Consider the following 230,686-nt stretch of genomic DNA (forward strand, 5'->3'; position numbering starts at 1 on the left):
GCTCTCCGGCCGGACCGTCTGCCGCAGCTCCGGGGTGATCTCGTAGAGCTTGTCCGACGAGCCGTTCGGAAGATGCGGTCCGTAGGTGATGACCCACAACCGGTCGGCCCAGGGGACCACGGCGCCGGTCCCGCATTCCCCCTCGTTGTTGAACATCGCCAGGTGCGGATAGATCCCGCTCACCTGCGGCCGGGGTGGATTCGCAGGGGGATCGGCGGCACGGAGCGGGCGGCCCCCGGCGAACAGGGCGAGAGCGAGGAGGAGAGCGCGAGCACGCATGGAACAGGACTCGTCGGAGAACACGACACCGCCGCCCGAATCGCTCCGACGCGTGGGCCGTCGCAGGGGGGCGGCGGGGCAGGGTAACCGGTTCGGCCCGTCACTGGTTAGTCGGAGGGGTGGGCCCGGTGCCTGGCGCCGCTGTCTGGAGGCGGCTGAGCGCCTCCTGGACTTCGGCCGCCGCCTCGGTGTCGGGGTACTGTTCCAGGAACTTTTCCATCTGCCCCTGGACCGACTTCGGCGAGAATTTGCTGCCGGAGACCTTTTGTTTCAGAGCGTGGAGGGCCTTGTCCGCGTTGAGTTCCTTCTTGACCCCCTCTGATCCCTTGAGCTCCTTGAGGTCGATCCCGACGGTCGCGGGAAGCGTGTACCCCTTGAAGCGGGTCGGGAGCTCCATGAGCGTCTTGTAGGCCTTCCAGGTGTCTCCTGAACTCTTGGCTTCGCTCGCCTGTGTCATGGCGGCCTGCAGCTCGGCGTCGACCGCCCCCTGGAGCTTCTCGGCGCCCGCCTTGATGTCCTCTTTCGGCGAGGCCAGGTTCCGCTTCAGAACGGCCGCGGCCGGCGCGAAGTTCCCGAATTCGATCTGTTGCCACGTCGGACGCAGGGCGACCGGGATCTCCTTGGGATCGATCTTCCACTTCCCGGTCGGAGCGACCTTGTCCGCCGCTTCGCCGATTTCAAAGTTTCCGTGCTCCGCGAATGTCCCGTCCCCGCTGAGCACCTTGATCTGGTGGATGTTCTGCAGGCTGATCTCCCTGACGTCGCTCGCCTTCTCGAACGACCGGTCGGTGTCGACCAGGACCGGCCAGTCGATCTTGTTCCGCCGCAGGTACTGCTCGACGGTCGGGCGGCTGGTGCCGGAGCAGACCGCCACGAACAGGACCGGCTCCCCTTCGTGCTTCTTCGCCGTCTCCAGCAGCTCGGGCCACTTCGCCTCGCACGTGGGGCAGGTCTCCTCGAAGTACCAGAAGACGACCGCCTTGTCCTTGAGGATCTCCGTCGTCAGCGGGGGCGAGTTGAGCCACTGCTGCGGCGCGGCGGGGAGGGACGGGAGAGTTTTCGCCGGCTCCTGGCCGAACGCGGCCTGAGTCGACACAGTCAGAAACAGCACCAGCGAACGCGAGAATGCCATGAGCGACCCCGAGCGGAGTGAAGGCGAAGATGGACCGGAATGGCGCAGAAAGGTCTCTGGAGGATACCGTCCGGATCGCCCCGAAAACATCGGGCGCTCGTTCGTCCTTTTCATAGTGCACGAAGAAGTTCGACCGATCACCGTCGTGTCCGGACGCCATGCTGGACACGAATTCCATTATATTGCACAATTCGTCCATTCCCGTGAAACACCGAGGACGCAGCATGTACGGCCGCTTTCAGGACCACCTTCAGAACGAACTCTCCGGGATCCGGACCGCGGGGCTGTACAAGCCCGAACGGGTGATCACGACGCCGCAGTCGGCCCACATCTCCGTGGCCGGCGGCGAGGGGAAGCGGGTCGTCAACCTGTGCGCGAACAACTACCTCGGGCTGTCGGACGACCCGCGGATCGTCGAGGCGGCCGCGCGGGGGCTGAAGGAGTGGGGCTTCGGGCTCTCCTCCGTCCGGTTCATCTGCGGGACGCAGCAGATTCACAAGGAACTGGAGCGGAAGCTGAGCGAGTTCCTGGGGACCGAGGACACGATCCTCTATTCGTCGTGCTTCGACGCCAACGGCGGACTGTTCGAGACCCTGCTGACGGCGGAAGACGCGATCATCTCGGACGAGTTAAACCACGCCAGCATCATCGACGGTGTCCGGCTCTGTAAGGCGCAGCGGTTCCGCTACCGGAACAACGACATGGCGGACCTCGAGGAAAAACTCCGGGCGGCTCAGTCGGCCCGATTCCGGATGATCGCCACCGACGGCGTCTTCTCGATGGACGGCTACCTGGCGAACCTGCCGGCGATCTGCGACCTCGCGGACAAGTACAACGCCCTCGTGATGGTCGACGACTCGCATGCCGTCGGGTTCACCGGCCCGAAGGGGCGGGGAACGCCTGAGCGGTTCGGCGTCATGGACCGGATCGACATCCTGACCGGGACGCTCGGCAAGGCACTCGGCGGGGCGAGCGGGGGGTACACGAGCGGACGCAGGGAGATCATCGAACTGCTGCGGCAGCGGTCCCGGCCGTACCTGTTCTCGAACTCCCTGGCGCCGGTCATCGTGGCGGCCAGCATCGCGACGCTCGACCTGTTGACCGCCTCGACGGAGCTGCGGGACACGCTCGAAGCGAACACACGATTCTTCCGGGAAGAAATCCAGCGGGTCGGCCTGACCGTCCTGCCGGGCGAGCATCCGATTGCGCCGGTCATGCTCGGGGATGCCCGCCTGGCCGCCCAGATGGCCGAGAAGCTGCTGGAACGGGGAGTCTATGTGATCGGTTTCTCGTACCCGGTGGTGCCGCAGGGGAAGGCCCGGATCCGGACGCAGGTTTCCGCCGCCCACAGCCGCGACGACCTGAAATTTGCCGTCGAACAGTTCGCCGCGGTGAAGCGCGAGCTCGGGATTTAGCCGGCTGAGGTGGCCTTCGGAACTCGTGTCGTTGACGGACTTACCGCGTTTGGGAATGGGTTTCCCGGTCTCTTGAAAGGGCCTGGGGGTTCTGTCATAACCATCGCGTCGGTCATGGGGAATGCAGCGGGTCGCAAGCATTTTCCATGGTGTTTCAGCGATCGAAACTCCTTTCGGACTGCCGTTGCATGACGCCGATCCTGGCCGCCCGGACCATTTCCGAAGCGCTTCAGGGCTTTCTGTCGCCCGGCGTGGCGACATTCCTGGCCGCCCTGATCCACATCACGCTTCTCGGCCTGTTCTTCGGCCTCCCCGCGTTCTTCTTCATCTGGGCTGAGCGAAAGGTCGCCGGCCGGATTCAGGACCGCCTCGGTCCCACCCGCGTCGGGGGCCGCTTCGGCTGGCTCCAGTCGCTGGCCGACGGCGTCAAGCTGATCCAGAAGGAAGACCTCGCTCCCGAGACCGCCGACAAGATGCTGTTTCGGTTGGCCCCCTACCTGACGGTCGTGGCGGCCTTCGCCGCCTTCCTGTTTGTTCCGTTCAGCGCCGGCTGGGTGGCGATGTCGCTCGACGTCGGCCTGTTCCTGGCTCTCGCGGTCCTGTCGGTCGAAGTCCTGGGGATCGTGCTGGCGGGATACTCCAGCGGGTCCAAGTGGTCCCTCTTCGGCGGGATGCGGGAAACGGCCCAGATGGTGAGCTACGAAGTTCCCCTCGGGCTGACCGCGGTCATTCCCGTGGCGATCGCCGGCTCGATGAATCTGAACGAGATCGGCCAGATGCAGTCCGGCTGGTTCACGAACTGGTTCATTTTCTACAACCCGTTCACGTTCATCGCCTTCTTCGTCTTCTTTACGGTGACCCTCGCCAGCAACAAGCGGGCGCCGTTCGACCTGGCTGAGGCCGAGAGCGAGCTGGTCGGTGGTTTTCACACCGAATACAGCGGGATGCGGTGGTCGTTCTTCTTCCTGGCCGAATACGCCGCCATGTTCCTCGTGAGCATGCTCGGGTCGCTGCTGTTCCTCGGCGGCTGGTGGACCGGGATCGCCCCGATCGACCAGTTCTTCATCAATCTGCCGTTCCCGTACCTCGATCGTGTTCTCGGGTTCTTTGTCCTGATGACCAAGACCGGGATGCTGGTCTTCGTCCAGATCTGGATCCGCTGGACGCTGCCGCGGCTTCGGATTGACCAGGTCATGACGACCTGCCTCAAGTACCTTGTTCCAATCAGCTGCTTCCTGTTCCTGGGGTCGACCGTCTGGTCGCTCATGCTTCCCGGCCGGCCGATCTTCGGTCAGCCGCTCGGCCTCCGCGTTCCCGTTCCCGCTCGCGTGACCACCACTTCGGCGGACCCGTCCGCTCCGAAGTCGACCACTCCGCCACCCGCTCCCGCCCATCACTCCGGCCTCGAATCCGACGCCGCGAAGTCTCTGGCGGCGCGTGACGGCGAGGCCCACGCGGGGAGCGGACGCTGATTATGGAAACACTTCTGTTTGCGATCTTCGCGGCCGGCGTGTGCGGCGGGGCTCTGGCGGTGGTCTTCAGCCAGAACGTCGTCCGCATGGCGTTCTGGCTCATCATCTCGCTGAGTTCGACGGCCGGCCTGTTCTTCATGCTCGGGGCCGACTTCATCGGCGCGACGCAGATCCTGATCTACGTCGGCGGGACGGTCGTGCTCCTGATCTTCGGGGTCATGCTCACGGCGACCGGGCCGTACCTCAATCTCAAGTCGAGTCCGGGGGACATCGTCACGGCCCTGGCGGTCGGCGGGCTGTTCCTGGCGATGGTCGCCTTCAGCGTCAGCCGGGTCGACTGGGACGGCAACAACGCCAAGCTCGTGGCCAAGTACGGCGGGCTCCCCGCTGAGAAGGCCGGTTACAACCAACTCGGGGAAGGGAAGACCGCCCGCGACCTGGGGGCGGCCCTGACCGGGCTGCGGTTCGACGAAGACCTCGGTGCTCCGCAGCGGACGATCAGCACCGGTTACCTGCTCCCGTTCGAAATCGTCTCGATCCATCTCCTGGTGGTGCTGATCGGGGCCTCCTATCTGGCCCGGGCCAAGCGGCGGGTTCTCCCTCCGCAGGCGTAGTCGTTCGAGTTTCGGCGTCATCCTCCTCGAGGTCACCCCCATGCAAAGCGTCGGACTTCAGGCGTACCTGCTCGTCTCGGCCGTCCTCTTCGTGTCGGGCGTGCTGTGCATGGCCACCAAGCGGAACGGGATCGCCGTCCTGATGGGGGTCGAACTCGTTCTCAACGGGGCGAACCTGAACCTCGTCGCCTTTTCGCGGTTCGGCCGGCTGGGGCTCGACGCCCAGGTGATGGCGATGTTCGTGATCGTTCTCGCCGCGGCGGAAGCGGCCGTGGCCCTCGCGATCGCCCTCAACTTTTACAACAACCACATGACGATCGACGTCGACCGGGCCAGCGAGCTCCGCGGATAGCCGCTCCCTCGCGTTTCGCACACCCCGCGCGGCCGCCACAGCCGCGCGACACTCGATAGAACCGAAACTCATGTTGCTCGCCGAAACGACATCCACCGTGAGTGCCGCGATCGAGCAGTACCACGCGACCGCCGGCACGCTGAAGACGCTGCTCGGGATCGCCTGGCTGTTGCCGCTGGCGGGGTTCGCCATCGAGATCTTCGCCGGATACTGGGGCGAGCGGAAATCGAAGGTCGCCGCCTACATGGCGATCGGCTGCATCGCCACCGGCTTCCTCTGCAGCGCGGCGGCCCTGACGACTTGGCTCAAGGCGACGGCGGACGTCCGCCATCCCGCCGCGGCGGAGCACCACGACGAACACGGCGCGGGCGGGGGAGCTCACGCGAAGGACGAGCACGCCAAGGCGGACCACGCCCACGCGACCGCCACGGCGGCGGACGCGGCACACGGGACGGATGCCGGGCACGCGGCCGATCATCACGACGAACACCACGCGAACAACCCGTTCGCCACCGGCTTTTCCGGCACCTTCTACGAACTGGCGGTCTACGGCACTCAGAAGTTCGCCATCGACTACTACATCGACGGCCTGACGGTCACGATGTTCACGATGGTCACGCTGATCGCGACCTGCATCCATATCTTCGCGTCGGGGTACATGAGCGATGAGCTGACCGAGCGCTACGAGGACCATCAGGTCCATCTGTCGGGCGGCCGGCACTTCCATCGGCCGGGCCGGTTCTACCGGTTCTTCGCCTTCCTCTCGCTGTTCTGCTTCTCGATGCTCGGCCTCGTGATCGCCGGGAACATCTTCCAGGTCTTCGTCTTCTGGGAGCTGGTGGGGGTCTGCAGTTACTTCCTGATCGGCTTCTACGTCGAACGGAAGTCCGCCAGCACGGCCGCCAACAAGGCGTTCATCATGAACCGCGTCGGGGACTTCGGGTTCCTGATCGGCCTGATGGTCCTCTGGACCTATTTCGGCACGTTCCAGTTCGCCAACACCGACAAGTCGACCGCAGGGCAGCCCGGCCTGTTCCAGATGGTCCGCAACGCGGAGGGGCAGATCGACGTCGAAGGGGAAGGGCGGCAGGCGGTGGTTCACCTCCAGTCCGGCCACGGAACGCGATGGACCGACCCGGTCTCGAACGAGCCGCGGACGATTCCCTACTGGCTGCTCGTCGTCGCGGGGCTCGGCGTGTTCGGCGGGTGCATCGGCAAGAGCGCCCAGTTCCCGCTCCAGACGTGGCTTCCGGACGCGATGGAAGGGCCGACGCCGGTCTCCGCCCTCGTCCACTCCGCCACGATGGTCGCCGCCGGCGTTTACCTCGCCGGCCGGTTCTATCCGATGTTCACCCCCGAGGTGCTGCTGACGATCGCCTATGTCGGCTGCATCACGCTCTTCGTCGGAGCGACGATCGCGATCGTCGCCACCGACATCAAGAAGGTCCTCGCCTACTCCACGATCAGCCAGCTCGGCTACATGATGCTGGCCCTGGGGGTCGGCGGCTGGCTGGCGGGCCTGTTCCACCTGATTACGCATGCCTTCTTCAAGTCCCTCATGTTCCTCTGCTCCGGCAGCGTGATCCACGGCTGCCACCACGAGCAGGAGATGCCCAAGATGGGGGGGCTGCTGAAGAAGATGCCGATCACCGCGATCACGATGCTGATCGGGGTCATCGCCATCGCCGGTCTGGCGATTCCAGGAACCGCGATCGCCTTCTCCGGTTATCACTCCAAGGATGCCATCCTGGCCTCCTCGCTCGGGTTCTTCTCGCTGAATCCGAAGCATTCGCTGCTGTTCATGATGCCGCTCATCACGGCGGGCATCACGTCGTTCTACATGTTCCGCCTGTGGTTCATGACCTTCCTGGGGAAGCCCCGGGACCAGCACGTCTATGACCATGCCCACGAATCGCCGTGGGTCATGACCGCTCCGCTGATCGTCCTGTCGTTCTTCGCGATCTTTTGTGCCGTCGGCGGCGAGGCGGGTCCGCTCGCGTCGCTCGTCAGCACCGCGGAGCCGGTCCATGTCGGCGGCGGGCTCACGAACGCCGGAATGCTGGGGCACAGCTTCCCCAGCCATCACCAGATCCACGAGTACCACGCCACCGCCGGAACGCTGGCTCTGCTGGCCGCGACTCTCGGGATGCTGCTGAGCTACGTCTTCTACGGGATGGGGGCGATCGACCCGGCCTCGATCCGCAGCGCCTTCCCGGCGGTGTACCGGTTCCTGCAGAACAAGTGGGAATTCGACGACCTGTACGACGCCATGTTCACGAAGCCCGTCCACATCGTCTCCCGCTGGGCGACGGCGTTCGACAAGCACGTCCTCGACGCCCTCATCCACGCTGCCGCCAAGACCGTCGTCGCCGTGGCGACCGTCGACCGGCAGTTCGACGAGAAGGTCGTGGACCGGATCGTCAACGTCTTCGGAGAAACGACCCAGTCGGTTGGCCACGCCCTGAAGAACGTCCAGACCGGACGGCTCCGTCAGTACGTGACCTTCATCGCCCTGGGTGTCGTCTCCCTGTTCCTCCTCATGTTCGCGTTCCTCCCCCGGTCCTGACCGGGTGAGGCCCGGTTTCCGCGTGCCGGCCGCCGTTCCCCGTCTCTGTCCTGCACGCTGAAGCCGATTCCGTCCGTTCCGAAGCCAAACTGAAGCGACCGCCGACCGTGCGAAGGCGGAGCTTCGACAGCCCTACAGACCCGATAGCGCCATGTCTGACACGATTCTGCTGTCGCTGACGATCTTCCTGCCGGTCGCGGCGATCCCGTTCCTGTTGATGTTCGACAAGAAGGCGGATGACGCGGCCCGCGGGTTCGTCTTCGCCGTCACGGTGATCGACTTCCTGCTGGCCCTCGGGATCTGGCAGCGGTTCGACTACTCGAACCCCGGGATGCAGATGCAGGTGAGCTATCCCTGGATCTCGAGCTGGAACATCAACTACCAGCTCGGGGTGGACGGGATCAGCCTGCCGCTGATCGTCCTGACCGGTCTCATCTTCTGCGTCTCGATGGCCGCCTCCTGGAGCATCACCAAGGCGGTCCGGGGTTACCTCGTCCTCTTCCTGCTGCTGCAGACGGGGGTCATGGGGGTCTTCATGTCCCTCGACTTCTTCCTGTTCTACGTCTTCTGGGAAGTGATGCTCCTGCCGATGTACTTCCTCATCGGGATCTGGGGTGGGCCGCGGCGGGAATACGCCGCCGTCAAGTTCTTCCTGTATACGCTCGCCGGCGGCGTGCTGATGCTCATCGCCATGCTGATGTTCTACGTCAACAGCGCTCCGGCCGGTCAGCCGGGGATCTTCGACCTGATGAAGCTCGCCGAGATCGCCCAGGCCGGGGGCTTCGACCGGACGATGCAGATCGCGGCTTTCGTGATGCTGTTCATCGGCTTCGCCATCAAGCTGCCGTCGTTCCCGTTCCACACCTGGCTCCCTGATGCCCACGTCGAGGCTCCCACGCCGATCTCGATGATCCTGGCCGGGATCCTGCTGAAGCTCGGCGGCTACGGGATCCTCCGCGTCGCCATGCCGCTGTGCCCCTACGGCACGCAGTACGCCGCCTACTTCCTCGTGGCCCTGGGCGTCTTCAGCATCATCTACGGGGCCTTCGCGGCGATGGCGCAGACCGACTTCAAGCGGCTCGTCGCCTACAGCTCGGTCAGCCACATGGGCTACGTCCTCGTCGGGATGGCGGTCTGGAAGATCAACGAATCGACCGGCGACACGATCCGCAACAACTCCTGGCACCTCGGCCTCGACGGCGCGATGTTCCAGATGATCGCCCACGGGATCTCCTCGGCTGGGATGTTCTTTATGGTCGGGGTGATTTACGACCGCGTTCACCACCGCGACCTGAACCAGTTCGGCGGCCTGATGCAGAAGATGCCCCTCTACAGCGGGGTCGCCTTCGGGATCTTCTTTGCCGGCCTCGGTCTCCCCGGCCTGTGCGGGTTCATCGGCGAAGTCTTCGTCGTCCTCAGCAGCTGGAACTTCAGCCCGCTCCTGGCGGTGATCGCCGCCTCGGGAGTGATCCTGACTGCCGGCTACATCCTGTGGACGATCCAGCGGGTCTACATGGGACCGGAATACAAGGGACCGCATCCCGAGGAACTGCGGGACATGGACGGCCGCGAGTCCTCCATCGCCTTCGTGATCCTCTCGCTCGCGATCCTGCTGGGAGTCGCTCCCGGCATCATGCTGAACGTCATGAGCCCCGCCTCCGAGCAGCTCACGAAGTCGCTCTCGACGGGGTACAAAGTGCTCCACGAGGCCCCGGCCGCCCAGGGGCCGCAGGTCACGTCGGTCGCACAGTAGCCGAGCCGGATTTCCGCTCTCCGTCCGACCAGATCCGCACTCCGCCGCCGTTCCGGAAACGCCATGTCGGTCTCAACGATCCTTCAGCAGTTCGCCAGCCAGGACCTTCCGCGGTCGCTGGAGATCTTCGCGCCGGAGCTCCTCCTGTGCGCCACGATCCTCCTGCTGCTTCTGGGCCGGCTCATCGGGTTCGACCGCAAGATCCCAGCGAGCTGGATTGCGCTCCTGGGGGGAATGGTCGCCTTCACGGCCGCCTTCACTCAGTTCATGTATCTCAAGTCGGGCGGCGAGCCGACCGGCGTCATCTCGGACCTCGCCTACGTCCTGCGGATCACCGAGGCCGGCGTCGGGACCCCCGGGCCCTACTTCACGGGGCTCCTGATGCACGACCACTTCGGGATGTTCTTCCGGCTGGGGCTCCTGCTGTTTCTCGTTCTCGTGATCGCCCTCACGGCCCTGACGGGGATTCCCGATAACGAAGACGCCCCGGACTTCTACACGCTCCTGTGCGGCTCGATGGTCGGAATGCTGGTGGCGGTCAGCGCCAACCATCTCCTGATGGCGTTCCTCGCCGTCGAAATGATGAGCGTTCCGAGCTACGCGATGGTCGGCTTCCTCAAGGGACGCCGGGCCTCGAGCGAAGCCTCGTTCAAGTACGTCGTCTACGGGGCCGGAGCGGCCGGCGTGATGCTGTACGGGATTTCGCTCCTCTCGGGACTCCTCGGGACGGCCGCCTTCCCGCAGTTCGCCGAGCGGTTCGATCTCCTTGTCGGAAACCAGTTCAGCTTCACGAACGCGAACGCCACGCTGATCGCCCTGGCGATGCTGATGATCCTCGTCGGCTTCGCCTTCAAGCTCTCGGTCTTCCCGTTCCACTTCTGGTGTCCGGACGCCTTCGAAGGAGCCGCGGCGGAAGTCGGCGGGTATCTGTCGGTCGCCTCCAAGGCGGCCAGCTTTGGCCTGCTGATTCGCTTCGCCCTGGCGTTCCAGGGGACGAGCCCAGCCCTCAAGGAATTCCTGACATTCTTCGGGATCGCCCTGGGGGTCCTGGCGTGCCTCAGCATGACCTTCGGGAACCTAGCGGCCTACACGCAGACGAACGTCAAGCGGCTCCTCGCCTACTCGACGATCGCCCACGCCGGCTACATGCTGCTGGGGGTTTCGGCCCTCCTCGTGATCCAGGGGAGCAGCGTTCCGGTCGGTGTCGATATCCCCGAGCAGTCCGCCCGGGCGGTCGAGGGGCTGACCTACTACATCGTCGTCTACCTGTTCATGAACCTCGTCGCTTTCGCGACGGTGGCCCTCCTGCGGAACGAAATCTTCAGTGAGAAGATCGAGGACTACCGCGGCCTGATCTCGGAGAACGGGGCGACGAAGGTCCTGTGCATCTGTTTGCTCGTCAGCTTCTTCAGCCTCGTCGGCCTGCCGCCGTTCGGGGGCTTCTTCGGCAAGTTCCTGATCTTCGCGTCCGCCTTCAAGGCGGGCTGGATCCACTGGGCGATGTGGGTGTTCGTCGTCATCGCCGGCCTCAACACCGTCTTCAGCCTGTTCTACTACCTGGGGGTCCTCAAGGCGATGTTTATTCGCCCGGCCCCCGAGCATCGCCGGCCCCTCAAGACTCCGGGGATCGTGGGGGCGTATGTCGCCCTGATCACGATTCCGATCCTCGTCCTCGGCGCCTCGCCGCTGCAGGATGACCTGTCGAAGACGGCTCACTACGTCGCCGCGAAGCTGTTTGAGTAAATCGTCTCCCCCTGTCGACCGTCGTTCACGCCAGCCCCCGTTGCCATGCTCCAGACCGGACTCCTGATCGACGACCTCAACGCCGTCCTCGTGCCGGTCGGCCGGAGCCTCCTGCAGTACACGGCGGAGGCCTTTCCCTGGACCTCAGCCGGCTCGGAACACGTCCGTCGCGACGTTATCCGGCTCGCCCAGCGGCAGCAGCAGACGGTCCAGCGGCTGACGGACGAGATCATCGCTCTCGGCGGCACCCCGGAGTTCGGGACGTTCCCGACCGACTACACGAGCCTGCACTTTGTGGCGGTCTCGTTCCTGATGGCGCAGATCGTCGCCAACCAGGAAGCGGTGCTGAAAACGATCTGCGCCCTTGGCGATGCGACCCGTGACGACCGCGAGCTCAACCAGATGCTCTGGGAAGCGGCGGCCGTCGAGGGGGGGATTCTTGAAGAGCTGAAGCGGATCAAGGGGAAGTAGCGGCCACGGCGTCGGCGACGGTGAGCGTCCCTTCGTAGAGCGCCCGGCCGACGATCGCGCCGACGAGGTTCGGCTGCCGCCGGTGGATCTCGGCCAGGTTCCTGATGTCCTGGGCGGTCGTGACGCCGCCTGAGGCGATGACCGGCAGCCCCATTTCGGCGAGCCGCTCCATGTCGGCGAGGGTCCCTGGGTCGACCCCCTTCATCATGCCGTCGTTAGCGATGTTCGTGTAGATGACCGCGGCCAGCGGCAGGCCGGCGAAGCGGCGGGCGAGGTCGATCGCGGGGGTCTGGGAGACGTCGAGCCAGCCGGCGGTCGCGACCATGGAGTCGCGGGCGTCGAGGCCGAGGGCGACGCGGCCGGGGAACTGGCGGACCATCGCTTCGAACCAGTCGGGCTGCTTGAGGGCCGCGGTCCCGACGATGACGCGGTTGATTCCGACCTCTTCGAGCATCATGCGGATGGTCGCTTCGTCGCGGATTCCGCCGCCGAGCTGGCAGGGGATCTTCATCCGGCCGAGGACGGAGCGGATGGCGTCGAGGTTGACCGGGCGTCCGGCTTTGGCGCCGTCGAGGTCGACGAGGTGCAGCCGCGTCGCTCCTCCGGCTTCCCATTTGGCTCCCATGGCGGCGGGGTCGTCGCCGAAGACGGTTTCCTGGTTGTAGTCTCCCTGGCGGAGGCGGACGCACTTTCCTCCGCGGAGGTCGATGGCGGGCAGGATTTCGAGCACGATGGGGCGGGGATATGAGGGAGGGGAGGGGGCCAAGCTGGAGAAGGTACGGCGTCGGGTGCCGCGTTGCCAGCCTTGGGACATCGTCCTTGCCGGCACGACTCTGCTCGCTCAAACCCAACGTGCTACGGCAGCCGGGGTCAAGGGGGGCTCACCCCCTTGCCGCCGGAGACGCTTCCGTGAGGAACCGTGGTCAGCAACGGGCGGCCGCTTTGTGGAGCCGGCGTCGAGGATTCGCTGCTCGTTTTGCAATCCCCGCGGGTTGGTGAGGGGGCATCCGGTACGTTGTCCGCGCTTGGACACGCGCTCCTTCAGAAAGAGCGAGACGAGACGGGCCTCCGGCGGGCAAGGGGGATTCTCCCCCTTGCATCCCCTGACCAGGGTGCCCCTGGACCCGGTTGGCTGGTGCGATGGCTACCGAAAACTTGCGCCTGCCGCGAGAGCGTCGGCCAACCGGCCATAGACCGCTCGCGGCGATTCGCCCGCCTCGAGATGACGGAGGATCCGCCGCGACAGCGAGCCCTCGCCCAGATTCACCTCCAGCGGACCGCGCGACTCCCCGCCCGTTTTCAAAGCCGGATCGCGGGCTCCCTCCGCCAGCCGCCGCCAGAGCTCCGCGGCGGTGATCGACCGGACGTCCCGGACGCCAAACTGCGCCAGGTACTCAGAATCGTCGACCTCGGCCACCTCCGCCTCGCGGATCGTCCGCAACAGGATCCGCTCAAGCGGATCAACGCCGATCGCCTGCTGCCGTGCGAGGGGAGTCCACTCCTCAGAGACGAGCCGCTTCAGAACATCGATGACAATTCGCGCCACCGCCAGGTCGACCGCCGGCGACTCCTGCAGATCGAGGACGCGAATCTCGATCGCCCCCCGGCTGAAACGGGCAATCGCGCCGCGGGCGTTCAGGAACTCTTGCTGAAGAACCCCGTCGGCATCGTACGGCGCAATGTCCCGGAACATCGGTTCGAAAATCAGCCGGCGATACTCCGCCTCGCTGTAGACAGGCTCGGGGATAACGCGGCCGGTCACGGACGCGATCCGGCGGGAGTTTGTCCGGTAGACCTCAAGTCGGTTGTCGAGGATTCCCGTGACGCGGCCGTCCACCATCGGCGAACTGGCGGCGAGGGCCGGGAGGATCGGAAGGATGAGCCGGATCGCCGCGTGGAGCCGGCCGAACTCCGCGTCGTCCGCGAAGGGAAGGTTGATGTGCATGCTCTGCAGGTTGGCCCACCCGTGCCCCCGGCAGTCGAAAATCCGGTTGAACGTCTCATAGATGACGTGGTTGTCGTGCGGCCAGAGCTCCATTTCCTTCCCGGGATTCATCCACGGGTGCATGGCCGTCGGCAGCAACCGTGCTCCCAGCGGCTTCGCCAGGGCCTCGATCCGGTCGACGTGGGACTGCATCGCCCCCGCCAGCCCGTCGAGATTCGCCCGCGGCTCGCTCGTCTTGAGCTCGATCACGTGGCGCACGAGTTCGTTCGACCACGTGATGTCCGGGAATTCGACGTCCGAGGTGATCTCTCCCCCCGCCTGGGCGGAGAGGACGGCGTCGGCGATCGGGCGGACGTCGAGCGTGTCCGCCGCCACCAGCATGTATTCGAGCTCGATCCCAAACGCTTCAAACAGTCGCAGCCGGGCCATGACACTTCCGTGCGCGGAACTCCTGAAAAACCAGTCCCGCACGATACCGCAAAGCCCCGAATTGACCAATCCGGCCTCGGCGGCGGGGCGGGGGAGGAGCAGAGGTACGGCCCGCAAAACGAAAATCCCGGCGGAACCGCGTTCTCAACGAAGAACGCGGTTCCGCCGGGACTGTGAAGTCGCCGTGGAGCGGGAAAAATGTCAGTTCATGCTTTCGGCGTCGGTCTGCTGGCTGCTCCAGACATTGAACGCTTCGTAAAGGTCTGAGGAGACATAGACACGCTCGTCGAAGCCGACCATCAGGTTGATCGCCAGTCCCGGGATCGCCGAACGGATCTCACGGATCACGCTCAGAGGGGCGGTCATGGTGTTCGACTGAAGTTCGGCGTCCTCGACGAACTCGACATTAAAGAAGTCGGGAACCAGCATCTCGGCCGCCTTTCCGTCACAACTGCCAATGGCTCAGGGGTGGTGTGCGGGGGCCATCTTCGGGGGGGCAGGCAGCGACTTCAATTCTTCTGCTCTCGCTGGAGAAGAATTCGAGAATCTCCGGCGCACGCACACCACTTGGCTGAAATGTGCCAGTCGCAACCTCTGGAAAGAGTGACAACGAGCTTGCCGGGAGGGGGCTTTGTAGCGATCGCGCAGGCCGGCGGAATGGCGGAAGGGATGCGCGGCCCAAGTGGAGGAGCCGACCCATTGAGCGCGGAGCAGCGGGAAGGAAAGCGGCCTCCCGAAGCCGGGGATTCGCGGAAGGGCCGTCTCAGGAGCGGATCAGCCGAGCGATGTAGTCGAGGACCGCCTCCGTCTCGACGGCGGTCGCATGGCTGATGTTCGCCTCGCGGGGTCCGGAGCGGCGGCGGTCGAAGACCGTCATCCCCCGCGTCAGTTCCCCATGCAGCTCGACATCGACGATCCCGTCTTCCTTTTCGAAGATCTCGGGATGCCGAACTGCCGCCAGGGCGACGACTTCCGGCAACAGAAGCCCTTCCAGTCCCAGGTGCTGGCGGCTGGCCCGCAGGCCGAAGGGAATGAGCTGCTCAAGCAGCCCGTTGAGGCGGTTTCCCCGCGACTTCAGGCGTTCGAACTGGTCGAACGAGAGGGTCATCTGCCGCGACACTTCGAGCGGAATCAGGAGCTTGCTGGAGAGAACCCCCAGCACCGATCGGGCCGCCTCGGGATCCGCGCCGACGTTGAACTCGACCGCCGCGTGCAGGTCGCCCAGGCCCACGGCCGAGCCCCCGAGGCAGACGAAGCCGCTGAGCTGCTGGAGGAATTCCGGGAAGAGCTCGACCGCCCGCTGGATGTTGGTGAGGGGCCCCAACGTCAGGAGAACGCACTCGCCGGGCGCCCCCTTGACGCAGTCGATGAGGACCTTGGCCGCCTCATGCTTCTGGTGGTGTTCCACATCGACCGTGGCACAATCCCCCAGGCCGTTGGCCCCATGCAGCAGCTGCGGATTGGGAAAATGCTGGTCGCCGCGGCCGATCTTGCGGGGGCCTTCGCCGTGGCCGAACCGGGGCCAGCGGGGGGGATCGAGATGCGAAATCACCGTCAGGATGTTCCGGCAGGCGATATCCCCGGCGACGCAGCCCGCCGTTCCGGTGATGGCCAGGACCTCCAGGTCCGGATCGACCACTGCCAGGGCAATGGCCAGCGCGTCCCCGATTCCCGGGTCGGCATCGATCAGCAATTTCTGAGGCAATGTTCACCTGCTGGGTCGGAAGGGAACGTCGGGCCTGCGATTTCATCCTAGGAGCCCGAGAGCGGCAGTTCAATTTGTTTGTTGCGACCCGTCGCGAAAAGGCCTTTGCAGGGAAGCGGTTAGGGCACAGTCCTTCGTGACCGCCGGGCCGCGTGCCGTCTTAGGGGGCGGGAAAAGGGCGCGGGAGGCTTCCGTCGGGCTCCGCTGAGGCCGCGGCCGCGGTTCAGACCATCGGCTCCGATCGCTTCACCAGCTGGAGGCAGACCCCCCAGGGATCCCGCAGCATCGCCAGGCGGTCGCCGTTGGAGGCGGACTCCGGTCCGCTGACGAGCGTGGCCCCGGCAGCGGTCAGGCGCTTCACGTCCCCCTCGACGTCCTTCGAGACGAAGGCGAAGTGCAGGGCCGGCGGAGCGATGCCCGGGAGGTCGAGGCTCGCCGCGTCGGTGTTCCCGTAGAGTTCGAGCATCACCTTGCCGCTGTCGTCCGCCAGGAAGTGACCCCAGGGACGCTCCATGAACCGCCGCTTGACCGTGAATCCCAGGTGATCGACATACCACCGCGCCATCGCCAGCGGATCGGGAACGTTCAGGGCGACGTGTTCGATTTTCACGGAAACCTCGATGTCGAAAAGGGACGGCGGCCGGCTCCGGCCGGGGCCGCGGCGCCGAAGTGTAGGCCAATCGGCCGGTTCGGGCAGCCGACCGCCGCCGCTTCCTGCCGCCCGGAACCGCTTTACACGCGGCGACGGATTGGCCACGATTCGCTGTTTCGCGTGTTTTCCAAGTTCCGGCAGCCGTTCATGTCCCTCCCCATTCCTCTCCCGTTCGAGCGTCCGATCTTCGATCTGGAGACGCAGCTCGAGCGACTGGAGTCCCAGGCGAATCCCTCCGAAACCACCCGCGACGCCATCCGGCAGATGCGGGTCGAGATCGCCCGCCTCAAGCGGGAGGTGTTCGACAACCTGAATCCGTGGGAAGTGGTCCAGCTCTCACGGCACGACATGCGGCCCAAGGCGTCGGACTACATCGAGCTTGTGTTCGACGAGTTCGTCGAGCTCCACGGCGACCGGGCCTTCAGCGACGACCGGGCCATCCTGACCGGCTTCGCCAAGCTCGACGACACACGGGTCATGCTCATCGCCCAGCAGAAGGGGCGGAACCTCAAGGAGCGGGTCGAACACAATTACGGGATGGCCCACCCCGAAGGCTACCGCAAGGCCCTCTCGAAAATGCAGATGGCGGCCAAGTACGGGCTGCCGATCATCTGCCTCATCGACACCGCCGGCGCCTATCCGGGGATCGGGGCCGAGGAACGGGGGCAGGCGTACCAGATCGCCTACAACCTGCGGGAAATGTCCCGCGTCGCGACGCCGATCGTCTGCGTCGTGATCGGGGAAGGGGGATCGGGCGGGGCGCTCGGGATCGGTATCGGCGATCACGTCGCGATGCTCCAGTTCTCGTACTACTCCGTCATCAGCCCCGAGGGCTGCGCAAGCATTCTCTGGAAGCATCAGCGGTTTGCGGACAAGGCGGCCCACGCCCTGCGGTTCACGGGCAAGGACCTGCTGTCGTTCGGCATCATTGACGAAGTGATTCCCGAGCCGCTCGGCGGCGCTCATCGCGACCATCGCCGGACCGCCGCGAACCTCAAGGCGTCGTTGAACGTCGCCCTCAAGTCCCTCTCGCAGATGGACAAGACCCAGCTCCTCGATCATCGCTACGGAAAGTTCCGCAAGATCGGGGCATTCGAAGAGAAGAGCGTGGAAGCGGTCGCCGAAGCGGCGGCGACATAGAGCCCGAGAGCGTTCGTGTCGGATCCCTTGACCCGGACGGGCGTCGATGCGAGGGATCCATCGCACCGACGCGCCCGACTACCGCAGCTTGATGTCGTCGAACCGGCTCTGCATCGCCGACGGCGCCGAAGACCAGAACCGCGGGCGGGCGGGAATCGTGCTCGGCGCGGAGGCGGCCGGCCGCGGCCGGGCCGACATCCAGGCGGACGCTTCTCCGCCCCCCTGGTAGCTCGCCAGGTTCGGGTCGATCAGCAGGGTGATCGGCCGTTCGCTCGCGTTCACGAACGAGTTCGAGGCGGAGCGGGTCGTCGAAACCGCCGCAGTCACGGCGACGCTGGACTCGGCGTTGTACGAGACCTGACGGTACCGGGCCGGCGCTTCGGCGGATGCGGCGTGCGCGACGCCGAGGGTCAGGATCAGGGTGGCGATCGTCTTGGGAAGGATGTTGGTCGACATGACACTGAGCTCCTCACATTCGGCCGCGTGATCAACTGAGCGTTGCGGCCGCCATCGATTACGGTCCCGCGTTCTTCGAGGATCACGGGACTGACTGACGTGGCGAAGGAAAAGCAGCCGGCGTGCCATGCGGGGGCGAAGGAATCGAGCGAAGGGGCGGGTGGCAATCTTTGCCGACTGTGACGGACGGCCCGCAACCGCCCCGGCCAACCGTGCCGAAGGGAGCGCCTCGGCGATCCGAATTCGATGTCGATTTGACGACGGCCTGTCGCGGCTGGATTGAAGGGATTTCCCAGGCCGTTTCAAGACGTCGACGGGGGCTGGGCGCCAGGGCAGGGGAGTGTGTGCGGCAGGCGGCGTTCACGCTCGAATCGAGGATGGCCGGCCTACTCAGTTCGTCGGCCCGCGCCGCCGCTCCAGCAGCACGTGCGACTCCGACTCCCAGACGGGGACGAGGTCGCCGCTCTGGATCGCAAGCTCGATGGCCGCCAGCAGCGGAGCCATCCGCTCGAACCACTCGGCATCGCGATCCGGGCCGATCGGGATCCGCGCCAGCAGAAGGTGCGTGACCGCCAGCGCGTCGAGTCGCTGCCTCAACTCCTCGGCGCTGCCGGAGTCCAGGCCGCTGAGTCCCCGCGGTTGAAAGAACGGTGTCCCGATCGTGCACCGCCTCGGGAGGTACAGGCTGCGGTGCTCCAGAAACAGGAGCAGGTGAGCATCCTGCGGCGTCCGGTCCCGCACTGCCTCGACCACCGGCACATACATCCCGTCCGTCCCGTCATCGACGTAGTCCCGCCAGGACCAGACACCGGCGATCGTCTCCCAGGAGCCCGCGTAGTAGCCCGCCGTCTTCCACGGGAGACTCCAGACCGCGAGTCCACAGAGCAGCATCGTCACGGCCCGACGCGCCGGAACGGAAAGCCCCGCCAGTCCCGCGGCCGCCGCCGGCAGAAGGGAGGCCATCGCGGGAATCGCGAACCGCGCCTGCTGCGCGGTGAGGTACCAGAACCCGTACAGGAGCCCCGCGATTGCGGCCCCGAGAAGCGGGAGGGGCGATCGTCCGGAGCGCAGGGACAAGCCCCATCCGGCGAGAGACAGCACGACGAGCCATTGCCATCCGAACGACCCGTCGTAGAGCCGCTCCTGGAAGGCGAGCAGGATCGGGGCTGCGAAGAACCCGGCCCCGCTCCGGAACCCGAAGTTCCCCCCGATGGCGTGGTGATACGCGCTCATGGCGATCCGGCCCGGATCGTCCGTGAACAGGCTTTCGAAGTAGGGGAAGAACGGATTGCCGGTGGCGAGCCACGGACGGACATAGAAGGGGATGCAGACAAGGAGGGCGGTCCCGAGACATCCGGCCCCCCGGGCCCACTTTGCCCGGACCGGACCCGGCCGCATCACGGAGACGATCAGCGGACCGATCAGGAGGAACGGGAGTCCCGTGAGCTTGACCGCCGCCGCCCCCCCCGACAGCAGTCCCGCCACCCAGGGGATCTGCCACCCTGTTTCCGCGTCGGAGTCCCGGCCTGCCGCGTCGGCCAGCCACAACAGGGCCGCCAGGTTCATGAACAGCAACGTCTCGGCGTAGCAGTTCGCGCCGATCATGAGGCTCCCCGGAGCCAGGGCCATGGAAAGGAACAGGACGTGTCCGCTCCAACCGGGCGCGCGACGCAAGACCACGCCCCGGAGCAGCCCGAGTCCGAGGATCCAGCATCCCCAGGAGGTCAGCTTCGGAGCGACCAGGCTCGCGATCGGCGCCACGACCCAGTGGAGGATCTCCTGCAGCGCCGGGAACGCGGAGTAGGGAAGGTCCCAGTCGACCTGGAACGCCCCCTCGTCCATCCAGCGCCGCGGGACAACGCACCGGTAGACCAGTTCGTCCCACCCCGTCGGGAGGGTCAGTGCCGGCCCGAGGGTCAACAACAACGGGCCGGCCCAGAGCCAGTCCCGGGGAAACGACGTCGCGTGAGGCGACTTGGAAGACCGCGTCGTCCCATCGCGTCGAGCGAGTCGCCAGCTCCTGACCCACGCACCGATCGCGACGACCGACACTGCCACGAGCGCCGCGATCCGTCCGCGGGGGGCGATGGGTGCTAACGACCCCATCAGAAGCGCGATCAGCCCCAGGCCGTTGAGTCCGAGGGCCACATCCAGGAGGGTTCGCCCCTTCCAGTCGGAGGGCGGAGACCAGCCGAACCGCAGGCCCCGCCCGATCGCCAGCGCGACGAACAGCAAGAGCCCGGCGGCCGCGATCGCCAGCGGCACCTGACCCGATGCCTCCAGCCCGACGATTTCCCTTCCGAGTGCCACCGCCTCTCTCCCGCGCGAGGGACGTCCGCTGACTCAGTCCCCCGGTTGTAATGCGCAATCACACCGTCAGCCACTTCGGACCGGCGGCGTTCGCGAAACACCGGTCCTTCCGGTCAGGCCTCTTGCTCCGGTTCGTCTGCTCCGACGGCGTTACGGGGATCGGATGTTGATCGCCGGCATCACCGGCATGCTGAAGTGAGGCGAGGGGAAGGGCGGTGAAGCGGGAGCAACGTCCCCGACCCGGCGGAGTCGAGCCGTCTGCGTTCGGGGAAGAATTTCCGGTTCTGCGTGGCAGTGTTGGGAGGCGAATTCCGGTTTCCAAATAGGGAGCTAATGAATCCGATCTGGTGCGAGGCGTGGAGAGCAATGTGTGAGGTTGGGCCGGGACTCGTCGCATTCACTCTGCCCGAGTTCCGGTTCCTTCAGCAATTGGCCTGGCTGGGCGATGCCAGTACGTCGGGGTTGGCCGACGACGAGTCGGGTTATGTCCGGGGGCTGATGGCCCAGGGGTTGGTGATCGATGACGGCCGAAGGGTTCGAATCATCGAGCGCGGCCTGCGGGCCGTGACCGCCCCGCCGGTCCATCAGACGGAAACGGAGGTCGTGCTCCTGAAACGGGACCTGGAGGAACAGTTTCGCCACTGGTCGTAGGACGCCCCTCGGGCCCCGGGACCAGTCGGTCCGTCGCCGAGGCGGACGGCCGGACCGAAGTCATCGGAAGGTGCGTCGGTTCGTCAGGACCAGCGAGGATGACGCTGTCGTCGGCTCGGACTTCATGGCGGCGGCACTTGTCCCTGGGGACCGTGCTCCCCGCGGTTCCGGCGCGATGAGCAGGCATGTGGTGACCGGGAAGGGGAATCGGAGGCTGCGGCTGCCGACCGACGTTTGAGCAACCTGCGCTGGCCCGCCTGGGTGTTCGCGTCCGATGCTCGTGATGGTCGGCAAAAGAAAACGCCCCCTGTGCATCGGGGGCGTTTTCGCCCAACTCGCCTGCGACGGAGAAGCGACCTTGAAAGAAGAGCGTCGCCGACACCCGAGCGCCGCCGCTTTCTGTTTCCCCGTCTCAGTCGGCATCTTGAGCGGACTCGGCGGTCCGGCGGGGCGTCGTCACAGGTTCTGTTCGTCGAGCGCCTTCTCTCGTTCATCCAGTTCTCTCGCCCGTGCGTTGAGATCGCGTTGCAGTTTTTCGAGCCGTCTGTGGTAGACCGCATATTTCGCCTCATAGCTCGCGCCGAGGTTTGTGATCTGCTGTTCGAGTCGGACGATCGCCTCCCGGTCCGCCGAGTGAAGGTGAAGCTGCCGGACCATGAGTCCATTCATCCCCAGCAGGAACACGACCAGGGCGAATGCCCGCCACTCACTCAGTGGCCTTGATCCGGGACGGTCGGCTGACATGGCGACTCTCCTGTGTGGCTGGCCAAAGCGGTACAGGGAGTTTCGACTCTCGCCCCAGCCGAATCAACGACTCCACAGGTTCGAGCGTCTTGGCCGCCTGCTCTGTCATGCACTGCCGGGGGATCGGCAGAGGGACGCTACTGGCGCGGAGAGGTCCTTCACTCCCCCGGGCGGACCGTTCTCCCTCTGGTCCTGGTCTCGGTGGATTTGCCATCGCTGCGGCAGAAAAGACGCCGGCCCGCCAGTGGTCCCTTCTCATCAGGCCTACCCAGATGGGGGCACAATCGACGACGGAGCTTGTCCTGGAGCCGACCGCCTTTCCCGTTTGCGGATCGATTTGAAAGAGGTCGTGAGCGGCTGACGACCGGAATGATCGACCAACGTTCGTAGGAATGTCTGAATGACGCCTGAAGGCGAAGGCGGAAGGAGGATCCTCCTGACCGGTCGCCCCTGAAGATCGCGCTCCTGGCTGGTCCTATGAACGATGCAATCGTCACAGGCGGATGGGGAGGATTCCGCATTACTACCGAGTGCCTGACTCACCTCGACTTCCCTCATTGCTCCGGCAAGCCGGATGCAGGTCCGCCTCTCGACTCCTTCGGCGCCAAAGGAGATCAATCGCTCTTCTTTCAGGGAGCTTCGGGCCATGTCGATCTATCGCGGTGATCCAAACAAGATTGGCCGTCCCAATTGGGAGGTCTTACCGGTTGATCCTCGTCGGACGACGATGGGAAATCCGCCGACGTATGGACGTGGCGTTGACGCCGGAGGGCTGCTGAGAAGCCTTCTGCAGGCGGCTGCCGACGTCGCTGGCAACTCCGCTGCCGCCGGAGCAGGGCAGGGGGCCGGTTTGCCTGTCAGGAGGGAACCATGAGAGGGCATCGGAGGTGCAATGTCTCCTGGGCAGCCCGCGCAGGCCTTTGCTTTGCGTCATCGCTGCTGATCGGGATCTCGGTGTCGTCGTCGTTCGTCGCCGGTCTGCACGGCGCGCTGCTATCGGGAGCCGCCGCGGCCGCCCTGGTCAGCGCCTGTCAGTGGCAACGCCGCGAAGTACGACGTCGACTGCTTCTGGAACGACTGAACCGTACCGTTCTCCGCAGCACGCAACGTGCGGCGGTCAGGCGACCGGCCTGGCGAGTCGTCACACCCGGGTACCGCCGGGACGTGACCGCCACGCTGGAACGATCGGCGTCGGTGCGTGCGCAGTACGCCGCGCTCGTCGCCTTCGGCCTGCAACACGTGGGGAAGGACCAATGAAAAAGAGACTCTGGACACTCGATGAGCTCGACCTGGCGGAGGAGCATTCGCCGCTGATCTCTCGCTTTACGATCGCCGTCCTGTCGGCCCTGCTGACCGGCATGACGCTGGGCTACGCGCTGCCGGGGCAAGTCCGTCTGTTGACCGGCGCGGCGGCCGCCCTCGGTCTCCTGTACTACGTGTACCGGTCCCTGATTGTGCGGGACCACCTCCGGGAACGAGCCGATCGAAGCCGGGCCGACGCGGAGAGACGGCTCCAGAAGCTGAGCGCGGAGTACTCGACCTTCGGCTAGGAAGCCCTCTGTCGTTAACCCGCCAGGCCCTTTCAATACTCCGAAGCCGATCCCTGGTATAGGGGTCGCGGAGGCAGGAGTTGGACGGCACCTCCAGCTCCTGCCTTTGTCTTGATGAGCCGCTGCCGAACGCTTGAGCGCTGGAGCAGGCCCGCCCGGCGCTCGCGTTCGGCATGCGTTCACTGCCGGAGCGGGCAGGGGAGTGATGGCGTCGGGGGCAGGGGGCAGGCGCCGCCTTTGACCATCTTCGACCTTGGGGGCAACTTCACATTCCAGAGTGCCCGTCTGTCGAACGCGGTGCTTGATCCACACATGGCAGCGGCCCAGCGTTCCCAGTAACGTGGCCTCACAATGAGTTCGAACCCGATCGCCGCGACCCCAAACCCGCTGAATGTTCTGGTCGTGGAAGACCATCTTGACGCAGCCAGAATCCTGGCACAGTTACTGGAGATGTTCGGCCACACGGTCCGGCTGGCGAGGACGGGTCCTGTTGCTCTGGAGATGTGTGCTTTGGATCGGCCAGACGTCGTGCTACTGGATCTGGCCCTTCCAGGCATCGACGGGTACGAAGTCGCGGCGCGTCTTCGTTCTCGGCCAGACTGCCGAAACATCACCATCTGCGCTGTCACAGGTTTCTCCCTCACGGAATCGGAAAAGCAGAAGCTCTCCCGATCGGGGTTCAACCACTACTTCACGAAACCGATGGACGTAACGAAAGTCGCCCACGTCTTCGATCACATTGTCCCGGCGGCCCGTTGAGGGACAGCATCTGTTCCGGCGAAGAACATCTCACACGCCACCAGGATGAGACATACAATCCGGAGGGGTTGGGGCCCGGCCAAAGCTGGGACGAGGGGCAGATGCCGTCACCCGCGGACTTGTCAGCAAGATGAAGCACGTCCTTGCATTCGCATACTTTTTCCTTGTCTCATTCGCTGCCGCCGCGTTGGGGGCGCTGGCCACGACCCCTGAAATCGATGGGTGGTATCGTTCCCTGGTTCGCCCCCAATGGACGCCGCCCGATGCCGTGTTCGGCCCCGTGTGGACCGCTCTGTATTTGCTGATGGCGATCTCGGCCTGGCTGGTCTGGCGTGCGGCGGGCTTCCAACGAGCGGTTCTGCCGCTGGTCTGGTTTCATGTTCAACTGACGTTGAACGTCCTGTGGTCATGGATCTTCTTCCACCTTCATCAGCCGGGGTGGGCATTCGCGGAGATCCTCTGCTTGTGGGGAGCGATCGCGGTCACGATTTTTCAGTTCTTCCGGATACGGCAGCTCGCAGGCATGTTGATGCTGCCCTACCTGGCCTGGGTCTCTTTTGCCGCGGGCCTGAACTTCACGATCTGGCAGCTCAACCGCGGAGGTCTCTAGCGCCTGATGTGCACGATCGGCCACCGTCTTTTTCCGGTTATGGCCCGTTGTCTGGCGGAAGAGGGCACGACACGACCACATGGCCGATTTGCCGGCGAGTCCGTCCGTCACCTTACAGCTTCGGCGTCAGGACGAGTGCCCCTCCCCCCTTCCCACCGAAGGGAGGCGTGCCGACGAACACCAGATTGACGGCGTTATTCGTGAGCTTCCCCCGCAACTTCCATTGCGAGACGCCCTGTTTCTCCGAGCGTCGTGTCCTGATCAACTCGCCAGCACAATTCCGAGCTCAGCCAGCCGAGAGTTTTGCAGGACCCAGTTCTGTCGGTCTTTCGAGTCACCATTGACCAGCGTGCATTCCCGAAACACCTTCGTGCCGAGCGGCGTCAAAGTCGCCAGCCCCCGTGAGACGGACACGAACCCTTTCTTCCGAAGTGCTGCCAACGGGACCGGGTCAAGCAGCCTGGACTTCACACCAGTGAACGTCAGCTCCAGACGACGCATCAGTAAGCCTTCGTGGCAGTGGAAGACGACGGCCGTCTCCGATTCAACAGAACTCAGCATTTCCATCCTGGGGGTGCAATTTTCGGGGGGCACATCCTGACCACAACCGCGGGAATAGAACAGACCGCGACCCGTGTTCGCTCGAAAGTTCGCGACATTGAGAAGAACAGCACCGATGGCCCTTCCGGGCCTGTTTTGATCCAGATTGTGGCGACGGCGAGCCTCCGGGACGCCGGACCTGCGGAGGCCGCCGCCGGGGCATGTTGCAAGAGAGAAAACCCAACGGAGGAGCGGCGGCGCTGCGTAAGCCGGGCTCCTCGCGTTGGGCGTCGATGCTTTACTGGGTCAGCAGGACCGGCATGGCGTAGGCGAGATCACGGAAGGCCGCTTCCAGCTCGGCTGCGTTCTGCGCGAAATAGTGCCGGCCGCCGGTGATCGTCGCGATCTCGACCATCTCGTTCTGCTGAGCTCCCGGCAGAAAGGTGATGGTGTGGATGACGATTCCCCTCCCTCTCGCCGTGCGAGCCACTTCGACCGGATCCGATCCCTGGTTCCAGAGTCCATCGGTCATGAGGACGATGGTCTTCTTTGCCAGCGGCTTTGACGTGTCCTGCTCCAGCATCCGGAGGGCTTCGGTCAACCCGGCGGACATGTTCGTGGCGCCGAGCATCACATTCGACGCCCGGGCCTCGATCTTCTTCTTGAGGCCCTTCTTCTTTCCGTTGCCGTTCAGCAGCCCGTTGATGACGGTGTCGGTCAGCTCCAGGTCTCGGGCAGTCACCGCCGAGGTCACTTTTGTCAGAAGGTATTCGACCGAGTTCCGCGTGATCTCGGAGGACCAGGTGACGATGCCGACGCGAGGCTGGAAGTTCGCCCGGCCGATGATCTCGTCGAAGGCGTCCACCGCCTTCATCAGCGCGGCCCAGCGGCTCAGCGTCGCGTGGGGTGGCAATGTGATTCCCACCGGATAGCCGGGGATACCGGGCGGATACTTCCAGTCGACGCCCGACAGGTCGAAGGCCATTGAGTGCGACCGGTCGAGGGCCAGGATGATGTCCTGATCAAACTGCCGATGGTTCGGACGCTTCTCTTTTCCAGATGCGTCCACCTCCGCAGGCTGTCCGAGGAGCAGCGAACGACCGTCGATCGTCTGGCGGGTTCTGGCCTGGTGAGCCTCGAGAACTCGCAAGGCCGCCTGACCGAGCGGGGCTATCGCCTGGCGTTCGCCGAGCCGTGGTACGCGGGGGGCGGTGTGGCGTTCTTCTGGTGCGAACAGATGGTCTTCGAGCCGAGGCCCGTTTAGCAGGGAAGGGGGCGGGGGGGGCCCGAGTTTCCAGACTCAAGTCCGTTTTCCATCGATGGTGCGCAGGCACGACGTGTGCGTAAGTGGCGGTCGTGCCGCAAACGCCCACGAGTGACAGCCATGTATCACGACGAAATGCTCAGTTGCCCGTCGACCGGACCCCGGGGCGGCCTGATCCTGCTCGGGATCGAACTGCGGACCCTCTCGGAGATTGCGGACGGTCGGTTCACGCCGGGCTCAATCTCTCTGCCGGTGCGTGACGCTGTTGAACTGTTGGAGCGGTTCGGCCTGGTTGCCGAGCGAGGCGAACGGTACAAGGTGACCGACCGGGGGCACCGCCTGCTGGTCGCCGAGCCGACATATCGCACCGGCGGCTTCTATCGCTATGACCTGGCGGACCTCCTCGGCTGAGAATCGGCCAAAGGGGCATCCTCGGTAGCCCGCAGCGCCTCAGCGCTTGCACACCGTGCCAGCTCGGGCAGCTGGACCGTTCAGTCCTCCGCCTCGGGTTCGATCACACAGATGGCGTAATGCCGGCCGCCGTCCTGGATGAGCTTCATTGTGCACATCAGCCGCCTCGTCGGCGGACGTTGTCGCGACCACACCACGCCGGCGGTGATGGCGACCAGGAGCAGGACAGTGATAGCGGCGTGGCTCTTCCGCATCGGTCGGCTACCGCCTTGAGAGAGGGCTTGACACGGTTACCGATACCCCGTTTCTCTTCTCGAGGCAATTCGGGCCTCGGGGGATTCCTCAGCAGCACCCCGTCTACTCAACAGGTTGTTGTTGAGACCGAGCGGCTTTGAGCCGGTCGATTTCCTGTCGCAACCCGGTCACCTCCGTCGTGAGCTCCTCGACACGCCGCTGGACGGCGACGAGCTGCTCGTGCTGCTGCCGGTCCCAGCCGTCCTCGTGGACGACCCGCCATCCCTGGAATGCGAAGTACGTCAGGACGATCCCGTAGAAGATCAGTTCGGGCAGTCGGCTGGCTGAAGCGGGGCGGTCTTGCGACATTCGGTCAATCTCCCTTGTGCTGGCCGGGGGGAGGAGAGTTTCGGCTGCCGAGCGGCGAGGATCAACTACTCAACAGGAATCGGCTGGTGTGGCTTTGGCGCTGCGTCGGCCAGCTTCCGGACGGCTTCGAGTTCCACCCGGAGCTGCTCGACCTGCTTTTGAAGCTGCAGCGTCGTTTCCCGATCGCGCTGGCGTTCGGACAGGGCTTTGAGTGAGAAGCCGTTCAGGATGATGAAAAAGAAGCATCCCGCGAGCGCGCAGGCCGTGCTGAGGGGCAGGGCGCGGGACCGGTCGGTCGACATGGGCGAGGGCTGTGGAAAGGGGGGCGGCGGTGCGTGAGATTCGAAGGCCGGCAACCCGAATCACCTGCTCCGCAGTCTCGGCGGACTGGCTGTGTCCCGAAACTGCAGAGCCACCCAAAATCATTGCGGGCACGGTGGCTGTATCAAGGGGCATTCCGAGGGTGATTGCTCGCACGTTTGCACGCGTTTCCCGCCCCGACGGCGGCCGCCAAGCCGGATCAGAAGGAGTTCGAGGAGGAAGCGGAACGCCGGGTCACCGTCAGCAGCTCGGAGACCCGGAGGGAACCGATCTTCGGGATCGAGAAGGGGGATCGCCAACCGTGGAGCGTCAGGGATCGCAGTCGAGATCCCGCAGGCTATGCGAGGAGTCGGAGTGGCGGGCCTGGCCCGTTGAGGGGACGCCATGGGCCCGGAGTTGCGCCGCTTGCAGCGGCTGGCGCGCGAAGAACTCGGGAACCGGCGTGTCGGTTAGCGAGCGAGTGAGTGAGCTCGACGAGTTCAGCGAATCGAAGCGGAGCATCAGGGTCCGGACCGTCAACAGGCCGGTTGCCGCTATCGGGCAAGGGGTGACTGTTTGGGAGCGTCAGCGGCCGGGTCGGCTCGTTCGATCAGGCGGGGTGGTGAGGGCGTCGTTGCGAACCGCGGGGTCAAGTTTCATTGCTTCTATCAGTGCTTCCTCGTCGTACATGAGCGGCTTGTAGAGCCAGAGCTCGTCCAAGGTCTTCTGGTAGTCGGCCTCCGTGTCCGCGGCCAAGCGCTTCAGCGAATCGTTGCTGGCTCTGGCTGCCGTCAGCTGATGCTCTGCGGCCCATCGCATGCTCGCCTCGTTCAGCCAGCCGAGGGCCAGGACAACAGTCGCCACCAGAAGCCCGATGGTACTGAGTCGAGATTCTGGGCATGATCAACCGCCTTCGCGAGGGGGACGGGGTGACGTCGCATGATGGACGACGAGGCCGACAGTCCATCCCCCGATTCCACCGACGAAAAGCCCGAGGAACAGCGCGCCGATAAATGGGTTACCGCAAATCGGAGCGTCGGGGTTTTCAGCACGCATTCGTGCGGCCCAGCGAGCGGCGGAGACGGAGCTGGCGGTGCAGCCGCAAAGTATCCCCAGCAGCGAGAAGAGGCAGCCGAACTGCTCATGTCTCGGAAACGTCAGTGGCATGGGCTACCTCTGAGGCTGCGGGATGGCTCTTTTCCCCATCGATCGTATCACGGTGGTTCTGGCTGGAGGGAGGGGCACTGGTGTCGCGCGTCAGCCCGGTTTCTTGCCTCAAGGCAATTCTGGCCGCCAAGGCGCATCTGAAACAGACCAGGTGACGAGCGTGGCCCCGTTGGGCACCACTTGGACCATCGTCTCTTGTTAGCGCGCTACATCCGAATGCAGGCGAACTCCTCGTCGGATTACCGAAAAGGTGGCGGAATTCTGGCTCGTTCGGTGTGAGGGCGGTGTTAAAACAGCCGAACCTCTTTGATGCACCGATGAGCGAGGCTGCCATGCTTTTTGAGCGTTGGTCTCACGTCTTGGTTCTCGAAGTTGACCGTCCGTTGCTTCGTACGCTTCTCTTTTCGAGGTTCGTGCACCTCGGCTGGCTGACGGACGCGGAGCGAGGGGCAGGGGCGGGGGCCCGCGAGCGACGTCCGATCTGAGAACCGTTCAGCGGGTGTGTCTGGTGCGGGCGAGATTCTTGGCGGGACCGATGGGCTCGGTTCTGCGATGCGCTGTCGAAACGGAGAACGATGATCATGTACAGGTTCATGTTGAGCGAGGCCGAATGGGATTGGCTTGTCCGACTGCAATTCACGCCTCGTCGACTTGCTGCCACCCTTGAAGAGGTGGGATCGCTGGTCGTAGCGAATCTCCTCCGCTTGAAACTGGTGGAAGAGGTCGAGGGCTACCACCACCTGACGGAGCGAGGCACGCGGCTGATCGAGACTCCGCCTCGCCCCCTCCCGGACGGCAGCCGGATCGTGAAGCTGCAGTGGGTCAAGCCTCCGGCCGACTCGGCGTGAGATCGCAGAGGCGACCAGCAGCTGCGGCATTGCGGTCCCGGCTCCGGCTCAGGGCAGGGACGGAGGCCCAGCGTGTTGCCACAAGGCAATTCCGGCCCCGCCTGGGCTTCGGGCCGGTTCGGGATCTCGATCGTGGCGGATCCGGCGCTGCTCGCCCAACCGGTGGAGCTGAAGCTCCAGAGCGCGACCGCTAAGGAGTTGCTCTCGGCGATCGCCCACCAGGTCGGGGCTCAGGTCACGAAGAGCGGGGGCGTCTACCTCCTCGGCACCCTCCGGCCGGAAGACCGAGGGGCATTCGTGAAGCGGGTCCGCCGGCTGAGTGAGGCGCAGCTCCGGGAGGTCTGTCAGCAGATGCTGTCGGACGTGGGGCGAGTCTCGGCCTTCAAAGACGGGCTTGTGGTCGTCACCGATACGGTGGAAGTCCTCAACCGGGTCGCGGACCTGCTGGAGAGCGTCGAAGCGGCCGAGGCGGTGACGTGGGTCGTGCAAATGCACGTCGTGCAGCTCACCGACCGGGACATCCGGGATCTCGGCCTGGACACCGTGCCGGCCCTCGAAGTGGCGGCCGTTCTGGGCGATGCCTCCTCCGGCAAGCTGCTCTCCGTCGAGACCGACCTGACGGCCAGCCTGAAAAGCGTCCTTCAGTTCGCCAACGAGAAGGGCAGGGCGGGCGTCCTGGCGGAACCGCTGTTCCTGCTAGTCGACGGGGAAGAAGGGATTCTCAACCGCACCAGGCGTGTGCCGGTCGAGAACTCGGTTATTGACCCGCGATCCGGGGCGATCTCGCGGAACTACTCGTTCACGGAGGTCGGCTTGCAGTTTCGGCTGACCCTGCGGGAGCTGAACTGGAAGACGGCACGAGCGAACATCTTCATCAGCCTGGGCGACGTAGAGGCCCAAGGGGAGGAAGGGCGTCCGCCGATCACCCGGCAACAGGAGATGACGCTCTCGGCCGACATGACGGCCGGCGGGGTCTACCTGGTCGGAGCGCTGCGAGACGGGAACTCCGAGAGCTCACAGAAAGGCGGGCTCAAGTTGGGCGGCGTGAATCGAGCCCAACAGACGGAAACACTGGTGTTCGCGCGCGTCGCACGCGTAGCCGCACCAGTCTTCAGCGGACCGGAATCGGAAAGAGACCAAACCAGTGCGAGACGGGGGCAAGCAACCGTGGCAGCACCGGTCATTCCGGGGGCCGAACCGGCGTACGCAATGCGGGGGGCAGGGACGGGGAAGAGGAGCGAGCTAAGGGCTCAACGGACCTTCTCGATCACCGGGGGCTTCCACGAGTCATCGAGGATCGCCTCTTTCCCCCAGTAGGCGCGGATGTAGAGCGAGAACGTTCCATCCGGGGCCGGCAGCCAGTTCGACTCCTTGTCGCCACCGGGAGACTGGCCGCCGGCGTAGAGCGTGAGCGAGCCGTCGGGATTCAGCTTAAGCGTCTTGTTCTTCGTTCCCAGCGAGTACCGCTTCAGCTCGTTCGGATGGAACAGTTGCTTGTCGTTGTAGAGCGTGAGTGACCAGAAGACTTCCACCGCCGGAGTCTGTCCCTTAGCGAACGTGACCGAATACAGACCGCGGCCGTGGAGCGGAGCGCCGCTCGAGTCGTAGTCGGTGTAGAAGTACTGCGCCTCGTTCGGCTTGTTATCGAACATGTTCGACCGCGCCGTGCCGGTGCGGTTGAAGTAGTCGTAGCCCCACTTCGCATTGTTGGGCGAGCGGTTCCAGCCGTTCCCCGCGGGGCGGCCGTTGTACTTCGACTGGAAGAACGGAGTAATGACTTCCTTCTCCGTCTCCACCGCAACTTCGGTCAGGAGGGTCTTGATCTCAGGGTCCTTCGCGGCCGCGGCGAGGAGCGCCCGGAATTGGGCGTACATCGCCTCTTCCCCCGGCAGCGGCGGAACGGTCTCGAGCACTTCTGGGAACTGATCGAAAAACTTTTCGGGAATCACCCACTTAGTTGCGCGGCCCCCTTCGGACTTCGGTCCGGCGATCACCGGCGCCGATTTCCAATCGATCGTCTTCATCGTCCCGTCGAAGTCCTTGAGGGGATAGAAGACGACCTGATTGATCGCAGGCTGGATCGCGGCCCGGTCCTCCGCGGTGTCGTCCATGAAGATCCGCGGGATCGCATTGGCGAGCTTGGAAGGGCTGCGGAGGACCGCCTCGATCCCCTTCGGCTTGTCCCCTTTCCACTCCGGCCCGACCAGGAGATAGAAGCCGGGCTTCGACCCGTAGGGCTTTCCAAGTTCGCCGAACTGGTCGGTCCGGACGTCATAGAGGGCGTAGACCCAGAACCGGTCGCCGAAGTCGGGGACTTGGGCCACGACCGGCTCCTCGTCCAGTGAGAAGAAGCCTAGGCCGTAAACGACATCCTGGTTGGGGCAGGTGACAAATGTCTCCGAGGGCTCAATGTAGTCATGCAGCATGCCAATCTGACCGCGGGGAGCGGCGGGGAGAACGCCGTTGAGCAGTCCCGGTTGCGGGGCCTGGGTGATCTTCGCTCGCAGGTTGATCATATTGATCATCGGCCAGCCCCAGACATACGCCTGCCGAGCCACGGTCCGGACATACCCGACGGGCATCCGCACCCCGGCGGCTGGAAGCGTCACATCGGCCGGCGTTGCCGGCGACTGAACCTGTTGCGGGAACGCTTTCGATGCCGGCAACACGAGAAGTGCGAGGACACACGCATGAGTAATGGCCCTCATTGCGAATGCCTTCTGGTGAGATTTCGCGTCCGAGCGAGCCTTTGAAGGCGCCCAGGAACTCGGAAGAAGGGTCGTTCCAAGCTTAACCCCATGTGATGTGAGAGGAAACGGCCGCGACCGGTGGCTTCATGGGGCGGTCCATCGTTGCCCGTGCGATAAGAGCCGTCGGTCCGCGGATATCCTTTGGAGCTGACGACATCTAAAGACGTGATTCGGAGTGCTTCTGGCTCCGGGGTAAGCGGCCGGGGTCCCCTCTGGGGTGGCCGCGCCCCCCGGACCCGGGCCGCAGGCCGATCAAGATACGAAAAAACCGGCTCGGGAACTCATGCAGGCGGGCCAGCACTGCTTTCGCTCAACCGAAGCCGGTCAAACAGGTATTCTACGAACGACGAGAACGGGAAAAGGTGAAAGCGTGGTGGACGGTGAAGAGATCATCGGTGTTGCTCGTCGTTGCAGTCCTTGCCTTCGTCCTTGCCGTGTACTTCGTCCTCCGGGTGCTCTCATCATGGTCCCAGATTGCCCGCGAGGCGTGAGTCAGGTGGGGGAGAACCCCAGTGCGGCAGGTTGAAGGCCGGGCGGGAAAACCCCCTTCTTGATCTTCGCCTCGATCTCGGGCCCGTAGACATCCTGCAGGTCGGCCAGCTCGGCCGGCGTCAGCGAGGCGAGGAACTCCTCGGCGTACTTGATCCCGATCGCCTTGAGGATGGCCCGGCCCTGTGAAAAGTCCTTGATGAACCACAGGCGGTCCCGGCTCGCGAGCATGGCCGCTTCTTTCAGGTACTCCGCCAGGTAGGTCATGACGCCGGAGGCTTTAATCTTCCCGGTCTGCCAGATGTGCGACAGGGGATTCATGGCGTCCGGACCGCCGCGACCGCCGCCGGCTGCCCAGTGGATCGAGTTCGACCGGATCGGAAACGACAGCTCCAGAAGCGGCAGCCACTTCACCGCCGCCGCCGGGTGCTTCATGCAATACGCCTGGAACCGGCGGTTGATCCAGGCCAGGACGATCCGCTGGCGGACGAGGATGTCCGGCGTCTTGGTCTTCGGTTCGTCCTCGGCCGCCTCCTTTTCCGCCTGGGCCTGGGCGTCGTCGGTGATCTTCTTCCAGGCGGCGACATTGAAGGCAACCGGCTTCCCGTTGAGGTTCCGGATGTCGAGCTCCGTCCGGTGGGCCTCGTAGAGGGGCAGGGGCCTCGTTTTCTCGGGAGCATGGCAGGGCCGGCTGATGTCGTTGACGTACTTGGCCGCTTCCTCTTCCCAATCCTTGACCGTGATCGACTTCGAGGTGGTGAGGCAGTTGTAGAGCTGGGCCAGCTCTTTCGGGAGCTTCTCATGCACCTGGCTCAAGGCGGGAATGATCCGGGCGTGGGTCGGGTCGGCCAGTCCCTTCCGGAGCAGGAGCTGCCACTCTTCCGGCAGCTCCAGGAGCGCCAGCGATCGCGAGAGGGCCGCCTCGCCATAACCGAGGGCCGCGGCGGCCGCCTTCTGCTTTCCCTTTCCGGTCTGCATGTCGACCAGGGCCCGGAGCTCCGTCGCTTTCTCGATGGGGTTGAGGTCTTTCCGCTCGAGGTTCTCGATGATCCGGAGGGTGTGCTCCTGCTGGACGGTCATTCCCTTCGGGTAGGTCCGGCAGACGACCTCCTTCAATCCGGCCAGGCCGGCGGCGATCACCCGGCGGGTGCCGTAGATGATCGTCCCGTCATCCCGCACGGCCGGCTCCTGCAGGATGCCGTTGACCTTGATCGAGGCGGCAAGGGCCTTCGTGTCGGGATCGTTCTCGATGTCGAGCCGGGCATTGAGCTCGGACCGTTTCAGGTCGGAGAGCTTCCAGGCCTTGAGCGTGTACGTACCGGTAGCGCGGACCATGAGCGGGGTCTCCTGAGAGAGATTGAAGAGAGAGGGCCAAAGAGGTCCCGGCCGAAAGCGATGGCCGGGACGGTTCAGGAAGCGGGTCGTTACTCGGCCGAAGCCGGCGTCAGGTAGGGGAGATACCGCTCAAGGTGGGCCACCCGGCGGGAGAGGGTTTGTACCTGGGCGTTGGTCAGCACGACGCCGGCGAAGGCAATGAGCATGCCGAGGGCGAGCCAGGTCCATTTCTCGCGAAACATGGGGAACACTCCGTTCAAAAGGGGATGTGATGCATCCCGAGGGAATAGCCTGTCAGGAAGTCAAACAGGCGTTGGTCGTGCGAGTCGGGGTCGTGGGCGATCGCGGACGGCACCTGGCGGTCCTTGATCCGGATCAGCCAGACCCAGAAGTTGCCGACGCGCTCGGGCCGGATCTCGAAGCCGCAGCGATACGCCAGGTCGTCGAGGGCCGGGGCCAGCTCCGGCGGTTCGTCCGGATCCGGATCGGGCAGGGGGCAGAGCAGGGGATCCCAGCGGGGACCGTGGATCAGCCGGACGTTGCCGCAGGTGGGGCAGGTCTCCGTTTCGAGGGTCATGGAGTTCCGTTTCTTGACTCAAGTCAATTTCGCGGACAGGTTCCGGCCAACGAGCCGGCCAGCCGGGGCAGCGATCCATTGGGGAACCGCGTCGCTCGGCAGCCTGGGTGAAGGGGTCTCACCCCTTCTCCGCCGGAAGGCCCAGCGGAGCGACCCCGCATTCAAAACCCCGTCCGTCCGAGGGGCCTGCGGTGGATTCGTCGTAGGGCTCACCCGGGGGTTCCCTGCGACGAATTCACCGCTGAGCCCCCTCGGACACAAAAGAGCCGGCTGCATAGCCGACCCTGAGCGTCAGGGATCGCAGTGGAGACCCCGCAGGCTTTGCGGGGAGTCGGAACGGAGAGCCCGGCCCGTTGAGGGGACGCCATAGGCCCGGAGTCACGCAGCTTGCAGCGGCTGGCGCGCGAAGAACTCAGGAACCTGCGTATCGGTTAGCACGCGAACAACCTTCGGCAGCGTCTCGGCGCGCCGGGGCGGATCAGTACAAACCCGGACCGTGGAAAGTCCGGTCGCCGGAGTCGCGCAAGGGTGGACCGGGCGTCAGCCCGGATTCTTCCCTCGGATCGGCGTGGGCTATCCCCACCGCTTTCAGATTGCGAGCGCGGCCCGGGGAGTGGACAGTGGGGGCCGATGCCCTTGGGGTTTTACCGGGGCGGCTCAAAGGGTGCGGCAATGACTCTCCTGGTTTCGATCTACTGGCGTGACCGCGAGACAGGGCGGATGGAATCGTTGACTGACTGGAACGATGGGCACCATATGGCCGGACCGGAGGCGGCGCGAGAGTCGGTGTGGGGATCCGAGATTGTCCGTCGACAGGGGGCAACGTTCTTGCCGCAGCTAGCGAGTTCAAACCTGTGGGTTGCGCCGGATGAGCTCGACGCGTTTGAAGAGGAGGTGCGACACCTGCTCGCGAACGTTGACGAGTTGAGGCGGGAGCTGGGGCGCGGGCCAGAGTGCTTGCTCCCTCACTACCTCGGCAATTTCATCCGTGCTGCCGACGCAGCGCGGGCTCGGGGTGGTGGCGTCAGCATCGACTGAATGCTGATCCGCCTGCGTGGCAGGACGGGGGGGGCGGGAAAAGTTGCCTCAAGGCAATTTTGGCCCCGGGGGGGGTTCCTCAGTATCACCCCCCCATCTACTCCACAGGTTGCTGCTGAGTCTCAGGGGGTTTGAGCCGGTTGATTTCCCGCCGCAGCTCTTTGACCTCGACACGGAGTTCGTGGAGCTGCTCCTGCACTCCCCTCACGGTTTCGAAATCGCGATGTTCGCGGCCGACCTGTCCGAACCATCGCCAGGCCAGGAATGCGAAGTACGCCAGGGCTAGCCCGACCATAACCTCAAAGGGCGTCACCGGGATCACGGCGAGCGTTCCCAGGGCGAAGCCGTCGTGGTGAATCAACATGTTGAGGCCTTCGGGCGACACTGGCAGACTCTCGTGTGGATGGCCAAGCGGTGCAGGGAGTTTCGACAGTCCCGCAGCCCCGATCAACTACTCAACAGGATCGGCGGTCTGCTCGGGGCCCGGCGCGGCTCGCCGGCCCGAGAGCATTGCGCGCACAGTGTCCGAATCGAGCGTCTTCCCGGGGTTGAATGCGCGCACTTCTGCGCGCGTCCGCTGCGCAACGGCGGTCTCCAGGGCCGGCCACAACGGGATCAGAACGCACATCGCTCCGAGGGTGAAGCAGGCTTCGTGTGACAGTGTGTTGAGGCGTTCTGGAGACATTGGCGAAGGCCCTGGAGGATGAAGCTGGCCGGAAACCGGTCGCGGACGCTCCTGGGATGTCCCTCAGAGGCCCGTTTCGGTATTTTCCCGGAAATCCCCAGGAATTCCAGGATCTGGACTTAACATAACGGACATTGGCAACCGTTGTGTATCTGTAATGAAGTTGCAGGCTTTTTCTTTGGGGTAAGAGACGGGGGCGGAGCGAGTTAGCACCTCGCTCAACGCCCCCTTGTCCATCGGTGTGACCTTGGGAGTCGCCGATGAACGGACCTACCCCTATCCGCTCTGCGGATCGGCGTCAATCGTCGTTGGTGGCTTTGGTGCGCACCGCCCATGCTGTGGGGCGGAGTAGCTCAACAGTAAACGCACGGGGCGGTTGCGCTTTCGAGCCAGTGCGTGAGCATGGCCTTTCGTCATGTGCGCCGTCGGTAAGGACCGGAGGGGCTGGCACCCCCTCCGGTTCGACCTGGCATGAAGCCAGGGAAATTGCAGGGACGCGACCGCAGGATGCGGTTTATAAGACGGCGTAAATAGGGCGGGGGCTGGAGTCGTTACCGACGGCGAAAGCATACGAGGTTAGGAAGCCCCGGACCCCGCTTCTTATTGGCTTCACGAGCTACTTATTAGATTAACAGACGGAGTTGACAGGGATGATCCAGAAGCGCATGGAGTTGATGTGCATCTCAAAGCAGGAGCGCCCGGGGAAGGGTGAGGGAGCCGATCAGCGGTTCTATTATAACGGCACGTTCACCGGGTTCGGTTTCACCTGGGAACAGATGAAGCTGACGCAGGATCAGTTCAACAAGTTCCAGGCCGGCGGCACTTACGAGGTCGACGTTTCGCTGATCCCCTCCGTCGCCAAGTTCGAGGGCCGTTTCCGCCCCGAGGCGGTCTACAAAATCCAGCTCGGCGCGATCCGCGAGAAGTCGCCGCCGCCGGGGCCTGATCCCCGCCAGGAGCGCTCCGCAGCTCCGCCGGCTGATCGTCGTCCAGTGCCGGCCTCTGCCGGCCAGTAGCAGGGATGGGGACGGGGCGGCGGGTGTCTTTGGCGAGCGCCCGCCGTCCCACCTTCTGAGGGGTTTGGGCCGTGGAAATGCTCGATGTTCTGCACGAGTGCCTCAATATCTTGATGGCGGTTGCCAACCTCATCGCGTCTGTGGCGCTCTGCTGGGCGGTCGGGCAAATCGGCGCGCGTCAAACTCCGGTCCCTCATCAAATCTGCTCGAAGTGCGGCTCCTTCGTCCTGGACGAAGACGGAAGCCGCAAGCGTTTTAGCTGCTCCTGCAGGGCTCTCCGGTTTGAGGTCAAGCCCTGAGCCGCTTTCTCTGGTGCCTGTCCCTCTCCCTCCTCAGTGGCTTGCCCCTTCCCATGCTCAACATCTCCGTCTTTCAAGCGTTTATCGGGCTGTGTGCAGCCTTTGTCGTTGGCATCCTCTCGACGTCCGCGATGGCGGGCGTAGTTCTGCACCTGGTGACCTATGGTCAGCAATTCGGCGGGTTTAATAACGGTCGACACCGGCCCCAAGCCGCTCCACCCCGTCCTGTGGCTCGTCCGTCTCGGACAGTTGGACGACCACTCTCGGGAGTCCTTGCAGAGTGCGGTAGCGACCTGGGACCAGGGGAACCGGGCGGCCACGGTCGAATGGCTCCGCGAGCTTATGAGCCATATCCGGAGTCAGGTAACAACCACTGACAACCGCGAAGCGGCGCTAACAGCGCTGGGTGACATGGTCGAGCGCCTCGAAGTTGAGGCGCTCAAGGTCGAGCTGTTCTGGATCTGCGGGGTTCCTGCCGATGCTCACGTTCGCGGTACAGCTGCGAAATCGTCGACGCGCATCCGAGACGGGCAATTGCCCTTCAATGCTCTCCGGGTACGCGGGGGTCGACACGATGGAGCTGGCCGTCTTTTCTGACTTCGCCGATGGGCCGAACGAGCCGCCCTCGGACGAGTGCGTAGCTCGTCTGAATGCGTTCGGCTGGCTTTCTGAAACCGCTCGCGGTCTTCGTGAGGGGGGTGTTCAACAGACGACCGCGTTCTACGGCGAGGACCCCGTGACGGTCTATCGGACCGGCGGGACAGTCGGCCGGGGCCGGCGAGGCGGCTTCTACCCGTATCGGTTCACCTGGCGGGGCTGCGACTTCATGGCGGCACCGTTCGACAGGGCAGGGCACCGGGCGAATTTCACGATCCGCGTGGCCGCCACGTTCATGTTGTCGTTCGGGGGCCATCCTGGCCGCGCCTGGGAGGATCTCGAAGCGTTCCTCCGGCGGTTCTTCGGGGCCGTGGTGAAGCGCTGCTCCGTCTCCCGCGTCGACATTTTCGGGGACATGCCGGGAATCCCGGTCTCCCGGTTCGTGAACCTCTTCGAGCGGGGAATGTTCGTCCGCCGCACCCGCCGCGTGCGGAAGCGTGGGATGGTGGGAGCGGTCGAGGTCAGCCAGGACGAAGCGGAAGAGGTCCAGCTCGACGGGAAGGGTGCGGAGTGGTCAACCCTGCATCTGGGGCTGGGCGGCGTCCTGTCCTGCCGGTTCTATGACAAGTTGCTGGAGCTGGCCCGTCCGGAGATGTCCGGGAAGCGGGACATGATGAAAATCCAGCTCTGGAACGGCGTCGAACCTGACGAATTGACGCGCGTCGAATTCCAGCTCCGGAACGCAGCTCTCAAGAAACACGGTTCGTCCACGATTCAAAGTCTGTCCGCCAAGCTCCGTGGCCTGGCGGAATACCTCGTCACCCGGTGGTTGGTCGTCTGCGACTCCCTCGATCGCTCGCACACGAACCGCAAGGAAGTCCACCCCCTGTGGGAGAAGCTCCGCTCCACCTTCTCCGATCGGTTCTGTGTCGAGCCGACCCAGGACATTGACGACCTACTGCCGGACGATGTTCTGGCCGTCGGTCGTCAGGGCCTTGGGTGCCTGATGTCGTTCCTCGCCAAGTCGGGGGAGCCGCCGGCGCAGCCGTCGGACGTCTTCCCGCAGATGGTCGAGGTCCTCCGCTTCCTGTTTGAGCTTTATGGACCAGAACGAGCCTGGGAAGAAATCACCGATCGGTATGCGGACCATGTTGTCCGGCACCATGAGGTTCGCGAGGCGCTGTATAGGCGTCTCGATTCTCGCGCTCATCCTGGGGGCGTTCTGGGCGGAGTGCCTGATCGTCCTGACTTACACGGTCTTGGCGTTGCTCCTTTACCGGCAAGTGAGGCGTAGATGGGTCCAGAACCGACAGACCCGACTCTCTGGTGCACACGGTGGATCCTTGCAGCCTTCGCGGTCGCCTGGGTCTTCCACTTCGTCCTCTGGTACGGCTACGCCTGGTGGCGTTCCTTCCGTTCCGATGGGCTCGACGGAAAGCCTTAGCGGCTGATGTCGGGTGGTTACTGACGGCGTCCTCAACAGTGTCTCGGCGATCGGCGTTCGGATTCGTGCGACCCTGGCCGCCGCCGCCATCGTTCCGGCGCTCCTGTTCGGCTCGGCCCCCGCCGTTCCGACGGTGACCGCCGTCACGTCGACCATTTCGGCCGGCGTCTCCTCGGTTGCGAGCTACGCGGCTCCGGTCGCGATCGCGGCGGTCGTGGCCCTGAGCGCCGATTCGGCGTTCGCTCAGACCGACCCGCCGGAGGACGCTCCGGAGTTCGAAGACTTTCCGGTCTTCTTCGACTTCAAGTCCCTCGTGACGAAGTCGGTCGGCTTCATCGGGACGGTCGGTGTGATCGCCATCGGTGCGGTCGTCGGCTGGTCCATGATGAAGGGGATGCTGAATTACTTTCTCCGTCGCATGCGTGCTTGATCGGACCACCGATCCGCACGAACGCGCACGGCTGATGGAAGTTCAGGTGAACCGCCTGGCGATCAATGTTTACCTCCGGCAGGGGATACTCCCCCCGTCCGATCTCATGGAGTCCGCCTCACTGTGGCAGGGCTTCCTAGCGGACCAGATCCGGCAGAAACACCAGTTCACGCCAGGCGGTCGCCGCCGCCGCAACATGACGGATGCTCGCATTCGTGCGATCACCGAAAAGGAGTGGCGGGAGCGGTCCGGCCTCGGAGAAGTCACCCGTGAGAACGGGCGGCGTTACCGGGCCGGTCGCGGCGATCGGAAGACGAACATTCAGCGTGAGCGGTTCTTCGCTGACATCGCCGAGCATCTGACGCCACAGCGTCGGCTGCCGTCGATTGCTCGGGTCCGCGACTCTGAACAGTTGGAGGAACGAGGCTGGCGGCGTGAGCAGGACGACCCTGACGCGCCGGGCCTCCACTTCGTCTCGGATCGCTGGTAACTCGTAACGTGCTACCGGGCACGCCAGGCCCTCGCCGTACCTCCTCACGGCGGGGGCCTCTTTTGTTTGGAAAGGATTCCAATGCAAGCCTTTGAGGCCCAAATGGGCCAGGTTCTTCACCAGCTCGATCGGCTGCGCGAGCTGATGGAACCGATCGCCGACGTCTGCAACGGCGTCCGCGTCTTCGTTTACGCGGTCTTGTGCTTTGCCGTCTTCTTCGCCGGCCTGCTGGCCGTCCTGTGGGCTTTCTTCCCGGAAAGGTTTCGCCATGTTTTCCCCGCGCCGCCGGTTCCGCGTCCCGCTAACGCTCCGGCTCCTCCTTCGCCTCCTGCGTCGGATTGCCCCCCGCTCTCGTAACTCGTTCGGCCTGGTCGTCGCCGTCCTCCTCGTCCTGGGGAGCTGTAAATCGGCGCGCGCCGAATATCCGACCGATGTGAAGGTCTTCGTCCGCCTGGACGAGCTGCCTTCCGGGCAGATCTTCGATCAGGTCTCCGGGCAGCAATGCACCTGGCACGGAACCGACGCGGTTCAGGACGTCGGGGGCCGCGTCTTCAAGTCCATCGCGACCAGCACGGGCGGGGTCACGGTGCCCGCCGCGATCCTCGATATCGTTCGACCAGGCGGGTTCTGGAAGGGGCCGCACACGGTTCTTTGGTGGCAGTACGGTCCGGAAACGAATGTGAGCGGGGTCCTTGGTGCCGCGGGCTCCCCCGTCCAGTGGTATCCGTTCATGGCGCCGACGGATGGCGAGTGGTGGGATGACTACACCTACGTGCGCGGTCTCATGCTCCGCACGATGCGCCCTGACAATCAAACGCAGTGGGGCTACATGGTCCCGGACCCGAACAGCGTAACCCTGGGGGCGAGCTGGTCCCTCGTTGTGGTCCGGTGGGATCCGATCACGGGCGCGCAGAGTCTCAACAAGAGTGCGGCCAAATGGTCGCGATCGCAGCCGGTGAACGCGAACCAGCACGCGGGCGGTGGAGGGGGAGGATTCACCCTCGGTACTGCCGGGAGCTGGGCCGGGCCGGGGACGCGGTTGATTGGCTCGCTCGGGATCTTCGATCGCGTCGTCACCGATGCCGAGGTGACCGAGATCATCAACCTTGGGCCGGGCTTCATCCCCGACTATTGGGACGACGAGGACCCGGGGGAGGAGGAACCTGGCGGCGGGGGGCCGGAGTGGTCGCAGCTCGTGGCGGTGATCCAGGGGCAAACCGCCAAGCTCTCCGCGATTCAGGAAGCGGCCGAGGCCACCGAGCATCGTTTGACGGGGGTCTATTTCTACTTGATCGCGGCCGTGGAATGCCTGGTCGTCCTGGCGGGGTTCTACCTCTTCCGCATCGCGAAATTCTCGATGAACTCGAAGACGCCTTTCGCGATCGCGGCGGTGTTCCTGAGCCTGGCGGGCAGCTCGTTCGCCCAGGCTCCGGATCCGTGCCTGCTGTGGGAAAAGTGCATCGGGGCGAAGCTCAACGGCAATCACGCGTTGCCGGTCGGTCCGTTCGAGGTGACGTGCCTTGGGGCCTCCAGCTTTGAGGTCACGGGCGACCATGTCGCCTGCAACCTCCCGAATGAGCTGCGCGTGGTCCGGATCATCCTCCGCTATCACCCGACCGCGCAGGGCGAAGACAGGTCGCTTGACTGGATCGTCAAGGCGGCGACCGCCACGACGCACGGAAGCGCCTTCGACAGCAACGACGCTTATGGGGACACGAGGTACTACGGCCGGCCGGCGACCTCCCCGGCCGGGACACCGTGGCGGCAGTTGGCTCCGTTTTCGGTCGCGCCCTGCAAGGACTGCGGGCAGTGCGATATGTGCATCTATGCGGAGCTGTTCGAGCTGTACTCCGACAACGTCGATAACCCAGCCTGGCCGAAAGGGCGGGGGAGTCGAACGCAATACGGTCTTCACGGCAGCGGCGACTGCGTCGTGCCGGCCGGAAATGGGAACGGGGCTGGCGGCGATCCCGGCAGCGGCACCGGCGGCAATGGCGGCGGTACGCCGTTCCCCGGAGGGCCTGGCCAGGACGATGACGACGACGGGGTACCGAATGGACAGGATCCCGACCGGGACGGGGACGGGATTCCGAACGGCGACGATCCTGACCGCGACGGGGACGGGATCCCGAATCCCCAGGATCCGGAGCCGGACGGTCCGCCTGATGATGGGCCTGGCACGAATCCCGGCGACCCGGGGAACGACAATGATGATGACGGGGTGGACGATCCGGAGGACCCGGACGACGACAATGACGGGATTCCCGACGAGAACGACCCCAGCCAGTACGGGGGCTGCGTGCTTCCCAGCGGGGGCCTGGACACGGATTGCGACGGGATCGTCGACTCCGAGGACCCCTGCATCGCAACCATCAAGGACGACAGCGACTGCGACGACGTCCGAGATGTGGACGATGTCTGCCCGGAACACGATGACCTGCAGGACGGGGACAATGACGGGGTGCCCGATGGTTGCGATAACTGCCCCGCGTCTCCCAACCCCCAGCAGAAGAACTCCGACAACGATGAATTCGGGGACGCCTGCGACGACGACGACGACAACGACGGGAAGGATGACTCCGAGGACGACGACGACGATGGCGACGGGATCCCGGATGTCGACGAGGACCAGTGCCAGGAAGCCGAGGGGGAGGAGCAGGCCGCGCAATGCGGCTGCGCGCGGATCCTCGATTCGTTCTATTACCGGCTGTACTCGTTCCTGACGGGCGACCGGGCCGACGTGGGGGCAGGGTACCGGACCGGGGACGGGGACCCGGGGAGCGCCAACTACGTTCCCGGCGGCGAAGGTGGGATCTTTACGTACCTCTTCGACTCTCGCCGGAAAATCTCCTCTTGGGGCCAGCCGGCCAGCGGTGGGAACGGTGAGGATCCCCCCGAGGAGGAGCCAGGGGAGGGGACTCCAACGACCGACAAGAACCGGCTGCCGATTCCGTTCCTCGACCTGGACCGGCTCGCGGAGTTCGATAGTACGAACATGCCAGCGTTTGAATATAAGCCGATTGAGCTGGATTGGGACGAGGGCGTTTTCTACGGCGAGGAGAACGTCTTGGAGTGGGACTTCCTTGAGTTCGCCCACTTGATAAAGAACTGCGCCGCTATAGCCCTCATCTGGGGTTATGGGACCGCAATCATCTTCGCCTTCTTTAAGTCCGCTACCTGAAGGGGTTCGCTATGCGATACGTGTTGCTTTTGCTGTTCGTCCTTGCGGCGGTCCCGGCGATCGCTCAAGAGACGGGGGATCAGATCTTCAGCGGCGGGATCCCTGGGGAACCGCTGCGGCCGGAGACGGTCCCTCAGAAGCCCGAGCAGCAGGTCGGGTGGATCGACTGGGTGCTGGATCTCACGGGGTTCATCTGGAGCACCTTCCTGGAGCTGGTCGAGTGGTGCGTCTACGTGCCGGCCGAGTGGCTTCGGGACCTCGCCTTTTCGTGGTTCTGCTGGATCATGACGGGCGTCGGGGGCTACATCGAGGAAATCGTGCCGTTCGTGAACTGGCAGTCCAAGGCCAGCTCGACGAGCTACATCCGCGTCGGCATTGAGTGGATTGAGAAATCGTCCGGCTTCTTCGCCGAAATCTTCCCGTTTGGGCTGTGGATCAGTCTCACGACGATCTGGCTCGGCGTGGAGTCGGGCCTGGCTGTGGTTCGCTGGATCATCGCCCTTATTCCGAGTCTGTGAGATGGGATCTTGTACGCGCGTCGTTTCCGTTGGTCGCGAATCGACGCGCGTCGATTCCTACCGCCTGGCGTTCCGTCGCCTCGCTCGGGCGATTGCCGCCCGGCCGGAGTGGGCGGAATACCGTTTCCTGCTGCTCGATCGGCCTTCGGAGCGGTGGGGAAGGGTGTTTTCGGTCTGTGTGGTGGCTCCGCAGCCGTTCGCCGAGCTGCTCTCTTGCTGGGTCGCGCGGGAGGTCCGCCGCGATGCCGTTCGCATCATGGAAGGAAGGGTTAGCTGATGGCGTGGCGTCCGATCATGACGACGACGATCGGGGTGGCGGGATCCGGGAAGACGTATTCCCGGGTGTGCTACCTCGTCGACAAGTTCCTGCCGCACGAGGCGGGGAAGCTCTATACGAATCTCCCGCTGAAGCCGGCGGCGATCGCCGAATACTGCCGCAAGACGTTCGGTTCCGATCCGGCCGAGATCCTCAATCGGATCTACCTCATTCCGCCGGAGGTCCTGAAGAAGTGGGAGCAGGAGCAGGAGGGGCCGTGGGACTACTTCCCGCACCCGATCGCCGGGCACATCATCATCGACGAGGCCCACCGCTTCGTCTCGTCGCAGCACGAGAAGGAATGGGCTCGCAAGTGGCAAGTCTGGATCGGGGAGCTGCGGCACCTTCACGGCTCGATTGAGTTCATGACTCAGGCCGAAAACAAGCTGCCTCGGGAGTTCAAAGAAGAGTGCGAACGAAAGATCGTCATTGAGACCGACGAGAGCCGGCGTGACTCGTGGTTCAACATCGAGTGGCACTACTGGTACCAGTTGTGGGCCAAGCTCCGGGGCCGGTACGTCCCGATGACGATCGCCACCGAGATGAAAAACGTGGGATCGAAGAAGTTCGAAACCACCCTCGAAACCGCCTACGTCCGCCGCCCCGAGATCTTCGCTCTCTATGACTCCTTCTCTAATCCCAACCTCGGCGGCGAGGCGCTCGGCCGGCCGAAGATGGAATACGAGCGGATGACCTGGCCGCGATTCCTGCTGTGGTTCTTCCTGCAGAACCCGAAACAGATCATGTGGCGGTTCGGAGTGGTGACGTTCACGGTCTGGATGATCTTCGGCGGCTGGCAATGGATCTTTACGAGCTTCATGGCGGCGCTGAGCCCGAGCGAGAAGAAGCCGGCAGCGGCCGTCGCAAAGGCTCCGCTGATGAAGCCGTTCGATCCATCGAGAGGGCAGGGGAAGCCGAAGGATCCGGAACCGACTCCCGCACCTGGCTATGAGGAGTTTCTGGACGCGCGCCGGGCGGCGACTGCCATGCAGCAGGCCAGGTCGGCGGTCAGGAATTCCAGGGCCGTTCCCGACCAGGCGAAGGGGCCGGTGATCGACGAGCTGGAAGCCGCTCTCCAGCAGTATGAAGAGGCTTACAAGCGATCATCCGAAGTGGTCGGAATGGTCGGCGAGGAAATCATTCTGCGGGATGGATCCCGCTTCAAGAAAGGGGAGACGATTCCCGATGGCTTGCTCAAAGGTCGGTCCGTCACGTCGTTCGATCGCAAGACTCAGCTTTTTGTGCTGGATAACGGTGAGCACCTTAAGCTCGGGGGGCTGCCTAAATCCGCTACGGAGAATCTCGCCACCGCAGCCAAACCCAAGCGGGTACCAGTCAAAACCCGCGTTGTTTCCGAAGCTCTATCAGGAGTTGCAGATACCGGCCCCCAGGTCGATCGCAACGGCCCAGCAGGAGCGGGAGGACCTGGAGTGCCGGGGCCTTCAGTTCCGGTTCCTCTTGGCGTGGATCGCCGACAGGTGGGAAATCAACCTGATCACGGAGCCGGAGCTGCTGGAGCGGGAAGTGGAGCTGCACCTGCGAAAAGCGACCCTCCCTCAAATCCTGGCAGCGGTCTGTCGCCAATTGGGAGTTGAGGTCACCCGGTCCGGCGAGCTGTACGTGATCGGCGCGCTGAAGCCCTCCGACCGGGCCGCGATCGTTCGGCGGGTTCGCCGGCTGAAAGCGGCCGATCTCTCCAGTGTCCTGCGCCAGGTCCTCTCCGGAATCGGGGCCGTCCAGGTGTTCCCGGACGGTCTGTGCATCATCTCGGATACCGTGGAGGTCCTCGACCGGGTCGCCGCGATCATCGACCAGCTCGAGGCGGCCGAGTCCGTCACCTGGTGCGTCCAGCTCCATATCCTGCGGCTGTCCGACCGGGATATCCGGAACCTCGGCTTGGATGTCGTCCCGGCCCTCGACCTGGCTGCCACGCTCGGAGCTGCGTCCCAGGGGATCCCGGCCGGGCTGAATGTGAACCTGGGCGCGACCTTGAAGGGGCTGCTCGACGTCGCGAATGAGAAGTCCCGGACGATGATCGTCGCGGAACCGCTGATGCTCATTGTCGACGGCGACACGGGCACCTGGCAGCGATCTCGGCAAGTGCCGATCGAAAGCTCCGTGATCGACCCTCGCACCGGGGCCATCTCTCGGAGCTACGATTACCGGTCGGCGGGCCTGAACGTGACGGTCGACCTGCGGGAGTCGTCCTGGCGATCGGCGCGCGTCAATTTCAACGTTCAGCTTGGGGACGTGATCTCCGGCGGCGACGGATCCGGACCGCCAGTCATCGCCGATCAGTCGCTCAAGGTCTCGGCCGACGTCTACACCGGCGGTGTCTACCTGGTCGGGGCGCTCCGGGAGGGTACCGGGAACAAAGGTGCGGCCGGCGCACTCAAGTTCGGCGATCGCCAGTCGTCCGATTCGACTGAGGTTGTTGTCTTCGCTCGTGTCGCCCGGATTGGTGGATCCCTTCTTCCGGATCCAGCGACGGAGGGGCCGGAGCTGGGGGGGCCCCCGGCGCAGGCTCCGGACACGAATGTTCCGCAAGGGGGGCAGAATCATGTGCCGAGCCCTGCTGTCATGCCACTTCCGTCCGGTCCTATTCTTCCACCTGCAGAATCGCCTCCGGCAGCGGTCGAGAAGAATGTGAGTACGCCGACCGCTGGGCGTTGACATTCAAACCGCCCCATGGGGATCATACTTGCACCTGCAGCCGTGTTTGAACGGCGCTCGGAGCGCAGGCGAGTGAACGCCGACCCAATTACCGTCGCGCATGGTTGCGACGAGCTTTTCGCTCTCCAGAGGCGACTTCGGCGTGGCTGATCTCAGCAAGATTCTTGTGACGCCTCAACTGCCGACTCGGTCGAATCGACCTCCGGATTATGCGGCCGAAGCTCGGGCGCTGAATCTGCTGGCCTCTCACATGGCGGAGCGGCCGAACAACGTTCTGCAGAACCTCGTAGAGATCGTGCTCGACTTAGTGAATGCTGGGTCTGCCGGCATCAGCATTCTGGAAGGCCCGTTATTCCGATGGTTGGCGACGGCGGGTAAATTCAAATCGTTGCTGAATGCCACTCTTCCTCGCACCTTCAGTCCATGCGGTGTCGTTCTCGATACATCAGCCGCGCAGGTGATGCTGCGGCCGGCTCGTTGTTTCCCGTACATCGATGACCTCCCCAGTGCCGTCGAAGAAGTAGCACTGATTCCATTCCGACAGGGTGGGGAGATCGTAGGCACGGTCTGGGCGGTACATCACGAGTCGGAACTCAGATTCGACGAGGAAGATCTCAGACTGCTGCAGAGCGTGTCGTTCTTTGCGAGCGCCGGCTATCAACTCGTATGCGAGCGCCGGCAGGCTGAGGGCGTCGCAGAGCGGCTGCGAAAGGCCGATCAGGAGCTTCGCGTCAGCGAAGAACGGCTCCGGCTGGCATTGGATTCTGCGGAAATGGGAAGTTGGAATGTGGATGCGTCCAGCTCCACTTTCCGCAGCGATGCTCGAGCCAGAGCGATTTTCGGGGGCGACGTTGAGGGAAAGACGCTTCGGGACATCCTGCCTCGGGTTCATGCGGACGACGTCACGGAAGTCCGGGCCGCCGCAGAGCGCTTCAAGACGGGGAACCACAACGACGGTGTATCAATTGACGTACGGATTCTGCAGGAGGGTGAGGCAGCGCGATGGGTGTCCGTCCGCGGTCGCGTCAATGTTGAGGCTGGAAGCGGAGCGATCAGCAGCATCGATGGCACGATTTCGGATATCTCGGAACGGAAGGCTGTTGAGGATCGCCTGAGAGAGATCGCGGCGGAGCTCTCCACGGCTGATCGCCAAAAGGACGAGTTCTTGGCGATGCTCTCGCATGAGCTACGAAATCCACTGGCTCCGATTCGAAGTGCAGCGAGTCTGATTCGACTGGGTCAGGATCAGCCGGAAGTTCAGCTTGAAGCTGTCGATGTCATGGATCGACAGATCGACCACATGGTCCGGTTGGTCGATGATCTTCTCGACGTGAGCCGGGTCAGGACTGGCAAGATCGAACTACGAAAGGCGCGAGTGCCGCTGACGGGCATCGTCAGTGAAGCAGTCGAAAGGGTTCGTCCGCTGTTTGATGAGCTGGGCCACTTCTTCGAGGCTGACCTTCCAGCCGAACCGATTTTCGTGATGGCGGACGCGCAGCGAATTTCCCAGGTGGTCAGCAACCTTCTGAGCAACGCGGCCAAATACAGCGAGCGGGGGGCAGAGATCCGGCTCCGCGTCGTTCCTGTGCCGAACGCTGTCCGGATTTCCGTGAGCGACACGGGAATCGGGATCGCCGAAGAGATGCTCGCGAAGGTGTTCGAGCTGTTTGCCCAAGTAGACCAGACTCTGGAGCGGACGGGCGGGGGGCTTGGAATCGGTCTTTCCCTGGTTCGCAGCCTGGTCGAGCTACACCACGGAACAGTTGAAGTTCGCAGCGATGGCATTGGCCACGGAAGCGAATTCACTGTCATCCTGCCTGCGGAGAGTGCGGGGGGATCCGCGGCCCTGCCGACCGCCGAAGTGCCCGGGAAGGGCCTGATCCCTCGCAAGATTCTGCTTGTTGACGACAACCGGGACAGCGCGATTTCGTTGGCAATGATTCTGAAGCTGCAGGGGCACAGTACGACGTTGGCGCACGATGGTCGGGCCGCAGTTGCCATGGCCGAGCAGGTTCGGCCAGAAGTGATGCTGGTTGACATCGGTCTGCCGGGCTTGAACGGCTACGAAGTCGCCCGTGCTGTCCGGGGCAAACCGTGGGGCCCCGGGGTGACCTTGATTGCACTTACCGGATGGGGCAGGGACGAGGATCGGGCCGAATCCGCGGCAGCCGGGTTCGATTCGCACCTTGTCAAACCGCTGTCGTATCCGCAGCTCAATCGCATCCTCTGCGGCATTGCATGAGAAACGTCCTTCTTTGGTGCGGAACGCTGATGAACGACGCGAGTCGCGAATGTTTCGCCGATACTGGCGATCGCAACAGAATGGGCTAGCCAGCGGCGCAACGTTTGCCATTCCCTGTTGTCATACATCATGTGTCGTTTCACGCGGGGAATCGCTTCATGCCAAAAACTACCACGACGGTCGGCACGGTTGTCGGCGCGTTCGAGACTGAGTTAGAGGCGCAAGCGGCCGTGAAAGCCCTTCAATGTGCCGGTTTTAGCGAAGAAGAGATTGTGTTCGTGGCGCCGAGTTCGGAATCCGGTTTTTTTGGTGTCAGGACCGGTACGAAGGTCGGGGATAATGTCGTTGTCGGCCTATTGGTGGGAGGAGCAATCGGTGGGCTTTGGGGAATGGGAATCTTAGCGAGAGTGGTTCCCGGAGTTGGGCCCGCAGTCGTTGGTGGCACACTGCCCGCGCTGCTGTCGAGTGTCGCCGCTGGAGCGGCTGTCATAAGCGTCGTCGGTGCCCTCATCGGCATGGGAATTCCGGTTAAGGACGCTGACCACGCTAACCCAGAATACGGTAAGGGCAGGTCCATCGTCTCGGTTCGAGGTAACCGAGCCAACGAAGGCCGAGCTATCCTGGACGCGAATGGAGCTGTGCGCCGTCTTTGAAACGAGGAAATTCTTTGCTGACGTTGGCATGCGGCGCACTGTTACCGATCGCTGGTCGCGCGACCGCAGCACCGTGGAAGTGTAGAGCGCGAGATGAGCAGTCACCGTTCAGAGATGTGTGGCTGACTCATTCTTGTTCGATCGAAACGAATCGCCGCCGGGAGGCGCCCCGCCCGACCCCAGGGAAGGCGGGGAGGGACCCGGCGGCGATTCCATCTTGGTCACTCGCCGGTCAGACTTTTTCCCGGTCTAGGGCGGTGTTCATTCCTGAAAGATCTGCCCGACGTCGCCAACGAAAAGAGCCGCACGATGATCGTGGCGGAAACGCTCATGCTCATCGTGGACGGTGACACCGGGACCTGGCAGCGATCGCGGCAAGTCCCTATCGAGAGCTCCGTCATTGATCCCCGGACCGGGGCCATTTCCCGCAGCTACGATTACCGCTCGGCTGGGTTCAACATCACTGTCGATCTGCGGGAGTCGTCCTGGCGATCGGCCCGGATGCAGTTCAGCGTGCAGCTTGGCGACGTGATCTCCGGCGGTGATGATCTGGACCGCCGGTCGTCGCCGATTAGTCCTTGAAGGTCTCGGCCGACGTCTACACCGGTGCTGTCTACCTGGTCGGGGCTCTCCGGGAGGGGACCGGGAACAAAGGTGCGGCCGGCGCACTCAAGTTCGGCGATCGCCAGTCGTCCGATTCCACCGAGGTCGTTGTCTTCGCTCGTGTCGCCCGGATTGGTGGATCCCTTCTTCCGGATCCGGCGACGGAGGGGCCGGAGCTGGGGGGGCCCCGACCGACCCCAGGGAGGGCGGGGGGGCACCGGCGCAGGCTCCGGAGTCGTCCGGGCCTGCGGTCTGTCCGGACCCCCCTCTGGTTCCTGTCGAGCCGCTTCCTACGCCCGCCGGCCCGGGGCTGCCGCGCCTCGAGCCGCTCGAGCCGGTCTCTCGAGGAATGAAAAGACCGCTGGTGGTTGTCGGGGATCTGGTCGAGTAACAGCCTCGAGGCTGCGCGATTTCTGGAGTCCCGCGCGATCGCGCGGCGTCGACCGAGCCGGCGGCCGACGATGCCGCTACGTTCAGAGTTGAAACCAGAGAAAACCTCGGACAAAGTTGGGGCAATGGAGTATTAGGAACGGTCGTTCACCCAGGTTATTTCCGCATCGTGAGTACGAGGTCCCCCATGCAGTCGTCAGATCCGGAGAACGAGCCTCGGTACCGAATCGTCGTCGTCGATGATCACGCGTTGACGCGGCTTGGCGTCGCTCATGTGGTTACGAGTCGACCGGACTGGGAGCTCTGCGGCGAAGCTGGCGAGTGCGTGCAGGCGATTCAGTTGGTTCGCGACGTTCGGCCGGATCTGGCGATCGTGGATCTGCGTCTTCCGGGGGGCGACAGTATGGAGCTCATCAGGCAGATCCGGCGCGATGTACCGTCTTGTCGCGTTCTGGTTCTCTCAGCGCAAGATGAGGATTTGTTTGCTCAACGCGTCCTGCGAGCCGGCGGACAGGGCTTCATCAGCAAGATGGAGCCGCTGCCAGCGCTTATCGAGACCATAGAGAAGGTCCTGGCAGGCCGGATCGCCTTGAGCCCGCGCATGACCGATCGTCTCCTGGCTGCCAGCAGCGGACACGACTTTGAAAACAGGTCGCCCCTTGAATCCCTCAGCAATCGGGAGATGGAGGTCTATGATCGCCTCGGACGGGGGATGGCACCGAAGGAGATTGCACGAGATCTCCACCTGAGCATCAAGACGGTGGAATATCATCGCCAGAACATCATTCAGAAGCTGCAGTTGTCAGGGAGTAAGGATCTGCTTCGTCACGCAACCTTGCATGTGTCAGGCCAGTTGAACGGTCAGCCTCCCGCGATGACTTCAAACGTAGCGCCCCGGCACTCTACCTGTAGGGACACAGGCATCGGAGGATGCCATGGCACGAAAAGCAGCTGCGAAACGCGAACTGATCGACACGGGGACTGACAAGCGGTACGTCCGCCGCGACGAGAATGGGCAGTTCAAGGAGAGCGACGATGTCGGGCGGTCACTCAGCCAGGATCGTCAGCGGCACGCCAAGACAGTTGCCAAGAAAGGGCAGGGCGACAAAGGGGATCACGGCTGATTGCATTCGAGAGTCTCGTATGCAGCGACCCGCACCCACGATGTACACCGCTCGTTCGAGCCGGCGACTCTCACTTCCCAAGCTTCCGCAAGATTACGGCGATGTCAGCCACGCGGTACAGAAGTGCTGACGTGTAGGTTTCGGACGGCTCCATTCCCGCGACAGTGTGTCCCAGTTCCGTGCAGGCGTAGCCGGCTGCCGTTGCTTCGACGAGCCGCTGCTGCACGAGGGCGTCAAGGTGAAGGAACTCAACGATCCCGGTTGGCGTGGTCATTGGTCTGTCGCGCCCGCAGATCTGTTGCAGCATATGGAGTTCGGACTTTGCGACAACGATGTCGTCGTCAGGCCGCGCCTTGACCATCTTGGCCCCTGTATTCCTGGGTCCCTCCGGCAGGAAATTACCTAGTCACCTAAGGCTTCTGCATCTGGCGCGCCCGCCGTAGCAAAACGGAACAGTCTCTGCGGGGTGGCATTGTCGAGGTGCCACCATCATCGACGACAAACGGGGCCGAAAGCCCGCAGCACAAAGTTGCAACTCGGTAGTTCAACGCAACATTCGAGACGTGATTCAAGCTCGGAAGAGAATTGAAAGGAGGGAGTCGGGTAGCGAACGGATCGCTCGGAAGATCACAGAGCTGGCCGGCAATCTGGGATTCGCCTATTTCCACTGTGCGTGGTTTGGGGTGTGGATCGCCTTCAATCTGTGGAAAGGGGGAGGGGGCGTTTGATCCATTCCCGTTCGTGCTGCTGACCACCGCGGTCTCTCTGGAGGCCATCTTTCTGACTTTGATGGTCTTGGTCAGTCAAAACCGCGAGGCGAAACTGGAAGAGCAGCGGGCCGATCTCGATCTGCAAATCGATCTTCTGGCGGAATACGAAGTGACACGGCTCCTCTGTCTCGTCTCCGCCATCGCCAAGAAGCTGGAAGTCGACGAGACCGAAGACGAGGACATGAAAGAACTGCTGAAGGCCGTCCGGCCGAGAGATCTCCTTAACGAGCTGGAGACTCTTGAGGCACGTAAGGCCGTTCCCTGATAGCGCAGGTGATTGGCTGGTCAAGCTCCAGGATGGTTCTCCTGCCGTCGTGAGTGATTGCCCGAACCTGCTGCCACACGCTTGGATCAGTGATAACGCTGTCCCACGGCGTCGGCCGCCGAGTTGCGCCGCCCTCGAAGACGGACGGCTCCGAATTTGCAGTGGGCAGAGGAGAATCGTTTGGTGTGGATTCGGGGGCGGGGTCAGTAAGTGCTGACCCCGCTTTTTTCTGATTGCTCTTGAGAGAACGCCATGATCGCGGGACGATGGATCCTTCATCCTCAGTCCTCGGGCGACCATGGCGTGTTCGTACTCTCCAGATCTTTGGGGCAAAGCGTCGTCGTCGATGAGACGTTCATTCTTGTTGTCGCGTCAATCGGCGAACGTGAAGCGACATTGATTCGAACCGACGAGTCAGGTCTGCACGGCGTCGAATTCACCATCCGACCTGGTTGTATGACTGATATCGCGCCGGGGGTCGGAGCAACGCTGATCCCGTTCGAGAAACGCAAAGTGCGGATCGGTTTCGTCACCTTCGACGGCCATGTTGTCCGCGCCATATCGTCGGCACTGCGTTCTTCATCGGACCTGAGAAGCCCGTAGGGCCCTTCGCGCAGTAATTGAGGATCGACGACGCAACCGCTGCCGGACGCTTGAGCGCGGGGACCACATTCTCTGCGTTCGCGTCCGGTCGCGTTGTTCTGCGAGCAGGGCAGGGAAGCGGTGGCAGAGTTGGGCGGTTAAAACAAACGTCCCGGCGACGTCGACCGGCAGGCTGCCGGACCTGCGGGATCATCGCCGGGACATTCTGTAGCTCAGAGCAAGAGACTCATAAGCGAGTATCTCCGTTTACTCTGCCCCAATCTAGGTACAACCGCAAAAGTTTGCGCCGTAGGAACGCGGCGAGGGGCCGGCGCAAGTTTGGTGTTGTCCAGCCAGAGCGGCTGTAGGTCGGGTTGGCCTGCGCCGATATCCAAAATGTCCCAGGGAGGGGACAGCGAAATCGCAAGCACGCCCCTCCAGGCCCCTTTTTCGGCGACGAGTCGTGCATCTGGTGGGGACTGAACGGACGTCATTTCAGCAGGGCAGGAAGGTCCTGGGGACGAAGTCCGGGCAGGTAGCGACCGCGGATCTTTCGGAGGTCTTCCGGCAGGAGGTCGTAGCACCGGGCCAGCTCGTCGATGCACGTCTCCCGGTCCCACTCGGTCGCGAAGTCGATTCCCAGGGTCGCCGCGACCCGGGCTGCCTCGTGAGCGTTCCAGGGCTCGGCGGACCGCAGGAACTCGATCAGCCAGGCTGCCAGCGCCGCCTCGTTCGCCCGGCTTTTGTGCTGCGTGTGTTCCAGGACCTTCGAGAAGGTCGGTTCTTCGCGGAGGTCCTGATCTTGGTAGTACCGGAACAGCGCGAAGGAGAGTCCGCCGAGGTCACCGACGCCGGATCCGGCCATCATCGCTGGGACCAGGGCGAACAGTTTGGGCCGCGATCGTGCGTTGTCGAGCTTCTTGATGATGGCTCGGGTGAACCAGGTGGCGAGGAAGGCGAGACGCTTCCATTCGTCCGGGATTTGCTCCGTCTTTCCCGGGGCCAAATCCGGCTGCGGCTCCTCGGCCGCCGCCTCCCGTTCCACTTGGCGGTTCTCCTGGTGTAGGCGGTCGAAAAGCTCGACGTTGAAGCACCGGTCGACGTCGCCGACCCGTTTCGTATCCAGCTCCTTCTCGTGCTTCTTCTGCCACTTGACCTTCGGGTCAAAAGCCCGGGAGTGCAGAGTCACCTGTTCGCTCACGATGAGCTGCCAATACTCGGCCGTCATATCGGCCCCATGCGAGCGTCCGCTGTCCCATTCCTTCCGGCAGCCGGTGACGATCGCCGGGTATCCGGCCCACCTGGTCAACGCGCGTGCATGGGTCGGCGTGAACGTCCCCTCGCGGATCTCCTTCTCCCAACCGGGGCACTTGAGCGGTGAGACCTGCACAGAGAACCAGTCTTCGGTTTTCGCCATCCTGGCGGCAGCGAGCCGCTGTGATCCCATCATCTCCGCCAGGTCGTGGAGTGTGAGGGCAAACTCCCACGGGTCCAGCTGCTCGCGGAGGAGGTTCTCGTCGATCCGCTGCATCGCGGCGGTCTTGTCGTCCAGGTCCTTGATCTTGGCCGGGACCGTTTTCCGGCCGGCGTGTTTGGAGGCCCAGAAGCGGCGCTCCCCGTAGATGATCTCGTACCGGCCGTCATTCTTCTGCCGGAGTCCGATATCTTCCAGCAGCCCGAAGGACTTGACCGAGGCGACCAGCTCTTTCATGCCGGTGGCGGTCCCTTTCTCCAGGGCAGGGCGGTCACGGTGGTTCAACGGGGAGGGGTCGATCAGGGAGATCTCGACGTCTTGGGATTCAACGTTCTTCGACTTGGTGACCATGAAAGCGGGTTCCTTAGAACGGAGGGTCTTCGGGTGGTTGCCGGAGCCATTGGGCGGCCTCGGCGACGAAAGCGGACAACTTGCGGAGCGTGATCTCGGCGAAAGCGGCCGTGGCCAGGACTCGCCGGCGTCGTTCGATGGATGTGTTCTCATCCATCCATTGGATTTCCTCGCGGAGCCTGCGGAGCTGGTCCTCCAGGTCCTTGAGCTGCAAATCGACGCGCGTCGATTCCGGTTTCATGGCGCTAGTTGTTCTGGGGGTCGGTGTAGCGGCGGAGGGTTTCGGCGGCGGTCGGGTAGCTGCGCTTCAGGAACTGGAGCGTGTGGCGGGCGAGGGATTCGGCCAGCTTCACGACGGCTTTCCCGTCCTGGGCGTTGAACGCCTTGCCTCTGACCGCGAACACTGCCGCGAATGCGGCCATCTGGAGCGTCAGCATCCAGACACGAGAGAGGTCCTTCTCTGAGACCTGGCGGTAGTTGTCCTCGTCGGGGAAGCGTTCCAGGAGGGTCGGGTTGACGAGGATCTGTGCCGCCAGGTTCTTCTGGCGTTCGGTAATCGGGTGGTCTTTCGCGGGGATCATCGGTCGTCCTTTCGTCCCGCCAGCGGGCGGGCAGGGTGGTTGAGCGGGAAATCGACGCGCGTCGATTCAGGTTTCGTCTGCGTCGGTCTCGGGCAGGGCGTTTCGCGGCTTCATGCCGACGAGTGGGCAGAGCCGGTTAGCCCGTTCGAAGTACCGGCGGGCCTCGGCCCGGTACTCGGTGGCGTCCCGGCCCCAGGCGTCTTCGCCCCAGGCCAGGTCGACGAAGTCCTGGGCGGCTCGCTCGTAGTGCCGGATCAGCATTTCGATCACGAAGAACCAGGCGAGTACTCCGAAGAGGAGCACGCAGGGCACGGTCGTGAGGAGGTAGAATGTCCATTCGTCGTTCGGCATTGCAGTTCCTTTCGTCCCGCCAACGAGCGGGCAGGGTGGTTGTTGCGGTCGAGTGTTCCCGGCCATCGAGCCGGCCCGCCGCCGCAGTGGTCCTTTGGTCGAGCAGCTCGGGTCGGCTGCTGGGTGAAGGGGTCTCACCCCTTCTCCGCCGGAAGGCCCAGCGGAGCGACCGCCGCATTCAAAACCCCGTCCGTCCGAGGGGCCTGCGGTGGATTCGTCGTAGGGCTCACCCGGGGGTTCCCTGCGACGAATTCACCGCTGAGCCCCCTCGGACACAAAAGAGCCGGCTGCCTAGCCGTCCCTGGAGCGTCAGGGATCGCAGTGGAGACCCCGCAGGCTTTGCGAGGAGTCGGAACGGAGAGCCCGGCCCGTTGAGGGGACGCCATCGTGAATCTGTCGGAGTTCCAGACTGCGATGGACGTTTCGGAAAGGATCCTGCTACAGTGAAACTCGGGTTAACGATGGCACTGCATGCGAGGCGCGGTGCTGTCAGCTGCTGACAAAGTGACTGGCCTGCCAAGGGGCGAAGGACCATGAAGGACCAGTTCCAAGAGGGAGTTCCGCCTCCGGGTGAGATCAAATCGAGTGGCCCGGGCGGGGGATTGGTGCCTCGTGGCCTTCTGCGGATGTTGGTTGGTGAGTTCGCACTCCTCCGCGACATCGCGACGGCGCCGATTGCATCCGGTCCACTGGCGCCAAGCGTGGCGGACGCGGTGGACTTCCTGCGGTCATATGAGCTGGTGCTGGTAGACGGACAACAGGTTTCGGCCACCGATCGAGGCCGACAGCTTCTCGAGGCGACTCCGATCAACAGCACGACGTATACGTTGGCATTCGACAGAACACGCTTGGGGTGGTAGGGACACGTGTCGGTTGCACGGTGTGAGGTCGGCGCCATGGACAATCCTCCGGATAGGCACGACATCGACAGGCGATGCAAGGTCGTGCTCAAAGGGGGGCTGCTCTCAATTCCGCTGGAGGCGTTTGCCACCTTGCGAACGGTTGCACGCGATTTGGAGCTGAACGCTGAAGAGTTGCCGCCATCTCTCCGTCACGGCGCTGACGAGCTTGTGGCCGTCGGCTTGCTGAGGGATGGGGACGGCTCGTTCCACATCACCGACTTGGGTCGTCGGGTGGCGGACGCGGAGCCGATGGGGCAGAGCGAAGACGTCGTGATGTTCGACGTCCGCGAGTTCGGCCTTTAGTCCAGAGAACCAGGCGCGGGCTGGTCCGAATCGACGCGCGTCGATTCCTTCACTTCCTTGCGAAGTCGGGTAGGTGAGCAAAGCGCCTCCGCTGGTCTCTCTGCGCGTCAGGGATCGGAGCGGAGACCCCGCAGGCCGTGCGAGAAGTCGGAGCGAAGATCTGGGCCCGTGGAGGGACCGCCCAAGACCGTCCAAGCATAGCGTGCTAGCAAAATACCTAGGAAATTCCTTGGCTGCGCGTTCAGAAATGTGGAGAGATTTCGACGCAATCTTCCTGAAGGCGGTGTTAAAACATCTGGCCTGTCGCCGATTTGTCAGCAAGCGAGGTACGTATGGCTTTCGAGCGCTGGTCCCATGTGATGGTGCTTGAGCGTGACGTTTCAACGCTTCGCGCGCCTCTATTTTCGGCCAGCGTGCATGTGCCGTGTTTGTCCGATGAGCAGCGGTCGACAGTTGAGCGTCTTGCCGGCTCGGGATTGGCGCAAATCGGGTATCCGCGAGCGCGTCTAACGGATATGGGGCGTCGCTTGGCCTTCTCCCATCCGTGGTATGTCGGAGGTGGCGTGGCGTACTTTCGGCACGACAGCTCTTTAGTGTCTCCCATCGCCTCGCATCAGTGAGGGAGTGCAACTTTGGTTGACTGGCGAAAACCCGGCTTGATTGCGGAAAGGTGAGATAATGTGGGAGCTGGTGGTCAACCGGACCACGTGGTACTGGCTCGCTCGATTGCGGGTCGTTCCCATGCGGGTTGCGAACAGCGCGGACGAGGTGGGTCCGGAGATGGTCGCCAAACTCATCCGGTTGAAGCTGGTGAAATGCGTCCAGGGAGAGCATCGCCTGACGGCGTTGGGAGCGCAATTGATCGACGCCGCGCATCCACCGATGCTGAACGGCGACCGCGTCTTGATCCCGTAGCTTTCGGCGACAAGAAGCCGGAAGCCCGGCCGCCTTTCCGAGGAGTCGGAGCGGAGAGCCCTGCCAATGGCGGACGTGCGGTCGCCTGGCCGATGCCGAATCGACGCGCGTCGATTCTCGGTGCCCGTCCCGGACTGTGTGTCGCCACCGGCACTGGCCGACCGGCTGACTTACTGCCGTCTCAGACCTTGATGTAGCCGGCCAATTGGTCAGGCAACTTGCCGTCGACGTTCCCTCGCAGGGACGGCTCGGTGGCGAATCTGGTCCCGCCGAACGTGATCCTGTGGCTTGCGGCACCCATCGATCAGGGCTCCAATCCCTGAAAGACAAGGAGCGGTAGATGGCGGACGGCAGCCCGCTCGGGCCCCATCGGCGTGTGTTGCGGCTTCTCCAGTCGGAGTACCAGCTCCTCTTGGAGCTTGCGGTTGCGCCGGTTCGGAGCGACGACTGTACTCCCAGCGTCCTTGAAGCGGCTGAGTTCCTCGTTTCCCTTGGACTCGCGATGCGCCGGGACCGACTTGTGCATATCTCTGAACGCGGGCAGACGCTGGTCGCCAATGGGCCTGTCAGCCAAACGGCGTACACGGTAGCGTTCGACGCCTGTTGGGATGGGTGGTGACCACGATTCGGAGTAAGGGGCGGCGTCATGTGGAACCTCAAAGGGCGGGGGGCTGAGGGGACCGATTCGGGGAAGCCAGTACTCGCAGGCGGGATCCTGTCTATGCCTCTGTGCACGTTCGTGATGCTTCGCGAGATCGTCGGCTCTGCCGAAATGTGGAATGCTTCGACGTCGAAACAGGATGAAGCTCGGGCTCTCGGGTTGGTTGAAGCTGGCTTGGTCGTGCGTGGCGACGATGGTTACCGCGCGACTTCCGCTGGAGAGCAGGTGGCGAGTGCAGTGGCCCGCACGTGCCGGGATGACCTGTGGCCGTCCACAGGCATCGTTCAAGTGGACGTGAACGCGCTGGGCTGGTGACTGAGCACGGCCGGTTTTGCCCCCGGCCTGACCCATCTAACAGGCCATGTTCTACGCGCCACTTCGGTCAGTTTGGCCCGGGTTTCGCGCGCTCCAGGACGTCGTTACGGAATCCGTTCGTGTCCACTTTCCACTGGTCTGCGCGCACCTTCCGTGCCACTTCCTCGTCCGCCTGTCTTCGCAGTTCTGCCGTTCCGACCACGATTCCGCAGACTGCCGTGGCTGCCAGAAGTCCCGCCGAAAAGCCGGTCGAGAAGCTGCGCGCCGAATGTCCGAAAGTGCCGTCAAAATCTGTTGACATGGTCAGGGGTGTTCTCGTAGGGGTACGTACATGGACATTTGCCTGATCCAAGCAATTCGCTCGTCGATGATGATTGCAAATTGAACATAACGGACATTAGCCGGCCGTTAGTTAGTGCTCTTAGCTTGCGGGTCTTATTAAGCGATAGTTAAAGTCGGGGGCGGAGCGAGTTAGCCGCTCGCTCAACGCCCCCCGTTCAACGGTGCCTTTGGTCGAGTACCACCGATGAACTTCAGTACCCCTATTCGCTCCGCGAAACGGTGTCAACCGTCATCGGTGATCTCATTGCGCACCGCCCATGCTGCTGGGCGGAGTAGTTCAACAGCAAACGCACGGGGCGGAGCGTTTTTCCAGTCAGTGCGAAAGCAAGTCGTTCGGACTTGTGCGCCGTCGCTGGGCGCGGGGGGATCGGCAGTTCCCCCGCGCCGCACGGGCACGATGCCTGTGTGAAGCAGGGATGCGGGTCTCATGAAGAGGCCGTAAAGGCGGCGAATTTAAGGCGGGGTCGTAGTCGTTTTAGCGACGGCGAAGGCATACCGGAGATGGATCTCTGGTACCCGCTTTTTCGTTCTCAAAATCCACATCAGCAGATGTGCAGGAGCAGCACGGATGATCCAGAAGCGGATGGAGCTTATCTGCGTTTCTAAGTCGGAGCGTCAAGGCAAGCAAGAGGGCAACGAGCCCGCCCGGTTCTACTACAATGCCACCCTCACGGGCATGGGTTTTACCTGGGTCGACTACGAGCTCACGCAGGCGCAATACAACCAGTTCCAGCCCGGCGGCGAGTTCCTCGTCGACGTGGCGTTGATCCCGGCAACGGCAAAGTTCGAGGGCCGCTTCCGCGCCGAGCCCGTCTACAAGATCCAGCTCGGCGCGATCCGCGAGAAGTCTCCGCCTCCGGGGCCGGATCCTCGCACGGAGCGCACGGCAGCTCCGACGTCTGATCGCCGTCCGGTCTCCGCTGGGGCCGGTGGCTGAGTAGGGATGGGGACGGGGCGGCGGGTGGTTTGTGCGAGCGCCCGCCGTCCCCCCTTCTAAGGGGCTTGGGCCGTGGAAATCCTCGACGTTCTGCAGAGCTGCGTAGAGATCTTGATGGGCGTGCTCAACCTCGCCGTCTCGGTCTCGCTGCTGTGGGCCATCGGGGAAATCGGCGCGCGTCAAGTTCCGATCCCTCGTCAGATCTGCAGCAAATGCGGCTCGTTCGTCCTGGACGATGACGGTCGCCGCAAGCGTTTTAGCTGCTCGTGCAAGGCGCTCTCGTTCGAGGTCGATCGATGAGCCGCTTTCTCTGGTGTGTGTCCCTCTCCCTCCTTAGCGGTCTGCCCCTTCCCATGCTCAACGTCTCCATCTTTCAAGCGTTTATCGGGCTGAGTGCAGCCTTTGTGGTCGGCATCCTCTCGACGTCGGCGGTGGCCGGCGTGGTACTGCATCTGGTGACCTATGGTCAGCAATTCGGCGGCAATCTCGGTCGACCAGGGGCTCAAGCCCCTGCATCCCGTCCTCTGGCTCGTCCGTCTGTGCCAGGTCGACGGGATCTCTCGGGAGTTCTTGCAGAGTGCGGTGGCGACCTGGGAAGCCGGGAACCGCGCGGCAACGGTCGAGTGGTTCCGCGAGCTGACGACGCATATCCGGAGTCAGGTAACACCTACCCCGAATAGGGACGGGGCGCTGAGCGCGCTCGAGCAGATGGTGGACCGCCTCGAACAAGAGGCGATCAAGACGGAGCTTTTCTGGGTCTGTGGGGTTCCTGCTGATGCTCACGTTCGCGGTACAGCTGCGAAATCGTCGACGCGCATCCGAGACGGGCAATTGCCCTTCAATGCTCTCGGGGTACGCGGGCGTTGACACGATGGAGCTGGCCGTTTTTTCTGACTTCGCCGATGGGCCGAACGAGCCGCCCTCGGACGAGTGCGTAGCTCGTCTGAATGCGTTCGGCTGGCTTTCTGAAACCGCTCGCGGTCTTCGTGAGGGGGGTGTTCAACAGACGACCGCGTTCTACGGCGAGGATCCCGTTACGGTGTATCGGACCGGCGGGACAGTGGGTCGGGGCCGGCGAGGCGGCTTCTACCCGTATCGGTTCACCTGGCGGGGCTGCGACTTCATGGCGGCACCGTTCGAGAGGGCAGGGCACCGGGCCAACTTCACGATCCGGGTGGCCGCGACGTTCATGCTCTCGTTCGGTGGTCATCCGGGCCGCGCCTGGGAGGATCTCGAAGCGTTCCTCCGGCGGTTCTTCGGCGCCGTGGTGAAGCGCTGCTCCGTCTCCCGCGTCGACATCTTCGGCGACATGCCGGGCACTCCGGTGTCCCGGTTCGTGAACCTGTTTGAGCGGGGAATGTTCGTCCGCCGTACCCGGCGCGTGCGGAAACGGGGCATGGTCGGGGCGGTCGAGGTCAGCCAGGACGAAGCGGAAGAGGTCCAGCTCGACGGGAAGGGGGCCGAGTGGTCGACCCTGCACCTGGGCCTCGGCGGCGTCTTGTCGTGCCGGTTCTACGACAAGCTCTTGGAGCTGGCCCGCCCGGAGATGTCCGGGAAGCGGGACATGATGAAAATCCAGCTCTGGAACGGGGCTGAGCCGGACGAATTGACGCGCGTCGAATTCCAGCTCCGCAACGCGGCGCTCAAGAAACACGGCTCGTCCACGATCCAGAGTCTGTCCGCCAAGCTCCGCGGCCTGGCGGAATACCTCGTCACCCGCTGGCTGGTCGTCTGCGACTCCCTCGATCGCTCGCACACGAACCGCAAAGAAGTCCATCCGCTGTGGGAGAAGCTGCGGGCGACCTTCTCCGATCGCTTCTGCGTCGAGCCCACCCAGGACATTGACGACCTACTGCCAGACGATGTCCTGGCCGTCGGTCGTCAGGGCCTTGGGTGTCTGATGTCCTTCCTCGCCAAGTCGGGCGAGCCGCCGGCGCAGCCGTCGGACGTCTTCCCGCAGATGGTCGAGGTCCTCCGATTCCTGTTTGAGCTTTATGGACCAGAACGAGCCTGGGAAGAGATCACCGATCGGTATGCGGACCATGTTGTCCGGCACCATGAGGTTCGCGAGGCGCTTTATAGGCGTCTTGATGCTCGGGCTCATCCTGGGGTTCTACTGGGCGGAGGTCCTGGTTGTCCTAACTTACACGGTCTTAGGTCTCCTCCTCTTCCGGCAAGTGAGGCGTAAATGGGTCCAGAACCGACAGACCCCACTCTCTGGTGCACACGGTGGATCCTCGCGGCCTTTGCCGTCGCCTGGGTCTTCCACTTCGTCCTCTGGTACGGCTACGCCTGGTGGCGTTCCTTCCGTACCGATGGGCTCGACGGAAAGCCTTAGCGGCTGATGTCGGGCGGTTACTGACGGCGTTTCCTTTGACTGCCAACCCTAGAAAGGGTGTTACCTTGAATCGATTCCTCAACAGTGTGTCCGCGATCGGCACCCGCATCCGTGCGGCTCTCCTGTCGGCTGCGGTCGTTCCGGCTCTCCTCCTCGGCGGGGCTCCGGCCGTTCCCACCGTTACCGCCGTCAGCTCGGCGGTTTCGGGCGTCGCTTCGACCGTGGCGACCTACGCCGCGCCTGCGGCGGTCGCGGTGGTAATCTTCACCGCCGACTCGGCGTTCGCTCAGACCGACCCGCCGGAGGACGCTCCGGAGTTCGAAGACTTCCCGGTCTTCTTCGACTTCAAGTCCCTCGTCACCAAGTCGGTCGGCTTCATCGGCACCGTGGGCGTCATCGCCATCGGGGCGGTCGTCGGCTGGTCCATGATGAAGGGGATGCTGAACTACTTTCTCCGTCGCATGCGTGCTTGATCGGACCACCGATCCGCACGAACGCGAACGGTTGATGGAAGTTCAGGTGAACCGCCTGGCGATTAACGTGTACCTCCGGCAGGGGATACTCCCCCCGTCCGACCTCATGGAGTCCGCCTCACTGTGGCAGGGCTTCCTAGCGGACCAGATCCGGCAGAAACACCAGTTCACGCCAGGCGGTCGCCGCCGCCGCAACATGTCGGACGTTCGCATTCGTTCGATCACCGAAAGGGAGTGGCGGGAGCGGTCGGGGCTCGGGGAAGTCACCCGTGAGAACGGTCGGCGGTACCGCGCCTCTCGGGGCAGGAGAACGAATCTCCAGCGCGAGCGGTTCTATGCCGATATCGGCGAATCGTTCGACGCTGGGGAGCGTCTCCCGTCCATCGTCCGCTGAACTTCTCTGCTGTCACGCTCTACCGGGCGTAGGCCCTCGCCGTCCTCCTCGCGGCGGGGGCCGTTTTTGTTTGGAAAGGATTCCAATGGAAGCGTTCGAGGCCCAGATGGGCCAGGTCCTCCACCAGCTCGATCGGCTGCGCGAGCTGATGGAACCGATCGCCGACGTCTGCAATGGCGTCCGCGTCTTCGTTTACGCGGTCTTGTGCTTTGCCGTCTTCTTCGCCGGCCTGCTGGCCGTCCTGTGGGCTTTCTTCCCGGAAAGGTTCCGCCATGTTTTCCCCGCGCCGCCGGTTCCGCGTCCCTCTAACGCTCCGGCTCCTCCTTCGCCTCCTGCGTCGGATTGCTCCCCGTCTTCGTAATTCGGTCGGCCTGGTCGTCGCGATCCTGCTCCTCCTGGGGGGCTGTAAATCGGCGCGCGCCGATTATCCCACCGATGTGAAGGTCTTCGTCCGCCTGGACGAGCTGCCTTCGGGACAGATCTTCGATCAGGTCTCCGGCCAGCAATGCACGTGGAACGGGACCGACACTGTTCAGATGGTCGGTTCGCGCAATTTCAAGTCGATCTCCACCAACTCCGGCGGGCTGACGGTTCCGGCAACCATCCTCGACGCGATCCGCGCCGGCGGCTTCTGGAAGGGGCCGCATTCCGTCTGCTGGTGGCAGTACGGCCCGGAAACGTCCGGAGTGACCGGCGTCCTGGCCGTCGCCGGCGTCCCGGGGCAGTGGTACCCGTTCATGGCTCCGACGGATGGCGACTACTGGTTTGATGATCGGTACGTCAAAGGCTTGCAGCTCGTGTGCATGCAGCCGCAGTACCAGGTTGTTCACGGCTACCTCGTGCCGGAGTGGAATAACACCACCCTCGGCGGAACGTGGTCCCTGATCGTGGTCCGCTGGGATCCGACGACCGGGGCCATGTCGCTCAACAAGAATGAAACGAAGTGGTCGCAGGCGCAACCGGTCCTCACTCAGCAGCACATCGGCGGCGGCGGCGGGGCGTTCACGCTTGGTACGAACGGGAATTGGGCCGGCCCGGGAACTCGCCTGGTCGGCTCCCTCGGGATCTTCGATCGCGTGATAACCGATGCCGAAGTGACGGAGCTGGTCAACCTGGGGCCGGGCTTCATCCCCGACTATTGGGACGAGGAGGATCCCGGGGAGGAGGAGGATCCCGGGGAGGAGGAACCGGGCGGGGGCGGTCCGGAGTGGTCGCAGCTCATAGCGGTGATCCAGGGGCAAACCGCCAAGCTCTCCGCGATTCAGGAAGCGGCCGAGGCCACCGAGCATCGTTTGACGGGCGTCTATTTCTACTTGATCGCGGCCGTGGAGTGCCTGGTCGTCCTGGCGGGGTTCTACCTCTTCCGGATCGCGAAATTCTCCATGAACTCCAAGACGCCATTCGCGATCGCGGCGGTCTTCCTCAGCCTGGCCGGCAGCGCGTTCGCCCAGGCTCCGGACCCGTGTCTTCTGTGGGAAAAGTGCATCGGGGCGAAGCTCAATGGCAATCACGCGTTGCCGGTCGGTCCGTTCGAGGTGACGTGCCTCGGGGCCTCCAGCTTTGAGGTCACCGGCGACCATGTCGCGTGCAACCTGCCGAATGAGCTGCGCGTTGTCCGGATCATCCTGCGGTATCACCCGACGGCGCAGGGCGAAGACAGGTCGCTTGACTGGATCGTCAAGGCAGCCACCGCCACGACGCACGGAAGCGCCTTCGACAGCAACGACGCATACGGGGACACGAGGTACTACGGCCGGCCGGCGACCTCCCCGGCCGGTACCCCGTGGCGGCAGTTGGCTCCGTTCTCGGTCGCACCCTGCAAGGACTGCGGGCAGTGCGATATGTGCATTTACGCGGAGCTGTTCGAGCTGTACTCCGACAACGTCGATAACCCAGCCTGGCCAAAAGGGCGGGGCAGCCGCACGCAGTACGGTCTTCACGGGAGCGGGGACTGTGTCGTGCCGGCGGGGAACGGGAACGGAGCGGGCGGCGATCCCGGTTCCGGGACTGGTGGCAATGGTGGCGGTACGCCGTTCCCTGGAGGCCCGGGCCAGGACGATGACGATGATGGCGTACCGAACGGGCAGGATCCCGACCGGGACGGGGACGGGATTCCGAACGGCGACGATCCGGATCGCGACGGGGACGGGATCCCGAATCCCCAGGATCCTGAGCCGGACGGCCCGCCTGACGATGGACCTGGCACGAACCCCGGCGACCCGGGGAATGACAACGACGATGACGGGGTCGACGATCCGGAGGACCCGGACGACGACAACGATGGGATTCCCGACGAGAACGATCCCAGCCAGTACGGCGGCTGCGTGCTTCCCAGCGGGGGCCTGGACACGGATTGCGACGGGATCGTGGACTCCGAGGATCCCTGCATCGCGACCATCAAGGACGACAGCGACTGTGACGACGTTCGGGACGTCGACGATGTGTGTCCGGAACACGATGACCTGGCCGATGGGGACAATGACGGGGTGCCCGATGGGTGTGACAACTGCCCCGCGTCTCCGAACCCCCAGCAGAAGAACTCCGACGATGACGAGTTCGGGGACGCCTGCGACGACGACGACGACAACGACGGGAAGGATGACTCCGAGGACGACGACGACGATGGGGACGGGATCCCCGATGTCGACGAGGACCAGTGCCAGGAAGCCGAGGGGGAAGAACAGGCCGCGCAATGCGGGTGCGCCCGGATCCTCGATTCCTTCTATTACCGGCTCTACTCGTTCCTGACGGGCGACCGGGCCGACGTCGGGGCCGGGTACCGGACCGGGGACGGGGATCCGGGGAGCGCCAATTACGTTCCCGGCGGCGAGGGCGGGATCTTTACGTACCTCTTCGACTCGCGCCGGAAGATCTCCTCTTGGGGCCAGCCGGCCAGCGGGGGGAACGGTGAGGATCCCCCCGAGGAGGAGCCAGGGGAGGGGACTCCAACGACCGACAAGAACCGGCTGCCGATTCCGTTCCTCGACCTGGACAGGCTCGCCGAATTCGACAGTACGAATATGCCAGCCTTTGAATATAAGCCCATCGAGCTGGATTGGGACGAGGGCGTTTTCTATGGCGAGGAAAACGTCTTGGAGTGGGACTTCCTGGAGTTCGCCCACTTGATAAAGAACTGTGCGGCTATTGCTCTGATTTGGGGCTATGGGACGGCAATTATCTTTGCCTTCTTTAAGTCCGCCACATGAAAGGGGCTGTTATGCGATACGTTTTGTTGTTGCTGTTCGTCCTGGCGGCGGTCCCCGCGATCGCCCAGGAGAACGGGGATCAAATCTTTAGCGGTGGTATTCCCGGGGAACCGCTGCGCCCGGAGACGGTCCCGCAGAAACCCGAACAGCAGGTCGGGTGGATCGATTGGGTGCTGGATCTCACCGGGTTCATCTGGAGCACCTTCCTGGAGCTCGTCGAGTGGTGCGTCTACGTGCCGGCCGAGTGGCTCCGGGACCTGGCCTTCTCGTGGTTCTGCTGGATCATGACAGGCGTCGGGGGCTACATCGAGGAAATCGTGCCGTTCGTGAACTGGCAGTCTAAGGCCAGCTCGACGAGCTACATCCGCGTCGGCATCGAGTGGATCGAGAAGTCTTCCGGCTTCTTTGCCGAAATCTTCCCGTTCGGGCTGTGGATCAGTCTCACGACGATCTGGCTCGGGGTCGAATCCGGCCTGGCTGTGGTGCGCTGGATCATCGCCCTCATTCCGAGTCTGTGAGATGGTTCCGGACTTCGTTCCGATGCGCGTCATTGCGATCGCTCGCGATTCGACGCGCGTCGATTCCTTCCGCCTGGCGATCCGTCGGATGTCGCGTCAAATCGCGAATGTCGCTGCCTGGCGGGAGCATTTCATCGTGTTCGTGGACCGGCGGACGGGCCGAGGTGAAACGGTGTTCGCCGTGTTCGTGGGTGCTCCTCCTCCGATGGGGGAGGAGATCGTTAACTGGATTGCGCAGGGCGTTCGCCTGGACGCGCAGCGTCTTAGGGAAAGGTGGGAAAGCTGATGGCATGGCGGCCGATCATGACGACGACGATCGGGGTAGCGGGATCCGGGAAGACATACTCCCGCGTCTGCTACCTGGTCGACAAGTACCTGCCTCACGAGGCGGGCAAGCTGTATACGAATCTCCCATTGAAGCCGGCGGCGATCGCCGAATACTGCCGCAAGGTGTACGGGTCAGATCCCAAGGAGATCCTGGACCGGATCTACCTCATTCCGCCGGAGGTCCTGGAGAAGTGGCAGGAGGAGAAGGAGGGGCCGTGGGAGTATTTCCCGCACCCGATCGCCGGGCACATCATCATCGACGAAGCCCACCGGTTCGTGTCGTCCCAACACGAAAAGGAATGGGCTCGGAAGTGGCAAGTCTGGATCGGGGAACTGCGGCACCTTCACGGCTCGATTGAGTTCATGACTCAGGCCGAAAACAAGCTCCCTCGGGAGTTCAAGGAAGAGTGCGAACGGAAGATCGTCATTGAGACCGACGAGAGCCGGCGGGACTCGTGGTTTAACATCGAGTGGCACTACTGGTACCAGCTCTGGGCGAAGCTCCGGGGCCGGTACGTCCCGATGACGATCGCCACCGAGATGAAGAACGTGGGATCGAAGAAGTTCGAAACCACGCTGGAAACCGCGTACGTCCGCCGGCCGGAGATCTTCGCTCTCTATGACTCCTTCTCGAATCCCAACTTGGGCGGGGAGGCGCTCGGCCGGCCGAAGATGGAATACGAGCGGATGACCTGGCCGCGATTCCTGCTCTGGTTCTTCCTGCAGAACCCGAAACAGATCATGTGGCGGTTCGGGGTCGTGACGTTCACGGTCTGGATGATCTTCGGGGGCTGGCAATGGATCTTCACCAGCTTCATGGCGGCGCTCAGTCCGGCCGAGAAGAAGCCGGCGGCGGCCGTCGCAAAGGCTCCGCTGATGAAGCCGTTCGATCCGTCGAGAGGGAAGGGGAAGCCGAAGGATCCGGAGCCCACTCCCGCACCTGGCTATGAGGAGTTTCTGGACGCGCGGCGGGCGGCCGCCGCGATGCAGCAGGCCAGGTCGGCCGTGAGGAACTCCAGGGCCGTTCCCGACCAGGCGAAGGGGCCGGTGATCGACGAGCTGGAAGCGGCTCTCCAGCAGTATGAAGAGGCTTACAAGCGATCATCCGAAGTGGTCGGAATGGTCGGCGAGGAAATCATTCTGCGGGATGGATCCCGCTTCAAGAAAGGGGAGACGATTCCCGATGGCTTGCTCAAAGGTCGGTCCGTCACGTCGTTCGATCGCAAGACTCAGCTTTTTGTGCTGGATAACGGTGAGCACCTTAAGCTCGGGGGGCTGCCTAAATCCGCTACGGAGAATCTCGCCACCGCAGCCAAACCCAAGCGGGTACCAGTCAAAACCCGCGTTGTTTCCGAAGCTCTATCAGGAGTTGCAGATACCGGCCCCCAGGTCGATCGCAACGGCCCAGCAGGAGCGGGAGGACCTGGAGTGCCGGGGCCTTCAATTCCGGTTCCTCTTGGCGTGGATCGCCGACAGATGGGAAATCAACCTGATAACGGAGCCGGAGCTGCTCGAAAGGGAAGTGGAGCTGCACCTCCGCAAAGCGACCCTCCCTCAAATCCTGGCGGCGGTCTGTCGCCAGTTGGGAGTTGAGGTCACCCGCTCGGGCGAGCTGTACGTGATCGGGGCGCTGAAGCCGTCCGACCGGGCCGCGATCGTCCGGCGGGTCCGCCGGCTGAAAGCGGCCGATCTGTCGAGCGTGCTGTGCCAGGTCCTCTCCGGGATCGGGGCCGTGCAGGTCTTCCCCGACGGTCTGTGCATCATCTCGGACACAGTCGAGGTCTTGGACCGGGTCGCCGCGATCATCGATCAGCTCGAAGCGGCCGAGTCGGTGACCTGGTGCGTCCAGCTCCATATCCTCCGGCTCTCGGACCGGGATATCCGGAATCTCGGCCTGGACGTGGTCCCGGCCCTCGACCTGGCTGCCACCCTCGGGGCCGCGTCGCAGGGGATCCCGGCCGGGCTCAATGTGAACCTCGGCGCGACCCTCAAGGGCCTCCTGGACTTCGCCAACGAAAAGAGCCGGACGATGATCGTCGCGGAACCGCTCATGCTCATTGTCGACGGCGACACCGGCACCTGGCAGCGATCGCGGCAAGTCCCGATCGAAAGCTCCGTGATCGACCCGCGCACCGGGGCCATCTCGCGGAGCTACGATTACCGATCGGCCGGGCTCAACGTGACGGTCGACCTACGGGAGTCGTCCTGGCGATCGGCGCGCGTCAATTTCAACGTTCAGCTTGGGGACGTGATCTCCGGCGGCGACGGATCCGGACCGCCAGTCATCGCCGATCAGTCGCTCAAGGTCTCGGCCGACGTCTACACCGGCGGTGTCTACCTGGTCGGGGCGCTCCGGGAGGGGACCGGGAACAAAGGTGCGGCCGGCGCACTCAAGTTCGGCGATCGCCAGTCGTCCGATTCGACAGAGGTTGTTGTCTTCGCTCGTGTCGCCCGGATTGCTGGATCCCTTCTTCCGCATCCAGCGACGGAGGGGCCGGAGCAGGGGGGGGCCCCGACCGACCCCAGGGAGGGCGGGGGGGCACCGGCGGAGGACCCGGAGGCGTCCGGGCCTGCGCTCTGTCCCGATCCTGTAGCGAATCCAGGGGAGCTGATCCCTACTCCGGCCGGTCCGGAGCTGCCGCGTCTCGAGCTGCTCGAGCCAGTCTCCCGAGTACCGAAAAAGCCCATGGCGTCTGTCACGGGCGCTCGAGACTGAATCTGGCAAAGGATCAGCCCGGCGACCCGGTAAGACTCGAATCGGCTGACGCGTTTTCGTGTGGAGTTAAGTTACCCCGGGAATTCCCTGATGCCGCGCCCCTACGATCCGCTTCAACCCGTTCAACCGAACCACCGGAACCGGCAATGTCAGAATGTGTCGCATCCTCTCGTTTTGAAGGGAATTCGGCCGCATTGCAGCAGATTGATGCAACAGTTCGGGCGTTCTTAACACTCCTTGTGAACAGGTCCACTGCCGGGTGGAGCTGGCTTGCTCGGGATGTCCCAGTCCAACTGCGGAGTCCTTTGGTGAGACGCTCTGTCCGAGTCCCCGCCGCTTCCCGTAAAGGGGCCATGCTGGTCCTGATCGGCATGCTGCTGGTGTTGTTCTTGGCGATGGTCGTATTCGCCGTCGACGTCTCCTACATGCAGCTGACCCGCACGGAGCTGCGTGCGGCCGCCGATGCCGCGGCCAAGGCCGGGGTCGAATGCCTTCGCCGGACGCAGTCAGCCGACAAGGCCGCGCTCGCGGCCATAGGTCTTGCCCAGTACAACAAGATCGGCGGCAAGCCGCTGGTTCTGACCCGCAACGATTTGGAATTCGGCCAGGTTGCGTTGTTGAATGGCGAGTGGAGCTTCACGCCGGGGGCGGAGCCATTCCGGGCGATGCGGGTCAACGCCTCATTATCGAAGGAGAGTTCCAGCGGCCCGGTACACCTGTTGTTTGGAGGGTTGCTTGGACGGAGCACATTCACTCCCCGAATGTCTGCCGTAGCCGCGCAATTCGACCAAGACATCATCTTGGCACTCGACCGGTCCCATTCAATGACCTTCGATCTCTCTGGGGTCGACTGGAAATATCCCCCAGGCATCCCCGCTTACCCTGTTGGCATGACTCTTCCACCCCACGCGACTCTAAGTCGCTGGGCTGCTTTGATGAAAGCAGTTGACGCCTTCGACGACATCATTGGGCAGGCAAATCTGCAGCCCCGCGTCGGAATTGTTACGTGGTCGTCCGAGGTTACGAAGAACTCGGTTGAGTATCTGTTAACGAAAGTGACTTCCCCGGTCATCGCCCGCGATTTGGAAGTGACCGATGCCATTGTCAACGGTGACAAGAAGGGAAAAGGGAAGAAGAAGAAGGGGCTGAAAAAGAAAATTGCCTCCCGGGCAACATCGCCAATGCTCGGCGCAACCAATATGTCCGCCGGCTTGAACGAAGCTTTGCGTATGTTGGAGCAGGACACTTCTAAGCCACTCGCAAAGAAGACGATCGTCCTTATGACCGATGGGCTATGGAATCAGGGGTCAGACCCGGTGGAAGTTGCCCGTGCCGCCAAGTCCCGCGGCGTCGTGGTTCACACCATTACGTTCCTGCCCGGGGCAGAGCAGGACGCCATGGAGCAGATCGCGACGATCACCGGAGGACGGCACTACTTTGCACAAAATGCAGCGGAGCTCGAAGCGGCCTTTCGAGAACTCGCGTTCGCAATGCCAGTTCTCCTTACGCAGTAGTCGTGGATGAGGTCCAACGCGGCGGCACCGATTCCATTTTTCAGGACGACGTGCCCTCCGTTGAGCTTCTTTACCAATGGCACGTTCGAAAAGCGCAATTCCGGTGGACCGAAGCGCCGCCCGTCATGGCAACCTGGTCTAAAGCCCGGCCGCACACCAAAGATGAGCGTTTCCCTGCTACTGGCGTCTTTAACAGTACTCGGGGGTGCATCTGAACCACTTCGGTCGCGGCGTCGATTGCGTATGCCGAGGAGGTTTCGCCAGTCCCCTGATGGCGATCCGATACACGCGGAATCCTTCTGCCACAGCCACGATGCCGAGTGCTGAGATGACCAGGATGGCGAATAGGCTAAAGCGACGCATGCGTGGAGGAGTAGCGAAGGAGTGGGCGTCCATGCTTTCGGTCCTGAAAGACTTCAGGCTGCGGCTCACTGGCGGTTTGATCCCATAGTGCGTCCATGGACACATCGCGACCGAAGTAGGCGAAAACCCAGTCATAGGTTCTCGATGGCGGCATGCACGATACGACTCGGCCGAGCTGGGTCACCGTGCAGAGCTCTGCAATCTGCTGCAACAGGCCATGGAGGACCAGATTCGTGACCTTCACACCGGGGAGAGGGCAGAACCAGTTTTCGTAATGGCAAAGACGTCGCAGAAGGGCGATGTCGTCCCAAGAAAGAAAGATGTCGTAAGCAAGGCGCCGGTCCGGCAGGGGAGGAACGTCGTTCACGTTCGCGTCGTGAGGGCAAACGTGATTGTTGACGGCTCGCCAGTCCACCGGCACGGCTCGGTCTCCACTCGTCGCGTTCGGTCCCGTTGAGGCGAGCGACGCCGTGAGGGCGCTCGCCATTCGGACAAGCCTAGGTCGAAAGACGGAACCTCGCGGCCAGAAAAAGCGAAAAACCGGCTCGGGAACTCGTGCAGGCGGGCCAGCACCGCTTTCGCTCAACCGAAGCCGGAAGGTCTGGAGTGTGCTGAGGCGGCACCCGCAAGCAAGCAGATTGTTGACAGATTCTTCGCCCTGTGGTCATGATTTGTTTGGCCATGCTGCGGCCGACTGCTGAGGGGAGCGCGAGCGGGATCCTTGACTGCCCTGTAGCGACAACCGTTCGGCATCTGGCTCGGGGAGCGGGAGCTATTTCGCCCAACCGGATTCGACGCGCGCCGATTTGCTCCTCTACTTCCAGGCAGAGGCTGCCAAGGACTCTTCTGCTCCCGTTCCTGGGTTTTGTCCGAAGTGGCAATTCGTTCACCGTCGGCTTTTCGGATCGGTCTCTGGTGAACGGATTGGAACCGTTCCGTCCAACGCTCCCGATCCGCAAGCGTGCTAATGGTTGCGAACGCGGAGCGACGGTGGCAGCTTGTGACGCGGATGGAGCATTCCCGTCCTTCACCTCGGTATCTCCCAATGCCATGAGTCAAGATACTGTTTCGTCGGACCAGGCTCGCCCGTCAGCCCGGATATTCCTTGTCGACGATTACCAAGCGATGCGAATCGGGGTCGCCTTCGTCATTGCTAGCCGCCCTGGCTGGACGGTCTGCGGCGAGGCCGGTGGTTGCCTCGATGCGCTTCAGATGGTTCGGGAGCTGCAACCCGACTTGGCCATCGTTGATCTGCGTCTCGCCCAAGGGGACGGGCTGGAGTTGATCAAGACAATCAGAGGGAGTGTGCCCACCTGTCGCATGCTCGTCTTCTCCATGCTCGACGAGGAACTCTTCGCGGAGCGTGTTCTCCGCGCCGGAGCACATGGGTTTGTGAACAAGCAGGAGTCGGTTCCGACCTTGCTGGAAGCAATCGAGAAGGTCCTGGACGGGCGAATCCATTTGAGCCCCCGCATGACGGACAGGATTCTTCAACGTCACTCGGCCAGCGTCGCAGAGGTCAGGTCACCGTTTGACATACTTTCAGACCGGGAGATCGAGGTCTTCGATCGTCTAGGGCGCGGTAAGTCGATCAAGGACATTGCGCACGATCTGCACATCAGCATCAAGACCGTTGAGTATCATCGGCAAAACATCAAGGAGAAACTGCACCTTCCAGACGGCTCAGCGGTGATCCGATTGGCTATCTCGTATGTGCTCGGCAAGGATGATCGCCACGCACCAAGCGAGTGACGATGTTGGCGTCCGGAACCGCACTTGTGTGCCTGATTCGCCCTGCCGCGTTGTGTTCCGACGTGCCGCGCAACGGTGGTGACGATGCTGGAGGCGGAGCTGTTCGCAGAACGGTCTTTCCGCGCCGGAGCTCGCGAGTTCATCAGTAAGTGTGCGGCTTTCGCCGAGATCTGCGCAGCAATTGAAGAGACCCCTTGAAAGGAGGATCTACCTGAGTGCCCGGAAGGCGAGCCGGATTCCAGCGAACCGCTCAGGATCGGCAGTCCCGGGGAGTCGTAACTGGAGTTGCTTTCCGATCGTGAGATTCACGTCTTCCGACGCGTGGTGCAAGGGAGCAGCGCCAGGCAGATTGCTGTGGAGATGCATGTCAGTGTGCACACGGTCGAATACACAGGCAGAACATCAAGGAGAAGGCGAAACTCTCCAGCGGTGCCGAAGTTCTGCCACGAGCTACATGCTACATTCTTCGGGCATCTGAGGGCCGAAAGCAGCCGGAGTGGCGCGGGGCGAGTCCTATGGCTCGTCGGTACGTGCCGTAGCCCGCATAATGTCAGCTGCTCGAAAAAGGCACCCATGCGGCATGAGCTCCGAGGGTGTCAACTGGGCGACCGTCAGCCCGAGATTGGTCGGGCGGAAGCCACCGTCCGTTGTTGCCACCAAGTGGTAGAGCACCAGTGAATCGAGATGCAGGAATTCGATGATGTCACTGGGAACGGGGAAAGGCTCGGCTTTAGAACAGATCTCGCGCAGTAGGAGCAACTCTGCCGTGGCCAGAATGATCTCGTCCCTGCCGGCCATGAGCCTGTTCCATGCTGAGAGCGGGAGTTGGTTTTGAACGGAGCATCAATTCATAGAGCCGGGCCCCGATCATCACGGTCAGGGCTCCGACCTGCATGGGGAAGGGAACGCAGTCTCTCAGAATGCAAGGACCATGCCCGGCTCTGTAAAAGGTGGTCTCCGTCCTTGGCGCAACCCTCTCGGAAGCGGACTGTCGCGACGTGCGGCCGACTGGTGGAATCCGCGGAATTTTGTTGATCGCGCAGGAGCACGTCTATAGGCTTGGGTTGGTGCCACACGCTTGAGCGGGACTCCTCCCCCTGTTCGCGTCAGTCGCCAAAGAAAACGCCCCCTTAGTGCAACAGGGGGCGTTTTCGTTCTCGTGCCCATTTTCCGGTCATGTCGTCTTCGGCTTTCGACCGTCCTCGATCAAGGTCGTTCCTCTCATTTCTGGGTTGCCCAGCAACCGAATGTTGACATGCGAGTCGCCCACGAATCCGATTCGAGCGCATTCTGCGGTAAAGGGCAGGTATGTCACCCGGAGGTCCGGCATCAGCTCCACAAATTCCCCGCGTGGGATCCGGATCTCGTCCCCGTTGTCTCTCATTGTGTTTGAACACGCCACGGTCAAGGTATCCGGACTGATTGCCAGCACGATCAGCTGTAGCTGCTCGTCAATCAGCAACGATTGCCCCGAGTGACGTGAGATCACGAACATTCGACGACCGGGCTCCGGCAGGAGAATGGCCTTATCCTCACGCCCTCATGCCGGCCGGTCAACTCCCGCTTCAGGGCGTTTTGTGGGCATCAGGTCAGGGGCGGCGAAGTATGCGGTGCAATCGACGCGCGTCGACTCGGATCCCATCTGGAGCGAGGACTCGCTCCTGTCATCGAATCAGCATGCGTCGGCACTTCGGTTGCAAAGGGCCCTGCTGGTCAGGAGGAGACGAAATGAAGCGCAAAAGTGCGGCGAAACGCGAGTTGATCGATACCGGGGTCGACAAGCGATATGTCCGACGCGACGAGGCCGGCCAGTTCAAAGAGAGTGACGATGTCGGTCGCTCGCTTCCCCAGGATCGTAAGCGGCCTGCGAAATCCGTCGCCAAGAAGGGGCAGGGAGACAAGGGGGATCGCGGCTGACACCGGCGGAGTTGTCGGGAGGGCAGGGTCAGGCTTGCTGCGATATCCCTCGCTCCGACATAGTCAGCGCTGTACCTCGTCCCTACACTGACGAGAGATACTCGATCCCGTCTCCCCCCTTTCGTGCAAAATGGGGAGAAGCCGCTGTCACAGAACCAGGTCTCTTTGAAGTCCGTACTCGTCACTGAGGAGCTAGATCGGCGCGCGTTCCGATCGCCAGACTTCGAAACGCAATGCAACGCACTCGACGAACTCGCCAGGGAACTTGCGACGTCACCCCCTACGGTGTTGCAGCGGGTGGCGGATGTCGCCCGGCGGGTGCTTCGAGCAGGCTCTGCTGGGCTGAGTCTGCTTTCTACTGACTCTCGGCATCACGCTTTTCATTGGCCGGCGATATCCGGCGCATGGGCATCGAAGGGCGGAGGCGGTTCTGTGTTCGATGCTAGCCCGTTCGGTGTCGTGATCGCTGAGGGCTCTGCTCAGTTGTTTCGTTATCCCGAGCGGTACTACCAGTATTCCGTGCCCGTGGATCCGCCGATTTGCGAAGCTCTTCTGCACCCCTTCTTTGTTGACGGAGCGCCTGTGGGCACGATCTGGGCCATCGCGCACGATGAGGGCAGGCAGTTTGATCGGGAGGATGCACGTCTCCTGGCGAGTCTGGCTGGGTTTGCCGGGGCGGCGTACCAATCGATGCGATCGATCGACTCGGTAGAGCCGACTAACTGGCGACTGGCGGCGATCGTGGAAGATTGCGAGGACGCAATCGTCAGCAAAGACCTGAACGGGACGATCGAAAGCTGGAATGGCGGTGCCGAGAGGCTATTTGGCTATCCGCCGTCGGAGGCCATCGGTAGGTCCATTACGATGCTGATTCCGGAGGAACGACTCAATGAGGAGACCGAAATCCTGTCCCGGATCCGATCGGGGCAGCGGATTCATCATTTCGAGACTGTCCGCCGGAGGAAGGATGGCTCATTTGTCGAAATCTCCTTGACAGTCTCCCCAATCAAAGACGCCCAGGGAGAGATCATTGGAGCGTCAAAGATTGCACGAGACATTTCTGAGCAAAAGCGGATCGAACGCGCGTTGCTGACTGCCGATCGCCAGAAGAACGAATTTTTGGCGACGCTGGCACACGAGCTTCGAAACCCGCTTGCGCCCATTCAGACGTCTCTCTATATCATGAGGCTTCGAGATCCGAGGGATGAAGCTTTGGCGGAGCTCCAGGAAGTTATGGAGCGGCAGCTCAATCATCTTGTGCGGCTGGTGGATGACCTTCTGGAGATATCTCGGATCACAACTGGCAAAATCGACTTGAGGCTTCAGCCTGTCGATGTGCGAACACTGGTTTCCACGGCCGTCGAAACCAGTCGGCCATTCATTGATGCGGCCGGGCATGAACTGCTGGTGTCGGTCCCTTCGACTCCGATCACCGTTCACGGTGACCCTGTCCGCTTGACACAGGTTATTTCGAATATCCTCAACAATGCGTGCAAATTCACTGACCCTGGTGGGCGAATTTGGCTGACGGTGAGGAGCGAAGCGGGGCAGGTCGCAATTGCGGTTCGTGACAATGGAATCGGGATCCCGGTGAGTGCCTTGTCGGATGTGTTGAAGATGTTTTCTCAGGTCAGCCGCGAGAGAGGCGTCTCCAAAGGCGGACTCGGCATTGGATTGGCACTGGTCGATCGATTAGTGAATTTGCATGGCGGTTCAATTGATGTTCACAGTGATGGCGAGGGGCAAGGGAGTGAGTTCGTCGTACGACTGCCGATCGCAAAGGCCGACATGGGCGCGCGCGGCGCGTCAGATCGCCTTGAAAAGGGGACTGAGACGCGTCGACATAAAGTTCTAATCGTTGACGACAACCGGGATGCAGCCTCCAGCCTCAGTACCCTCTTGCAGTTGCTGGGATGTGAGACTCAGATCGCCCTTAGCGGAGAGGATGCTCTGGCGCTGGTTCCAGTTTTCCAGCCGCGAGTCATCCTGCTCGATCTGGGAATGCCTGGGATGAGCGGGCTTGAGGTTGCGCAATGCGTACGGCGACTGCCATCCGGAGGCGACGTGCTTCTCATTGCGCTGACGGGCTGGGGGCAGGAGGAAGACCGTCGCAGGACCCGGGAGGCGGGGTTTGATCATCATCTCGTAAAGCCCGTCAGCATGGATCTCCTTCGGGTGATCCTTGAGTCAGCATCCGGCTGAGGGGCGCGAGTTGGGCCGCCTCGTCACACGGGTTCGAGGGTAGACGCCGGCCAGCGCAATGCAGCGCCTCCTGGCAGATTGCCCGGAGGCGTTGCGGGTTGCTCGAGCTGAGTCGGCGAGAACTCATTTCAGTAGGGCAGGAAGGTCTTGTGGCCGCAAGCCAGGCAGGTATCGGCCGCGGATCTTTCGGAGGTCCTCCGGCAGGAGGTCGTAGCACCGGGCCAGCTCGTCGATGCACGTCTCCCGGTCCCACTCGGTCGCGAAGTCGATTCCCAGTGTCGCCGCGACTCGGGCCGCCTCATGAGCGTTCCAGGGCTCGGCCGAGCGCAGGAACTCAATCAGCCAGGCCGCCAGGGCCGCCTCGTTCGCTCGGCTCTTGTGCTGTGTGTGTTCCAGGACCTTCGAGAAAGTGGGCTCCTCGCGGAGGTCCTGGTCTCCGTAGTAGCGGAACAGCGCGAAGGAGAGTCCCCCGAGATCTCCGACGCCCGATCCCGCCATCATCGCCGGGACCAGGGCGAACAGTTTCGGCCGCGATCGGGCGTTGTCGAGCTTCTTGATGATTTCTCGGGTGAACCAGGTGGCGAGGAAGGCGAGGCGTTTCCATTCGTCCGGGATCTGCTCCGACTTGCCCGGGGCGGGATCCGGCTCCGGCTCCTCGGCCGCCGCCTCCCGTTCCACCTGGCGGTTCTCCTGGTGCAGGCGGTCGAACATTTCGACGTTGAAGCACCGGTCGACGTCGCCGACCCGTTTCGTATCCAGCTCCTTCTCGTGCTTCTTCTGCCACTTGACCTTCGGGTCAAAAGCCCGGGAGTGCAGGGTGACCTGTTCGCTCACGATGAGCTGCCAATACTCGGCCGTCATATCGGCCCCGTGCGAGCGTCCGCTGTCCCATTCCTTGCGGCAGCCGGTGACGATCGCCGGGTATCCGGCCCACCTGGTCAAGGCGCGTGCATGGGTCGGGGTGAACGTCCCCTCGCGGATCTCCTTCTCCCAACCGGGGCACTTGAGCGGTGAGACCTGAACCGAGAACCAGTCTTCAGTTTTCGCCATCCTCGCAGCGGCGAGCCGCTGGGATCCCATCATCTCCGCCAGGTCGTGGAGTGTGAGGGCAAACTCCCAAGGGTCCAGCTGCTCGCGGAGGAGGTTCTCATCGATCCGCTGCATCGCGGCGGTCTTGTCGTCCAGGTCCTTAATCTTGGCTGGGACCGTTTTCCGGCCGGCGTGTTTGGAGGCCCAGAAGCGGCGCTCCCCGTAGATGATCTCGTACCGGCCGTCATCCTTCTGCCGGAGTCCGATATCTTCCAGCAGCCCGAAGGACTTGACCGACGCGACCAGCTCTTTCATGCCGGTGGCGGTCCCTTTCTCTAGGGCAGGGCGGTCACGGTGGTTCAACGGGGAGGGGTCGATCAGGGAGATCTCGACGTCTTGGGATTCAACGTTCTTCGACTTGGTAACCATGAGAGCGGGTTCCTTAGAACGGAGGGTCAACGGGTGGTTGCCGGAGCCATTGGGCGGCCTCGGCGACGAAAGCGGACAACTTGCGGAGCGTGATCTCGGCGAAAGCGGCCGTGGCCAGGACTCGCCGGCGTCGTTCGATGGATGTGTTCTCATCCATCCATTGGATTTCCTCGCGGAGCCGGCGGAGCTGGCCCTCCAGGTCCTTGAGCTGCAAATCGACGCGCGTCGATTCCGGTTTCATTTCCGGTCCCTCGGCAGGACGGCAAAGCCGATCAGCAGGAGGAGCAGGGAACTGAACAACTTGAGTAGGTCGGGCATCGGGGGCCTTTCGTCCCGCCAGCGGACGGGCAGGGTGGGTGAGCGGGAAATCGACGCGCGTCGATTCAGGTTTCGTCTGCGTCGGTCTCGGGCAGGGCGTTTCGCGGCTTCATGCCGACGAGCGGGCAGAGCCGGTTAGCGCGTTCGAAGTACCGGCGGGCCTCGGCCCGGTACTCGGTGGCGTCCCGGCTCCAGGCGTCCTCGCCCCAGGCCAGGTCGACGAAGTCCTGGGCGGCTCGCTCGTAGTGCCGGATCAGCATTTCGATCACGAAGAACCAGGCGAACACTCCGAAGAGGAGCACGCAGGGCACCGTCGTGAGGAGGTAGAATGTCCATTCGGCGTTCGGCATCGCAGTTCCTTTCGTCCCGCCAACGAGCGGGCAGGGTGGTTGTTGCGGTCGAGTGTTCCCGGCCATCGAGCCGGCCCGCCGCCGTAGTGGTCCTTTTGTTGAGCAGCTCCGGTCGGCTGCTGGGTGAAGGGGTCTCACCCCTTCTCCGCCGGAAGGCCCAGCGGAGCGACCCCGCCTTTCAAAACCCCGTCCGTCCGAGGGGCCTGCGGTGGATTCGTCGTAGGGCTCACCCGGGGGTTCCCTGCGACGAATTCACCGCTGAGCCCCCTCGGACACAAAAGAGCCGGCTGCCTAGCCGTCCCTGGAGCGTCAGGGATCGGAGAGGAGAGCCCGGACCGGAGGCTTTGCGAGGACCGGACTCGTAGCGGAGAGCCCGGCCCGTTGAGGGGACGCCCGAGTGCTCCCGTCTTAGCGCGCTAGCGAAATTCCCAGGTAATTCCCTGGGCGAGCGGCCCAAAATGTGGTGATATTTTGTTCCAACTTGCCTGAAGGTGGTGTTAAAACATCCAGCACCTATCTGCTGCATCAATGAGCGAGGCGCGCATGTCCGTCGAGTTCTGGTCGCATGTTCTGGTGCTGGAGAGCGACCTGCCGATGCTTCGCATGCTGTTGTGCTCGCCTCGCGTTCACATGCCGTGGTTGTCCGATGAGCAACGGTCGATGGTCTCGCGTCTCGCTGACGCAGGACTGGCGAAGATCGAGTACTCGCGAGCCAGCCTCTCGGAGCGGGGCTATCGTTTCTCGTTTGCCCACCCGTGGTATGTCGGCGGTGGAGTCGCGTTTTTCTGGCACGAGGACCTGGCGACCGCTTCCATTCCTGCTCGGCAGCTGCGCCGCGGCTTGTCAGGTGAAAGGTGATGGAATGCCGGAGCTGGTGGTTAACGAGGCCACATGGTACTGGCTCGCTCGATTGCGGATCGTTCCCATGCGAGTCGCTAGCGGCGTGGATGAGGTGGGAGCGGATGTGGTTGCCACGCTCGTACGATCGAAGCTCGTGAAAAGCGTCCAGGGACACCACGTATTGACCGAACTTGGAGTCCGCCTGGTCGATTCGCCGCCTCGACCGATGGCGAACGGCGACCGTGTTGTGATGCGTTAGCTTTGGCGCGTGGCCGCCGCCCGCCCTTTGGCGGCCTCGGAACGGAGTCCCCGCTGAATCGAGGCGACGCCTCAGACTGTCGTTGACGCATTTGTCACGACGTGACGGCGCGGCGGCTGCGTCGTTAGGCAATGCTCGAGTGCGCCTCGGCCCCTCTGCACTTGAGAACCTGCGTGCCTGAGACTTCAATTCGCGAATTGAAAGGAGGTCAGGGCCAATGGCGGACGAGAATCGGCGCCAGTCAGAAAAGCGAGTGTTCCGGTTGATGCTCTCGGAGTACCAGCTGTTGCAGGAACTGGCCCATGCTCCCGTTGACTTGGACAACGCTGCGCCGAGCGTGGAAGAGGCGTCAGAGTTCTTGGCGACATTGGGGTTGGTGGTCTTGCGTAATCGGACGGTGACGCTGACAGATGGAGGATGGAACGTGGTCCGAACGGAGCCGATCAGCCGGACAGCGTACACAGTGGCTTTTGACCGCTGCCGTCTCATCTGGTGATCAGTAGCGACGTGCAGCGCGGAACTCGGTAAGGCGGTGCGGGCAGATATCGCCCGGCGCAATCGGGGTGTGCCGATGCGACCGTCACGGACTTCTCTGGCCTCGGTTAGTGCCGGATGAGGAGTTGTCATGCGACGAATCACCCTATTTGAGCTGGAGTGGCTGTGGCTGAAGTGGCTCCTCGCGGAGCCGCTCCCATTGGTGGACTTCGTTGACCTGTTCCCAGAACACCGCGACGCCATTCACGGTCTGAGAGAGCAGGGGCTGATCTGTTTCGACAGCGATCACGTCGTGCTGACCGTCCGCGGCCATCGCGCGGTGCGAACGGCCCCTGTGCCGGGTCCGAATGGAGCGCGTGTTCTGTGGGATCTGGACCCCGAAGAATGGGTAGGCCGGGAAGGCCTGCTCCCCCGCAGTGAGCCCCCGGCCTGACTCATCTAACAGGCCATGTTCTACGCGCCACTTCGGTCAGTTTGGCCCGGGTTTCGCGCGCTCCAGGACGTCGTTACGGAATCCGTTCGTGTCCACTTTCCACTGATCTGCGCGCACCTTTCGTGCCACTTCCTCGTCCGCCTGTCTTCGCAGTTCTGCCGTCCCAACCACGATCCCGCAGACTGCCGTGGCTGCCAGAAGTCCCGCCGAAAAGCCCGCGCCGAAGCTGCGCGCCAGGTGTGGAAAACTTGTGTTCAATTCTGTTGACACGATCGGGGGTCCTCGCGTAGGGGTACGGTCATGAACGAAACCGACTTTGACGCTCGCTTGGAAAAACCCGACTGTCTCGCTCTGAGCAACTGAACATAACGGACATTATCGGACGTTCGTGGTAGAGGTTTTTGCGAGGGCTGGCGGCCAGTGGGATCTCTGGTTTCGCGCAGGACGGGCTTACGTGGGTTGCTGAGGATGATCTGTCGTCGCCTCTCGGCGGAGGGCTGCCGGGGCGAATTGCGGGGGTCGCTTTCCCGATGGGGCAAGATGCACTTTACAGATCAGGAATGGTGCGATACTCGTATTGCAACAAAACGGATCAGGAGAGTGTTGTTGTGGACGAGCCTTGGCATCTGACCCGGTCGAGCTTTCTGGACGATGTGGAAGTCGCCGAGCTTCTGCGTCGCCTTCGTTCCGAAGGGGGCTCGGAGGCGGAGCGGAGTCTTCGGCTGACGGACCGGCTGATCGTGGAGGGGCTTCTGTTTTCGGGGCTGCGGAATTCGGAGTTCTGCGCGCTCGCTTGTCAGGAGACGGTGCTCGGATGGCGGGAGTCGGTGTTTCGAGTTGTCGAGACCCGGAAGCAGGATCGGACGGTCCACGTGCCGCGATTCGTGAGCGATCTCGTCGAGGAATACGCGCGGGAGGTCCGGCCGCGGATGCTTCGCGAGGAGTTCGATCCGGACGACCTCTCGCTACCGCTTCTGGTGAACGAGCGCGGGCGGCCGTACGAGCGGACGTCGCTCTATCGGCGCGTGCTCCGAATCCTCTCGGACAGCGGTTTCGGAGCCCGGGCCAGCGTGCAGCTTCTGCGGCACACCTACGGATATCTCGCGTACAAGCAGACGGGCGGAAACCTGCTGTTCGTTCAGCGGCAGCTCGGCCACGCCCATCCCATGGTCACCTCGGTCTACGCCGAGTTCGTTTCGTTTCCGGAGCCCGAACTGACCGAGAAGACGGCGGCGCTGTTTCTTCCGGATCAGGACGGCCCGGCGCGTCCGCGGCGGAGACGCCGCGCGAAGGCGACATGAGTCGAGCGATCCGCGGGCAGCCGGCCGCCGCGAGGCGGCTTGGCGGAGCGTCTTCGCTTTCCGATGTCCTGTTCCCCGTCACGAGTTCCCGGAGGAGTATCCGATGCCGTTGACCAGCCATCAGCTTGAAATCGTCCGCCAGGAGATCGCCGAGTGTCTCGGCGTCGAACTGGACGAGTTGACCCCGGAGGCGAACTTCTTTGAAGACCTCGGCGGCGAATCGATCGATCTTCTGGACCTCTCGTTTCGAATCGAGAAGACGCTCGGAATCCGGCCCGACTTTTCCTCGGTCCGGGACCAGTTGAATCTGGCCGCCGACGAAAGCGGTTCGTTGACTCCGGAATCGGTGGAGCGGATCCGGTCGGCGTTTCCGGGGATCAGTCCCCTTCCCGCGGGCCCGATCACCGCGAAAGGGCTGTTCACGATCTCCGTCATCGAGGCCCTCATTGGGCGGGTGGTCGCCGACCAGACTGAGCCGCTGGTGTGAGAGGTTGCCGGCTCCCGCGAATGTGGCGACGGGTGGCGTTCGTCCCCGCTCAAATTTCCGAAGGTCCGCTTGCCTTCGCTGCAACAGGAGGCTGTCGATGATGGGGAGATTCGCGGTGGTGCCCGCGCCTCACCCCGGAAGGAGATGCGTAAGCTGGGAGGGTGGGGTCGTTGCGGATCCGGTCTCCCGGGCTGGCGCGGTTTCTCCTTATATTGAGCGGGCCCGTCTCCTCATTCCTGGGCAATCTGCACCGGGACGAACGACGTCGTTTGGCCGGCACGAGCCGGAGAAAACGGCGGGCGGCGGATCGCTCCTGCATTCAAAACACCACGGATGGTGATGGCCATGCCCTCGCGCCGGACTCTTTCCGCCTGTTCCCTGTTCGGCGCTTTGTGGTTCTTCGTCCTCGGTTTCTCGCCGGTGCCGCTTCTCGCGGTGGAACCGACGCCGGAGCAGGATGACGCGGCCATCAATGGTCTCTCGTTCCTCGGGCCGCGGACCGGTTGGGCGGTTGGGGATCGGGGAACGGTCTGGAAGACTTCGGATGGGGGGGGGAACTGGCTGCTGGTTCCCTGCCCGGTCACGACGCACTGGAAAAGTGTCTGCTTTCTGACGGATCGGATCGGGTGGCTGGCGGGAGGTCACACCGTTCCGTATTCCCAGCACAACGTCGGATTCCTGCTCTCGACGACCGACGGGGGGCAAACGTGGACTACATTGGTTCGTGAGACGTGGCCCCGCTTCCATGTTGTCCGCTTCTTCGATCTCGAGAACGGGGTCGCCGCCTGTGACAGTTCGACGCTCTGCCCTTCGGGGTTGCTGACGACTTCCGACGGTGGAAAGACGTGGACGCCGATCCCCGGCAGCAGCCGCGGCGGTTGGCGGGCGGCCTCGTTCACCTCCGCGACGTCCGGCGTGGTTTGCGGTCTGCGCGGAGAGCAGGGGTATGTCGGCGAGACCGGACTGCAGCAGTCCCCTCTCAGTCAGTATGGACTGCGGGGCCTGCTGGGATGCTCGGTCGATGCCGGAGGGCGCGGGTGGCTCGTCGGAGATGGAGCGACCGTGCAGCGGACGGACAACGGAGGTGTCAGCTGGACCTCTCCCGCGGCCACCCTTCCCCGCTCGCTGAAAGAGACTCTCGGTTTTCGCGCCGTGGCCCACCGTGGAGAGCGGGTCTGGATCGCCGGAACCCCCGGGAGCGTTGTCTATCACAGCGACGACGGCGGACAGAGCTGGCGGACGCAGGCGACGGGGAACTCGCTCCCCTTGCGGAGCCTCACGTTCGTCTCGGACCGCCACGGTTTTGCGGCCGGTGACCTGGGACGGATCCTCCGGACCGAGGACGGCGGAGAGACCTGGACGGCGTGCCGCGGGGGCGACAGGCGTGTCGCCCTGCTCTTCCTGAATGCGCGGCCGGACCACGTTCCCTACGGGCTCGCGACGAGGACGGCGGGCGAACAGGGATACCGCGTCGCCTCGTACGTGTTCAACCGGCAGGACATCGGGGCCGAGACCGGCGAAGACACCTTTTCCGATGAACGCGCCGCCGACGCCTTTCTCACGGCCGGAGGGGCGGGGACCAGCGTCGACTGGCGGCTTCCCGTGACACTGCCGGAGTTGAGCGAGCGGCGGGAGCGGCTCGTCGAAGAGTGGTCGCTCCTCACCGAGCAGAAGCTGGGTTCCGCGATCCTCAGCGGACTCGTGGCGACGATCCGCACCTGGCGGCCGGATGTCATCGTCCTCGACGAGTCGGCCCCGACCGACTATCCCGCGGCGCTCCTGTTCGAAGCAGCGCGGCGGGCGATCCCGATGGCGGCCGACGGGACGCGATACCCGGAGCATCTCGATGCCGCCGGACTCCAGCCGTGGAAGGCGACCCGCGTCCTCGCACGCGCGGCGGCCCCCTCGCTCGCGGCGGTTCAGGTCGACCCGCATGAAGTCCTCCCCCGCCTCGAGCGGACGGTTGGGGCGGCGGCAGCTTCGGCGCTCGCGATTCTTCATGGGCAGCCCCCTGCCCTCGCCCGTGAACAGTTCGTCCTTGTTCGCCTCGGCCCGTCGGGAGCCGGCGACGCTCCAGCGGAGCAGGGGCTCTTCACGGGGCTCGACCTGCGTCCTGGCGGTCCGGCGCGACGCGCGCTGCCCCCTTTGACGGGGAGCGGGGAGCGCTTCGAACAGCTCGCCAAGGTGGCCCAGAAGCAGCGACACCTCGACGGTTACTTCCGGCACCTCGCCGGCAATCCCCAGCAGGCCGATGCGCTGCTGGCCCAGTTGCCCGACGTTCTCGACAAGCTGCCGCCGGCCGAGGCCGCGCTGCAGCTGGCGAACCTCGCCCGGAGGGCCCGGACCGACCGCGACTGGCCGCTGGCGGAACGGACGTACCTGCTCCTGGTCGACCTCTTTCCCGATCAGCCGGTGACCCGCGAGGCGCTCGACTGGCTCCTGACCGCCTGGATCAGCGAAGAGTTCGCGTGGCAGCGAAGCCGGACGGCCAACGTCACGCGCCGCGGACAACTCACGGTCGATGCGGGGCAGCAGAATCAGAATCTCAAGGAGTCGACGGAGTTCCTGAAGACTCCCCGGACGCCGGAGGAGCTCGAGCTCTTCGTCCGCCGTCAGAAGTCGGCCGTGACGATCGAGCCGGCCGCCGCGGAGCTCCGCCAGGGGGACGGTCGGTCGGTGCTGAATGCCGCCGCGACCGCGGTCGACAGATCGCTTCAGGGGGGAGCCCAGGCGGCCCCGCGGGACCTGGAGCGGCTGCAATGGGAACAGCAGTCGACCCGGCTCCAGGGACTGCTCGAAAAGTTCTCGCCGGCGTATGCCAACGATCCCGGAATGCAGTTCGCGCTGGCGGCCCACTGGCGGCGCGTCCGGCAGCACGGGAAGGCGGACCACATCTACGACGGCTATCTCAAGCATTCGAGCCGCGATCCCTGGCACCGCGCGGCTCTCGGAGAAGTCTGGCTTGCCCATCCGACAACGCTGTCCCCCAAGCCGGTGGGCGCGTGCCGGAGACTACCGGCGCCCCCGGTCCTCGACGGGGATCTGGCGGACGAGTGCTGGAGCTTTGCCGCGAGGATTCCACTCGTTTCCGAAGCCGAAGCGGTTCGCGGAGAGACCTTTGTGGGGAGCCAGGCGGCCGCTTCCGACAAGCGCGGGATTGGAGGACCCGGATCGGTCCGCCCGCCCGAGACGGCGCCGGCCGCGATGATGCAGCTGGGCTACGATGACCGCTATCTCTATCTCGCCGGCCGGTTCCGCCGGGTCGCCGGTTTGCCGGAGGAGCTCCCCTCCCCTGCGGGCCGGACGCATGACGAGGACCTGGCGACGTTCGACCGGATCAGCGTTTCGATCGACACCGACCGCGACTACCGGACGAGCTATCGGTTCGACATCGACCAGCGGGGCCGGACCCGCGATGTCTGCTGGGAAGACTCCGGTTGGGACCCGCGATGGCACCTCGCGGTCGGCGGCGACGAGACCGAGTGGCGGTTCGAAGCGGCGGTTCCGATCGAGGAACTGGTCTCCGGCAAGCCGGGGCCGGGAACGACGTGGGCCGTGGGGCTGGTGCGGACGCTTCCCGCGGTCGGCTTCGAAGCGTGGACGCATCCCGCGGGGGACAACCCGATGCCGGCGGCGTTCGGTCTGCTGCGGTTCGAGTGAAGTTTCGGCAGCGAGGTCCGAACTCGACGCGACCTTGTCACGCCGGAGGATCGCCGGTGGTGCGGAAGACCGCTTCATCGAAGGTCTGGAGGCGGGCCTGCGCGGCCGCCTCGCGCAGCCGGCTGACGACATATTGCTTGTGGTTCGCCACCGCCTGTTCGGAGATGGAGAGCTGCCGGGCTACGTCCTTGTTGGCGATCCCCCGGACGAAGAGCAGCTCTGTGCATCGCAGCCGCTCCCATTCCCCCTTCGCGGTCCAGCCTTCGATCAGGCTCCGCATCGCGACGGCGAGAACCGCTTCCTGGGCGACGTGATGCTCGCGGCTGCGGGCCATGCTGGAGGCCCGGCGTCCAGGGCCGACCGGCTCATGAGGGCCGGCGTGGTCATCGGCCGGAGGAAGCAACGGAAGCCGCGGCCGCCGCCCCTGCCGCCGGAGCGAGTCGGTCAGCTTGTAGGCCGCTATCGAAAACAGAAAGTTTTCGACAGGCGTCCGGTCGTCGTAGTTCGGAAGCGCGGTCAGGAAGCCGAGGAATACCTCCTGCACGACGTCCTCGGCCTCGGCCCGGTGGCGGAGCCGGCGCTCCGCGTAGGCGAGCAGCCGTCCTTCGAACCGTCCGATGAAGTCCCGCCACGCGGCCTGATCGCCGGTGCGTATCCGCTTCACGAGATCCTGGGGGGAGAGCAGCACGGGAGCCACAAGAGAGGAGCGAAGGACGACAGTCCGATCATAGCGGAGCCGGTCTCCCTCCGCCCGTGGCCTCCGGAAACGGGAGGGGATTCGGTATCATCGAAGTCGAACCGGATCGCCTCGTCCCCGTTCCTGTGGAGCCCCCATGCTGCCCCGCGACCTGCTGCTCGACGCCACGCGGCGGACGTTTCTCAAACGGGGCGCGGTCGGGGCCGCGGCGCTCTCCGTCCTGGCGAACGGGCGGCCCGCTTCGGCCGCGAAGAAGACCTGGACCGGAACGATCGATCCCCTGCACCGCCCCGCCCGCGCGAAGCGGGTCATCTGGCTGACGATGGCCGGGGGGCCGTCGCACCTCGAGACGTTTGACCACAAGCCGGAACTGGCCAAACGCGACGGCGAGCCGATGCCGGAGTCGCTGACGAAGGGGCAGCAGCTCGCTCAGCTTCAGGGAGCCAAGCTCGTCTGCTACGGCCCGCAGACGAAGTTCAAGACGTTCGGCGACTCCGGGCAATCGCTCTGCGAGCTCTTTCCGGAGATCGGCGGCGTCACCGACGAGATCTGCTTCGTCCGTTCGATGACGACCGAAGCGATCAACCATGACCCGGCCCACATGTTCATGAACACCGGCTCGCAGATCGCGGGCCGGCCTTCGATGGGGGCCTGGTCGGTCTATGGCCTGGGGAGCGAGGCGGATGACCTGCCGGGGTTCGTCGTCCTGACGTCGCTCGGCCGCGGCGGACAGAACCAGCCGATCGCCGCCCGACAGTGGTCGGCCGGATTCCTCCCGAGTCGCTACCAGGGGGTGCATCTCCGCAGCCGGGGGGACGCGGTCCTCTATCTCGGCAACCCGCCGGGGGTGACGCGGGGCCAGCAGGAAGATGTCGTGGCGGCGGTGAACGCCCTGAACGGCTCCTTCAACGCGGGGGCGAACGATCCGGAAGTCGCGACGCGGATCGCGCAGTACGAGATGGCGTTCCGGATGCAGGCCAGCATCCCCGAACTGATGGAGACGGCGCAGGAGCCGAAGCACATCTTCGAGCTTTACGGGTGCCAGCCGGGCGACGGCTCGTTCGCGTCGAACTGCCTCGTCGCGCGGCGGCTGGCGGAACGCGGCGTCCGGTTCATTCAGCTCTATCACAAGGACTGGGACCATCACGGCGGGGTCAAGAACGGCGTGGAGCTCAAGGCGGAGGAGATCGACCGGGCGTGTGCGGCGCTGATCAAGGATCTCAAGCAGCGAGGGATGCTGCAGGACACGCTCATTGTCTGGGCGGGCGAGTTCGGTCGGACGCCGATGTCCCAGGGGGGGACCGGACGGGACCACCACAACAAGGGATTCACGGTCTGGCTCGCCGGCGGCGGGATCAAGGGGGGCCTCAACTACGGGGCGACCGACGAGCTCGGATACGCCGCCGTCGACAAGGTCACCAACGTTCACGAGCTGCACGCCACGATGCTCCATCTCCTGGGGATCGAGCACGAGCGGTTTTCGATCAAGTTCCAGGGGCTCGATGCCCGCCTGACCGGCGTCGAGCCGGCCCGGGTCCTGCATGACATCTTGGCTTAGTCCCACGGGTGATCGATCCCGCCCTCGGCCCTCCCCTCCCTCACGATCTTTACCACGGCACTCGCTGATGACTTCATTCGGTCTGTTGATCGCCTTCCTTCTCAACGCCGTGCCGGTCGACGTCAGTCTGCTCGACGGCTCTCGAATTCACGGCGATCTGGAGGCCCTGACCGCAGACGCCCTGACGATCTCGGTCGATGGCCAGGCGAAGACGGTTCCCCGCCCGGACGTCCTGCAGCTGGAGTTCGGGGCTCCCTCCCCTGCCCCGGCGGCGAACGTGACGGAGATCAGCCTGACGGACGGAACGCGGCTCCTGGCTACGAGCCTCACGGTGACCGGTCCTGATGCGGCGGTGGAGTCGCCGTCGCTGGGGACCGTCAAGACGCCGGCCACGGCGATCCGGAGCGTGCGGTTCGCCGATGCGGCGGACGTGGCGGCCGCCTGGGACGAGCTTCGCAACTCGGACAGTCAGAAGGACCGGGTCATCGTCCGCAAAGGGGACGCACTCGATTTCGTGGCCGGAGTGATCGGCGACATCCGTAAGGAGGAGGTCGTCGTGGTCCTGGGGGGCCAGGAGGCGAAGGTACCGATCGGCCGGGTCTTCGGGCTGGTCTACGGGGCCCGGAAGTCGGCCGCCGGAGGGAGTGCGGGGGACATCCAGCTGAAGAACGGCGAGCGGGTCGCGGCCCGGACGGTCGAGTTCTCCGATGGAAAGCTGTTGCTGACTTCCGTGGGCGGGGTAACGGCGAGCGTCCCTGCGGATCGGGTGGCGGTGGTGGACTACGGGCGCGGGAAGATTCGCGGTCTCGCCGAGCTTCCGCGGCAGGTCGACTACAAGAAGCTCAATCCGTTCTGGTCCGCTGAGGATCAGGCCCGGATCCAGTCGCTCCGCATCGATCAGGTTCCGTGGGGGCGGACCGGAAACTCGTCTCTCCGGACGGGGGGTAAGGCCTACTCGAAGGGGTTGTGGATGCACTCCGGGACGACGATCCGCATCCCGCTCGATCGCCAGTACCGCAAGCTCCAGGCCCTCGCCGGCCTCGATGAGAATCCCGCTGGTCGGCCGAAGGTTCAGCCGAAGGTACGGTTGTTGATCTCGCTCGACGGGAAGCCGGCGTTCGATCAGATGCTCGGCTGGGACCAGGCTCCGGTTTCGCTCGACATTGATACGACGGAGGCCCGGCTGCTGGAGATTGAAGTGCAGTCGGCGGGTGAGCCGGGATTCTTTGGTGCGTGCGAGCATCTTGATCTTGTCGAGGCGAAGCTCATCAAGTGAGAGTCCATTCGGCGCTCAGCGTTCCCGTGCGAACGTGTGTGAACCCCAGCCGGGTCCAGGGGCTACCCTGGTGGGGGATGCAAGGGGGCAAGGCCCCTTTGCCCGCCGGAGGCCGTCTCGTCGGGAGTTGTCTGAAGGAGTCCGTGTCCAAACGCGGACAGCGTGCCGGATGCCCCCTCACCCGACCCGCGGGGATTGCAAAGCGAGCGGTGAGGACTCAGCGCCGGTCCCACAGAGGGGACGCCCGTTGCTGACCACGGTTCCTCATCGAAGAGGCCTCCGGCGGCAAGGGGGCGTGGCCCCCTTGACCCCAGCGGCCGTCGCACGTTGGGTTTGAGCAAACAGAGTCGTGCCGGCAAGGACGTGCTTCGAGACACCGAAATCAGCCTCACTCCTCGACCGACTACCACTCGCCGTATGCCCGGAGCCTGCAAGATTTACAAAGGGCCGCCGACGCAGCACAAAAGCCGGGCAACGCTTATTGACCGATCTTGATGAATGGCGAAAATCCGCCCGCCGCGCCCCCCTCCCCTGCTCCGAGGAAGGATTCCTCGGACGGGAACCGGAGGTGAGCCGGTCTCCTTCGCCCGGTCCCCCCGGACGTGGGAAGCCAATGCGGCCCGTTTGCCTCGCGGCCCGTGAGGCGGACTCGAAACTCAGACCAGGGATGGTCACGAGCCGACATCATTGATGCGGCTTGCCGGGCATGGACGCCCTTCATCTCATGATGTACCGGTCCGCCTGCGTTCAGCCTTTGAGTCTGCGGAGGATCCTGTCCGCCGCCAGCTTCATCGGCTGTGCCGACATCGCCGTGACGGATGTCCAAGAACAGAGCTCCCGCTGTCGGGCGGGGTCACTGTTCGCCGCACTGCCGGGGACGAAATCTCATGGACGGGATTTCGTCGTCGACGCGGTGCGGCACGGAGCCGCGGCGATCCTGGCGGAACGCCCTCTTTGTTCCGCCGGACTGCCGCAGTGCGTTGTCCCGAGCGCCCGCCGCGCCTACGCGGAGATCTGCCAGGCCCTCGCCGGCTACCCCGCGCGAAAGCTCGGGACGATCGGCGTGACGGGAACGAACGGCAAGACGACGACCACCTGGATGATCCAGGCGATCCTGGAAGCGGCCGGCCGCCCCGCCGGCGTGCTCGGAACCATTCACTACTCGGACGGCATCCAGTCGATGCCGTCGGCGCTCACGACGCCGGATGCCCAGACCCTGGCCCACTGGCTCGGCCGGATGGTGGCCAACGGAACCCGGTATGCGGCGATGGAGCTCTCCAGCCACGCCCTCGATCAGTGCCGCGCCGGCGGCGTCGGTCTCGACATCGCGGTCGTGACCAACATCACCCAGGACCACTTCGACTATCACGGCACGTTCGACGCCTACCGCGCGGCGAAGGCCCGCATCATCGACCTGGTCAAGCGCGGGGGACTGGTGATCCTCAACAACGACGATCCCGGGAGTCGGTCCCTGTGGGAGCACGCGGCCGGCCAGCATCGGACGGTCACGATCGGCCTCGAGACCGAAGCGGACATCGAAGCCCGGATCGTCCGGGAACAGCCCTCGGGAACCGAGTTCTGCGTGCGACTGGCTGGCGGTGAGTCGGTCTTCCGGCTCGGCATGGCCGGGCGCCACAACGTGAGCAATGCCCTCGGGGCGATCGCCGCCTGCGATCACCTGGGACTTTCGGTGGATGAAATTCAGCAAGGACTGGACAGCATGAGTGGAGTTCCCGGCCGACTGGAGCGGGTCGATTGCGGGCAGGCGTTCAACGTCTTCGTCGACTATGCCCACACGGACGACGCGCTGCGGCATGTCATCGGCACCGTCCGCCAGGTGACGTCCGGACGGGTCATCGTCCTGTTCGGAGCCGGTGGCGACCGCGATCGGACCAAGCGGCCGCGGATGGCCCACGCCGCGGCGACCGCGGATTCGGTGATCGTTACCAGCGACAACCCGCGGCGGGAAGCTCCTGAGCAGATCCTCGGCGAGATCGTGGCGGGCTTCGGCGAGGCCGATCCGACGCCGCTCGTGATCGTCGATCGCGAAGAAGCGATCGAGCGGGCCCTCGAGATCGCCGAGCCGGGTGACTCCGTCATCCTGGCCGGCAAAGGTCACGAAAAGTTCCAGGTCGTCGGAGAGGAACGCCTTCCGTTCGACGACGTCGCCATCTGCCGGCAACGTCTCCGCCGGCTCGCTCAGCAGGATCGCATCCCGGCTTAGCGCCGCACCGGCGTCCCCTCCGATCTGTGTTGGTTGTGGCGAAGAGGTTTCGGCCACAGATGAACACAGATCAACACAGATCAACACAGATGAGGAGAGGGATAAGCGGACGAAGTGCGTCGTCCGCTCGCCGCTCCCCGGTCTCTCACGTCGCGCTCGTCCCCTCCCCTCCAGGCCTTCGACTCCCGTCGTTGTGGACGATGGTGAGTCTTTCGTTTCGTCATGACTCCCTTCACTCTTCAGCAACTGATCGACGCCGTCGATGGCCGGCCCCTCGGCCCGGTCGACGCCCGCAGTCCAGTCTCGCGGATCGAGACCGATTCGCGGCGCGTCCGCAGCGGCGACCTGTTCTGGTGCCTCAAGGGGGACCGCTTCGACGGCCATGACTTCCTGAACGATGTCGCCGACCGGGGGGCGATGGCGTGTGTCGTCGCCGAACAAGCGCCTGGCCTCCCCTCTCCCCTGCCCCTCCCCGCCGTGCAGGTGGCCGACACTCTGGCGGCCCTGTGGGATCTGGCCCGGTGGGACCGGGGCCGGTTCGATCCGCTCGTGATCGGCGTCACCGGCAGCGTCGGAAAGACCACGACGCGGCACCTGATCTTCACAGTCCTCTCCCGGCAGTTCGTCGGTCTTCAGAACCCGGGGAATCTCAACAATCACATCGGTCTGCCCCTCTCGGTCCTGGGGTTGGCGGAGGAACATGAGTTCGCGGTCTTCGAACTCGGGGCGTCGCGTGTCGGCGAGATCCGGGACCTGGCCGGGATTGCCCAGCCGGAAGTCGGCGTCGTCACGCGGGTCGCTGCAACTCACCTCGATCATTTCGGCTCGGTGGAGAACATCATCCTGGCCAAGGGGGAACTCCTGGAAAGCCTGCCTCCGTCAGGATTTGCGGTCATCAACGGCGATGACGCCGGCGTGGGCCGGCTGGCCCACCGCTTCGATGGACGGGTCATCCGCGTCGGCGAAGGGCCTCGGAACGACCTCGTCGCGACGGGCGTTCAGCTCGAGGATGGCGCGATCGCGTTTCGCGTCGATGGCTCGGAGTTCCGTCTTCCGGCGATCGGACGTCATCACCTCAACTCGGCTCTCCTGGCCCTGGGGGTCGCCCGGGAAGTCGGGATGTCCGACGCCGCGATCGCGGAGGGCTTCCTCCGGTTCGAAGCGGTGCCGGGACGCTGCCGGCTCGTGACCGTCGGGGAATGGCTCGTCATCGACGACACCTACAACGCCAGTCCCGCCTCGATGAAGGCGGCCTGCGACGCGCTGGCGAGCTGGAAGGGGGCGCGGAAGCGGATTCTCGTCCTCGGGGACATGCTCTGTCTCGGCGAGCAGTCCGACGCGTTCCATCGGGAACTCGGGGCCGTCGTCGCCGCGGCAGCGATCGATCAGCTCCTCGCGTTCGGCATCCAGGCGTCGACCCTGGCGGCGGCAGCCCGCTCGGCGGGAATGGATTCGGGACGGATTGCCGCCACCCAGGATCTGGCGACGCTCACGATGCTCCTCGACTGCTGGCTCGAACCGGGGGATGTCGTCCTGGTCAAAGGGTCGCGAGGGATGCAGATGGAGCGGGTGCTGGAGATTCTCTCCGCGCTTGCGACGCAGAAGGCCGGGGCCGGAGTGCGGCGGATCGCCGCCTGATCCAGCGGCCAGTCGGTTCGATGGCGGTCGGCGGCGATGGGGCTCCGCTTCAGGAAAGTCGCTCGGGGCGCAGGCTCATCTCGCGGAGCGAGATGGCTACAATGCTCCCGGAATCGACTTTCGTGTGACAAGGATGCCGGGCGCTGACGATGGATTCAGGAGGAATTGCGGGAGCTCTGTTTGCGGCGGCACTGGTTCCCGGATCGCTGACAACCCGCATCGCGCTCGCGACGCTGGGAGCCTTCCTGGCGGTCCTGATCGCCGGGCCCTTTGGCATCCGCTGGCTCCGCAGCCGTTTTGGGGAGCGGATCGACAGTGCCTCGGCGCGGCTCAATGAACTGCACGCCGCGAAGCAGAACACCCCTTCAATGGGGGGGCTGCTGCTGATCGGCGCCACGTGCCTCGTCACTCCCCTGCTCGCGGATCTCGCCAATCCCTTTGTGCCGCTGCTGCTCTTCGTCCTTCTGACTTTCGGAGCCCTGGGAGCGGCGGACGACTGGATCAAGATCCGGCGCCTCCGGCGGGGACTCACCCCCCGCCAGAAGTTCGTCGTTCAGGTCGTCCTGGGACTGATCGCGACGTGGTGGCTGCAATCCGCCGGCCAGTCGCGTTCCGACGCCGGAACTGTCGTTCTCCCATTGGGAAACGTCACCGTAGCGCTCGGAACCGGGTTCCTGATCTGGGGGGCGCTCGTCGTCGTCGGGAGCTCCAATGGAGTCAACCTGACCGATGGCCTGGATGGTCTCGCCGCCGGCACCTGGCTGATCTCCGGGACCTGTATCGCCGTGCTGACCTACCTGGCGGGGCACGCAGAGTTCGCCCGGCATCTCGGCATTCCGTCGGTTCCGGGAAGCGGCGAGATCACGGTCGTCCTGGGGGCGATGCTCGGCGCGGTCCTGGGCTTCCTGTGGTTCAACTGCCATCCCGCGCAGGTCTTCATGGGAGACACCGGAGCGCTCTCCCTGGGGGCCGTCCTGGGGCTCGCCGCGCTGGCGGTCAAACAGGAACTGCTGCTGATCTTCGTCGGCGGCGTGTTCGTGATCGAGACCCTGAGCGTCTTCTTCCAGATGGGGACGTATCGGCTCATCGGCCGCAAGCCGCTCCGGTGCAGCCCGCTCCACAACCACTTCGTCTTCCGCGGCGATCCCGAGACACGGATCGTGACCCGCTTCTGGATCGCCGCGATCCTCCTGGCGATCGCCGGACTGGCGACGCTCAAGCTCCGCACGCTCTAGATGGTAGTCCTCGCCCCCGGCTGGCTGAGAACTGAAAACTGACGACCGAAAACCCTCTCACGACTCAAACTGGTTCCAGTCCACGAGGGGCGGCTCCGGACGGATGATCCGCTTGATCGACGTCCGCTGGCTCGTCTTGATCCCCTTCCCTCCCCGGCCGGTGACGGCGTACTTCATCTGGCCGAAACTCAGTTCCTTGTCGTTCTCGTTGATCACGCGGAGGGCATCGGACGGCCGGGCCAGAATCTGAGCCCCCAGGACCTTATCCCCCTTCTCGCTCAATTTGAGGCCGCGGACTCCTCGTCCGGCGGATCCCAGGACCGGGACTTCCTGCACGGCGAAATGAATCAGCCGCGCGGCCTGCGAGATCAGGAAGATGGTCTCGGGGTCGTTCACGATCTGAACGTGCACCACCTTGTCCCCTTCGGCGAGCCGGCAATAGCGGCGGCCGTTCTTCGTGGAGGGGAGCCGGAACAGCGAGAGCGAGAGCCGCATCACCTGCCCGAGCGCCGTCGCGATGAACAGGTAAGGGGCCGGGCCGGGCTGGTCTTCAACTTCGCTGTCCGCCGGCGTGATCCTGGGATCCGTCCCCAGGGCGGCGACCAGGTCGACGCCGTCTGAGAGTTTGACGTGCTTGGCGAGCGGCTCCCCGTAGCCGGTCGACGCGGGGATCTGGTCGGCGGGCAGGGTGTAGGCCGTTCCGTCGTTGGCAAACACAATGAGATTGTCGAGTGTGCTGCAGGGAACGATCGACAGCACTTCATCGCCGTCCCGCATCCGGAGCTTGTCGATCGACGAGATCTTGCCGATCCGCCGAACCCATCCATCGGTCGAGATGACGACGTTCGTGTTCTCCCGGACGATGTAGGCCTGCGGGTCGAACTCGGCGATCTCCTCGGAGGATCCGATGGCGGTGCGGCGGCGCTCGGTGGCTGCCTCTTCGAGGGCCTGCAGCTCCTTCTGGACTTCGCCCCACAGCTTCTTGTCGGAGGCGAGGATCTTGCGGATGCGGTCCGCCTCCGCTTCCTTCTCCGCCAGCTCCTGCCGGATCCGCCCGATCTCGAGCTGGGAGATGCGGTAGAGCTGGAGCTCCAGGATGGCGTTCGTCTGCTCGGCATCGAGTGGGAAAGCCTTCATGAGCTTCTCGGCCGCGTCCGCCTTTCCGTCGCTGGAGCGGATGATCTTGATCGCCTTGTCGAGCCCGTCGAAGACGATCGCGAAGCCGCGGAGGATGTGGATCCGCCGCTCGAGCTGCCGGAGCTGGTACTCGAACCGCCGGCGGACCGTCGCGAACCGGAAGTCGAGGAAGTACCGGAGGATCTCGGTCAGCGAGCACCGCTTCGGGACGAGCGCCCCGTTCTCCTCCGGAACCAGGCAGGTCGCGTTGTAGGCGAAGTTGTCCTCGAGCTTCGTGTGCTTGTAGCAGTAGGCCATGACGGCCGCCGGATCGGAGCCCGGCTTGATCTCCAGAATGATCCGCATCCCAAGCTTGTCGTTCGACTCGTCCGCGACGTCGACGAGCTGCGGCAGCTTGCGGGAATCGCGGATCTCGCCGAGGGCGTTCATGAGCGGCCCGGTTTCGACTCCGTAGGGGATCGTGTGCACGACGATCCGGTTCTTCGACTCCTTCCCCCGCTCGGTGTCGAGCTTCCACTCCGCGCGGACCTTGATGCTCCCCCGCCCTTCCTCGTACGCCTGCCGCAATTCCGTCCGGTCGGTGACGATCCGTCCGCCGAGCGGGAAGTCGGGCCCCTTGAGCTTCCCCATCACCTGGGCGACGCTCGCCTCGGGGTTCTCGATCATGAAGATGCAGGCCCGCAGCACTTCCCCCAGGTTGTGCGGCGGCATGTTGGTCGCCATCCCGACGGCGATCCCCTGCGTCCCGTTGACGAGGAGGTTGGGGAACTGGGCCGGCATGACGACCGGCTCGTCGCGCGTGCCGTCGTAGTTCGTCCGCGTGTCGACGGTCTCGTACCGCAGCTCCTCCATGAGCTGCTCCGCCCGCCGGGTCAGCTTGGCTTCGGTGTATCGCTGGGCCGCCGGCGGGAGGCCGATGATCGAGCCGAAGTTCCCCTGGCCGTGGACGAGCGGCTCGCGGAGGGTGAAGTCCTGGGCCATGCGGACCAGGGCGTCGTAGGCCGCCACGTCGCCGTGCGGGTGAAACTTTCCGATGACGTCTCCGACGATACGGGCGCACTTCACGAACTTGGCGTCGGCGGTCAGCCCCAGCTCGTGATACATCACGTAGAGGATCCGACGATGGACCGGCTTGAGGCCGTCGCGGACGTCCGGGAGGGCCCGGGACATGATGACCGACATGGCGTAGTTGAGGTAACGCCGCCGGGTCTCATCGCTGATCGAAACGAACTGGATCTGGTCTTCGTCCCCATTCGCCGCGCTGCGAGAAACCACTGCAAGTCTCCGTCTTCCCGTGTTCCGTTCCGCGGCTCCCCTCCCTCGTGGAGGTGGAACCGGTCCAATCCCTGATCGGCGATGCCGGCGGGCGGCCTGTCGCTGCAACCTGCTGCCCGGCAGCCAGTTAAACCGACCGGCGACCGCGGTGTTCCGACGCCGAAGCGCGGAAGTCTAGCAAGCTGGGCAAACCCTGACGATCCTGCTGGTGGTGCGGATTGTAGTGCAAGTACGCACGGCGCAACCTTCGACAGGGGTATGCCTTGTGACGCAGTGCCGTTTCAACCGTTCCCATGGGAATCCAGTGAACCGCTTTTGGGCCAATGCCGAAATTCAACTACGACATCTTGTCCGGCAAGCGATACGGCCAGATGCAGGGGGGCCAGGTCATGACGGACCTGGCGGATTCATCGCGCCCACGACTCCAGCGAGCCGTGGAACCTCAGGGAGGGGGAACAGGACATGTCAGTACGAATCATGACGGGGGCGGCGGTTCTCTTTGCCGCGTCTTTGCTGAACTCGGCCCTGGCCCAGGTGCCGGCCATCGACGCGCCGTATCCGGCGGCTGGAGCTCCTCCGGCGCCGTATTGCCAGGGAGTCAACGTCGGGCAGTATCCGCAGCTCAACGCTCCGCTCTACCCCTCTCCGGTCCAGTACACGCCTCCGTGGAACGGCGGCGCGATTTACACGAACCAGGCCCTCGCTCCGCACGAGTACCTGTATCCGCATCAGTACAAGGCCATGTACCCGCCGTTCTACCACAAGGTGCACGGCGGTTGGATCGTGACGCCGTGGGGCGTCCGGCAGCATGAGAAGTGGAAGCTCGAAGGGACGATGGTCAAGGTGAACTACCTCTCCCACCGCGCCCCGTTCTCCTTCTTCATCCCGCCCCGCCACTGAGTTCCCGCCGCCACGTTGGACGATCCTCCCTCCCGTTTGTGCGAGCGGTCCCCCGCTCGCCCGGCAGGGTGGCGACACCAGCCTGGCCGATGGACTTGGACCGACGATCGGCGAGCTGAAGCACAACGAAGACAGATTCCGGGGATGCCGCGGCTGATCGGACCGTTCCGGTCGGCATGACATTTCCCGCCGAGGGAGCGCCGCGAGGCGGCTCCACGGACCGCCCGCTGGCCCCCGCCAGGTTGGCGATCCGGCACGTGCCGGATCGGGGACGGTCCGTAGACGAACGTGACATTCCGAGCTGGTCTGCCGGAATCCCGGACGGATCGGTCTTTACCCCCAGGATGGAAGCGATGTTGAGACTGCTCCTTTCCCCATGGATGGTCCGGTCCGTTGCGGGACTGGTCGTTTCCGCGACCGCCTGCGGCCTCTACGCGGACGACAGCGTGGGCGTCGTCCGGATCCGGGACCGCCAGGCTCCGGTGGTCCGGGCCCAGTCGCCCGAGGCTCCGGCGTCGGTCACGCCGGTCGCCGGCGAGCAGGTCGCCACCCCGGCGAACTGCGAACAGACGCAGCCCTGTGCTCCGGCCCAGTCCTGCGGTCCGGTTCCCTGCGGCGGAGCTCCCCAGCCTTACTGCCGGTCGAACGCGACCGAGCACTGTCCGGCTGAGCACTGCCCCAACAACGCGGTGGAGTGCCAGGAACCCGGTCTCTGCTGGCATATCAAGGCGCACGCCATCATGGCCGCCGAGAAGGCCCGCATCCGTCGGGAAGATGCCCGCCGCGGGATGGCCTATCGTCACGGCGCCCACGACGGCTCCTGCCCTCCCGGATGCCCGGAGTGCGAGCGGTGCCGCGCCGGCGGATGCCATGACGGCTGGCTGCGGAAGAAGCTCGGCTACTTCCACTGCACCGGCTCGTGCGGCCAGGGAACGCCGCTCCTCGGCAAGTACCACATGGTTTACCCGGTCAATCCCGGTTACTTCGATCCCCGCGACGGGATGGTCTACAGCTCCCAGGTGTTCAACACCCCGGTCGGAGTCCCCCTCGCGCCGGTCGTCCACCACCAGTACAACTACGGTTGGGGCGTCCCCTCGAGCCGTCTGACGCCGGTCTCGCATCCGGTCTCTCCTTACGGCGGAGCCCCGATCGGCCAGGGTCCTTACGGACTCGCCCCCTGATCGTCCGGCAGAAACCGAATCGATCCAGCCCGCAGCCTCCAGTCCTCCGCCGGGACGGCGACGTCCCGGCGGCTCTTCGAAACAGCCTCAGGTCAGAACGAACTCACACTTCTAGGAATGGAAACTCCCATGGTCAGCAAGACGCTTAAGGCGCTCGCTGTCGGAATGTCCGGAGGGCTTCTGGCTCTGAGCGGATCGATCGCGATGGCGGATGACTGCAACGAAGGGCTGGTCCGGATCACGGACTGCCAGGGTCGGGCCGACGCCATCCAGGCGGGGACGGCCGGAGCCCCCTGCCGGACCGACGGCAACTGCCGCGGCGGCCGCTGCGGAAACGGCACTGGCCACATTCGTGGAGTCGCCAGCATCTTCCTGTGCCCGCACGGTGCGGGGACCCACTCGCCGGATCACGGCTGGGCTCCTCCGGGACGCGTCCAGCTCCCCTATCCCCGTCCGGTTGCCTACCAGAAGTGGTTCCCGGATCAGTGGACCGGTCAGCCGAGCCCGTACGTCGCCGGTGGGCCGCGGCCTCCGGTGGTCTACATGCCGACGGACACGACCCAGCTCGGCTACTACTACCAGACCGTTCCCCGCTGGCACGCCTACACCGGCATGATCCCGGGACCGCCGAACCCGGCCGACTTCCATCATGACCTCTGCCAGCTGCGGGGGATGAACGGCGCCTACTGCCCGGAAGCGACCGGCTCGGCCGTCCAGCCGACTCCGGCCGGTACGACCCCGGCTCCGGTGCCGGCCGATGGGCCGACTCCGGCTCCGGCCCCGCAGGCGGGCGCTCTGGAGAAGTCGTCGCAGACGCCGGCCCTGGTGCCCGTCAACAAGTAAGCCGACGCGATCAGAATCATTCTGCGAGAGAGGGCGACTAGTCGCCCTCTCTTTTTTTGTTGGCGGTGGATGCGGGCGGGGTGTTGCCGGAGGCCGTCTCCTCAACGCGGTAGAGCGCCTGATCGGTGCGGAAGTAGAGCTCCTGTCCCGCGACCGCCGGCGAGGCCATCAGCCGGCCCGGAAACTCGTAGCTCTCGACGATCCGCGGTTTGGGCTCGGGGTTCACGACCCGCACCCGACCCTCCTCCGAGCAGAAGAGGAGGTGTTCCCCGACGTCGATCGGTGACGCTGCGAAGTTGCCATTGAGCCGGAAGGTCGCGCGGCGCTTCCCGGTCTTGGGATCGAGTACGGTTCCCAGCCCCTTGTCCGAGACCATCAGCAACTGGTCCTCCCGCAGGATCGGAGAGGGTGTGTCGGGGACCGCGGTGTCGTACTTCCAGAGGATGTGCGTCTCGGTCACGTCCCCCTTACCGTCCGGACGGACCGCCCACAGCTGAGGGTTGAAGTACCCCGTGCAGAAGTAGACGGCTTCTCCGTCGAACACGGGACAGGGGACGGTGGAGAAGCCGGTGTAGCGGACGTGCCACAGCTCCGCGCCGGTGGCCGGGTCATAGGCGTGAAGCTGATCCGCGCCGGGGGAGATGAGCTGGTGCTGCCCTTGGTATTCGATGAGGAGCGGAGTGGCGAACGCGCGGTGAGTGATCAGGTTGTCGCGGAGGGGGGCGGACCGCAGGCGCCGCCAGACTTCGCGCCCGCTGCGGATGTCGAGAGCCGCCACGTACTGCGCGTCCGCGCCGTCGCAGGTGACGATCAGGAGGCCCGCCGGGCGGAACAGGACCGGCGAGCTGCCGGGCCCCCCCTGGTGTTCGATGGCCAGGTTCTCGTTTCGCCAGAGGACCTCACCGGTCGCCGTATCGATCGCGGCGGCTCCGTAGGTCCCGAAGTGGGCGTAGAGCTTTCCGTCGTGGAGGACCGGGGTCGTCGAGGCGTAGGAGTTCTTGGCGTGGATCTCCTCGACGTGGGACGGCGTCAGCATTGTGACGGTGCGGAGGATCTTTCCCGTCTCGCGGTCGAGCCCGATGGCTCCCAGCGTCTTGCCGTCGGTGGACGCCGTTGTGAGCCAGATCTGGTTCCCTTCGATGACCGGTGAGGAGTGGCCGAGTCCTTCGATCTCCGTTTTCCAGCGAATGTGGAGATCCGGTTTCCACTTCAGCGGAACCGTGACGTCTCCCGCTTTTCCTTGTCCGGTCGGGCCCCGGAACTGCGGCCACTGGGCAGTGGCTGGAAGCCCGACGAGGCAGGCGGCCAGGGCGATGCCCGTGATGCGCCTGCCTCCTGTGTGTCGTGCTCCCGTCATCCGGAACTCCGATTCCGGGCCCGTCATGGGCCTTGGTCGGAACCCTAACGAGCCAGGGAGAGGAGGACCAGAGGACTTGTTGTTTGGTTGAATGCTCAAACCCAACGTCACTGGCCTCACCGGGTCCAGGGGCACCCCGGTGGGGAGTGCAGAGGGGCCTGTGTTGTTTTTCTGGCCCTTTGCCCGCCGGAGGCCTGGCCGTCGAGAGATGTCTGAAGGAACGCGCGTCCAAACGCGGACAACGTGCCGGATGCCCCATCACCTCACCCGCCGGGATTCCAGAGCGAGCCGTGAATCCTCAACGCTGGTCCCACAAAGGGGACGTCCGTTGTGTCCCACGGTTCCTCACAGGAGTGCCTCCGGCGGCAAGGGGGCGTGGCCCCCTTGACCCCAGCTGCCGTCGCACGTTGGGTTTGAGCTATGGGAGCCGTGCCGGCGAGAACTGCGTTCGAGACGTCTCAGGCCCGAATCAGCGACGGACTCGTGAGCGGAAGACGCACGGTGAACCGGCTGCCGCGACCCAGCTCACTCTCCACCGAGACCTCGCCGTGAAACACTTCGGTCAGGTGCTTCACAATCGCGAGCCCCAACCCGGTCCCCCCCGCCCCGCGCGTCCGCGCCTTGTCGACCCGGTAGAACCGCTCGAAAATCCGGGCCAGATGCTCGCGGGAAATCCCGACCCCCGTGTCCTGAACGAAGATCTCCGCCACGTCCCCCGTCGGCCGCGCCACAATCTCGACGCTCCCCCCACGATGCGTGCTGTGGATCGCATTACGGACGAGATTGTTGAGGATCGTGCGAAGGCCATCGGCGTCCGCCAGCACCTGCAGGTCCCCCTCGACTTCCCGGGCCGAGAGCGTCACCCCGGCCTGGTCCGCGATCGGCCCATGAACCGTCAGGCACTCGCGGACAAGCCCCGCCACGGCGACCGGGACGATCTCGAACGCCTCAGGCTCGGACTCGATCCTGGCCAGCCGCAGCATGTCGAGGATGAGGGTCTGGAGGCGTTCGGTCTGCTGGAGAATCTGCTGGAGGAAGGTGCGGTTGTTGGCCGCGTCCTCTATCGCTCCGTCGAGCAATGTCTCGGTGTAGGCCTGGATCGAGGTGAGCGGCGTCTTGAGCTCGTGGGAGACGTTGGAGACGAACTCGCGGCGCATCGTCTCGAGCCTCCTCAGCTCCGTGACGTCGTGCGCAACCGCCAGGACTCCTTCGCCCAGCTCGTCCGGAAGCGGCACGGCGGAAATGGCGACGATCCGGCGGCGGCGCGGGATCTCGATCTCGCGGCGGATCGGGATCTTCTGCTGCCGGACAGTGTCGACGATCTCCTGCAGCGCGGAGTTGCGGATCGACTCCCAGGCGTAACGGCCCACTGCCTCGCGGCTGGCGACGTCGAACGCCACGCGCCCGGCGACGTTCACGTACCGCAGAAGCTCGCGGGAGTCGACCACGACGACTCCTTCCTGCATTGTCCCCAGGATCCCCTCGAGGAGCGTGAAGTCCTGCTCGAGCTCCTTCTGGCGGCGCTCCAGATCGTCGACCCGTTCGCAGGCCGCCAGCCCAAGCGACTCTACCGCCCGCACCGCCCGGTGGAGCTCGTCGTCCCCCGTCGGGCGCGTGAGTCGGGCCAGCGGGCGGCTGATCCCCTGGGCACGGGTCTTGGTGTCCGCCTCCGCCGCGAACTCCCGGAATTCATCGACCAGCAGAGAGATCGGTCGGACCCAGAGGGCTGTGGCGGCAAGGGCGGCGGCGGCGGCGATCGAAGCCAGCGCGATCACGGTCCACAAGCCGGCGTCCGTCAACAGGAAGGCCGCGACGAGCGTCAGCCCAGCCGGAATCGAAGTCGCGACGAACGCGGTGCGGAAGAGTCGACTTCGAAAGAGAGGAGCGGCCATTTATGAGACGGGCGTCATGCGGCGTTTGTTGGCAGTATTGTCAGGGCGTGTTGGCTTTCGATGAAGACGCGTCGACGCGAGCGGGAAGCGGGGCGCCAGGGACATCGGAAGCGGAGCGCCAAAGAAAAAGGGGTTGGCAGAGCCAACCCCATCCTGCAACCGATGTGAGAGGACGATCGTTAGAAATCGTCTTCTTCCGGAGCCTCTTCACCGAGGCCGGCGAGAACCGACGAATCGACGGGACCGTGGTCATAACAGTCTTCGTCATGCCACAGCGGCAGACCGGCGGCGTAGCGGGCGGCGAGCATGCGGACCTTGTCTTCCGAACCCGGCTTGGCCGGCGTCGGAATGAGCGGGTCGACTCCCATCGAGGAGAAGTCCTCGATTTCGTACTCCCCTTCCGCTTCATCCATGCTCAATTCGGTTCCGATGGCCAGATCGAGTTCCGGATCGACCTCGAAATCAAACTCCATAAAGCACTCCTTATCAATGAAAGACAGCAAACGAAGGTGTTAGCACCCAGGATGGAGCCACGTCTTCGAAACAGCGTGCTGTCCTTGCAGAATTGCCCCACGAACCGACAGCGAGGTCGGCGCGAATCTTTCGCTGAAACGTGGGCAACTGAAGTCGAAAACAGGGAGGGTCTGGCTCAGGCAGGTCGTCAACCGGGCGAGGCCGATTTTTCGTCGATTCTGCGGAATTGTCAACAAAATTCTTACCAGTTTATGAGGGACCGGAGAGTTCCGCTTCTCCCTCGCCACGACAGATTTCCGCTCTTTCGCGAACCGCATCAACGACACAGCCCGGCATCTCTGGGAGTGCCGGGCTGAATCGGTCAGTTGGTCGCGGAGCGTGAGCGAAAGTGGGGGGCTTTTTCAGGCCTCCAGGTCCGCCGCGGTCTCGCGGTCCTTGTCCTTCGGCTTCTTCTTCCGGGGGGCTTCCTTCTTCGGGTCGGCCTTCTTGGGCTCCGCCTTCATCTCCTCGGTCTTCTTCTCCTGGAGAGCGCGCTTTTCGGCTTCCTTCTTCTGCGCGGCCGCGGCCTTGTCGGCCCGCTCCTCCGCGTCGACCGTCATCCGCTCGATGTCGGCGTCGAGCCTCTTGAGCGAGACCTCAACCGGCTCCTGCTGAAACGACGAGCCCGCCGTCCAGGCCTTGCCGACGCGAACCCCCTCGACATGGAAGCTCTGATCGAGGCTGCGGAACGACCGCGCGAGATCGGTCATCTCGTCACCGACGGACTGGGCGATGGCGGAGAGCCCGACAGTGGCTCCCACGACTCCCAGGGTGCCGATCAGCACCATTTCCGCAGAGAGAATGACCCCGTGTTCATCCTGCCAGAGGGCACGAAGCAGACGCATGACACTTTCCCTTCGAACTCTGCCAGCGGCTGCGAAACGCCGGCGGACCAGTGCGTGTGTGGCGGTCGAGTTCGATCAGTTCCGATTATGCGGATTGGGAGGGTTGTGTCAACAGGGTTGTACAGGTTGTTTACGGGGATTGGCGCGCGGCGCGCAAAAAAAGCCGCAGGGCGAAACCTGCGGCTTTTTTTCAGGTGGAGGCGAAGGGAGTCGAACCCTCGACCTCAGCATTGCGAACGCTGCGCTCTCCCAACTGAGCTACGCCCCCCTGCGGTCTGACGAAATGATTTCGGTCAGCCCGTGAAGTGTGCGAGAGTCTATCGCTCTCGAAGAGGATGGAAAAGTGACCGAGTCGAATTCGTCGATTCGACGGGCGGCTCGCAACAGGACACCCGCCGCGGCGTCGAGTTCACCCACCGGACTGGCGGCGACGGGCCTGGAGCGAATCGGCGGCCACTCAGGGGCCGACCATGCCGCCCGCCCCGGCATTCCCCATCGGGCTCACCGCGGGCGCGGCGTCCGCGGGAGCGATGACCGCTTCTCCGGCGAACTTGATCGGCACCTGCCGTCCCTCGATCGTGGCGAGGAACGTCTCCTTGACCGGCCCCGGCTCATTGGGCGGATCGACCGTGATCTCGACGCGGTGGATCGTCCGGGCCTCAGGAGCCCGGCCGGCCTGGAACCAGCGGCGGTTCGATTCGCACTCGAACTGCTCGATCTTGAAGGGAGTCTTCCCCTTCACGATGACGGAGACGGTCTTCTTCACTCCTGGCTTGAGAGTACCGAACTTGACCACCGGCGGGATCACCTGGAACTCGGGGGTGATGTTGGCGCGGACCAGATACGGGACGTTGGGGCTGTTGAGGTCGTTGGTGACGAGCTGCAGCTGTTCCCGCAGCGCGCCTTCCGGCGTGTTCGGAGCGACGCGGATCGTGAGCATGTAGTCGACGCGACCGGCGCCGCGATTGAGCTGGACGAGGGTCGGCTGCACGTTCGGGTTGCCCGACTTCACGTCCAGGATTTTCCACGACTCCGCCCCGGCGTAGGCGATGTTGATCTGCCGCTCTCCCCCGGCCCCGATGTCCAGGTTCCCGAAGTCCGCCGCCCCCGGCGTCATGACGAGGTCCGGACGGATGTAAACCGTGATCGGGATGTCGACGACCTTTGAGTAGGCGCCCGTGTCGGCGTAGAACGTGATGTCGACGGAGATCGTTGGCGTCTTGGCGCGGTCATGGCCGATTGTGTCGATCTGGACGACGAGAGCCGCGCTCTCATTGGTCTCCAGCATCACCGCCGATGTCTGGACCGCCGGGTTCTTGGGATCCACGAGGGTCGGCTTGCCGCAACCGCAGCTGGAACGGGGGTTTCGGATCTCCACCCGTTCCTTGTAGATGTTGGTGATCGTGAACTGGCAGCGGACATCCGCCCCCTTGGCGACCGAGCCGAAGTCGTGCTTCAGTGCGGGGGAGAACATCTTCTGCGCCCAGTTCAGCTCGGGCTGCCCGACTAGCATTCCCTGGGGCGGAATTCCTTGAGGCGGAATTCCCTGGGGTGGGATCCCTTGGACCGGGATTCCCTGGGCGGGCATGCTCCGCGGCATCCCCGCCACGAAAACCGCGGCGGTCAGAACGGCGGTGCGGCCAAGGGAAAACGGCATCGATGCCTCGACACAACAGGATCCTGATCTCTGGCGCCACGTCGAGTTGACTGGCGACTGTGGTGGAATTGTAAGGCGTTCCTCGGGAATGCGTCCAGATTTGTGAGCGCCGGCCGCGCATCGACAGCCGGGATGGGAAGCCTTGGCGAACCGAAATCGTGTGCGCCGGCCCACCTACGAGTCGAATTCCTCGTCGTTCGTCCCAGGCTCGTCCGCGGCTGCGGCCAGACCCGCGCCGGCCTGCCGGAGCACGCCTTTCAGGTCGTCGACGCAGGTCCGGATCGAGAGGACGGCCTGAACGAAGTTCGTGTGCGTGGACGCTTCCGGGGCCTGTCGGGCGAACTCCTCCATGGCGATCTCCAGCTTCCGGATCTTCTTTCCCAGCATCTTGAAATAGGCCGCAGGATCGCCGACCCGGGTTTCCAGGGCCCGGGCGGTGTCAAAGACGGAGCGGACGATTCCCATCAGTTCGGGAAACTCCTCGACTTCGGTCGAGTGTTTGATGAAGGTCCGGACCATCCAGGCGTGGGCCATGATGGCCTGGGCCCGTTCGACAAGCCGGCCGGGATCGGAGAGAGAGGGAGAATCGGGTGTCATCGTTGACGGTGTCGCAGGAGCATGGCCCGTCCTGTCCAAACGAATCCTAAGGAGCCGACGGGCGAACCCGCAGGAGGCTCAATCGCGTTCTGAACGGGCGATCATCGTCATTCTAGCGGAAAGTCGCCGCAGCGGGGCACTACGGGCTGGAACGACCGTTCTCCAGACGCTATTGTCTGTCCCTTTCCGAATTTCCACGTTCAGGTGACTGTTCAGTTTCGGGCAGTCGACAACCTCGCAGAGCCATGCCGAATACCACCAGTGCCGAGAAAGCTCTCCGTCAGAATCTGAAGCGCCGGGCGCATAACCGCTCGATCCGCTCCGCTCTGAAGACCGCCGTCAAGAAGGTCCGGGTGGCTGTCGCCGAAGGCAAGGTGGAAGACGCTCAGGCCCTCTACAATCTGGCTGCCAAGAAGCTCGATCAGTCGGCCAGCAAGAATCTGATCCACAAGAACGCGGCCTCCCGCACGAAGTCGCGGCTGACCAAGCTCATCAAGTCGAAGCAGCCGAAGTAGTCTTCGCTCTCGACCGCTCATAGAGACGCAAACGGACTCGGTAACAACGAGTCCGTTTTTTGCTGCGCGGGCTGGAATGAAGGGGCTTCGCTCGCGGAGCGTGACGCCAGCTCTACTGAGTTATGACGCCGATCGGTTCACTCTGCGGGGCAACGCCGAGCCATAGCATCCTGTTCGCGATCAGGTCGTTCTCAGAACCGGTGGACCGTTCTGCCAGGCGGAAGTGTCCTTCGGTGCAGTCCTTCCAGGCGGCATGAAGCTCCGGCGGGACCGGCGACTGAGGCACAACCTCGTTGAGTGCCAGGAAGGCTAGGCCGCGGAGACTCAAGGCGCTCTCCGGCGGAAAAGATCGGTCCAGGCGGGCGGTCTTCAGCAAATACGGGATGGCGACTTCGCCGAATCGAGGGCAGCGCTGGAAGTATCTCGCAGACATCGCGGCGACATCCACGTTCGGACTGCAACAGTAAGGCCCGAGGTGGTTCGCGATCTCCTGGTAATGCCCCGCGTTGGCCAAGGAGGCGCGCTCCAGCATCCAAAGGATCGGGCTGAGCACATTGTTCAGACGCTGATCAATCCTGTCGCTTGGCTGAGAATGCGAATGGTCGATTCGCGCCAGAGCGAACGGGGCGATGGCCTCATAGAGGCCCGGCTCATGGGGCAACAGGAAGAGACTGAACCAGCTCTGCGCCAACTCATCCGCACGAGTCTCCTGCAGGTGCTCTAGAAAACGCTGGGCGCGCCGTGAGATCGGGTGATGCGACACCATCTGACCCCGCTGTCAAACAGGGCCGCACCCGAAGTGTTCGAGCACGGCGACGTTTGCCACTGACCGCCTTGATCATCGGCTGCGGGCACGAGTCGGTCTGGTGGCGCGAAATCCGACCTACAGCTCCCACCCGTTCCGGTACTGTCGCCGAATCAGCTCGGCCGCTTCCGGAGCGTTGGTGACGACCAGATTCGAGGCGTCCCACTCGATCTTCCGCCCGACGCGATAGGCCACCGTTCCGAGGAGGACGGTTTCGGTCAGCGCCCCCGAGTAATCGAAGTTGCAGGTCGTCGGCGTCCCCTCCTTGCAGGCCTTGATCCACTCCGCGTAGTGGCCGATCGAATCGGGAATCGTCTTCGGCGGCGGTGTGAAGTCCTTGAATTTGTCCTCGGGGAACAGCTTGTACGAGCCGTAGTCCGCGAACATCGAACCCTTCTCGCCGACGAAGTACACCCCTGCCCCGCCGAACTTGTGGCCGTCGTACTCCGTCTGGAGCATGTTGCCGTCGGTCCACTGGAGCGTGCAGGCGGGCTGGGTTCCGGCTGCCGGGAACTCCCAGGTGACTTTCATGCCGAGCGGCGCCGTCTCCGGGTGGACCGGCGGTCCTTCGGCGGCGATTGTCGTCGGATGCCGGAGGCCGAGGGCCCAGAAGACGAGGTCCATGTAGTGGCAGCCCATGTCCCCCAGGGTGCCGTTGCCGAAGTCCCACCATCGCCGCCAGTTGGCTGGCAGGTACATGGAGTGGTACTCCCGCCACGGGGCCGGACCGAGCCAGACGTCCCAGTCGAGTTCTTTGGGGATCGGCTCGCCAGCGGCCGGCCGCTCTCCCCCGCCCCATCCCTTGCCGACCCACACGTACGCCTTGGTCACACTGCCGATCGCCCCGGACTGGATGATCTCGACCACGCGGCGGTAGTTCGACTCGGCGTGGATCTGCGTCCCCATCTGTGTGGCGACGTGGTACTCCTTGGCGGTCCGGGCGGCGAGCCGGGCTTCCCAGACGGAGTGCGTAAGCGGCTTTTCGCAGTAGCAGTGCAGTCCTTGCCGCATCCCGGTGATGCTGGCGTGGGCGTGCGTATGGTCCGCCGTGCTGACGACGATGGCGTCGAGTTTTTCCTTCTCCAGCATCCGGCGGTAGTCGCGGTACTTGGTTGCCTTGGGGCAGAGTTCCCAGCCCTGTTTCGCCTGCCGGTCGTCGACGTCGCAGATCGCGACGACGTTCTGGCCGCTGACCCCCTGGAGGTTGCTGTATCCCCGGCCCCCGGGGCCGACGACTCCGATGTTGAGTTTCTCGTTCGGCGACTTCGCCGCCTGGTCCGCCCCGCGGCTGCCGGGGGCGACAAACAACCCTGCTCCGATGGCGGCCGAGGTTTGCAGGAAGTGGCGGCGGGAGTTGCGAACGGTCATGTGAAAAGCCTCTGCTGGAATGTGACGCGGCGCAGGGTGTCATTTAAGCGATCGCCGATCGGTCTGGCGAGGGAACCGACCGAGAGCGAGATGGCTCAAACCGCGTCCTTGCCGGCACGACTTCCATAGCTCAAACCCAACGTGCCACGGCAGCCTGGGGTCAAGGGGGCCACGCCCCCTTGCCGCCGGAGGCACTTCCACGAGGAACCGTGGTAAGTAACGGATGTCCCCTTTGTGGTACCAGCTATGAGGACTCCCTCAATCGACACCGCTCGCTTTGCAGTCCCCGCGGGCTGGTGAGGGGGCATACGACACGTTGTCCGCGCTTGGACACATGCTCCTTCAGACATCTCTCGACGAGACGGCCTCCGGCGGGCAAAGGAGCGTTGCCCCCTCTGCACTCCCCCACCAGGGTGCCCCTGGACCCGGTGAAAATGCAGCTCTCGTCCTCGTCTCTACCGGACCGTCGCAATGATGACCGTCCGGTCGTCCTCCGGAGGCGCATCCTCCGTAAACGTCTTGAGCCACTCCAGAAGACGCTCAAGAAGCGCATCCGCCGACTCCGCACCACACGTCTGAGCCACCATGTCGAGGCGTCTCGTCCCGAACAACTCCCCCTGCATGTTGGCCGCTTCGACGATCCCGTCGGTGTAGATCACGATCCGGTCTCCCGGAGTCAGCTTGATCTTGTGCGATTCGTATGTGATGTCTGGAGACAGCCCCAGCGGCAGATCCGCGGCCTCGCAGAGAACGGTGACGTGATCGGCGCACTGGCTCGTCAACCGCGGTGGATTGTGCCCCGCGCAGGAATAGGTCAGCGTCCGGTCCCGCTCGTCGTAAACGGCGTAGAACGCGGTGACGAACGACTCGAACGATGACGTGTACCTCTGTGTGAGGTGTCGGTTCACGAACGTCAGCAGCTTCGAGGGATCGACCTCTTTGGGGGACAGATGCGCGATGGCGTGCGTGATCGCCATCACCACGGCCGACGGCGTGCCGTGCCCACTGACATCGGCGATCAGGATCCCCCACCGCCCTTCCCCGAGATCGAAGAAGTCGTAGTAATCCCCGCCGGCATGCGTCGAGGTCCGGTAGTAGGCCGAGAGACCCAGCGTCGGAATCTCCGGCGTCGATCCCGGGAGCAGGCTCCGCTGGATCTCGGCGATCGTCTTCAGCTCGCGGTCGATCCGGCCGTACGCCTCTTTCAGCCGGGTATTCAGCAGCAGGTTCTGCGTCGCGCGGCCGAACAGGTTCGACATCCAGACCGTTTCGGGAAACTTCTCGCGGTCGAAGGCCGCCGGCCGCGAACTGGTGCTGATCACCATATTGAGGGCCTGCCCGCCGTCGAAGTGCGGGATCGCCATCAGCGACCGCTGCCCCTCCAGGTACGGCGCCGCGGGGTCGTCCGCGGCGAACCGCAGATCATCGATCACCTGCGGCTCTTCCCCGTAGAAGAGGTCGGCGAGAATCCCGCCGTGCAGGACCGGCAGCTTCTCCGGCGATTCCCACGGATTGATCTCGTCCTTCCAGCCGCTGTACCGGGTGATTCGATACCACGGTTCGTTGAGCCCCCGCCGACTGAGCGAGATCCGGCGGTCGGCCGGAAAGACGGTCGCCATCCGTCGCCCGAACGTGCGGACCAGTTCCTGCGGGTCCGTCTGAAGGCTCATCTCCTTCATCGTCTCGCAGACGATCGCCAGTCGCTCCTGCCAATCCGTGATCGGAATCGCGGGGCGACGGTCGGCAGTGGGGGCGGAATCAGAGACGGTGAAAGGGGGCATGGAGAGGCGCGGAGGAAGGGAAGCAGCGCGACCCCGATCATAGTGATTTCGAAGGACCGCCGCGCCGGACCGCTCGAGATTGTGCCCCTTTCCGCCGCCCCGGTTGCCAGCCAGGTGCCGTCAGTGGGCCACCATCAGATACGAACGCAGCCGCCAGAGAAGCCACCAGGCGGCCTGGTCTGTCAAAGAGGACTCGGCGGTGTCCGTTTCCAGTGCCACCGCGACGGCGAGCTGATTCTTCCGGTCGCTGAGTTCATCCGGCTCCGCGTCCTGAAACGTCAGCCGCATGCGGAATCGGGGAGCTTGCGTCAGGAGGCTCTGCCACCACCAGCGGGGGCCGAAGTCCATTGCCACATGGTTCTCGTCGACCGACGCCAGGCGGGCCTGCTGGTCGTCAATGAAGCCGCAGAGCTTCAGGATGAGTGTCGTCCCGGTGTGGTGAACGTGAAACTCTTCGCTGTGCAGGGTGACAGGCCGGGGCCGCAGGAGCATGGTGGGATCTTCGGGGGAAGGATGTTCCCGCAGTCAAGCACCTCGCACGCCGAATCGCGCGGGCTCGGGGACGACACGCCGGCCCCTGGGTTTTCCGCGGTCTCTCGTCGTTCCTGGCGGAGACGCGTTGTTTTTCGGCATCCCGGATGATGCCGAATGGCGACGACCGGAGCCAGTCGGTCCTAGGAGCCGGCGGGGCCGGATGGGGCTCCCGCGGTCGATCGAACGCGTTTGACAGAGACCCTCGAAGCGAAGTCGAATGCAGAACCGCCCCGAGTCCCGACCCGCAGTGATCCGTTTTCATGCCGAGGAACCGCGACCGATCCGAACGCCCCGCGGGACGCCTCGCGCTCGACTCCGCTGCGGGGCATTCCGAGGCCACCACCGGGGGGCTCGACAGGACCAGGAACCGTGTCCTGTGGCAGAATCTCGGACTGGGGGCTCTGCTCGTCGCGGTGGTCCTGGCGGTCTTCGGCCAGGCGGCGTGGTTCGGCTATGTGAACTTCGACGACCCCGAGTACATCCGGAACAGCAAACATGTCGAAGGGGGCCCGACCCTCGAGAATCTGAAGTGGGGGCTGACCACCCTGTACTTCGCGAACTGGCATCCTCTGACGTGGTGGTCCTGGCAGGCCGATGTCGCGCTGTGGGGAGACAATCCCGAAGGGCATCACGTCACGAATCTGCTGATCCATGCCGTCAATGCCCTGCTCGTGTGGCGGGTGATGTGGACGCTGACCGGCCTGCGATTCGGCAGCTTTCTGCTCGCGCTCGTGTTTGCGATCCACCCTCTGCGGTGGGAATCCGTCGCGTGGATCTCGGAGCGGAAAGGGCTGCTGAGTGCACTCTTCGCTCTATTGGCGGTCGACCGTTATGCGGCTTACGCCCGCTCACCGTCGCTGGTCAGGATGGGGATCGTTGCGGTCTGCCTGGCGCTGAGCCTGATGTCGAAGGCGATGGCCGTGACGCTTCCCGCCGTGCTCCTCGTTCTTGACTGGCGGCCTTTGGGGCGCTGGAAATCCTGGCGGGATGGCGTGTGGCTCGCGCTGGAAAAGTGGCCGCTGTGGCTGCTCGTCGCCGGGTCGGTGTTCGTTACGTTTATCGCCCAGCAGCGCGGCGGGGCGGTCCGAACGCTGCATGAGGTGAGCGGCGTTCAACGGGTGCTGGGGGCGGCCTGGGCGTACACCGTTTATGTCGGACAAACCCTCTGGCCGGCGAACCTCTGTGTCTTCTATCCCCTTCCCGATCACCGTCCCTGGTGGCAGGCTGTCGTGGCGATCGTCGTCCTGCTGGGCGGGACGATCGGCGCGATCCTGGCCGCGCGGCGCTGGCCGGCGGTCACGGTCGGCTGGCTCTGCTATCTCGGGATGCTGGTCCCGGTGATCGGCCTGGTCCAGCTGGGGGGGCAGGCCCACGCGGACCGCTACGTTTATCTCCCGAGCATTCCGCTGCTCGCGGCAATCGGGACTGTGGCCGTTGGCCTCCTCGGGCCTCGCGCGCGGAGTTTCGGCGTTGGGGTGGCGTTCGCCGTCCTTCTCATTCCACTGGCTCTCCAGAGCGTCGCTCAGGGCCGGGTCTGGCGAAACGGCCGGACCCTGTGGCTCCATGCGGCCCGCGTCGCTCCGTGCGCGGAGAGTTGGTGGAACGTCGGGATTCTCAATCTGGACGCCCGGCGCTACGACGACGCGGCCCGGGCGTTTCAGGAGGCTGTCCAGCTCGTTCCCGAAGTGCCGGAGTACCACGCGGGGCTCGCGGCGGCTCTTGATGGCCTGGAACGGTGGGACGAGGCCGAGGCGGCGGCCAGCTCCGCCCTGAAACTGGCGGGCGCTGATCTCCAGGAGACGCGCGCCCGCTGCCACCTCATCCTGGGGAAAGGGGCAGTCCGCCGTGGCGACCTGCCCGAAGCCCGCCGGTTGTTGGAAGAGGGACTCGGCACCGCCAGGAACGTCGAACTGCGGAGTGAGATCGCGGTGCGGCTGATGCGCGCCGGGGCTCCCCGCGAAGCCCTTCCGCACCTCACCAGGATCCGCGACGACGATCCGGACAGCTCCGCGGCCCAGGGGAATGTCGGGAACGCCTATCTGGAACTCGGCGACTGGCAGGCCGCGGCGGACTCGTTCGGCAAGGCGGTCGAACTGCTGCCGCGGGAACCCCGGCTGCGGAGTCGCTGGGTCACCATGCTCCTGGCCTCCGGTCAAGACGACGCGGCCCGCCGGGAAGTGCAAATCCTCGTGAAGATGGACTCGAACTGGCCGGTCGCCTCCTTGCGGGCGGCGGCCCGGATGACTTCGAGCGCGGACTCGACGCCTTCGCAGATTGCCGAAGGCTACTGGCTCGCTGCGGCCGTCCGGCTCCTGTTCGATCCTCCCCCGCCCGAGGCCCTCGACATCATGGGGATGGGAGCCGCCGGCCAGGGCCGCTTCGACGAGGCGGCTCGACTCGGGGAGGAGGCGGCGAAGCTCGCTCGCACGGCGGGACGGGAGGACCTGGCGAAGGCGATCGACACGCGGGTGGAGCATTACCGGGCCGGTCGGCGTCCTCCCACCCCGTGAAGAGCTTGTGGTCTTGGTCCGGAGCCCGGTCGTCGCTCTGCTTCCCCGGGCCGCGAGTCTCTCGGATGAGACCAAAGGGATTGACCAGCCACTGGTTCCGCCGATCACCCAAGACCCATTCCTTGAAGATTGGCGGCGCGATTGCTACCGTCCCGCCGAAGTCCCGACGGACGTGGTCCGCTGAGGCTCCGCGCAGCGGCTGCCGTGACCACGCGGCGGAGACGACATCGCGCCGCTTGCGGCGCGAACGATACGGCGCCGTAAGTTCTTTTTCGACAAATGTTTAGCCAGTAGGATCCGAAGATGGCGACGAAGTACGTGTACTCCTTTTCCGGTGGAAAGGGAGAAGGCAACGGCAAGATGAAGGCCGAGCTGGGTGGCAAGGGCGCGAACCTGGCGGAAATGTGCAACATCGGTCTGCCGGTCCCGGCCGGTTTCACGATCGGCACCGAGGTCTGCAACTACTACTACGCCAACGACCGCAAGTATCCCCCCGAGCTCAAGGCTCAGGTCGAAGCGGCCCTCAAGGAAGTCGAAAAGGTCATGGGGGGCGAGTTCGGCTCCAAGACCAACCCGCTCCTCTTCAGCTGCCGCTCGGGCGCCCGTGAGTCGATGCCCGGGATGATGGACACCGTCCTCAACATCGGGATGAACGACGAGACCGTCATCTCCCTCGCCAAGAAGTCGGGCGATGAACGGTTCGCCTGGGACAGCTACCGCCGCTTCATTCAGATGTACGGCGACGTCGTGATGGGCCTCAAGCCCCAGACCAAGACCGACCCGGACCACTTCGAAGAACTCCTCGAGCACAAGCGCGAGAAGGCGGGCGTGAAGTTCGACAACGAACTCACCGCCGAGCAGCTCAAGGAACTGGTCGCCGAGTACAAGGCGGTCATCAAGAAGCACACCGGCAGCGAGTTCCCGACCGATCCGATGGAACAGGTCTGGGGCTGCATCGGCGCCGTGTTCAGCAGCTGGATGAACGACCGGGCGATCGTCTATCGCCGCATGTACAACATCCCCCACGAGTGGGGGACGGCCGTCAACGTCCAGGCGATGGTCTTCGGCAACCTCGGCGACGGCTGTGCGACGGGCGTCGGCCTGACCCGCGACTGTGCCGTCGGAACGCCGGGCTTCTGCGGCGACTACCTGATCAACGCTCAGGGTGAAGACGTCGTCGCCGGGATCCGGACCCCGCTCCGGATCGAAGAGACCCTCGGCAAGGACATGCCGAAGGCCCACGCCGAGCTCGACGAGATCGGCAAGAAGCTCGAAAAGCACTTCAAGGAAGTCCAGGACGTCGAGTTCACGATCCAGGAAGGCCGCGTCTGGATGCTCCAGACCCGTAACGCCAAGCGGACCGGCTTCGCCGCCGTTCGCATCGCGGTCGACCTCGTCAACGAAGGGCTGATCACCGAGAAGGAAGCCCTCCAGAAGCGCCGCATCCCGGCAGACGACCTGAACCAGCTCCTCCAGCCGATCTTCGACACCGAAGCCAAGAAGAAGGCGACCAAGGAAAACCGCGCGATCGCCAAGGGGATCAACGCCGGTCCGGGGGCCGCCACCGGCCAGATCGTCTTCCACGCCTCGGATGCGGAAGCGCTCTACAACAAGGACAACAACGTCCAGCTGATCCTCGTCCGTAAGGAAACGAGCCCGGAAGACCTTCGCGGGATGAAGGTCGCGAAGGGAATTCTCACGGCGTTCGGCGGGGCCTCCTCGCACGCCGCGCTCGTTTCCCGCCAGATGGGTAAGGTCTGCATCGTCGGTTGCGGTTCGCTCGTCGTCGATTACGACAAGGGGACGATCTCGTCGGGCGGCACGACCCTCAAGGAAGGGGACTGGATCAGCATCGACGGATTCACCGGCGAAGTCTTCAGCGGCAAGGTCGAGACCAAGCCGAGCGAGATCGTCCAGGTTCTCGTCCAGAAGACGATGAAGCCGGAAGAGTCCGAGACCTACACCCGCTACGCCCAGCTGATGGGCTGGGTCGACAAGTACCGCAAGCTCAAGGTCCGGGCGAACGCCGAGCAGGACGAAGCCCACCTGGCCGACGCGTTCGGCTGCGAAGGTGTGGGCCTGTGCCGGACCGAGCACATGTTCTTCTCGAAGATCCAGGAATTCCGGGAAATGATCGTCTCGGAAACCAAGGAACAGCGGGAGAAGGCGCTCGCCAAGCTCCTGCCGTTCCAGCGGGCCGACTTCACGACGCTGTTCAAGGCCCTCGGCAGCCGGCCGGTGACGATCCGTCTGCTCGATCCGCCGCTGCACGAGTTCCTCTCGGAGCACCACCTGCACGACGACGACGGCCTCGCCGATCGTCTCTCGAAGGCGGTCGGGATCTCGAAGGAGACCGTCGAGCGCCGCGTGGAAGAGCTGAAGGAAACGAACCCGATGCTCGGCTTCCGCGGATGCCGGCTGGGCATCGTGTTCGCGGAAATCACCGCCATGCAGGCCCGGGCGATCTTCGAAGCGGCCGCCGACCTCAAGAAGCAGGGTGTCGACGTCCATCCGGAAGTCATGGTGCCGCTCGTCGGCTTCAAGACCGAGCTCGATCACCAGACGAAGATCATCCGCGACACCGCGGAGAAGGTCTTCGCCGAGAAGGGTGTGAAGGTCGACTACCAGGTCGGCACGATGATCGAAATCCCGCGTGCGGCGCTGACCGCCGGCGAGATCGCGAAGACCGCCGAGTTCTTCTCGTTCGGAACGAACGACCTGACGCAGACGACGCTCGGCATGAGCCGCGATGACTACGGCTCGTTCATTCCGCTGTACCGCGAGAACGACGTGATCGGTGACGACCCGTTCCAGAAGATCGACCAGACCGGTGTCGGCCGGCTGATGGAGATCGCCTGCAAGGACGGCCGCGCCACCCGCGAGAAGCTGAAGCTGGGGATTTGCGGCGAGCACGGGGGCGAACCGTCCTCGGTCATGTTCTGCCACAAGCTCGGCCTCGACTACGTGAGCTGTTCGCCGTTCCGGATTCCGATTGCGAAGCTGGCCGCGGCTCAGCAGGCGCTCGAGTCCTAAGCGGATCGATCTGATGTGAGTGACAGAGAGGGGCAGGCCGAGAGGTCTGCCCCTCTTTTTTTTGTGACTGAGTCGTGAGCGGTGGCAGGGCTCAACTCACGTGTCGTCTGGTTCGGGTCCAGGGGCCACCCTGGTGGGGGATGCAAGGGGGCGAAGCCCTCTTGCCCGCCGGAGGCCTGGCCGTCGAGAGATTTCTGAAGGAGCACTTATCCAACTTTGGCGAACGTGTCGGATGCCCCCTACTCAACCCGCGGGGGTTGCAAGGCCAGCGGTGTGGTGTGAAGGAGTCCTCAACGCTGACTCCGTAAGGCGGACGTCTGTTGCTTGCCACGGTTCCTCGACCCTGATCCGACGAAGTTCGAGACAAACGACCCGATTCGGAGGGTTTGAGATGCGAGTGGCAGGGCCATCGCAGCACTTCGAAGAAGAGCCCTTCCGCTCGGGGGCAAAAACGGACGGGCGAGTGATGGCGGGAGTCAAACGCTAGCAACGTTCGCCGGGGCTTCCCGTTGGTCCAGCCCCGGCCACCCTGCCGCGTCCGTCAGTTGTACCGCCCACTTCCCGATGCTCTTTCCCATGCCGTCCTCCTTGAACGTCAGTCCTTCCATGTCCGCAGAACAAACTCTCACAAAATGCGACATTTACTGCTAGGTCGACTAGTAGAGCACACTCGGCAATTCTCCGGGGGCGTCCCGTCAGTCCAGATCCAGCCAAACAGCTGTGGCAAATGGTTTTAGCTCATTTGTCGATGGCACTACGTAATACGCGGCATCTCATGCACGTTGTTCGTTGCCTTCGTCAATATCTGGAAAGTTTCGTTTCATGAAGACTTCCAACGCCTCCCAAGGGTTATATTTTCGCTCTTCGGTTGCCACGATCATGTAATGTGAAAGCTCGAAGTACCATCTTTTTAGTGTTTCAAACAGCGAGTTCTTTAGGATGTCTTGGTCACCGACATGCTTGTCGTAACAGACTACGATGTATTCACAGTAGTTTAACAATTCGACGATATGCCCGCGTAATGCCCAGTATTTGCCTGCTTTGTCGGATAGGTAAATCTCCTTGGCTAAGTCTCGGGTTATTCTTCTCTCTGGTGATTGCCCCGACGCATCAAGCAGGCCTGGAAGAGTCTCTTCAATTCCTCGGCGATAAGTGCCCGTTCGACTGTTCCATTCGGCAAGAACATTCATTGCAAACTGTTTGCGGCGCCATGCATACTCGATGTTGAGCTGCACTATGGCAAATGTAAAACCGCAAGTTGTGACGGCAATCTGGCATAATTGAAGGTTCTGCGATAGTTCCAAGGTGAGGTTGCCTTCGTTGAAATAGGTTTGCCGCTGAGAAAGTGCTGTCTTTGGTGGTTTTGCGGTGTCGATCGCTGACAGGCTGCCGCTTTTGTCTTTCTGGTTGCCGCGAGGCTCATTCTGGGCGCTCGGCTTTTGAGGGTTCTATTTTCGAGATATCAATCAGTTTTACGCGGCGAAGAATCGCATCAGCCGTGAGCCCCCCAATAAAAGCTACGATAAAACAAAATGGTATCAATACTTGCAGGCCAAATGGCACCGGTTCGCTTTGCTTCAGGTCTTGGAACTCTCTGCTTCCGATTAACTGCGGGAGGAAGAATAAGAAGGCGGATATGACGCCTGCAGCAACGCCGAATGCTTGTTTGACGATGGCGTTTTTTCTGTCGATTGCTCTAAATGGGTCGGCTTCCTCTTGGGTAATTAAGAGGTCTATCTGGCACCCCGAGAATCCTGATAGTACAGCGACCACGATCAGCAGAATTCCGAATGTGAAACGGGTGAGGCCGGGGCCGAAAAAGCCGTACACGACTGCCGTAACTGCCCCAAGCAGTGCGCCGATTGCAAGAACCGAGGTCCTGTCAGGTGATGGCCCTTTGTGAGGACCCTTGACTACCGGCGTAGCATGCTTTGAAGTCAGGACTGGTACCAGAAATCTTCTGGCGTCTTCTTTTGCTTCTTCGATGCTGAGTTTCCCTTGGGCCGAGAAGTGATGGCACATTGCAGCATACAGAGCGTCGCCAGCACCAAGTGGCGACACGACGTGTTCCACATTGACTTTTAAATTCTCGTGTCTCGCTGTGGGTTCGATAACGTCGAATCCAATTTGGCTTTTTGTTAGTATGATATATTCTGTTGAAAATGACTTGCATAGTTCCTCGGTGCTGATGGCTGTTTTGCCGGCTGTGGCTTTGGCGAGTTCATTTTGGTTCAGTATTACAAACTTGAACGCCGGGCCACTGTCGCTGAACTTGTTGTTGAATATTCTGGACACTTTGCTCTCGGATACGGCACAAATGCAAAGCGGCTTGCCAGACTTCTTTGCAAGTTTGTGCAGCTGGTGGATCTGCTCCGTTGCAAGGTTGCAGTCAATTGCGATCAGGGAGCTGTTGTTTATTGCTTTTGCGATGTCGTTGTAGTCTAGGTTGGCATCTTGAATGCCAATGCATGAGACGGCGCTTTGGACTTCTCCGTTTTCGGTGTGCGCAATAAACCCACTCTCCGCGGGCAGGCGTTGAAAACGAATATAAGCAGTAGATATGCCGCGTCGCCCCATCTCTGCTGTGATAGTCGTCGAGCTGTGGCTCCCCGCCTTGAGTACGGAGTAGAGAGCGACATTCTGGCCGCCGTGTCGCAAGTTGGCGGCGACATTAAATGCGGTGCCTCCCACGGTGTAAGTCAGAGATCCAATCTTGTCGACATTTTTTTTTGTGCTGCGATCAATGTTCGCAATAATGTCCATGTGGACAGAGCCCAGTGCTAGGATTCGTCCCACAAATGCCTCTTTCTTGGTTTTGCAGAGCCGACTTTTTCTGCGATTGTAGGTGAGGCCGCCCGCTTGTATGTGGAGTTGGCCCTCATGTTGCAGAAGTGTACCGACAGTGTGCACTGTCGTCATCTGATCTCATTGTTGTCGCAGTTGGCTAGCGCCGGGGGGCCAGCGGGCGTCGACAACTGTCTCGGATGGCTGACGATTGCACAGTCGGCAGGGTGGCCGGGGCTGGACCATGGGCCAGCCCCGACACCCTGCCGCGTTACACTCGTTCGGGCTCTTTCAACGCGGTTTTGGTTTCTCTACGGTAAGATTGCGGCGATAGATCTTCGCGCCGTGGGCGATGTAGAGCGTGCTGTGATCTGGGCCGGCGAGGATGCAGGTGGTGAGCGGCTGATCTTTGTCGACCTTCGGAAGCACTCCGCAGGGGCGTCCGGTCGGATCGAAGATCTGCACGCCGAGATCGCTCGTCACATAGAAGCGACCGACTTTGTCGACCGGCATGCCATCCCCTTTGGAGTTCTGGATGTACGGGGGTGGCTCGTTGAATTTGAACTCCCCCTTTGGATCGGTCGGGTGGCACGCCCTGAGTCCTCGAAGGGCGTGGCCGAGTCCACGCCGGGCGGGACATGGAATCGGAGCATTGGGCTCGACTCCACCACGCCCTTCCGCAGAGCCTTCAGGGCGTGCCACCCGACCACGTTGACTGGCACTGGCCAGTGGCACACAGTCACTCACTTTCCGTGAGTGCCACGCAGCCGCTTAACTCATTGGGCATCGTCGTGCAAAGGGCCGCACCTCGCCGAATGCAGCGGAGTGACCCTTCGACTATGCTCCCAATCGCGAAGTCTCACGGCCGTCTCTCCCTTCGTGATCCCGCGCAGCGAGCGTCGTCATGAATCGCTCCGACTTCCTCGACGAGCACTTCGAACTCACCCGCCGCCACTTTCTCAAAGCCGGTGTCGTCAGTCTCGCGGCAGCCGAGTTGACCAGCATCGGGCAAGCCGAAGAGAAACCGCCGGCCCCCGCCCCGTCCCCACTCAAACGAGCCAAACCGCCCAAAGCCGGGGTCCGTCCCGAGCCCTACTTCACCCCCACGCAGGATTTTCAAGACGTCTCGCGCGGCAGGCCGCTGCCACACTCCCTCCCCGAAGAGAAGAAGACCGAAGTCGGCCTCACGCGGGAGACCTGGCGTCTCGAAGTTCTCTCCGATCCCGACCACCCCGCCAAACTCGGACGCCAGTTCACCAAGGCCGATGGAACCGCCTTCGACTTCCCCGCACTGCTGAGGCTGGCCGAGAAGCACGCCGTCCGCTTCCCCAAGGTCATGACCTGCCTCAACCTCGGCTGCCCGCTCGGCATGGGGCTCTGGGAAGGGGTCCCGCTTCGCGAGCTGATCTGGCTCACCGCCCCGCGCGAAAACCTCCGCCGCGTCTTCTACTACGGCTACCACAACGACGACCCGGCCCAGATGTTCCGCAGCTCGCTCCCGGTCGGTCGCGTGCTCGAGGACCCACCCGGACTCCCGCCGGTCATCCTCTGCTACAAGCTCAACGGCGAATGGCTCGACGCGGAACGCGGCGGGCCGGTCCGGGTCGTCGTCCCCGAGCACTACGGCTTCAAATCGATCAAGTGGCTGACCCACCTCTACCTCACCAACCTTCCCGCCGCCAACGACACCTATGCCGAGCAGAACAACGACGTCGACAGCCCCCTGAAAACCTTTGCCGCAACGCTCTCCTTCCCGAGGGAGATCAAGACCGGCGACGAGATCCTGGCCTCCGGCTACGCCCAGGTCGGGGTCGCGGGCCTCTCTAAAGTCCAGGTCTGGATCGAGTCCGAAGCCCAGCCTCACGCGCAGGACGACCCGTACTTCACCACCGCCCCCTGGACCGACGCCCAGCTTCTGCCCGCCCCTGACAAATGGACCGGCCTCGAAGGCGGAAGAGTTCCCGCGGGCACCTATGGATTTGACGACCATGGCGTCCCCAAGGCTTGGCCGCTCAGACTCACCAACGCCCACTGGGCCGGCCGACTCCCCGCGCTTCCGCCCGGCGAGTACACCTTCCGTTGTCGCAGCGTCGACGAACGGGGGCACGGCCAACCGATGCCCCGCCCATTCCGAAAGTCCGGATACGCCGCGATCGAGGCGATTCGATTCAAAGTGACGGAGTGACTCCCGCCTGACATTCCCGGCAGGGTGGCATTGTCGAATGGTGAGTGATTGTGTGCCACTGGCTCCGCCAGTGCGGATCGACTCAGCAAGTCAGAAGGCGAGCATTGGGAGACGATAGGGCTCCCGCAGGTCGCTTCTCCTGCGTCGGCAAGTTCATCTGCTTCGAGTCCTCTCGTGGTCTCTGAGGTCGCTCCATCCCATCTGCTTGCACATCGGCACTGGAAGAACCAGTGGCACACTCCGGTACTTCCTCGACAGTACCGACCGTAGTGCCACCCCGTGCCGTCCGCTCTCTCTCAACGCGGTTTTGCTTTCTCCACGGTCAGATTGCGGCGATAGATCTTCGTGCCGTGGGCGATGTAGAGCGTGCTGTGATCCGGGCCGGCGAGGATGCAGGTGGTGAGCGGCTGATCCTTGTCGACCTTCGGAAGCACTCCGCAGGGGCGTCCGGTCGGATCGAAGATCTGCACGCCGAGATCGCTCGTCACATAGAAGCGACCGGCTTTGTCGACCGCCATGCCATCCCCTTTGGAGTTCTGGATGTACGGGGGAGGCTCGTTGAACTTGAAATCCCCCTTCGGATCGATGGGGAGCCGCATCGGCATCGTCGGCATCTTGGCGTCGAGCACTCCGCCGGCGTTCACGCGATACGTCCAGGTGTGAGTCCCGCCGTAGTCGGAGACGGCGAGCGTCCCCCCATCGGGCGAGACCGCGATGCCGTTGGGCTTGCTGACGCCTTTGTCGGCCGCGGCGACTTCGCCGGTCTGGGGATTGATCCGCGTCACCTGCTGGGTTCCGGTTTCCGTGATGAGGATGAAGCCGTCGCTCGTCACCGCGAGGTCGTTCGGTTTGACTCCTTCGGCGACGACCTTCACCTCGCCAGTCCCCGGATGGATCGAGATCACGCGGCTCTTCGTTCCCTGGCAGGCATACAGCAGCGAGCCATCGGGACTGAATTCGAGACCGCTGACGGACTCCTTGCAGATCTCCTTGCGGGTGCCGTCCGCCGCGCTGATGCGGAACACCGCAGGAGCCTTCATGTCGCAGAAGTACAGATTCCCCTCTTTGTCCGCGCAGAGGGCATCGGCGAAGCCGAGTCCGTCCGCAACAGATTCCCACGACTGACCGGGGATCAGCAGGTTGAGCAGCGTCAGGTCGCCGCCGAGATCGCCCCGCGTATCGAGCACCGGGGTGTGAGCTTCCTTGCGCCACAGCCACTTCATCGCTTCGGGAAACTTCGCACCGCCGAAGTCGGCGTTGTGGGCGTACCCTTCTGCCCAGTCGAAGCGGACGTCGTAGCCCGCATACTTCAGGGCCGACGCCATCTGCTGATTGGCCCACGGCCAGCTTCCGGCCACATTATCGACGTCGCCGCTGGTGTCGGCCATGTAGACCCGGATCGGCTTGGGCTCGGTCTTGCGAACGAGCGACGGATAGACGTTCCCCCCGCGCAGGTTCGTGAAGCTGCCGACGCTGGAATAGACCTTGCGGAAGGAGTCGGTTCGCTCCCAGGCGGCGGTGAAGGCACAGATCGCTCCGGAGCTGGACCCGCCGATGGCGTGCATCTCGGGGTCATCCGAGATCGCGTACTTCTTGCGGACCTCGGGAATGATCTCTTCGAGCAGGAAGCGGACGTACCGATCGCCGAGGCCGTCGTACTCCAGGCTCCGGTTCGAGTGCTTCCCTTTCTCCTGCGGCTTCGACTTCTCGTGGCCGGGGTTGATGAACACGGCGATCGTCGTCGGCATGTCTCCGCGGGCGATCAGGTTGTCGAACACCGTCGGCACCCGCCAGCGGCCGTTCGTGTTCTTCATCCCCTCGCCGTCCTGAAACACCATCAGCGCGGCCGGTTGGTCCGCCTTGTACTGAGCCGGCACATAGATCGACCACGCCCGCGTCGTGTCGGCGAAGATCTTCGACTCGAAGACCGGCATCTGCTCGAGCGTCCCCTTGGGAACCCCCTCTTTCGCGACCGCATCCGGATGCGGTTCCCACGCCGGCTTCGTCTCGACGATCGGAATGTTCGTGCTCTCGCTACTCTCGTCCCACAACCACTTGAGGGCCTCCGGCAGCCGCTCCCCGCCCCACTTGCCGCTGTGTCCGCCGTCCGTCATCTCGAGCTTGTACTTGTAGCCCGCGAACTGCAGAGCCGCCGCGAGATCCTGATTTCCCAGCGGCCAATTGCCGTGCAGGTTGTTGAGGTCGTCGCGCCCGTCCTGCAGATAGACCTTGATCGCCTTCGGCTTGGTCTTCGACTTGCGAACGAGCCCCGGATAGGCCCAGCCCCCGCGAATGTTGGTGAAGCTTCCGATGTGACTGAGCACCTTGCCGAACTGCTCCGGCTTCTCCCACGCCACGGTGAAGGCGCAAATGCCGCTGGACGAAATCCCACACACGGCGCGCTTCGCCGGGTCGCCGGAAACATTCAGCCCCTTCAGGGCGACGGGCAGAAACTCATCGATCAAGAAGTTCGGGTAACGATCGCCCATCGAGTCGTACTCGAACGACCGATTGCTGCGATCCTTCGCTCCCTTGGCGGTCGCCGCGATCGTGCCCGGATTGACGAACACCGCGATCGTGACCGGCATCTTCTTCTGGTGGATCAGGTTGTCAAACACCACGGGGACCCGGAAGTCCCCCTTGGGATTCGAATATCCGCCCCCATCCATGAACACCATCAGCGCGGCCGGCTCGTCCCCCTTGTACTGAGCCGGCACATAGACGCTGTAGTCGCGCTTCGTCCCGGGAAAGACCTGGCTGTCGCTGAACTGCCCCGCTGTGAGCTTCCCCTGCGGAACGCCGTCGTGAACGACCCGATCCGGCTGCTCTTGCGCCTCAGCTCGAACAGCGAGAGACGTCACCACGAAGCAGAGACAGATCAGTCCTTGCGTGAGTTGCTTCATCACCTGGTTCCGATTCGTTGACTGACTTTTGCGGCAGGGTGGCTGGGGCGCTGGCCGGCGATGCTCTCGGAGTACGCGTGATAGCCCCAGACGAGGAATTGGTGGCTACTATTGGATAGGACTGGGGCCATGAACGCCATTCCTGTGCTTCTCGCGTCTAAAGCGCCCCAGCTACCCTGCCGACTGATCTGTGACGCGGACTTGCATCGAAGTCACGCTGGAGGGGGGGCCGCCTGTTGAAGCTCCTTTTCGATTCGGTCAGCCGTCCACGCTCCTTCGTGAACGGAGAACAGCGTTCTTGTTTCGAAGACGGCGCCGTCCAGGGAGTCCGGCTGGTCCGGCCAGCGGCCGACGAATGTCCCCTTCTCTGCCCCGGTGCGGGCGCCGATCCAGGGGGGACGGGGGCCCTGATTGGAGAACCACTCGGAGACTCTCTCTGAGTCCTGTGAGGTTTCGAGTCGGCCGATGAGCTTGGTGCTGCAGTTTCCGAAGATGTTGTAGTCGACCGAACGCGGGCTTTGCGTGCAGACGAGGCAGCCGACGCCGTACTTCCGCCCCTGCGTGAAGAGCCGCGTCACCGGCCGCTTGGCGGGAGGCTGGGCGGTCCCCGCCGGGAGGAAGTCGCGGGCTTCGTCGAGATAGAAGAGGAGCTGCGGGTTCTCGGAGCTTCCGCCGCGGCAGGTCATCCAGCGGTAGACTTCGGTCGCGAGGGCCGCGACGAAGGCGGGTTTCTCCTGGTCGTTGAGCGTGTTGAGATAGATGACGTTCAGCGGGACCCGGCCCGGGGAACTTGGCGCGAGCAGGACGTCGAGGTCGAGCGGCTGTCCGCCGGTGAAGAGCCGCGACATCGGTCCGGAGGCGAGGGCGTAGAGTTGCCGGCCCAGGGTTTCCCGGTTGGCCTTCGTCATCAGGAGATCGGCGTCGTCGACTCCGATCGAGTCCGGGGAGTAGGCCGCCGCGGCGATGTCGGTCAGCTGGATCTCGGTTGCGTTACCTTTTGCCACGAGCCCCCGCAGGACCTTCGCAAGAAACGCCTGCTGCTGATCGAAGCCCCGCGGCGTCGAGCCGACGAGCGACACGAGGTCCATCGCGACGGCATGGATCATCCCGTCGTACTCTTCCTGGCGGCGGTCGGGACGCTCATGTTCGAGGTCCTGCAGGCTCGGCAGGCGGATCGGGCTGAGGCAGAGCCGCGTGGCATGCGACGTTCCGGGCGTGAAGATCCGTGGTTCGACGCGCCGGACGTACTCGCGGTATCGCTCCCGCTGCTCCGCCGGGACGGATTCGATCGGCCGCTGTTTTAGGAACTGAACGAGGTCCCCTTGGGGATCGATCGCCAGGACGGGGACACCGCTGAGAATCGCCTCTTCGGCGAGGATCTTGGCGAACCAGGTCTTTCCGCTTCCGGCCGCTCCGACGACCGCCGTGTGCGTCGAGAGATTGCGGACGGGGAGTTCGACCGCGCCGCCCGCCCCTTTGACTCTGCCGAGATGCAAGCTTCGCGAGGCGTCTGGTGGTCGTGATGAGGTTTTGTCTTTCCCTGGTCGGGACGTCCGCTGCGCCGCCTCCTCAAGTTCGGCTGCGACATCGACCTCATCCGGTTCCTCAAGCGAGGGGGGCTCCGGCTCATCGAGGCTGACAGACGGGCCCTTATCCACTGCGAGCTCATCGCTTTGAAGAGCCGTCTTGCTCCACGTGACGAAGCTTCCCTCCTCCTTCGGCCCGAGCGTCTTCTCACAGTAGCCGTGCCTGTTCCACTTGCAGCCCTGGCAGACGGACGGCTCGCCGCGAGGTTTGAGGCCGGTGTCCGGGTTCTCCCCGTACCGCCGCCACTCCGCCATCGAGGCGAGCAGGTCGTAGACCTTGTGCCGCTGTTCGTAAACCTGGTCCCAGGAGAGCTCGTGGAGGACCCGCTTGGGATGCAGATACAGCACTCCCGCGCCGCAGCGGGTGCTGTGCTGGTGGTGATGCATCAGCGAGTAGGTGACGACCTGAAACAGGTCGTGATTGGGATGCGTGTCCGGCATCAGTTTGTAGTCGAGGATCCGCAGCGCGTCGGACCGCCAGTCGAAGAAGATGTAGTCGAGGCGGCCGGTGACATGGACGGGGGACTGCCGAGGCCCCACATGGAACGTGACGTCGAGCCGCTTGGAGAGATCGGCGAACAGTTGCTGGACGGTCTCCTGCGGGGTGCGGCCGACGCTGCGGCCGTAATGCACGATGTCGACGAACTCCTGGAAGTAGAGCCGGACGCAGCGCGTGAAGTTCTGGATGACTTCGGCGGATTTGCTGTGAAGCTGTGTCCGGTTGAGCGCCTCGTGGTGGAAGAGCCGCATCACCTCCTGCAGCAGACCGTCCCTGCTGTCATAGCGCTCGATGAGCTCCAGCAGCTCCGGCTTCCGGCGGCCCAGCCAGTTGAAGCGTTCGATCGAGTTGTGGAACAGCCCCCCCGCCGCGGTCGACTCGTCCCCGCCGACGGTCCAGGTCCGGGTGACTCGCGGCGATTGCGGCCGGTGCAGCCGGTTGTACTCGGAGTCGAAATAAAAGATTCGCGGGCAGGTCGCCGCGCTGCGGATCTGCGAGACCGAGAAGTGAAACGGCGGAACGAACGGCACAACACGCCTCTGTCGGTGAGATCAGGACCGTCCCAGGCTCTGTTTGACAACGGATTTGCGAGTCGTTCAGTCCACACTAGCCCGAAGCGCCAGCGAGGGGATTTCCGCGTCGTCCCTCGCTCGCGCGTCGGGCTGGTGTGAGTTTCCAATCAGAGCCTAAGGCTGCAGGAGCAGCAGGCCGTTCTGATGGTCCTTCGTCGCGAGCAGGTTTTCTCCAACCATTTTTCTGGCGACCGTCACCACGAGCTCATGCACTGCCTCAAACGGGGCCCGGACCTCCTTCGTGTTCTGCAAGGCGGCCTGGGTCACCTCGTTCGTAGTGATCGAGATCATCCATCCCAGGTTTCCGAGGATGATCGTTCGGACCTCCTCTTCCGTCGGAGGGGGCGGGGTTTCGGGACCGATGGGGGTGGTCGGCTCCGTCAGCAGTTCCTGCAGAACCGGATGCTGAACCAGGCGGTTCTGGCGATGGAGCGATTCGGCGACTTCCTCTGGAGTCAGCGAGTTGAAGCTGCCGCGGGGATGTTCGATGAGGATATCCGCGGCCTGAACAATGACGGACCGAAGCGAATCGAGTTCGACGTACTGTTGAAAGGTCAGCTTGATGTGCAGGAACCGCGAGGACTTCAACCGGACAAGGTCGCTGTAGAGGTCTTTGGATGTCGGTGTTTGCGGAAGCGGAGCTCGCTCTTCATCGGTGATCAGAATGCGGTGGTCCAGCGCCTTCGGGCATTGCAGCAGCCTGCGGAGGGCCGGGACGGAAGAACGGCCGTCGTTCGTGGCGATAAACGCGACGCCGCTGGTCACTTTCCTTCCGGACTTCGACTCCTTTTCTTCGGCCTCGAGATGGTAGGGAGGAAGCCGGCCCTCGATCCGCACGATGGATTGAATCGTGTACGCCGGACGGCCGATGCAGTGGCGGGCGAGCTGTTGGACGACCGTCGCGAGGTTGTCGGCATCGGGAGGGAGCGCGCCCGGATGGTCGAGGCGTCCGGCGATCGCCTCGTTGAGCGCCTCGTTCACGGCCGCGTCGATGATCTCGTCCCGCGTTCGCTTGTCATCGACCGGCGGATCGGAAGTACCGAGATCCCACAGTTTGAGCCATTGGTCAGGGCCGAGACTTTGAAGTCGATCGCGTTCCGTTTCCCAGGCGTCACTGGCCCACTTGAGGACCTGCCGTGGGCGGACGTCCGGATAACTTCCGAACTGTTCCTCGTACTCCTTCTCCGAGAGGGGGAAGTAGGCGTGTGCGTCGAAGTGCAGCCGAAGTTCGGCAACCTGCTGAAACCGCTGTCGAACGCGGCGTAGTCTTGCCGCCAGCAGCTTACGAATCTGCTGTTGAGGAACGAGCGGCAACTCCAGGTGCTGCTCGGCGATGCGATCTCGTTGAGCCTCCGTGATCACGTTCTTGTCGAGGAACGAGATCAAGGTTTCTCTCACTCCCGACGTCACGACGATCAGATGCTTCGACGAGTCGAGGAGCGCATGCAGGAACCGCATCAGCGAGCGGATCTGCGCTTCGGTCAGGTTGTCCGCCTGATCCAGGCAGATCAGCAGGGCCCGGCCGGCGATGCCCGAGAGGGAGCCCAGAACCAGCAGCACCTGTTCGATGTGGTGCTCGTCCTTCAGGCGGATCAGTTTTTCTTCGTCGAGATCGTCGCTCTGCGGCTGGAGTCCGATCTCCTGGGCTGCCTCTTCGCTGATCGAATTGCCCGAGAGCCAGTCGACGACGTTGTTCACGAACGCTTTCGCCGGCCCTTTGACCTCCGGCGAGGCGTTGATCTTCTCAAAGAACGCGAACAGGACCGTGATGATCTGCGCGTTGATCCGGTCCGGACGCAGGCCGGCGTCCTGCATCGCGGTGACGAACGCCTTCCGGGCGACCTCGCGGTTCAAGGTTCGGGGGAGGTTCTGGCGGGCGATGATCGTCTTCAGGGCCTGATGGACGAGGTGGTAGAGCATGCAGTCGTCGAAGGAGTCGCGTCCTTCGACGAGGGCGCTCATCACCGACCGCAGAAGGTGCCGCGACATCCATTCCGGCGACGCCATGACGTTGTGCAGGTAGACGTAGAAGGCGGTCTTTTCCTTCTTCGCCCAGCGGCAGTAGCGGGCGAGAAGGTGGCTCTTCCCTGTTCCGGGATTGCCGGTGAGCAGGACGCCGAGGGACCGATCCGCCCCGCGGATATCATTCGTCCAACCCTTGAGCCGCTCCAGGTAGGTGGCGTGGATCTCCTCGACGTCGACAAAGTGACTGTCGTTCTCGTCGGGGAGCGACGTCACGCGCTTGGAATCGAAGGGGTTCGATCCGCGGATGACCTGGAAGAAGGTTTCCTTCGTCGCGTCCATCTCGTGCCCCTGAGACGTCTGGCCCGCTCGGCACACCGCATCGGTCGTGAGTTCCATCGGCCCGTTCCCGCAGTGTCAGTTCGTGATTTGACTCCGGTCCGCCCTGCCCAGGCCCGCTCCCACTTGTCTCTCGAATTCCTAACGAATCCGGCTGCAGTACAGATATCGCGATCCCGCTTCCACGATGGCCGCCTGCCGCTCTTCGTCTGACGCGGCCCCGTGCAGCCCTTCGGATGTCTCCAGCGTGAACTTGCGCTCGACCCGCAGCCGCCGGACCCCTTCATCGAATTCGGAACGACCATACTGCGACAAAGCGGTTCGCAGGTCCAGCAGCTTAACGAAATTCCGTCGTCCGGTTTCGTTGTCGATCTCGCCGAAAGCCCGTTCGAAGTCTCCGGCGAAGGAGCCGCCGGCGGACGAGGACGGCGAACTGCCGAGAGACTCGCGTGGCGTCGCCGATGCGGGCGGTGATGGCTCGGATGAGGCCGGTGTCTTCGAGTCGAGTACCGCCGGCGCCTCCTCGCGACGCACATCGGACAGCCGAAACAGCATCCATTTCTTCGCGATCTGGAGTGTTCCCAGTCCGGTGGGCAACGTCCCGGTTTCGACCGCCTTGTGGAGCGCGGCGACGAATGCCTCGCGGAGTGCGGAGGGGATAGCCTTGGCTCTCGACAGTTTGTCGAGCGGAATCGCTTGATCCTGCGCGGTGACGAGTCCAGCGAGAGTCGGTGCGATCAGCCGCGGAGCGACTTGCGCGGTGTCTTCGATCAGGAAGGCGGATCGGTCCGATCCTGCTCCGATTTCCTGGACAGCTTTCCGGTAGAGGTCGGACTCCGCGGCCTGTTTGCGAAGCGAAGCGGGGGCGTCCGGGAGAGCCTCATTGAGCAACTCGTCGATCGAGATCGGATATCCATTCTCCTGCTGTCGCCGGCGACGCAGGCCGTCCAGGAGCGCCTGAGCGGCCGTTTCCGAGGGAAGGGGGTAACGCGTGAAGTGGAGCTCCCGGAGCTCGGGCTTTGCCGCGATCTTTCCCGGTTTGAGGCGGAGAAACGGCGGAAGCTCGGCTTTCGCCAGCCGCTCGCCCCAGAGTTCGAGGAACAGCGTCTGGTCGTTCTTGGCCAGACGTCCGGAGAGCTTCTTGAGCGTGATGGTCGGCACGGCCGGAGATGTCGACTCCTGGAGCAACTGTTCGAACAGGAGGTCGCCTCCCAGCAGGCGAGCCCGGTCTTCGGTCAGGCACACGAGGTCATCCGGGCCGGCGCGAAGGACGGTCAACTGGCTGCGGCACGGCTCGGAGTCGCGGGCCTGCTTGACCAGATCGGCCGGGTTGTCGGGAGAGTTCGTCTGCTCCTGGACTTTGCTGAAGAGAACGGGATAGCTCCCCTGCTCTCGAAGGCGGCGGAGTGCCTGCACGAGATCGCGGGAGAGGGTCTCCCACGGAGCGTGGAAGCGAACGTCGAGGAGAGCGGCCGTCTTTTTCGGTCCCGTGCTGACCTTCCTCACGAAGCCCGGCAAGCGATCGGCCTTCATCCGTTCGGTCCAGGCCTTTCCGAAGGCTGTCTGGAGGGACTTCGGCAGCAGGGCCCGGCACTGTTCGATCGTGACGAGGGGAAAGTTTTGCGAGCAGAGGCGTTGAAGCAGCACTTGCAGCAGCCGGTCATCCCCGGCCAGTCGTGCGGCGTCCTCTTTCAACACTGCGAGGGAGTCGAGGTCCTGATCGAACGCCAGGATGAGCTGATTCTTGAGGGGCGCGAGTTGAATGGCTTCTCGCAGCTCCGACTCGCTGACTCCGGGCCGAGCGGCCTCGGCCATCTGCCGGAACGGTGCCGGATTGCTTCCGGACTCTTTGTTCTGCCGCAACGCCGCCAGGAGTTCCGTTGCCAGAATTTTCCCGGGACTCGCCGGCTGTTTCTTGCCCATGGTTTCCTCGACGTGGAGCCGCCCTGGCGGCGCGTGCCGCTTGACCCGAAAGACGCCCAAGCACGTTCCATCGCGATCCGGACGGCACGCCAACCTACCAGAATCGACGAGGACTTTCAGTCTGGCTCAACGGTCGGATCGCCATCGGACATGCGCGTCTGCCGACGCGGCATAACCCGGTCAGTTGCTGCTCCCACGAATCGACAAAGCTGTCTCGCGTCCAATGAATCGTTGATTGTTGATGTGTTTTCTTACGCGTCCGCTGTCGTGATGGTTCAGTAATGCATTTGATCGTAACAGGTTATGGATGTGCGTCGGCGGTGCCGGGCGAGACTGTTGAAAATAGTTCGCTCGCTACAAAAAAGTTCTGGATCAACTCACATATTATCGATAATATGTGATCGAGAGCTGTTCGTTCGAGGACGTTATGAGCAACACCCGCCACTGCATGAGTGATCGCATCCGCGACCAGCTTGCGCAGCGGATCTACGACGGGCGGCTCAAGGCGGGGGATCGGTTGCTGGAACTCGAGATCGCTCGCGAGTTCGATACGAGCCAGACGCCCGTCCGCGAGGCACTCCGGGAACTGGAGTCGCTGAAGCTCGTTGAGTCGATTCCGTATCGCGGGACCCGCGTTCGCGGGATCAGTGATCGGGAGATGACCGAGGCTTACACGGTTCGCGGTGTACTCGAACAGCTGGCTGGCGAACTCGCTGCCGTGCATCTCAAGAACAACGTCGCGGCGCTCGCGCCGATTCGGGTCTCGCTGGAAGGAATTCATGCTTCCGCGCGAACCGGAGACCTCGATGGATACTCTCGTCACAACGTCGACTTCCATCGTCAGATCGTTGTGGCGTCGGACAACCAGTTGCTGATTCAGGCGTGGGAAGCGCTCGGGTTTGAAGCCCGGGTCCGCGTCCACCTGAAGCAGCACGGGGAGCCCCGCATCGTCGAACGGGCGGCTGAGCACGACCCGATCGTCGATGCCCTGGAGGCGGGAGATGGACCGACTGCCGGCCGCCTCCTTCGAGATCATGCCGAGCTGTGCAAGCAGCGGTGGCTGGAACGGCCTCGAGTTCCGGACGGCGAGCCGGTCGAGGGGAACCAGGGAGTGGAGACGGCGCTCGCCAGTTATCTGTCCTGACAGGCTGTTCCTTCGCGCTGTCGGAACCAGCCCTCGTGTCCCACGGACGCCCGCCTTTATCGGCTGGGGCGTTCGGGTTCGGATGCTGCATCCATGTGGATTGTCCGCCTCGCACTCCGTCGTCCCTATACGTTCGTCGTCATGGCGATGCTGATCGCCATACTGGGGACGGTGACGATCCTCCGGATGCCGACCGACATCTTCCCGGAGATCGATATCCCGGTCGTGGCGGTCATCTGGACCTACACCGGGATCTCTCCGGACGAGATGGAGACCCGCGTCGTCGGGAACTACGAGCGCGTGCTGGTCTCGACCGTGAGCGGCATCGAGCACATCGAGAGCCAGTCGCTGACCGGCATCGCGGTGGTGAAAATCTTTCTCCAGGAGGGGGCCAATATCGACAGCGCGATCTCGCAGGTCGTCGCCACGTCGCAGCAGGTCCTCCGCTCCATGCCGCCGGGGATTTTTCCGCCCCTGGTCATGCGCTACAACGCGGCCAACGTGCCGATCGTGCAGGTCTCATTGGGGAGCGACACGCTCTCCGAGCAGCAGCTGTTCGACTACGCCACGACCGGTCTGCGGCCCGGGATGGCGACCGTTCCGGGGGCCCAGATCCCCTACCCTTATGGGGGCAAAGTCCGTCAGATCATGGTCGATATCGACCCGGAAAAACTCTTCGCCTGGAAGCTTTCCGCCGCGGATATCTCCAACGCCGTCAACGCCCAGAACCTGATCGCTCCCACCGGCTCCGCCAAGATCGGCCCGCAGGAATACAACGTCCGGCTCAACAGCAGTCCCGAGGTCGTGGCGGCCATCGCCGACCTGCCGATCAAGTCGGTCGGGACGCGGACGGTCTATATCCGCGACGTGGCGAACGTCCGCGACGGCTTCGCCCCGCAGACGAACATTGTCCGCGTTGACGGCAAGCGGGGAGTGCTACAGCCGATCCTGAAGTCGGGGGCCTCGACGCTCGACATCGTGAACGGGGTCAAGGCGCGGATGCCCGCCGTTATGGCGACCTTGCCCGACACGCTGCAGTCGACGCTCCTCTCCGACCAGTCGATCTTCGTCAAAGGCTCGATCCACGGGGTCGTCGTCGAGGCCGCGATCGCCGCCGGTTTGACGGGGCTCATGATCCTGCTGTTCCTGGGATCGTGGCGGAGCACGCTGATCGTCGTCATCTCGATCCCGCTGTCGATCCTGGTCTCGATCATCATCCTGAACTTCCTCGGCGAGACGCTGAACGTCATGACCCTGGGGGGGATGGCGCTGGCGGTCGGGATCCTGGTCGACGACGCGACCGTCGAGATCGAGAACATCCACCGCAACCTTCACATGGGGAAGCGTCTGGTTCCGGCGATTCTCGACGGCGCTCAGCAGATCGCGACCCCTGCCTTCGTGGCGACACTCTGTATCTGCATCGTGTTCGTCCCCGTTGTCTTCATCACCGGGGCGGCCCGCTCGCTGTTTACGCCGATGGCGATGGCGGTCGTGTTCGCGATGCTGACGAGTTACATGCTGAGCCGGACGCTCGTCCCGACGATGGTCCACTACCTGCTCGCCAGCGAAGTCGCGATGTACGGCGGCCATCCCGAGGAGGGGCAGTCCGCCACCCCGGTCAAGCGGGGCCTGATCTGGCGCGTCCACGACCGGTTCAATCACCACTTCGACAAGCTCAAGGACTTTTACGGGCATTGCCTCGCCTGGGCGCTCGGGAACCGGGCCCTGGTGGCGATGGCGTTTGCCGGGTTCGTCGTGATGTCGCTGGGGCTCGCTCCCCTGATCGGTCGGGACTTTTTCCCGAGCGTCGACTCGGGCCAGATCCGGCTGCACGTGCGGGCTCCGGCGGGGACCCGGATCGAGGAGACCGAGCGGTACTTCGCCCGGATCAGCGACGTCATCCACGAAGTCATCCCGGACGATGAGATCTCGAAGGTCATCGACAACATCGGGATCCCGAACAGCGGGATCAACCTGGCGTTGAGCGACGGCTCGCTCATGTCGTCGGCCGATGGAGAAGTCCTGGTGTCGCTGTCGGAGCATCACGCACCGACGGCCGACTACATCCGCGATCTGCGGGTCAAGCTGAACGATCGCTTCCCGGACCTGACGTTCTACTTCCAGCCGCCCGACATCGTGACGCAGGTCTTGAACTTCGGCCTGGCGGCCCCGATCGATGTGCAGCTCGTCGGCCCGCGGGGGAACTACGACAAGAACTTTGCCATCGCCCGGACGCTTCGCGACCGGATCGCCGAGATTCCCGGTGCGGTCGACGCGCACCTGCAGCAGGTCCCCCTCACCCCGGAGCTGTCGGTTGAGACGGACCGGACGCTCCTCAGCCAGCTCGGGATGTCGCAGCGCGATGTCTCCAGCGACCTCCTTGTCTCGCTCAGCTCGAGCGGACAGGCCGCGCCGAACTACTGGCTCGACCCGAAGTCGGGCGTGCAGTACCCGCTGGCGGTCCAGACGCCGCAGTACAAGGTCGACTCGGTGGCGGCGATCACGCAGACGCCGGTCATCCAGGAGAACGGTAAGAACGGGAACGCTCCGACCTCGATGGCCAACTCCCAGTTGATGGGGAACCTCGTCAAGGTGGGACACCGTTTCGGCCCCACGAACGTCACGCACTACAACATCGCCCAGAGCTTCGACATCCTGGCGAGCGTCCAGGGGACCGACCTGGGGCGGGTCTCGGCAGCGATCGACAAGCTGCTGGCGGAAGTCCGCCCCACCCTCCCCCGCGGGACGACGGTGGCGGTCCGCGGGCAGGTGCAGAGCATGAACACCTCGTTCCGGGGGCTCGGCTTCGGCCTCGTCTTCTCGGTCGTGCTCGTCTACCTGCTGATGGTGGTCAACTTCCAGTCGTGGCTCGACCCGCTGATCATCCTGATGGCCCTTCCCGGGGCGCTCTCGGGGATTCTGTGGATGCTCTTCCTGACGCAGACCACGATCAGCGTCCCGGCGCTGATGGGGGCGATCATGTGCATCGGGGTGGCGACCGCCAACTCGATCCTGCTGATCACCTTTGCGAACGATCAGCGCAAGGAAGGAAAGAACGCCCACGACGCGGCCTGGGCCGCGGGGGTGACGCGGCTCCGGCCGGTCATCATGACCGCCCTCGCCATGATCCTGGGGATGCTCCCGATGTCGCTGGGCCTGGGAGAAGGGGGCGAGCAGAACGCCCCGCTCGGCCGGGCGGTCATCGGCGGTCTGAGCTTTGCCACCTTCGCCACCCTGTTCTTTGTCCCGATCGTCTACAGCGCCCTCCGTCAGACGATGCCCGTCCGCATTCAGGAACCCGAACTTCTCGAAAGCGCGGTGACCGCATGACGCCCGACCAGACTCCGAATCTCGATTACAAGATGTCCTCCACGACGATGGCGATTCCTTCGACTGTTCCCGCAGACGCGGCCGACGTTCCAGCCGTGCATCACGATCCCGAAGCGGTCGGCGATCCGCCGCCGGTGCCGAATGTTCCCCGGTCCCGGGTGGCCCTGGCGGGGATTGTCGGAATGACCCTGGTGGCGGGGATGTTCTTTGCCGGCTGGACTCCGAAGACGCGGCAGGACAAGGTCCTCCACGCGGACGCGGAGAAGATCCGGACCGCTCTCCCGCGCGTCCAGACGACACTCCCGAAGCAGTCGCCGGCCGAAACGACCGCGCTGCTCCCGGGGGACGTCCAGGCGATCGAAGAGACGACGATCTATCCCCGGACGACCGGATACGTGAAGCGGTGGCTCGTCGACCTGGGTGATCGTGTCCAGGAAGGACAGCTGCTGGCCGAGATCAGCACGCCGGAGATCGACGCGCAGCTCCAGCAGGCGCGGGCGACGCTGACGGAGTCCGAGGCGATGCTCGAGCGGGCGATTGCTTCGGCCAAGCTGGCTGAGATCAACCTCCGCCGGATTCGTTCGTTGCGGGAGCAGAATGCGTCGCCGCAGCAGCAGCTCGACGAAGCGGAAGGGACGGCTGCCGTTGCGACGGCCAACGTCCGCGTGGCCGAGGCGACGATCAATGCCAACAAGGCGGACCTCCTGCGGATTGAGGAGCTACAGTCGTTCTCGAAGATCGTCGCCCCGTTCCGCGGCCGGATCACGGCCCGGCACATCGACGTCGGGCAGCTCGTGACTCCCGGCAATGCGGCGTCGCAGGCGCTGTTTCAGATTGCCCGGACGAACGTGGTTCGCGTGTTCCTGAACGTGCCGCAGATGTACGCGTTCAGCGTGAAGCAGGGGCTGCCCGCCGAGATCATCGTTCGAGAAAAGCCGGAGTCCGAGTTTGTCGGCAAGGTGGTCCACACCGCTTCGGCCATCGATCCGACGACCCGAACCTTGCTGACGGAGGTCCAGATCTCGAATGAGGACAACGCCCTGCTGATCGGGTCGTACGTCCAGGTGCAGCTCCATGTGCACCGGGACAATCCGCCGCTCCTGATTCCGGCGTCGGCTCTGATGTTCAATGCCGATGGGACGAAGGTGGCCGTTGTGGGGGCGAAGAACAAGGTGGCGATTCGGGACGTGACCGTTGAAGGGGACTTTGGCGCTCAGGTCGGGATCGCGAAGGGGATTGGGGCGGGAGATCAGGTCGTCGTCAATCCGGGGGACCGGATGGCGGATGGGCTGGCGGTGAGTGTGGATGTGCCGCAAGTGGCGATGTCCCAGATGGCAGCAGGCCGATAATCCAGCCTACTGGGTCCAGGGGCACCCTGGTCAGGGGGTGCAGGGGGGCGAAGCCCTCTTGCCCGCCGGAGGCCGTCTCGTCGAGAGATATCTGAAGGAGTGCGTGTCCAAGCGCGGACAACGCGCCGTATGTCCCCCTCACCAACCCGCGGGATCGCAAAGCCATCGCTGTGAGGTGAGGGAGTCCTCAACACCGGTCCCACAAAGGGGACGTCGGTTATTTACCACGGTTCCTCATGGAAGTGCCTCCGGCGGCAAGGGGGCGTGGCCCCCTTGACCCCAGCCTGCCGTCGCACGTTGGGATCGAGCTATGAGAGCTATCCCGGCAAGGACGGGGTTTGAGCGAACGATCAGTCGCTAGACGAGCTCGCGCATCGGTGCATTGCCCTGCTCCACGAGATACTGCGGCACTCCCGCCTGATCGAAGATCCGGATGTTCTCCACATCGATCCCCGCGTTGCGATACAGCGTCGCGAAGACTTCCTGAAACTTGACCGGACGGTCCTCCGGAAACTCCCCGTTCCGGTTCGTGCGGCCCACCACCTGCCCCGTCCGCATCCCGCCACCAAACATCAGGCACCCGTTCGCCTGCGGCCAATGATCGCGGCTGTTCTTGGAATTGATCTTCGGAGTCCGGCCGAACTCTCCCCAGACGACGACCGAAACATCCCGGTCGAGTCCCCGCTCGTGCAGGTCCGTGATCAGCGCGGCGAGCGCCTGGTCGAGCATCGGAAACTCTTCGCGGGACTTCGGGAAATTCATCCCATCGTTCCCATGCCAGTCCCAGCGGCTGTAGTTCATCGAGACGAACCTCGCCCCCGCCTCGACCAGTCGCCGGGCGATGCAGAAGTTCTCCACCATCTGCGGCGCGCCGTCCCGCTGGAACTGCGTATTGCTCTTGCCGTAACGGGCGACGATCTTCGGATCTTCCTTCGAGAGATCGAGAGCGTCCGCCAGCCGCGAGCTCGTCAGGATCCCCATCGCTTGCCCGACCGAGACGTCGAGGCTGTCCATGATCCCGCGGTTGTCGACCGCCTCCTTCATCGAGTCGATCGCGCGGCGGAGCTGAACCCGGTCCTGCAGACGCTCCAGCGTGACCCCCTGCAGCACCATGTTGTCCGAAGTGCTGCGAGCCTCACGCCCCAGGGTATTGAAAGGCGCATGAGCGACACCGAGGAAGCCGCCGGTCCCCGGTTCCCCCCACGGCCGGTTGCCGGTCTGGTACATCAGGGCGATGTTCGGCGGGACCGATTCCTGTGCGGGCCCTTGCATCTTGGAAACCCACGCTCCGCCGGACGGCCACCCGCCCGGCGGCGAGCGTTCCCCTTTCTTGCGTCCCGTCATGCACTGATAGCCGTCGTGCAAACCGGCGGAGTCCGAGAGAGACCGGACAACGACCACTTTGTCCATCACCGCTGCCAGCTGTGGGAACAGCTCGCAGATCTGGATGCCGGGGACGTTTGTCGAGATCGGATTGAACTCGCCGCGGACCTCCCGCGGGGCGTCCGGCTTCGGATCCCACATGTCGATGTGGGACGGGCCCCCGGGCAGATAGATGTTGATGATCGCCTTGTGCGAGCGGCTCCGCGGTTCCGCCGCCAGCACGTCCGACAGACCCAGTCCCCCCAGCGCCATCCCGCCGATGGTCAGGAACCCGCGGCGCGACAGCCGGTCGCAAAAGGACGACGTCTTCCCCGCCTGAGCGCTCAGGATGGTGATCATGGTGTGTGTCCCGCAGAAGATGGATCAACGGGAGTTTATCGGTCGTGGCGTCTCGTGAGAAGGAGGAATTCGTCGCGCCGCCGGCCCGGTTTCCTCCGCCGAGGAGGCTGGAACAGGCGAGCCGATGCCGACGGCAGGAGCCAGCGTCCGCCGGCCCCGCGACGGAGAGCGGTATTCTCCCCCTATTCTTCCCTGACTAAGATTGCAGGCGACTTCCTGGTAACGTCGGACGCAGTCCTCCCGGGAATCATCAGCATCCCTCGAGGATGGACTCACAGTCCTCCCGTTTCACAGGAGTCATCATGGTCAGGAGATCTTGGAAGCAGTGGCTGGCGGGCGGCGCCGTCTTTGCGGCGGTCGTCATTCCCGCGATGTTCGCGCCGGCCCAGGAAACCAAGGACGCTCCCCCGGCTGCTCCCGCCGACAAGAAGGCGGACCCGCTGACTCCGCCCGAGGGGAACGATCCCAAGGCTCTCTCGTTGTACCTGAAGACCGCCGTCCAGCGGCGTCCGCGTCAGCAGACCCAGGCCGCCCTCGCGCAGTACCTGGAGGGGATCCGCAAGGCGGGCGAAGAAGTTCTGAAGCGGGAGTTCGACGACGAGGAGCTTCAGTCGCAGGCGGCGTCGCTGCAGATTCAGGCGCTCACGCTGATGGGGCAGATCGGCCAGGACGATGCCGAAGTCCGCCTTGAGAAGCTCTTGGCGAGCCTCGAGAAAGACCCCCGTCCGGGCGTGGCGAAGGTCGTGACCGTCTCCCGCTTCCAGGCCCGCCTGGGAGAGTTCGAGGAGGCCGAGCCGGCCGAGCAGAAGAAGCTCGTGACGGAACTGGCGGACAAGCTCTCCGAGCCGGACCTGGTCGGAGACTACCTGGGCATGGCTCAGGAACTGACCCAGATGCTGGAGTACTCGGACAAGACCGATCAGGCCAAGGAGATCCTGACTCTCCTGGCGACCCGTCTCGAAGCCCGCAAGGACACCGATCCGCAGATTGCGGAGGGCTGCAAGCAGATGGCCAGTTCCTTCCGCGGAACGGCCCGCCGGCTGGACCTCGTCGGGCGTCCGATCGAGATCTCCGGGACGACGCTCGACGGTCATCCCTTCAACATCGCGGACTGGAAGGGGAAGGTCGTCCTCGTCGATTTCTGGGCGACGTGGTGCGGCCCCTGCATCCAGGAGATGCCGAACGTCATTGCCCACTACAAGGCGTACCACGAGAAGGGATTTGAAGTCATCGGCATCAGCCTCGACGAGTCGGCCGACGATCTGAAGGAGTTCATCAAGGAGCGCGAGCTTCCCTGGCCGAACCTGTTCGAGAAGAACGCCGACACCCAGGGCTTCAATCATCCCCTGGCCAAGAAGTACGGCATCTCGGGGATTCCGTCCTGCATCCTCGTGGACCAGGAAGGGAAGGTGGTCTCGCTCACCGCCCGCGGCCCCAAGCTCGGAGCGCTGCTGACGAAGCTGCTCGGCCCCGCGGAAGTGAAGGAAGCCGCCAGCGAGTAATTCGCCACGCGAACACGCGAACGACCAGGACGCCGGTGGGAATCACCGGCGTCCTTTTTTCGTGTTTGGATCGGTGGCGTTCAGCGACGGAGCGCGTGGTCAGCGCACGGAGAACTGCCAGACGATCACCCCGATGCCCACGATGAGGCAGTACCAGGCGAACCAGTGGAGCCGGCCGCGGGCGACGATCCGCAGGAGCCACTCCAGGGCGGCCAGACCGACGAGAAAGGAGACGACCACCCCCGTCGCCAGGACGGGGAGCGGCGTTCCCAGGTCCCCTTTGAGAATCGAGCGGAGGTGAAGCGTCACCGCTCCGCCGATCGCCGGGACCGCGATCAGGAACGAGAACCGGGCCGCGTCGACCCGTGTGTAGCCCCGGGTCATCGCGGCGAAGATCGTGCTTCCCGACCGGCTGACTCCGGGCAAGGGGGCGATGCACTGCAGAAGGCCGACGATCAGGGCGTCGATCCAGCCCCGGGGCCGGACGCCGAAGTCTTCAACCGTCTTCTGGCCGCCGTCGAAGTATCGCGAGAGAAACATCAGCAGGGCCGTGAAGCAGAGTCCCGCCCCGGCGAGCATCGGGAACCAGCTGGCGTGTTCGATCGATTCGAGAGCGTCGCTCAGAGGCTTGCCGATCACGACCAGCGGGAGAGTCGCGACGACGACCGGGGCCAGCAGCCGCGGCCGGCGGACGAGGTCGATCAGCTCCCGCCGGAAGACCACGACGATCGAAAGCAGCGTCCCGATGTGCAGGGCCACGATCACCGGGATCGAGGCGAGCTGTTCCTCGCTCAGTCCCCGCCAGCGGCGGAGGATTTCCGAGACGATCACGAGGTGACCGTCGGAGCTGATCGGCAGAAATTCCGTGATCCCCTGGACGATTCCAAGGATGATGATGCTCAGGTAGTCCATGGCGGTCGCACGGGCTGCGAGGGCGGCAAGACCGGCGTGGTGACGCGGCGCCCGGTCGCTGATCAGATCGGATGCTCAGGAGTGGGCCAGCAGTTCATCGCGCCAGCTCAGGGAAAGTTCGGGGAGATGAGCGAGTTCCGACCGCGCGGCCCGATCGAGCGGACGGTCGAAGTAGGTCCGGAACGCCCGCAGGACCGGCCAGTCGGGTTGCGGACGCTCAATGAGCCGCGGCGTCTCGCCCGCTTCGAGAGCGCCGTTCTCGACGACGCGAAAGTACCAGCCCCCCTGCCCGTTCCGGACAACCTCCTTCGGAAGCTGCGGCCGGGCCCATCGCCGGCCGAGCGTGGCGCACGGCTGCCGGGGCTGCGAGATCTGGAGCCGGGCGGTCCCGAACTGCCAGACGTCGCCGATGCAGACGTCCGCTTCCGTCTGGCCCGAGATCGTCAGGTTCTCACCGAACGCGCCGTAAGGAATTCCGTCCGGAGCGAGGAGCGGCGTCCAATCCGCGTAGTGGTCGAGCGAGTACGCCAGGACCGCCTTGTCGACGCCGCCGTGGTGCTTGCGGTTCGCCTGTCCGTCCCCCTCGAGGCCGAGCTGTCCGACTGCCACGGGGCCCGAGACGGGACGTTTGAAGATCGCCGTGCGGAACCGGGCCTCGGCGTCCTCTTCTTCGCCCGGAATCGGATGCCACTCGGGCTTTCCGACCTGCACGGAGACGATCTTGGCGGCGGCAGACTGCGACATCCGTTCTCTCCCTCTCCCCTTCACTCCGGATAGATCGCGACGTGGAAGCGGCCGTCGGCCGTGACATACCCGCGGAACATGCCGCGGGTGTTGAAGGGCATCGCGAACTGTCCTTCGCGGTCGATGGCGATCAGTCCCCCGACGCCATCCGTTTCCGTTGGGAGCGAGGCGAGCGTCGTCTCGGCCGCGTGCGCGAGCGGTTCCTTCGCATACTGGATGCGAGCCGCGATGTCGTGAGCCACGCAGTATCGCTGGAAGATCTCTCCCCGTCCGGTGCACGAGACCGCGCAGGTCGCGTTGTCCGCGTAGGTCCCCGCACCGATGATCGGGGTGTCGCCGACGCGGCCGGAGCGCTTGTACGTCAGTCCGCCGGTGGAGGTGGCGGCGGCGAGATGCTTCCGGCGGTCCACCGCCACGGCGCCGACGGTGCCGTGGGACATGTGAGGCGTCTTCCCCATGATCTGGTCGGCCTTGGCCTCGACCTGCCGATGCACCTCCTGCATCTCGTCCCAGGCGTCCTGCGTCCAGAAGTAAAGGGGGGCGACCTCCTCGCAACCGGCGTCGATGGCGAATCGTTCCGCACCGTCGCCGATCATCAGGACGTGGGGCGAGCGGTCGAGGATCGCCCGGGCGGCGCGGATCGGATTGCGAAGGCGGGTGACCCCGGCGACGGCCCCGGCCTTTCGCGTCGTTCCATCAGCGATCGCAGCGTCGAGCTCGTTCCGCCCTTCCCGCGTGAAGACCGATCCCCGGCCGGCGTTGAAGAGGGGAGAGTTTTCGAGCCACTCCACGGTCGCCTGCGTGGCGTCGAGCGCCGTGCCGTCGGGGCTCTGGAGGATCTCGTAGCCGACGCGGAGGGCGGCAATCAGGGTGTCGCGGTGTTCGCGTTCACTGGCGGGGGTGAGCTTGTCCCGTTTGGGAGCTCCGGCTCCGCCGTGAAGGACGAGAATAGCGTGCGTGTCGCGCGGCATGGGCTTGGAGGACATCCGGTGTCGTTCCTCAGTTCGCGGGAATCCGGAGCGGTGGCGAGATGGTAGCCGGAAGGCCGTGTCGAGGTGAATCCGGGCCGTGGCGAGGAGCTGTGTTTACCTTGACATCGGAGCTGTCGGCTGGCGAGCGGCGGACGTTACTGAGCCGCGCGCAATCGTTTGTGAACCATGGAGACGGGCGCATCTGTGTCCCCCAGCGAGACCAACCCAAGAATCGGGGTCCAGGGGGTACCCCTGGTGGGGGATGCAAGGGGGCGACGCCCTCTTGCCCGCCGGAGGCTGTCTCGCCGGAAACCGTCGGAAGGAGTACGTATCCAAGCGCGGACACCGTGTCGTATGCCCCCTCACCAACCCGCGGGAATCACGAAGCCAGTGGTGTGGTGTGAAGGAGTGCTCATAGCGGGTACCACAAAGGGGATGCCCGTTGTTTACCACAGTTCCGCGACGAAAATGCCTCCGGCGGCAAGGGGGCGTGGCCCCCTTGACCCCAGGCTGCCGGGGCACGTTGGGTTTGAGCTATGGACGCTGCGCCGGCAAGGACGCGATTTGAGTCAGTGGTACGAGCCCATCCGCCCCCTGAGCCACACCGCGCCTCCCGCGCAAAACTCACCCTCTGCCTCAGTAGCCCGCTGATGACAAGAAGTCCTTACGTCCGCATCACGCCGGAGAGCCAGGCGGAAAGCGAGCCGCCAAAAATCAGCGGGGACCAGGCGGCGAGCTCCGCGGGCATCACGGCGCTCTGCCCGAGGAACTGCCCACCCTGCCAGAGTCCGAAGACGCAGCCGAGGGTCGCCATCGTGACCGAAATGTTGCCGATCAGGCTGTCCCGCTCGCGGCGGATGATCAGCGGAAAGACGAGAAACAGCCCCAGGACCATCAGGACCGGACGGGTCAGGCGGGAATGAACCTGGACGATCTGCCCGCGGATCGAGGCGGTCTGTCCGGAGGGACGCTGGACGCGCCGCAGGAGGTCGATCGTTGAGAGGTATTTGAAGGCGGTGTTCTGCTTGTAGAGCTGTTCGACCGTCATGTCGCAGACGAGGAACAGGTCCGTTCCGTTCTTTCGCGGGATGACGATCTCCCGCCCTTCCTCGGTCAGGTCGATCTCGTTCGGTTTGGGGCTGACGTCCCGCAGCAGCCAGCAGGCGGGGCGGTCGCCTGACGCGGGAAGGTTGACCGCTTCTTTGGCGCGAAGCGGGCGCTGCATGGTCGTGAGCGTGCTCGGGAGCCGGAATTCCGCCTCCTTGATCGTCCGCTCGCCAAGAAAGAGCTGCCGTCCGGAGAAGAAGATCCAGGTCTGCGTGTCGTACTGCGGTTCCACCGCCCGCCCGGCGCTCTGGACTTCGCCGCGCGGCCCCTGGAGCCGGTCGGCGATCCGCGGAATGAGGTACTCCTGGTTCCCGATCAGGAGGAGGTTGACCAGCATGATCCCGACGAAGAAAGGCCACATCAGCCGGTAGGTCGGGACGCCGGCCGCCAGGACCGGGTGGACTTCACCCTGCCGGAGCATGAGGGCCAGAACGATCATGATCGACATGACGCCGATCGTGGGACCGACGAGGTCGAAGATCATCGTCGACTGGTAGAGGTAGTACATCCCGAGCTGGGTGAGCAGCCCGAGAGGCCCCGCGCGCTCGGAGGCGCCCCGCATGTCGATGTTGGTAAACCCGTCGACGATGACATACAGTCCCCATGCCGCAAGGAACATCCCCACAACGACATAGAGATACCGGAACAACAGGTAACGGTCGAACGTCGTCAGCACGGGTGATCGCGGGAAGGAACGGGATCGGTCGGCGGATTTGACGCCGTTTCGTCCGACCGGGTCAAGAGGGGTTCGCCGCCGCGGTCCGCTGCCCGGGGATCCGGGGCCGCTTGGGGATTCGAAGGCGAAATGGTTTACCTCAGCAGGATTTACACTAAATCAGGGGACCAGGGGGAAACCTCGCTGGGTGATGGGACGCGCGTTCCGAAGGGGCACGTCCGGATTGCGGCGTATGGCGGGGTCGACGAGCTGAATTCCGTGCTTGGCGTGGCTGTATCGCTTGGGAACCTTCCGGAGAAGGTGTCCGGGTGGATCCGGGTGATTCAGAACGACCTGTTCGATGTGGGGGCGGATCTTTGCATTCCAGAGTCGGCGCCGGCTCAGGGGTATACGCCGCTGCGGGTTCAGCAGCCGCAGGTGGATCGGCTGGAGCGGTGGATTGATGAGCTCAATCTGGATCTGGCTCCGCTGAACAGCTTTATTCTGCCTGGCGGGAGTCCGGCGGCGTCGCTGCTGCATCAGGCGCGGACGGTCTGTCGGCGGTGTGAGATTGGCGTGTCCCAGTTGATGCAGGCGGAGTCGTTGACGACGCCGGTGTTGCCGTATTTGAACCGGCTTTCGGATTTGCTGTTTGTGGCCGCGCGGTGGTGTAATGGAAAAGGGGCGGACGACATTCTTTGGAAGCCGGGTGCGGGAGCGCAGTGACGTTCCCGTTTGAACCGGGTCCAGGGGGACCCTGGTGGCGTGCAGGGGCCACCCCCTGCCCGCCGGAGGCTTGGCCGTCGAGAGATGTCTGAAGGAGAGCGTGTCCAAACGCGGACACCGTGTCGTATGCCCCCTCATCAATCCGCGGGGATTCCAAAGCCAGCGGTGTCGATTGAGGGAGTCCTCATAGCCGGTTCCACAAAGCGGACGTCCGTTGTGTCCCACGGTTCCGCGACGAAAATGCCTCCGGCGGCAAGGGGGCGTGGCCCCCTTGACCCCAGGCTGCCGTCGCACGTGGGGTTTGAGCTAACGAGCCGTGCCGGCAAGGACGTGGTCTACGCACTCGCGGAGAGCACGTCTGCCAGATTCACTGGCGTCATTGAACATCAGAGACGACTCATCAGAATGAAGGCTCCGATCCCCTGCCCCGACGAGTTGCGAATTTGCCGGAGATTCGACCTTTCCGCAACGGCGACGTCCCCGACCTCGTTCGGCTCTGGAACGAGTCGGACCTGGGACGCGGGGCGGCACACCTGAATTCCGTCGAAGTCCTCGAAAGCGCCACGTTCAACCGCTCCTACTTCGACCACCGCGGCTGCCTGATGGCTCTCGACGAGGGAAAACTCGTCGGGTTCGGCCTCGCCGGACCGGCCATCAGCCCCGACCGCTCCTCCCTCGACCTGCAGCGCGGAGTGATCTGCTTCGTCGTCGTCCACCCCTCCGCCCGGCGGCGGGGGATCGGACGGGCCCTCGTCCACCGCCTCGAGCAGTACCTGCGGACCCGAGGCGTCCAGACCATCTACGCCGGCCCGCATCGCGGCGCCGACCCGTTCGGCTTCGGACTCTACGGCGGCTGCCGTCCCTCCGGATTCCTCCGCTCCGACCCGGCCGCGGAACCGTTCTTCCTCTCGCTCGGCTACTGCCCGGACGCCCGGTACGAGATCAAGATCCGCGACCTGACAACCGCCCGCGATCCCACCTCGGCCCGCCTGATGACGATCCGCCGGCAGGTCATGCTGGCGATCGACGAGCGACCCGATCAGCCGACCTGGTGGTGGTACGAGCAGTACGGCCGGGCGGAGGCGTTCCGCTTCCACCTGCGGATGCGCCGCGGCGGGGAAATGATCGCCAGCATCAACGCCGTCCGCCTCGACCAGTACGCGGACAAGTGGCAGGCCAACGCCGTCGGCCTCGTCGATCTCGACGTCTCGCCCGACTACCGCGGCAAGGGCTTCGGCCAGACGCTGCTCGTCGAGGCGTGCCGGGAGCTGCGGCAGCAGAACGTCGGCCTGGTCGAACTCAGCCTGCCGATGGACAACCCGATCGGCCTGCGGGCGGCGACGAACGCGGGGTTCGTCTTCGCCGACTCCGGCATGGCCTATCGGCTCAACTCCTCGTCTCCCCACGATCCCGGTGCGGCGCTATGGGCCCCGGAGCGCTTCGGGCATCGCTGACGCCGCATGCGGCAACCGAAGGGGTCAGCCTGGGTCGTTCGACGGATTCTTGCGCCGCGGCGGGTCGAGATAGCGATAGCCCGTATTCGGGTTCTTCTCATCGAAGGCGTAGGCGTCGCGGTTCCGCAGGAAGTGCTTCACGTAGCTGATCGGGATCGCGAAACCGAGCCCCTCTCCGCCGATGAGCTTCATGTTCGTCACCCCGACCACTTCGCCGCGAGTGTTGAACAGCGGGCCGCCGCTGTTGCCGGGATTGATCTCGGTCGTCGTCTGGATGTAGAGAATCCCGTCGAAATTCCGGCTGCGGGTGCTGACGATCCCCTGCGAGACCGACCGCTCGAGGCCCAGCGGAGAGCCGATGGCGAACACGCTCTCCCCTTCTTTGGGAACGGCGTCCCCGGCGAGGTAGACGGTCCGGAACTTGTAGTCCTTGTCTTTGTTGGGGATCTGCAACAGGGCGAGGTCGAAGTATTGGTTCAGGGCCAGGATCTTGACGTCGTCAATCCGCTTGCGGACGAGGTCCCCGGTCTGCTGGCGATCGAAGATCGTGACGGAGATCCGGGTTTCCGCTTCGACGACGTGGTAGTTCGTGACGCAGTAGCCGCGGTCGTTGATGATGAACCCGCTGCCGAGGCCGCTGGGGGTCTCGATCAGGACCACCCCTTCGCCATATTCCTCGGCCAGATCCTTGACGGACTTGGGGGGCAGGCTCGCCATCAGGAAAACGCCGTCCTCGTCGCCGGAGACGTTCGAGATCTTGGCGGGGGTCTCGGAGTCCTTCTCGTCGATCGACTCGATCCGCTCGAGCGGAATCCGGACGACGTCGACGCCGATGTCGACATACAGCTCCCGGTCGGTCTTCTTCAGGACGCTCCCCTGCAGGCGGTGGCCGGACTTGAGCATCACGGTGTCGGCCGGGGCCGGCATCGCGAAAGCCACGAGCGCCGCGAGGGCGAGCAGGACTGTCCCGGAAAAACCGGCTCGGGAGAAGGATGCGGAATGCGACGCCGAAGGTGCGGATGAGATGCTCAACTCAAGCCTTTCGTCCATTGGGGTGACTTGGGAACCGGAACGGCTCGTGGCGCCGCGCTTCAGCCGCCGGTGCGGTACTTGGGGTGGCACTCCGCCATCGCCTGATCAATTCCGTTGAGCGACATGCGGAACTTCTGAAAATCGTCGGCCTTCACCGCCTCGACGCTCTGCATCGTGCCGTCGATGAGCCGCTTGTGGAAGGCCATGTACTCGTCGTCGTCGAGGTACTCGTATCCCTCGGAGGCCATGATCCCGGCCAAGAGGTTGAAGACCATCGCTTCCCGCTCGACCGAAGCCTTGTCTTCCTTGAACCGCTTTTCGTCGGTGATGTTGAGCTTCAGGTAGTCGAAGGTCTTCTGGAACTTCCACATGATGTCCGACAGCGTCGTGACGTCGCTGTAGGGGACGACGTCGGCCGCGTCCTTGGCGGGGGGCTTGCCGCCGTCCAGCATGTCGCAGATCTTGTCGAACGACTCCTTGGCGATCTTGAACCGCTCGCTCCCCTTGTCGCTCGCCTGGCTGCTGATCGTCTTGGCCTCGTCCCGGATGAACTTGGCCTTGGCCTTCCAGTTCGGCTGATCGGCCCCCGGGTAATCGCCGACCGCCTTCGCGATGCTCGCCAGGACCGCCGCCTCGGCGGAGACTTCCGCAAAGTTGCGATTGAAGTCGCCGAGCTTCTGCAGACCGGTCGTCAGCTTGGTGCGGCTCTGCTTCGACTCTTCGATGAGGGATTCGATCGACGCGAGCTTCGTCAGGTCGAAGGCTCCGGATCCACCGCCCGCGGCACCCGTGGCCGGCGCGGCAGGCATGGGCATCGGCGAGGCCGAAGGCGACATCGGCATCGGAGTCGTCGCCGCCATGGCGGGTGCGCCGGAGACCACCGTCTGGTCCGTGGCGACCGTCAACGGACGGTCGAAGAAGACGTCGTACGGAATCTTCCCCAGCCAGCGGGTTTCCTTCCGCTTGGGATCGACCGGCTCCGGTGGCGACTGCGGAAACGCCGTGGCGGCCGGACCGCCGGACGCGGGGGCCGCAGCCGGTGTTCCGGCGACCGGAGCGGCTGCGGGAGCACCGGGGGCCGGCGAACCGGCAGCCGGAGCGGCCTGCGGCGCGGGGGCCGGCGTTCCTCCGCCGCAGCCGGTCAACAGCAGAAGCCCGAATGATCCAGCCACGAGTGATCCGGCGGCCAGCGAGCCCGTCATCACTGTCCCGAAACTCCGGAGCGTGGGTCCGAACGAAAGCGGTCGCGGCATTCCCGTACCTGAACTGGCCAATCTGATGGGAGTTGCGATTATCCTGCCCGGAAACGCAACGTGCAATGCGCTATCTCCTCTGATAAACTCCCCCGCCCAAAATCGGGCGCCGGCCGCGCCGGGACATGGGGTTCCGTCGCGACCCCGGTCCATCGGAGCCTGCGCCCAATTACATCCGCCCGGAGTCGAGGCGGACGGGGTCAGGTCAGTCGTGCCACGGGAGTCGGTCCAGTCGTGTCGATCATCGTTCAGAAGTTCGGGGGAACCAGCGTCGCCACTGCCGAGAAGATCCTCTCGGCCGCCAAGCGGGCGATCGATCTGACGAAACGCGGGCACCAGGTCGTGATGGTCGTCAGCGCCCGGGGCAAGAAGACCGACGAGCTCATTACGCTGGCCGAAGAGATCACCAAGACGCCCGCTCCCCGCGAGATGGACATGCTCCTCTCGATCGGCGAGCAGGAGACGGTCGCCCTGATGGCGATGGCGATCCACACGCTCGGGGAGAAGGCGGTCAGCCTCACCGGCGGCCAGATCGGGATCGTGACGGACTCGACCCACACCAAGTCGCGGATCCGCAAGATCAGCACCGACCGCCTGCGAAAGCACCTCGACGAAGGGGCGATCGTCGTTGCCTGCGGGTTTCAGGGGGTCGACGAGGACGGAAACATCACGACCCTCGGCCGCGGCGGCAGCGACACGACCGCGTCCGCGCTTGCCGCCGTCCTCCAGGCCGAGGAATGCGAGATCTACACCGACGTCAACGGCGTCTATACGACTGATCCGCGGGTCGTCCCGGAAGCCCGCCGGATCGGGACGATTTCCTACGACGACATGCTGGAGATGGCGAGCCTGGGAGCGGGCGTCATGCACTCCCGGTCGATCGAGTTCGCCAAGAAGTTCAACGTGAAGCTCCGCGTGAAGCCGGCCTACTCGACGGAGGATGGGACGCTCATCGCTCCGGTCGGGGATGACATCGACCGGCCTGTCACAGGGCTGGCGATCGTCAAGAACGAGGCCCGCGTCACGCTCAAGGGAATTCCCGACCGCCCGGGGGTTATGGGGACGGTCTTTTCCAAGCTCGCCGCCCGGAAGATCCCGATCGACATGGTCGTGCAGAACGTCGTTTCCGACGGCAAGGCGGAGGTGACTTTCACGGTTCCCGAGGGAGACCTCGCCGGGACCCTGACCGCGGCCCAGGAGGCGGTGAACGAAGTCGGCTCCGGAACGGTCGTCAGCGGGACGAATGTCTCGAAGGTCTCCGCCGTCGGGACCGGGATGAGGACCAACACCGGCGTCGCGGCCCAGATGTTCCGCCGGCTGGCGGAAGCGGGGGTCAACATCCAGATGATCACGACCAGCGACATCAAGATTTCGGTCCTGGTCGACCGGAACCTGAGCCAGGCGGCCCTGCGGGCGGTCCATCAGGGCTTCGAACTCGACAAGGCGGCGGTGGCGGCGACGCAGCCCAAGGCTCCGAAGCTGGCGGCCCGCGACGAGAAGGCGCTGCAGACGGCGGTTGCGGACCGGCTATCGAATATGGAAGACATCGTCGTGAGCGACATCCTCCATGACGACAGCCAGTCGCGGGTGACGCTGCACAACGTTCCGGACCGGCCGGGGCTTTGCGCCGAGATCTTCGAGACGGTCGCCCGGGAGAACCTCCTGGTCGACATGATCGTCCAGAACATCGGCGAGAACGGGACGACCGAGGTGTCCTTCACCGTGCCCCGCGCGGATCTCGAGAAGTGCCTGACAACCGTGGGCAAGCTGCTGGAGCGGCTGCACGGTGCGTATGTCTCTCACGACAGGGACATTTCGACCCTGTCGGTGATGGGGATCGGCCTGCGGACCCACACCGGGGTGGGCGAGAAGATGTTCCGCTGCCTGGCGGAGGCGGGGATCAACATCAAGCTCATCAACACGAGCGAGATCCGGATCAGTGCCGTGATCGATCGGAAGCAGGGTGCATTGGGGCTGGAGCGGCTCGTTGCGGCGTTCGGCGTCGCCCCCTGAAGCCTTGGGGGCGGTCAACGAGGGACGGAGTGGATGTCCCCTTGGCTCGAACCGCGCCGTTGCCGGCGAAGCTCCCATAGCTCAAACCCAATGTGCGACGGCAGCCTGGGGTCAAGGGGGCCACGCCCCCTTGCCGCCGGAGGCATTTTCGTCGCGGAACCGTGGGACACAACGGATGACCCCTTTGTGGCACCAGCGGTGAGGACTCCTTCACATCACACCGCTGGCTTTGCAATCCCCGCGGGTTGGTGAGGGGGCATACGGCACGGCGTCCGCGTCTGGATACTCACTCCTTCAGACATCCCTCGACGGCCAGGCCTCCGGCGGGCAAAGGGGCGTTGCCCCTCTGCACTCCCCACCAGGGGTACCCCCTGGACCCCGGTTTTTGGCGGCAATGTTGGTGGCGCAGCAAAAAACGCCACACCCGATGGAGTCTCGCGAGCGCCGCTGAGCTTCCACCGGGTGGGCGTTGTTCTGTCTGCCGACTGGAGGCGGGGCAAACCTTCTGATCGAGAAGGAACGCTCCGCCCGGCCGCAGTTTACTTGGCTTCTTCGATCGTGAACGGCTCGCGAACGACCGGCTTCTGAATCAGGCCGCTGCGAAGCATCTTGACCGGAACCCGACGGCGGACCGTCTTGCCGTCTTCGACGACACGGACTTCCTGGAGGTTCTGCTTGAACTGGCGGCGGGCGATGCCAGTCGTCTTGCGACCGTTACCGCCGAGGTACTTGGCCTTACCGCGCTGGGTCAGCGAGTTTCCGAGCACCGGCTTGAGGTCGCCGTAAATCGCCGCCTTCTTGGCTCGCTTGATCCGTTTGTTCTTCTTGAGCGTGCTCATGACTCTCAAAACCGGCTGGGCCCCGCCGAGGTGGCGGAGCAAATCGCAAAGGGGAAAGCGAAGAAATTTAACGGGTCCCCCGGGGGAACGCAATCGGATTGACGGGGCAGTCCCCCTCCCGTCCCGAACCGGCTTCCGGGGAGTTCGGACGGTTCCGCCGGCTCCGGAAAACGGTGCTTGAAGTTCCGGACTTTCGACGGTAGTTCTCAGAATCGTAAGCCAAGACTCGGTTTACGCGCGTATCCACTCTGAGTGCTCATGAGGACGAATGATGCGCAGGATTTCGACGCTGGGCCTGGTGGTGCTTCTGGGGCTGTTCTCGATGGGGGTCTTCGGCATCTCACCCCCGCCCGTTTCCGCCACTCTGGCGGCCTCCCCCGGCGAGTTCCGCTACTTCTCCTTCCTCACCGATCCTTCATTTTCCTCCGTGGAGCGAGCCCTGCTGTTCGGTGTCCTCGGAATCGCCTTCGCCGGTCTCGCATATGCGTGGATGTTGATGGGTCAGGTCCGCTCGGCCGACCCCGGCACGCCGCGGATGCAGGAGATCGCAGCTGCGATTCGCGAGGGGGCCGACGCCTACCTCCGCCGGCAGCTCAGTACCGTCTCGATCCTGATCGTGGTCCTGGTCGTGGTCCTCTTTTTCACGAAGGCGATGACCTCCCCTCTCGGGATCCACGACCCCTTTGCCCTTGGGCGGGCGCTCGCGTTCCTGATGGGAGCGGTCTTCTCGGCCACAGTCGGATTCGTCGGGATGCGGCTGGCGACCACCGGCAACCTGCGGGTCGCGGCGGGGGCCCAGGTCGGTTTCGGCCGGGCGCTGATGCTCGGCTACCGCACTGGAACGATCACCGGGATGCTGACCGACGGCCTCGGGCTGCTCGGCGGGACTCTGATCTTCATGGCCTATGGGGAGCACGCCTATGAGGCGCTCCTGGGTTTCGGCTTCGGCGGGACGCTGCTGGCGCTCTTTATGCGGGTTGGCGGCGGGATCTACACGAAAGCGGCGGACGTCGGCGCGGACCTCGTCGGAAAGATTGAGAAGGACATCCCTGAGGACGATCCGCGGAACGCCGCCACGATCGCGGACAACGTGGGGGACAATGTCGGTGACTGTGCGGGGATGGCGGCTGACATCTTCGAGTCCTACGAGGTGACGATTGTTGCCGCCATGATCCTGGGGTGGGCCAGCTTCGGGCACCTGGGGGTCCTGTTCCCGGTTCTGGTCCGGGCGATCGGGGTCATCGCCTCGATCATCAGCACGTATCTCGTAAAGGCGGGGGACAAGGGGAACGTCGGCGAGGCGATGAAGTCGATCAACTTCGGGTTCCTCGTCGGTTCGGCCCTGTCGGTTCTCGGGTTCCTGGTTCTGGGCTTCTTCTTCCTGCGGTTCACCGAGCAGCACATTTCGCCCGAGAAACTGGCGGACATCCGGCAACTCCCGGCCTGGGCGAACTGGGGCGTCGTGGGCCTCGACATGCGCCCCGCCTACACCTGCCTGATCGGCGTGATTCTGTGCATCGGGCTCAACAAGGTGACGGAGTATTTCACCGGGACCGAGTACAAGCCGGTCCACGGCCTCGTCCGCAACTGCACCACCGGGCACGCGACCAACATTATCGAGGGCTTTGCGGTCGGCTACGAATCCGCGGTCTGGACGGCGGTGACGCTGTGTCTCGCCATCTTCGCCAGCGCCATGGTGTACTCGGGCGAGAACGCGATCTTCGTCGCGTACGGCGTGGCGATGTGCGGGATCGGGATGCTGACCCTGACGGGGAACACGATCTCGATGGACGTCTTCGGTCCCGTGGCGGACAACGCCAATGGGATCGGCGAGATGGGCTACGACCGGGCGGAGATGGGTGAGGAGAAGTACCGCGAGGCGCGGCAGATCCTGGCGGACCTCGACGCGGTCGGGAATACGACCAAGGCGGTGACAAAGGGGGTCGCGATCGGTTCGGCGGTCATTGCCGCCGTGTCGCTCTTTGCGAGCTACATCACCGTCATCGGGTCGGGGGGGGCGGGAGAGAGCGAGGCGATCCCGGCGGGGTTGTTCGACTACGTGGCCGGGCTGTTGACGGTGTCGAACCCGATCATGTTCATCGGGATGCTGCTGGGGGGATCGGTTCCCCTGCTCTTCTCCTCGATGACGATCCGGGCGGTGGGGCGGGCGGCGTTCTTGATCGTGAACGAGTGCCGCGAGCAGTTCCGCGACAAGGCGATCTGGGAGGGGACCAAGAAGCCGGATTACGGCCGGGTGGTCAACATCTGCACGACGTCGGCGCAGCAGGAACTGATCGGTCCTGCGTTTCTGGCGGTCTTCACGCCGGTGCTGGTTGGTTTCCTGCTGGGGCCGATTGCGCTGGCTGGGTTCCTGGCGGGGTCGATTGTGGTCGGGCAGCTCATGGCGTCGTTCATGTGCAACTCGGGTGGGGCGTGGGACAACGCGAAGAAGATGGTGGAGGATGAGCCGCGGGATGCGGAGGCGAATACCGGCAAGGGGAGTGAGAAGCACAAGGCGAGCGTCACCGGCGACACCGTGGGTGATCCGCTAAAGGACACGGCGGGGCCGGCGGTGAATCCGCTGCTGAAGGTGATGAACATGGTTGCGATTCTGGCGGTGCCGTTGGCGCTTCCGTACGACCGGCAGACGGTGGAGCGGGTGCGCGAAGGGGCGGAGCGGTTCCACTTCACGTTGCCGGCGGACTTTCAGGTGATTGGGGTCAATACGTTCTGGATGGTGGTGGTTGCGGTGTGTGTGGCGTTGTTGTTCTGGGCGATTCTGCAGTCGAAGAAAGAGGGAGTGCACCGGTAACCCTCGATTCCCGGCCAAGCCGAACCGGGGTCCAGGGGGTAACCCCTGGTGGGGGATGCAAGGGGGCCACGCCCCCTTGCCCGCCGGAGGCCTGGCCGTCGAGAGATGTCTGAAGGAGAGCGTCTCCAAGCGCGGACGACGTGCCGTATGCCCCCTCACCAACACGGGAGGATTGCAAAGCCAGCGGTGAGGTGTGAGGGAGTCCTCAACGCTGGTACCACACAGCGGTCATCCGTTGTGTCCCACGGTTCCGCGACGAAAATGCCTCCGGCGGCAAGGGGGTGAGACCCCCTTGACCCCAGCGGCCGTAACACGTTGGGTTTGAGCGATCACGTCGTGCCGGCAGGGACGTGGTCCAAAAACGAAAAAGCCCTCGGCAGTCAGGCGACCGACGAGGGCTTGAAGTCTTCGTATCCGTCGCAGCTTAGGCGGCGGCCGAATCCGGCGGCAGCAGGCGGGCTTCACCCCGGACAATCTCCGGAGTGATGATGTACCGCTGGCCCGGCTCGCGATCCGGCAGCTCGTACATCAGGTCGAACATCACCGACTCGACCACCGACCGCAGACCACGGGCACCCGTGTTCTTGGCCCGAGCCGTCCGGGCAATCTCCTTGAGAGCCGCGTCCGTGAACTCGATCGACGCGTTCTCCATCTCGAAGAGCCGCTGGTACTGCTTGACGATCGCGTTCTTCGGCTCCGTCAGGACCCGCACCAGATCGCTTTCGTTCAGCTTCGACAGCGTGCTCAGAACCGGGAGGCGTCCGAGCAGTTCGGGGATCATGCCGAACTCGAGGACGTCTTCCACGGTGACGTTCTCGAGAACGTCGTTGATCCGCTCGGATTCGCTGACCACGTCCTGCCCGAAGCCGATCATCTTGCGGCCCATCCGCTTGCCGATGATCTCTTCGAGGCCCACGAACGTCCCGCCGCAGATGAACAGGATGTTCGTCGTGTCGACCTGGATGTACTGCTGCTCGGGGTGCTTGCGGCCACCCTGCGGAGGAACGTTCGAAACCGTCCCTTCGAGCATCTTCAGCAGCGACTGCTGGACCCCTTCACCCGAGACGTCCCGGGTGATCGAGACGTTGTGGTTCGTCCGGCCGATCTTATCGATTTCGTCGATGAAGATGATCCCCCGCTGAGCGGAGTCGATGTCGAAGTCCGCGGCGTGGAGCAGCTTGAGAAGGAGGTTCTCGACGTCTTCCCCGACGTAGCCCGCTTCGGTCAGCGTCGTCGCGTCGCCGATGGCGAACGGGACCTGCAGCAGCCGGGCCAGCGTCTTGGCCATCAGGGTCTTGCCGGAGCCGGTCGGGCCGATGAGAAGGATGTTCGACTTCTCGATTTCGACTTCGCCGTCACGGTCTTCCGTGTGGACCAGCCGCTTGTAGTGGTTGTGGACGGCAACGGCGAGGGCCCGCTTCGTCCGCCCCTGGCCGATGACGTACTTGTCGAGATGCGCCACGATCTCGCGGGGCGACGGAATCTTGTTGAAGAGCTTCTTGGGCTCTCCACGGCGACGCCGCTCCTGGTCCAGGATCGACTGGCACAGGTCAATGCATTCACCGCAGATGTAAACGTCAGCCGGCCCTTCGACGAGCGGTCCGACGTCGCGATAGCTCTTCCCACAGAAAGAGCAGTTCGCATTCTTCTTCCCCGAGGGGGTTTTCTTTCCCGAGGTGAAGTCTTTACCGGAGGTCATGCCAGTTCCTTCAGAGGTGTCGATCGCCGAAATCGGCGATCTGCCCGGTCCGTGGCCGCCTCCCTGCTTCGGCCTGCGGAATCAACTGTTCTGAATCGTCCTCGATTCATGACGGATGTGCCTGTCGTATCGATCGCCGGGACGGGTCCCGGATTTCCAGACGGTCGGCACTCTTGGCAGGTCAGGAGTCGACTTGCGTCGACTTTCCCGGCTTCGTGGAATCTGCGGTCTCCTGCGGGTCCGGCAACTCCCTTGATGACGGACTCGCAATCAGTTTCCGCTTGATGGATCGGAATTCCTCGTCGGAGAGGTCACCCTCCGACTGCATTTCGCGGAACTGCGTCAACAACATTGTGGAGTCGACAGCACTACCGTCATCTTCGTTCAACCACTCACGGAGCTTGAGAATCAACCAGCCGAGCAGACAGAGAGCAACAACTACGCCAATGAGCCAGGGAACGCTCTTGAGCAGCAATTGCTGCGTGTTGATCCGCTTGGCGGCCGCCAATGCCCACATTCGCGCGACTCCAATGACCGGGGCACCCCGATCGTTTTGGGATTATCTGGTAGCAATTGCAGACTGACAAGCACCTGTTTTACATCTTGAGCCCCCGAAGGCCCGCCGGCGCTTGACATTCGCAATCCTCGACCGCACGGCCCGGCCTGGGTTTGGAGGACGTCGTTCCCGCTTCGACGTCCTCTGCGGTTCCCCGCGGTTGCTCCGCGAGGGAGTGGACCTGCCTTGCAGTGAACACCTGTGCGAATGGCGGGGGAGGAATGGACTTCGGAGCGGCGATCCTTACGCCGGCCCGGTTGCGGATGGGGGCGCGATTCCTCAACAATGTGGCTTGCGGGTTTGTGGAAACGTCCTGTGCAGCGGTCCCGGTCAGGGGCCGTCGAATCGAAATGGGTTTGCTCATGTTGCGTGTTGTTGCCGGTCTGGCGGTGTTGGCGATCTGGACGGGCGCGGCGGTCGCCGCCGATCGGCCGGGACTGGTGAAGGAGAAACCGGCGGCCCAGCCCTATGTGGAAACGCCCGAAGGCTTCATGGTCCCCTACGCCCAGAAGATTCCGGGGACCGACGCCACGTTTCAGATGATCCCCGTCCCCGGCGGAAAATTCCTGCTCGGGAGCCCGGCGAAGGAAACCGGGCACAAGCCGGACGAAGCTCCGCAGGTAGAAATCACCGTTCCGCCCTTCTGGATGGCGCGGAATGAGGCGACCTGGACGGAATACCGGCCGTTCATGGAAATGTTCATGGTCTTCAAGAGCTTTGAAGGCCGGGGCATCCGCAAGGTGACCGACGAGAACAAGGTCGACGCCATCACCGTGCCGACGGAGCTCTACGAGCCGACCTTCACGTTCGAGTTCGGCGACGATCCGCAGCTCCCCGCCGTCAGCATGACCCAGTACGCGGCCAAGCAGTACTCCAAGTGGATCAGCCTGACCTACGGCGTTCAGTACCGCCTGCCAACCGAGGCGGAGTGGGAATACGCCTGCCGCGCCGGCTCGGCCGCCGCCTACACCTACGGGAACGACCCCGCGCGGCTGGCGGAATTCGCCCATTTCGCCGGGACGTCAAAGGGGACCGGCCCCCGGAAGGTGGCCCTCGGCACACCCAACGCGTTCGGTCTTTACGACATGCACGGCAACGTCGCCGAGTGGACCCTCGATGAGTACTTTGACACCGGCTACGAGTTCCTGAAGGGGAAGGCCGACCTGACCCCCACCACCGCGTTCGTCCTCCCCAAGCAGGAATGGCCCCGCGTGGTCCGAGGGGGCTCCTGGGAGAACGAAGCGGTCGACTGCCGGAGCGCGTCACGGCTGGACTCCAATATGGAGAAGTGGAAGGAGACCGACCCGAACCTCCCCAAGAGCCCGTGGTGGATGACGAACGATCCGGTCCGCGGCGTCGGCTTCCGGCTCATTCGGCCGCTGAAGGAAGTCCCCCGGGAAGAGATCGAAAAGGTCTGGGGGATCGACCTGGAGACGCTGCAGTCCGATGTGGACTTCCGGATGATCCAGGGACGCGGCGTGTACGGGATCGTCGACCCCGGACTCCCGAAAGCGATCGACGAACTGAGAGCGGAGAAGTAGAACTCGCCCGAGGAGAACCCGGCGGGACGTCCGTTTGAGCGCCGCGCCGGATCCTGTTCCCCTCGCGGCGCCGCGGACTGTGCGCCTCTCTCTGCCGAAGGAGACTGAACATGGGCCGGTTTGTCTCGATTGCTGTGGTCGTCTGGATGCTGGCTCTCGGCGCGCACGGCAGCTTTGCCGACGCGCCCGAGGAAAAGTCTCCCAATGAAAAGGCGGTTGAGGAGCTTCAGGGACGCTGGGAACGCGACGTGAAGCTCCCCAACGGCGCCCCCCTTCATATCGAGAAGGAGATCGTCGGCCAGTCGGAGATCGTCCGGACGTTCGACGGCGAGCGGCGGCTGCTGGAAGCCCATCAGGTTGACTTCGAGGTCCAGGTCGTGGCGGGACACCGGATCTTCCTCTGGACGAACGCCACCATCATCGACGGCCCCAACAAGGGAAAGCCGCGGGAAGACGGCCGATACGTCTATACCGTGAAGGATGGAAAGTGGCTCTGCGTGCGGGGCCTGGAACAGGGGGACATGCGGCCTCTCTTCGTGGAGGTCTGGACCCGGATGGAGAAGCCGGTCCGGAAGGACAAGCCGGACGCCCCATGAAGAACTTTGTTGGATTTGCCCTGCAGTTCGCCGCCCTCGTGTTCCTGCCGCTTCTCATCATCTGGCAGCTCACGTTCGGCTTCGGGCTTCTGTGGATGCCTGCCCTGATGCTGGCCGCGATGGCGATTTTTTACGTGGGGCACTCGCTCCGCGATTTCCGCTGATCGAGCGCGACGCTACCCGGCGCTCTCGGATTGGCGTAGGCTGATGAGTGGTTTTGCATTCGCCGCGTGGAAGGTGGAGTGGACTGGGATGGCGATGTCCGGGGGCGGTCTGAACGAACAGTCACGGCGGTACTTCCTCAGCCAGTGCCGGATGGGCCTCGGAGCGCTGGCGCTGTCGCAACTGCTCGGCCGGGACGCCGTGGCGGGGACCAACCCCCTGGCGATGCGCGAGCCGCACGCCTCCGGGAAGATCAAACAGGTGATCTTCCTCTTCATGGCGGGGGGGCCGAGCCAGCTCGAGCTCTTCTCCGACAAGCCGGTCCTGCGGGAGATGCACGGCCAGGCTCCGCCGAAATCGCTCCTCGAAGGCAAGCGGTTCGCCTTCCTGAAAGGGAACGAAAAACTGCTGGGGAGCAAGCAGAAGTTCGCCCGCCACGGCGAATGCGGGATGGAGTTCAGCGACCTCGTGCCGTACCACGCCCAGATCGCCGACAAGGCGGTCTGGCTGCGGGCCATGTCGACCGACGTCTTCAACCACGGCCCGGCGAAGCTCTTCCTCAACACCGGCTTCCAGGTCCCCGGCCGGGCGAGTCTCGGTTCGTGGGTTACCTACGCGCTCGGGAGCCCGTCGGAAAACCTTCCCGGGTTCGTCGTCCTCCAGAGCGGCCCGCGCGGTCCCCGGGCCGGGAGTACCCTCTGGTCGAGCGGCTACCTCCCGACGAGCTACCAGGGGGTCCCGTTCCGCAATCAGGGGGACCCGATCCTCGCCCTCCGGAACCCTCCCGGCTACGACGCTCCCGCCCAGCGGGAATTCTTCGATGCCGTCCGGGCCCTCAACGAGCAGCACCTCGGCAAGATGGCCGACCCCGAGATCGAGACGCGGATCAACGCCTACGAGATGGCGTCGCGGATGCAGTTCAGCGCTCCGGAGCTGACCGATCTCCGCGAAGAGACCGCGGAGACGATGCGGCTCTACGGCGCCGAGCCGGGCAAGCCCTCGTTCGCGACGAACTGCCTGCTGGCCCGGCGGCTCGTCGAGCGCGGCGTCCGCTTCGTGCAGCTGTACCACACCGACTGGGACCACCACGGCGGCAAGGGGGCGGACCTGGAGGACTCGCTCGTGCAACTCTGCCGCGAGACCGACCAGGCGAGCGCCGGCCTGATCCTCGACCTCGAACGGCGAGGCCTCCTGGACGAAACGCTCGTCATCTGGGGAGGTGAGTTCGGTCGGACGCCACTCGGCGAAGAGCGGGCGACGATCGGCCGGGACCACCACGTCGACGGCTACACGATGTGGATGGCGGGGGGCGGCCTGAAGCGGGGCTACGTCCATGGCGAGACCGACGACATCGGCTTCGGCGCGACGGAAGGAAAGGTCCAGGTCCGCGACCTGCACGCCACGATCCTGCACCTGCTGGGGCTCGATCACGAGCGGCTGACCTACAAGTTCCAGGGGCTCGACGCCCGCCTGACGGGAGTGGAGCCGGCCCACGTCGTCGGCGAGATCCTGGCATGAAAGCCACAACAGCCCTCTCACGGGAGGGAGATGGCTACTGGGCGCGGTTCCGCTTCACGACCTGCGACACGATGCCGATCCCCTGCTCGATCTCTTCGAGCGTCTGATCCGGCCCGAAGCTGAACCGGACCGACGAGCGGAGAACCTCGGGCGGGCAGCCCATGGCGACGAGGATCGGCGCGGGTTCGGTCGCCCCGCTGGAGCAGGCGGTTCCCAGCGATGCGCAGATCCCCGCCAGGTCGAGCGAGACCAGCAGCGCCTCGCCATCGCATCCGGGGAATGCGATGTTCGACGTATTGGCGAGCCGCGTCGTCCGCTCGCCGTGGATCACGATCGGCGCGCAGGTCTCGCGAAGCCCCGCCTCGAACCGGTCGCGGAGCTGTCGCAGGTGCGCGGTTCGCGTCTCCCGTTCCGCCGTCCAGAGTTCGAGGGCCCGGACCATGCCGGCCGCCAGGACCACCGGTTCGGTTCCCGGCCGCCGCTCCCGTTCCTGCAGCCCGCCCCGCAGGAGCGGATCGAGGGGAAGTGTCTCCGAGACCACGAGCGCTCCCACCCCCCGCGGCCCACCAAACTTATGGGCTGCCAGCGACAGGCTCGTTGCGCCGAGGCGGTGGAAGTCGAGTGGCCGCTTCCCGGCGGCCTGGACCGTGTCGACGTGGAACGCAACGCCGTGGTGCCGGCATCGTTCCACCAGAGGGCCGATGTCGCGGATCACGCCCGTCTCGCTGTGGGCGAGGGCGACGGTGACGAGCCCCAGCCCTTCCCAGTCGATGCTCTCGGCGGCGTCGCTCCGGAACTGGCCATCGCTGTCGATCGGAAGATCCTGCCGCGTCCAGCCCCGGCGCGTCAGGAGTGCGACCGGATTCTCGAGCGAGGGGTGTTCCCCCGGCAGGATCGCCGCAACGCGGCGCTCGGACCGCGCCAGCCCCAGGATCGCGAGGTTGTTCGCCTCGGTCCCGCCGCTGGTCCAGACGACCTCCTGCGGCGATGCGCCGAGAAGCTTCGCCAGCCGCTCGCGGGCGTCTTCCAAGACTTGTCGGGCCCGCCGGCCTTCGCGGTGGCGACTGCCGGGATTGGCCCAGGCGACCGTCGAGACCCGCGCCATTTCCTCCGTCACCGCGGGGTGGATCGGCGTGGTCGCGTTGTGATCGAAGTAGAGGACGGAAGAGGCGGGCATGCCGTCAGGATAGCATCCGGACCGGAATCGAAGCCCCGGCGGTCTGGCGAGGCTGTGCGGCGGCCGGTTCGTCCGGGCTCTGGCGAGGAAGGCCGCTTTGGCAAAATCGTTCGCAATCGCGGGACCGGCCGGGATAAGATTGGGGTGTCGTCCCGCGGGGGCTTGCCGGCTCGATCGAGTCGTTCTCAGGTGACTGTGGGCTGTTTCGGACGCGCCGTCGATGCCGATCAAGTTTCGATGTCCTCACTGCCGGCAGTTCCTGGGGATCTCCCGGTCCAAGGCGGGGATGTTGAGCGACTGTCCGACCTGCGGCCGGTCGATCCGCGTTCCGGATCTCGACGGCCGGATGGATCCGGTTCCGGAGCCGCTGCTGAATCTCCGTGACGAACGGATCTCCAAGGCCCTCGATGTCCTGGCCACGCTGGACGATCCGGAGCCCCCGACCCCGCCACCCCCAGTGATGGACCTCGCGGCGCGGGGAGCCACGATGACCGCCAAGCCCGTTGCGGCGGCTGCGCCCGTCGTCAAAGCCGCCGCGCCTCCACAGGCCTCGCCTGCCCCATCTCCCTTTCTCGTGCGGGAAATCCCCCCCGCTCCGGTGCGGCCGCCGGCTCCTCCCGCCTCCTCGAAGGGGCTGGAAAATGCCCTGAAGGAATTGAGCGCCGCGGTGGAATCCGTTTCCACGGAAGTCCCGTCCGCCTCACGGCGACCGCGGCGGACGACCGGCTGGGGACTTGCGGCCGGAGGGACCGCCGCCGGTCTCGCGCTCGGCTTCCTGATCGGGCGACTGTCGGTTACACCGGCAGCGACAGCCGCTCCGGAGACGAGGCCTCATGCGGCTGCTGTGCCCGCTGCGGACGCCGGAACCGTGCCGGTCGCTCCCGGAGGGGGAGCCAAGCCGGTCGTCCCCCCTGCCCCCGCTGCTGTTGCGGGGCAGCTCGTCACCGCGCTCCAGGGGCAAGTGACCTACACCACAGAAAACGGGGAGAGTCGGCCCGACATCGGGGCGCGGGTCCTGGTCTTCCCGGACGTCCGGGAGGGGGCGGGCAAGCTCCCCGTCGTCGGCTTCCTGGCGGGCGCCGGGGATGCGGACGCCCGGCTTTCGAAGGCGTCCCTGCGGGCCCTGGGGGGCGACTATGCGGTCGCCGACGCGGAGGGGAAATACGAGATCTCGCTGCCGGCCGCCGGCGCCTACCGGGTGCTGATCGTCAGCCGCTACCAGGAGCAGGTCGAGTCGCCGGTCCTGGAAACGACGCTCCGCAAACTGCTCGACGAATATTTCGACCGTCCCAACCGGCTGGTCGGCCAGGGCAAGTACCACTTCGGCAGCGTCCGCTTCGACGGACAGTCCCCCACGAACCGGTCCCACGCGTTCACGCGGTGAGAGCCGCGGCGCACGCCGGCCGGCCGCCGTCTGTTATGACCCCGTGAAGGTCGAAGATTCTGCGTCGCGACGATTCGGCAGCGACGCGGAACTCGGCTACGATGGCCGCTTTCCGAAATCCCCCCTTTATTGCATCCCGGTTCCCGGTCCGGCCCCGGAACCGCCGTTTCCGCTCCTATGGTCATCACGCTGATTGGATACCGCGGGACCGGAAAGTCTTCGGTCGCTCCGGCCCTCGCCGGGCGGCTGGGCTGGACGTCGATCGACGCCGATGTCGAGATCGAAGCGCGGGCGGGATGCTCGATCGCGGAGATTTTTCGAACCGAAGGAGAGCCGGGTTTTCGGTCGCGTGAACGCGAGGTCCTCCGGGAACTCCTGGGGAGGCCGAAGCTGATCCTCGCGGCGGGCGGCGGTGCGATCCTGGCCCCGGAGACGCGGGCGGCGATGCGGGAGGCTGGACCAGTCGTCTGGCTGGAGGCGTCGGTTGAGACCATCCTGGATCGCATGAACCAGGATGCCACGACCGCCAGTCGCCGCCCTGCCCTGACGGCCGAGGCCGATCCGCGGGCGGAGATCCTGCGGCTGCTGGCGATCCGGACGCCGCTGTACCGAGAGACCGCGACCCTTTCGGTCCCGACCGATGGCCGACCGGTTCACGAGATCGTCGAGGCGATCCTGACGACCATCCCCGCGCAAGCGGCCGGGGGTGCCGCGTGATCGACGTGGCCCTGCCGCCGTGGCTGGTGAGCATTTTCGTGTTCGCCCTGGGGGCGGTCGTCGGCAGCTTCCTGAACGTCTGCATCTACCGGATCCCGCAGAAGGAGACCCTGTGGGAATCCCTCAAAGGACTGCAATCCCCCCCGTCGACGTGCCCCCGCTGCCGGACGCGGATCAAGTGGTATGACAACGTTCCGATCTTCGGCTGGCTCTGGCTGCGGGGGCGGTGCCGGGCGTGCCGGATGCGGATCTCCATCCGCTATCCGGCGATCGAACTGTTCAACGCCCTCCTGTGGGTGCTGATCTATCGCATGGAGATCCCGCTCGAGCCGTTCGGGACCGGGATGCTGGACGCCAGTTGCCTCTTCGTTCCGGAGGGCCCCCAGGCCATTCCGGGGCTCGGCTGGCTCTCCCCGACCGCCTTCGCCCATCTCCGGTTCCTGTTCCACATCGTGCTGGTCGAGGCGCTCCTGGTCGCGTCGTTCATCGACTTCGACTTGCGGATCATCCCCGACGGCGTGACGGTGCCGGGGATGATCGCCGCCTTCGCGGGAGCGGTGGCGATCGGACGACTCAACCTCGTGCCGTTCTTCACGCAGAACCCGCGGCTGATCGACGAGCTGGCTTTCCTCGCGCCGGCGGGGGTCAAACCGCTGTTCATCACGGGGCCGCCCGTTCCCGAATGGATCGTCCACTACCCCCACCTGCACGGACTGGCCGTCGCCGCGGCGGGTTTTGTCGTGGGCGGGGGGCTCGTCTGGGGGGTCCGGCTCCTGGGATTCCTGCTGCTGCGGCGGGAGGCGATGGGCTTCGGCGACGTGACGCTGATGGCGATGGCCGGCGCGTTCCTGGGCTGGCAGCCGATCGTGATCGCGTTCTTCGTCGCCCCGGCCTGTGCGCTCGTGTCCGTCATCCTCACGGCGCTCTTCCGGCGGGAGCAATATATCCCCTATGGACCGTATCTGAGCGTCGGGACGCTGCTCACGATCCTCGGCTGGAAGGTGCTGTGGCCCGCCTGCCGGAACGTGTTCGAGCTCGGCGTCGTCCTGATTCCGATCACGCTGTTCATGGTCCTCATGCTCTCCCTGTGCCTGCTGCTCGTGCAGGGGATCAAGTGGCTGCTCGGATTAGAGCTCTACCCCCGCGGCGAGATTCATCTGCTGGAGATCGAGAAGTTCCTGCTCATCCGCGTGCTCCGGCTCGATCTCCGGTCGACCCCGGAGGCGGGCGTCTGGACCGCCGCCGATCAGAATCTCTATCAGGCGGGGGAGAACGCGGACCCGCATCGCGGCCGCTGGCGGGGGGCCTCGGAGTGGCCCGGAGCGATGGCGGGCCGGGGACTGTCGCAGCTCGACCGGTGGCGCGGACGCTCGTAAAAGCGCGTTGCGGCGCCCCACGAACGAGCACAACCCTGGACCTCGGGCAAGAGACGACGCGTCGATTGTCGAAGGCGATTTTTCGGCAGAAGATTTGCGCGCTTTCGACCCTTTTCCGTCGTTCTTCGACACCCCTATAGTTTCTAAGGAGTGGGTTCTTCAGGGAGCGGAGTCGATGGCAGTTCAATCAATTCGTCCGGACGTCTCGGCGCTGTCGTTCATGCTGTACGACCGGGCGATGCACCCGGAATTGTTTGAAGGGGTCTGCCACAAGAACCTCTCCACGCCGACGTGGGCCGCGACGATCTCGATCTGCCACGGCGGCCATGTCGCCGCGTTCCGGACACTCCGCGGTCAGCTGACGGAAGTCGCCGGCCATCCGACCTCCGAGGAGCTTCCGACGCGGGGCCAGAAGGTCAACTTCCGGATCCAGGCGGGGCGGGAAGCGACGATCGAACTCCCCGGGCCGATCCGTGTCCATTTCAGCTCTCATGTCGACACGGTCGATCCGGCGGTGTTCACGGAGCTCAACGAAGAGCTCGAGGCGGACAGCCGCACGGCGTGGATGGCTTACTCCTTCCAGTCGGCCCAGCGCCTCCGCCCGCAGCCGCTCTCGATCATTCAGGTCGACGCCCAGCCGTCGAGCCTCCTCGTCAATGCTTTCCACACGTTCCCGGACAATTTTGCGGTCCTGCGGACACAGTCGCTGTACGAAATCGACGGTGAATAGAGCCCGCACCGGGCCGTATTTCAGGTTGGTCCCATTCGACCGGATCGACCGCGATTTCAGGTGTCCGTCATGTCCTTCGCCGAGGTGTGGGAGCAGTCGCGTTACAACACGTGGTACTGGCTCGCCTATGCTCCCCCGGTGCTGGGGGCGGTGGCCATTGTTGTCCTGAGCCTCACGGTGCGCTCGGCGGCGCTCCGGAGGACGGCCAAGATCCTGGTCACGCTGTTCGCGGCCGACATCACGGCCGAATTCGTTTTCCGTTCGACGCAGGAAAAGTGGGACGTCCGTGCGGCCGCGGCGAGGACGGACGAGGAGGAGCGGGCCGTAACGTATGGGGATGGAGCCAACCTTCTGATGGCTCCGACCTCGGCCGCTTTCAAGACGGTGTGTCTTCTGGTTGTGGTTCAGGCGGGCCTTACGGCCGCCCATTCGGGCTCCGGATCCAAGGTCCGCCGCAACGGCACACGCTGAGGCGTCGCCTGCCGCCGCCTTCTCGCGTCTAGCCGGGCATCAATCCTCGGCCTTGCTTCCGTCGCCGCACATCTTGACGACCTTCGGATCGAACCGGGCGATCGTCTCCACGAGGTCCTGCTGCTCCCGCATCACCGCGTCGATCTCCTTGTAGACGCCGGGGACTTCATCGGCGCCGGCAGAGAGGACCCGGATCCCCTTCTTCTCAAGGTCCTTCTGGACCGCGCGGAACGTGTACTTCTCCTTGGCCTTGGTCCGGGACATCACCCGCCCCGCCCCGTGCGCGGCGGAGGCGAACGACTCCGGGTTCCCCTTTCCGCGGACGACGTAGGCCGGGCTCGCCATCGAGCCGGGAATGACGCCCAGCACCCCTTTGCCCGCGGGAGTCGCCCCCTTGCGGTGGACGTAGAGGTCCCGCCCGCCGTGCGTTTCCTTCCAGGCAAAGTTGTGGTGGTTTTCGACGCCGGCGAGGACTTTCGCCCCGGCCAGCTTCACGACGTTGCGGTGAATCACGTCGTGGTTCGCGGCGGCGTAGTCCCCCATCAGGTTCATGGCGGCCCAGTATTCCTGCCCCGCTTCCGTATCCATGTCGAGCCACGCGAGGTAGCCGAACTCGCCGTACTTCTTTGGCAGCTTCGAGCGGGCGATCGCGCTGTAGGTCGAGCAGACCGACATCCCGGTCCCGCGGCTCCCGCTGTGGCTCAGGAGCGCGACGTACTCTCCCGCCTCCAGTCCGAGTTCCGGTCGATCGAGCGTCAGCAGGCCGAACTCGGCAAAGTGATTCCCCGAGCCTGACGTTCCGAGCTGCGACCACGCCTTATCTTTGTTCTCGCGGGTGACTCGCGCAACGGCCCAGTCCGCATCCATCACGGAATGCTCCTGACGCCGCTTCCAACGGCCTCCCGTCCCAAACAGGGTTCCCCGCTCGAGGGCGTCTTCGAGACCCGGACGGAGCTTTTCGTTCACAAGAGCTTCGGGAGGGAGGTCGACGATCGAGAGCTTCATCCGGCAGGCGATATCGACGCCGACCGCGTAGGGACAGACTGCTCCCTCAAGTGCCAGGACGCCGCCGATCGGCAGACCGTAGCCGACGTGCGCGTCGGGCATCAGGGCTCCTCCGACGGCATTCGGGAGGGAGCACGCCTGACGCATCTGGGCGTGAGATGCGGCCTCGATGTGGGCCTCCCCCCAGGTTCGATAGGCGATCGGCTCCCGCCGCGGGGCTTCCTCGTTCCCCTCTTGGATGGCTCGCGCCAGGTCGCCGAAGACGGGATCGTCGCGATACGCGGCGGGATCGGTGAGGATCCGGCGGACGTAGTCCGGGCCCTGCTTTCCCTTGCAGACTCCCGCGTCGACGGCGGCCTGGACCGCCTGGATGGCCGCCGGCACACAGTCGTCCGGAAGGCCCATCTTGAGGAGCTGGTGCTTGTTCATGGTCTCGTTCTCAAGTTCCGTTTCGGACCCGAGACACGGCCCGCGGCAAAGGGTTCAGCCGTCCCTCCGCCGCCGCCCCTTTCCGCCATCCCGATCGCGGTCTTTCCGCCTCGATCCCGGCGCCTACCGACCCCGCACGCGCTGCTGGCGGCGCTCGAGGATCTTGAACAGCAGGCCGGCGGCCGCCTTGACCCCCGCCCGCTTGCCGAACTCGGCCAGCGGTTTGTTGTCGACGTGCGGCTTGTCGAGCGTTCCGCCGATCTTGATCTGCAGCGGCTCTCCCTGGAGGGCGGCCAGGACCGGCCCCCGGCTCAGCCATTCGTCCGGCAGCCGGAACTCGACCAGCAGGTCGAGCGACCGGTCCTGCGTCCCGATCGACCCCTGGCTCGTGACGATCACCCCGCCGACGATGAAAACCGTCTGTCCGTGGGCGACCCGGCCGTTCTTGAGCTGAAACGGGATCTCCTGCTTGGGGACGTTCATCCAGGTCATCTCGTTCGGATCGAGCCGCTGACCGGCGACCTGGACGATCGTTCCGACGCTCTGGAGGATTTCGTCGGCAATGGGGCCCGGGCCGACCCGTCCCTCCTGCATCTGGAGTTTTCCGGTCGCCACCCCGGTTCCCGGCGCGTCGAGCGGCAGGATCGCCTGGTCCATCGTCAGCGAAAATCGTCCGTCGACCGCGGTCGCGTCCGCCATCAGGGGCGAGATGTACTTGAGCCACGTCCTGCACATTTCCTCGGTCGTCTCGACGTCTTCGAGGACCGGTCCCTGTCCGAGAAACGCGGTCAGGGGCTTCTTGTCGAGCGGGATCTGCGGCCGGGCCGAGAAGCGTCCGGTCCCGATCGGGACATTGGCCGGGTCGATGTGCAGCGTCCGGTCCGACGTGAAGACCCGCAGGAGGCCGTTCTCCGAGGAGACGCCGAAGAGGACCGCCGACTGCCAGGCGATGTCGGCCCCGATCTGAACGGAGGGGGAGATCGACGGAGGGAGCACGGGGGCCGCGGCGGGGGCATCGGCGGCCGGGGCCTCACCCGGTTTGGGAGCGGGCTCCAGGGGAACGTAGGTGCTGCTGAGGGACTTCAGCGGTCCCTTGAGCGTGATGTTCCGCACGGCGAGACCGTTGATCGTGATGTCGTCCTGCATCTCCACCGGCAGGCGGGCCAGCAGCAGCCGCAGGTCGTAATCGACATCGCCCGTCAGGTCGGAGACGAGGTCCCCGCTCCAGTCGGACACGGTCCCCTTCAGCTTCAGGTTTCCGAACTCGGACTGCAGCGTGACCCCCTCGAACGTCGCCTGCTCCTTCGGCAGGTCGACGAGCCCCGCCATCGCGAACTGGAGCGGGGCCTTGTTCTGGAACGCCGTCGGGACCGGATCGCCGATCCGCTGCGTCTCGAGGGCGATGCTGGGGACGTTGAGGCGGACGTCGGCTCCGAGCGCGCCCCCCTCCTGCGGAGTCAGCTTGGTCCGGAACTCGACGTCGACCAGCCCCCGCAGGGAGGTCAGCTGAAAGGGCTTCGCCAGCACCGGCTGGAGCATGTCGAGCGGGAGCCGCGTCAGCTTCGCGTCGATCGCGGCGCCGTGGCTCTGCCGGGTCTGCGGGTCGTAATGGACCGCGCCCGCCATCTGGACCGTCCCCTGGGTCTCGGGATGGCTCACGCGGCAGTCGAGCTTGAGGTCGTAGTTCGGATCCGCCTTGGGATTGTTCGCGTAGGCGGCATTCAGGTCCGCCAGCTCGGCCAGTTTCACGCCGGCTGGGTCCGAGAACCGGATGATCCCGTCTTTCAGCTTGAGGGCGACCGCCTTGGGGGCCTTCCCGCCGCCCGGGGGCCGCTTGGCGAGACGCTCCCTCAGGGTGTCGATGTTCGAGCCCTCGGGGCCGACGATGATCTGGACGACCGGCTTCTCGACGATGAACTCGCCGAACGTGTCGGGCTTCTGGATGAGATCGAGGAGCGAGCCGGACGACGTGATGCTCTCGGCCGAGAAGAGGGGACGGCCGTCGTCGTCCTTCACGATGACGCCGTTCATCAGGACCGGAGAGAGCCACCCGAACTGCGCCGCCGCGACCTGTGTCCCGGGAGCGAGTTCCGGAACGAGCCAGTTGAGCACGGAGTGCCGCAGCGGCGTCCGGGAGACGATCGCGGGAGCGAGAAAGGCCAGGAGAACCAAGCCGAGTCCGCCGACAAAGAGCGTCCCCAGCAGCCCCTTACGCCGTCCCGTCGTCGGAGGGGTCGCCCGGGTCACCTCCTTGGGTGAGGCAGGGGCCGCGGCTCCGCGGGAGGCAACGTTCGTAACCATGATTCCATCCACGGGGACACGATGAGGCCGCTGTTCCGGTCAGCGGCAGAGAAGCGTATCCCGTGCCCGCGCAACGGCCTAGTGGGGAATCGGCCCGGCGACCGTCTTCCTCCCCTTCCCGGTCCGTGGGCCGAGTCGCCGCGATCCTGCCTTTAGCGGAGGGGGCTTTGCCTCTAAACTCCGCGCCTTTCGGAATTTGCCACTCGAAGGACCGCCGCCGTGCGCTGGACCAAGACGTTCATCCCGACCCTCAAGGAAGATCCCGCGGACGCCGAGATTCCGAGCCACAAGCTCATGCTGCGGGCCGGTTTCATCCGCCAGCTCATGGCCGGCGCCTACACCTACCTGCCGCTCGGCTACCGCGCCCTGCGGAAGGCGGAAGCGATCGTCCGGGACGAGATGGACAAGGCGGGGGCGGTCGAGATCTTCATGCCGGCGCTCCAGCCGATTGATCTCTTCGAGCGGACCGGCCGGATCAACTCGTTCGGCAACGTCCTGATCCAGTTCAACCTCACCCGCGGCGACCGGAAGGCGCACCTGGCGCTCGGGCCGACGCACGAAGAGGTGGTGACCGACCTCGCCTCCAAGCATCTCAACAGCTACCGGCAGATGCCGATCACGCTGTACCAGATCCAGACGAAGTTCCGGAACGAAGAGCGTCCGCGGTTCGGGATCCTCCGGACGAGCGAGTTCCTGATGAAGGACGCTTACAGCTTCGGGGCGAACCTCGAGGACCTCAACACCGCCTATCAGGCGATGTACGACGCCTACTGCCGGATCTTCACCCGCTGCGGCGTGAAGTACCTGCCGGTCGAAGCGGAGAGCGGACCGATCGGCGGCGACGCTTCGCACGAGTTCATGGCTCCGGCCAACAACGGCGAAGACAAGATCGCCTATTGCGAAGCCTCGGGTTACGCGGCGAACCTCGAACGGGCCGAGACCGGCCGCAAGCCCCCCGAGATCAAGACGGCGGACGGCGCCGCGGCGCTCGCCAAGGTCTCGACGCCGAACGTCGGGAGCATCGAGCAGGTCTCGAAGCTGCTGAAGTGCTCGCCGACGCAGATGCTCAAGACGCTGATCTACGTGGCGGACGACAAGCCGGTCGCGGTGCTGCTCCGCGGCGACCACGAGGCCAACGACGGGAAGATCCGCCGCGCCCTCAAGGCGACGAAGGTCGAGCTGGCGAGCCCCGCCGTCATCCAGCAGGTCACCGGCGCGCCGGTCGGCTTTGCCGGGCCGGTCGGGATCAAGTGCCCGGTCATCGCCGACCACGACGTCCCGGTCATCAAGGATGCGATCACCGGCGCGAACGAGGCGGACGCGCACCTGACCGGGGTCAACGTCGGCCGGGACTACCAGCTCGAGACGACCTACGACCTCCGGAACGCCGTCGAAGGGGATCCCTGCCCGAAGAGCGGCCAGCCGATCAAGTTCGTCCACGGGATCGAGATCGGGCACGTCTTCAAGCTGGGGACGAAGTACAGCACCTCGCTCGGCGCGACCTTCCTCGACGAGAAGGAGCAGCGGCACCCGATCATCATGGGGTGCTACGGCATCGGCGTGAACCGGATCCTGGCGGCCCTGGCCGAGACGAAGCACGACGAGAACGGCCTGATCTGGCCGATCACGATCGCTCCGTACGAAGTGGTGCTCTGCCCGCTGAACGTCACCGAGCCGGCGACGATGGAGGCGGCGGAGAAGTACTACGCCGAGCTCAAGGCGGCCGGCGTCGACGTCCTGCTGGACGACCGCGACGTTCGCCCCGGTGTGAAGTTCAAGGACGCCGACCTGATCGGCTTCCCGCTCCGCGTCGTTATCGGCGGCAAGGGCCTGCAGGCGGGGGACGTCGAGCTCAAGTGGCGTGACCAGCCTGAGGCGGTGAAGGTGAAGGTCGACGCTGGCGTGGCGACGATTGCCGCGCAGGTCCAGGAGCGGAAGGCGGCGCTGGTCAAGTGACCCGTTGTCGGCGATGCCATCGCCCTGCGGTCTCACTGACAGTGGATTGTTCTGTGAACCGCAGGGAAATGGAGAGCACGGAGGCGGGTGCATCGACGCGCCCGACATGTTGCCCCACCGGGGCCAGGGGCACCCTGGTCAGGGGGGGCAGGGGGCTGTGAGGGAGGCGGAAGGGGTTCAGGCTGAAGGCTGAAGGCTGAAGGTAGAGCGGCGCAACTCAGGGTCATTTGGCCCTCATCGGGTCCAGGGTCACCCTGGTCGGGGAGTGCAGAGGGGAGAATCCCCTTTGCCCGCCGGAGGCCTGGCCGTCGAGAGATGTCTGAAGGAGGGCGTGTCCAAACGCGGACACCGTGCCGTATGCCTCCTCACCAACCCGCGGGGATTGCAAAGCGAGCGGTGTAGGTTGAAGGAGTCCTCAACACTGGCACCACAAAGGGGACATCCGTTGTGTCCCACGGTTCCTCATGGAAGTGCCTCCGGCGGCAAGGGGGCCTGTGTTGTTTTTTGGCCCCTTGACCCCAGGTTGCCGTGGCACGTTGGGTTTGAGCTATGGCGCGCTGCGCCGGCAAAGGCGCGGTTTGAGCCAGCGGGATGGAGGCCCCCTTCGTTGATCACTCACAGCTTCACAGCGAGTGCGTCCGCGTCGCCGTGATCTGCGACTCTTCGACAATCTGGATCGCGAAGGGGGACTGGATCTTGTAGATGATCCCCCGCCACTCCACGGTCCTGGAGAACTGCGCCCGCAGCAGGGCCCAGAAGTTCACCGCCTGGGCGATGACCACCCAGAACGGGATCGTCAGCCAGACGACGGCCGAGCCCCAGTTCGCCTCTTCGCCGCGGCGCCGCAGGACCTTGTTGACCCAGAACTGCAGCCAGACGAAGAGAGAGAGCAGCGCCGCCTGGAGGACGACGACCGCCAGGAGCGCCCGCCGCGCGGCTGTCGCATCGCCGAGGGCCGCCGCGACGCCGGCCAGCAGGGCCCCTCCGTACACGATCAGGAAGATCGTCGACCCGTGGGCGATGACGAACCACCAGAACGAGTGGTAGAGCCGCGTGTTGATGAGCTGCCGGGAGATCCAGTAGCAGACGCTGCGGAAACTGCTGTCCTCGCGGTTGATCATCAGGAGCGAGGGGACGAACTTCATCTTCAGGCCGTGCTCGCGGAGGACGTCCGCGGTCATGGTGTCCTCGCACAGGGCTCCCCCCCAGCGGTCGACGATCCGCAGGCGGTCGAACGTCTCGCGGCGGAAGGCGAGCGTCCCCCCCCAGGCGATGTTGACCAGGGCCATGATGACCTGGGCCGGCATGTTCCAGAGGAGCCGAACGATCGCTCCGGGCGAGGGGGACGATGGGAGGTACCATCGTCCTCCGGTTGCGGCTCCGACCTGCGGATCCTGCAGGGCCGCGGCCAGTTCCCGGATCCACGACGGATGCGGGACCGTGTCGGCGTCGAGGAATGCGATCAGCTCGTGCTGCGGCTGAAGGTTCTGCAGGGCCTGAAGCTGGCTGCTGCACTTGAGGCTGCAGTTCGGACGCCGGTCGGTCAGGGCCCGGACGGAGACGTGACTCACCCCCATCCGGCCGATCAGCTCGTGGACCATGCCCCATCCGGGATCGTCCGTCGAATCGACGACGATCCGGACTTCGTAGCGGGGGTAGTTCTGCCGGAACAGCGACTGGAGGCAGCGCTCGAGGAACGGGTCGGCGCCGCGGATACAGAGGACCACGAGCGCCGACGGGCATTCGTCATCGGACAGGCTTCGGCCGCGGTAATTCGAGACGCGCTGGACGAACCGGATTCCGAGGAGCAGATGAACCAGGGCAAACACGGTCGAAACCGCCAGGAGCAGTCCCGAGACCATGTTGAGAACAATGGGCATCTTGAATTCGCCGGGCCTGCCTCGAGAGCGTTCGCTGGGGACGCTCTTGCAAATCAGGCGCCTGAAAGGGTGATGAAGCGAAGTTCGTCAGGGACGAGATTCGCTCCGGGCCAGCGAGAGAGGAGTCCCGTTGGTTGCTAGCAGCATGAATGCAGGGGGCTACGGTCGTCCAGAACGCGATTCCATGGTGCCCAGAATTCGCGGCCGTTGCGATCCGTTTCCCGTGCCTGACGATCGGAATCGTTTCGGCCGGAACGAAGAGAGGCAGCCTTGCATTTTTTACGGCATTTCCGGGAGCCGCCCGGGACCGGTCGCGAGCCATCGGCGAAAGCTCCGGAAGGGGCCGCCCGATAGTCTTGTGGCCGCCGATGCAGAGCCGGTTAACTTGCCGAGAACGATTGTAAGATGTTTTCGGATAAAAAGTTGTGGTTTTGAATTTGCCGCGCGGGGGGCTGGGGCAGACTCGTCTTGTTGTTTACCAAAGAATACACTTCACAACGGTTGTGCCCCGATGCGATCCTTGCGGATGGCCCGTGGCACGATTCTCGCGAGGTCAGCGGGTCGCGGAAGTGCGTCTGTGCTTCGTCGCCATCGCGCAGGATCGCACAAGGGATTTTGAATGCCGTCACGACCCGAGATTGCTTCCCTGCTGGACCTTTCCCTGATGGCGGACTTTCCGCCTCAGTACGGCCCCGAAGAGATTCGAAGGACGAATCCGCAGCGGGATGCGATGGAACAGTTGTCCGGGGTCCTCGCGATGGACGTCCCGTCGGGTTGGGCCGTCGGCTACAAGGACCTGTCGTCGAACGACTTCTGGTGCCCCGACGAACCCCGTACGCTGTCGCCCGGGTGCGTCGAGACCGCAGCGCAGCTGGCCGTCTTTTTCCTGAAGCGGTCGGGCCTGTTCCCGAGCGTGGGCGTGTTCGGAATTGGGGGGCTGGGGAACCTGCGGTTCTTCAACAGCATTTCTGCTCCCTGCCGGCTGGTCGTTGCGGTCCGGACGATCGACATCGATCCCCCTGGCGCGGCGCGGATGGAGTTCTTTGCGGAAGTGAACGCTCAGCCTGTGTATTCGGGAGACCTGCTGTGCGTCCCGCTCGACTGCGCTGCGGCACAGCGAAAAGGCCTTCGCGCGGGAACGACTCGGCCGGAGTCGAAGGAACTCATCGGAAGCGGCCTCTAGGTCCGACCGCGGATGGCGGCGGCGGTGTATTCGAACGTCGAGGCTCGGGGTGTCTCTCGCCGGAACGGCGCAGGGGGGTGAGAGTCTCGCGGCGCGTGACGGCCGGTGTTCCGCGGACCGCGCCGCATGGGCCGGGCTCGCGACGTCGACTCGCCCGCCGGAGTGCGGTTCTGATCGGGGAAACGGGCTCGATCGACCGGGCGAAACGCGAGGCGTCGGCTCCTTGGGAACGACCGTCCGGGCGACGATTCTGATGCCGTCGGTCCCGATTGATTTCGCGTCATCGCCGGAGTAGCCTGCACGGGGTCTTCCCTGCAAATGGACAGGGCCGGAATTTCCCCCGTCTTCTCCCCATCTCCGACGGCGCGATCTTCTTCGGTTCCCATTGTTTTGAAAGTGGAAATGAGCACTCCGTCGAAGAAAGATCCCGATTCGCCCCTGAGTTCCCAGGCTGCGAATCACCTCGGCATTCACTTTGATCCCCAGGGGCCGATCGGGGATCCTTCGGACTTTGAAGGGCTCGACTTCGGCGACCTCGCTCCTCCTCCGGCTCCCGCCGCACCGGCCGCTTCGCGCGAGCCGGCGGTGACGTCCGCTGCCGCTCCAGCCTCCGCTTCGTCGCCTGCGGACGACGATCTGTTCTTCGACGACGACTTCGGCGGCGGCCTGCTGGAAGACCGGTCGACTGCCCCTGCGTCGCCCGCTGTTTCGGCACCGGCCGCGTCCTTGAGCGAAGTGGACGACGACTTCGAAGCCGAGGAACCGGAGCCCGAGGCGCCCGCGATGGCGACCAAGGATGCCGGCGAGAAGGACGAATTCTGGGACGCCCTCGAAGGATGGGACTGGAACGCCTCGTCCGGTTCGGGTCGGGAATCCGCTCCGGAGCGGAGCGGTGGACGCTCTTCGTCCCGCGACTCGGACTCCCGCTCCTCGCGCCGACGCGAGGGGGGAGAGGATCGCGGACGGTCGCGGGGACGCTCGGATTCGGCCGGGGGAGAAGACCGTCCGCGCGAGTCGTCGCGGGGAGGTCGGGGAGCCCGTCCGGAGCGTCCGGCCCGCGAGCCGGCGCAGGAGTTCGAATTCGAGGCGCCCGTCGCGGAAGAACGCCCGTCGCGGCGTCGGCCCGAGGGAGCCCGTGCGGCTGAGCCTGCTCCCGCCCCTGCCCCGCCTCCGCAGGAGGACCGTCCGTCGGAAGGCCGCGGTCGCGGTCGTTCGTCCGGCGGACGCCGTTCGGAACGGTCTGCGGATCGGGAGCCGTCGGCTCCGCCGCGAGCGGAGCGCGAGGCGGCCCCGTCCCGGGAAGCCCCTCCGCCGCGGAAGAAGCGGCCCGCCGAGCCCGCGTTTGAATCCAAGGATGCGTGGGATGACGAAGACCTGTTCGATCAGGATCTCGACTTCGCCGAAGAGGCCGAGCCGATCGCCGAAGCGGATGACGAAGAGTTCGGCCTGAGCGAATCGGAGCCTGAAGCTCCCGCTCCTGCCGCCGGCCGGCCGGAACGCGGCGGACGCCGTCCGTCGCGCGGTCGGGGTCGCGGCGAAGAGCGCGGCCGATCGGAAGACCGGGGCCGGTCCGAGGAACGTGGACGGAGCGGAGAAGAACGCGGTCGCTCGGAAGAACGCAGCCGAGGCGAGGATCGCGGACGGGGCGAAGAGCGCAGCCGCAGTGATGACCGCGGTCGTGGCGAAGTGCGTCCGCGGGCCGAAGAACGGTCACGCAGCGAAGAACGGCCCCGCAGTGAAGAGCGGCCCCGAGGCGAAGAGCGGCCTCGTGGAGAAGAACGCCCGCGCAGCGAGGACCGCGGCCGGGGTGAGGATCAGGAAGGGCGTCGGCCGCGTCGCGGGCGGCGCCGCCCGGACGAGGAGGCCTACGCTCCTCCCGCCGATGAAGCGGTTCCCGCTTCGGCCGAAGGGGCGGATGACTTTGGTGGTGGCCTGGACGAGGAAGAACGTCCCCGTTCCCGTCGTCCGGCACGCGGGGACGAATCGGGATCGCGATCCCGGGGTTCGGCCCCCTCCGGCGAGCGGGCTCCGCGGCCGGCCGCTGATAGCGAGCGCGGTACCGAAAGGGATGCGGACCGTCTTGAACCGGCTCCTCAGCTGACGAACCGCGACGTTCCGACGTGGGAGCAGGCGATCTCGCTGCTCGTGCGCCGGATTCGGGAACCTCGCGGCGGAGGCCGGTCGTCCGGTGGTCCGCGTCGGGAAGGTTCCCGCCCCGAAGGTTCGGGCTCGGGCTCGGGCTCGGGCTCGGGACGGCCGCGTGGCCGGCGGGACGACGGTGGCCGGCGGTCGGACGATCGCGGCCGGCGTTCGGGCTCCGAAGTGGAATAGTTGATGAGGCCGGAGCGTCTCCCTGGAAGCGGGGAGACGCTCTCGCGCCGCACCGACTGCTTGGTCGCGTTCGCGACGCGCTGATGGAAGCCGGTGACGCAGCCCGCGGGGCTGTGTTGGAATGGGCCGGCCGCTGCTGGGCCAAAGCGATTCGTCAGCCGTGCCTGTCATTCGAGCGGATCGAGAGCGACGAAGTGGGCGCGCAGCTGCGCCTCATGGCACTCTCGTATGAATCCTGCGCGTGAAGCCTGACTTTACGTGTCGCGAGCGGGCCGACCACTCTCAGCCGCAGGAGCCCTTGGTCCCTTCGGCGTTCTCTTCCACGTCGCACACCTGATTCTCGATCTCGGTGATCTTCTCAACGCGGCGCTGGTGGCGACCCCCTTCGAACTCGGTCTTGAGCCAAGTCTCGACGACGCGTCCCAGGAGGCGATCCCCCATCAGGTCGGCCGAGAGGCACATAACGTTGGCGTCGTTGTGCCGGCGGCAGATCTCCGCGGCGACGTCGTCGTGGCAGATGATGGCCCGCACGCCGCGAAACTTGTTCGCGGTGATGCACATCCCCATCCCGGTCCCGCAGATCAGGATCCCGCGGTCCGCGGTCCCGCCGCCGACCATCCGCGACACCTTGGCCGCGTAGTCAGGATAGTCGACGCTTGCGGTCTCCGAGGGCCCGCAATCGATCGCCTCATGACCGAGCTCCACGAGCTGAGCCAGGATCTGGCTCTTGACGCGAACACCCCGGTGGTCACTGGCAACGGCAACTTTCATTATCGCGAGGCCTCTTCTTCTCTCTCCTGGATCAAGTGGTCCAGGAAGGCTTCCAGGGCCTGACGGATCTCCGCTCCGCAGGCCTCGTACACCGACATCCCCTGTCCGATCGGATCGCCGATGTCGCGCTGCGGAGAGAGCAGGCGCATCTTCGGACGGTGCTCCGGAAATTCATTATACAGCGTGTCGAGATGGGCGGCAGTCATCGCCACCACATAGTCGGTCTGAGCCAGAAGATCTTCCGTCACCGGCTGGCTGCTGTGGTCAGACAGATCAACGCTTGCCGATCTCAGGATGGCCAGGGTCTCCGGGGCGGCGGCCATTCCGGTCACGGCCGAAACGCCGGCGGACTGCGCGAGGAACCCGTGGTCGGCGAGTTCGTCGACGGTACAGCCCAGGCGATCCGCTGCCACGCGCCGGAAGAGCCCTTCGGCCATGGGAGAGCGGCAGGTGTTTCCGGTGCAGACGAACAGAATCATGAGGCTGCTGAGTCGGGACATCATGGAGGCGGGGACCACCCCTTCGCGGATGAGTCTCCAGCCCGCGGCCGTCAGATCGATGACGGTCGGCCCCTGTGGATGTCGCGGGGGACCGGAATCGTACACGGTTTCCAGGTCCTGGCCATGAATTCGTGCGACTTCCAGTCCGTCGGAATCGTTCCAGGTCCGGCCAGTCGGCAACCGGGCCGCGACCGTCAGAACCGGCGGAGCCATTCCTTCCGCGACGCGCCGCAGAAGAGGAAAGGCCGGGACGCAGATCGGCACGTCCGCCTCCGCCAAGAGCTTGCGCGTGGCGGTCGGAAAGGCGTGGAACGAGTGGCCGGCGACGGAGCCCGCCCGCACCACGACCGGCCCCGGCCAGCACCGCCGCAGGAGCCGCCCGGTCGAGCGGGGAAGGTGCGTCACGAAGTCCTGCAGGGATTCCTGCTGCGGAATCAGCAGGGCGAAGTCCTCGGCCGACGCCTCGGGCCGGGCGGCGATCAGCCGTTCGACCGCGTCGGCGGATGCGGCCGAGCAGGCGAGCAGGTACCGGGTCTCTGAAGGTAAGCCGACCAGCTGGCCGGCCGTCAGCGCAGCGGCGATGTCCTCGGCGAGTTCGCCGATTGCTGCCACGTGCCGAAGATCAATGACCTGTGTCATACTGCCACATGGGCCCCCGCCCCCGCGGTCCGGACCACAAGGCCGGCCTGATCGGAGGGTTCAGCGAAAACACTACGGCACGAAATGCGGAATGTCACGCCCCGCCGAAGGAAACACGCTCCCGTTCGGATCAACAAACCGATATATTTGAGCGATGGGCTTGGGAAAGTAGACAGGCAGGCGTGTGCCAAGCGTTGGCGCGGACGTCCACGAGCCCCCGGAAAGGCGAACCAATGAAGAGCGGTGTTCTGTCTCGTCGAGCGGTCTTGCGTGGACTCGGAGCGGCGATGGCCCTTCCGTGGCTCGAGGCGATGGGACCCCGCAGCGCGTTTGCCGCCCCGGCGTCGAAGTCTCCGCTCCGGATGGCGTTCCTCTACGTTCCCAACGGGAAGCAGATGGACGCCTGGACGCCGGCGAAGACCGGCGCCCTGGAACTGACCAAGACGCTGGAGCCGTTGGCCGCGGTTCGGGAAAAGATCACGGTCATGACCGGCCTCGCGCAGCGGAAGGCCTTTGCGAACGGCGACGGCGGCGGAGACCATGCCCGCGCTCTCTCGACGTTCCTCACCGGGACGCAGGCCAAGAAAACCGACGGTGCGGACATCCGCGCCGGTATCTCGATCGACCAGATCGCCGCCCAGTCGGTCGGCAAGCATACGCGTTTCCCGTCGCTTGAAATCGGATGCGACGCGGGGGCCCAGTCGGGCAACTGCGATTCGGGTTACAGCTGCGCCTACTCGTCCAGCATCTCCTGGCGGAGCCCGACGCAGCCGGTCCCGAAGGAGACGAATCCGCAGTACGTCTTCGAGCGGCTGTTCACGAACGGCCGCGTCGGCGAAACGACCGCCCAGCGGGCCCGGCGGCAGAAGTACCAGAAGAGCATCCTCGACTTCGTGCAGGAAGACGCCACCCGTCTCCAGACGCAGCTCGGGATGGCGGACCGCCGGAAGCTCGACGAGTACCTGTCGGCCGTGCGTGAGCTGGAGATCCGGATCGAGAAGGCGGGCAAGTCGCAGGGGGGGAACCTCGTCGATCGTCCCGCTCCGGTCGGGATTCCCGACTCGTTCGAGGAGCACATCCAGCTCCTTGGCGATCTGATGATCCTGGCCTTCCAGACCGACGTGACCCGCATCTCGACGTTCGTCTTCTCGAACGAGGGAAGCGGCCGCAGCTTCAGCTTCATCGGGGTTCCGGAGGGGCATCACGACCTCTCGCACCACGAGAGCAAGGAAGAGAAGCGGAACAAGCTCAAGCAGATCGACCTGTTCCACACGAAGCAGCTGGCCTACATCCTTGGGAAGATGGACGGCATCAAGGAAGCGGGCGGGACGATGCTCGACAACACGATGCTGGTCTACGGCAGCGGTATTGGGGACGGCAATCGCCATAACCATGACGACCTGCCGATCGTCCTGGCCGGGCGTGCTGGTGGCCGTCTCAAGGGGGGCGAGCACGTCAAGTTCGGGAAGGAAGTCCCGCTGACGAATCTCTATCTGACGATGCTGGACTGGATGGGTGTCCCGTGCGAGAAGCTGGGTGACAGCACCGAGCGGCTCAAGGGAATGGCCTGATCACAGGGCCCGAACCGCGTCCTCGCCGGCGCTCAAACCCAACGTTCCACGGTAGCTGGGGTCAAGGGGGTCTCACCCAACGCCGTTCGCGACTCTGTCTCGGAACTGGCGTTAACTGTGGGATTGCAAAAGACTTCGAGCCTCGTCATCGGTTGTGTTGTTCTACGACACAGGCCCGATGCACGGAGGCTCGAAGATGGCTTGGAAGCCACAGCGGCGATCGTATCGTCACGAATTCATTGAGGCGATCGCCACGGTCTTTCCCCCACAGTGGTTCAGCCGGTTCTCTTCGCACGGCAACACCGGCTGGACCCCGCTGAAGATCTTCTGGGTCTCCACCATCATGAGCTGGCAGCCCCAGGTGACCCTCCGCGAGCAGTTCGATGCCGCCTGCGACATCCTCCGCGAAGTCTTTCCCGCCTGGACCATCGGCGACTCGCTCTCCGGGTTCCTGGCCGCCCGCGTTCGTGGTCTCCCCCGGATGCGAGATCCGATCCTCCTGCGCCTGCGACAGTTCGTCGCCGAGCATCTGGACGACTGGCGAGTCCGGGGATGGGCGGTCTTCGGCGTCGATGGCTCCCGCTTCGAAGCCCCTCGCACGACGCCCAACGAACAGGCCTTGGGCTGCGCCGGCAAGGAGGGGACCACGCCGCAGGTCTTCCAGACGACACTCCTGCACATCGGAACCGGCTTGCCATGGGACTTCCGTCTGGGGCCGGGGACACAGAGCGAGCGGCGACAGCTGGACGACATGCGGGACAACCTGCCGCCCCGCTCCCTGCTGACCGCCGACGCCGGCTTCATCAGTTTTGAGCTGTGCCGCTGGCTCACCCGGAACCGGCACGACTTCGTCCTGCGGGTGGGAGGAAACATCCGGCTCCTGACCGGCCTGGACGGTCCTGACTTGGATTGGGCGGTCGAGACCGAAGGCCAGACGGTCTCGCTGTGGCCCACCCGCTGCCGCGACCAGCCGCCCGTCGTGTTGCGACTGATCGTCGTTCGCGACGATCAGAAACGACCGGTCTCGCTGGTCACGAACATCCACGACGAGAGGGCGCTGTCCGACGAGGACGCCGCCGAGATCTACCGGCTCCGCTGGGGCCTGGAGCTGCACTATCGCTCGCTCAAGCAGACGCTCTGCCATCAGACGCTGCGGAGCCGCACGCCGGAGGGCGCGCTGGCGGAGCAGACCTGGCATGTCCTGGCGAGTTGGCTACTGCAACTGCTGACGGCTCGGGAACTGATCGCCTCGGGATCGCATCCGGCGAACTGGTCTGCCGCCAAAGCTCGGGACGCCGTCCGCCGTCTGCTTCGTCGAGTCGTCCACGGCCGCCCCGTCCGCCGCATGCCGTCCTTGCGGGACCAGCTTTGTCAGGCCGTGGTGGACAGGGACGGTCGAGTCGGCCCGAAACAGATCCGCCGGTGGCCGAGACCGAAGCAGGACAGGCCGCCCGGCCCCCCGAAAATCCAACCGGCCACCCGAGAAGATCTCCAACAACTCCAACGACTTCGGACCACGTTACAAGCCCGATCATGAACAGCATTGGGTCTCACCCCCTTGCCGCCGGAGGCACTTCCATGAGGAACCGTTGTAAGCAACGGACGTCCCCTTTGTGGGACCAGCGTTGAGGACTCCCTCACATCACACCGCTGGCTTTGCAATTCCTGCGGGTTGATGTGGGGGCATCCGGCACGGCGTCCGCGCTTGGACACGCGCTCCTTCAGAGAGAGCGAGACGAGACGGGCCTCCGGCGGGCAAAGGGGCGTTGCCCCTCTGCACTCCCCACCAGGGTAGCCCCTGGACCCGGTTGGAGAGGACACCCTTAGAAGTTGTCTACGGTCCCGGAAACCGCACCCAGACCGTCTTGAGATAACCCGTCTCCAGACAATTCGTCGCAATCGGATGGTCCGCTCCCGCACCCGCCGTGTGAAGAATCTGGGCACGCCGATCCTCCGGCACCGCCGCAATCACCAGCCGCCGAAAATCCTCGTCCGCCAGAAGCCCCGAACAACTGCACGTCACCAACAAGCCCCCGGGAGCGACCAGCTGCATCGCCAGCCGGTTCATGTCGAAGTACTTCCCCTTCCCCGATGACTCCTCGTCGCGGGAATGAACCAGCTTCGGGGGATCGAGAACCACCACGTCAAACGTCTTGCCGTTCGTCCGCATGTCCCGCATGTAATTGAACGCGTCCGCATGGACATAGCGGATCTGGGCATGGTTGATCCGGCCGTTTCTCTTCGCCAACCCGATGGCGTCTTCGTCCAGGTCAACCCCCGTCGTCTCCCCCGCCCCGCCCCGGCTCTTCGCCGCCACCGAAAATCCCCCGGTGTAACAGCACAGATCGAGAACGCTCTTGCCCTGTGTGAACCGGGTCAGCTCCTGGCGGTTGTCCCGCTGGTCGCAGAAGAACCCGGTCTTATGCCCCTTGGCAAAGTTGATCTCGTACTTCGTCCCCGACTCCGTGATCGTCACGTGGCGAGGCAGGTCCGGCGAACTGTAAGGCTCCGCCTCGAACCCCTCGTGGTCGAGCGTCCGGGGAGCCGGCAGAACGACCCAGTGCTGCGTGTCCATCAGCCGCGAGAGCATCTCCGCGATCGCCGTCGCCCGCTGGTACATGGCCAGCGAATAGACTTCCAGCGCCAGCACCGGTCCGTACCGGTCCACGACCAGTCCCGGCAGACCGTCCCCTTCGGCGTGCACGACCCGCCAGGCGTCGCTCGTCGCGCCGAGCTTCAGGAAGTCCGTACGGAGATCGATCGCCGACTGAAGCTGCCGCGTCCACCACTCCTCATCGGCGACCTGATCGCCCCGCGTCAGAATCCGAATCGTCGCCTCGGCCCGGAGGTTGTAGAGCCCCTGGCCAAAGCGGGACTTGTCCGGCAGCCGAAGCTCGACGAGATCCCCAGGCTGGGCGCGGCGGTCGATGTCGCCGAGCCGCTTGCGGAACAGCGTCTGGCTGCTCGTCGGAGACTTCACCTCCACGACCGGCAACCGCTGATCCGGGGCGACCCCGAGACCGCGCTGCACGAGATGCTCCGCCGAGAGCGGAGGCCGCGGCCGGTCCTCGCCGTAGTATCCGCCCGCAAACGGCTCGCGGGGCGGTCCGCCTGGTCCTGGTGGTCGGGAATACCCCCCCGGTCGCGGACCGCGGGGACCGCCGGCCGGCGGAGGAGACGAGGGACCAGGACGACGGGGCGGGCGAGGATTGGGCATGATCGGTGGAGCGTGGCCGCTCGCGTGCGCCATCGTCGGCGCCCGGAACGGGAAGAACTCGCCGAAACTCCGGCGAGTTCTTGAAATGGATGCGGTGGACGTCGAACGCGGCCAGTGCGGCGCGTCAGTTCTTGAGCTTCTTCTCTTCCTCGGCCTCGTCCTCACCCTCCTTCATCCCCTTCTTGAACGAGGAGAACGAGGCCCCCAGGTTCTTCATGGCGTCCGGGAGACGGGCTCCAAACAGGACGATGAAGACGACAATCAGGATCAGCCACGCGGTCGGCTGCATCAGGTAGGCGAGCGTCATCGGACGTCTCCGGGTGTCGGGCCGCGGAGGGACCAGACGGAGTGCGGATTCTCAGCGAATGAACATCTCGCTGTCGGCTTCCATCTTACGCGGCCCCGTCGCCGTTCGAAAGTGGCGGAATTCGGAAGGGGATCTGATCGGGGGCCGCGTTCCGAAAGAGCGTTTTCCACAGAGTTTTCCGGTCGCAGCCGATTTCCGGAACTCACCGGCGGACCGGGGCGTCTCTTGCGCCGGAGCGTTTTCGCGTCGTCTGTGAGGCCATCATGAAACGTCTCGTCTGGGCTTTGGTTGCGGTGCTGTTCGTGGCCGTGTTCCCCCCCGCCGTCTGGAGCCAGGGGGTGCTCGTCATCATCGAGCCGGGACGACCGGTTCCCCTCCCCCGCCCGCGTCCGGTTCCCCCTCCGGCTCCGGTCGAGCAGACGTACCGGGTCAAGGAGGTGACCGTGGACGCCCGGATCGTCGACCAGGCGGCCCGGGTCCAGGTGTCGCAGACCTTTCAGAACAGCGGCTCGCGGCAGATCGAGGCCCAGTTCGTCTTTCCCATCCCTTACGACGCGGCGATCGACTCCCTGACGCTCCTGGTCGACGGCAAGGAACTCCCCGGAAAACTGCTCCCCGCCGCAGAGGCCAAGGCCAGATACGAGGCGATCGTCCGCTCCAGCCGCGATCCCGCCCTGCTGCAGTGGATCGGTTCGGGAATGTTCCAGACGAACGTCTTCCCCATCCCGCCGGGGGCGGAACGCAAGGTGACGCTCAGCTACAGCCAGCTCCTGCGGCGCGAGAAGCACCTCACCGACTTTCTGTTCCCGCTGAGCACGGCCCGCTTCTCTTCCCAGGCGGTCGAAAAGGTCTCCGTTCAGATCGGCATCGAATCCGCCACCCCCCTCAAGAGCATCTACAGCCCGACGCACGGGATCGACATCAAGCGGGCCGACGATACCCACGCCCGCGTCACCTACGAACGCTCCAACGATATCCCGAGCTCCGACTTCCGCCTCCTGTTCGACGTTCAGCCCGGCAAGCTGGGGGCCTCGGTCGTCTCCTACCGCCCGACCGACGAAGACGGGTATTTCCTGCTGCTCGCCAGCCCGGATCTGTCGAGGAACATGGTCCGGATTCCCAAGACCGTGATCTTCGTCGTCGACAAGTCGGGGAGCATGACCGGGAAGAAGATCGAACAGGCCAAGGCGGCGCTCAAATTCGTGCTGAACAACCTTCACGAGGAAGACCTGTTCAACATCGTCGCCTACGACTCCGCGGTCGAAGCCTTCCGGCCCGAGCTCGAACGCTACACCGACGAAACCCGGAAGGCGGCTGAAGGATACGTCCAGAACCTGTTCGCCGGCGGCGGGACGAACATCCACGGGGCGACCACGACCGCGCTGGCGATGCTCAAAGACGAGGGCCGTCCGAGCTACGTGATCTTCTTGACCGACGGCCTGCCGACGGTCGGCGAACAGAACGAATCCAAGATCGTGCTGGCGACGAAAGAGGCCAACAAGGTCCACGCCCGGATGCTGAACTTCGGTGTCGGCTACGACGTCAACAGCCGGCTGCTCGACCGGCTCTCACGGGAGAACTTCGGCGCGAGCGAGTATGTCCGTCCCGACGAAGACATCGAGGCCCACGTCAGCGCCGTCTACGGCCGGATCTCGGCTCCCGTTCTCACCAACGTGGACGTCAACTTCGAGTTCGACAGCGCGAAGACGGAAGAGGGAGGCCCCGTCAACCGGATGTATCCCAAGAAGGTCTTCGACGTCTTTGCGGGAGAGCAGGTGGTCATCGTCGGGCGCTACCGCAAGTCCGGAGCGGCCAAGATCCGCATCGGGGGGAACGTCGGACGGGAGGGAGTGAACTTCGACTTCCCGGCGGAGTTCGCGGAGAAGAGCGCCAGCGCCACCTTCGCCTTCGTCGAGAAACTGTGGGCGATGCGGCGGATCGGTGAGATCATCGATGAGATCGACCTGCATGGAAAGAACGACGAGCTCGTGAAGGAACTCGTCGCGCTCTCCACGAAGCACGGCATCCTGACCCCCTACACGTCGTTTCTCGCTGATGAAACCGTCCGTCCGGGTGAGCTGGCTGCCTTGACCGACAACTTCCAACGGGCTGGCGACAACCTCAAAAAGTTGGAGGCGGCGGAAGGGATCTCGGGGGTGGCACAACGGGCTGACAAAGCCGCGCTGCAGAACGCCGGCAACTACGGCGGAGTGCAGAAGAGCGTGATACGGAAGTCCGGGGCGACGCCGGCCCCCGCCGCTTCGGCCCCGTCCTACATCGACGAGAAGACGAATCGAGAGGTCACAACCGACCTGGTGCGGCAGTCCGGGCAGCAGACCCTTTACCGCCGCGGCAAGGTTCTGATGACTCCGAGGACGGCGGACCTCGATCTTGCGAAGGACAAGTCGAAGATCCAGGAGATCGCCCGCTACTCCGAGGCTTACTTCAAGCTGGTGGCGGACAACTCCGCCGCGGACAACGAGATGCTGAGCGCCCAGCACGATGACGAAGAGTTGCTGGTCGAACTTCGCGGGCAGGTCTATCTCATCAAGTGACCCGGACGCGAGAACGGCATCGACGTTCACCGTGACCGAGACTCCGATGTCGACGCCCCGCGGAGCGGCGGTGCGGCACATCGGAGTCTTGGCTTTTTCGTTGGCCGTTGCCGCGAGCGGGCGTCTCAGAACGCCGGCGTCCGGATCGTCCGGTCTGTCCGCGGGGCGGCGCTGATCTGGCCCGAGGGGGCGCCGCCGAAGAGCGACTTGAGAGCGTCGATTGGCGACCCGATTTCCGGATTGGGAACCGCCCGTTGCTGAACAGTCGGCGGGATCGTCGAACTGATCGGAGTCGCTCGGGGCAGCGGCGCCGGCTCGCCCAGGAGCGTGCGGGGATTCTCGTACTGGACCCGTGCCGGAGCCGCGGTCTCCGGAAGACTGCTCGACGCGGGATTGGCGGGCTGCGACGGGATGGTCGACGTGACTTCCGTCGGGCTCACGCGGGCCGGAGGCTTGGCCGTCGTGAATGACTGCTCTGGACTCGCGGCGGGGTCGGTCGACTGCCCGAGCCGCGCGGGCGACTGCGTCGCGGCAATCGGATCGCTCGTCGTCGGAGCCATCGAGCCCTCATCCGTCCGCCGCGTCTGCGAGGGAATCGTCGAAGGTGTCGGCGCCGGCTCTTCCGACTCGAACTTGATCGGCGGGAGGGAGTCGATGAAGTCGGTGAAACCCTCTTCGGTCTTGCTCTTGATCCCTGACGCATAGTCCTGCGTGGACCAGCTGGGAGCGCCCGATTCGGTCGGCGTTCCGAGGGCCCGGTTGAGCGCCCCCTTCGCGATCAGGTCCCCCTTCCCTCCCTGGACGAGCGCGGCGGTGACGTCCGGATACCGCTCCCACATTGCGGGGCTCCAGTTGCGGACATCGACGTAGATGCTCCGCAGCGGCGGACGGACCGTGCGGGCGACGACGACCGGACCTTCCGGCCCGTGGACGACGTGGTAATTCATCGCGAAGTACCCGGCCCCGAGGCCGACGCAGGTCCCGAAGAGAAACGTGCGAATCCCGAACATGATCAGGCTCCAACAGCAGGACGGGTGAACGAACTCACCGGTCACCGTGCTGGAACCCTATCACTCGCCCTCCGGCCAGAAGAGTTTTCCCGGCGGCACCCACGGGGAATCGGTGGCTTCGGGGAGCGCTCGAAGCCATCCTGGGCAGGATCGACGAAGTCACCGGAGGCGGCACACTTTGCCCCATCCGACTCACCGCGCGTCGCTGGAGGCGGCCGTCGATACGACCGACAAGGTCGCTGGCTCTCGGGCCGCGATCGTGCCGGTCGAGGCGCGGATGGAGACTCAGCCCAGCCGCTTCGTCCACGCCGCGAGCTGCTCCTTCACCGGCCCCAGTCCCCCGGACCCGTAGCTCTGGAGCATCCGGACGACGTTACGTGCGCCGAGCGACTCGTACACGTCGTTCTCGATCAGCGGGTTCGCCGCCTGAAACTCGGCGAGAGAAAGATCCGCCAGCCGCTTCTTCGCCGCTTCGCAGTCCGCCACGAGCTTCCCGACGATCTCATGCCCGCTCCGCATCGGGACTCCCTTGCGGATCAGGTACTCCATGAGGGTCGTCGCGTCGAGGAAGCCGTCCTCCAGGCGGGCGTTGATGACGTCCCGCTTCAGGACCGCCTGCTCGACGACCGGGGCCGCGAGGTCGAGGCACGCCGCCACGGTGTCGTAGGCGGTGAACATCGCCAGCTTGTCTTCCTGGAGGTCCCGGTTGTAGGCCAGCGGGAGCCCCTTGATGAGGACGAAGAGCTGCTGGACCGCCCCGATGACGCGGGCCGATTTCCCCCGCGTCAGCTCCAGGACGTCCGGGTTCTTCTTCTGCGGCATGATTGACGAGCCGGTCGTGAAGGCGTCCGGCAGGTGCAGGATCCCGAACTCCGTCGTGCACCACAGGATCCACTCTTCCGCCCAGGTCGAGAGGTGCGCGGCGATCAGGCCCAGCGCGCTCGTGAACTCGACGAGGTAGTCCCGGTCGCTCGAGATATCGAGGCTATTGGCCGCGACACCGTCGAAGCCAAGGTACTGCGCCGTCTTGTGCCGGTTGATCGGCAGCGAGGTCCCGGCGAGGGCCGCCGCCCCGAGAGGCGAGACGTTGACGCGTTTCCGGCAGTCGGCGAGGCGGTCACGGTCCCGCTGGAACTTCTCGGCGTAGCAGAGCCAGTAGTGCGTGGCGCAGACCGGCTGGGCCCGCTGGAGATGGGTGTAGGCGGGAAGGACGACGTCGAGGTCCCGCTCGCCGCGGGAAACGAAGGCCCGCTGGACCGTTTCGAGAAGCTGATCAAGGTGGTCGATCGCGTCGCGGACGTAGAGCTTGATGTCGGTCGAGACCTGGTCGTTGCGGCTTCGTCCGGTGTGGAGTTTTCGGCCCGTGTCTCCGAGTCGGCGGATGAGCTCCGACTCGATGTGCATGTGGATGTCTTCGAGCTCGGTCCGCCACGGCATTTCGCCGCGGTGGATGACCTGCCGGATCTCTTCGAGCGTGGAGACGATCTGGTCGCGCTCGGTCGCGGTCAGGAGGCCGACGTCGGCCAGCATGCGGGCGTGGGCCTGGGATCCGGTGATATCGACGTCGGCGAGGCGGGCGTCGAAGCTGATGGATTCGGTGAAGGCTTCGACACGTTTGTCGGTCGGCTGGGAGAATCGGCCTCCCCAGGCTTTGTGGGACACGGATGACCTCGGCAACGCTGAATGCGGTTTCAGGAGGGAGGTATCGGAGATGGGCCGTCAAGTATCAAGGGAGTGTGCCAGTGGACCGGGTCCAGGGCGGATGCCCTGGTGGCGTGCAGGGGCCACCCCCTGCCCGCCGGAGGCTTGTCTCGTCGGACACTGTTGGAAGGAGTGCGTGTCCAGGCGCGGACGACGTGTCGGATGCCCCCTTCACCAACCCGCGGGGATTGCAAAGCGAGCGGGGTGGTGTGAGGGAGTCCTCAACGCCGGTACCACAAAACGGACATCCGTTGTGCCCCACGGTTCCTCATCGAATTGCCTCCGGCGGCAAGGGGGCGTGGCCCCCTTGACCCCAGCCTGCCGTGGCACGTTGGCTTTGAGCTATGCGAGCCGCGCCGGCATGGACGTCGGCCATCTCCTACCCCCGCTTCAGAATCTCCTTCACGATCCGCCCAGTATTCCCCGCCAGCAGCGTCTCCGGCCCCGTCGGCCGCGTGAACGCCAGATCGTCGGTCCCAAAACCAAACAGGTGCAGCAGCGTCGCGTGGTAATCGAAATGGTTCACCACATCCTGAACCGCCTTGTGACCAAACTCGTCGGTCGCGCCGTGAATGTGCCCCTCCTTCACGCCCCCCCCGGCCAGCCACATGCTGAAACCATAGGTGTTGTGGTCGCGGCCGATGTTCTTTTCGTTCTGGATCACCGGCAGCCGACCCATCTCGCCTCCCCAGTGAACGAGTGTCGAATCGAGCAGCCCCCGCTGCTTGAGATCCTTCACGAGCGCCGCGCTCGGCTTGTCGGTCTTCTTGCAGGCCGCCGGAAGCGACTTGAGGATTCCGCCGTGGTGGTCCCACTGCTGCGTCGACGTGAAGATCTGAATGTACCGCACCCCCCGTTCGATCAGCCGCCGGGCGATCAGGCACCGCGTCCCATAGTCCCGGGTCGCGTCCTCATCGAGCCCGTACATCTTGTGCGTCGACTCGGTCTCCTTCGAGATATCGAGCGCCTCCTTGGCAGCGGACTGCATCCGGGCCGCGAGCTCGTAGCTCGCGATCCGGGCCTGAAGATCGCTTTCGCCAGGATGCGCCGCGGCGTGCTGGCGGTTCATGCTGCCGAGGAAGTTCAGAAACTGGTCCTGCGGCGCTCCGGCCAGGTGCGGCGGCGGATTGAGGTTCAGAATCCGCGGCTCCTTCGGCCGGACGACTGTCCCCTGGTAGAGCGAGGGCAGCCAGCCGTTCGACCACATATCGGTCCCCAGCACCGGCAGCCCGCCGGGATCGGAGAGGACGACATACGCGGGAAGGTTCTGCGTCTCGCAGCCGAGGCCGTAGGTCAGCCACGATCCCAGCGACGGCCGGCCCACCGTGATCCGGCCGGTATTGAGGGCGTAGAGCGACTGACCGTGGTTGTTGACCCCGGTCTGCATCGAGCGGATCAGGGTGATGTCGTCGCAGGTGTCGGACAGACACGGGAGGAGTTCGCTCAGTTCCATCCCGCACTCGCCGCGGGGTTCGAACTTCCAGGGGCAGCCGTAGAGTTTGGCGCTCGACTCGGCCGCGTTGTCGTACTTGATGTCCCCGTCGAACTTCGTCATGTGACGTTTGTTGATCTCCGGCTTGGGATCAAACATGTCGATATGACTCGGCCCCCCCTGCATGAACAGGGAGATCATCGCCGTCGCCTGCGGAGCCTTCGGCGTCGCTTTGAGCAGGAGATCGAAGGTCGGCTTCTCGAGGGCCGGTTTCGGCTTAGGCGGCGCGGCGAGCAGCCCGTCCTGGCGGAGAAGCGAGGCGATCGCCAGTCCGGCGAGTCCGAAGCCCTGACCGGCGAGGAAGTGCCGGCGGGAGAGGCAGGAGGAGTTGCGTGCGGGCATGGCAGTCTGGGGCGATGTGCGTGAGCGGGACGAGGACGTGACGGACCGGCCGAACCGGGCGGGGGTCAGTCGACGTACAGGAACCGGTTCGAACAGAGGAGCGACTGGCAGAAGAGCGCGAGGGCCTGCGTCGGTGCCGGCAGGGCGTTCTTGGCCGGATTGGGATGCGCTGCGAAGTGGACCCGCTGCGCTTCGACGAATGCGGAACCATCGGAGACGACCTCCGTCGCCGGCGCCTCTCCGAAGGCGAGCTCCCAGGCGTGCCGAACCTGGGCAGCCACATCGTCCCCGGCGGTACTCTGGACGCGCTGGGCGAACGCCTCGGACTGCTTCAGGATGAAGTCGCTGTTCATCAGCAGGAGCGACTGCGGCGCGGCGGTGGAGACGTTCCGGACCTCGCAGTTGGGAGCGGTCGACGCGACGTCGAACGGCTCCAGCATCCCCAGCGGCATCGAACGGCGGACCTGGACATAGATGCTGCGACGGGTTGCCGTGTCTCCGGCGCCGTTGGCCTTACCGATCAGGATCCCGTTCCCGTCCCGCTCACCGTCGCCGACGATGATCTGTCCGACGTCGTCCGGAAGGACCGTCGAGGCGGGGCCGAGCATCCGGTCGCTGCGCGTGCCGGCGATGTCGAGAATCGAGTCCCGGATGACTTCCGTCTCCAGCCGCCGCAGCGGCATCCGGCCGAGGAGGAGGTTGTCCTGATCGACACGGTCGAGTTCCGCTGTGCGGGCGGACGACTGGCGGAAGGCGGTCGAGTTCAGGATCAGCCGGTGCAGGTGCTTGACGCTCCATCCGTTCTGGACGAACTCGTCCGCGAGCCAGTCGAGAAGCTCGGGGTGGGTTGGCCGGGCGCCGAGGATGCCGAAGTCACCGGCGCTCGCCACGATTCCGCGGCCGAAGTGGTTCATCCAGATCCGGTTGACGAGGACCCGAGCGACGAGCGGATGCTTGCCGCTTGTGAGCGACTTCGCGAAGGCGAGCCGCCGGCCGGTCGTCGGAATCGCCGGATTGTCCGGGGCGATCGCGGCCACGAGATCCCCGAGGACGCTCAGCTCGCCGGGAGTGACGTCCTGCCGCGGCTGATTGAAGTCGCCGCGGGAGAAGAGCTTCGTCGGAGGAACCTTGCCCGGGACTTCGGTGAGGCACGCCACCATCTGATCGGCGGGCCGCTGGGCCTTCGTCTCGGCGGTCAGCTTGTCGAACTTGTCGTTGTGGTCTTTGACTCGCTTCGGCTCGTATAGGTAGGCGCTCCCCCGCGAGACGTTGAGGCTCGGAAAATCCTTGAGGATCTGGGCGAGCTGCGGCGGCCGGTCCTTCTCAGGAAGGTCACGGGCGTAGGCCGCTTCGGAGGCGAGCTCCCCGTCGAGCTTGGCGAGTTCCTTCTGCAGGATGTCCTGGACGATGTCGTCCAGGGCTTCGCCGCGTTGCGTCGAGATCGCGCGGATCTCCTTGTCGACATCGGCCGCCTTCTGGACCTCCGCGGGCTGCCACAGGCTGACGAGCCGCCCGTTGGGGACTCGCCAGTTTTTCCAGTCGAGGGCGGGCTCGAAGATCGCCCGGAAGCGGTAGTAGTCGACGTGCGAGATCGCGTCGTACCGATGGTCGTGGCATTGGGCACAGCCGACCGTCATCCCCAGGACCGACGATGAGACGATCTTGATCGTGTCGGCCACGACGTCATTGCGGGCCGTGTTGGCGTCCGCGCCGCCGGCGGTCCCATCGGGAGCCATCCGCAGGAAGCCGGTCGCCGCCAGGAGATCCGCCTGGTCCGGCGCGAGGTTCTGATATGGGGGCGTCAGGAGTTCGTCTCCCGCGAGCTGTTCGACCAGGAACCGGTCGAACGGCTTGTCGTCGTTGAAGGCGCGGATGACGTAGTCCCGGTAGCGGAAGGCCCAGGGGCGGACATTGTCCACCTCGGTGTATCCATCGCTGTCGGCGTAGCCGGCGACGTCGAGCCAGTGCCGGCCCCAACGCTCGCCGTAGGCGGGGTTCTCCAGCAGCCGATCGACGAGACGCTCGTAGGCGAGCGGAGCCGTGTCCTGGACGAACGCCTCGGTCTCTTGCGGCGTCGGCGGCAGCCCGGTCAGATCGAACGACAGCCGGCGGATCAGGACTCGCCGATCCGCATCCGGTGAAAGCGACACCCCCTTCTCTTCCAGCGACTTCAGCAGGAAGGCGTCGATCGGCGTCCGGACCTGCTCGGTTTCCTTCACGGCCGGAACAGCGGGTCGCCGCACGGGCTGAAAGGCCCAATAGCCCTTCTCTTCCTCGGTCCACGGCGAATCGACGTTGATGGTCTCTGGTTCCGGGCGGAGCGTCTGGGCTCCGTCGCGGATCCACTGCTTGAGGAGGGCCAGTTCTTCCGGGGAGACTTTCTTGTCCCCTGGCGGCATGTCGCCCGACTCGATCCGCTGGATGAGGAGGCTGGCTTCGGGCTGGTTCGGGACGATCGCCGGGCCGGACTCTCCTCCCTTGGACAGGAACCGGACGAGCCGCAGGTCGAGGCCCCCTTCGGGCTTCTCTTCCTCGCCGTGGCAATGCCAGCAGTGGGTTTTCAGGAGGCCGCGGACATGGGACTCAAAGCGGAGCGGTGCATCGCCGGCGTTAGCGGTTCCGTTCCAGAGGAACAGGCACGCCACGCAGAAGCAGCGAAGGGGATTCAGCACGTGGCGACTCGAGGGCGGGCGGAGGGAAGAGTTGTGAGCGCGCAGGTGGGATAAACCGGAGTTTATTCATTCGGTCGGCCGAGGAGAAGCGTTTCCTGAGGGGAGATCCGGAGCAGGATGGAATTGAGCCGAACTTTCGTGGAATGGTTCGAATCGCGCAGTGGGAGGCTGCATCTTCGCTGATAGCGCAACTCAACCGGGTCCAGGGGGACCCTGGTCAGGGGGTGCAGGGGGCAGAATGCCCTTTGCCCGCCGGAGGCTGTCTCGTCGAGAGATGTCTGAAGGAGGGCGTGTTCAAGCGCGGACACGGTGCCGTATGCCCCCCTCGCCACCCCGCGGAGACTGCAAACCCAGCGGTGTGTTGTGAGGGAGTCCTCAACGCTGGTACCACAAGACGGCCGTCCGTTGTGTCCCACGGTTCCTCATGGAAGTGCCTCCGGCGGCAAGGGGGCGAGGCCCCCTTGACCCCAGCGGCCGTCGCATGTTGGGTTTGAGCTATCGAGCTCGGCCGGCAAGGACGTGCTTCGAGAGACCGACACATGTTGCGTTCGCCGCTGGCCCTCATCCGACGACGTGGCGGTCGAGCTCTCGCACGTGAACCAGGCGGCTACGTTGGAGCATCCGCCGACGCTTCAAGCGCCTCGCGGTGACGACGGATGATGTCCGCCGCCTCCTCGGCAACCGATCGGAACTCCTTCTTCTTCCGCGGCGGAGCCGGCGGAGGACCTGAGCTGGGAGCGGGGGCCGCGAGTCTCAGGCCGGAGCTGTCGCTGCTCGGCGTCGAGCCGGAGACGATCGTCGTGTCGGAGCTGAGCAGCGCCCCCTCTTCCGCGAGCCAGCTGGCAATATCGTCGTCGGAGAGCTTGGGGTCGTTGGCCTTCTTGGCGGCCGGCCGCGCTCCCATCGGAGCCTTACGGCCATCGCCCCCGCTCAACTCGAACGTCAGCGGACCGACCGACAGCGTTCCGCCCGGCCGCAACAGGACTTCTCCCTGGATCGGAACGCCATCCACGAACGTGCCGTTGCGGCTTCCAAGGTCCCGGACCAGCACTCCGTCTTCGACGGGGATCAGGAGGGCGTGCTGGCGGCTGACATCCGACGAGGCAATCTTGATGCGGCAGTCCTCGTCGCGGCCGACGACGACCTGCGCCTCCGCCAGCTTGAGCTTCTTACCCTTGTGCTTTCCGGTCTGAATGATGAGGAGGTGCATGCTGACGCCCAACGGTTTCGAAGAGCCTGGCTGCCCGCCCACCGGTCAGAGTACCGACCGGAGCGAAGGAGAGCGAGATTGAGTTCGGAAAACTGGCCGGCTGATGCCAGGGCCGACTCAGAACCCGGCGAGGTCGGTCGCTCGGCGGACCCGGCTGACCGCCAGGATGAAAGCGGCGGTCCGCAGCGAGACCTTCCGCATCGCCGCCTCCGACCAGACCGACTCGAACGCCAGGGTCATCTGCTTTTCCAGCTTCTCGCGGATCTCCGGGAGGTCCCAGCGGTAGTGCTGGAGGTTTTGCACCCACTCGAAGTAGCTCACCGTCACCCCTCCCGCGTTCGCCAGGATGTCCGGGACGACCACAACGTCCCGTCTTCTGAGGATCTCATCCGCTTCCGGGAGCGTCGGACTGTTGGCCGCCTCGATGACGTACTTGGCGCGGATGTCCCCCGCGTTTTCCCGGGTGATGACGCCACCGAGCGCCGCGGGGATGAGGACCTCGGCGTCGGCGGCGAGGACCTCTTCATTGGTCACCGGCGATCCCCCGCCGAATCCCTTGACTCCCTGTCCCGTACCGGCGTATTTCAGCAGCGCCGGGATGTCGAGGCCGCCGTGGTTGTGGATCCCTCCCGTCGCGTCGGAGATGGCGATGATCTTCGCCCCCGCTTCGTGCAGGAACCGGGCGGTGTAGCTGCCGACGTTCCCGAACCCCTGCAGGGCGATCGTCACGCCGCGCACGTCCTTCCCAAGTTTGCGGAGGAGCGCCTGCGTGATGACCGAGACGCCCCGGCCGGTCGCTTCCTCGCGCCCTTCGGACCCGTGCAGCTCCAGCGGCTTGCCGGTCACGCAGGCAGGGCTGTGGCCGTGGTACTTTTCGTACTGGTTCGTCATCCAGGCCATGACCTGCGCGTTCGTTCCCATATCGGGAGCGGGGATGTCGCTGTGCGGGCCGATCACATCGTGGATCTGATCGACGAACTTGCGGGTCAGGAGCTCCAGCTCGTGCTTCGTGAGGGTCTTGGGATCGACGCTGATCCCCCCCTTCGCCCCGCCGTAGGGAAGGTCGACGACCGCGGTCTTCCAGGTCATCAGCGAGGCGAGCTCGAGAACTTCATCGGCGTCGACGTGGGGGTGGTACCGCATCCCCCCTTTCATGGGGCCGCGGGCGTTGTCGTGCTGGACGCGGTAGCCCAGGAACGTCGCGGTCTCGCCGCTCTCCATGCGGATGGCGACCTGGACTTTGACTTCCCGGAGCGGCGTCAGCAGCAGCTTGCGGTCCGCCGGCGAGAGTCCGATCAGTGTGGCGGCTTCGTCGAAGTACCGGGCGGAGGGGAGCTGTCCCATGAGGTGGTTCCGAGCACAAAGAAGAGAGTCAGGGAGTTGGAATGGTAGTTCGCTACGGAATGCGTGGGGAGAGCGATTCCGCGGCGCCGGGCCTGGCGAATGCCCCCAGGCCGCGACCCTCCGGTGGACCGGCGCTCTCGATTCTCCCCCGCAAGATTGAACATTCCGCATGAGACTGCATGATGCCGGACGAACTCGTTCGCTTTGCGTCCCGATCCCATTGGCAAGGACTCTCTCATGCGCTCTCTGTTCGTTCTTCTCGCACTGCTCGCCGCGCCGGGTCTCGCGCGGGGCGTCGGCCCCGAACCGCTTCTGCTCTGGCCGGACGGCGCACCGGGCGCCGTCGGCACGGAGACGAGCGACAAGCCGAGCATCCGGGTCTATCCCCCGGCCCCCGAGAAGAACACCGGGGCGGCGGTCGTGATCTGTCCCGGCGGCGGATACGCCGTTCTGGCCTACGACCACGAGGGACACCAGCTCGCCGAGTGGTATCGGGACATCGGCGTGACCGGCATCGTCCTGCAGTACCGGCTCGCCCCCCGCTACCGCCACCCTGCCCCGCTGCAGGACGTCCAGCGGGCCATCCGCACGGTGCGGTCCAAGGCGGCCGAGTGGAAGGTCGATCCGGACCGCGTCGGCGTGATGGGCTTCTCGGCCGGCGGGCACCTCGCCTCGACCGTTTCGACGCATTACGACCTCGGGAAGGCCGACAGTCAGGACCCGATCGACCGGCTGAGCTGCCGCCCGAGCTTCACCGTCCTCGGCTACCCGGTCGTCAGCCTGTCGGCGGAGTACTCACACAAGGGATCGGGCAAGAACCTGTTCGGCGACAAGGCGACCGATGAGCAGCTGAAGGAGCTCTCGAACGACCTGCACGTCACGAAGGAGACCCCGCGGGCCTTCCTGTTCCACACGAGCGAGGACCGGGGTGTTCCGGCGGAGAACAGCGTGGCCTACTACTCGGCCCTTCTGAAGAACGGCGTCCCGGCCGAACTCCACATCTATCAGTGGGGACCGCACGGTGTCGGCATGGCGCCCGGAGAGCCGGAGGTCGAGACGTGGATGAACCAGCTGCATGGCTGGCTCCGCTCGAGCGGCCTGCTCTCGACGAAGAAGCGGGCGCACGTGAAGGGGATGATCACCGTCCAGGGGAAGCCGCTCCGCTGGGGGACGATTACCCTGACGCCGAAGGAAGATGAGAACGCGCCGGCCGGATGGGCGATGGTCCGGGACGGCAAGTTCGACATTCCTGCGGTCCGCGGCGCGGCGGTCGGTGTTTCGCAGGTGACGATTCGCGACCTGGGGGCGGTTGAGCCGCACCCGACGATCGAGAACATCAAGGAAATCAGCCCTCCGAAGGGGGCGTTGGTTGCCGAGGTGAAGGAAGGGGACAACACCTTCGACTTCAATCTGCAGAACTAGAAGTCCGATGTGCGGTGTCGGGCCCGCCGCCGCCCGTTTCGGGGTGGCGGTCGGCTCGAACCGCGTTCTTGCCGGCACGACTCTGCTCGCTCAAACCCAATGTGCCACGGCAGCTTGGGGTCAAGGGGGCCACGCCCCCTTGCCGCCGGAGGCACTTCCATGAGGAACCGTGGGACACAACGGGCGTCCACTTTGTGGAAACAGCTATGAGCACGCCTTCACACCACGTAGCTGGCTTTGCAATCGCCGCTGGTTGGTGAGGGGGCATACGACACCGTATCCGCGCTTGGACACTCACTCCTTCAGACATCTCTCGACGAGAGGGCCTCCGGCGGGCAAGAGGGCGTTGCCCCCTTGCATCCCCCACCAGGGGTTCCCCCTGGACCCCGGTTGACTGGCGATGCTGGTTGCGCCCTGCCTCCCTGCTCCCCGCGCCTCCATCGTTCACAAACGACCGCGCAATCCTCAGTCCTCACCAATAGAAAAACGGAAGGCGACCGGACATTCCAGCCGCCTCCCGTCTTGAGGAGGCAAGTCTAGGAGGAGCGGAGTGTTGCCCCGCTCCTCTCTCTTCGCTGTGATCAGCTGCCGCTCAAAGAGCGGCAGCGATCACTGACAACTGACAACTGACAACCAACAACTCGCTCAATATCCCGGGTTGCCGACGGCGGCCAGGAACTCGCGAGCGAGATCCCGGCGGATCCCCTGCTGAGCATCGTACCGGCTCAGCCAGTACTGCAGTTCCTCGTTCGTCGGCTGACGGCCGATCAGCATCTGGTGCAGATTGACGATGTACTGCACCTTGTCCCGGTCCGCCTGATTCCACACCAGCGGCATGCCGAGGATGTCCGCCTGGACGTCCTGCATCGTCAGGCCACGGTCGAACTGGCTCTGGTAGACGAGGAGCTCCTGGGCGCTCGGATCGCGCTTGAGGTACTCCCGGAACCACGCGACGACCCGCTCGATCTGCTGATCGCGCGAGGCATACGGATTGCCAACGCCGTTGTAGGCCGTGACGCGATCGAGAACGAGCGAAAGCTGGTTCGACGAGCCAGGGGCCAGGACCTGGACCGGCTGCTGCATCATGTACATAGTCTGCCCGCCGGTGACGATGCTCGCCGTCAGGACGTACGTCCGGCGGGAGTCGACCAGCTGCGGATCGAAGTCGATCTCGAACGGGACCGGGTACTGGTTCTGCGTCGTCACGATCCGCCGGGTGTTCAGCGTCACCATCGGGGCACCGGGCCGGACGATCTCTTTGAGCTCGACGAGAGCGATCGAGTTCGCCGGCAGGCGGTAGTTGTCCCGATAGGTGATCTGGCCGGTGATCCGCGACAGCCGCGAGTCGAGCTGGACCGGCAGGTTGACCAGCATCCGGTTGCGGCGGTCCATGACGAGCATGTTGACCCAGCCGTTGCGATCGGCGAGCCGCTCGAACTCGGAACTCGTGTCATAGAGCGTGCCGTTGACGTAACCGACCTGGAATCCGTTGACGGAGATGATCACGTCTTCCGGCTCGAGACCGGCCCGGGCGGCGGAGCCACCCTGGACGACCTGAACGATGCGGACGCCCGTGTCGGTGTCCTTGGAGTACACGCCCAGCCGCCACCGCGGCTGCTGCGTTCCCCCGGAAACGATCGACGGGTTGATCCGCGACGGATCCGGCACCGGCACGTTGACCGTTCCGGGGACGGCGATCCGGCTCCGGTCGATCGACGGCTGGAAGTCAAACCCGCCGGGATACGACAGCGACGGCGTGACGGCGCCCGGAATGTTGTTCAGGGCCGGGTTGTAGTACGTACCCGACGTCGAGGTCGGGATGATCGACTGGTACTGGCTCGAAGCAGGGCGCTGGGGGTCGACGGCCAGCGCGGTTCCCGCGCTCAAGGCCAGGACCGCGGCACCCCAAACGGACGGTTTCATGAAAGACTCCTTCCGATGTGTTTCTTATCGCGAACGCCGGGCGTCCGGCCAGGCGTTCGAATGAATGATGGGAGAAAGACGGGAGCAGCGGATTACTCGACGGCCTTGAGGTCCACCGAGTCGAGAGCGATCTGAGCCGGCTTCGAGGAGACCGGGGTGAAACCGGCCTTCACGACGTCTTCCTGGCCCATCCGGCTGAAGACGTACTTGATGAACTCCCCTTCCAGCGGGCTGAGCTTGGTCTTCGGAGCGTGGTTGACCACGAGCTGCAGCGGGCGGACGAGCGGGTAGGAACCGGTCGCGCTCGGCAGGCAGTCGATCGGGAAGTATTCCCCCCCTTCCTGTGTCGCGATCGGCACCGCCTTGGTCCCCGGGTACTCGTAGGTCGCGCCGGCAAAGCCGACGGCGCTCGGGCTCTTGGCGATGTTCTTGACCATCTCCAGGTTGTCTTCCTGGCGGAGGCAACCCTTGTGGAACTCCCCACCCATCAGGACCACTTCCTGGAAGAAGATCTGCGAGCCCGTGGTCGGGCTGCGGACGAAGCAGGAGATCGGCTGGGCGGCCATCGGGCCGCTGATGCCGAGGTCGCCCCAGGTCTGGGCCTGCTTCTTGGCTCCCCGCTTGAGCGTGGAGGAGAAGATGGCGTCGAGCTGGGCGACGGTCAGACCCTGGATCGGGTTGTCGATATGGACGTAGATCGCCTGCCGCTCGAGGCAGGAGACGAGCATGTGGGGCGGATAGCCCTTCTTGTCCGTGAATTCCTTGATTTCTTCAGCGAGCACTTCGCGGCTGAGGAGGCCGAAGTGGGCTTCCCCGTCGCGGACGGAGTTGACGGCGTTGATCGAGCCCTTGACCACGACCTCGACGGTCACGTCCGGATGGAACCGCTCGAAGCTGTCCTTCCAGACGGCGGCGACGCCGGACATCGTTTCCGAGCCGATGAGCTTGAGCCGACCCTTGATCGGTTCCAGACCGGGACGGTAGGGCCCGAGCTGGGGGTCCAGCGCGGCCTGGGCCATGACGGGGGCTGCGGACGCGAAGAACGTGCACAGCACGGCCAGAGCAGCAAACAGTTTTGCTCCGTGCTTCAACATGAAGAAACCTCCTCCCTGGGTCTGAAACGGGACCGGTCCATCGGCAACCGGCCTGAGACTCGACACGGCCTCGATGGAGATTCCCTCAACGGGAAAGCCAACCGGGGCGGGGGCATGGTGTTCCTGATCGCCCCCCAAACAATGGCGTGCAGAAGCCTGCGAGCGCGGGACTATAGGGAATCGGCGGAATCTGCCTCAAGACGAGTTTTCAGTCAGCTTGGGAAAAGCTCGTCTTGGCGCCGCTTTCAACGTGCCCACGTCACGCGGGCTGCGGCTCCAGGACCGCGTGACCCCCGCGGACGAGCCGCCGCGTCATGAGCGTTTCGAAGATCAGCAGCGCGAGAAGGCTCAGGAGCAGGAGCCACCACATCTCGTTCCGCGAAGTCCGGTCGACCGCCTTGGCCGAGAGGTCCGCGGGCTTGGCGGCGAACTGCACGCGGCCGTCCTTCCCCAGGAACTCGCGATCCGTCGCCGCCAGGCCGGTCAGGTCCGACTCCGCCCGGTCGCTGTGGACGACGAACACTTCCTCGGCTGCGTTCGGTCCTTCGGGATGGAGCCGGTAGACGCCGGGCAAGGTGGTCGCCGGAGATCGGGCGACCCGCTCAGGCCCCTTGCCGACGACCTCGACGGAGAGCGGCTTTCCGTCCGGCCCGTCGATGGCGAGCTGGTCGGGCCAGTCCGCCGGGATCGGCGTTGTCAGCGGGACGCCGACATCGACGTTGCGGCCGGTCCGCGACGCGGCGACCGCGAAGACCATCTCGTGCAGGAACGGGACAAAGTCGTTCCGGCCGATCAGCGTCCCCCAGTCCCCGTCGAGCGGACCGGCGAACTGCAGGACGACCCCCTTGCCGACGTTCCGGCCCAACACGAACGGGTCGCCGTTGTCGAGTTTCATCACCGTGTAGGGAGCGGGGGACGAGGCCTCCTGCTCGGCCGCAACCGCCATCGGCTTCAGTTCCCACCAGCGGCTGAAGCGGGCCTCCCACAAGTCGATCCCCTTCTCCGACTTCCGGAACCGCTGCAGCCAGGGGGCCTCGAGGTTGTCGCTGTCGACGCGGGCGGGCCCCAGGCCGAGCTGTTCCGCGACGCGGGACTTGCCGAGCGTCGCGGGGAGCCACTGGCCTGCCGGCGTGGCCGCCAGCTTGTTGAAGGCGGCCGTGTCGACCTGGTCACCGGGGGCGAGGATCAGGCCGTTCCCCTGGGCGACGTAGTCGTGGAGCGCCGTGAGCTGGGCGTCCGAGAGCTGCGCCACGTTCATGAGGAACACGCACCGCTGCCCTTCCAGCGACTTCGACGTGAAGTCCCGGGCTGCGATTGTCGTCGGGACGACCCAGGCGGACTTCCCGACCGCCAGGAACGCCATCCGGACGAAGAACGATTCGCTCCGCGGCGGATCGAGCGACGGGGCTCCGTCGACGATCAGGACCGGCACCCCCGGCGAGACGACGACCGCCGCATCCGACCGGTCGTCTCCCGGGAGATGGTCGCCGTCGAGCGTCACGCTCAGGACGTGCGATCCCGCCACGGGGAACGTGTGCTCGAACACGACGTTCGCTTCCCCGTTCGGAGGAAGATTGACCGCGAGTGTCTTCTCCTTGAGCCGCTGCCCGTTGACCTCCAGGTAGACCTGCCGGCGGGTCTGCGTCCCGCCGGACTGGTGGACCGTCGTGGCGATCTTGATTGGGAACCCCGGGACCGTCATCTCCCGCGACAGCTCCAGACGGTCGACCGCGTAGTTCACCCGCTCGCGGACGTCTTCGCCGACGAGATCGACCATCCAGACGGCGGCGTTGATGTCCGCCTGCTTCCGCAGGTCGTCGAACCGCGTCCACTGGAAGACGTCATCCACCTTCCACGGCAGCCGCTGCGAGTCCGTCAGGATCACCACCTCCCGCGAGACGTTGTTCGTCGTGGAGAGAATCTGCATGGCGCGGGCGGCCGCAGCGGGGAGATTCGAGGTCCCCGAAGGGGGGGCAATCTCGGCGAGCCGCTTCTGAACGAACGAGCGGTCCGTCGAGGCGAAGTCGACCAGCGGACGGACCTGCTCCCGGGCGTCCAGCAGGGCCACGGTGTCCTGCGGCTTGAGCGTCTCCAGCGTTCGGTGGATCCACTGGACGCCGGCCGCATGGGGCGTCTGGTCCTTCCCCTCCCAGCCCATGCTGTAGGAGCCGTCGAGGATGAAGACGAGGTCCCGCGAGACGGTGGGGGGCGTCGAGAACAGCCCCCGCTCGAAGGGCCGCGAGAGGGCGTAGACCAGGATGGCGATGACCGCCATCCGCAGGAGCAGGAGGAGCAGTTCTTCGAGGCGGACGCGGCGGCGGGTCTTCTTGCGGAGCTGCAGGAACTGCATCGCCCCCCATTTGACGACGTCGAACTTCCGCCGGCTCAGCAGGTGGGCGATGACCGGCAGCGAAAGGGCCAGGAGCCCCCAGAGCATCGCCGGATTGAGAACGCCGATTTCCAAGAGGGACCTGCGGTTGTCGCCACCGAGCTATGACACCAATGAGCTGTCCGGTCTCCTGCCCCCGTCCCGGTCCCGCGCCCTAGGCGGTCGGATGATACAGGAGCCGCCCGCACGAGCTGCAGAAGACGAGCGCGTGATCCTGGATGATCATCTGCTGCTGCGAGGTGAGCGAGACGTAGCAGGCGTTGCACATTCCGCGGTCGGTGCTTGCCAGGGCGTCCGCCCCATGGGCCTCGACGAGGCGGCGGTACCGGTCGAGGATCGTGAGAGGAATCTCCTTCTCGGCCTCGGCCACCTGTCCCAGGAGTCCTGCTTCCTGCTGCTTGAGGTCGTTGGACTTGCTGGCGAACTCCGCCGCGACGCGGTCCCGCTCCTGTTCCGCCTTCACCCGCTTGGCCTTCACCTCGACGATTTCCTGCTGGATCTTGTCGACCCGGTCGAGGAGTTCCAGCACCTCATCCTGGAGGACGCTGTTGGCGGCGTTGTCCGCTGCGATCTGGCCCCGCAGGATGTCGTATTCCTTGTTGTTCGACGCCTCGTTGAGCTTGCGGTCGAGGTCTTTGAGCTTGGCCTCGTTCGTTTTGAGGTCGAGGTTCTTGCGGTCGACCGCGGCCCGGGCCTGCTTGAGCTCGTCTTCCTTGGCCTGCCGCTCGGCATCGACCTGGGCCATCACGTTCTCGCGGGCCTTGACCTGACGCGGTCCGCGGTTGAGCTGATCTTGGACTTCCTTGAGGGCCAGCTGCAGCCGATGCAGTTTTGTCAGATCGAGTTTCGCCGAAGCCATGCAGTCCCGCTCCCCCACTTCCAGTCCGCCGACTCCCACACCGGTCCGTCGGGCGAGCCGAAAATCCGTCACTCCTTCACAGCATAACGGAGTCGGATGTGGTTGTCGCCCCGCCGGTCTTTGGTGGGAGCCGATGGGATTGTGTTCGCTGGATGGCGAGGTACGGGTTGGCTCGAACCGCGTCCTGGCCGGTGCAGCTTCCATAGCTCAAACCCAATGTGCCACGGCAGCCGGGGTCAAGGGGGTAACCCCTTGCCGCCGGAGGCACTCCTGTGAGGAACCTTGGTAAACAACGGATGTCCCCTTTGTGGTACCGGCTATGAGGACTCCCTCACAGCACACCGCTGGCTTTGCAATCCCCGTGGGTTGGTGAGGGGGGCATACGGCACGGTGTCCGCGCTTGGACACGTCCTCCTTCAGACATCTCTCGACGAGAGGGCCTCCGGCGGGCAAGAGGGCGTTGCCCCCTTGCATCCCCCACCAGGGTCCCCCTGGACCCGGTAGGGCCGATTTGGCGACCGCCAATCGGCGAATCCCCCCGAACCGACGTTCGCTTCCCGGCGTCGACAGTAGGGCGGATGCATTCCGCTTCTCCCCCTCCCCTTCCCTTCCCCAGAGCATCACGACGCTTGGCGTTCCCCGCGGCGTGTGATAGAGACAGTCTCATGCAAGGCACTCCCAAACCCGCTCGTGCGATCACGGTTCCCGATTTCGTCAAAGCGAAGGCCGAGGGGCGACGGCTCTCGGTCCTGACCGCCTACGACCACCTCTGGGCCTCGATCCTCGACGAAGCCGGCATCGACGCGATCCTGGTCGGGGACACACTCGGGATGGTCGTTCAGGGGCGGAGCAGCACGCTCCCCGTGACGCTCGACCAGATGATCTACCACGGCGAGATGGTGGCCCGCGCGGCCAAGCGGGCCCTCGTGATCGTCGACCTCCCGTTCATGTCCTACCAGGTCAGCCCGCGGCAGGCGGTGAAGAACGCCGGGCGGATCCTCAAGGAGACCGGTGCGTCGTCGGTGAAGCTCGAAGGGGGCGAAGGACAGGCCGAAACCATCGCCGCCCTGGCGAAAGTCGACATCCCCGTCATGGCCCACATCGGCATGCGTCCGCAGTCGGTGCGAAAGTACGGCCGGATGTCCGCCATCCAGCGGGACGCCGACCAGCTTCTCAAGGACGCTAAAGCCGCGGCCGACGCCGGGGCGTTCTCGATCGTCCTCGAACTGATCCCGCAGGACGCCGCCAAGGCGATCACCGAAGCGGTGGCGATCCCGACGATCGGCATCGGCGCCGGACCGCACTGCGACGGCCAGGTGCTCGTGACGCCCGACATGATGGGCCTGACGGGGTTCAAACCGAAGTTCCTGAAAGCCTACGCCGACCTCCGGGCGGCGATCACGGACGCGACGCGGGCCTATGCCGAAGATGTCCGCGAAGGCCGCTTCCCGGATGAGTCGCACGCACACAAATAGCGACTAAGCCTCGGCGTCGGGGGCGAAACCGCCCGATTCGTTGTGTTGTCGAGAAAAGGTCAGTGCTCCCCGAAACGCTGCCAGACAAACGCTAGCGCCTCGTCATAGGTCTGACAGAACTTTTCCACACGAAGCTCCGATGCCAGGCACTCGAACGTCTTCTCGTTCAGCGTGACAATAAAGTGCCTCATCGAATGGTCTTTCGCCCATTCCCAGTCCATCTGTCGGGCGCCCCAAATGCGGCGCGCAGACGCCAGCTTCCGCGACGCCATTTCCGCGACCCAAGGTGAATCGACGACTTCTAGAAAAGAGCTTCCGCAGTCGGCGATCCCATGAGCATAGAGTGGATGTTCTTGGAGGCCTTCATCATTGGGATAGCCAAAGCTGGACGCCGAACAATCTTTGCATAGGAGGACCGCGACCCCTAAATTTGTGAGGAACCCTCTTTCTCCCACTTCTTTCGACCTGGCAGCGAATAGCAGGTACGTTTCCAGGTAATCCTGAATTAAAACTTCGCCAGAACCGGAAGGAGATGGTTCACAGCCGACATCCACCGATTGAACGCGAGTTATCATCGCTTTCACTCCTTCACGTCGTCCACCGGCATCCCCAGCTGCCGCATTTTGCGATAGAGGTTCGACCGGTGCAGACCCAGGGTCTTGGCCGCTTCGGTCATGTTCCCCTGGACCCGCTTTACCGACCGGCGGATGTACTCCTGCTGGAACCGATCCGTCGCCTCGGCCAGACCTAAACCGTCCGCCATGTCGTGGAACGAGTCCCGTTCGGGGCTGAGGATGAAGGCGAGGTCGTCCGCCTCGACCTTGTCGCCGGCGCACAGGAAGGCGACCCGCTCCATCAGGTTTCGCAGCTCGCGGACGTTCCCCGGCCACGTGTGGGCCTGGAGACGCTTGCGGGCTTCGGCGGACATCCCCAGCGGGCGGCGGTTAGCCTGCCGGCAGAACCGCGTGAGGAAGTGTTCGGCCAGCGGGATCACGTCCTCCGGCCGGTCGCGGAGGGCCGGGATCTCGACCGTCACGACGCTGAGCCGGTAATAGAGGTCCTGCCGGAACTTCTTCTGGCGGACGAGCTCGGCGAGGTTCGCGTTCGTCGCCGCGATGATTCGGACGTTCACCGGAATCGGGACGGTCCCGCCGACGCGGGTGATGATCTTCTGCTCGAGAACTCGCAGCAGCTTCGCCTGCCCGCCGACGCTCATGTCCCCGATCTCGTCGAGAAACAGCGTCCCCCCCTGGGCCAGCTCGAATTTTCCGACGTGCGTGGCGTGGGCGTCGGTGAACGCCCCCCGCTCGTGGCCGAAGAGCTCGCTTTCGAGGAGCGTCTCCGTCAGGGCCGCGCAGTTGACCGCGATAAAGGGGTGCGAGCTCCGCGGGCCGCGGTAGTGCAGCGACTGGGCCGCCACGTCCTTGCCGGTCCCGCTCTCGCCGAGGACGAGGACCGGAAGATCCGTCGCCGCCAGCCGCTCGATCGTCCCCCGCATGGCGGCGATCGCCGGGCTTTCCCCGATGATCGAAGTCCCCCCCGTGAGCTGCTCGGTGAGCTGGCGGTTGCTGCGGATGAGCTGGTCCCGCTCCTGGGCGTTCTCGACCGCGACCGCGACCTGGATTCCGAGTTGCTGCAGGCTCTCCTCGTCGTCGGGGGTGAAGGGGCCCGAGAGCTTGTTGATGAGCTCGAAGGCCCCGATCCGCTGGCCGGAGGCGTTGACGAGCGGAACGCAGAGCAGGTTCCGCGTCCGGTAGCCGGTCGACTTGTCGACGCTGGGGTCGAACCGCTTGTCCGAATACGCCTCGTCGACGCGGATGATCTTCCCGGTCTGGACGACGTCCCCCACGATCCCCTTGTTGTCGGCAATCCAGAGTTTCCCCCCCTCGACGCCGAGGGCCGGGCAGGCGACGAGGTGCTTCATCTCCCGGTCCCAGAGGAAAATGCTGGCCCGGTCCGAGTTGTGGAGCCGCGTCGCCTCCGAGGCGATCCGTTCGAGGAGCGCCTGGGTCTCCCGCTCCGAAGCGAGCGTCCCGGCCATTTCGAGGATCTTCCGCAGCCGCCCGAGCCGCCGATCGGTCGCTTCGAGGGAGGCGACGCTCGAAAGGGTGGTCGCCAGCAGCCGGCCGATGACGAGAGCGTCAGGGAGTTGGTTTTCGGAGAGGCTGGCTCCCGAGAGGACGAGAACGGGGCGATCCTGCGACGCGATCGGGACGACGATCATCGGCGAGGCGATCCCGCCCCCCGCCGGGGCGGCGGCGGCGCTCTCCCGGTCCTGCACCTCATCGAGGAGTTGGCCAGGGAGCGAGACCGACCCGGCGATTCCGTGTTCCGCGACGAGCTTCCACTGCTGGTCGATCCGGCGGACGAGCGCCGTCCAGTTGACGGAGAAGTAGGCTCCCAGCTCCGGCAGCGCCTGGCCCAGATAGCCGGGAACCGTCGTGGCGGCGACCGCGAGCGACGCCAATCTGTCGCACAATTGAGCGAGCGAAGAGCCGGGATTGGAACGGTGCAGCCACGGGTGCTCGTTCCACTTCATCCATCGAGTCGACATGATGCGATATCCAACTGACCAGGCATTTGTGACGTTTGTGCCTGATTGATGGCGCTCATGGTACTGGGATGTCGCGATTTCTCCAGTTGCGATAAAGGTTTCACGTCCCGGCGACGTCAGTTCGGCCGTGCGGGGGCCGCAGGGTTTGCCTGGATTGCCAAATTGGCTCGCGAGCAGCCCGCCAGTGAGACGGGTGCTTTGGCTGGATGGTGGTCGGTCAACGACGGACGGGATGGTTCGAGCCGCGTCTTGGCCGGCGCGATTCCCATAGCTCAAACCCAACGTGCTACGGCAGCCTGGGGTCAAGGGGGCCACGTCCCCTTGCCGCCGGAGGCATTTTCGATGGGGAACCGTGGTAAGCAACGGACGTCCCCTTTGTGGTACGAGCGTTGAGGACTCCCTCCAACCACACCGCTGGCCTTGCAATCCCCGCGGGTTGGTGAGGGGGCATACGACACGGTGTCCGCGTTTGGAAACTCACTCCTTCAGACATCTCTCGACGAGAGGGCCTCCGGCGGGCAAGGGGCATTCTGCCCCCTGCACCCCCTGACCAGGGTGCCCCTGGACCCGGTATGACCGTATTGGACGACCACCAATCGGCGAATGCCCCGGGAGCTACTCCCGGAAGATCATGGCTGCGAGAAGCATCGCGAAGCCGAAACCGTAGATCCACACGTAGATTGTGTTCGTCGCCATCTGCAGGCCGAAGGCCACGGCGAGCACCGCTAGCGCAGCGCCGTACCGGGCCCAGACGGGCAGGTCGGTGAACCAATCCATGCGCGGATCCTCTGGCCAGGACGCGGGAGGAGAATGGATTACGGCAGGGCCGTCTTCCCCATCAGATAACGGTCGCACTCGCGGGCGGCCTCGCGGCCTTCGTTGATCGCCCAGACGATCAGGCTCTGGCCGCGGCGGCAGTCCCCGGCGGCAAAGACGCCGGGGATGTTCGTAGCGTACTTGCCGTAGTCCGCCTTGAAGTTCGACCGCGGGTCTTTTTCGAGGCCGAGCTGCTCGGCGATGATCTGCTCCGGACCGCGGAAACCGAGGGCCAGGAAGCACAGGTCGGCCGGCCACTCCTGCTCCGATCCGGGGACCGGCGAAAACGGAGCGCCATTGGCGGGCTTCGACCAGTCGAGCCGGACGGTCTTGATCGCCTTGAGGTTCCCGGCTCCGTCGCCCAGGAACTCAGTCGTCTGGATCGAGTACTCCCGCGGATCCCCCTTCAGGGTCTTGCCGGGCATGGCGTCGTAGTCGAACTGGGCCGCCGCCTCGGTGTGGCCGTAGTCGGGCTTGTAGACCCGCGGCCACTGCGGCCAGGGATTGTTCGCGGCCCGGGTCTTCGGCGGCTGCGGGACGACCTCGAAATTGACGAGGCTCTGGCAGCCGTGGCGGAGCGACGTCCCGAGACAGTCGTTCCCCGTGTCCCCCCCGCCGATGACGATGACGTGCTTCCCCTTGGCAGAGAGGTATTTTCCGTCTTCCAGGTTCGAGTCGAGGAGGCTCTTCGTGTTGGCGTGCAGGAACTCCATCGCGAAATGGATCCCCTTCAGCTGCCGTCCGGGAGTCTTGCCGAAGAAGTCGTTCGGAGCGGTCGATCCGACCGCCAGGACGACGGCGTCGAACTGCGCCATCAGGTCCTTGGCCGGAAGGTCCTTGCCGATTTCCGTGTTGACGACGAACTTCACCCCTTCATCGCGAAGGAGGTTCACCCGCCGCTCGACGATCGGCTTTTCGAGCTTCATGTTCGGGATGCCGTACATCAGGAGCCCCCCGATGCGGTCGGCCCGCTCGTAGACGGTCACCTCGTGCCCGGCGCTGTTGAGCTGCGCCGCCGCGGCCAGTCCAGCCGGGCCGGAGCCGACAACGGCGACCTTCTTCCCGGTCCGCGACTTCGGTGGAACCGGGACGATCCAGCCCTCGTCGAACGCGCGGTCCACGATCGACCGTTCGATCGTTTTGATGGCGACCGGCGGCTCGTGGATGCCGAGCGTGCAGGAGCCTTCGCACGGCGCCGGGCAGACCCGTCCCGTGAACTCGGGGAAGTTGTTCGTCTTGTGGAGACGGTCGATCGCCTCGCGCCACAGGTTGTGGTAGACGAGGTCGTTCCATTCCGGAATCAGGTTGTGGAGCGGACAGCCCGCCGCCATCCCGGCCATCAGGTCGCCGGTGTGGCAGAACGGGATCCCGCAGTCCATGCAGCGGGCCCCCTGCTTCTTGAGATCGTCGTTCGAGAGCGGCTCGGCGAACTCGTTCCAGTTGAGGATGCGGAGCTCGGGCCCCCGCTCGTCGGCGGTCTTGCGGGCGTATTCCTTGAATCCGGTCGGCTTACCCATGGCGGCAGTTTTCAGTCGTCAGTGTTCTGTGGTCGGTTTCGCTCGGTGGCCTGACACCGCTTCCGCTCCCTGGGAGGGGAGCCGGAAGCCGGTGCCGCTTCATGATCCACGGGAAGATTCGCGTCGGGTCTACCGCGCTGCCGGGGCCTCTTCGCCCGCGGCTTCGGCTTCCGCCGCCGCCTTGAGCTCGGTCAGGGCCCGCTTGTAGTCGCGAGGCATCACCTGGACGAACTGCGGCAGACAGGTGTCCCAGTTTTCGAGGATGTGCTTCGCGACCGTCGAGGCGGTGTAGTTCTGGTGGTTCTCGATGATCTCCTTGAGCTCCATGACGTCGTCGGCGTCCTCCACCGGCTCCAGGTCCACCAGCTCCAGGTTGCAGTTCTCGCGGAAGACGTCCTTGTCCGGCGCCCAGACGTAGGCGACCCCGCCCGACATCCCGGCGGCGAAGTTCCGGCCGGTCGGTCCGAGGATGACCGCCTTGCCGCCGGTCATGTACTCGAGGCCGTGGTCCCCCACCCCTTCGGCGACGGCGGTCGCTCCGGAGTTCCGCACGCAGAACCGCTCGGCGGCCCGGCCGCGGAAATAGGCTTCCCCTTCGGTCGCCCCGTAGAGGGCGACGTTGCCGATCAGGATCTGATCCTCCGGCTTGAAGGTGACGCCGTCCGGCGGGTAGACGATCAGCTTGCCGCCGGAGAGTCCCTTGCCGCAGAAGTCATTGGCGTCGCCGATGACTTCCACCGTGACCCCCTTGGCTCCCCAGGCCAGGACCGACTGGCCGGCCGAGCCGCGGGCGCGGATCCGGATCGTGTCTTCCGGCAGACCCTGCGGTCCCCACTTCTTCGAGACTTCGTGGCTCAAGGTCGTGGCGAATGCCCGGTCGATGTTCTGGATGTTGACGTCGAGGATGATCGGCTCGGCCTTGTCGATCGACTCGCGGCACTGCGGAATCAGGATCGTCTGGTCGAGCGTCTGCTCCAGGCCGTGCTTCTGCTTGATCTGGCAGTAGGTGCCGACGTTGGCGTGCGGCTTCTTCGCCAGGGTCAGGATCGGCGAGAGGTCGAGGTGCTTCGCCTTCCAGTGGCTCGTGGCGGCGTCCCACTCCAGGGCGTCGACGCGGCCGACCATCTCGTCGATCGTGCGGAAGCCGAGCGACGCCATGATCTCGCGGGCCTCTTCGGCCACCATGAACAGGTAGTTGATGACGTGTTCCGGCTGGCCGCTGAACTTGGCCCGGAGTTCCGGGTCCTGAGTCGCGATCCCGACGGGGCACGTGTTGAGATGGCACTTCCGCATCATGATGCACCCCAGCGTGATCAGGGGTGCGGTCGCGAAGCCGAACTCCTCGGCTCCGAGCATGCAGGCGATCACCATGTCGCGGCCCGTCTTGAGCTGGCCGTCCGTCTCCAGCCGGACCCGGCTGCGGAGGTCGTTCATGACGAGGGTCTGGTGGGTCTCGGCGATCCCGAGCTCCCACGGCAGGCCGGCGTGCTTGATGCTCGTCAGCGGCGAGGCTCCCGTTCCGCCGGAGTCGCCGGAGATCAGGATCTTGTCGGCGTGCCCCTTGGCGACGCCGGCCGCGATCGTTCCGACCCCGACTTCGGACACGAGCTTCACGCTGACGCGGGCGCTCGGGTTCGTGTTCTTGAGGTCGAAGATCAGCTGCGACAGGTCTTCGATCGAGTAGATGTCGTGGTGCGGCGGCGGGCTGATGAGGCCCACGCCGGGGGTCGAGTGCCGGGTCGCGGCGATCGTCTTGTCGACCTTGTGACCGGGGAGCTCTCCCCCTTCGCCAGGCTTCGCCCCCTGCGAGATCTTGATCTGAATCTCGTCGGCGTTCGTGAGATACCACGACGTCACCCCGAACCGTCCGCTGGCGACCTGCTTAATGGCGGACCGCTTGGAGTAGACGTTCTTGTGGGTGTCGCCGTTGAGCTGGTACTTCTCGACGAGCTTGGCGATCGACTCGTGCCGTTCCTGCGGCAGCTCGAGCGGGACGAAGCGTTCGTAGTCCTCGCCCCCTTCGCCGGTGTTGCTCCGGCCCTGGAGGACGTTGAGGGCGATCGCCATCGTCTCGTGGGCTTCCTTGGAGATCGAGCCGTAGCTCATCGCCCCGGTGCAGAACCGCTTGACGATCTCGCGGGCCGGTTCGACCTCCTCGATCGGGACCGCCTTGCCGGGCTTGAACTTGAGCAGGCCGCGGAGCGTTCCCTCCTTGTGGGTCTGCTCGTTGACGAGCTTGGCGAACCGCGTGTAGGCGGTCTTGTCGCCGCTGCGGGCGGCGGCCTGGAGCTCGGCGATGGTGAACGGGTTCCACATGTGCTTCTCGCCGCCGTGCCGCCAGTGGACGTTGCCGTAGTTCGGCAGCACGGGGAGCCGCTCCGTCTCGGTCCGGCTCGGATAGCCGACTTCGTGGCGGAGGATGGTCTCTTCGGCGATGACCTCGAAGCCGATCCCCTTGATCCGGCTGGCGGTCCCGCGGAAGGCCATGTTGATGACGTCGGCCGAGATCCCGACCGCTTCGAAGATCTGGGCTCCCTTGTAGCTGGCGAGCGTGGAGATCCCCATCTTCCCCATCACCTTGAGCATCCCCTTGCGGATCGCTTCGCGGTAGGTGGCGACGATCTTCTGCTCGGTGAAGTTCTCCTTGAGCTCGCCGTGGTCCTTGGCGTCGCGGATCGCTTCAAACGCGAGGTACGGGTTGATGGCGTCCGCCCCGAAGCCCGCCAGGAGGCAGAACTGGTGGACGTCGCGGGCATCGGCGGTCTCGACGACGAGGCCGATCCTGGTCCGGAGTTCCTTCCGGACGAGGTGCTGGTGCACCGCTCCGGCGGCGAGGAGGGCGGGGATCCCGACCCGGTCCGGTCCACTGGCGCGGTCGCTGAGAACAACGATCTCATAGTCGTCGGCAATCGCCTGCTCGGCGGCGGCGCAGACCGCCTCGAGGGCCGGACGCATTCCGGCGGGGCCGGCGCTCTTCGGCCACGTGATGTCGATCGTCTTCGTCGTCCAGCCGCGGTAGCCCTGCAGCGACTTGATCGCCGAGGTCTCCTCGTCGGTCAGGATCGGGTGCGGGACGCGGAGGCGGTGGCTCTGCTCGGGGGTCGTCTCGAGGAGGTTCCCTTCGGGGCCGATGTAGCACTCCAGCGACATGATGACTTCCTCGCGGATCGAGTCGATCGCGGGGTTCGTCACCTGGGCGAAGAGCTGCTTGAAGTAGTCGTACAGCATCCGCGGCTGGTCGCTGAGGCAGGCGAGCGCCGTGTCGTCCCCCATCGAATTGATGGGGTCCTTCTTGGAGTTCAGCATCGGGATAAGCATGAACTGCAGCGTCTCGGTGCTGTAGCCGAACGCCTGCATCTGCTGGAGGAGCTCCTCGCCGCGGATGTGCGGCACGGCGGGGCCGGCCGGGAGCTCGCTGAGCTCGAGCCGCTGCGTCTTGAGCCAGTCCCCGTACGGCCGGCGCTGGCAGACGTCCTTCTTGAGCTCCTCGTCGCCGATGATCCGGCCCTGCTGGAAGTCCACGAGGAACATCTTGCCGGGCTGGAGGCGGCCCTTCAGCTTGACCGTCGCGGGGTCGATGTCGAGCACGCCGACTTCGCTCGCCATGATGACGCGGTCATCGTGCGTGACATAGTAGCGGCTCGGCCGCAGGCCGTTCCGGTCGAGGACCGCGCCGATGAAATGGCCGTCCGTGAACGAGATCGAGGCGGGGCCGTCCCACGGCTCGATCAGGGCGGAGTGATACTCATAGAAAGCCCGCTTGTACTCGGGCATGTCGTGGTGTTCCTGCCACGCTTCCGGGACCATCATCATGACCGCTTCGGGGAGCGAGCGGCCCGACTGGTAGATCATTTCCAGGGCGTTGTCGAAGTTCCCGGAGTCGGAGCAGTGGGGCTCGCAGACCGGGAAGAGGGCCTTGATGTCGTCGCCGAAGTGCGGCGACTGCATCATCCCCTGGCGGGCGTAGGTCCAGTTGGCGTTCCCCTTGACGGTGTTGATTTCGCCGTTGTGGGCGATCAGCCGCTGCGGGTGGGCCCGGTCCCAGCTCGGGAAGGTGTTCGTCGAGAACCGGCTGTGGACCATCGCCAGATGGCTGACGTACTCCGGATCGCGGAGGTCCGGGTAGTACTTGATGACCTGTTCCGGCGTCAGCATCCCCTTGTAGACGAGGACCTTGGACGAGAGCGTGCAGACGTAGAAGGCGAGCGCGGACTTGGCGCTCCCTTCGCGGATGGCGTGGCTCGCCCGCTTGCGGATCACGAACAGCTGCCGCTCGAAGGTCTCCTGATCGATACCGGCGGCCGCTCCGACGATCAGCATCTCCATCGCCGGCTCGGCGGCCCGGGCCGACGGACCGATGTCGGCCCCGTCCGGATCCTGCGGCACCGTCCGCCAGCCGATGAGCGTCTGGCCCTGAGCGGCGATGATGTCCCCCACCGTCTTCTTGAACTGGTTCCGCTCGGAGTCGTTCTTCGGCAGGAACACCAGCCCCGCGCCGTACTGGCCGGCGGGAGGGAGATCCCTGTTGAGGTCGCGGCGGACGACCTTGCGGAGGAAGGCGTCCGGCAGGGCGGTCAGGATCCCGGCGCCGTCGCCGGTGTTCTCTTCGCAGCCGCACGCACCGCGGTGCGTCATGTGCCGCAGGATCCGCTCCGCGTCTTCGATGATCTGCCGCGACGCCGCCCCCTTGATATGGGCGACAAAGCCGACGCCGCAGGAGTCGTGCTCCTGCTCGTTGGAGTACAGCCCGAATTGCTTCGGGAGGCCATCGGCGGTCAGTTCGATTTCGTGACGATTCATGATGAGACTCGATCGACAGGCTCCGGCGAAGGTCCGCCGGACATTGAGCTGAAAGAGAGGTTCCGGACCGCGCCATCGCGGTTCAGACTCTCGCGTCATTCGAAAAGTTCAGTGAGGGGGAACGAAAAACCGGGAAGTTGCTCGGGAAACGTCAGGAGGTCTCCTCCGCGAAGGACCACGGAGGGTTTCCGGTCGTAGTACAGGTGGACCGCCTCGTCCTCGAAGTCGACGACACAGACGACCTCGACTCCGGCGGAGAGGTACTCGCCCCCTTTGCGCAGGACATCCGCCCAGCGATCCGTCGGGGAGAGAATTTCGATCACGATCTCGGGGGCGACTTCCAGGTACTCGTCGGCCGGGAGGGGCCCCTTGGGGACCTTGGCATAACTGATGTAAGCCAGGTCCGGTCCGCGGACCGTGTCCGGGTCGCGGCTGGTGACGAAGCCGGCGTCGTTGGCGACGACGTGCCCCAGTCCCTGCGTTTCCGCGAACGTCCCCAGCCGTCGGTCGATCCGGCTGCAGAGCTGGCCGTGTCGAGGACGAGGGATGTTCATTTCGAGGATCTCTCCGCGCACGAGCTCCGTGCGACGGCCGTCTTCCGGCAGTCGGGCGTACTCTTCGGCAGTCAGGAGTTGTGCAACGGTAGGCACGACGCGTCTCACACTGGCGTCCGCATCCTCGAATCACGCATTCCGTCGAGAGAGCTTTGCGGTGAGCTCCGTCGACCCCCGGAGCGTCTGTTCCGCTCCGCTTCAGTGGACCGATTTGGCCTTTGCGGCGACCGATTCCCCGGCGCCGACGTTCTCTTTCAACAGGGCCACAAACTTTTCCGCCGCTGCCGGGAGGTGCTTGTGTCGTTTCTGCACGATCCCGAGAGGGCGTTTCAGATCGGCATCCTGCAGCCGGACGGCATGCAGCGAGCCGATCTCCAGTTCGCGGCGGATCGTCGGCAGCGGCAGCAGCGCCACCCCCGCTCCGATCTCGACCGCTCGCTTGATGTTCTCCACGTTGTCGAACTGGTGGGTCACCTTGACCGGGACGTTCTTCCGCTTCAGGAGGCGATCGACTTCCTTCCGGATCTTGAGGTCCGTCGTGAAGGCCACGAACTCCTGTCCGCGGATCACGTCGAGCGTCGCCTTGTCATGGACCGCCAGGGCCGTCCCGGGCTTGACCACCAGGACCATCTCCTGGTCGACCCAGGGGATGACGGTGATGTCGTCCCCGCCGGTGGGGTACGACACGATCCCCAGGTCCGCTTCATCCCGGCGGACCCGGGCGTACACCTCGTCCGGGTGGACGTAATCGAGCCGGACATCCACGTCCGGAAACGCCTCCTCAAACCGCCGCACGTACTCCGCCATCTGCAGGAGGCCGACGGAGTAGATCGACGCAACTCGAACTCGCCCAACGACTTTATCTCCGAGTCGGCGGACGGCGTCTTCGATCGATCGATAGGTGTCGAGGAGGTCCCGGCACTTCTCGAAATACAACTGGCCCGCCGGCGTCAGTTCCGGCGGGCGAACGGTGCGATCGAACAGCGAAACTCCAAGGTGCTCTTCGAGTTGCTGAATAATCTGGGTGGCGGCGGGCTGGGAAATTTTCCGCATCTCCGCCGCTTTGGAAAAACTGCGGCAGGCAACGATGTCGCAAAAGAGCTCAACGTTGCGGAGGTGCATGATTGGTTAATTTGATGGGAAGACCGACGCTCGATAAGCGGCAGTCTACGAGGGTCCCCCGTCATCGTCAAGGAATTGCCAATCTGGCCAACAGGTTTGCCGGAAAACCCGGCACGTGGGGTTCATTCGGAGAGGGTGAGCGGCACGGTCGTCCCGACTGCGCTCATCGCCCGAATCCGATTCTCATGGCGGACGAGCTGGCCGCAGGCGGCCTCGATATCCCCTCCCAGGGAATACCGCGTGGTGGTCTTGTACCCGGCGGACTTGAGGACGTTGGCAAACGCCTCCCGCGTTTCCGGCGGGCTGCCGACCAGTTCCGGGGCTTCGTCGATCGGGTTGTAGGGAATCAGGTTCACGTGAACCTGAAGACCGCGGAGCCACTCCGCCAGCTCCCGCGCGTCCTCGAGGGAGTCGTTGACGCCGCCGAGGAGCAGGTATTCGATCATGACCGTCGCGCCGAACCGATCGTTCAGTCCGCGGATCGTCTCCCGCAGTTCCGGCAGGGGATAGCGCCGCCCGACCGGGATCAGCCGCTCGCGGACTTCGGTCCGGACGCTGTGCAGGCTCAGGGCGAGGTTTACCTTCGGAAACCGTTCGGCCAGCCGCCGCATCCCGTCGGCGATGCCGACCGTGGAGACGATGATCTTCGACGGCGGATGGTGGAAGAAGTCGGCCGAGGTCAGCCGCTCGATCGCTGTGACGAGTTCCATCTCGTTGTGCAGCGGCTCTCCCATCCCCATGAAGACGAGGTTGCGGATCGTCGCGCCCTCCCCTTCCCCGGCGACGATCTGACTCGCCTGGAGGAACTGGTCGAGGATCTCGGCGGCTGACAGGTTTCGCGCGATTCCCATCTTTCCGGTGGCGCAGAACGAGCACGCCGCCGCGCAGCCGATCTGGCTCGAGACGCAAAGGGTCGTCCGTCCCGTCCCGATCCGGAGGATCACCGACTCGATCAGCATCCCGGTCGATGTCTGGAACAGCAGTTTGGTCGCGCCGTCGATCGCGGAATCGACGCGGCGGAAGAGCGTCAGCGGATGGACCCGGAGCCGGTCCCCGCCGGGGAACTCATGGAGGACTTCTGAAGTGGGACGGAATTTCTTGAAGAGCCCCTTGCGGAACGCCTTCACCTCCATCGGGTCAAGCCGCAGCGCGCGGCGGAGCCGCTCCACCCCTTCCACATCGTAAACACACGTCGACTCCGGCATCCCGGCATTCTAACCCTCGTGCAACCCGACATGTAGCAGCGGCGGCGAAGTGGGCCGGGCCGGCCGCTTGACTCCGCGAGGTTCGCCCGCCAAGGTCGGCGGCCTGTCCACAGGAGCCTCGCATGAACTTCGCTCGTTCTGCCTCCGTTCTCTTTGGCCGCCTCACCGGCCTGGTGCTCGTCCTGGCCCTCTCGTTGGTCGCAACGGCCGCGGACCGCCGGCCCAATATAGTCTTCGTGCTGACCGATGATCAGCGGTCGGACTGCCTGGGATGTGCCGGCCATCCGCATCTGAAGACTCCTTCGATCGACCGTATCGCGAACGAAGGAGTCCGGTTCGCGAACGCCTTCTGCACGACATCCCTCTGCAGCCCCAGCCGGGCCAGTATCCTGAGCGGGCTCTATGCCCACTCTCACGGCGTCACGAACAACTTCACGGAGTACCCCACCCGGCTCGAGAGTTTTCCGAAGCGGCTGCAGGACGAGGGGTACGCCACCGCCTACATCGGCAAGTGGCACATGGGAGAGGAGAACGACGGGAAGCGGCCCGGCTTCGACTTCTTCGCGACCCATCGGGGCCAGGGCAAATACTTCGACACCGAGTTCAACGTCGATGGAAAACGCGAGGTCCTGAAGGGCTACTACACGAGCCGCGTGACCGATCTGGCGCTCGAATGGCTGGAGAAGCAGAGCCGTGAAAAGCCGTTCCTGCTGATGCTGGGGCACAAGGCCCCGCACAGCTTCTACTTCCCGGAGGCGAAGTACGAGCACGTCTTCGACGACATCCGGTTCCCCTACCCCGCGAGCGCCTTCCACCTGGCGGACAAGCCCGACTGGATCACGACCCGCCTCAACACGTGGCACGGGATCTACGGTCCGCTCTTCGACTATCGGAAGAAGTTCCCGGACTCGTCCCCGGAGGCGGTCGTCCATTTCGAGCAGATGACCCGTTCCTATCTGGGGACGATCCTCTCGGTCGATGACAGCGTGGGGCGGCTCGACGGCTGGCTGCGGAAGAAAGGCCTCCTGGACAACACGATCTTCGTCTACATGGCGGACAACGGCCTGCTGAGCGGCGAGCACGGAATGGTCGACAAGCGGACGATGCACGAGCCGAGCATCCGGATTCCGCTCATCGTGCGGGCTCCCGGCCGGCTCCCGAGGGGGAGGGTCGAAACCGCTCAGGTCCTGACGCTCGACGTCGCCCCCAGCCTGCTGGAGCTGTGCGGAGCAAAGCCGCTGGACAAGATCCACGGCCGGTCGTGGGTGAGGCTGGCCAACGAGGGAGACCAGGCGTGGCGCCGCGCCTGGTACTACGAATACAACTACGAGAAGCAGTTTCCCTACACGCCGAACGTCCGGGGGATCCGGACCGACCGCTGGAAGTACATCCACTACCCGCATGGCGACGGTACGCCGGACCGCCACAAGGCGGAGCTCTACGACCTGGCTGCCGATCCGGGCGAAGACAAGAACCTCATTGACGACCCGGCGTCCAGCGACGTTCGGGAGCAGTTGTCGAAGGACCTCGCCCGCCTCATCCGGGAGGCGGGGGCCGATCCGGACACGATGCCGGTCGACGCCGGGATCAAGGCGGAGCTTCCCGATCTCAAGATCCGGTAGCGGCGGTCTCTTGAACGCCTGTGACGAGGACCGTCCTTACGGCGGCGGGGCTGCCGCCGGCGGGTTGGCCGGGGCTCCGGGAGGTGAGCCGGGCGCACCAGGAGGCGAGCCAGGGGCGCCGGGAGGCGAAGCCGGAGCGCCGGGGGGCGAACCGGGAACGCCAGGCGCCGGACCGGTGGGGATTGTCGGAGGGGCGCCCACCGGCACAGTCGGCACCCCGTCTGCCGAGATCGGGGGCGTCGGGAACGGGGAGCCGGGAGGGAATCCCGCGGTCGGATCCAGTCCCGGGCTGGAGAAGCCGGGGCCCGGCAGGCCCGGCGAGGGAAAACCGCCCATCCCCCCGCCACCCATTCCGGCGGCCGCCGCGCTGGCGAGTTCCTTGGCGTCGGTCACGATCGAGCCGGCGAAGGTGACCTGGGTCGAGACGGTCGCGCCCGTGGCGACGACCGTTCCTCCTTCGACGCCCCGCACGATCTGGTCGACGATTTTTCCGGCGGGGCCGGCTGCCGCCGGGGCGGCGAGCGTCAGCATTGTCGCCTGGCCCTTGAGGAAGCCGACGTTGGTCTTGAGTTCGGACAGCTCGGTCTGATGGGCCGTCACGGAGTTCTTGGCGGTGCTCGAGGCGTTGTAGCGGACGTCCTGGCGGACGGTGATGTTGTCCTTGATCAGCAGGCCCCAGGACGCACCCGTCACGAGATTGGCCTCGGTCGCCTTGCGGGCCTTGTCGGCACCGGACTCTTCGAAGAACTCCATCCCCAGCTGCGTCCGAAAGACGCTCAGGTCCTGGGGGCCGAAGGCGAGGACAACCTGCTGCGACAGATCGACGAACCGGTAGCGGGACCGCGCCGGCGCGGCCCCCTTGGAGTCAATGGCGGCCTTCAACTCCGCCTCGGGAGCGATCAGGACCGTGTTCTCCGCGGGACTACAGAAGCCGAGCACTTTTCCGGAGTTCTGGGCGGTCAGATAGTCCTGGCCGTTGTGGTTCGCCGACGTCGGGGGGACCGGCAGGGCCGCCTTGATCTTGTCCATGCTGACCGGGGCCTTGGTCTTGACCACGGCGACAAACCGGTCGACCTGCGGCGGACGGTACCCGATCGGGCCGTTCGGCTTCTGAATGCCGTTGATCGCCCCGACCGCCCCGACCGTCACGGACTCGATATCGGTCAGCGCCAGGCCGACCGTCTTGGTCATCGTTTCCATCCCCTCCTTGAACTTCGGATCGCTGAGGAGCGGCGCGACGACGGGAGCGGAGAGGAGGTTGGCCACCTGCACATGGATGACGGTGTCGGTCTCCGCCGGGAGATAGCTGGCGATGCCGCCCGCCCCGCCCGGGAGCATGGAGAACAGGGCATAACCTCCCCCGCCGATGACCCCGATGCCGACCAGGACGACGAGCACCGTCAGGAGCATCCCGCCGACGTTCGAGTCTTCCCCCTTCTTCTTCCGCTTCGGCTTCGCCACCTTGCCGCTCCCTTTGGCGGAGCCCTTCTTCGTCGCCACGGGCGCTTCGTCTTCCTCCTCTTCGCCCGGAGCGCGGTAGTCGTCCATCGGCAGGTCGCCGAAGAGGTCCACGTCGTCGCCGTCTCCCGCGGCCGCCTTGGCGACGAACGGCTTCTTGCACTTCGGGCAGCCGATCTTCTTCCCGAGTGCCGCCGACGACTTGAGCTTCAGCTTCGCGCCGCAATGCGAACAGGAGACCTGCACCGGCTCGACCATGATGCCATTCCTGAAAGGAAACCGTCCGAAGGGAAACCGACAGAGAGGACGCCGTAGCCCGCGGCACCCGACATTGCACTCGGGGGGCGGGCAAAGTTCAACAACGGACCGACGGCGGCCCGCGGATTTGCGGACTCGCGCGGCGTGGCCGGCACGTCCCCTACAGTCGCGGAGCGGCGGGCTTGAGCGGCGGCTGCCAGGAGGGGGCTCCCTGGACCTTGACCTTCCGCTTGAACACCTTGTCTCCGCAGGTGGCGTAGATCGTGTCCATCTGCGGTCCGCCGAAGGTGAGATTGGAGACCTTGCCGTTCGGCGTCGGGATGATGCAGTTCACCCGTCCCGCCTGGTCGCAGACCTGCAGGCCCATCCGGGTCGCCACGTAGAGGCGGCCGTCCTTGTCGACCCGCATCCCATCCGCGCCGCTGTCGTCGTCGCGGTCATGGACGTGCAGGTGGTAGTACTTCTGCTTGTCCTTGAGCGATCCATCCGCCTGGATCTGGTAGCTGTAGACCCAGTGCGACCGGCTGTCGGCGACGTAGAGCAGGCTCTGGTCGGGCGAGGTCGTCAGGCCGTTCGAGAACTTGAGTCCCTTGTCGACGACCGTCTTCTCCCCCTTGGGGCTGATGTGCCAGACCTGGCTGGGGGACTTTCCGTCCCAACCGGGATTCGTGACGTAGACGGAGCCGTTGTTGAGGACCACGAGGTCATTCCCCTTGAAGCCCTCCGCCACGACGCGGGACTTCCCCGCTTCGTCGTAGGCCAGGATCTTTTCGGGCTCGCCGGCGACGGCATAGAGCTGGCCGTCGGGCCCCATGTTCTGGCCGTCGCCGCGCTGCGTTGCCTCGATGAAGACGGAGACCTGGCCATCGAGGCCGACCTTCCAGGTCTTGCTCGCGCCGACGTCGTTGTAGAAGACCTCCCCTTTGGCGTTGGTGCACGGTCCTTCGGTGAACTTGTAGCCCTCGCCGACGAGCTGCCACTCCTCGCCCGGGATCAGGATCTCCTGGAGCTGCTTCGAGCCGGGGCCGGCGGCAACCGGCTTCGGCCAGTCCTTCCAGAGCCACTTCATCGCCTCGGGAAAGACCTTCGTGGCGTGCTCACCGTTGTGTCCCCCGTCGCCCCAGACATGGTCGACGTCATAGCCGGCGAAGACGAGCGACCGCTCCATCTCCTGGTTCGCCATCCACCAGTCGCCGCCATAGATATTGAGATCGTTGCTGCCGTCCTGGAGGAAGACGCGGATCGGCTTCGGCTCGAACTTGCGGACGAGCGTGGGGTATTCGTTTCCGCCGCGAAGGCCGACGTAGGTTCCGATCGAGCTGAAGACCCGCTGGAAGGCGTCCGGGCGTTCCCAGGCGACGGTCCAGGCGCAGATCGCTCCGCTGCTCGATCCGCCGATCGCCCGGTCGTTGCCGTTCTTCGAAAGGCGAATCGCCCGGCCGTCGGTCGTGGTCTGCTTTTCGACTTCGGGGAGCAGTTCCTCGAGGAGGAAGCGGGCGTAGTTGTCTCCGAGCCCGTCGTACTCATAGCTGCGGTTGAAGCGGTCGAGCGACTCCGCCTTCGTGGCTTTGACCCGTCCGTGCATGACGAAGACGCCGATTGTGACCGGCATTTCCTTGGCGGCGATCAGGCGGTCGAAGACTTCGGGGGCCTTGTACTGGATGCCGTCCTGGTTGACGTAGACGCAGGCGGGCTGGTCCGCGGTGTACTGCTTGGGAACGTAGATCCAGTATTTGCGGGTCGTGCCGGGGAAGATCTTGCTGGCGTTGAACTCGAACTCGCGGACTTCTCCTTTGGGGATGTCGTCGGCTCGGGAGAGGCCGCTGAGGTTCAGTGAGAAGGCGACCGCGAGCGCGAAGGCGATTCGGAGCATGGAGATCCCGGCGCGAGGAGAGCAATCAAGAAAGTCTGATGGGAACTGCCGGAAGATAGGTCGCGGTTCTGGAACTCGCCAGCGTCTTTGCCGGACGGGCTCCCATAGCTCAAACCCAACGTGCCACGGCAGCCGGGGTCAAGGGGGCAACCCCTTGCCGCCGGAGGCGCTTCCATGAGGACCCGTGGTGCACAACGGATGTCCCCTTTGTGGTACCGGCGTTGAGGACTCCCTCACATCACACCGCCTGCGATGCAATCCCCGCGGGTTGGTGAGGGGGCATCCGACACCATGTCCGCGTCTGGACACGCCCTCCTTCAGACATCTCTCGACCGCCAGGCCTCCGGCGGGCAAGAGGGCGTCGCCCCCTTGCATCCCCCACCAGGGTGCCCCTGGACCCAGAAAAGAACGGAGCCAGCGTCAGGCGAGCGATTCCGTCGCCTGCCACACGACCTCCCGCCAATCCGTCGACGCAATCCGGGACTTCCACTTCGGCGCCACAAACACCCGAACCCGCTTCACATACTCGTCAAACTGCGTCCGCGCCAAAGCATCCACCACCGGCGACACAATCCGCAGCGGCCGGTACACGTTCTCCTTCGGGAAATAGACGTCAATTGCCATCTCGATTTCCCGGTGCGGCGGCGGCGCATCAATCAGCACGTCCACCGCTTCAACTTTGGCCCCCCAGCTCTGCGAAAGCCGTTCCGCAACCCGTCCCGACAGGGCCACCAGCTCAGTGAACGGCCGCCGGGCGACGCGCCGGTAAACATCCTCCGCCTGGTAATGGCTGAACTCCGCCGCACGCTTGTAGATCTCCCGCCGCGGCCCAAAGATCCCCCCGAACAGCGGCTCCGCCGGATGACCCGCCGCAGCCCGGCACAGATGATCGATCATCCGCTCCTCGGTCATCCCCAGCAGTTCGCTCAGATCGAGCTGCCGGTAGATCTCGTAAAACCCCCGCGCGAACATGCTCGTCGCGGCCCGGACGGCATGATGCCAGTAGACCTCGCTGAACATCACGTACCGGGCAAAGACCATCAGCTCCGAGGCGGTCTTCCCCTTCGACGTGATCGCCAGCCCATCCCCCGCCTCGTTGAGCACCAGCGACTGAATCAGCCGCTGCTTGTCAAAATTGCGGCCGTACGGAACCCCACAGTGCTGGCTGTCCCGATCGAGGTAATCCATCTTGTCGATGTCGATCGGTCCCGACAGGATCGACCGCAACAGCCGCAGCTCGGGACTGTCGGTCCGCTTCACCAGGACATCCAGGACTTCCGCGGGCTCGATGTGCCACTCCCGCCGGAGCACGGCCGCCAGTTCGCCGTCGTCCGCCAGAAAACGCCGCGCGTGACTCTCGTGCGGCGGCATCCCCGCCAGGTGCATGTCCTCGATCGGATGGCAGAACGGCCAATGCCCCAGGTCGTGCAGGAGTGCCGCGGCGATCAGGACTTCCGCCGCGTGCGGCGTCACCAGCTCGCAGAATCGCGGGTCGTGACGCAACTGCTGGATGTACCGGAGGGCGTTGTGATAAACCCCCAGGGCATGCTCGAACCGCGTATGCCGCGCCCCGGGATAGACCCGGTGCACCAGCCCCAGCTGGGTGACGTGGTTCAGTCGCTGGAACTCCGCGCAGTCGATCAGCGACCGGACGCGGGGAGTGACCGGAACGTTCTGCTCCACGGGGATCCGCAGCAGCTGCCGGCCCGCTTCCAGCTCAACGAGTTCCGGAATTGTCATGAGGTCTCGCATCGCTGCGGACCCTATCAGGGACATGTTCGTTTGTCCATTGTTTCGGGGCTCCCTCGTCGCCGTTTGGGAACGAACGAAGAAGCGGAGATGAATGATGCGGGAGATCCGGCGGAAATTTGACCTCCGCCGGATTGGGGGCCATACTGCGTTCTGAACTGCGAGCCTGTCCGGGAAATGTTGGTTCCAGCAGCCGACCGCTCAGGGTCCCGCCCACATTCCAAGGAATGTGGGTCGCCAACATTCCGGACACTCACTCAGCGCAGTAAAAAGACGGGCACTCGAACGGGGTCATCCCGCTTGAAAACACCGCCGCCATCCCATTCCATGGACGAACAGATCCGAGCGATGCTGCAATACGCCGTGGGGCAGCCCCGGCCGTTGCGGTTTTCCGTTCAACCGGCAGACGGGGCCGAGCCGGGAGCGGGCGCCACGCAGACGATCGAGCTCAATTCGCCGTTCGCGGTGTTGGGCCGCGGCCAGGGGGTCGACCTCTTCCTGGACGGCGAGACCGTGGCCTTCCGGCACGCATACCTCCAGGTGATCGGCAACCGGGTCGCGTGTCTCGACCTCTTCTCGCTCAACGGGATTCACTGGGACGGACCTGCGGCCACCCCCTGGCTCTCCGCGGACCGCCCGTTCCGGATCGGCGGCCATCGGCTGAAGCTGGAAGATGACTGGATCGCGGACGACCTCGTCTCTCCGCTGGACTTCAAGCCGCGGGATGAGCAGCGGATCGAGTACGGAACTCTCCCCACCGTCAATCTCCAGCTCCTGAACTCGTCGGCCAAGGGGGTCGTCTGGCCGATCAACCGGGTCATCACACTCGTGGGCCGGGACGAACGGTGCCGGATCAAGATCAGCGACGACCGGATCTCCAAGGTCCATTGCTGCCTGCTGCTCCTGCCGACCGGCCTGTGGGTGGTCGATCTCCTCGGCAAGGGGGGGATCAAGCTGAACGGCTACGAGTGCCGCTGCGGCTATGTTGCCCAGGGCTGCGAGCTCCAGCTCGGCGGCTATGTCATGACGGCGCTGTACCCGGACGCCGCTCTGGCCACCCCCGCTCCGGCGCCCGATTCGATCACGTCGAGCAACTCGGGGGCCTTTGCCACGCGCGTCAACAAGGTCTTCAAGGTCGAGACCTATGACGAGACCGTCGTGGT

The 230,686-nt window shown here is 64.6% G+C and carries 187 protein-coding genes, 1 tRNA gene and 2 pseudogenes (2 of these 190 cut by a window edge); 98 read left to right on the forward strand and 92 right to left on the reverse strand.

The features are described from left to right. Nucleotides 1-279 carry the beginning of a hypothetical protein gene (locus tag VT03_RS27355; RefSeq protein ID WP_075095943.1) on the reverse strand. The gene continues 2,169 nt to the left of window position 1, outside the view, so 279 of the gene's 2,448 nt are visible here — the first part of the coding sequence; its start codon is at nt 277-279; the stop codon falls past the left edge of the window. A 100-nt stretch (nt 280-379) separates the two neighbouring features. Continuing rightward, complete coding sequence (locus tag VT03_RS27360; RefSeq protein WP_075095944.1) at nt 380-1,411, reverse strand: TlpA family protein disulfide reductase; 1,032 nt, start codon at nt 1,409-1,411, stop codon at nt 380-382. 224 nt (nt 1,412-1,635) lie between these two features. On the opposite strand from VT03_RS27360, the gene VT03_RS27365 reads away from it, so the two are divergent. From VT03_RS27365 to VT03_RS27400, 8 genes are all read left to right on the forward strand, one after another. Beyond that, on the forward strand, nt 1,636-2,826 hold the full coding sequence (locus VT03_RS27365; RefSeq protein WP_075095945.1) for a glycine C-acetyltransferase: 1,191 nt from the start codon (nt 1,636-1,638) through the stop codon (nt 2,824-2,826). A gap of 188 nt (nt 2,827-3,014) precedes the next feature. Continuing rightward, nucleotides 3,015-4,298, forward strand: a complete 1,284-nt coding sequence (gene nuoH / locus VT03_RS27370; protein ID WP_082846829.1) for an NADH-quinone oxidoreductase subunit NuoH — start codon at nt 3,015-3,017, stop codon at nt 4,296-4,298. A 2-nt stretch (nt 4,299-4,300) separates the two neighbouring features. Next, on the forward strand, nt 4,301-4,912 hold the full coding sequence (locus VT03_RS27375) for an NADH-quinone oxidoreductase subunit J (RefSeq protein ID WP_082846574.1): 612 nt from the start codon (nt 4,301-4,303) through the stop codon (nt 4,910-4,912). Nucleotides 4,913-4,952: 40 nt separating this feature from the next. Further along, nucleotides 4,953-5,264: an NADH-quinone oxidoreductase subunit NuoK gene (gene nuoK, locus VT03_RS27380; RefSeq protein WP_075095948.1), complete on the forward strand. Its 312-nt coding sequence runs from the start codon at nt 4,953-4,955 to the stop codon at nt 5,262-5,264. 70 nt (nt 5,265-5,334) lie between these two features. Further along, nucleotides 5,335-7,830: an NADH-quinone oxidoreductase subunit L gene (nuoL, locus tag VT03_RS27385; protein WP_082846575.1), complete on the forward strand. Its 2,496-nt coding sequence runs from the start codon at nt 5,335-5,337 to the stop codon at nt 7,828-7,830. Nucleotides 7,831-7,981: 151 nt separating this feature from the next. Beyond that, nucleotides 7,982-9,583, forward strand: a complete 1,602-nt coding sequence (locus VT03_RS27390) for a NuoM family protein (protein ID WP_075095949.1) — start codon at nt 7,982-7,984, stop codon at nt 9,581-9,583. A 63-nt stretch (nt 9,584-9,646) separates the two neighbouring features. After that, entirely contained in the window at nt 9,647-11,326 is a 1,680-nt protein-coding gene (locus VT03_RS27395) for an NADH-quinone oxidoreductase subunit N (protein WP_075095950.1), read from the forward strand. A gap of 45 nt (nt 11,327-11,371) precedes the next feature. Then, nucleotides 11,372-11,797 (forward strand): hypothetical protein, encoded by a 426-nt coding sequence (locus VT03_RS27400; RefSeq protein ID WP_075095951.1) that lies wholly within the window; start codon nt 11,372-11,374, stop codon nt 11,795-11,797. Here the strand turns inward: VT03_RS27400 and hisA are convergent. The 5 genes from hisA to VT03_RS27425 form a co-directional block, all read right to left on the reverse strand. After that, nucleotides 11,784-12,527, reverse strand: coding sequence for a 1-(5-phosphoribosyl)-5-[(5-phosphoribosylamino)methylideneamino]imidazole-4-carboxamide isomerase (gene hisA, locus VT03_RS27405; protein WP_075095952.1), 744 nt, complete (start codon nt 12,525-12,527; stop codon nt 11,784-11,786). The two genes, VT03_RS27400 and hisA, sit on opposite strands and share 14 nt — an antisense overlap. A 414-nt stretch (nt 12,528-12,941) precedes the next feature. Further along, nucleotides 12,942-14,171 carry a glutamate-cysteine ligase family protein gene (locus tag VT03_RS27410; protein ID WP_075095953.1) on the reverse strand — a complete coding sequence of 410 codons (1,230 nt, stop codon included), beginning with the start codon at nt 14,169-14,171 and terminating at the stop codon, nt 12,942-12,944. Nucleotides 14,172-14,372: 201 nt separating this feature from the next. After that, nucleotides 14,373-14,600 (reverse strand): hypothetical protein, encoded by a 228-nt coding sequence (locus VT03_RS27415; RefSeq protein ID WP_075095954.1) that lies wholly within the window; start codon nt 14,598-14,600, stop codon nt 14,373-14,375. Nucleotides 14,601-14,934: 334 nt separating this feature from the next. Then, a complete protein-coding gene (locus VT03_RS27420) occupies nt 14,935-15,876 on the reverse strand; it encodes a nucleoside hydrolase (RefSeq protein ID WP_075095955.1) in 942 nt (313 codons plus the stop codon). A gap of 223 nt (nt 15,877-16,099) precedes the next feature. Continuing rightward, nucleotides 16,100-16,486 carry a VOC family protein gene (locus VT03_RS27425; protein WP_075095956.1) on the reverse strand — a complete coding sequence of 129 codons (387 nt, stop codon included), beginning with the start codon at nt 16,484-16,486 and terminating at the stop codon, nt 16,100-16,102. Nucleotides 16,487-16,675: 189 nt separating this feature from the next. Between VT03_RS27425 and VT03_RS27430 the strand changes: the two genes are divergently transcribed. Then, nucleotides 16,676-17,668 (forward strand): acetyl-CoA carboxylase carboxyltransferase subunit alpha, encoded by a 993-nt coding sequence (locus VT03_RS27430; protein WP_075097328.1) that lies wholly within the window; start codon nt 16,676-16,678, stop codon nt 17,666-17,668. A 78-nt stretch (nt 17,669-17,746) separates the two neighbouring features. Here VT03_RS27430 and VT03_RS27435 read toward each other — a convergent pair whose 3' ends face one another. Together VT03_RS27435 and VT03_RS27440 are read right to left on the reverse strand one after the other, a co-directional pair. Next, on the reverse strand, nt 17,747-18,124 hold the full coding sequence (locus VT03_RS27435) for a hypothetical protein (RefSeq protein ID WP_075095957.1): 378 nt from the start codon (nt 18,122-18,124) through the stop codon (nt 17,747-17,749). Between the two features lie 390 nt (nt 18,125-18,514). Continuing rightward, nucleotides 18,515-20,434: a glycosyltransferase family 87 protein gene (locus tag VT03_RS27440; protein ID WP_075095958.1), complete on the reverse strand. Its 1,920-nt coding sequence runs from the start codon at nt 20,432-20,434 to the stop codon at nt 18,515-18,517. A 366-nt stretch (nt 20,435-20,800) separates the two neighbouring features. Between VT03_RS27440 and VT03_RS27445 the strand changes: the two genes are divergently transcribed. Beyond that, nucleotides 20,801-21,085 (forward strand): hypothetical protein, encoded by a 285-nt coding sequence (locus VT03_RS27445; RefSeq protein ID WP_075095959.1) that lies wholly within the window; start codon nt 20,801-20,803, stop codon nt 21,083-21,085. 456 nt (nt 21,086-21,541) lie between these two features. On the opposite strand, the gene VT03_RS27450 is transcribed toward VT03_RS27445, so the two are convergent. Then, nucleotides 21,542-21,829, reverse strand: coding sequence for a hypothetical protein (locus VT03_RS27450; RefSeq protein ID WP_156514791.1), 288 nt, complete (start codon nt 21,827-21,829; stop codon nt 21,542-21,544). 954 nt (nt 21,830-22,783) lie between these two features. Between VT03_RS27450 and VT03_RS33815 the strand changes: the two genes are divergently transcribed. From VT03_RS33815 to VT03_RS27465, 4 genes are all read left to right on the forward strand, one after another. Continuing rightward, nucleotides 22,784-23,086, forward strand: a complete 303-nt coding sequence (locus VT03_RS33815) for a hypothetical protein (RefSeq protein WP_156514792.1) — start codon at nt 22,784-22,786, stop codon at nt 23,084-23,086. Next, the gene (locus tag VT03_RS27455; RefSeq protein ID WP_075095961.1) at nt 23,083-23,379 is read left to right on the forward strand and encodes a hypothetical protein; all 297 of its coding nucleotides are present in this window, start codon (nt 23,083-23,085) and stop codon (nt 23,377-23,379) included. The genes VT03_RS33815 and VT03_RS27455 overlap by 4 nt, the downstream gene beginning before the upstream one ends. 351 nt (nt 23,380-23,730) lie before the next feature. After that, nucleotides 23,731-24,138 carry a response regulator gene (locus tag VT03_RS27460; protein WP_075095962.1) on the forward strand — a complete coding sequence of 136 codons (408 nt, stop codon included), beginning with the start codon at nt 23,731-23,733 and terminating at the stop codon, nt 24,136-24,138. Between the two features lie 130 nt (nt 24,139-24,268). After that, nucleotides 24,269-24,748 carry a TspO/MBR family protein gene (locus VT03_RS27465; RefSeq protein ID WP_075095963.1) on the forward strand — a complete coding sequence of 160 codons (480 nt, stop codon included), beginning with the start codon at nt 24,269-24,271 and terminating at the stop codon, nt 24,746-24,748. Nucleotides 24,749-25,009: 261 nt separating this feature from the next. On the opposite strand, the gene VT03_RS27470 is transcribed toward VT03_RS27465, so the two are convergent. Beyond that, nucleotides 25,010-25,315 carry a hypothetical protein gene (locus VT03_RS27470; protein WP_075095964.1) on the reverse strand — a complete coding sequence of 102 codons (306 nt, stop codon included), beginning with the start codon at nt 25,313-25,315 and terminating at the stop codon, nt 25,010-25,012. Nucleotides 25,316-25,586: 271 nt separating this feature from the next. Then, the gene (locus VT03_RS27475; protein ID WP_156514793.1) at nt 25,587-26,357 is read right to left on the reverse strand and encodes a vWA domain-containing protein; all 771 of its coding nucleotides are present in this window, start codon (nt 26,355-26,357) and stop codon (nt 25,587-25,589) included. A gap of 60 nt (nt 26,358-26,417) precedes the next feature. On the opposite strand from VT03_RS27475, the gene VT03_RS35025 reads away from it, so the two are divergent. After that, entirely contained in the window at nt 26,418-26,552 is a 135-nt protein-coding gene (locus VT03_RS35025; RefSeq protein ID WP_255378448.1) for a hypothetical protein, read from the forward strand. A 120-nt stretch (nt 26,553-26,672) separates the two neighbouring features. After that, on the forward strand, nt 26,673-26,963 hold the full coding sequence (locus VT03_RS27485; RefSeq protein ID WP_075095967.1) for a hypothetical protein: 291 nt from the start codon (nt 26,673-26,675) through the stop codon (nt 26,961-26,963). Between the two features lie 80 nt (nt 26,964-27,043). Here VT03_RS27485 and VT03_RS33820 read toward each other — a convergent pair whose 3' ends face one another. Then, complete coding sequence (locus VT03_RS33820) at nt 27,044-27,217, reverse strand: hypothetical protein (RefSeq protein WP_156514794.1); 174 nt, start codon at nt 27,215-27,217, stop codon at nt 27,044-27,046. Nucleotides 27,218-27,320: 103 nt separating this feature from the next. After that, nucleotides 27,321-27,566, reverse strand: a complete 246-nt coding sequence (locus VT03_RS27490) for a hypothetical protein (RefSeq protein WP_075095968.1) — start codon at nt 27,564-27,566, stop codon at nt 27,321-27,323. Nucleotides 27,567-27,652: 86 nt separating this feature from the next. On the opposite strand from VT03_RS27490, the gene VT03_RS35030 reads away from it, so the two are divergent. Then, complete coding sequence (locus tag VT03_RS35030; protein ID WP_255378449.1) at nt 27,653-27,781, forward strand: hypothetical protein; 129 nt, start codon at nt 27,653-27,655, stop codon at nt 27,779-27,781. Between the two features lie 670 nt (nt 27,782-28,451). Here VT03_RS35030 and VT03_RS27505 read toward each other — a convergent pair. Further along, on the reverse strand, nt 28,452-28,685 hold the full coding sequence (locus VT03_RS27505; protein WP_156514795.1) for a hypothetical protein: 234 nt from the start codon (nt 28,683-28,685) through the stop codon (nt 28,452-28,454). A 929-nt stretch (nt 28,686-29,614) separates the two neighbouring features. On the opposite strand from VT03_RS27505, the gene VT03_RS27515 reads away from it, so the two are divergent. Then, complete coding sequence (locus VT03_RS27515) at nt 29,615-29,881, forward strand: hypothetical protein (RefSeq protein ID WP_156514796.1); 267 nt, start codon at nt 29,615-29,617, stop codon at nt 29,879-29,881. Between the two features lie 72 nt (nt 29,882-29,953). Next, nucleotides 29,954-31,198: a hypothetical protein gene (locus VT03_RS27520; RefSeq protein WP_075095974.1), complete on the forward strand. Its 1,245-nt coding sequence runs from the start codon at nt 29,954-29,956 to the stop codon at nt 31,196-31,198. On the opposite strand, the gene VT03_RS27525 is transcribed toward VT03_RS27520, so the two are convergent. The 5 genes from VT03_RS27525 to VT03_RS27545 form a co-directional block, all read right to left on the reverse strand. Then, complete coding sequence (locus VT03_RS27525) at nt 31,132-32,589, reverse strand: DUF1254 domain-containing protein (RefSeq protein ID WP_156514797.1); 1,458 nt, start codon at nt 32,587-32,589, stop codon at nt 31,132-31,134. The genes VT03_RS27520 and VT03_RS27525 overlap by 67 nt on opposite strands. Before the next feature lie 534 nt (nt 32,590-33,123). After that, a complete protein-coding gene (locus VT03_RS27530) occupies nt 33,124-34,455 on the reverse strand; it encodes a ParB/RepB/Spo0J family partition protein (protein WP_075095976.1) in 1,332 nt (443 codons plus the stop codon). A gap of 89 nt (nt 34,456-34,544) precedes the next feature. Then, a complete protein-coding gene (locus VT03_RS33825) occupies nt 34,545-34,697 on the reverse strand; it encodes a hypothetical protein (RefSeq protein WP_156514798.1) in 153 nt (50 codons plus the stop codon). Nucleotides 34,698-34,711: 14 nt separating this feature from the next. Next, nucleotides 34,712-35,032 carry a hypothetical protein gene (locus VT03_RS27535; protein ID WP_075095977.1) on the reverse strand — a complete coding sequence of 107 codons (321 nt, stop codon included), beginning with the start codon at nt 35,030-35,032 and terminating at the stop codon, nt 34,712-34,714. Nucleotides 35,033-36,167: 1,135 nt separating this feature from the next. After that, nucleotides 36,168-36,434 (reverse strand): hypothetical protein, encoded by a 267-nt coding sequence (locus tag VT03_RS27545; RefSeq protein WP_075095978.1) that lies wholly within the window; start codon nt 36,432-36,434, stop codon nt 36,168-36,170. 971 nt (nt 36,435-37,405) lie between these two features. Here VT03_RS27545 and VT03_RS27550 point away from each other — a divergent pair. From VT03_RS27550 to VT03_RS27570, 3 genes are all read left to right on the forward strand, one after another. Continuing rightward, complete coding sequence (locus VT03_RS27550) at nt 37,406-37,771, forward strand: hypothetical protein (RefSeq protein ID WP_075095979.1); 366 nt, start codon at nt 37,406-37,408, stop codon at nt 37,769-37,771. Between the two features lie 843 nt (nt 37,772-38,614). Further along, the gene (locus VT03_RS27565; RefSeq protein WP_075095982.1) at nt 38,615-39,961 is read left to right on the forward strand and encodes a hypothetical protein; all 1,347 of its coding nucleotides are present in this window, start codon (nt 38,615-38,617) and stop codon (nt 39,959-39,961) included. 163 nt (nt 39,962-40,124) lie between these two features. After that, a complete protein-coding gene (locus VT03_RS27570; protein WP_075095983.1) occupies nt 40,125-40,541 on the forward strand; it encodes a hypothetical protein in 417 nt (138 codons plus the stop codon). Nucleotides 40,542-40,677: 136 nt separating this feature from the next. Here VT03_RS27570 and VT03_RS33830 read toward each other — a convergent pair whose 3' ends face one another. Next, nucleotides 40,678-41,301, reverse strand: coding sequence for a hypothetical protein (locus VT03_RS33830; protein ID WP_156514799.1), 624 nt, complete (start codon nt 41,299-41,301; stop codon nt 40,678-40,680). Here VT03_RS33830 and VT03_RS27585 point away from each other — a divergent pair. The 9 genes from VT03_RS27585 to VT03_RS27630 all read left to right on the forward strand — a co-directional run bounded on the left by VT03_RS27585 (nt 41,300) and on the right by VT03_RS27630 (nt 52,731). Beyond that, the gene (locus tag VT03_RS27585; RefSeq protein WP_156514800.1) at nt 41,300-44,212 is read left to right on the forward strand and encodes a thrombospondin type 3 repeat-containing protein; all 2,913 of its coding nucleotides are present in this window, start codon (nt 41,300-41,302) and stop codon (nt 44,210-44,212) included. The genes VT03_RS33830 and VT03_RS27585 overlap by 2 nt on opposite strands. 11 nt (nt 44,213-44,223) lie before the next feature. Then, nucleotides 44,224-44,730, forward strand: a complete 507-nt coding sequence (locus tag VT03_RS27590; protein ID WP_156514801.1) for a hypothetical protein — start codon at nt 44,224-44,226, stop codon at nt 44,728-44,730. A gap of 1 nt (nt 44,731) precedes the next feature. Further along, nucleotides 44,732-45,007, forward strand: coding sequence for a hypothetical protein (locus tag VT03_RS27595; RefSeq protein WP_075095988.1), 276 nt, complete (start codon nt 44,732-44,734; stop codon nt 45,005-45,007). After that, the gene (locus VT03_RS27600; protein WP_075095989.1) at nt 45,007-46,641 is read left to right on the forward strand and encodes a zonular occludens toxin domain-containing protein; all 1,635 of its coding nucleotides are present in this window, start codon (nt 45,007-45,009) and stop codon (nt 46,639-46,641) included. The genes VT03_RS27595 and VT03_RS27600 overlap by 1 nt, the downstream gene beginning before the upstream one ends. A gap of 25 nt (nt 46,642-46,666) precedes the next feature. Next, entirely contained in the window at nt 46,667-47,719 is a 1,053-nt protein-coding gene (locus VT03_RS27605; RefSeq protein WP_156514802.1) for a hypothetical protein, read from the forward strand. Between the two features lie 100 nt (nt 47,720-47,819). Continuing rightward, nucleotides 47,820-49,961: an ATP-binding protein gene (locus VT03_RS27610; RefSeq protein WP_075095991.1), complete on the forward strand. Its 2,142-nt coding sequence runs from the start codon at nt 47,820-47,822 to the stop codon at nt 49,959-49,961. Nucleotides 49,962-50,923: 962 nt separating this feature from the next. Continuing rightward, on the forward strand, nt 50,924-51,196 hold the full coding sequence (locus VT03_RS27615; protein WP_075095992.1) for a hypothetical protein: 273 nt from the start codon (nt 50,924-50,926) through the stop codon (nt 51,194-51,196). A 598-nt stretch (nt 51,197-51,794) separates the two neighbouring features. Continuing rightward, nucleotides 51,795-52,592 (forward strand): response regulator transcription factor, encoded by a 798-nt coding sequence (locus VT03_RS27625; RefSeq protein ID WP_075095994.1) that lies wholly within the window; start codon nt 51,795-51,797, stop codon nt 52,590-52,592. After that, a complete protein-coding gene (locus tag VT03_RS27630) occupies nt 52,543-52,731 on the forward strand; it encodes a hypothetical protein (RefSeq protein ID WP_075092114.1) in 189 nt (62 codons plus the stop codon). The genes VT03_RS27625 and VT03_RS27630 overlap by 50 nt, the downstream gene beginning before the upstream one ends. A 70-nt stretch (nt 52,732-52,801) precedes the next feature. Here the strand turns inward: VT03_RS27630 and VT03_RS27635 are convergent, their stop codons facing one another. Then, nucleotides 52,802-53,005 (reverse strand): hypothetical protein, encoded by a 204-nt coding sequence (locus VT03_RS27635; protein WP_156514803.1) that lies wholly within the window; start codon nt 53,003-53,005, stop codon nt 52,802-52,804. 395 nt (nt 53,006-53,400) lie between these two features. On the opposite strand from VT03_RS27635, the gene VT03_RS27640 reads away from it, so the two are divergent. Both VT03_RS27640 and VT03_RS27645 read left to right on the forward strand, forming a co-directional pair. After that, nucleotides 53,401-53,766 (forward strand): DUF1003 domain-containing protein, encoded by a 366-nt coding sequence (locus VT03_RS27640; protein WP_255378633.1) that lies wholly within the window; start codon nt 53,401-53,403, stop codon nt 53,764-53,766. Nucleotides 53,767-54,018: 252 nt separating this feature from the next. Then, entirely contained in the window at nt 54,019-54,369 is a 351-nt protein-coding gene (locus VT03_RS27645) for a hypothetical protein (protein ID WP_075095996.1), read from the forward strand. Nucleotides 54,370-54,838: 469 nt separating this feature from the next. Here the strand turns inward: VT03_RS27645 and VT03_RS27650 are convergent, their stop codons facing one another. From VT03_RS27650 to VT03_RS27665, 4 genes are all read right to left on the reverse strand, one after another. Continuing rightward, the gene (locus VT03_RS27650; protein WP_075095997.1) at nt 54,839-56,173 is read right to left on the reverse strand and encodes a ParB/RepB/Spo0J family partition protein; all 1,335 of its coding nucleotides are present in this window, start codon (nt 56,171-56,173) and stop codon (nt 54,839-54,841) included. A 13-nt stretch (nt 56,174-56,186) separates the two neighbouring features. Then, complete coding sequence (locus VT03_RS34380) at nt 56,187-56,414, reverse strand: hypothetical protein (RefSeq protein ID WP_075095998.1); 228 nt, start codon at nt 56,412-56,414, stop codon at nt 56,187-56,189. Nucleotides 56,415-56,418: 4 nt separating this feature from the next. Continuing rightward, nucleotides 56,419-56,754 carry a hypothetical protein gene (locus VT03_RS27660; protein ID WP_075095999.1) on the reverse strand — a complete coding sequence of 112 codons (336 nt, stop codon included), beginning with the start codon at nt 56,752-56,754 and terminating at the stop codon, nt 56,419-56,421. Nucleotides 56,755-56,820: 66 nt separating this feature from the next. Next, on the reverse strand, nt 56,821-57,105 hold the full coding sequence (locus VT03_RS27665; RefSeq protein ID WP_075096000.1) for a hypothetical protein: 285 nt from the start codon (nt 57,103-57,105) through the stop codon (nt 56,821-56,823). 896 nt (nt 57,106-58,001) lie between these two features. Here VT03_RS27665 and VT03_RS27675 point away from each other — a divergent pair. From VT03_RS27675 to VT03_RS27720, 10 genes are all read left to right on the forward strand, one after another. Further along, nucleotides 58,002-58,310, forward strand: a complete 309-nt coding sequence (locus VT03_RS27675; RefSeq protein ID WP_075096002.1) for a hypothetical protein — start codon at nt 58,002-58,004, stop codon at nt 58,308-58,310. A 678-nt stretch (nt 58,311-58,988) separates the two neighbouring features. Further along, nucleotides 58,989-59,225: a hypothetical protein gene (locus tag VT03_RS27680; protein WP_075096003.1), complete on the forward strand. Its 237-nt coding sequence runs from the start codon at nt 58,989-58,991 to the stop codon at nt 59,223-59,225. A 742-nt stretch (nt 59,226-59,967) separates the two neighbouring features. Continuing rightward, the gene (locus VT03_RS27690) at nt 59,968-60,201 is read left to right on the forward strand and encodes a hypothetical protein (RefSeq protein WP_156514804.1); all 234 of its coding nucleotides are present in this window, start codon (nt 59,968-59,970) and stop codon (nt 60,199-60,201) included. A gap of 910 nt (nt 60,202-61,111) precedes the next feature. Then, nucleotides 61,112-61,480 carry a hypothetical protein gene (locus tag VT03_RS27695; RefSeq protein WP_075096006.1) on the forward strand — a complete coding sequence of 123 codons (369 nt, stop codon included), beginning with the start codon at nt 61,112-61,114 and terminating at the stop codon, nt 61,478-61,480. 72 nt (nt 61,481-61,552) lie between these two features. Further along, a complete protein-coding gene (locus tag VT03_RS27700) occupies nt 61,553-61,780 on the forward strand; it encodes a hypothetical protein (RefSeq protein WP_075096007.1) in 228 nt (75 codons plus the stop codon). Nucleotides 61,781-61,942: 162 nt separating this feature from the next. Further along, nucleotides 61,943-62,347, forward strand: coding sequence for a hypothetical protein (locus tag VT03_RS27705; protein WP_075096008.1), 405 nt, complete (start codon nt 61,943-61,945; stop codon nt 62,345-62,347). Between the two features lie 4 nt (nt 62,348-62,351). After that, nucleotides 62,352-63,668 (forward strand): hypothetical protein, encoded by a 1,317-nt coding sequence (locus tag VT03_RS27710; protein WP_156514805.1) that lies wholly within the window; start codon nt 62,352-62,354, stop codon nt 63,666-63,668. Continuing rightward, nucleotides 63,669-63,818 carry a hypothetical protein gene (locus tag VT03_RS33835; protein WP_156514806.1) on the forward strand — a complete coding sequence of 50 codons (150 nt, stop codon included), beginning with the start codon at nt 63,669-63,671 and terminating at the stop codon, nt 63,816-63,818. It abuts the gene before it with no gap. Between the two features lie 65 nt (nt 63,819-63,883). After that, complete coding sequence (locus VT03_RS27715) at nt 63,884-64,291, forward strand: hypothetical protein (RefSeq protein WP_156514807.1); 408 nt, start codon at nt 63,884-63,886, stop codon at nt 64,289-64,291. Between the two features lie 34 nt (nt 64,292-64,325). Continuing rightward, on the forward strand, nt 64,326-64,685 hold the full coding sequence (locus VT03_RS27720) for a hypothetical protein (RefSeq protein WP_075096011.1): 360 nt from the start codon (nt 64,326-64,328) through the stop codon (nt 64,683-64,685). A gap of 19 nt (nt 64,686-64,704) precedes the next feature. Here VT03_RS27720 and VT03_RS27725 read toward each other — a convergent pair whose 3' ends face one another. After that, nucleotides 64,705-64,959 carry a hypothetical protein gene (locus tag VT03_RS27725; protein WP_075096012.1) on the reverse strand — a complete coding sequence of 85 codons (255 nt, stop codon included), beginning with the start codon at nt 64,957-64,959 and terminating at the stop codon, nt 64,705-64,707. Here VT03_RS27725 and VT03_RS27730 point away from each other — a divergent pair. From VT03_RS27730 to VT03_RS27755, 6 genes are all read left to right on the forward strand, one after another. Beyond that, on the forward strand, nt 64,958-67,891 hold the full coding sequence (locus VT03_RS27730) for a thrombospondin type 3 repeat-containing protein (protein WP_075096013.1): 2,934 nt from the start codon (nt 64,958-64,960) through the stop codon (nt 67,889-67,891). The two genes, VT03_RS27725 and VT03_RS27730, sit on opposite strands and share 2 nt — an antisense overlap. After that, complete coding sequence (locus VT03_RS27735; protein ID WP_197489099.1) at nt 67,888-68,409, forward strand: hypothetical protein; 522 nt, start codon at nt 67,888-67,890, stop codon at nt 68,407-68,409. Before VT03_RS27730 ends, VT03_RS27735 begins: the two co-directional genes overlap by 4 nt. Before the next feature lies 1 nt (nt 68,410). Then, nucleotides 68,411-68,695 carry a hypothetical protein gene (locus VT03_RS27740; RefSeq protein ID WP_075096015.1) on the forward strand — a complete coding sequence of 95 codons (285 nt, stop codon included), beginning with the start codon at nt 68,411-68,413 and terminating at the stop codon, nt 68,693-68,695. 17 nt (nt 68,696-68,712) lie between these two features. Beyond that, nucleotides 68,713-70,329 (forward strand): zonular occludens toxin domain-containing protein, encoded by a 1,617-nt coding sequence (locus VT03_RS27745; RefSeq protein WP_197489100.1) that lies wholly within the window; start codon nt 68,713-68,715, stop codon nt 70,327-70,329. Next, nucleotides 70,259-71,452 carry a hypothetical protein gene (locus VT03_RS27750; protein ID WP_075096017.1) on the forward strand — a complete coding sequence of 398 codons (1,194 nt, stop codon included), beginning with the start codon at nt 70,259-70,261 and terminating at the stop codon, nt 71,450-71,452. Before VT03_RS27745 ends, VT03_RS27750 begins: the two co-directional genes overlap by 71 nt. Nucleotides 71,453-71,805: 353 nt before the next feature. Further along, nucleotides 71,806-72,966, forward strand: coding sequence for a vWA domain-containing protein (locus VT03_RS27755; protein ID WP_075096018.1), 1,161 nt, complete (start codon nt 71,806-71,808; stop codon nt 72,964-72,966). Between the two features lie 349 nt (nt 72,967-73,315). Here the strand turns inward: VT03_RS27755 and VT03_RS27760 are convergent, their stop codons facing one another. Further along, the gene (locus VT03_RS27760) at nt 73,316-73,750 is read right to left on the reverse strand and encodes a hypothetical protein (protein WP_075096019.1); all 435 of its coding nucleotides are present in this window, start codon (nt 73,748-73,750) and stop codon (nt 73,316-73,318) included. 494 nt (nt 73,751-74,244) lie between these two features. On the opposite strand from VT03_RS27760, the gene VT03_RS32940 reads away from it, so the two are divergent. Beyond that, the gene (locus tag VT03_RS32940) at nt 74,245-75,081 is read left to right on the forward strand and encodes a response regulator transcription factor (RefSeq protein ID WP_197489101.1); all 837 of its coding nucleotides are present in this window, start codon (nt 74,245-74,247) and stop codon (nt 75,079-75,081) included. 285 nt (nt 75,082-75,366) lie between these two features. Next, nucleotides 75,367-75,459: pseudogene (locus tag VT03_RS35285) on the forward strand (LuxR C-terminal-related transcriptional regulator); the annotation flags it as partial. A 135-nt stretch (nt 75,460-75,594) separates the two neighbouring features. On the opposite strand, the gene VT03_RS34875 reads toward VT03_RS35285, so the two are convergent. Together VT03_RS34875 and VT03_RS27775 are read right to left on the reverse strand one after the other, a co-directional pair. After that, nucleotides 75,595-75,879 carry a hypothetical protein gene (locus tag VT03_RS34875; RefSeq protein WP_231870537.1) on the reverse strand — a complete coding sequence of 95 codons (285 nt, stop codon included), beginning with the start codon at nt 75,877-75,879 and terminating at the stop codon, nt 75,595-75,597. Nucleotides 75,880-76,255: 376 nt separating this feature from the next. Then, the gene (locus VT03_RS27775) at nt 76,256-76,576 is read right to left on the reverse strand and encodes a hypothetical protein (protein WP_075096022.1); all 321 of its coding nucleotides are present in this window, start codon (nt 76,574-76,576) and stop codon (nt 76,256-76,258) included. A gap of 233 nt (nt 76,577-76,809) precedes the next feature. Between VT03_RS27775 and VT03_RS27780 the strand changes: the two genes are divergently transcribed. After that, nucleotides 76,810-76,998, forward strand: a complete 189-nt coding sequence (locus VT03_RS27780) for a hypothetical protein (protein WP_075096023.1) — start codon at nt 76,810-76,812, stop codon at nt 76,996-76,998. A gap of 123 nt (nt 76,999-77,121) precedes the next feature. After that, nucleotides 77,122-79,200: a PAS domain S-box protein gene (locus VT03_RS27785; protein WP_075096024.1), complete on the forward strand. Its 2,079-nt coding sequence runs from the start codon at nt 77,122-77,124 to the stop codon at nt 79,198-79,200. Between the two features lie 123 nt (nt 79,201-79,323). Here the strand turns inward: VT03_RS27785 and VT03_RS27790 are convergent, their stop codons facing one another. The 3 genes from VT03_RS27790 to VT03_RS27800 all read right to left on the reverse strand — a co-directional run bounded on the left by VT03_RS27790 (nt 79,324) and on the right by VT03_RS27800 (nt 81,326). Further along, the gene (locus VT03_RS27790) at nt 79,324-80,658 is read right to left on the reverse strand and encodes a ParB/RepB/Spo0J family partition protein (RefSeq protein WP_075096025.1); all 1,335 of its coding nucleotides are present in this window, start codon (nt 80,656-80,658) and stop codon (nt 79,324-79,326) included. Nucleotides 80,659-80,671: 13 nt separating this feature from the next. Further along, the gene (locus VT03_RS34385) at nt 80,672-80,899 is read right to left on the reverse strand and encodes a hypothetical protein (RefSeq protein ID WP_075096026.1); all 228 of its coding nucleotides are present in this window, start codon (nt 80,897-80,899) and stop codon (nt 80,672-80,674) included. Nucleotides 80,900-81,041: 142 nt separating this feature from the next. Beyond that, nucleotides 81,042-81,326 (reverse strand): hypothetical protein, encoded by a 285-nt coding sequence (locus tag VT03_RS27800; RefSeq protein WP_075096027.1) that lies wholly within the window; start codon nt 81,324-81,326, stop codon nt 81,042-81,044. 543 nt (nt 81,327-81,869) lie between these two features. Between VT03_RS27800 and VT03_RS27805 the strand changes: the two genes are divergently transcribed. The 6 genes from VT03_RS27805 to VT03_RS27835 all read left to right on the forward strand — a co-directional run bounded on the left by VT03_RS27805 (nt 81,870) and on the right by VT03_RS27835 (nt 88,801). Next, nucleotides 81,870-82,184, forward strand: a complete 315-nt coding sequence (locus VT03_RS27805) for a hypothetical protein (protein ID WP_075096028.1) — start codon at nt 81,870-81,872, stop codon at nt 82,182-82,184. A 458-nt stretch (nt 82,185-82,642) separates the two neighbouring features. Beyond that, nucleotides 82,643-82,921: a hypothetical protein gene (locus tag VT03_RS27815; protein ID WP_075096030.1), complete on the forward strand. Its 279-nt coding sequence runs from the start codon at nt 82,643-82,645 to the stop codon at nt 82,919-82,921. Between the two features lie 129 nt (nt 82,922-83,050). After that, nucleotides 83,051-83,353, forward strand: coding sequence for a hypothetical protein (locus tag VT03_RS27820; RefSeq protein WP_075096031.1), 303 nt, complete (start codon nt 83,051-83,053; stop codon nt 83,351-83,353). 608 nt (nt 83,354-83,961) lie between these two features. Next, nucleotides 83,962-84,654, forward strand: coding sequence for a tyrosine-type recombinase/integrase (locus VT03_RS27825; protein WP_075096032.1), 693 nt, complete (start codon nt 83,962-83,964; stop codon nt 84,652-84,654). A 103-nt stretch (nt 84,655-84,757) separates the two neighbouring features. Then, a complete protein-coding gene (locus tag VT03_RS27830) occupies nt 84,758-85,141 on the forward strand; it encodes an acyl carrier protein (protein WP_075096033.1) in 384 nt (127 codons plus the stop codon). Nucleotides 85,142-85,486: 345 nt separating this feature from the next. Next, the gene (locus VT03_RS27835) at nt 85,487-88,801 is read left to right on the forward strand and encodes a YCF48-related protein (RefSeq protein ID WP_197489103.1); all 3,315 of its coding nucleotides are present in this window, start codon (nt 85,487-85,489) and stop codon (nt 88,799-88,801) included. A 37-nt stretch (nt 88,802-88,838) separates the two neighbouring features. On the opposite strand, the gene VT03_RS27840 is transcribed toward VT03_RS27835, so the two are convergent. Next, nucleotides 88,839-89,489: an RNA polymerase sigma factor gene (locus tag VT03_RS27840; RefSeq protein ID WP_075096035.1), complete on the reverse strand. Its 651-nt coding sequence runs from the start codon at nt 89,487-89,489 to the stop codon at nt 88,839-88,841. A 145-nt stretch (nt 89,490-89,634) separates the two neighbouring features. Here VT03_RS27840 and VT03_RS27845 point away from each other — a divergent pair, with 145 nt between their 5' ends. From VT03_RS27845 to mraY, 5 genes are all read left to right on the forward strand, one after another. After that, complete coding sequence (locus VT03_RS27845) at nt 89,635-91,056, forward strand: DUF1501 domain-containing protein (protein ID WP_075096036.1); 1,422 nt, start codon at nt 89,635-89,637, stop codon at nt 91,054-91,056. A gap of 67 nt (nt 91,057-91,123) precedes the next feature. After that, a complete protein-coding gene (locus VT03_RS27850) occupies nt 91,124-92,332 on the forward strand; it encodes an NPCBM/NEW2 domain-containing protein (protein WP_075096037.1) in 1,209 nt (402 codons plus the stop codon). 706 nt (nt 92,333-93,038) lie between these two features. Then, complete coding sequence (locus tag VT03_RS27855; RefSeq protein ID WP_082846586.1) at nt 93,039-94,556, forward strand: UDP-N-acetylmuramoyl-L-alanyl-D-glutamate--2,6-diaminopimelate ligase; 1,518 nt, start codon at nt 93,039-93,041, stop codon at nt 94,554-94,556. Between the two features lie 222 nt (nt 94,557-94,778). Then, nucleotides 94,779-96,194 carry a UDP-N-acetylmuramoyl-tripeptide--D-alanyl-D-alanine ligase gene (gene murF / locus VT03_RS27860; RefSeq protein ID WP_075096038.1) on the forward strand — a complete coding sequence of 472 codons (1,416 nt, stop codon included), beginning with the start codon at nt 94,779-94,781 and terminating at the stop codon, nt 96,192-96,194. 149 nt (nt 96,195-96,343) lie between these two features. Next, nucleotides 96,344-97,429, forward strand: a complete 1,086-nt coding sequence (mraY, locus tag VT03_RS27865) for a phospho-N-acetylmuramoyl-pentapeptide-transferase (protein ID WP_075096039.1) — start codon at nt 96,344-96,346, stop codon at nt 97,427-97,429. Between the two features lie 57 nt (nt 97,430-97,486). Here mraY and VT03_RS27870 read toward each other — a convergent pair whose 3' ends face one another. After that, nucleotides 97,487-99,841: a DNA topoisomerase (ATP-hydrolyzing) subunit A gene (locus VT03_RS27870; RefSeq protein WP_075096040.1), complete on the reverse strand. Its 2,355-nt coding sequence runs from the start codon at nt 99,839-99,841 to the stop codon at nt 97,487-97,489. Nucleotides 99,842-100,303: 462 nt separating this feature from the next. Here VT03_RS27870 and VT03_RS27875 point away from each other — a divergent pair, with 462 nt between their 5' ends. The 3 genes from VT03_RS27875 to VT03_RS27885 all read left to right on the forward strand — a co-directional run bounded on the left by VT03_RS27875 (nt 100,304) and on the right by VT03_RS27885 (nt 102,765). After that, the gene (locus tag VT03_RS27875; protein ID WP_156514810.1) at nt 100,304-100,741 is read left to right on the forward strand and encodes a hypothetical protein; all 438 of its coding nucleotides are present in this window, start codon (nt 100,304-100,306) and stop codon (nt 100,739-100,741) included. A gap of 353 nt (nt 100,742-101,094) precedes the next feature. Then, entirely contained in the window at nt 101,095-101,922 is an 828-nt protein-coding gene (locus VT03_RS27880) for a hypothetical protein (protein WP_156514811.1), read from the forward strand. A gap of 129 nt (nt 101,923-102,051) precedes the next feature. Beyond that, on the forward strand, nt 102,052-102,765 hold the full coding sequence (locus VT03_RS27885) for a hypothetical protein (RefSeq protein WP_075096043.1): 714 nt from the start codon (nt 102,052-102,054) through the stop codon (nt 102,763-102,765). A 37-nt stretch (nt 102,766-102,802) separates the two neighbouring features. Here VT03_RS27885 and VT03_RS27890 read toward each other — a convergent pair whose 3' ends face one another. The 7 genes from VT03_RS27890 to VT03_RS27920 all read right to left on the reverse strand — a co-directional run bounded on the left by VT03_RS27890 (nt 102,803) and on the right by VT03_RS27920 (nt 109,626). Next, entirely contained in the window at nt 102,803-104,122 is a 1,320-nt protein-coding gene (locus tag VT03_RS27890; RefSeq protein WP_075097331.1) for a PQQ-binding-like beta-propeller repeat protein, read from the reverse strand. Between the two features lie 458 nt (nt 104,123-104,580). Further along, nucleotides 104,581-106,014, reverse strand: coding sequence for a sensor histidine kinase (locus tag VT03_RS27895; protein ID WP_075096044.1), 1,434 nt, complete (start codon nt 106,012-106,014; stop codon nt 104,581-104,583). A gap of 179 nt (nt 106,015-106,193) precedes the next feature. Continuing rightward, the gene (locus tag VT03_RS27900; RefSeq protein ID WP_075096045.1) at nt 106,194-106,487 is read right to left on the reverse strand and encodes a hypothetical protein; all 294 of its coding nucleotides are present in this window, start codon (nt 106,485-106,487) and stop codon (nt 106,194-106,196) included. 402 nt (nt 106,488-106,889) lie between these two features. Continuing rightward, nucleotides 106,890-107,372 (reverse strand): hypothetical protein, encoded by a 483-nt coding sequence (locus VT03_RS27905; RefSeq protein WP_075096046.1) that lies wholly within the window; start codon nt 107,370-107,372, stop codon nt 106,890-106,892. A gap of 195 nt (nt 107,373-107,567) precedes the next feature. Continuing rightward, nucleotides 107,568-107,640 (reverse strand) — tRNA-Ala (locus VT03_RS27910). Nucleotides 107,641-107,829: 189 nt separating this feature from the next. Continuing rightward, nucleotides 107,830-109,029 (reverse strand): DUF1573 domain-containing protein, encoded by a 1,200-nt coding sequence (locus VT03_RS27915; protein WP_075096047.1) that lies wholly within the window; start codon nt 109,027-109,029, stop codon nt 107,830-107,832. Between the two features lie 174 nt (nt 109,030-109,203). Continuing rightward, nucleotides 109,204-109,626, reverse strand: coding sequence for an amidohydrolase (locus VT03_RS27920; RefSeq protein ID WP_075096048.1), 423 nt, complete (start codon nt 109,624-109,626; stop codon nt 109,204-109,206). Between the two features lie 245 nt (nt 109,627-109,871). On the opposite strand from VT03_RS27920, the gene rpsT reads away from it, so the two are divergent. Then, entirely contained in the window at nt 109,872-110,141 is a 270-nt protein-coding gene (rpsT, locus tag VT03_RS27925; protein ID WP_075096049.1) for a 30S ribosomal protein S20, read from the forward strand. A gap of 112 nt (nt 110,142-110,253) precedes the next feature. On the opposite strand, the gene VT03_RS27930 is transcribed toward rpsT, so the two are convergent. The 4 genes from VT03_RS27930 to VT03_RS27945 form a co-directional block, all read right to left on the reverse strand. Next, the gene (locus VT03_RS27930) at nt 110,254-110,907 is read right to left on the reverse strand and encodes a hypothetical protein (protein ID WP_075096050.1); all 654 of its coding nucleotides are present in this window, start codon (nt 110,905-110,907) and stop codon (nt 110,254-110,256) included. 117 nt (nt 110,908-111,024) lie between these two features. Next, a complete protein-coding gene (locus VT03_RS27935; protein ID WP_075096051.1) occupies nt 111,025-112,314 on the reverse strand; it encodes a Gfo/Idh/MocA family protein in 1,290 nt (429 codons plus the stop codon). Nucleotides 112,315-112,769: 455 nt separating this feature from the next. Then, nucleotides 112,770-114,095, reverse strand: a complete 1,326-nt coding sequence (locus VT03_RS27940) for a PP2C family protein-serine/threonine phosphatase (RefSeq protein WP_075096052.1) — start codon at nt 114,093-114,095, stop codon at nt 112,770-112,772. Between the two features lie 120 nt (nt 114,096-114,215). Next, complete coding sequence (locus tag VT03_RS27945) at nt 114,216-114,587, reverse strand: hypothetical protein (RefSeq protein WP_075096053.1); 372 nt, start codon at nt 114,585-114,587, stop codon at nt 114,216-114,218. Between the two features lie 302 nt (nt 114,588-114,889). On the opposite strand from VT03_RS27945, the gene VT03_RS27950 reads away from it, so the two are divergent. Then, complete coding sequence (locus tag VT03_RS27950) at nt 114,890-117,139, forward strand: tetratricopeptide repeat protein (protein ID WP_075096054.1); 2,250 nt, start codon at nt 114,890-114,892, stop codon at nt 117,137-117,139. 303 nt (nt 117,140-117,442) lie between these two features. Beyond that, nucleotides 117,443-120,172, forward strand: a complete 2,730-nt coding sequence (gene ppdK / locus VT03_RS27955) for a pyruvate, phosphate dikinase (protein ID WP_075096055.1) — start codon at nt 117,443-117,445, stop codon at nt 120,170-120,172. 773 nt (nt 120,173-120,945) lie between these two features. On the opposite strand, the gene VT03_RS33840 is transcribed toward ppdK, so the two are convergent. The 3 genes and pseudogenes from VT03_RS33840 to VT03_RS27965 form a co-directional block, all read right to left on the reverse strand. Next, complete coding sequence (locus VT03_RS33840) at nt 120,946-121,476, reverse strand: hypothetical protein (protein ID WP_156514812.1); 531 nt, start codon at nt 121,474-121,476, stop codon at nt 120,946-120,948. A gap of 115 nt (nt 121,477-121,591) precedes the next feature. Further along, nucleotides 121,592-123,091, reverse strand: a complete 1,500-nt coding sequence (locus VT03_RS27960) for a PfkB family carbohydrate kinase (protein ID WP_082846588.1) — start codon at nt 123,089-123,091, stop codon at nt 121,592-121,594. A gap of 156 nt (nt 123,092-123,247) precedes the next feature. Then, nucleotides 123,248-123,541 (reverse strand): annotated as a pseudogene (locus VT03_RS27965) (hydrolase); the annotation flags it as partial. A 319-nt stretch (nt 123,542-123,860) separates the two neighbouring features. Here VT03_RS27965 and VT03_RS27970 point away from each other — a divergent pair. Next, nucleotides 123,861-125,141, forward strand: a complete 1,281-nt coding sequence (locus tag VT03_RS27970; RefSeq protein ID WP_075096058.1) for a molybdopterin-dependent oxidoreductase — start codon at nt 123,861-123,863, stop codon at nt 125,139-125,141. Between the two features lie 296 nt (nt 125,142-125,437). Here the strand turns inward: VT03_RS27970 and VT03_RS27975 are convergent, their stop codons facing one another. The 4 genes from VT03_RS27975 to VT03_RS27990 form a co-directional block, all read right to left on the reverse strand. Beyond that, a complete protein-coding gene (locus VT03_RS27975) occupies nt 125,438-128,044 on the reverse strand; it encodes an alpha/beta hydrolase-fold protein (protein ID WP_075096059.1) in 2,607 nt (868 codons plus the stop codon). A gap of 212 nt (nt 128,045-128,256) precedes the next feature. After that, complete coding sequence (locus tag VT03_RS27980) at nt 128,257-130,659, reverse strand: PD-(D/E)XK nuclease family protein (RefSeq protein ID WP_075096060.1); 2,403 nt, start codon at nt 130,657-130,659, stop codon at nt 128,257-128,259. Nucleotides 130,660-130,815: 156 nt separating this feature from the next. Beyond that, a complete protein-coding gene (locus tag VT03_RS27985) occupies nt 130,816-133,062 on the reverse strand; it encodes an AAA family ATPase (protein WP_075096061.1) in 2,247 nt (748 codons plus the stop codon). 81 nt (nt 133,063-133,143) lie between these two features. Then, nucleotides 133,144-134,925, reverse strand: a complete 1,782-nt coding sequence (locus tag VT03_RS27990; protein WP_156514813.1) for a hypothetical protein — start codon at nt 134,923-134,925, stop codon at nt 133,144-133,146. Between the two features lie 427 nt (nt 134,926-135,352). Between VT03_RS27990 and VT03_RS27995 the strand changes: the two genes are divergently transcribed. The 3 genes from VT03_RS27995 (at nt 135,353) to VT03_RS28005 (ending at nt 140,748) form a co-directional block, all read left to right on the forward strand. After that, on the forward strand, nt 135,353-136,069 hold the full coding sequence (locus VT03_RS27995; protein WP_082846832.1) for a GntR family transcriptional regulator: 717 nt from the start codon (nt 135,353-135,355) through the stop codon (nt 136,067-136,069). Between the two features lie 93 nt (nt 136,070-136,162). Continuing rightward, complete coding sequence (locus VT03_RS28000; RefSeq protein WP_075096064.1) at nt 136,163-139,399, forward strand: efflux RND transporter permease subunit; 3,237 nt, start codon at nt 136,163-136,165, stop codon at nt 139,397-139,399. Further along, complete coding sequence (locus VT03_RS28005) at nt 139,396-140,748, forward strand: efflux RND transporter periplasmic adaptor subunit (protein ID WP_082846589.1); 1,353 nt, start codon at nt 139,396-139,398, stop codon at nt 140,746-140,748. Before VT03_RS28000 ends, VT03_RS28005 begins: the two co-directional genes overlap by 4 nt. Nucleotides 140,749-141,105: 357 nt before the next feature. Here the strand turns inward: VT03_RS28005 and VT03_RS28010 are convergent, their stop codons facing one another. Further along, nucleotides 141,106-142,470 (reverse strand): DUF1501 domain-containing protein, encoded by a 1,365-nt coding sequence (locus VT03_RS28010; RefSeq protein ID WP_075096065.1) that lies wholly within the window; start codon nt 142,468-142,470, stop codon nt 141,106-141,108. Nucleotides 142,471-142,772: 302 nt separating this feature from the next. On the opposite strand from VT03_RS28010, the gene VT03_RS28015 reads away from it, so the two are divergent. After that, entirely contained in the window at nt 142,773-143,972 is a 1,200-nt protein-coding gene (locus VT03_RS28015) for a TlpA family protein disulfide reductase (protein ID WP_075096066.1), read from the forward strand. A 99-nt stretch (nt 143,973-144,071) separates the two neighbouring features. On the opposite strand, the gene VT03_RS28020 is transcribed toward VT03_RS28015, so the two are convergent. From VT03_RS28020 to VT03_RS28035, 4 genes are all read right to left on the reverse strand, one after another. Further along, nucleotides 144,072-144,884 carry an undecaprenyl-diphosphate phosphatase gene (locus VT03_RS28020; RefSeq protein ID WP_075096067.1) on the reverse strand — a complete coding sequence of 271 codons (813 nt, stop codon included), beginning with the start codon at nt 144,882-144,884 and terminating at the stop codon, nt 144,072-144,074. Between the two features lie 75 nt (nt 144,885-144,959). Beyond that, nucleotides 144,960-145,628 (reverse strand): MOSC domain-containing protein, encoded by a 669-nt coding sequence (locus VT03_RS28025; RefSeq protein WP_075096068.1) that lies wholly within the window; start codon nt 145,626-145,628, stop codon nt 144,960-144,962. 20 nt (nt 145,629-145,648) lie between these two features. Beyond that, nucleotides 145,649-146,614 carry an isoaspartyl peptidase/L-asparaginase family protein gene (locus tag VT03_RS28030; protein WP_075096069.1) on the reverse strand — a complete coding sequence of 322 codons (966 nt, stop codon included), beginning with the start codon at nt 146,612-146,614 and terminating at the stop codon, nt 145,649-145,651. A 649-nt stretch (nt 146,615-147,263) separates the two neighbouring features. After that, a complete protein-coding gene (locus VT03_RS28035) occupies nt 147,264-148,382 on the reverse strand; it encodes an LptF/LptG family permease (RefSeq protein WP_075096070.1) in 1,119 nt (372 codons plus the stop codon). A 129-nt stretch (nt 148,383-148,511) separates the two neighbouring features. Here VT03_RS28035 and VT03_RS28040 point away from each other — a divergent pair, with 129 nt between their 5' ends. Then, nucleotides 148,512-149,087, forward strand: coding sequence for a cob(I)yrinic acid a,c-diamide adenosyltransferase (locus tag VT03_RS28040; protein WP_075096071.1), 576 nt, complete (start codon nt 148,512-148,514; stop codon nt 149,085-149,087). A gap of 443 nt (nt 149,088-149,530) precedes the next feature. Next, nucleotides 149,531-150,541, forward strand: a complete 1,011-nt coding sequence (locus tag VT03_RS28045; RefSeq protein ID WP_075096072.1) for a GNAT family N-acetyltransferase — start codon at nt 149,531-149,533, stop codon at nt 150,539-150,541. A 24-nt stretch (nt 150,542-150,565) separates the two neighbouring features. On the opposite strand, the gene VT03_RS28050 is transcribed toward VT03_RS28045, so the two are convergent. After that, nucleotides 150,566-151,480: a S1C family serine protease gene (locus VT03_RS28050; protein ID WP_231870538.1), complete on the reverse strand. Its 915-nt coding sequence runs from the start codon at nt 151,478-151,480 to the stop codon at nt 150,566-150,568. Nucleotides 151,481-151,632: 152 nt separating this feature from the next. Then, nucleotides 151,633-152,745 carry a hypothetical protein gene (locus VT03_RS28055; protein WP_156514814.1) on the reverse strand — a complete coding sequence of 371 codons (1,113 nt, stop codon included), beginning with the start codon at nt 152,743-152,745 and terminating at the stop codon, nt 151,633-151,635. Between the two features lie 315 nt (nt 152,746-153,060). Here VT03_RS28055 and VT03_RS28060 point away from each other — a divergent pair, with 315 nt between their 5' ends. Continuing rightward, nucleotides 153,061-154,839, forward strand: a complete 1,779-nt coding sequence (locus VT03_RS28060; RefSeq protein WP_075096074.1) for an aspartate kinase — start codon at nt 153,061-153,063, stop codon at nt 154,837-154,839. Nucleotides 154,840-155,378: 539 nt separating this feature from the next. On the opposite strand, the gene VT03_RS28065 is transcribed toward VT03_RS28060, so the two are convergent. Next, nucleotides 155,379-155,678, reverse strand: coding sequence for a L28 family ribosomal protein (locus VT03_RS28065; RefSeq protein WP_082846592.1), 300 nt, complete (start codon nt 155,676-155,678; stop codon nt 155,379-155,381). Between the two features lie 268 nt (nt 155,679-155,946). Here VT03_RS28065 and VT03_RS28070 point away from each other — a divergent pair, with 268 nt between their 5' ends. After that, nucleotides 155,947-158,490 carry a sodium-translocating pyrophosphatase gene (locus tag VT03_RS28070; RefSeq protein WP_082846593.1) on the forward strand — a complete coding sequence of 848 codons (2,544 nt, stop codon included), beginning with the start codon at nt 155,947-155,949 and terminating at the stop codon, nt 158,488-158,490. Nucleotides 158,491-158,914: 424 nt separating this feature from the next. Here the strand turns inward: VT03_RS28070 and clpX are convergent, their stop codons facing one another. Together clpX and VT03_RS28080 are read right to left on the reverse strand one after the other, a co-directional pair. Further along, on the reverse strand, nt 158,915-160,189 hold the full coding sequence (gene clpX / locus VT03_RS28075) for an ATP-dependent Clp protease ATP-binding subunit ClpX (RefSeq protein WP_075096075.1): 1,275 nt from the start codon (nt 160,187-160,189) through the stop codon (nt 158,915-158,917). Nucleotides 160,190-160,370: 181 nt separating this feature from the next. Next, nucleotides 160,371-160,697, reverse strand: coding sequence for a hypothetical protein (locus tag VT03_RS28080; RefSeq protein ID WP_156514815.1), 327 nt, complete (start codon nt 160,695-160,697; stop codon nt 160,371-160,373). Between the two features lie 410 nt (nt 160,698-161,107). Between VT03_RS28080 and VT03_RS28085 the strand changes: the two genes are divergently transcribed. The 4 genes from VT03_RS28085 (at nt 161,108) to VT03_RS28095 (ending at nt 164,562) form a co-directional block, all read left to right on the forward strand. Then, complete coding sequence (locus tag VT03_RS28085) at nt 161,108-162,286, forward strand: formylglycine-generating enzyme family protein (protein ID WP_197489105.1); 1,179 nt, start codon at nt 161,108-161,110, stop codon at nt 162,284-162,286. A gap of 110 nt (nt 162,287-162,396) precedes the next feature. Then, nucleotides 162,397-162,882: a hypothetical protein gene (locus VT03_RS28090; RefSeq protein WP_075096077.1), complete on the forward strand. Its 486-nt coding sequence runs from the start codon at nt 162,397-162,399 to the stop codon at nt 162,880-162,882. Next, nucleotides 162,879-163,046 (forward strand): hypothetical protein, encoded by a 168-nt coding sequence (locus VT03_RS33845; protein WP_156514816.1) that lies wholly within the window; start codon nt 162,879-162,881, stop codon nt 163,044-163,046. Before VT03_RS28090 ends, VT03_RS33845 begins: the two co-directional genes overlap by 4 nt. Nucleotides 163,047-163,134: 88 nt before the next feature. Next, nucleotides 163,135-164,562 carry a DUF1501 domain-containing protein gene (locus VT03_RS28095; RefSeq protein WP_075096078.1) on the forward strand — a complete coding sequence of 476 codons (1,428 nt, stop codon included), beginning with the start codon at nt 163,135-163,137 and terminating at the stop codon, nt 164,560-164,562. Nucleotides 164,563-164,596: 34 nt separating this feature from the next. Here VT03_RS28095 and VT03_RS28100 read toward each other — a convergent pair whose 3' ends face one another. After that, nucleotides 164,597-165,739 (reverse strand): cysteine desulfurase family protein, encoded by a 1,143-nt coding sequence (locus VT03_RS28100; protein WP_075096079.1) that lies wholly within the window; start codon nt 165,737-165,739, stop codon nt 164,597-164,599. A gap of 220 nt (nt 165,740-165,959) precedes the next feature. On the opposite strand from VT03_RS28100, the gene VT03_RS28105 reads away from it, so the two are divergent. The 5 genes from VT03_RS28105 to VT03_RS28125 all read left to right on the forward strand — a co-directional run bounded on the left by VT03_RS28105 (nt 165,960) and on the right by VT03_RS28125 (nt 170,417). Beyond that, nucleotides 165,960-167,123 (forward strand): hypothetical protein, encoded by a 1,164-nt coding sequence (locus VT03_RS28105; RefSeq protein WP_075096080.1) that lies wholly within the window; start codon nt 165,960-165,962, stop codon nt 167,121-167,123. Nucleotides 167,124-167,300: 177 nt separating this feature from the next. Beyond that, complete coding sequence (locus VT03_RS28110) at nt 167,301-167,840, forward strand: shikimate kinase (protein ID WP_075096081.1); 540 nt, start codon at nt 167,301-167,303, stop codon at nt 167,838-167,840. Beyond that, nucleotides 167,837-169,216: a prepilin peptidase gene (locus VT03_RS28115; RefSeq protein WP_075096082.1), complete on the forward strand. Its 1,380-nt coding sequence runs from the start codon at nt 167,837-167,839 to the stop codon at nt 169,214-169,216. The genes VT03_RS28110 and VT03_RS28115 overlap by 4 nt, the downstream gene beginning before the upstream one ends. Nucleotides 169,217-169,391: 175 nt before the next feature. Beyond that, nucleotides 169,392-169,946 (forward strand): DUF2617 family protein, encoded by a 555-nt coding sequence (locus VT03_RS28120; protein ID WP_075096083.1) that lies wholly within the window; start codon nt 169,392-169,394, stop codon nt 169,944-169,946. 69 nt (nt 169,947-170,015) lie between these two features. After that, nucleotides 170,016-170,417 carry a hypothetical protein gene (locus VT03_RS28125; RefSeq protein WP_075096084.1) on the forward strand — a complete coding sequence of 134 codons (402 nt, stop codon included), beginning with the start codon at nt 170,016-170,018 and terminating at the stop codon, nt 170,415-170,417. Between the two features lie 39 nt (nt 170,418-170,456). Here VT03_RS28125 and VT03_RS28130 read toward each other — a convergent pair whose 3' ends face one another. Together VT03_RS28130 and VT03_RS28135 are read right to left on the reverse strand one after the other, a co-directional pair. Further along, nucleotides 170,457-171,851, reverse strand: a complete 1,395-nt coding sequence (locus VT03_RS28130; protein ID WP_075096085.1) for an RtcB family protein — start codon at nt 171,849-171,851, stop codon at nt 170,457-170,459. Nucleotides 171,852-171,974: 123 nt separating this feature from the next. Beyond that, nucleotides 171,975-174,152, reverse strand: coding sequence for a DUF748 domain-containing protein (locus VT03_RS28135; RefSeq protein ID WP_075096086.1), 2,178 nt, complete (start codon nt 174,150-174,152; stop codon nt 171,975-171,977). A gap of 219 nt (nt 174,153-174,371) precedes the next feature. Here VT03_RS28135 and VT03_RS28140 point away from each other — a divergent pair, with 219 nt between their 5' ends. After that, the gene (locus tag VT03_RS28140; protein WP_075096087.1) at nt 174,372-176,108 is read left to right on the forward strand and encodes a proline--tRNA ligase; all 1,737 of its coding nucleotides are present in this window, start codon (nt 174,372-174,374) and stop codon (nt 176,106-176,108) included. A 623-nt stretch (nt 176,109-176,731) separates the two neighbouring features. On the opposite strand, the gene VT03_RS28145 is transcribed toward VT03_RS28140, so the two are convergent. Further along, on the reverse strand, nt 176,732-177,988 hold the full coding sequence (locus VT03_RS28145; RefSeq protein WP_075096088.1) for a glycosyltransferase: 1,257 nt from the start codon (nt 177,986-177,988) through the stop codon (nt 176,732-176,734). A gap of 619 nt (nt 177,989-178,607) precedes the next feature. On the opposite strand from VT03_RS28145, the gene VT03_RS28150 reads away from it, so the two are divergent. After that, nucleotides 178,608-179,171: a 3-hydroxyacyl-ACP dehydratase FabZ family protein gene (locus VT03_RS28150; RefSeq protein ID WP_075096089.1), complete on the forward strand. Its 564-nt coding sequence runs from the start codon at nt 178,608-178,610 to the stop codon at nt 179,169-179,171. Between the two features lie 402 nt (nt 179,172-179,573). Next, on the forward strand, nt 179,574-181,502 hold the full coding sequence (locus tag VT03_RS33850) for a hypothetical protein (RefSeq protein WP_075096090.1): 1,929 nt from the start codon (nt 179,574-179,576) through the stop codon (nt 181,500-181,502). A gap of 282 nt (nt 181,503-181,784) precedes the next feature. Here VT03_RS33850 and rpiB read toward each other — a convergent pair whose 3' ends face one another. Both rpiB and VT03_RS32955 read right to left on the reverse strand, forming a co-directional pair. Further along, nucleotides 181,785-182,273, reverse strand: a complete 489-nt coding sequence (rpiB, locus tag VT03_RS28160; RefSeq protein ID WP_075096091.1) for a ribose 5-phosphate isomerase B — start codon at nt 182,271-182,273, stop codon at nt 181,785-181,787. After that, nucleotides 182,273-183,412, reverse strand: a complete 1,140-nt coding sequence (locus VT03_RS32955; RefSeq protein ID WP_082846597.1) for a Sua5/YciO/YrdC/YwlC family protein — start codon at nt 183,410-183,412, stop codon at nt 182,273-182,275. The genes rpiB and VT03_RS32955 overlap by 1 nt, the downstream gene beginning before the upstream one ends. Nucleotides 183,413-183,699: 287 nt before the next feature. Here VT03_RS32955 and VT03_RS28175 point away from each other — a divergent pair, with 287 nt between their 5' ends. Next, entirely contained in the window at nt 183,700-184,983 is a 1,284-nt protein-coding gene (locus VT03_RS28175; protein ID WP_231870539.1) for a DUF1552 domain-containing protein, read from the forward strand. A 196-nt stretch (nt 184,984-185,179) separates the two neighbouring features. Next, entirely contained in the window at nt 185,180-186,520 is a 1,341-nt protein-coding gene (locus tag VT03_RS28180) for an IS4 family transposase (RefSeq protein ID WP_255378414.1), read from the forward strand. 297 nt (nt 186,521-186,817) lie between these two features. On the opposite strand, the gene VT03_RS28185 is transcribed toward VT03_RS28180, so the two are convergent. Further along, complete coding sequence (locus VT03_RS28185) at nt 186,818-188,014, reverse strand: class I SAM-dependent rRNA methyltransferase (protein ID WP_075096093.1); 1,197 nt, start codon at nt 188,012-188,014, stop codon at nt 186,818-186,820. Between the two features lie 310 nt (nt 188,015-188,324). After that, nucleotides 188,325-188,507: a twin-arginine translocase TatA/TatE family subunit gene (locus tag VT03_RS28190; protein ID WP_075096094.1), complete on the reverse strand. Its 183-nt coding sequence runs from the start codon at nt 188,505-188,507 to the stop codon at nt 188,325-188,327. A 263-nt stretch (nt 188,508-188,770) separates the two neighbouring features. Here VT03_RS28190 and VT03_RS28200 point away from each other — a divergent pair, with 263 nt between their 5' ends. Further along, nucleotides 188,771-191,062 carry a VIT domain-containing protein gene (locus VT03_RS28200; RefSeq protein WP_075096096.1) on the forward strand — a complete coding sequence of 764 codons (2,292 nt, stop codon included), beginning with the start codon at nt 188,771-188,773 and terminating at the stop codon, nt 191,060-191,062. A gap of 125 nt (nt 191,063-191,187) precedes the next feature. Here the strand turns inward: VT03_RS28200 and VT03_RS28205 are convergent, their stop codons facing one another. The 6 genes from VT03_RS28205 to VT03_RS28230 form a co-directional block, all read right to left on the reverse strand. Beyond that, on the reverse strand, nt 191,188-192,072 hold the full coding sequence (locus VT03_RS28205) for a hypothetical protein (RefSeq protein ID WP_075096097.1): 885 nt from the start codon (nt 192,070-192,072) through the stop codon (nt 191,188-191,190). Between the two features lie 285 nt (nt 192,073-192,357). Next, complete coding sequence (gene argH, locus VT03_RS28210) at nt 192,358-193,734, reverse strand: argininosuccinate lyase (RefSeq protein ID WP_075096098.1); 1,377 nt, start codon at nt 193,732-193,734, stop codon at nt 192,358-192,360. Between the two features lie 418 nt (nt 193,735-194,152). Continuing rightward, on the reverse strand, nt 194,153-195,607 hold the full coding sequence (locus VT03_RS28215; RefSeq protein ID WP_075096099.1) for a DUF1501 domain-containing protein: 1,455 nt from the start codon (nt 195,605-195,607) through the stop codon (nt 194,153-194,155). A 65-nt stretch (nt 195,608-195,672) separates the two neighbouring features. Next, on the reverse strand, nt 195,673-198,279 hold the full coding sequence (locus tag VT03_RS28220; RefSeq protein WP_075096100.1) for a PSD1 and planctomycete cytochrome C domain-containing protein: 2,607 nt from the start codon (nt 198,277-198,279) through the stop codon (nt 195,673-195,675). Nucleotides 198,280-198,886: 607 nt separating this feature from the next. Further along, on the reverse strand, nt 198,887-199,489 hold the full coding sequence (locus VT03_RS28225; protein ID WP_075096101.1) for an FHA domain-containing protein: 603 nt from the start codon (nt 199,487-199,489) through the stop codon (nt 198,887-198,889). Between the two features lie 117 nt (nt 199,490-199,606). Beyond that, nucleotides 199,607-200,833: a Glu/Leu/Phe/Val family dehydrogenase gene (locus VT03_RS28230; RefSeq protein WP_075096102.1), complete on the reverse strand. Its 1,227-nt coding sequence runs from the start codon at nt 200,831-200,833 to the stop codon at nt 199,607-199,609. 237 nt (nt 200,834-201,070) lie between these two features. Here VT03_RS28230 and VT03_RS28235 point away from each other — a divergent pair, with 237 nt between their 5' ends. Next, complete coding sequence (locus VT03_RS28235) at nt 201,071-202,255, forward strand: alpha/beta hydrolase (RefSeq protein ID WP_075096103.1); 1,185 nt, start codon at nt 201,071-201,073, stop codon at nt 202,253-202,255. Nucleotides 202,256-202,900: 645 nt separating this feature from the next. Here VT03_RS28235 and VT03_RS28240 read toward each other — a convergent pair. From VT03_RS28240 to VT03_RS28255, 4 genes are all read right to left on the reverse strand, one after another. Then, nucleotides 202,901-204,178: a YbaY family lipoprotein gene (locus VT03_RS28240; protein ID WP_075096104.1), complete on the reverse strand. Its 1,278-nt coding sequence runs from the start codon at nt 204,176-204,178 to the stop codon at nt 202,901-202,903. A gap of 92 nt (nt 204,179-204,270) precedes the next feature. Continuing rightward, on the reverse strand, nt 204,271-205,272 hold the full coding sequence (locus VT03_RS28245; protein ID WP_075096105.1) for a PstS family phosphate ABC transporter substrate-binding protein: 1,002 nt from the start codon (nt 205,270-205,272) through the stop codon (nt 204,271-204,273). 259 nt (nt 205,273-205,531) lie between these two features. Further along, on the reverse strand, nt 205,532-207,736 hold the full coding sequence (locus VT03_RS28250; RefSeq protein ID WP_075096106.1) for a vWA domain-containing protein: 2,205 nt from the start codon (nt 207,734-207,736) through the stop codon (nt 205,532-205,534). Nucleotides 207,737-207,815: 79 nt separating this feature from the next. After that, nucleotides 207,816-208,520 carry a zinc ribbon domain-containing protein gene (locus VT03_RS28255; protein WP_156514817.1) on the reverse strand — a complete coding sequence of 235 codons (705 nt, stop codon included), beginning with the start codon at nt 208,518-208,520 and terminating at the stop codon, nt 207,816-207,818. Nucleotides 208,521-209,185: 665 nt separating this feature from the next. Between VT03_RS28255 and panB the strand changes: the two genes are divergently transcribed. After that, the gene (gene panB / locus VT03_RS28260; protein WP_075096108.1) at nt 209,186-209,995 is read left to right on the forward strand and encodes a 3-methyl-2-oxobutanoate hydroxymethyltransferase; all 810 of its coding nucleotides are present in this window, start codon (nt 209,186-209,188) and stop codon (nt 209,993-209,995) included. Between the two features lie 59 nt (nt 209,996-210,054). Here panB and VT03_RS33855 read toward each other — a convergent pair whose 3' ends face one another. From VT03_RS33855 to rlmN, 8 genes are all read right to left on the reverse strand, one after another. Then, nucleotides 210,055-210,579 (reverse strand): hypothetical protein, encoded by a 525-nt coding sequence (locus tag VT03_RS33855; protein ID WP_156514818.1) that lies wholly within the window; start codon nt 210,577-210,579, stop codon nt 210,055-210,057. Continuing rightward, nucleotides 210,576-212,549 (reverse strand): sigma-54-dependent Fis family transcriptional regulator, encoded by a 1,974-nt coding sequence (locus VT03_RS28270; protein WP_075096110.1) that lies wholly within the window; start codon nt 212,547-212,549, stop codon nt 210,576-210,578. Before VT03_RS28270 ends, VT03_RS33855 begins: the two co-directional genes overlap by 4 nt. A 615-nt stretch (nt 212,550-213,164) precedes the next feature. Continuing rightward, entirely contained in the window at nt 213,165-213,326 is a 162-nt protein-coding gene (locus tag VT03_RS33860) for a hypothetical protein (RefSeq protein WP_156514819.1), read from the reverse strand. A gap of 38 nt (nt 213,327-213,364) precedes the next feature. Next, on the reverse strand, nt 213,365-214,882 hold the full coding sequence (locus VT03_RS28275) for a glutamate synthase subunit beta (RefSeq protein ID WP_075096111.1): 1,518 nt from the start codon (nt 214,880-214,882) through the stop codon (nt 213,365-213,367). 129 nt (nt 214,883-215,011) lie between these two features. Beyond that, the gene (locus tag VT03_RS28280) at nt 215,012-219,682 is read right to left on the reverse strand and encodes a glutamate synthase-related protein (RefSeq protein ID WP_075097338.1); all 4,671 of its coding nucleotides are present in this window, start codon (nt 219,680-219,682) and stop codon (nt 215,012-215,014) included. 95 nt (nt 219,683-219,777) lie between these two features. Next, nucleotides 219,778-220,332 carry a Uma2 family endonuclease gene (locus VT03_RS28285; RefSeq protein WP_197489106.1) on the reverse strand — a complete coding sequence of 185 codons (555 nt, stop codon included), beginning with the start codon at nt 220,330-220,332 and terminating at the stop codon, nt 219,778-219,780. A gap of 102 nt (nt 220,333-220,434) precedes the next feature. After that, entirely contained in the window at nt 220,435-221,358 is a 924-nt protein-coding gene (locus VT03_RS28290) for a LysR family transcriptional regulator (protein WP_075096113.1), read from the reverse strand. A 122-nt stretch (nt 221,359-221,480) separates the two neighbouring features. Beyond that, the gene (gene rlmN, locus VT03_RS28295) at nt 221,481-222,563 is read right to left on the reverse strand and encodes a 23S rRNA (adenine(2503)-C(2))-methyltransferase RlmN (protein WP_075096114.1); all 1,083 of its coding nucleotides are present in this window, start codon (nt 222,561-222,563) and stop codon (nt 221,481-221,483) included. Nucleotides 222,564-222,685: 122 nt separating this feature from the next. On the opposite strand from rlmN, the gene VT03_RS28300 reads away from it, so the two are divergent. Further along, nucleotides 222,686-224,185, forward strand: a complete 1,500-nt coding sequence (locus VT03_RS28300; protein WP_075096115.1) for a sulfatase — start codon at nt 222,686-222,688, stop codon at nt 224,183-224,185. 36 nt (nt 224,186-224,221) lie between these two features. On the opposite strand, the gene VT03_RS28305 is transcribed toward VT03_RS28300, so the two are convergent. From VT03_RS28305 to VT03_RS28315, 3 genes are all read right to left on the reverse strand, one after another. Then, a complete protein-coding gene (locus tag VT03_RS28305) occupies nt 224,222-225,901 on the reverse strand; it encodes a hypothetical protein (RefSeq protein WP_075096116.1) in 1,680 nt (559 codons plus the stop codon). Nucleotides 225,902-226,061: 160 nt separating this feature from the next. Next, entirely contained in the window at nt 226,062-227,774 is a 1,713-nt protein-coding gene (locus VT03_RS28310) for an SMP-30/gluconolactonase/LRE family protein (RefSeq protein ID WP_082846598.1), read from the reverse strand. A gap of 420 nt (nt 227,775-228,194) precedes the next feature. After that, nucleotides 228,195-229,514 (reverse strand): HD domain-containing protein, encoded by a 1,320-nt coding sequence (locus VT03_RS28315; RefSeq protein ID WP_231870540.1) that lies wholly within the window; start codon nt 229,512-229,514, stop codon nt 228,195-228,197. Nucleotides 229,515-229,850: 336 nt separating this feature from the next. Here VT03_RS28315 and VT03_RS28320 point away from each other — a divergent pair, with 336 nt between their 5' ends. Beyond that, a protein-coding gene (locus VT03_RS28320) for an FHA domain-containing protein (RefSeq protein WP_075096118.1) crosses the window boundary here: on the forward strand, nt 229,851-230,686 show its 5' portion. Its footprint extends 304 nt past the window's final position; the window shows 836 of its 1,140 coding nt (coding positions 1-836); its start codon is at nt 229,851-229,853; its stop codon lies off the right edge, out of view.

Origin of the sequence: Planctomyces sp. SH-PL14 (assembly GCF_001610835.1) — a bacterium.
Classification (GTDB): domain Bacteria; phylum Planctomycetota; class Planctomycetia; order Planctomycetales; family Planctomycetaceae; genus Planctomyces_A.

What these genes read in the sequence shown, in the direction of transcription:
- rpiB (WP_075096091.1), bottom strand. Translation starts at nt 182,273, where the DNA reads ATGAAAGTTGCCGTTGCCAGTGACCACCGGGGTGTTCGCGTCAAGAGC.
- VT03_RS28310 (WP_082846598.1), bottom strand. Translation starts at nt 227,774, where the DNA reads ATGCTCCGAATCGCCTTCGCGCTCGCGGTCGCCTTCTCACTGAACCTC.
- VT03_RS28175 (WP_231870539.1), top strand. Translation starts at nt 183,700, where the DNA reads ATGGCCCTTCCGTGGCTCGAGGCGATGGGACCCCGCAGCGCGTTTGCC.
- VT03_RS27900 (WP_075096045.1), bottom strand. Translation starts at nt 106,487, where the DNA reads ATGGAGTTTGATTTCGAGGTCGATCCGGAACTCGATCTGGCCATCGGA.
- VT03_RS27975 (WP_075096059.1), bottom strand. Translation starts at nt 128,044, where the DNA reads ATGAAGCAACTCACGCAAGGACTGATCTGTCTCTGCTTCGTGGTGACG.
- VT03_RS27710 (WP_156514805.1), top strand. Translation starts at nt 62,352, where the DNA reads ATGGAGCTGGCCGTTTTTTCTGACTTCGCCGATGGGCCGAACGAGCCG.
- VT03_RS27725 (WP_075096012.1), bottom strand. Translation starts at nt 64,959, where the DNA reads ATGGCGGAACCTTTCCGGGAAGAAAGCCCACAGGACGGCCAGCAGGCC.
- VT03_RS27880 (WP_156514811.1), top strand. Translation starts at nt 101,095, where the DNA reads ATGTTGAGACTGCTCCTTTCCCCATGGATGGTCCGGTCCGTTGCGGGA.
- VT03_RS28230 (WP_075096102.1), bottom strand. Translation starts at nt 200,833, where the DNA reads ATGGGACAGCTCCCCTCCGCCCGGTACTTCGACGAAGCCGCCACACTG.
- VT03_RS27410 (WP_075095953.1), bottom strand. Translation starts at nt 14,171, where the DNA reads ATGGCCCGGCTGCGACTGTTTGAAGCGTTTGGGATCGAGCTCGAATAC.
- VT03_RS27835 (WP_197489103.1), top strand. Translation starts at nt 85,487, where the DNA reads ATGCCCTCGCGCCGGACTCTTTCCGCCTGTTCCCTGTTCGGCGCTTTG.
- VT03_RS27360 (WP_075095944.1), bottom strand. Translation starts at nt 1,411, where the DNA reads ATGGCATTCTCGCGTTCGCTGGTGCTGTTTCTGACTGTGTCGACTCAG.
- rlmN (WP_075096114.1), bottom strand. Translation starts at nt 222,563, where the DNA reads ATGCCGGAGTCGACGTGTGTTTACGATGTGGAAGGGGTGGAGCGGCTC.
- VT03_RS27485 (WP_075095967.1), top strand. Translation starts at nt 26,673, where the DNA reads ATGTATCACGACGAAATGCTCAGTTGCCCGTCGACCGGACCCCGGGGC.
- VT03_RS27705 (WP_075096008.1), top strand. Translation starts at nt 61,943, where the DNA reads ATGGTCAGCAATTCGGCGGCAATCTCGGTCGACCAGGGGCTCAAGCCC.
- VT03_RS28010 (WP_075096065.1), bottom strand. Translation starts at nt 142,470, where the DNA reads ATGATCACCATCCTGAGCGCTCAGGCGGGGAAGACGTCGTCCTTTTGC.
- VT03_RS27905 (WP_075096046.1), bottom strand. Translation starts at nt 107,372, where the DNA reads ATGCGTCTGCTTCGTGCCCTCTGGCAGGATGAACACGGGGTCATTCTC.
- VT03_RS27395 (WP_075095950.1), top strand. Translation starts at nt 9,647, where the DNA reads ATGTCGGTCTCAACGATCCTTCAGCAGTTCGCCAGCCAGGACCTTCCG.
- VT03_RS27995 (WP_082846832.1), top strand. Translation starts at nt 135,353, where the DNA reads ATGAGCAACACCCGCCACTGCATGAGTGATCGCATCCGCGACCAGCTT.
- VT03_RS27690 (WP_156514804.1), top strand. Translation starts at nt 59,968, where the DNA reads ATGCTTCGCGAGATCGTCGGCTCTGCCGAAATGTGGAATGCTTCGACG.
- VT03_RS28315 (WP_231870540.1), bottom strand. Translation starts at nt 229,514, where the DNA reads ATGACAATTCCGGAACTCGTTGAGCTGGAAGCGGGCCGGCAGCTGCTG.
- nuoL (WP_082846575.1), top strand. Translation starts at nt 5,335, where the DNA reads ATGTTGCTCGCCGAAACGACATCCACCGTGAGTGCCGCGATCGAGCAG.
- panB (WP_075096108.1), top strand. Translation starts at nt 209,186, where the DNA reads ATGCAAGGCACTCCCAAACCCGCTCGTGCGATCACGGTTCCCGATTTC.
- VT03_RS28305 (WP_075096116.1), bottom strand. Translation starts at nt 225,901, where the DNA reads ATGGTCGAGCCGGTGCAGGTCTCCTGTTCGCATTGCGGCGCGAAGCTG.
- VT03_RS27610 (WP_075095991.1), top strand. Translation starts at nt 47,820, where the DNA reads ATGGTTGCGACGAGCTTTTCGCTCTCCAGAGGCGACTTCGGCGTGGCT.
- VT03_RS34875 (WP_231870537.1), bottom strand. Translation starts at nt 75,879, where the DNA reads ATGGCCGGCAGGGACGAGATCATTCTGGCCACGGCAGAGTTGCTCCTA.
- VT03_RS33825 (WP_156514798.1), bottom strand. Translation starts at nt 34,697, where the DNA reads ATGTTTCGCGAGAAATGGACCTGGCTCGCCCTCGGCATGCTCATTGCC.
- VT03_RS27435 (WP_075095957.1), bottom strand. Translation starts at nt 18,124, where the DNA reads ATGTCGACCAACATCCTTCCCAAGACGATCGCCACCCTGATCCTGACC.
- VT03_RS27680 (WP_075096003.1), top strand. Translation starts at nt 58,989, where the DNA reads ATGTGGGAGCTGGTGGTCAACCGGACCACGTGGTACTGGCTCGCTCGA.
- VT03_RS28225 (WP_075096101.1), bottom strand. Translation starts at nt 199,489, where the DNA reads ATGCACCTCCTCATCATTCAGACCGGAAAGCACAAGGGTAAGAAGCTC.
- VT03_RS33845 (WP_156514816.1), top strand. Translation starts at nt 162,879, where the DNA reads ATGAAGAACTTTGTTGGATTTGCCCTGCAGTTCGCCGCCCTCGTGTTC.
- VT03_RS27600 (WP_075095989.1), top strand. Translation starts at nt 45,007, where the DNA reads ATGGCGTGGCGTCCGATCATGACGACGACGATCGGGGTGGCGGGATCC.
- VT03_RS33830 (WP_156514799.1), bottom strand. Translation starts at nt 41,301, where the DNA reads ATGGCGAAACCTTTCCGGGAAGAAAGCCCACAGGACGGCCAGCAGGCC.
- VT03_RS27590 (WP_156514801.1), top strand. Translation starts at nt 44,224, where the DNA reads ATGCGATACGTGTTGCTTTTGCTGTTCGTCCTTGCGGCGGTCCCGGCG.
- VT03_RS33820 (WP_156514794.1), bottom strand. Translation starts at nt 27,217, where the DNA reads ATGCGGAAGAGCCACGCCGCTATCACTGTCCTGCTCCTGGTCGCCATC.
- VT03_RS27400 (WP_075095951.1), top strand. Translation starts at nt 11,372, where the DNA reads ATGCTCCAGACCGGACTCCTGATCGACGACCTCAACGCCGTCCTCGTG.
- VT03_RS28145 (WP_075096088.1), bottom strand. Translation starts at nt 177,988, where the DNA reads ATGCCCATTGTTCTCAACATGGTCTCGGGACTGCTCCTGGCGGTTTCG.
- VT03_RS28255 (WP_156514817.1), bottom strand. Translation starts at nt 208,520, where the DNA reads ATGGCTTCGGCGAAACTCGATCTGACAAAACTGCATCGGCTGCAGCTG.
- VT03_RS27585 (WP_156514800.1), top strand. Translation starts at nt 41,300, where the DNA reads ATGTTTTCCCCGCGCCGCCGGTTCCGCGTCCCGCTAACGCTCCGGCTC.
- VT03_RS28095 (WP_075096078.1), top strand. Translation starts at nt 163,135, where the DNA reads ATGGCGATGTCCGGGGGCGGTCTGAACGAACAGTCACGGCGGTACTTC.
- VT03_RS27915 (WP_075096047.1), bottom strand. Translation starts at nt 109,029, where the DNA reads ATGCCGTTTTCCCTTGGCCGCACCGCCGTTCTGACCGCCGCGGTTTTC.
- VT03_RS28290 (WP_075096113.1), bottom strand. Translation starts at nt 221,358, where the DNA reads ATGCACCTCCGCAACGTTGAGCTCTTTTGCGACATCGTTGCCTGCCGC.
- VT03_RS28270 (WP_075096110.1), bottom strand. Translation starts at nt 212,549, where the DNA reads ATGTCGACTCGATGGATGAAGTGGAACGAGCACCCGTGGCTGCACCGT.
- VT03_RS27665 (WP_075096000.1), bottom strand. Translation starts at nt 57,105, where the DNA reads ATGCCGAACGACGAATGGACATTCTACCTCCTCACGACCGTGCCCTGC.
- VT03_RS28130 (WP_075096085.1), bottom strand. Translation starts at nt 171,851, where the DNA reads ATGAACAAGCACCAGCTCCTCAAGATGGGCCTTCCGGACGACTGTGTG.
- VT03_RS28030 (WP_075096069.1), bottom strand. Translation starts at nt 146,614, where the DNA reads ATGTCCTCCAAGCCCATGCCGCGCGACACGCACGCTATTCTCGTCCTT.
- VT03_RS34385 (WP_075096026.1), bottom strand. Translation starts at nt 80,899, where the DNA reads ATGAAACCGGAATCGACGCGCGTCGATTTGCAGCTCAAGGACCTGGAG.
- VT03_RS27455 (WP_075095961.1), top strand. Translation starts at nt 23,083, where the DNA reads ATGAAAAAGAGACTCTGGACACTCGATGAGCTCGACCTGGCGGAGGAG.
- VT03_RS28025 (WP_075096068.1), bottom strand. Translation starts at nt 145,628, where the DNA reads ATGTCGCAGTCTGCCGCCGCCAAGATCGTCTCCGTGCAGGTCGGAAAG.
- VT03_RS28200 (WP_075096096.1), top strand. Translation starts at nt 188,771, where the DNA reads ATGAAACGTCTCGTCTGGGCTTTGGTTGCGGTGCTGTTCGTGGCCGTG.
- VT03_RS27450 (WP_156514791.1), bottom strand. Translation starts at nt 21,829, where the DNA reads ATGTCAGCCGACCGTCCCGGATCAAGGCCACTGAGTGAGTGGCGGGCA.
- VT03_RS33835 (WP_156514806.1), top strand. Translation starts at nt 63,669, where the DNA reads ATGGGTCCAGAACCGACAGACCCCACTCTCTGGTGCACACGGTGGATC.
- VT03_RS28300 (WP_075096115.1), top strand. Translation starts at nt 222,686, where the DNA reads ATGAACTTCGCTCGTTCTGCCTCCGTTCTCTTTGGCCGCCTCACCGGC.
- VT03_RS27775 (WP_075096022.1), bottom strand. Translation starts at nt 76,576, where the DNA reads ATGTTCGTGATCTCACGTCACTCGGGGCAATCGTTGCTGATTGACGAG.
- VT03_RS27855 (WP_082846586.1), top strand. Translation starts at nt 93,039, where the DNA reads ATGGACGCCCTTCATCTCATGATGTACCGGTCCGCCTGCGTTCAGCCT.
- VT03_RS28085 (WP_197489105.1), top strand. Translation starts at nt 161,108, where the DNA reads ATGTTGCGTGTTGTTGCCGGTCTGGCGGTGTTGGCGATCTGGACGGGC.
- VT03_RS28005 (WP_082846589.1), top strand. Translation starts at nt 139,396, where the DNA reads ATGACGCCCGACCAGACTCCGAATCTCGATTACAAGATGTCCTCCACG.
- VT03_RS27985 (WP_075096061.1), bottom strand. Translation starts at nt 133,062, where the DNA reads ATGGAACTCACGACCGATGCGGTGTGCCGAGCGGGCCAGACGTCTCAG.
- VT03_RS27950 (WP_075096054.1), top strand. Translation starts at nt 114,890, where the DNA reads ATGCCGAGGAACCGCGACCGATCCGAACGCCCCGCGGGACGCCTCGCG.
- VT03_RS28040 (WP_075096071.1), top strand. Translation starts at nt 148,512, where the DNA reads ATGGTTTACCTCAGCAGGATTTACACTAAATCAGGGGACCAGGGGGAA.
- VT03_RS32955 (WP_082846597.1), bottom strand. Translation starts at nt 183,412, where the DNA reads ATGACACAGGTCATTGATCTTCGGCACGTGGCAGCAATCGGCGAACTC.
- VT03_RS28275 (WP_075096111.1), bottom strand. Translation starts at nt 214,882, where the DNA reads ATGGGTAAGCCGACCGGATTCAAGGAATACGCCCGCAAGACCGCCGAC.
- VT03_RS27755 (WP_075096018.1), top strand. Translation starts at nt 71,806, where the DNA reads ATGCTGGTCCTGATCGGCATGCTGCTGGTGTTGTTCTTGGCGATGGTC.
- VT03_RS27565 (WP_075095982.1), top strand. Translation starts at nt 38,615, where the DNA reads ATGCTCTCCGGGTACGCGGGGGTCGACACGATGGAGCTGGCCGTCTTT.
- VT03_RS27885 (WP_075096043.1), top strand. Translation starts at nt 102,052, where the DNA reads ATGGTCAGCAAGACGCTTAAGGCGCTCGCTGTCGGAATGTCCGGAGGG.
- VT03_RS34380 (WP_075095998.1), bottom strand. Translation starts at nt 56,414, where the DNA reads ATGAAACCGGAATCGACGCGCGTCGATTTGCAGCTCAAGGACCTGGAG.
- VT03_RS27805 (WP_075096028.1), top strand. Translation starts at nt 81,870, where the DNA reads ATGTCCGTCGAGTTCTGGTCGCATGTTCTGGTGCTGGAGAGCGACCTG.
- VT03_RS27850 (WP_075096037.1), top strand. Translation starts at nt 91,124, where the DNA reads ATGACTTCATTCGGTCTGTTGATCGCCTTCCTTCTCAACGCCGTGCCG.
- VT03_RS27940 (WP_075096052.1), bottom strand. Translation starts at nt 114,095, where the DNA reads ATGCCCCCTTTCACCGTCTCTGATTCCGCCCCCACTGCCGACCGTCGC.
- VT03_RS27660 (WP_075095999.1), bottom strand. Translation starts at nt 56,754, where the DNA reads ATGATCCCCGCGAAAGACCACCCGATTACCGAACGCCAGAAGAACCTG.
- VT03_RS27930 (WP_075096050.1), bottom strand. Translation starts at nt 110,907, where the DNA reads ATGGTGTCGCATCACCCGATCTCACGGCGCGCCCAGCGTTTTCTAGAG.
- VT03_RS27390 (WP_075095949.1), top strand. Translation starts at nt 7,982, where the DNA reads ATGTCTGACACGATTCTGCTGTCGCTGACGATCTTCCTGCCGGTCGCG.
- VT03_RS27445 (WP_075095959.1), top strand. Translation starts at nt 20,801, where the DNA reads ATGTGTGAGGTTGGGCCGGGACTCGTCGCATTCACTCTGCCCGAGTTC.
- rpsT (WP_075096049.1), top strand. Translation starts at nt 109,872, where the DNA reads ATGCCGAATACCACCAGTGCCGAGAAAGCTCTCCGTCAGAATCTGAAG.
- VT03_RS28135 (WP_075096086.1), bottom strand. Translation starts at nt 174,152, where the DNA reads ATGGTTACGAACGTTGCCTCCCGCGGAGCCGCGGCCCCTGCCTCACCC.
- nuoK (WP_075095948.1), top strand. Translation starts at nt 4,953, where the DNA reads ATGCAAAGCGTCGGACTTCAGGCGTACCTGCTCGTCTCGGCCGTCCTC.
- VT03_RS28105 (WP_075096080.1), top strand. Translation starts at nt 165,960, where the DNA reads ATGCCGATCAAGTTTCGATGTCCTCACTGCCGGCAGTTCCTGGGGATC.
- VT03_RS28280 (WP_075097338.1), bottom strand. Translation starts at nt 219,682, where the DNA reads ATGAATCGTCACGAAATCGAACTGACCGCCGATGGCCTCCCGAAGCAA.
- VT03_RS27890 (WP_075097331.1), bottom strand. Translation starts at nt 104,122, where the DNA reads ATGACGGGAGCACGACACACAGGAGGCAGGCGCATCACGGGCATCGCC.
- mraY (WP_075096039.1), top strand. Translation starts at nt 96,344, where the DNA reads ATGGATTCAGGAGGAATTGCGGGAGCTCTGTTTGCGGCGGCACTGGTT.
- VT03_RS27595 (WP_075095988.1), top strand. Translation starts at nt 44,732, where the DNA reads ATGGGATCTTGTACGCGCGTCGTTTCCGTTGGTCGCGAATCGACGCGC.
- VT03_RS27650 (WP_075095997.1), bottom strand. Translation starts at nt 56,173, where the DNA reads ATGGTCACCAAGTCGAAGAACGTTGAATCCCAAGACGTCGAGATCTCC.
- VT03_RS27875 (WP_156514810.1), top strand. Translation starts at nt 100,304, where the DNA reads ATGTCAGTACGAATCATGACGGGGGCGGCGGTTCTCTTTGCCGCGTCT.
- VT03_RS27550 (WP_075095979.1), top strand. Translation starts at nt 37,406, where the DNA reads ATGATCCAGAAGCGCATGGAGTTGATGTGCATCTCAAAGCAGGAGCGC.
- VT03_RS27615 (WP_075095992.1), top strand. Translation starts at nt 50,924, where the DNA reads ATGATCGTGGCGGAAACGCTCATGCTCATCGTGGACGGTGACACCGGG.
- VT03_RS28000 (WP_075096064.1), top strand. Translation starts at nt 136,163, where the DNA reads ATGTGGATTGTCCGCCTCGCACTCCGTCGTCCCTATACGTTCGTCGTC.
- VT03_RS27935 (WP_075096051.1), bottom strand. Translation starts at nt 112,314, where the DNA reads ATGACCGTTCGCAACTCCCGCCGCCACTTCCTGCAAACCTCGGCCGCC.
- VT03_RS33850 (WP_075096090.1), top strand. Translation starts at nt 179,574, where the DNA reads ATGAGCACTCCGTCGAAGAAAGATCCCGATTCGCCCCTGAGTTCCCAG.
- murF (WP_075096038.1), top strand. Translation starts at nt 94,779, where the DNA reads ATGACTCCCTTCACTCTTCAGCAACTGATCGACGCCGTCGATGGCCGG.
- VT03_RS27820 (WP_075096031.1), top strand. Translation starts at nt 83,051, where the DNA reads ATGCGACGAATCACCCTATTTGAGCTGGAGTGGCTGTGGCTGAAGTGG.
- VT03_RS27945 (WP_075096053.1), bottom strand. Translation starts at nt 114,587, where the DNA reads ATGCTCCTGCGGCCCCGGCCTGTCACCCTGCACAGCGAAGAGTTTCAC.
- VT03_RS28070 (WP_082846593.1), top strand. Translation starts at nt 155,947, where the DNA reads ATGATGCGCAGGATTTCGACGCTGGGCCTGGTGGTGCTTCTGGGGCTG.
- VT03_RS28245 (WP_075096105.1), bottom strand. Translation starts at nt 205,272, where the DNA reads ATGTTGAAGCACGGAGCAAAACTGTTTGCTGCTCTGGCCGTGCTGTGC.
- VT03_RS27365 (WP_075095945.1), top strand. Translation starts at nt 1,636, where the DNA reads ATGTACGGCCGCTTTCAGGACCACCTTCAGAACGAACTCTCCGGGATC.
- VT03_RS27800 (WP_075096027.1), bottom strand. Translation starts at nt 81,326, where the DNA reads ATGCCGAACGCCGAATGGACATTCTACCTCCTCACGACGGTGCCCTGC.
- VT03_RS27970 (WP_075096058.1), top strand. Translation starts at nt 123,861, where the DNA reads ATGAATCGCTCCGACTTCCTCGACGAGCACTTCGAACTCACCCGCCGC.
- VT03_RS27740 (WP_075096015.1), top strand. Translation starts at nt 68,411, where the DNA reads ATGGTTCCGGACTTCGTTCCGATGCGCGTCATTGCGATCGCTCGCGAT.
- VT03_RS28235 (WP_075096103.1), top strand. Translation starts at nt 201,071, where the DNA reads ATGCGCTCTCTGTTCGTTCTTCTCGCACTGCTCGCCGCGCCGGGTCTC.
- VT03_RS27525 (WP_156514797.1), bottom strand. Translation starts at nt 32,589, where the DNA reads ATGAGGGCCATTACTCATGCGTGTGTCCTCGCACTTCTCGTGTTGCCG.
- VT03_RS27635 (WP_156514803.1), bottom strand. Translation starts at nt 53,005, where the DNA reads ATGACCACGCCAACCGGGATCGTTGAGTTCCTTCACCTTGACGCCCTC.
- VT03_RS28020 (WP_075096067.1), bottom strand. Translation starts at nt 144,884, where the DNA reads ATGGACTACCTGAGCATCATCATCCTTGGAATCGTCCAGGGGATCACG.
- VT03_RS27515 (WP_156514796.1), top strand. Translation starts at nt 29,615, where the DNA reads ATGTACAGGTTCATGTTGAGCGAGGCCGAATGGGATTGGCTTGTCCGA.
- VT03_RS28110 (WP_075096081.1), top strand. Translation starts at nt 167,301, where the DNA reads ATGGTCATCACGCTGATTGGATACCGCGGGACCGGAAAGTCTTCGGTC.
- VT03_RS27815 (WP_075096030.1), top strand. Translation starts at nt 82,643, where the DNA reads ATGGCGGACGAGAATCGGCGCCAGTCAGAAAAGCGAGTGTTCCGGTTG.
- VT03_RS28180 (WP_255378414.1), top strand. Translation starts at nt 185,180, where the DNA reads ATGGCTTGGAAGCCACAGCGGCGATCGTATCGTCACGAATTCATTGAG.
- VT03_RS27490 (WP_075095968.1), bottom strand. Translation starts at nt 27,566, where the DNA reads ATGTCGCAAGACCGCCCCGCTTCAGCCAGCCGACTGCCCGAACTGATC.
- VT03_RS27780 (WP_075096023.1), top strand. Translation starts at nt 76,810, where the DNA reads ATGAAGCGCAAAAGTGCGGCGAAACGCGAGTTGATCGATACCGGGGTC.
- VT03_RS27735 (WP_197489099.1), top strand. Translation starts at nt 67,888, where the DNA reads ATGAAAGGGGCTGTTATGCGATACGTTTTGTTGTTGCTGTTCGTCCTG.
- VT03_RS28205 (WP_075096097.1), bottom strand. Translation starts at nt 192,072, where the DNA reads ATGTTCGGGATTCGCACGTTTCTCTTCGGGACCTGCGTCGGCCTCGGG.
- VT03_RS27545 (WP_075095978.1), bottom strand. Translation starts at nt 36,434, where the DNA reads ATGTTGATTCACCACGACGGCTTCGCCCTGGGAACGCTCGCCGTGATC.
- VT03_RS27465 (WP_075095963.1), top strand. Translation starts at nt 24,269, where the DNA reads ATGAAGCACGTCCTTGCATTCGCATACTTTTTCCTTGTCTCATTCGCT.
- VT03_RS27960 (WP_082846588.1), bottom strand. Translation starts at nt 123,091, where the DNA reads ATGACGACAGTGCACACTGTCGGTACACTTCTGCAACATGAGGGCCAA.
- VT03_RS28150 (WP_075096089.1), top strand. Translation starts at nt 178,608, where the DNA reads ATGCCGTCACGACCCGAGATTGCTTCCCTGCTGGACCTTTCCCTGATG.
- VT03_RS33860 (WP_156514819.1), bottom strand. Translation starts at nt 213,326, where the DNA reads ATGGATTGGTTCACCGACCTGCCCGTCTGGGCCCGGTACGGCGCTGCG.
- VT03_RS27730 (WP_075096013.1), top strand. Translation starts at nt 64,958, where the DNA reads ATGTTTTCCCCGCGCCGCCGGTTCCGCGTCCCTCTAACGCTCCGGCTC.
- VT03_RS27645 (WP_075095996.1), top strand. Translation starts at nt 54,019, where the DNA reads ATGATCGCGGGACGATGGATCCTTCATCCTCAGTCCTCGGGCGACCAT.
- VT03_RS27530 (WP_075095976.1), bottom strand. Translation starts at nt 34,455, where the DNA reads ATGGTCCGCGCTACCGGTACGTACACGCTCAAGGCCTGGAAGCTCTCC.
- nuoH (WP_082846829.1), top strand. Translation starts at nt 3,015, where the DNA reads ATGACGCCGATCCTGGCCGCCCGGACCATTTCCGAAGCGCTTCAGGGC.
- clpX (WP_075096075.1), bottom strand. Translation starts at nt 160,189, where the DNA reads ATGACCTCCGGTAAAGACTTCACCTCGGGAAAGAAAACCCCCTCGGGG.
- VT03_RS27430 (WP_075097328.1), top strand. Translation starts at nt 16,676, where the DNA reads ATGTCCCTCCCCATTCCTCTCCCGTTCGAGCGTCCGATCTTCGATCTG.
- VT03_RS28090 (WP_075096077.1), top strand. Translation starts at nt 162,397, where the DNA reads ATGGGCCGGTTTGTCTCGATTGCTGTGGTCGTCTGGATGCTGGCTCTC.
- VT03_RS27990 (WP_156514813.1), bottom strand. Translation starts at nt 134,925, where the DNA reads ATGGGCAAGAAACAGCCGGCGAGTCCCGGGAAAATTCTGGCAACGGAA.
- VT03_RS27460 (WP_075095962.1), top strand. Translation starts at nt 23,731, where the DNA reads ATGAGTTCGAACCCGATCGCCGCGACCCCAAACCCGCTGAATGTTCTG.
- VT03_RS28065 (WP_082846592.1), bottom strand. Translation starts at nt 155,678, where the DNA reads ATGAGCACGCTCAAGAAGAACAAACGGATCAAGCGAGCCAAGAAGGCG.
- VT03_RS27790 (WP_075096025.1), bottom strand. Translation starts at nt 80,658, where the DNA reads ATGGTTACCAAGTCGAAGAACGTTGAATCCCAAGACGTCGAGATCTCC.
- VT03_RS28190 (WP_075096094.1), bottom strand. Translation starts at nt 188,507, where the DNA reads ATGACGCTCGCCTACCTGATGCAGCCGACCGCGTGGCTGATCCTGATT.
- VT03_RS27470 (WP_075095964.1), bottom strand. Translation starts at nt 25,315, where the DNA reads ATGGAAATGCTGAGTTCTGTTGAATCGGAGACGGCCGTCGTCTTCCAC.
- VT03_RS27625 (WP_075095994.1), top strand. Translation starts at nt 51,795, where the DNA reads ATGCAGTCGTCAGATCCGGAGAACGAGCCTCGGTACCGAATCGTCGTC.
- VT03_RS27920 (WP_075096048.1), bottom strand. Translation starts at nt 109,626, where the DNA reads ATGACACCCGATTCTCCCTCTCTCTCCGATCCCGGCCGGCTTGTCGAA.
- VT03_RS28240 (WP_075096104.1), bottom strand. Translation starts at nt 204,178, where the DNA reads ATGAAACCGTCCGTTTGGGGTGCCGCGGTCCTGGCCTTGAGCGCGGGA.
- VT03_RS27505 (WP_156514795.1), bottom strand. Translation starts at nt 28,685, where the DNA reads ATGCGATGGGCCGCAGAGCATCAGCTGACGGCAGCCAGAGCCAGCAAC.
- VT03_RS28215 (WP_075096099.1), bottom strand. Translation starts at nt 195,607, where the DNA reads ATGCCCGCACGCAACTCCTCCTGCCTCTCCCGCCGGCACTTCCTCGCC.
- VT03_RS27745 (WP_197489100.1), top strand. Translation starts at nt 68,713, where the DNA reads ATGACGACGACGATCGGGGTAGCGGGATCCGGGAAGACATACTCCCGC.
- ppdK (WP_075096055.1), top strand. Translation starts at nt 117,443, where the DNA reads ATGGCGACGAAGTACGTGTACTCCTTTTCCGGTGGAAAGGGAGAAGGC.
- VT03_RS28120 (WP_075096083.1), top strand. Translation starts at nt 169,392, where the DNA reads ATGGCAGTTCAATCAATTCGTCCGGACGTCTCGGCGCTGTCGTTCATG.
- VT03_RS27695 (WP_075096006.1), top strand. Translation starts at nt 61,112, where the DNA reads ATGATCCAGAAGCGGATGGAGCTTATCTGCGTTTCTAAGTCGGAGCGT.
- VT03_RS28125 (WP_075096084.1), top strand. Translation starts at nt 170,016, where the DNA reads ATGTCCTTCGCCGAGGTGTGGGAGCAGTCGCGTTACAACACGTGGTAC.
- VT03_RS27895 (WP_075096044.1), bottom strand. Translation starts at nt 106,014, where the DNA reads ATGGCCGCTCCTCTCTTTCGAAGTCGACTCTTCCGCACCGCGTTCGTC.
- VT03_RS27630 (WP_075092114.1), top strand. Translation starts at nt 52,543, where the DNA reads ATGGCACGAAAAGCAGCTGCGAAACGCGAACTGATCGACACGGGGACT.
- VT03_RS27845 (WP_075096036.1), top strand. Translation starts at nt 89,635, where the DNA reads ATGCTGCCCCGCGACCTGCTGCTCGACGCCACGCGGCGGACGTTTCTC.
- VT03_RS28015 (WP_075096066.1), top strand. Translation starts at nt 142,773, where the DNA reads ATGGTCAGGAGATCTTGGAAGCAGTGGCTGGCGGGCGGCGCCGTCTTT.
- VT03_RS27535 (WP_075095977.1), bottom strand. Translation starts at nt 35,032, where the DNA reads ATGACCCTCGAAACGGAGACCTGCCCCACCTGCGGCAACGTCCGGCTG.
- VT03_RS28100 (WP_075096079.1), bottom strand. Translation starts at nt 165,739, where the DNA reads ATGCCCGCCTCTTCCGTCCTCTACTTCGATCACAACGCGACCACGCCG.
- VT03_RS27675 (WP_075096002.1), top strand. Translation starts at nt 58,002, where the DNA reads ATGGACAATCCTCCGGATAGGCACGACATCGACAGGCGATGCAAGGTC.
- VT03_RS27720 (WP_075096011.1), top strand. Translation starts at nt 64,326, where the DNA reads ATGGAAGTTCAGGTGAACCGCCTGGCGATTAACGTGTACCTCCGGCAG.
- VT03_RS27375 (WP_082846574.1), top strand. Translation starts at nt 4,301, where the DNA reads ATGGAAACACTTCTGTTTGCGATCTTCGCGGCCGGCGTGTGCGGCGGG.
- VT03_RS27415 (WP_075095954.1), bottom strand. Translation starts at nt 14,600, where the DNA reads ATGCTGGTTCCCGACTTCTTTAATGTCGAGTTCGTCGAGGACGCCGAA.
- VT03_RS27830 (WP_075096033.1), top strand. Translation starts at nt 84,758, where the DNA reads ATGCCGTTGACCAGCCATCAGCTTGAAATCGTCCGCCAGGAGATCGCC.